The organism is Mesobacillus sp. S13, assembly GCF_020422885.1.
Taxonomy (GTDB): Bacteria; Bacillota; Bacilli; order Bacillales; family Cytobacillaceae; genus Mesobacillus; species Mesobacillus selenatarsenatis_A.
In genome coordinates this window covers 4642171-4806131 of sequence record NZ_CP084622.1, presented here as the reverse complement: position 1 = coordinate 4806131, position 163961 = coordinate 4642171, and the positions used below count along the sequence as shown (strand labels likewise).

At 43.8% G+C, this 163961-nt stretch carries 152 protein-coding genes and 3 tRNA genes (1 of these 155 running past the window's edge); 106 read left to right on the top strand and 49 right to left on the bottom strand.

What is annotated here, in order from left to right; translation table 11 throughout:
• Nucleotides 1-842: 842 nt before the first annotated feature.
• The 12 genes from rpmH (at nucleotide 843) to LGO15_RS24055 (ending at nucleotide 11866) form a co-directional block, all read left to right on the top strand.
• Nucleotides 843-977: a 50S ribosomal protein L34 gene (rpmH, locus tag LGO15_RS24110; protein WP_013059930.1), complete on the top strand. Its 135-nt coding sequence runs from the start codon at nucleotides 843-845 to the stop codon at nucleotides 975-977.
• Nucleotides 978-1161: 184 nt separating this feature from the next.
• Nucleotides 1162-1524 (top strand): ribonuclease P protein component, encoded by a 363-nt coding sequence (gene rnpA / locus LGO15_RS24105; protein ID WP_226086307.1) that lies wholly within the window; start codon nucleotides 1162-1164, stop codon nucleotides 1522-1524.
• Between the two features lie 162 nt (nucleotides 1525-1686).
• Nucleotides 1687-2460: a YidC family membrane integrase SpoIIIJ gene (gene spoIIIJ, locus LGO15_RS24100; protein ID WP_167830954.1), complete on the top strand. Its 774-nt coding sequence runs from the start codon at nucleotides 1687-1689 to the stop codon at nucleotides 2458-2460.
• Nucleotides 2457-3077, top strand: a complete 621-nt coding sequence (gene jag, locus LGO15_RS24095) for an RNA-binding cell elongation regulator Jag/EloR (protein ID WP_167830955.1) — start codon at nucleotides 2457-2459, stop codon at nucleotides 3075-3077. The genes spoIIIJ and jag overlap by 4 nt, the downstream gene beginning before the upstream one ends.
• Before the next feature lie 595 nt (nucleotides 3078-3672).
• The gene (mnmE, locus tag LGO15_RS24090) at nucleotides 3673-5058 is read left to right on the top strand and encodes a tRNA uridine-5-carboxymethylaminomethyl(34) synthesis GTPase MnmE (protein ID WP_226086306.1); all 1386 of its coding nucleotides are present in this window, start codon (nucleotides 3673-3675) and stop codon (nucleotides 5056-5058) included.
• A gap of 111 nt (nucleotides 5059-5169) precedes the next feature.
• On the top strand, nucleotides 5170-7056 hold the full coding sequence (gene mnmG, locus LGO15_RS24085; RefSeq protein ID WP_226086305.1) for a tRNA uridine-5-carboxymethylaminomethyl(34) synthesis enzyme MnmG: 1887 nt from the start codon (nucleotides 5170-5172) through the stop codon (nucleotides 7054-7056).
• A 126-nt stretch (nucleotides 7057-7182) separates the two neighbouring features.
• Nucleotides 7183-7899, top strand: coding sequence for a 16S rRNA (guanine(527)-N(7))-methyltransferase RsmG (rsmG, locus tag LGO15_RS24080; protein ID WP_226086304.1), 717 nt, complete (start codon nucleotides 7183-7185; stop codon nucleotides 7897-7899).
• Nucleotides 7900-8088: 189 nt separating this feature from the next.
• Nucleotides 8089-8982 carry a nucleoid occlusion protein gene (gene noc, locus LGO15_RS24075; protein ID WP_167830959.1) on the top strand — a complete coding sequence of 298 codons (894 nt, stop codon included), beginning with the start codon at nucleotides 8089-8091 and terminating at the stop codon, nucleotides 8980-8982.
• A 287-nt stretch (nucleotides 8983-9269) separates the two neighbouring features.
• Nucleotides 9270-10031, top strand: coding sequence for a ParA family protein (locus tag LGO15_RS24070; protein WP_102264747.1), 762 nt, complete (start codon nucleotides 9270-9272; stop codon nucleotides 10029-10031).
• Entirely contained in the window at nucleotides 10024-10872 is an 849-nt protein-coding gene (locus LGO15_RS24065; RefSeq protein ID WP_167830960.1) for a ParB/RepB/Spo0J family partition protein, read from the top strand. The genes LGO15_RS24070 and LGO15_RS24065 overlap by 8 nt, the downstream gene beginning before the upstream one ends.
• A 67-nt stretch (nucleotides 10873-10939) precedes the next feature.
• A complete protein-coding gene (locus LGO15_RS24060; RefSeq protein WP_167830961.1) occupies nucleotides 10940-11650 on the top strand; it encodes a DUF554 domain-containing protein in 711 nt (236 codons plus the stop codon).
• Between the two features lie 15 nt (nucleotides 11651-11665).
• Nucleotides 11666-11866, top strand: coding sequence for a hypothetical protein (locus tag LGO15_RS24055; protein ID WP_226086303.1), 201 nt, complete (start codon nucleotides 11666-11668; stop codon nucleotides 11864-11866).
• A 28-nt stretch (nucleotides 11867-11894) separates the two neighbouring features.
• On the opposite strand, the gene yyaC is transcribed toward LGO15_RS24055, so the two are convergent.
• Nucleotides 11895-12527 carry a spore protease YyaC gene (gene yyaC, locus LGO15_RS24050; protein ID WP_226086302.1) on the bottom strand — a complete coding sequence of 211 codons (633 nt, stop codon included), beginning with the start codon at nucleotides 12525-12527 and terminating at the stop codon, nucleotides 11895-11897.
• 363 nt (nucleotides 12528-12890) lie between these two features.
• On the opposite strand from yyaC, the gene LGO15_RS24045 reads away from it, so the two are divergent.
• From LGO15_RS24045 to rlmH, 24 genes are all read left to right on the top strand, one after another.
• The gene (locus tag LGO15_RS24045; RefSeq protein WP_413231364.1) at nucleotides 12891-13799 is read left to right on the top strand and encodes a mechanosensitive ion channel family protein; all 909 of its coding nucleotides are present in this window, start codon (nucleotides 12891-12893) and stop codon (nucleotides 13797-13799) included.
• A 17-nt stretch (nucleotides 13800-13816) separates the two neighbouring features.
• Nucleotides 13817-14011 (top strand): DUF951 domain-containing protein, encoded by a 195-nt coding sequence (locus LGO15_RS24040; RefSeq protein WP_167830963.1) that lies wholly within the window; start codon nucleotides 13817-13819, stop codon nucleotides 14009-14011.
• A gap of 87 nt (nucleotides 14012-14098) precedes the next feature.
• Nucleotides 14099-16099 (top strand): molybdopterin-dependent oxidoreductase, encoded by a 2001-nt coding sequence (locus LGO15_RS24035; protein WP_226086301.1) that lies wholly within the window; start codon nucleotides 14099-14101, stop codon nucleotides 16097-16099.
• 585 nt (nucleotides 16100-16684) lie between these two features.
• Nucleotides 16685-17785 carry a redox-regulated ATPase YchF gene (gene ychF / locus LGO15_RS24030; protein WP_167830965.1) on the top strand — a complete coding sequence of 367 codons (1101 nt, stop codon included), beginning with the start codon at nucleotides 16685-16687 and terminating at the stop codon, nucleotides 17783-17785.
• Nucleotides 17786-18037: 252 nt separating this feature from the next.
• Nucleotides 18038-18325 carry a 30S ribosomal protein S6 gene (gene rpsF, locus LGO15_RS24025; protein ID WP_167830966.1) on the top strand — a complete coding sequence of 96 codons (288 nt, stop codon included), beginning with the start codon at nucleotides 18038-18040 and terminating at the stop codon, nucleotides 18323-18325.
• Nucleotides 18326-18403: 78 nt separating this feature from the next.
• Nucleotides 18404-18889, top strand: a complete 486-nt coding sequence (ssb, locus tag LGO15_RS24020; protein ID WP_079505977.1) for a single-stranded DNA-binding protein — start codon at nucleotides 18404-18406, stop codon at nucleotides 18887-18889.
• Nucleotides 18890-18939: 50 nt separating this feature from the next.
• Nucleotides 18940-19176, top strand: coding sequence for a 30S ribosomal protein S18 (rpsR, locus tag LGO15_RS24015; protein ID WP_079507585.1), 237 nt, complete (start codon nucleotides 18940-18942; stop codon nucleotides 19174-19176).
• 189 nt (nucleotides 19177-19365) lie between these two features.
• Nucleotides 19366-20307: a YybS family protein gene (locus LGO15_RS24010; RefSeq protein WP_226086300.1), complete on the top strand. Its 942-nt coding sequence runs from the start codon at nucleotides 19366-19368 to the stop codon at nucleotides 20305-20307.
• A 30-nt stretch (nucleotides 20308-20337) separates the two neighbouring features.
• Nucleotides 20338-22311 (top strand): DHH family phosphoesterase, encoded by a 1974-nt coding sequence (locus tag LGO15_RS24005; protein ID WP_167830968.1) that lies wholly within the window; start codon nucleotides 20338-20340, stop codon nucleotides 22309-22311.
• Complete coding sequence (rplI, locus tag LGO15_RS24000) at nucleotides 22308-22757, top strand: 50S ribosomal protein L9 (RefSeq protein WP_167830969.1); 450 nt, start codon at nucleotides 22308-22310, stop codon at nucleotides 22755-22757. Before LGO15_RS24005 ends, rplI begins: the two co-directional genes overlap by 4 nt.
• Before the next feature lie 120 nt (nucleotides 22758-22877).
• On the top strand, nucleotides 22878-24242 hold the full coding sequence (gene dnaB, locus LGO15_RS23995) for a replicative DNA helicase (protein ID WP_167830970.1): 1365 nt from the start codon (nucleotides 22878-22880) through the stop codon (nucleotides 24240-24242).
• Nucleotides 24243-24492: 250 nt separating this feature from the next.
• Nucleotides 24493-25782 (top strand): adenylosuccinate synthase, encoded by a 1290-nt coding sequence (locus tag LGO15_RS23990; protein ID WP_167830971.1) that lies wholly within the window; start codon nucleotides 24493-24495, stop codon nucleotides 25780-25782.
• Between the two features lie 245 nt (nucleotides 25783-26027).
• Nucleotides 26028-26103: transfer RNA gene (locus LGO15_RS23985), tRNA-Lys, on the top strand.
• 40 nt (nucleotides 26104-26143) lie between these two features.
• Nucleotides 26144-26218, top strand: a tRNA-Glu gene (locus LGO15_RS23980).
• Between the two features lie 303 nt (nucleotides 26219-26521).
• Nucleotides 26522-26594, top strand: a tRNA-Phe gene (locus tag LGO15_RS23975).
• A 383-nt stretch (nucleotides 26595-26977) separates the two neighbouring features.
• A complete protein-coding gene (locus LGO15_RS23970; RefSeq protein WP_226086299.1) occupies nucleotides 26978-28453 on the top strand; it encodes a M23 family metallopeptidase in 1476 nt (491 codons plus the stop codon).
• A gap of 281 nt (nucleotides 28454-28734) precedes the next feature.
• Nucleotides 28735-29445, top strand: coding sequence for a response regulator YycF (gene yycF, locus LGO15_RS23965; protein WP_167830973.1), 711 nt, complete (start codon nucleotides 28735-28737; stop codon nucleotides 29443-29445).
• 8 nt (nucleotides 29446-29453) lie between these two features.
• Entirely contained in the window at nucleotides 29454-31274 is a 1821-nt protein-coding gene (walK, locus tag LGO15_RS23960) for a cell wall metabolism sensor histidine kinase WalK (RefSeq protein WP_167830974.1), read from the top strand.
• Nucleotides 31271-32584 carry a YycH family regulatory protein gene (locus LGO15_RS23955; RefSeq protein WP_226086298.1) on the top strand — a complete coding sequence of 438 codons (1314 nt, stop codon included), beginning with the start codon at nucleotides 31271-31273 and terminating at the stop codon, nucleotides 32582-32584. The genes walK and LGO15_RS23955 overlap by 4 nt, the downstream gene beginning before the upstream one ends.
• Nucleotides 32571-33365: a two-component system regulatory protein YycI gene (locus LGO15_RS23950; protein WP_226086297.1), complete on the top strand. Its 795-nt coding sequence runs from the start codon at nucleotides 32571-32573 to the stop codon at nucleotides 33363-33365. Before LGO15_RS23955 ends, LGO15_RS23950 begins: the two co-directional genes overlap by 14 nt.
• Nucleotides 33366-33371: 6 nt before the next feature.
• Entirely contained in the window at nucleotides 33372-34166 is a 795-nt protein-coding gene (locus LGO15_RS23945) for an MBL fold metallo-hydrolase (RefSeq protein WP_226086296.1), read from the top strand.
• A gap of 189 nt (nucleotides 34167-34355) precedes the next feature.
• Entirely contained in the window at nucleotides 34356-35591 is a 1236-nt protein-coding gene (locus tag LGO15_RS23940) for a S1C family serine protease (RefSeq protein ID WP_226086295.1), read from the top strand.
• Between the two features lie 286 nt (nucleotides 35592-35877).
• Nucleotides 35878-36039, top strand: coding sequence for a CxxH/CxxC protein (locus LGO15_RS23935; protein WP_167830978.1), 162 nt, complete (start codon nucleotides 35878-35880; stop codon nucleotides 36037-36039).
• Nucleotides 36040-36139: 100 nt separating this feature from the next.
• Nucleotides 36140-36619 carry a 23S rRNA (pseudouridine(1915)-N(3))-methyltransferase RlmH gene (rlmH, locus tag LGO15_RS23930; protein WP_167830979.1) on the top strand — a complete coding sequence of 160 codons (480 nt, stop codon included), beginning with the start codon at nucleotides 36140-36142 and terminating at the stop codon, nucleotides 36617-36619.
• Nucleotides 36620-36759: 140 nt separating this feature from the next.
• On the opposite strand, the gene LGO15_RS23925 is transcribed toward rlmH, so the two are convergent.
• Complete coding sequence (locus LGO15_RS23925) at nucleotides 36760-37725, bottom strand: quinone oxidoreductase family protein (protein ID WP_226086294.1); 966 nt, start codon at nucleotides 37723-37725, stop codon at nucleotides 36760-36762.
• Nucleotides 37726-38350: 625 nt separating this feature from the next.
• Here LGO15_RS23925 and LGO15_RS23920 point away from each other — a divergent pair.
• The 4 genes from LGO15_RS23920 to LGO15_RS23905 all read left to right on the top strand — a co-directional run bounded on the left by LGO15_RS23920 (nucleotide 38351) and on the right by LGO15_RS23905 (nucleotide 42638).
• The gene (locus LGO15_RS23920; protein ID WP_226086293.1) at nucleotides 38351-39214 is read left to right on the top strand and encodes a DegV family protein; all 864 of its coding nucleotides are present in this window, start codon (nucleotides 38351-38353) and stop codon (nucleotides 39212-39214) included.
• A 56-nt stretch (nucleotides 39215-39270) separates the two neighbouring features.
• A complete protein-coding gene (locus LGO15_RS23915; RefSeq protein ID WP_226086292.1) occupies nucleotides 39271-39585 on the top strand; it encodes a YciI family protein in 315 nt (104 codons plus the stop codon).
• 262 nt (nucleotides 39586-39847) lie between these two features.
• A complete protein-coding gene (locus LGO15_RS23910) occupies nucleotides 39848-40864 on the top strand; it encodes a diguanylate cyclase (RefSeq protein WP_226086291.1) in 1017 nt (338 codons plus the stop codon).
• A 196-nt stretch (nucleotides 40865-41060) separates the two neighbouring features.
• Nucleotides 41061-42638: a malate:quinone oxidoreductase gene (locus tag LGO15_RS23905; protein WP_226086290.1), complete on the top strand. Its 1578-nt coding sequence runs from the start codon at nucleotides 41061-41063 to the stop codon at nucleotides 42636-42638.
• A gap of 74 nt (nucleotides 42639-42712) precedes the next feature.
• Here LGO15_RS23905 and LGO15_RS23900 read toward each other — a convergent pair whose 3' ends face one another.
• From LGO15_RS23900 to ahpC, 3 genes are all read right to left on the bottom strand, one after another.
• Nucleotides 42713-43417 carry a DUF421 domain-containing protein gene (locus tag LGO15_RS23900; RefSeq protein ID WP_226086289.1) on the bottom strand — a complete coding sequence of 235 codons (705 nt, stop codon included), beginning with the start codon at nucleotides 43415-43417 and terminating at the stop codon, nucleotides 42713-42715.
• 194 nt (nucleotides 43418-43611) lie between these two features.
• Complete coding sequence (gene ahpF, locus LGO15_RS23895) at nucleotides 43612-45141, bottom strand: alkyl hydroperoxide reductase subunit F (RefSeq protein ID WP_226086288.1); 1530 nt, start codon at nucleotides 45139-45141, stop codon at nucleotides 43612-43614.
• Between the two features lie 13 nt (nucleotides 45142-45154).
• Nucleotides 45155-45718, bottom strand: a complete 564-nt coding sequence (ahpC, locus tag LGO15_RS23890; protein WP_167830988.1) for an alkyl hydroperoxide reductase subunit C — start codon at nucleotides 45716-45718, stop codon at nucleotides 45155-45157.
• Nucleotides 45719-46025: 307 nt separating this feature from the next.
• On the opposite strand from ahpC, the gene LGO15_RS23885 reads away from it, so the two are divergent.
• The 3 genes from LGO15_RS23885 to LGO15_RS23875 are packed head-to-tail and all read left to right on the top strand — an operon-like array spanning nucleotide 46026 to nucleotide 48409.
• Nucleotides 46026-46976 (top strand): heme-dependent oxidative N-demethylase family protein, encoded by a 951-nt coding sequence (locus LGO15_RS23885; RefSeq protein WP_226086287.1) that lies wholly within the window; start codon nucleotides 46026-46028, stop codon nucleotides 46974-46976.
• Entirely contained in the window at nucleotides 46973-47431 is a 459-nt protein-coding gene (locus LGO15_RS23880) for a dimethylamine monooxygenase subunit DmmA family protein (RefSeq protein ID WP_167830990.1), read from the top strand. The genes LGO15_RS23885 and LGO15_RS23880 overlap by 4 nt, the downstream gene beginning before the upstream one ends.
• An 18-nt stretch (nucleotides 47432-47449) precedes the next feature.
• The gene (locus LGO15_RS23875) at nucleotides 47450-48409 is read left to right on the top strand and encodes a PDR/VanB family oxidoreductase (RefSeq protein WP_226086286.1); all 960 of its coding nucleotides are present in this window, start codon (nucleotides 47450-47452) and stop codon (nucleotides 48407-48409) included.
• A gap of 117 nt (nucleotides 48410-48526) precedes the next feature.
• Here LGO15_RS23875 and LGO15_RS23870 read toward each other — a convergent pair whose 3' ends face one another.
• The 4 genes from LGO15_RS23870 to LGO15_RS23855 all read right to left on the bottom strand — a co-directional run bounded on the left by LGO15_RS23870 (nucleotide 48527) and on the right by LGO15_RS23855 (nucleotide 53246).
• Nucleotides 48527-49537 carry an NAD-dependent epimerase gene (locus LGO15_RS23870; protein ID WP_226086285.1) on the bottom strand — a complete coding sequence of 337 codons (1011 nt, stop codon included), beginning with the start codon at nucleotides 49535-49537 and terminating at the stop codon, nucleotides 48527-48529.
• Nucleotides 49534-50868: a protein kinase family protein gene (locus LGO15_RS23865; RefSeq protein ID WP_226086284.1), complete on the bottom strand. Its 1335-nt coding sequence runs from the start codon at nucleotides 50866-50868 to the stop codon at nucleotides 49534-49536. The genes LGO15_RS23870 and LGO15_RS23865 overlap by 4 nt, the downstream gene beginning before the upstream one ends.
• Nucleotides 50865-51935 carry a glycosyltransferase gene (locus LGO15_RS23860; protein WP_167830993.1) on the bottom strand — a complete coding sequence of 357 codons (1071 nt, stop codon included), beginning with the start codon at nucleotides 51933-51935 and terminating at the stop codon, nucleotides 50865-50867. The genes LGO15_RS23865 and LGO15_RS23860 overlap by 4 nt, the downstream gene beginning before the upstream one ends.
• Before the next feature lie 318 nt (nucleotides 51936-52253).
• Nucleotides 52254-53246: a DUF3231 family protein gene (locus LGO15_RS23855; protein ID WP_226086283.1), complete on the bottom strand. Its 993-nt coding sequence runs from the start codon at nucleotides 53244-53246 to the stop codon at nucleotides 52254-52256.
• 157 nt (nucleotides 53247-53403) lie between these two features.
• Here LGO15_RS23855 and LGO15_RS23850 point away from each other — a divergent pair, with 157 nt between their 5' ends.
• The 5 genes from LGO15_RS23850 (at nucleotide 53404) to LGO15_RS23830 (ending at nucleotide 59993) form a co-directional block, all read left to right on the top strand.
• The gene (locus LGO15_RS23850; protein WP_023613442.1) at nucleotides 53404-53553 is read left to right on the top strand and encodes a lipoprotein; all 150 of its coding nucleotides are present in this window, start codon (nucleotides 53404-53406) and stop codon (nucleotides 53551-53553) included.
• A 297-nt stretch (nucleotides 53554-53850) separates the two neighbouring features.
• Nucleotides 53851-56934, top strand: a complete 3084-nt coding sequence (locus LGO15_RS23845) for an efflux RND transporter permease subunit (protein WP_226086282.1) — start codon at nucleotides 53851-53853, stop codon at nucleotides 56932-56934.
• Nucleotides 56935-57144: 210 nt separating this feature from the next.
• On the top strand, nucleotides 57145-57480 hold the full coding sequence (locus LGO15_RS23840; protein WP_167830996.1) for a zinc ribbon domain-containing protein YjdM: 336 nt from the start codon (nucleotides 57145-57147) through the stop codon (nucleotides 57478-57480).
• 729 nt (nucleotides 57481-58209) lie between these two features.
• Nucleotides 58210-59385: a ParM/StbA family protein gene (locus tag LGO15_RS23835; RefSeq protein ID WP_167830997.1), complete on the top strand. Its 1176-nt coding sequence runs from the start codon at nucleotides 58210-58212 to the stop codon at nucleotides 59383-59385.
• 14 nt (nucleotides 59386-59399) lie between these two features.
• Nucleotides 59400-59993, top strand: coding sequence for a hypothetical protein (locus tag LGO15_RS23830; protein WP_226086281.1), 594 nt, complete (start codon nucleotides 59400-59402; stop codon nucleotides 59991-59993).
• A gap of 39 nt (nucleotides 59994-60032) precedes the next feature.
• On the opposite strand, the gene pepF is transcribed toward LGO15_RS23830, so the two are convergent.
• Complete coding sequence (pepF, locus tag LGO15_RS23825; protein WP_226086280.1) at nucleotides 60033-61850, bottom strand: oligoendopeptidase F; 1818 nt, start codon at nucleotides 61848-61850, stop codon at nucleotides 60033-60035.
• Nucleotides 61851-62027: 177 nt separating this feature from the next.
• Here pepF and LGO15_RS23820 point away from each other — a divergent pair, with 177 nt between their 5' ends.
• Nucleotides 62028-63653: an ATP-binding protein gene (locus LGO15_RS23820; protein WP_226086279.1), complete on the top strand. Its 1626-nt coding sequence runs from the start codon at nucleotides 62028-62030 to the stop codon at nucleotides 63651-63653.
• A 39-nt stretch (nucleotides 63654-63692) separates the two neighbouring features.
• On the opposite strand, the gene LGO15_RS23815 is transcribed toward LGO15_RS23820, so the two are convergent.
• Complete coding sequence (locus LGO15_RS23815) at nucleotides 63693-64865, bottom strand: MFS transporter (protein WP_226086278.1); 1173 nt, start codon at nucleotides 64863-64865, stop codon at nucleotides 63693-63695.
• 311 nt (nucleotides 64866-65176) lie between these two features.
• On the opposite strand from LGO15_RS23815, the gene LGO15_RS23810 reads away from it, so the two are divergent.
• The 5 genes from LGO15_RS23810 to LGO15_RS23790 all read left to right on the top strand — a co-directional run bounded on the left by LGO15_RS23810 (nucleotide 65177) and on the right by LGO15_RS23790 (nucleotide 68960).
• On the top strand, nucleotides 65177-66304 hold the full coding sequence (locus LGO15_RS23810; RefSeq protein WP_226086277.1) for an NAD(P)/FAD-dependent oxidoreductase: 1128 nt from the start codon (nucleotides 65177-65179) through the stop codon (nucleotides 66302-66304).
• Between the two features lie 287 nt (nucleotides 66305-66591).
• Nucleotides 66592-67440, top strand: coding sequence for a KPN_02809 family neutral zinc metallopeptidase (locus LGO15_RS23805; RefSeq protein ID WP_226086276.1), 849 nt, complete (start codon nucleotides 66592-66594; stop codon nucleotides 67438-67440).
• Between the two features lie 114 nt (nucleotides 67441-67554).
• Entirely contained in the window at nucleotides 67555-68052 is a 498-nt protein-coding gene (locus tag LGO15_RS23800; protein ID WP_226086275.1) for a cupin domain-containing protein, read from the top strand.
• Nucleotides 68053-68216: 164 nt separating this feature from the next.
• Nucleotides 68217-68564 carry a DsrE/DsrF/DrsH-like family protein gene (locus tag LGO15_RS23795; RefSeq protein WP_226086274.1) on the top strand — a complete coding sequence of 116 codons (348 nt, stop codon included), beginning with the start codon at nucleotides 68217-68219 and terminating at the stop codon, nucleotides 68562-68564.
• A 15-nt stretch (nucleotides 68565-68579) separates the two neighbouring features.
• Nucleotides 68580-68960 (top strand): peroxiredoxin family protein, encoded by a 381-nt coding sequence (locus LGO15_RS23790; RefSeq protein WP_167831004.1) that lies wholly within the window; start codon nucleotides 68580-68582, stop codon nucleotides 68958-68960.
• 492 nt (nucleotides 68961-69452) lie between these two features.
• On the opposite strand, the gene LGO15_RS23785 is transcribed toward LGO15_RS23790, so the two are convergent.
• Entirely contained in the window at nucleotides 69453-70709 is a 1257-nt protein-coding gene (locus tag LGO15_RS23785; RefSeq protein ID WP_226086273.1) for a GGDEF domain-containing protein, read from the bottom strand.
• Nucleotides 70710-70979: 270 nt separating this feature from the next.
• On the opposite strand from LGO15_RS23785, the gene LGO15_RS23780 reads away from it, so the two are divergent.
• Nucleotides 70980-71855, top strand: a complete 876-nt coding sequence (locus tag LGO15_RS23780; RefSeq protein WP_226086272.1) for an SGNH/GDSL hydrolase family protein — start codon at nucleotides 70980-70982, stop codon at nucleotides 71853-71855.
• 38 nt (nucleotides 71856-71893) lie between these two features.
• Here LGO15_RS23780 and LGO15_RS23775 read toward each other — a convergent pair whose 3' ends face one another.
• The 3 genes from LGO15_RS23775 to LGO15_RS23765 are packed head-to-tail and all read right to left on the bottom strand — an operon-like array spanning nucleotide 71894 to nucleotide 74200.
• A complete protein-coding gene (locus LGO15_RS23775) occupies nucleotides 71894-72271 on the bottom strand; it encodes a VOC family protein (RefSeq protein ID WP_226086271.1) in 378 nt (125 codons plus the stop codon).
• Between the two features lie 10 nt (nucleotides 72272-72281).
• Entirely contained in the window at nucleotides 72282-73154 is an 873-nt protein-coding gene (locus tag LGO15_RS23770) for an alpha/beta fold hydrolase (protein WP_226086270.1), read from the bottom strand.
• Nucleotides 73151-74200 carry an alpha/beta hydrolase gene (locus tag LGO15_RS23765; RefSeq protein WP_226086269.1) on the bottom strand — a complete coding sequence of 350 codons (1050 nt, stop codon included), beginning with the start codon at nucleotides 74198-74200 and terminating at the stop codon, nucleotides 73151-73153. Before LGO15_RS23765 ends, LGO15_RS23770 begins: the two co-directional genes overlap by 4 nt.
• A gap of 144 nt (nucleotides 74201-74344) precedes the next feature.
• On the opposite strand from LGO15_RS23765, the gene LGO15_RS23760 reads away from it, so the two are divergent.
• Nucleotides 74345-74878: a sigma-70 family RNA polymerase sigma factor gene (locus LGO15_RS23760; RefSeq protein WP_167831010.1), complete on the top strand. Its 534-nt coding sequence runs from the start codon at nucleotides 74345-74347 to the stop codon at nucleotides 74876-74878.
• On the top strand, nucleotides 74856-75836 hold the full coding sequence (locus tag LGO15_RS23755; protein WP_226086268.1) for a DUF4179 domain-containing protein: 981 nt from the start codon (nucleotides 74856-74858) through the stop codon (nucleotides 75834-75836). The genes LGO15_RS23760 and LGO15_RS23755 overlap by 23 nt, the downstream gene beginning before the upstream one ends.
• A 15-nt stretch (nucleotides 75837-75851) precedes the next feature.
• On the opposite strand, the gene LGO15_RS23750 is transcribed toward LGO15_RS23755, so the two are convergent.
• A complete protein-coding gene (locus LGO15_RS23750) occupies nucleotides 75852-76391 on the bottom strand; it encodes a dihydrofolate reductase family protein (RefSeq protein ID WP_226086267.1) in 540 nt (179 codons plus the stop codon).
• 61 nt (nucleotides 76392-76452) lie between these two features.
• On the opposite strand from LGO15_RS23750, the gene LGO15_RS23745 reads away from it, so the two are divergent.
• The 3 genes from LGO15_RS23745 to LGO15_RS23735 all read left to right on the top strand — a co-directional run bounded on the left by LGO15_RS23745 (nucleotide 76453) and on the right by LGO15_RS23735 (nucleotide 80284).
• Nucleotides 76453-76917, top strand: a complete 465-nt coding sequence (locus LGO15_RS23745) for an HAD family hydrolase (protein WP_226086266.1) — start codon at nucleotides 76453-76455, stop codon at nucleotides 76915-76917.
• 462 nt (nucleotides 76918-77379) lie between these two features.
• The gene (locus LGO15_RS23740) at nucleotides 77380-78072 is read left to right on the top strand and encodes a response regulator transcription factor (RefSeq protein WP_226086265.1); all 693 of its coding nucleotides are present in this window, start codon (nucleotides 77380-77382) and stop codon (nucleotides 78070-78072) included.
• A complete protein-coding gene (locus LGO15_RS23735; protein WP_226086264.1) occupies nucleotides 78050-80284 on the top strand; it encodes a sensor histidine kinase in 2235 nt (744 codons plus the stop codon). The genes LGO15_RS23740 and LGO15_RS23735 overlap by 23 nt, the downstream gene beginning before the upstream one ends.
• Nucleotides 80285-80316: 32 nt before the next feature.
• Here LGO15_RS23735 and LGO15_RS23730 read toward each other — a convergent pair whose 3' ends face one another.
• Nucleotides 80317-81150, bottom strand: coding sequence for a hypothetical protein (locus tag LGO15_RS23730; RefSeq protein ID WP_226086263.1), 834 nt, complete (start codon nucleotides 81148-81150; stop codon nucleotides 80317-80319).
• A 197-nt stretch (nucleotides 81151-81347) separates the two neighbouring features.
• Here LGO15_RS23730 and LGO15_RS23725 point away from each other — a divergent pair, with 197 nt between their 5' ends.
• A complete protein-coding gene (locus LGO15_RS23725; protein WP_226086262.1) occupies nucleotides 81348-82553 on the top strand; it encodes an MFS transporter in 1206 nt (401 codons plus the stop codon).
• Nucleotides 82554-82597: 44 nt separating this feature from the next.
• Here LGO15_RS23725 and LGO15_RS23720 read toward each other — a convergent pair whose 3' ends face one another.
• The gene (locus tag LGO15_RS23720; protein ID WP_226086261.1) at nucleotides 82598-82969 is read right to left on the bottom strand and encodes a heme-copper oxidase family protein; all 372 of its coding nucleotides are present in this window, start codon (nucleotides 82967-82969) and stop codon (nucleotides 82598-82600) included.
• Between the two features lie 228 nt (nucleotides 82970-83197).
• On the opposite strand from LGO15_RS23720, the gene LGO15_RS23715 reads away from it, so the two are divergent.
• Both LGO15_RS23715 and pgmB read left to right on the top strand, forming a co-directional pair.
• Complete coding sequence (locus LGO15_RS23715) at nucleotides 83198-85489, top strand: glycoside hydrolase family 65 protein (protein WP_226086260.1); 2292 nt, start codon at nucleotides 83198-83200, stop codon at nucleotides 85487-85489.
• A 343-nt stretch (nucleotides 85490-85832) separates the two neighbouring features.
• The gene (gene pgmB, locus LGO15_RS23710) at nucleotides 85833-86501 is read left to right on the top strand and encodes a beta-phosphoglucomutase (RefSeq protein WP_226086259.1); all 669 of its coding nucleotides are present in this window, start codon (nucleotides 85833-85835) and stop codon (nucleotides 86499-86501) included.
• A gap of 227 nt (nucleotides 86502-86728) precedes the next feature.
• Here pgmB and LGO15_RS23705 read toward each other — a convergent pair whose 3' ends face one another.
• Nucleotides 86729-87790 carry a hypothetical protein gene (locus LGO15_RS23705; RefSeq protein WP_226086258.1) on the bottom strand — a complete coding sequence of 354 codons (1062 nt, stop codon included), beginning with the start codon at nucleotides 87788-87790 and terminating at the stop codon, nucleotides 86729-86731.
• Between the two features lie 195 nt (nucleotides 87791-87985).
• On the opposite strand from LGO15_RS23705, the gene LGO15_RS23700 reads away from it, so the two are divergent.
• Nucleotides 87986-88882: an NAD(P)/FAD-dependent oxidoreductase gene (locus LGO15_RS23700; protein ID WP_226086257.1), complete on the top strand. Its 897-nt coding sequence runs from the start codon at nucleotides 87986-87988 to the stop codon at nucleotides 88880-88882.
• Between the two features lie 113 nt (nucleotides 88883-88995).
• Here LGO15_RS23700 and LGO15_RS23695 read toward each other — a convergent pair whose 3' ends face one another.
• Entirely contained in the window at nucleotides 88996-90531 is a 1536-nt protein-coding gene (locus LGO15_RS23695; protein WP_226086256.1) for an FAD-dependent oxidoreductase, read from the bottom strand.
• A gap of 180 nt (nucleotides 90532-90711) precedes the next feature.
• Between LGO15_RS23695 and LGO15_RS23690 the strand changes: the two genes are divergently transcribed.
• From LGO15_RS23690 to LGO15_RS23675, 4 genes are all read left to right on the top strand, one after another.
• Nucleotides 90712-92073, top strand: coding sequence for a UDP-glucose dehydrogenase family protein (locus tag LGO15_RS23690; protein ID WP_226086255.1), 1362 nt, complete (start codon nucleotides 90712-90714; stop codon nucleotides 92071-92073).
• Between the two features lie 60 nt (nucleotides 92074-92133).
• Nucleotides 92134-92610 carry a Cys-tRNA(Pro) deacylase gene (gene ybaK, locus LGO15_RS23685; protein ID WP_226086254.1) on the top strand — a complete coding sequence of 159 codons (477 nt, stop codon included), beginning with the start codon at nucleotides 92134-92136 and terminating at the stop codon, nucleotides 92608-92610.
• 215 nt (nucleotides 92611-92825) lie between these two features.
• Entirely contained in the window at nucleotides 92826-93923 is a 1098-nt protein-coding gene (locus LGO15_RS23680) for a PRK06851 family protein (protein ID WP_226086253.1), read from the top strand.
• 59 nt (nucleotides 93924-93982) lie between these two features.
• A complete protein-coding gene (locus tag LGO15_RS23675) occupies nucleotides 93983-94507 on the top strand; it encodes a hypothetical protein (protein WP_413231363.1) in 525 nt (174 codons plus the stop codon).
• 49 nt (nucleotides 94508-94556) lie between these two features.
• Here LGO15_RS23675 and LGO15_RS23670 read toward each other — a convergent pair whose 3' ends face one another.
• Entirely contained in the window at nucleotides 94557-95918 is a 1362-nt protein-coding gene (locus LGO15_RS23670) for a YjiH family protein (protein ID WP_226086252.1), read from the bottom strand.
• A gap of 238 nt (nucleotides 95919-96156) precedes the next feature.
• Here LGO15_RS23670 and LGO15_RS23665 point away from each other — a divergent pair, with 238 nt between their 5' ends.
• Nucleotides 96157-96645: a GNAT family N-acetyltransferase gene (locus LGO15_RS23665; RefSeq protein WP_226086251.1), complete on the top strand. Its 489-nt coding sequence runs from the start codon at nucleotides 96157-96159 to the stop codon at nucleotides 96643-96645.
• A 344-nt stretch (nucleotides 96646-96989) separates the two neighbouring features.
• Here LGO15_RS23665 and LGO15_RS23660 read toward each other — a convergent pair whose 3' ends face one another.
• The 5 genes from LGO15_RS23660 to LGO15_RS23640 form a co-directional block, all read right to left on the bottom strand.
• The gene (locus LGO15_RS23660; RefSeq protein ID WP_226086250.1) at nucleotides 96990-98642 is read right to left on the bottom strand and encodes a glycoside hydrolase family 13 protein; all 1653 of its coding nucleotides are present in this window, start codon (nucleotides 98640-98642) and stop codon (nucleotides 96990-96992) included.
• Nucleotides 98643-98711: 69 nt separating this feature from the next.
• On the bottom strand, nucleotides 98712-99737 hold the full coding sequence (locus LGO15_RS23655) for a LacI family DNA-binding transcriptional regulator (RefSeq protein WP_226086249.1): 1026 nt from the start codon (nucleotides 99735-99737) through the stop codon (nucleotides 98712-98714).
• 24 nt (nucleotides 99738-99761) lie between these two features.
• Nucleotides 99762-100583 carry a carbohydrate ABC transporter permease gene (locus tag LGO15_RS23650; protein ID WP_167831031.1) on the bottom strand — a complete coding sequence of 274 codons (822 nt, stop codon included), beginning with the start codon at nucleotides 100581-100583 and terminating at the stop codon, nucleotides 99762-99764.
• Nucleotides 100583-101443: a carbohydrate ABC transporter permease gene (locus tag LGO15_RS23645; protein WP_226086248.1), complete on the bottom strand. Its 861-nt coding sequence runs from the start codon at nucleotides 101441-101443 to the stop codon at nucleotides 100583-100585. Before LGO15_RS23645 ends, LGO15_RS23650 begins: the two co-directional genes overlap by 1 nt.
• Before the next feature lie 206 nt (nucleotides 101444-101649).
• Nucleotides 101650-102957, bottom strand: a complete 1308-nt coding sequence (locus LGO15_RS23640) for an ABC transporter substrate-binding protein (RefSeq protein ID WP_226086247.1) — start codon at nucleotides 102955-102957, stop codon at nucleotides 101650-101652.
• Between the two features lie 419 nt (nucleotides 102958-103376).
• Here LGO15_RS23640 and LGO15_RS23635 point away from each other — a divergent pair, with 419 nt between their 5' ends.
• Both LGO15_RS23635 and LGO15_RS23630 read left to right on the top strand, forming a co-directional pair.
• The gene (locus LGO15_RS23635; protein ID WP_226086246.1) at nucleotides 103377-104237 is read left to right on the top strand and encodes a Cof-type HAD-IIB family hydrolase; all 861 of its coding nucleotides are present in this window, start codon (nucleotides 103377-103379) and stop codon (nucleotides 104235-104237) included.
• A 76-nt stretch (nucleotides 104238-104313) separates the two neighbouring features.
• Complete coding sequence (locus LGO15_RS23630) at nucleotides 104314-105411, top strand: PQQ-dependent sugar dehydrogenase (RefSeq protein ID WP_226086245.1); 1098 nt, start codon at nucleotides 104314-104316, stop codon at nucleotides 105409-105411.
• A 268-nt stretch (nucleotides 105412-105679) separates the two neighbouring features.
• On the opposite strand, the gene LGO15_RS23625 is transcribed toward LGO15_RS23630, so the two are convergent.
• The 10 genes from LGO15_RS23625 to LGO15_RS23580 form a co-directional block, all read right to left on the bottom strand.
• On the bottom strand, nucleotides 105680-106339 hold the full coding sequence (locus LGO15_RS23625; protein WP_226086244.1) for a TetR/AcrR family transcriptional regulator: 660 nt from the start codon (nucleotides 106337-106339) through the stop codon (nucleotides 105680-105682).
• A gap of 21 nt (nucleotides 106340-106360) precedes the next feature.
• Nucleotides 106361-107386, bottom strand: coding sequence for an ABC transporter permease (locus LGO15_RS23620; RefSeq protein ID WP_226086243.1), 1026 nt, complete (start codon nucleotides 107384-107386; stop codon nucleotides 106361-106363).
• Nucleotides 107376-108098, bottom strand: coding sequence for an ABC transporter ATP-binding protein (locus LGO15_RS23615; protein ID WP_167831037.1), 723 nt, complete (start codon nucleotides 108096-108098; stop codon nucleotides 107376-107378). Before LGO15_RS23615 ends, LGO15_RS23620 begins: the two co-directional genes overlap by 11 nt.
• A 134-nt stretch (nucleotides 108099-108232) precedes the next feature.
• Nucleotides 108233-109135 carry a FixH family protein gene (locus tag LGO15_RS23610; RefSeq protein WP_226086242.1) on the bottom strand — a complete coding sequence of 301 codons (903 nt, stop codon included), beginning with the start codon at nucleotides 109133-109135 and terminating at the stop codon, nucleotides 108233-108235.
• Entirely contained in the window at nucleotides 109132-109806 is a 675-nt protein-coding gene (locus LGO15_RS23605; RefSeq protein WP_226086241.1) for an ABC transporter ATP-binding protein, read from the bottom strand. Before LGO15_RS23605 ends, LGO15_RS23610 begins: the two co-directional genes overlap by 4 nt.
• Nucleotides 109803-110600, bottom strand: coding sequence for an ABC transporter permease (locus LGO15_RS23600; protein ID WP_226086240.1), 798 nt, complete (start codon nucleotides 110598-110600; stop codon nucleotides 109803-109805). The genes LGO15_RS23605 and LGO15_RS23600 overlap by 4 nt, the downstream gene beginning before the upstream one ends.
• On the bottom strand, nucleotides 110564-111898 hold the full coding sequence (gene nosD, locus LGO15_RS23595) for a nitrous oxide reductase family maturation protein NosD (protein ID WP_226086239.1): 1335 nt from the start codon (nucleotides 111896-111898) through the stop codon (nucleotides 110564-110566). Before nosD ends, LGO15_RS23600 begins: the two co-directional genes overlap by 37 nt.
• 2 nt (nucleotides 111899-111900) lie before the next feature.
• A complete protein-coding gene (locus LGO15_RS23590; protein WP_226086238.1) occupies nucleotides 111901-112461 on the bottom strand; it encodes a hypothetical protein in 561 nt (186 codons plus the stop codon).
• 87 nt (nucleotides 112462-112548) lie between these two features.
• The gene (gene nosZ / locus LGO15_RS23585; RefSeq protein WP_226086237.1) at nucleotides 112549-114420 is read right to left on the bottom strand and encodes a Sec-dependent nitrous-oxide reductase; all 1872 of its coding nucleotides are present in this window, start codon (nucleotides 114418-114420) and stop codon (nucleotides 112549-112551) included.
• 19 nt (nucleotides 114421-114439) lie between these two features.
• A complete protein-coding gene (locus LGO15_RS23580) occupies nucleotides 114440-114895 on the bottom strand; it encodes a cytochrome C (RefSeq protein WP_226086236.1) in 456 nt (151 codons plus the stop codon).
• Nucleotides 114896-115090: 195 nt separating this feature from the next.
• On the opposite strand from LGO15_RS23580, the gene LGO15_RS23575 reads away from it, so the two are divergent.
• Nucleotides 115091-115516, top strand: a complete 426-nt coding sequence (locus LGO15_RS23575; protein ID WP_226086235.1) for a hypothetical protein — start codon at nucleotides 115091-115093, stop codon at nucleotides 115514-115516.
• 27 nt (nucleotides 115517-115543) lie between these two features.
• On the opposite strand, the gene bshB2 is transcribed toward LGO15_RS23575, so the two are convergent.
• Both bshB2 and LGO15_RS23565 read right to left on the bottom strand, forming a co-directional pair.
• Nucleotides 115544-116212 (bottom strand): bacillithiol biosynthesis deacetylase BshB2, encoded by a 669-nt coding sequence (gene bshB2 / locus LGO15_RS23570; RefSeq protein ID WP_167831045.1) that lies wholly within the window; start codon nucleotides 116210-116212, stop codon nucleotides 115544-115546.
• 39 nt (nucleotides 116213-116251) lie between these two features.
• Nucleotides 116252-116599 (bottom strand): YojF family protein, encoded by a 348-nt coding sequence (locus LGO15_RS23565; protein ID WP_167831046.1) that lies wholly within the window; start codon nucleotides 116597-116599, stop codon nucleotides 116252-116254.
• Between the two features lie 391 nt (nucleotides 116600-116990).
• Here LGO15_RS23565 and LGO15_RS23560 point away from each other — a divergent pair, with 391 nt between their 5' ends.
• Nucleotides 116991-117347 carry a DUF2512 family protein gene (locus tag LGO15_RS23560; RefSeq protein WP_167831047.1) on the top strand — a complete coding sequence of 119 codons (357 nt, stop codon included), beginning with the start codon at nucleotides 116991-116993 and terminating at the stop codon, nucleotides 117345-117347.
• A 404-nt stretch (nucleotides 117348-117751) separates the two neighbouring features.
• Here the strand turns inward: LGO15_RS23560 and pdxK are convergent, their stop codons facing one another.
• Complete coding sequence (gene pdxK / locus LGO15_RS23555; protein WP_226086234.1) at nucleotides 117752-118576, bottom strand: pyridoxine/pyridoxal/pyridoxamine kinase; 825 nt, start codon at nucleotides 118574-118576, stop codon at nucleotides 117752-117754.
• Between the two features lie 548 nt (nucleotides 118577-119124).
• On the opposite strand from pdxK, the gene fdhD reads away from it, so the two are divergent.
• From fdhD to LGO15_RS23500, 11 genes are all read left to right on the top strand, one after another.
• On the top strand, nucleotides 119125-119919 hold the full coding sequence (gene fdhD, locus LGO15_RS23550; protein ID WP_226086233.1) for a formate dehydrogenase accessory sulfurtransferase FdhD: 795 nt from the start codon (nucleotides 119125-119127) through the stop codon (nucleotides 119917-119919).
• A 64-nt stretch (nucleotides 119920-119983) separates the two neighbouring features.
• Nucleotides 119984-122959, top strand: coding sequence for a formate dehydrogenase-N subunit alpha (gene fdnG, locus LGO15_RS23545; RefSeq protein WP_264163974.1), 2976 nt, complete (start codon nucleotides 119984-119986; stop codon nucleotides 122957-122959).
• Entirely contained in the window at nucleotides 122959-123792 is an 834-nt protein-coding gene (locus LGO15_RS23540; RefSeq protein ID WP_167831050.1) for a 4Fe-4S dicluster domain-containing protein, read from the top strand. Before fdnG ends, LGO15_RS23540 begins: the two co-directional genes overlap by 1 nt.
• Nucleotides 123761-124492: a formate dehydrogenase subunit gamma gene (locus LGO15_RS23535; protein ID WP_226086232.1), complete on the top strand. Its 732-nt coding sequence runs from the start codon at nucleotides 123761-123763 to the stop codon at nucleotides 124490-124492. The genes LGO15_RS23540 and LGO15_RS23535 overlap by 32 nt, the downstream gene beginning before the upstream one ends.
• 85 nt (nucleotides 124493-124577) lie before the next feature.
• Nucleotides 124578-125387: a formate dehydrogenase accessory protein FdhE gene (locus tag LGO15_RS23530; protein ID WP_167831052.1), complete on the top strand. Its 810-nt coding sequence runs from the start codon at nucleotides 124578-124580 to the stop codon at nucleotides 125385-125387.
• 16 nt (nucleotides 125388-125403) lie between these two features.
• The gene (locus LGO15_RS23525) at nucleotides 125404-126003 is read left to right on the top strand and encodes a molybdenum cofactor guanylyltransferase (protein WP_167831053.1); all 600 of its coding nucleotides are present in this window, start codon (nucleotides 125404-125406) and stop codon (nucleotides 126001-126003) included.
• Between the two features lie 31 nt (nucleotides 126004-126034).
• Nucleotides 126035-127267, top strand: coding sequence for a molybdopterin molybdotransferase MoeA (glp, locus tag LGO15_RS23520; RefSeq protein ID WP_226086231.1), 1233 nt, complete (start codon nucleotides 126035-126037; stop codon nucleotides 127265-127267).
• 13 nt (nucleotides 127268-127280) lie between these two features.
• Complete coding sequence (locus LGO15_RS23515) at nucleotides 127281-129200, top strand: molybdopterin biosynthesis protein (RefSeq protein WP_226086230.1); 1920 nt, start codon at nucleotides 127281-127283, stop codon at nucleotides 129198-129200.
• Nucleotides 129201-129716: 516 nt separating this feature from the next.
• Nucleotides 129717-130181: a molybdenum cofactor biosynthesis protein MoaE gene (locus tag LGO15_RS23510; RefSeq protein ID WP_023613507.1), complete on the top strand. Its 465-nt coding sequence runs from the start codon at nucleotides 129717-129719 to the stop codon at nucleotides 130179-130181.
• On the top strand, nucleotides 130174-130407 hold the full coding sequence (moaD, locus tag LGO15_RS23505) for a molybdopterin converting factor subunit 1 (protein ID WP_226086229.1): 234 nt from the start codon (nucleotides 130174-130176) through the stop codon (nucleotides 130405-130407). Before LGO15_RS23510 ends, moaD begins: the two co-directional genes overlap by 8 nt.
• Before the next feature lie 363 nt (nucleotides 130408-130770).
• Nucleotides 130771-131790: a thiazole biosynthesis adenylyltransferase ThiF gene (locus LGO15_RS23500; RefSeq protein ID WP_226086228.1), complete on the top strand. Its 1020-nt coding sequence runs from the start codon at nucleotides 130771-130773 to the stop codon at nucleotides 131788-131790.
• Between the two features lie 95 nt (nucleotides 131791-131885).
• Here LGO15_RS23500 and LGO15_RS23495 read toward each other — a convergent pair whose 3' ends face one another.
• Nucleotides 131886-132212 (bottom strand): YflT domain-containing protein, encoded by a 327-nt coding sequence (locus LGO15_RS23495; RefSeq protein WP_167831276.1) that lies wholly within the window; start codon nucleotides 132210-132212, stop codon nucleotides 131886-131888.
• A gap of 174 nt (nucleotides 132213-132386) precedes the next feature.
• Between LGO15_RS23495 and LGO15_RS23490 the strand changes: the two genes are divergently transcribed.
• The 3 genes from LGO15_RS23490 (at nucleotide 132387) to LGO15_RS23480 (ending at nucleotide 134009) form a co-directional block, all read left to right on the top strand.
• The gene (locus LGO15_RS23490; RefSeq protein ID WP_167831277.1) at nucleotides 132387-133067 is read left to right on the top strand and encodes a uracil-DNA glycosylase; all 681 of its coding nucleotides are present in this window, start codon (nucleotides 132387-132389) and stop codon (nucleotides 133065-133067) included.
• A 234-nt stretch (nucleotides 133068-133301) separates the two neighbouring features.
• The gene (locus LGO15_RS23485; RefSeq protein ID WP_167831057.1) at nucleotides 133302-133619 is read left to right on the top strand and encodes a YwdI family protein; all 318 of its coding nucleotides are present in this window, start codon (nucleotides 133302-133304) and stop codon (nucleotides 133617-133619) included.
• A gap of 18 nt (nucleotides 133620-133637) precedes the next feature.
• Nucleotides 133638-134009 (top strand): DUF423 domain-containing protein, encoded by a 372-nt coding sequence (locus tag LGO15_RS23480; protein WP_167831278.1) that lies wholly within the window; start codon nucleotides 133638-133640, stop codon nucleotides 134007-134009.
• A 41-nt stretch (nucleotides 134010-134050) separates the two neighbouring features.
• Here the strand turns inward: LGO15_RS23480 and LGO15_RS23475 are convergent, their stop codons facing one another.
• The 3 genes from LGO15_RS23475 to hemQ form a co-directional block, all read right to left on the bottom strand.
• Nucleotides 134051-135568 (bottom strand): MDR family MFS transporter, encoded by a 1518-nt coding sequence (locus tag LGO15_RS23475; RefSeq protein ID WP_226086227.1) that lies wholly within the window; start codon nucleotides 135566-135568, stop codon nucleotides 134051-134053.
• Between the two features lie 135 nt (nucleotides 135569-135703).
• A complete protein-coding gene (gene gerQ / locus LGO15_RS23470; protein WP_226086226.1) occupies nucleotides 135704-136231 on the bottom strand; it encodes a spore coat protein GerQ in 528 nt (175 codons plus the stop codon).
• 246 nt (nucleotides 136232-136477) lie between these two features.
• The gene (hemQ, locus tag LGO15_RS23465; protein WP_167831059.1) at nucleotides 136478-137221 is read right to left on the bottom strand and encodes a hydrogen peroxide-dependent heme synthase; all 744 of its coding nucleotides are present in this window, start codon (nucleotides 137219-137221) and stop codon (nucleotides 136478-136480) included.
• Nucleotides 137222-137474: 253 nt separating this feature from the next.
• On the opposite strand from hemQ, the gene pta reads away from it, so the two are divergent.
• Together pta and LGO15_RS23455 are read left to right on the top strand one after the other, a co-directional pair.
• A complete protein-coding gene (gene pta / locus LGO15_RS23460; protein ID WP_192471941.1) occupies nucleotides 137475-138452 on the top strand; it encodes a phosphate acetyltransferase in 978 nt (325 codons plus the stop codon).
• Between the two features lie 119 nt (nucleotides 138453-138571).
• A complete protein-coding gene (locus tag LGO15_RS23455) occupies nucleotides 138572-139417 on the top strand; it encodes an octanoyl-[GcvH]:protein N-octanoyltransferase (protein ID WP_226086225.1) in 846 nt (281 codons plus the stop codon).
• Between the two features lie 141 nt (nucleotides 139418-139558).
• Here the strand turns inward: LGO15_RS23455 and LGO15_RS23450 are convergent, their stop codons facing one another.
• Nucleotides 139559-140425 carry an RsfA family transcriptional regulator gene (locus tag LGO15_RS23450; protein WP_226086224.1) on the bottom strand — a complete coding sequence of 289 codons (867 nt, stop codon included), beginning with the start codon at nucleotides 140423-140425 and terminating at the stop codon, nucleotides 139559-139561.
• A gap of 315 nt (nucleotides 140426-140740) precedes the next feature.
• Here LGO15_RS23450 and LGO15_RS23445 point away from each other — a divergent pair, with 315 nt between their 5' ends.
• The 4 genes from LGO15_RS23445 (at nucleotide 140741) to LGO15_RS23430 (ending at nucleotide 143352) form a co-directional block, all read left to right on the top strand.
• On the top strand, nucleotides 140741-140962 hold the full coding sequence (locus LGO15_RS23445) for a YuzB family protein (RefSeq protein ID WP_167831063.1): 222 nt from the start codon (nucleotides 140741-140743) through the stop codon (nucleotides 140960-140962).
• Nucleotides 140963-141215: 253 nt separating this feature from the next.
• Nucleotides 141216-142532, top strand: a complete 1317-nt coding sequence (locus LGO15_RS23440; protein ID WP_226086223.1) for an HD domain-containing protein — start codon at nucleotides 141216-141218, stop codon at nucleotides 142530-142532.
• Nucleotides 142533-142550: 18 nt separating this feature from the next.
• Nucleotides 142551-143066: a YwgA family protein gene (locus LGO15_RS23435; RefSeq protein ID WP_167831065.1), complete on the top strand. Its 516-nt coding sequence runs from the start codon at nucleotides 142551-142553 to the stop codon at nucleotides 143064-143066.
• Between the two features lie 121 nt (nucleotides 143067-143187).
• The gene (locus LGO15_RS23430; protein WP_167831066.1) at nucleotides 143188-143352 is read left to right on the top strand and encodes a hypothetical protein; all 165 of its coding nucleotides are present in this window, start codon (nucleotides 143188-143190) and stop codon (nucleotides 143350-143352) included.
• Between the two features lie 121 nt (nucleotides 143353-143473).
• Here LGO15_RS23430 and LGO15_RS23425 read toward each other — a convergent pair whose 3' ends face one another.
• Nucleotides 143474-143659 carry a 2-hydroxymuconate tautomerase gene (locus tag LGO15_RS23425; RefSeq protein WP_044392785.1) on the bottom strand — a complete coding sequence of 62 codons (186 nt, stop codon included), beginning with the start codon at nucleotides 143657-143659 and terminating at the stop codon, nucleotides 143474-143476.
• A gap of 204 nt (nucleotides 143660-143863) precedes the next feature.
• Between LGO15_RS23425 and LGO15_RS23420 the strand changes: the two genes are divergently transcribed.
• Nucleotides 143864-144451: a site-2 protease family protein gene (locus tag LGO15_RS23420; RefSeq protein WP_226087974.1), complete on the top strand. Its 588-nt coding sequence runs from the start codon at nucleotides 143864-143866 to the stop codon at nucleotides 144449-144451.
• 23 nt (nucleotides 144452-144474) lie between these two features.
• Nucleotides 144475-144990 (top strand): YwhD family protein, encoded by a 516-nt coding sequence (locus LGO15_RS23415; protein WP_167831067.1) that lies wholly within the window; start codon nucleotides 144475-144477, stop codon nucleotides 144988-144990.
• Nucleotides 144991-145195: 205 nt separating this feature from the next.
• Here the strand turns inward: LGO15_RS23415 and LGO15_RS23410 are convergent, their stop codons facing one another.
• Complete coding sequence (locus tag LGO15_RS23410) at nucleotides 145196-147259, bottom strand: transglycosylase domain-containing protein (RefSeq protein ID WP_226086222.1); 2064 nt, start codon at nucleotides 147257-147259, stop codon at nucleotides 145196-145198.
• Nucleotides 147260-147538: 279 nt separating this feature from the next.
• Between LGO15_RS23410 and speE the strand changes: the two genes are divergently transcribed.
• The 3 genes from speE (at nucleotide 147539) to LGO15_RS23395 (ending at nucleotide 151176) form a co-directional block, all read left to right on the top strand.
• Entirely contained in the window at nucleotides 147539-148366 is an 828-nt protein-coding gene (gene speE / locus LGO15_RS23405) for a spermidine synthase (protein ID WP_226086221.1), read from the top strand.
• Nucleotides 148367-148514: 148 nt separating this feature from the next.
• On the top strand, nucleotides 148515-149387 hold the full coding sequence (gene speB / locus LGO15_RS23400) for an agmatinase (RefSeq protein ID WP_167831070.1): 873 nt from the start codon (nucleotides 148515-148517) through the stop codon (nucleotides 149385-149387).
• A 469-nt stretch (nucleotides 149388-149856) separates the two neighbouring features.
• A complete protein-coding gene (locus LGO15_RS23395) occupies nucleotides 149857-151176 on the top strand; it encodes a short-chain fatty acid transporter (RefSeq protein ID WP_226086220.1) in 1320 nt (439 codons plus the stop codon).
• Between the two features lie 94 nt (nucleotides 151177-151270).
• Here LGO15_RS23395 and LGO15_RS23390 read toward each other — a convergent pair whose 3' ends face one another.
• Nucleotides 151271-151423 carry a DUF1540 domain-containing protein gene (locus tag LGO15_RS23390; RefSeq protein WP_167831072.1) on the bottom strand — a complete coding sequence of 51 codons (153 nt, stop codon included), beginning with the start codon at nucleotides 151421-151423 and terminating at the stop codon, nucleotides 151271-151273.
• A 235-nt stretch (nucleotides 151424-151658) separates the two neighbouring features.
• On the opposite strand from LGO15_RS23390, the gene LGO15_RS23385 reads away from it, so the two are divergent.
• Together LGO15_RS23385 and argS are read left to right on the top strand one after the other, a co-directional pair.
• Entirely contained in the window at nucleotides 151659-152102 is a 444-nt protein-coding gene (locus LGO15_RS23385; protein ID WP_167831073.1) for a YwiB family protein, read from the top strand.
• On the top strand, nucleotides 152099-153769 hold the full coding sequence (gene argS / locus LGO15_RS23380; protein ID WP_226086219.1) for an arginine--tRNA ligase: 1671 nt from the start codon (nucleotides 152099-152101) through the stop codon (nucleotides 153767-153769). The genes LGO15_RS23385 and argS overlap by 4 nt, the downstream gene beginning before the upstream one ends.
• Before the next feature lie 208 nt (nucleotides 153770-153977).
• On the opposite strand, the gene uvsE is transcribed toward argS, so the two are convergent.
• Together uvsE and cls are read right to left on the bottom strand one after the other, a co-directional pair.
• Nucleotides 153978-154937: a UV DNA damage repair endonuclease UvsE gene (gene uvsE / locus LGO15_RS23375; RefSeq protein WP_226086218.1), complete on the bottom strand. Its 960-nt coding sequence runs from the start codon at nucleotides 154935-154937 to the stop codon at nucleotides 153978-153980.
• Between the two features lie 28 nt (nucleotides 154938-154965).
• Entirely contained in the window at nucleotides 154966-156153 is a 1188-nt protein-coding gene (gene cls, locus LGO15_RS23370; RefSeq protein ID WP_226086217.1) for a cardiolipin synthase, read from the bottom strand.
• A 226-nt stretch (nucleotides 156154-156379) separates the two neighbouring features.
• On the opposite strand from cls, the gene LGO15_RS23365 reads away from it, so the two are divergent.
• The 6 genes from LGO15_RS23365 to LGO15_RS23340 all read left to right on the top strand — a co-directional run.
• Complete coding sequence (locus tag LGO15_RS23365) at nucleotides 156380-158491, top strand: (Fe-S)-binding protein (RefSeq protein ID WP_226086216.1); 2112 nt, start codon at nucleotides 156380-156382, stop codon at nucleotides 158489-158491.
• Nucleotides 158492-158785: 294 nt separating this feature from the next.
• A complete protein-coding gene (locus LGO15_RS23360) occupies nucleotides 158786-159973 on the top strand; it encodes an acetyl-CoA C-acetyltransferase (RefSeq protein ID WP_226086215.1) in 1188 nt (395 codons plus the stop codon).
• Nucleotides 159974-160036: 63 nt separating this feature from the next.
• Nucleotides 160037-160888 (top strand): 3-hydroxybutyryl-CoA dehydrogenase, encoded by an 852-nt coding sequence (locus tag LGO15_RS23355; RefSeq protein WP_226086214.1) that lies wholly within the window; start codon nucleotides 160037-160039, stop codon nucleotides 160886-160888.
• 60 nt (nucleotides 160889-160948) lie between these two features.
• Entirely contained in the window at nucleotides 160949-162079 is a 1131-nt protein-coding gene (locus LGO15_RS23350; RefSeq protein WP_226087973.1) for an acyl-CoA dehydrogenase, read from the top strand.
• A gap of 175 nt (nucleotides 162080-162254) precedes the next feature.
• Complete coding sequence (locus LGO15_RS23345; protein WP_226086213.1) at nucleotides 162255-163394, top strand: acyl-CoA dehydrogenase; 1140 nt, start codon at nucleotides 162255-162257, stop codon at nucleotides 163392-163394.
• A gap of 18 nt (nucleotides 163395-163412) precedes the next feature.
• On the top strand, nucleotides 163413-163961 hold the 5' portion of the coding sequence (locus LGO15_RS23340) for a TetR/AcrR family transcriptional regulator (RefSeq protein ID WP_167831080.1). The gene runs 105 nt beyond the window's last position; only the first 549 of its 654 coding nucleotides appear in the window; the start codon lies at nucleotides 163413-163415; its stop codon lies off the right edge, out of view.

The window sequence follows — 163961 nt, the reverse complement described above, 5'->3', positions numbered from 1 at the left end:
CGATTATCCCTCCTTCTCTAGTCATTTTTTCTATATCTAGCTGCTGCTGCATTCACAGTGTCCTATTTACTCTTATGCATCCATGCTCGAAAAGCACAAAATCAAAGGTTATACATGCTGTACAACCCCTGAATTAATAAATATACAAAACTATTAATGTGGAAAAATATATAATAAGGAAGAAATGAAGCTTTTCGACAATATCCACTTTCTGTGGACAAAGTTTTACAACAGGCCTGAACAACCTATCCACAGCTTATCCACAATTTGTGGATAATTATATTTTTGTTATCGAATTATTAAGAGTGAAAACACAAATATAATATCAGATAATCTAGCATGGCGCAACGCTTTTTAATACATTATCCACAATACACTATCACTGTGGAGAGTAATTGTCCACAGGCACTTGAATTGTGTAAAAGCTGTCAGAAAGGCTTGTGGATAATAAAAACTATGTCGATTTTTGTCCACAGGGCGCTGGAATAAGTGAAAATCACTATAGTTTTCATCTATAACATTTATTTTTGCGGCGGAAATTATTCTTGATAAATTTATGAAAGAATCAACTAAAAAAAATTTAAGACTTCTATATAGTTGTGGATCTTAATAGAACATAAAGTTCCGAAAGAATTCCGAAAGGGTTCCGAAATTTAGAAGAATGGTCTGGATTGAGGTTGGAAAAGCAATCATCTGAAGGTTGATGAAATCCCGGGGAATTTATATTTTAAATTTTGCCAGGGCCGTCGATTTCTGAATAGGCACTTGACAATATACACCGACCGTCTTTATAATGACAAAGACTGTCTGTAACAGCTATTCCTCAGGGAGGTGTAACATATATGAAACGCACTTATCAACCAAATAAACGTAAACACAGCAAAGTTCACGGATTCCGTGCCCGCATGAGCAGTGCAAATGGCCGTAAGGTTCTTGCTCGCCGTCGTCGCAAAGGAAGAAAAGTATTATCAGCTTAGGCCACTGAAATGTCAGTGGTCTTTTTTCTCTTTGGGCAATACTATTTTGGGAGCTGGAATAACTGGCGAATTGGCTTTATGGGATTTATTTTTGGCCATACTGTATAAAATGAATCCCTGAGGAGCCATTTTTAAATGATCCCGGATTAACAAACGGATCCATAGAGAATTGAAGGTGCTATAGATGAAAAAAGACTTCAGAGTGAAAAAAAATAAAGAGTTCCAAGAGGCCTTTAAAAAGGGAAGATCGGTTGCGAACCGACAATTCGTTGTCTATATCTTAAAAAAACCCGAGCAGGAGAATTTCCGCATCGGGCTGTCGGTCAGCAAAAAAATCGGCAATGCCGTCATGCGCAACCAAATCAAACGATATATCCGGCAATCCTTCCATGAACTGCAGGAAAGTGTCCATAACGGGAATGACTACATCATCATCGCCCGGAAGCCAACTGCTGAAATGGACATGCATGAAGTGAAAAAAAGCTTGGAGCATGTCTTGAAGGTAGGAAAGGTTTTGAAGAAGCCGAAAACTGGAGATAATGGATGAGGCAAAAATATTTGCCTAATTGCATTTTTTAAAAGCGCTTCCCTATAAAAGATGTTAAAATACTCTTGATTGCATTGTGCTGACAAAGCTAAATGTACATAAATTTGGGACAAACTTTTTGAAAATAAATGAACGTACCGGGAAGTTAGGAGGAAATGAAGCTTGAAAAAAAGAATATTGTTAATAATGGGCTTGCTTTTAGTGACGACCTTGCTGACGGGCTGTATGGAGTACGACCAGCCGATCACTGAGGAGAGCAAGGGTTTTTGGAATGAATACATTGTTTATCCTTTATCCTTGTTAATCATCAAGATGGCTGAATGGCTTGGTGGGAATTTCGGGTTATCAATTATTGCTGTTACTTTGATTATCCGTTTTGCAATCCTGCCGCTTATGATCAAACAGACGAAGAGCTCGAAAGCAATGCAGGCATTGCAGCCAGAAATGCAGAAGCTGAAGGAAAAATACAGCTCGAAGGACCAGAAGACTCAGCAGAAGCTGCAGCAGGAAACGATGGCGCTTTTCCAAAAGCACGGTGTCAATCCGCTTGCAGGCTGTTTCCCGCTGATCGTCCAGATGCCGATCCTGATTGGTTTCTACCACGCGATCTCAAGAACAAGGGAAATTGCGGAGCATAACTTCCTCTGGTTCGACCTTGGTTCACCGGATCCATACTATATCCTGCCATTAGTCGCAGGTGCGACAACTTTCATCCAGCAAAAAATGATGATGGCTGGCCAGGAAGCAAATCCGCAGATGGCGATGATGCTTTGGCTAATGCCAATCATGATCATCGTGTTCGCTATCAACTTCCCAGCAGCACTTTCATTGTACTGGGTAGTCGGTAACTTATTCATGATTGTTCAAACTTACTTTATTAAAGGGCCGGATCTAAAAGCTGCGGCTGCCGGCAATGCGGGAGGAGCAAAAAAGTGAAACAGGTAACTGCTACAGGACAAAATGTCGACGAAGCAGTAGAATCCGCTTTAGCTCAATTAAAAACAACCAAAGACCGCACAGAAATTGATGTAATTGATGAAGGCAAAAAGGGGATTTTCGGACTTTTCGGCACACGCCCGGCTGTCGTCAAAGTGACAGTGAAAATCGATGCTGTTGAAGAAACCGTTAATTATTTGAAGTCGGTTGGCTTGCAAATGGGAGCGCCAATTGAAGTTGATGTAAAAAAAGAAGGAAAAACAGTTCTTTTTACAATGTCGGGTGAGAAGATCGCTTTGCTAATCGGAAAAAGAGGTCAAACGCTGAATTCCCTGCAATTTTTGACTCAGCTTGTGATGAACCGTTACTCTGAACAGTATTCAACTGTTTTGCTTGATGCAGAGGATTATCGCCAGCGCAGGAATGATACCCTCGTTCAATTGGCTGAACGCCTTGCACAAAAAGCAGTCCGAACCGGACAGACTGTTGCGCTCGAACCTATGCCTTCGTATGAACGCAAAGTGATTCATACTGCATTGATGTCAAATAAAAGAATCAAAACATATTCTGATGGCACTGAACCACATAGACATATTGTGATCGCGCCTTCTAAATAAAGAAGAGGAACCCGAACCTGACGCAGGTTCGGGTTTTTTGTGCAATTTTATTGAATTGGCATCTATTTTGGAGTCGAAAGCAACTAAATTGCTTCATCAGAGATGAATACTACTAATTTCTTGTCTCCCAGTAATGAAATTTTTGTTCACTTAACATTTTATTGGCGGTTTTCACAATTTTATTGGCGAAAAAATAGCTTTATTGGCGAAAATGAGCAGTTTATTGGCGAAAATCACTCTTTATTGGCGACTTGGAAATTATCGGACGCTTTTACCAATTTTAAATACAGCAGCACAGTTAAACCAGCTCAATTTGCTTCCATGATCATAGTAGAATCACATCACAATCCTCCATATCCCAATTAAGTTTTCACATCTCAATTAAAAATCATTTATTTCCTTATTTGGTTTTATTGTTATTCACATGTGGATAAGTTAAAATTAAATAAGTTTATTTAATGAGTTGTGGATAAATTCATTATAGAAAGATTCCTTTCTTTTTTTCACTAAAGTGATGTGGTATTCTAGTAATTTGTAGAAAACAAACTTTTATTTTTTTATATAAATCATTTTTTCGGTAAAGTGGGGTGAGCAAATGGAATTTGATACGATTGCGGCGATTTCTACGCCGATGGGTGAGGGTGCAATTGCGATCGTCCGTTTGAGCGGGGATCAAGCTTTTGAAATAGCAGATCGATTGTTCAGAGGGGTTGGCAGCAAGAAGCTGAGCGAAGTGGCTTCGCATACCATTCATTACGGCCATTTGATCGATCCGAAAACTGGACAAGTCGCGGAAGAGGTTATGGTTTCTGTCATGAGGGGACCAAAAACCTTCACGAAAGAGGATGTAGTCGAAATCAACTGCCATGGGGGTCTTGTTTCTGTAAACCGTGTGCTCCAGCTTGTTCTGAATCAGGGAGCGAGACTGGCGGAGCCGGGGGAATTTACAAAACGGGCTTTTTTAAATGGACGAATCGACCTTTCCCAGGCAGAGGCAGTCATCGACTTGATCAGAGCGAAAACGGACCGGGCGATGAACCTGGCACTTGGCCAGATGGAGGGGCGCCTATCAAGGCTGATTCAGAAGCTGCGTCAGGAAATTCTCGAAATTCTTGCGCATGTCGAAGTGAATATCGACTATCCGGAATATGACGATGTTGAAGAAATGACGCATAACATGCTGTTAGAAAAGGCGAAGTATGTAAAAGGTGAGCTGGAAAAGCTCTTGCAAACCTCGCAACAGGGAAAAATTCTCCGTGAAGGATTGTCAACCGTCATTGTTGGACGTCCGAATGTAGGGAAATCATCCTTGCTTAACAGCCTTGTGCATGAAAATAAAGCAATTGTTACTGATATTCCAGGGACTACGCGCGACGTAATTGAAGAGTATGTGAATGTCCGTGGTGTTCCTTTAAGACTTCTGGATACAGCGGGAATCCGCGAAACGGAAGATATTGTAGAAAGAATTGGTGTTGAACGGTCTCGTCAGGTCCTGAAGGAAGCAGATTTGATTCTGCTCGTTCTGAATTATTCGGATGAGCTTACGGAAGAGGATCGAAATATTTTCAAAGCAGTTGAGGGAATGGATGTCATCGTTATCGTCAACAAAACGGACCTTTTGCAAAAAATTGATATGGATCAAGTGAAGGAGCTTACGAAGGATTATGCTCTCGTCACCACTTCATTGCTCGAGGACAAGGGAGTGGATGAGCTGGAAGAAGCAATTTCAAGCCTATTCTTCTCCGGAGCGATTGAAGCAGGCGACATGACGTATGTTTCGAACAGCCGCCATATTGCACTCTTGAATCAGGCTGTCCATTCAATAGAAGAAGCGGTCGCGGGTGTTGAAATGGGAACGCCAATCGATATCGTCCAAATCGATTTGACTCGTTCTTGGGAGCTGCTTGGCGAAATCATTGGAGAAAGTGTCCATGAAAGCTTGATTGACCAGTTATTCTCCCAGTTCTGTTTAGGAAAGTAATAGTAAAGAAACTATTCTCATAAAATTTTCTCCGTTGTTACTAGATTTGTTTTAAGTAGCACTTTTGAACTATGAAGTTGTTTGAATGGAGCATAAAAAGGAGGCAGCAGGATGGGTTATGAAGCCGGGAATTTTGATGTGGTTGTAGTTGGTGCCGGCCATGCGGGCGTTGAGGCGGCACTTGCGCCGGCACGTATGGGTGCGAAAACCGCGATGATTACCATCAATCTTGATATGATTGCGTTCATGCCATGCAACCCGTCAATCGGCGGACCTGCAAAGGGCATCGTTGTGCGGGAGATTGACGCACTTGGCGGAGAAATGGGCCGCAATATAGATAAAACCTATATCCAGATGAGGATGCTGAACACAGGAAAGGGCCCAGCAGTACGTGCGTTAAGGGCCCAGGCTGATAAATTCGATTATCAGAATGAAATGAAAAAGACAATGGAAAATGAAAAGAACCTTACATTGGTACAGGGGATGGTTGAGCGCCTGATTGTAGAAGATGGCGAATGTAAAGGGGTCATTACCCAAACGGGAGCCATTTATCGCGCTAAAACGGTCGTCATTACGACTGGTACGTATATGCGCGGGGAAATTATCCTTGGTGAATTGAAATATTCTAGCGGCCCGAACAACCAGCAGCCGTCAATCAAGCTGTCAGAGCATCTCGAGGAGCTTGGCTTTGACCTCGTTCGTTTTAAAACGGGAACGCCGCCACGTGTACACAGCGACAGTATTGATTATACAAAAACAGAAATACAGCCTGGTGACGATGTCCACCGTGCGTTTTCTTATGAAACGACGAAATACATCACGGACCAGCTTCCTTGCTGGCTGACGTATACGAATGAGCAAACACACCAGCTGATTGATGAAAATCTGCACCGCTCACCAATGTATTCCGGAATGATCAAGGGTACTGGTCCGCGCTACTGTCCATCCATCGAGGATAAGGTCGTCCGTTTCAATGACAAGCCGCGCCACCAGATTTTCCTCGAGCCAGAGGGCAGGAATACACAGGAAGTCTATGTGCAGGGACTGTCAACCAGTTTGCCGGAAGAGGTACAGCATAAAATCCTCCAGACTATCCCTGGCCTTGAAAAAGTCCAGATGATGCGTGCCGGTTATGCAATTGAGTATGATGCTGTCGTGCCGACTCAGCTGTGGCCAACACTGGAAACGAAACTTGTCAAAAATCTTTATACGGCAGGCCAGATCAATGGTACTTCAGGTTATGAAGAGGCTGCCGGCCAGGGAATAATGGCAGGGATCAATGCAGGCAGAAGGGCACTGGACAAAGAAGAAGTCATCCTGAGCCGCGCTGATGCCTATATTGGTGTATTGATCGATGACCTCGTGACGAAAGGAACGAATGAACCGTATCGTTTATTGACATCAAGAGCGGAATACCGCCTGCTTCTGCGTCATGATAATGCGGATCTTCGCTTGACTGAAAAAGGACATGAGATTGGCTTGATTACCGAAGAACGCTACCAGAAGTTTTTAGCGAAAAAAGAAGCTATTGAGGGTGAAAAACAACGCCTTCAATCCATCATCATCAAACCATCAGCGGAGGTACAGGAGTTGATCCGTTCGATTGGCGGAAGTGAATTGAAGGATGGCATCCGTGCTTCCGACCTTTTGAAGCGTCCAGAGGTTTCTTATGAGCACATTAAGAAACTCGTTCCTGCAGATGGCGAATTGGATTTCGAAACAGAGGAACAGACAGAAATTCAAATCAAATATGAGGGATATATTGAGAAGTCTCTTCAGCAGGTCGAAAGGCTGAAAAAGATGGAAGATAAGAAAGTTCCCGAAAATATTGATTATGATGCGATTTCCGGATTGGCAACAGAGGCCCGTCAAAAATTGAAGGAAGTTCGTCCATTAACTTTGGCTCAGGCTTCGAGAATTTCTGGAGTGAACCCTGCAGATATCTCTATACTGCTTGTCTATTTAGAACAGGGGCGTATTGCACGAATTCAATCGTAAATTTTTAATGGATAAAGTATGATTTCTCCACACACTTTAGTGTCTAGCCCCAACGCTTGTCGGGGCTGACCAAGGCGCTTGCGCTTTTCTTATGAAATCACCAGCAAGGACAGAAAGGGTTGGCTTATGAATACAGATCAATTTAAAGCTTTGCTCGCTGAAAAGGGAATACAGCTTTCTCAGAAGCAAATGGAGCAATATGAAAAGTATTACCAAATGCTCGTCGAGTGGAATGAAAAAATGAACTTAACTGCGATCACAGAAAAGCCTGATGTGTACTTGAAGCATTTTTATGATTCCATTTCTGCCGCATTTTATTTTGACTTTAACAAGCCGCTCAATTTGTGTGACGTTGGTGCCGGGGCCGGCTTTCCGAGTATCCCGATTAAAATTGCATTCCCTGAAATCAAGGTGACGATTGTCGATTCCTTGAATAAGCGAATCACGTTCCTCGAGCAGCTTTCGAAAGAATTGGGATTGGAAGGTACGACCTTCATTCACGACCGTGCCGAGACATTCGGACAGAATCCTTCCCATCGTGAGAAATATGAAGTTGTTATGGCAAGGGCTGTAGCCAGAATGTCCGTGTTAAGTGAACTTTGCCTTCCGCTAGTGAAAACTGGCGGGACATTCATCGCCATGAAGGGCAACCAGGCAGGAGAGGAACTGCAGGTTGGTGAAAAAGCAATCAATGTTCTTGGCGGAAAGCTTGAATCTGCCCATTCCTTCACCTTGCCTGTGGAAGAGAGTGAACGAAATATTTTAATCATTAACAAACTAAAAACAACACCTAAGAAGTACCCAAGAAAACCGGGAACCCCGAATAAAACGCCGATTGAATAGGTGCATACATCAGTCGCAGCACACTGGCCAAAGGCTTGAAGTGTGCGATTGATGGAGCCGCCTATGCTTGCTAATGCTTTTTGGTCTATTTGGAAAAATGAATTTAGTTTATAATAGAGTCTATAGGCAGGAACTTGTCATTTTTATAGAGAATATGTAATAGGGAGTTCATAAAGGTGGTGTAGGGTGATGAAGCCTTCTTTTTCGCGCTTTTTTGGCCTTGGGGAAAAGGAAAAAGAACGGAACCAAGTGGAAGAACCGAACCAAATGGAAGAACAGACGGTTGAGGATATTGACAACATAGAAAACGAAGAAATAAAGAAGATTCCGATTGACCATATTATTCCAAATAGATACCAGCCAAGAACTGTTTTTGATGATGAAAAAATTGAAGAATTGGCCCGTACCATTCACATACATGGAGTAATCCAGCCAATCGTCGTCCGGGAATACGATCAGGACCGATTTGAAATAATTGCAGGTGAACGCCGCTGGCGAGCAATGAAAAAGCTTGAGTGGGAAGAGGTTCCTGCAATCGTTAAAAACCTATCCGATTCCGAAACAGCATCAGTTGCTTTGATTGAGAACCTTCAGCGTGAGGAACTGTCACCAATTGAAGAAGCGATGGCTTATGGTAAATTGCTGGAAATCCATAACCTGACCCAGGAAGCACTGGCGCAAAGATTGGGAAAAGGTCAATCAACGGTTGCGAATAAGCTGCGATTGCTAAAGCTTCCACAGGAAGTACAGGATGCACTCTTGAATAAATTGATCACAGAGCGCCATGCCCGTTCGTTAATCCCGTTAAAGAACCCTGAGCTGCAGGTACAAGTGTTGGCAGAGATCATTGAGAGATCGCTTAATGTCAAACAAACGGAAGAACGTGTCGTCAAGCTTCTGAGCCAAAATGAAGAGAAACCAAAGCCAAAGCGGAAGGCATTCAGCAAGGATATGAGGATTGCCGTCAATACCATCCGTCAGTCACTGACAATGGTTTCTGACAGCGGCATCAATCTTGATTCCGAAGAAGAAGAGTTTGAAGAGTTCTATCAATTCACGATTCGCATACCAAAAAAGAAATAATAGATTGCTAGCGGGGGACAGGCTGTCTCCCGTTTTTTTGTTGCCATTTGACTCAATCAGCAGCCTGGAAACGGGGCTTTTTGTGTACTGCACTTCGCATATTACTGGATTATTTCTTTTTAATAAAAATTCTATCAACTGTCTTTTTTCATGATAAAATAGAATACGTGATTGCTTTTTTCGGTGATTTTCATCCTGAATTGCTGGGAAAAGCCTAATTTATAATGCATTTTTTTGCTTAAAGCTAAACATATACTATTTATTGGGTTTTGAAAGAAGGTGACAATGTGGGGAAAATCATTGCGATTGCGAATCAAAAAGGCGGAGTCGGCAAAACGACGACATCGGTGAATCTTGGTGCTTGCCTTGCATACATAGGAAAAAAAGTGCTCCTTGTCGATACGGATCCCCAGGGAAATGCGACGAGTGGTGTGGGGATTGAGAAAGCGGATGTTGAGCAATGCATCTATGATGTTCTTGTTGACGATGTTGAAGCCAAAAATGTAATCCATCCAACAGCAGTTGAGAATTTATATACAATTCCTGCGACCATCCAGCTTGCAGGAGCGGAGATTGAGCTCGTGCCCACGATATCTAGGGAGGTTCGCTTGAAGCGGGCTCTCGAGGAAGTGAAGGATCGTTTTGATTATATTATCATCGACTGTCCGCCGTCTCTTGGTTTATTGACTTTGAATGCTTTGACGGCTTCAGATGCAGTCATCATCCCTGTCCAGTGTGAGTATTATGCATTGGAAGGATTAAGTCAGCTCCTGAATACTGTCCGACTCGTACAGAAGCATTTGAACCAGGATTTGAAGATTGAAGGTGTCCTGCTGACGATGCTGGATGCACGTACGAATCTTGGTCTTCAAGTCATAGAGGAAGTGAAGAAGTACTTCCAGGACAAGGTATACAAGACAGTCATTCCCCGGAATGTCCGGTTGAGTGAAGCTCCAAGCCACGGAGAGCCAATCATCATTTATGATCCAAAGTCCCGCGGGGCAGAGGTTTATTTAGATCTTGCAAAGGAAGTGGTTGCAAATGGCTAAAGGCTTAGGTAAAGGATTGAATGCTTTATTTAAAGAAGAAGCCGGTAAGGACGAAAAGGTCCAGGAAATAAGCATCAAAGAAATACGGCCGAATCCTTATCAACCACGAAAAGTTTTCCAGCCGGAAGCGATAGAGGAATTGAAGCAATCGATCCAGGAACATGGAATCCTTCAGCCGATTATTGTCAGGAAGACGATAAAAGGCTATGAAATAGTCGTTGGGGAAAGGCGGTTCCGTGCCGCGAAGGAAGCAAAGCTGGAAACAGTCCCGGCAGTCGTCCGTGAACTTAATGAACAGCAGATGATGGAGCTTGCTGTGCTGGAAAACCTTCAGAGGGAAGATTTAAATCCAATCGAAGAGGGAATCGCCTATCAAACACTGATTGAAAAGCTGAAGCTCACACAAGAAGAATTAGCAAAGAGACTGGGCAAAAGCCGTCCGCATCTGGCAAACCATATCCGCTTGCTGTCGCTGCCGCCTAAGATTCAGCAACTGATTTCGGATGGCAAAATATCAATGGGCCATGGACGCGCGCTTCTAGGATTAAGGAAGAAAGACAAACTCCCGGTCCTCGTGGATAAAATCCTTAAAGATGGAATGAATGTCCGCCAGCTAGAGCAGTTGATTCAGCAGATGAACGAAGTTGTTCCACGTGAAACAAAAAAAGAAAAAACGACAAAGGATGTTTTCATCCGCGAACGGGAAACGACGCTTCGTGAGCGTTTCGGCACAACTGTTAACATCAAACAATCGAAAAACAAAGGGAAGATTGAAATAGAATTTTTCTCTAAAGATGATCTGGAACGGATTCTGGAACTACTAGATCAGCAAAACTCTTAAGCTATCAATTTGATGGCTTCTTTTTTTACATGAGTGTACATACAAAATTTAAAGATAGGTGAACGCTATGTTTTTACTTGGCACCATTGTCAATGGGCTTTTGATTATCGTCGGGACCTTGCTTGGCAGGCTTTTGACGAGAATTCCTGAAAATATGAAAACTACAGTCATGCATGGCATCGGTCTTGCGGTGATGGTATTGGGCCTGCAAATGGGGTTTAAGAGTGCTAATTTCCTGATTGTTATCTTGAGTCTTGTGATGGGGGCAGTACTTGGGGAAGCCTGGAAGCTGGAGGATAAGCTGAATTCAGTTGGAGACTGGCTCGAGAGAAAACTTGGATCAAAAGGAGAAGGAAGTATTTCACAAGGTTTCGTGACGGCCACATTGATTTTTGTCATTGGCGCGATGGCCATTATTGGTGCTCTCGATAGCGGCATCCGCGGCGACCATGACGTGCTTTATACAAAGGCAATCATTGACGGTTTCACGGCTTTAATTCTAACTACGACACTCGGTATTGGGGTTCTTTTTTCAGCGATTCCGGTAATGCTCTATCAGGGAACAATTGCATTGTTTGCGACGCAAATTGATAAATTTATTCCACAAGCCTTGATGGACAGCTTCATTCTTGAATTGACTGCAACCGGCGGGGTGATGATTTTCGCCATTGGCTTAAACCTGATCGGACTGACGAAAATCAGGGTTGCGAACCTCCTTCCCGGCATACTGGTGACTGCCGTACTTGTCACAATCTCACACTATACGGTCGGACTGTAAGAAGATGATTCTGCAATGAAAGATTTTCTATCCAGTCTATTATTTATCTCAAGTATCCTGATTTTTGCCATCACTGCTTACTTGCTTTTCTGGACGGTCATGATGCCGGGGTGGTTCATCGTACCATTTGTGATTTCATTGATCATGGGTATTGTCACCTTCTGGAGCTCCAAAAGGTTGGGCAGACCTTTAGAGAAAATACACGCCGAGAGATAGTCTCCCGGCGTGTTTAAAATTTTTATCGTTATTCGGCAACTGTAGGCTGCTCAGCCTCTAGATCCCAATTCAGTTTTGGCCAATCCTGTTTTTTCGATAGCTGCTGGCTGCTCTCGAAAATACCGTTCGCAATCGTTTTTGCCATTTTTAAGACGAGGTTCAATCTTGTGTTTTGCAAAACAAAGAATTCCATGAACCCACTGACATTTACGATGCCTGTAATGTGCATATTGCCGACTTCGGGAAGTTCCTTATTCACTCCGGCACCTGGTTTGACTGGACCATTTCCTACCTGGATGGATCCGACACTTTTTAACCTTCCCAGGCAGGCGTCTATGCCAATGATAAAAGGATTGAAGTGCTTTTCTTTGATTTCAGCCAGTTTCGCATCCATGTTTACTGCATGTATTGGATCATCAAGAGTCCCGTATACATGGTAAGGTGCAATTTCTTTTTCCTCGAGAAGTGTTCCGATTAGCGGACCCAATGAATCACCGGTAGAGCGGTCAGTTCCAATACAGACAAAAACAATTGGGCGTGTGCTGAAATTAGGCAAATGGTCCAGGATTTCAGAAGCCAGCTTTTCTGCAGCCAGATCATCTTCGTGGTTGATTTTTGCCACATTGTTTCTCCGCTCGAAAAAATGGTTTTTGAGATTCATTGGATCAACTCCTTCAAAATTCGTACTATCAGTATACGGACTTTTTTTGTAATCTATACATACCTATAAACAGAAAGATTTAAACAGGGTCTTTTGGAGCAGTGTTTATTTTGTGGAGGAGAAAGGTCATGTTTTTTAAAAAAAGATTTTAAGGGTATAGACACTGGTGAAAAACATAAGAGTTATATTAAAATAATAAAATCACCAGTTAATTTTTATAGCTGGTTAACTTTTAATTTGAGCAAACAGTCTTCTTTAACTACATTATAAAACTTGTTAAAATGATTGTGCTTGTATGAAAACTTCTACTTTGTTACATAACGTATGATATTGATAGCATGAAATTGACAGGCGGGTGAAAAAATGACCAATGCAGAAGAAAGTCTGACTAGGTCTCAGGAGTTTTTAAATAACTTAAGCAGAAAATTCATGGATGATCAGCTTTGGTTTGATATAGGGGAAGGTGTTTTAAAAATCATTGCCATCCTAATTATCACGGGTTTGTTCATCCGAATTGGAAAGATAGCGATCCGCAATTTCTTTAAGGTCAGGACGAGAGGTCCGTTGCGGATAACGGAGCGGCGAGAGGCAACATTAATGAAGCTGCTTGAGAATGTACTGACATATGTTGTCTACTTTATTGCGATCATGTCCATTCTTGCGGCAATGACGATCGATGTTAAAGCAATGCTTGCTGGTGCAGGGATTGTCGGCTTGGCCGTCGGTTTCGGGGCGCAAAGTCTCGTAAAAGACATCATCACCGGTTTCTTCATTATTTTTGAAGATCAATTCTCTGTAGGTGATTATGTAAGAATTGGACAATTTGAAGGAACGGTAGAGGAAATCGGGCTGCGGACGACGAAGATTAAAAGCTTTACAGGTGAAATCAATATCCTTCCTAATGGCAGCATCGTAGAAGTCACCAACTTCTCGGTATATAACAGCGTTTCGGTACTTGATATAGGAATAGCTTATGAAGGCGATATTGAATACGCTGAAAAAGTACTGCAGCAATATCTTGAAACAACAACTGAGAAGTATCCGGAACTGGTGAAGACGCCCGAACTATTAGGCGTACAGCAATTTGGCGCTTCAGAGGTTGTGCTGCGTATCGTTGCAGAAACAGTGCCCATGAAACATTGGTATATTGGAAGACAACTTCGCAAGGAAATCAAGCTTCTCCTGGATGAGCACGGAATTGAAATTCCGTTCCCAAGAATGGTCATGTACTCCCGTCAGGAAGGCGGAGAGCAAAAAGAATTCGGTAAATAAACAAGGAGGTTTTACAATTGGAGCATGAATTTCAACTTAATGATGTTGTTGAAATGAAAAAACCACATCCTTGCGGCACAAACAAGTGGAAGATCATCCGCCTTGGCATGGATTTCCGAATCAAGTGTGAAGGCTGCGAGCACAGTGTCTTGATCCCCAGAAAAGAGTTCACACGAAAAGTAAAGAAGGTTTTATCGAAGCAGGGTGAGTAATCCTGCTTCTTTTTTTTGCCTAATTGTATTATTCTTAAAGGTAAAATTAACGAAATATTTATAGAGAGAACGTGGGGAGATGAGGAAGTGGCGACAGTACATCATTCGGCATGTCCATTGAACTGCTGGGACAGCTGCGGTTTCCTTGTTACCGTGGATGATGGGAAGGTAACCAAAGTTGAAGGGAATCCCGAACATCCGATTACACAGGGGAAAATTTGCGGCCGCGGCAGGATGCTGGAGAACAGGGCGAATTCGGAAGACAGATTGCTTTATCCTCTGAAAAAAATCGATGGTAAATTCCAGCAGATTTCCTGGGATCAGGCGCTCGATGAGATTGCTGAAAAACTGACTTATTATAAAGAGAGTTATGGCACCACTTCCGTTTTGCACAGCCATGATTATGCTAACGGTGGTTTGCTAACTAATCTCGACAGCCGCTTTTTTAACTTATATGGCGGAGTAACTGAATTGACCGGTTCCATTTGCTGGGGAGCAGGCATTGAAGCACAGAACTGGGATTTTGGTGATGCCTATAGCCATGCACCGGAAGATTTGAAAAATAGTAAACATGTTGTGATCTGGGGCAGAAATGTTGCTCGGACGAATATGCATCTTTTTCAAAACCTCCAGGCAGCGAAGAAGAATGGCACAAAAATCTATGTAATTGACCCTATTTATAATGCAACGGCAAAGCTGGCACATGAGTACATCTCCATCAAGCCAGGTTTTGATGGCCTTTTAGCAGCGGGCATTATGAAAGAGTTGCTGAGGATGGAGTTGCAGGATAGCGAGTTCTTGTCTGACCATAGCGTAGGGTTCGAGGACTTGAAAGCTTTGCTGGATACTGTTTCATTAGACTATATCAGTGAACTGACAGAAGTTCCGGCCGACATCATTACCCATCTTGCTGAAGTTTATGCTGACAAGCCAGTATCATCCATCATGGGACTGGGTATGCAGCGGTATGAAAATGGCGGGAATACGATCAGGCTGCTGGATGCACTGGTTGCCGTCAGCGGGAATATCGGCATTCCTGGCGGTGGCGCAAACTATGCGAACAAGCAGGTGGGGCAAAGCTTTGACTACCAGAATCTGACCATGCCTGAACGGAAAAAAACCACGCGTACGTTTACGATGATGAGGCAGGCAGAAGAGATTCTCTCAGCAGTTGATCCTGTAATCAAGATGGGGATTGTCACATGCGGAAATCCACTGACTCAAGTTCCGGATACGAACAGAGTGCGAGAGGCTTTTGAATCACTTGAAACACTCGTAGTGATTGACCAGTTCATGACAGATACGGCCGAACTGGCTGATTATGTTTTGCCAGCTGCCACTGCTTTTGAAGTGGAGGATGTGTATTATTCTTCGATGTACCATCATTATGTGAACCACGGACCGAAGCTGGTCGAACCACCGGGAGAAGCTAAACCGGACGCATGGATTTGGGGAGAACTGGCGAATCGGCTAGGATTTGGTGCTGAATTTGAGTTTGCAAGAGAAGATTTCATCGGGATGGGCCTGGCATCCTTGACAGAAAAGGGCATTACCTTGGACAAAATCCGTGCTGAAAAGTTCGCGGAGCTCCCGGTGGATAAAATCCCATGGGCAGACAGGAGATTCAAAACGCCAAGCGGCAAGTATGAATTCACAGCTTCTGCAGTCGCTGACGGTCAAGTTAAATTGTCGCTGCCAACAGAGACAAAATGGTCGAATCCCGCGCTGGCGGAAAAATATCCATATACCTTGCTGACGATTCATCCGCTGCGTTCCAACCACTCACAGCATTTCCACCTTTTCCAGCCGGAGCCTTATGTGAAAGTCGAGATCGCTAGCAGCGTGGCTGTTGAAAAAGGATTGGAAGATCAGGACTCTGTCCGTGTCTGGAATGACAGAGGTGAGTTGAAAGGGACCGTTTCAATTTTAAAAATGGCCCACCCGGGAACCGTTAATATTGATGAAGGCTTAAGTGCCCGATTCGGCGGCTCCGTCAACCAGCTTACATCCAGCCGGGAGTCAGACAATGGCCTCGGCAGCACACTATATGATTGCCTCGTCAATATTGAAAAAGTAGTAAAAGAATAATCATCGTTTTGCCGCACTTTCATGGAGAGTGCGGTTTTTTATGAAATCAAAAGGGGATTGGTGCCCGTTAAAAAGTGAAATCTGGACAGGAGGATGACTTATTCATTTGAAATTTGAAATATAAGAGTACCGTTCAAGACGAAAGATGCCCTTATGCAAGGCAATCCATCTCTATAGGGGTACCGTTCAAGACGAAAGATGCCCTTATGCAAGGCAATCCCTCTCTATAAGGGTACCGTTCAAGACGAAAGATGCCCTTATACAAGGCAATCCACCTCTATAAGGGTACCGTTCAAGTCAAAAGATACCCTTATGCAAGGTAATCCCTCTCTATAAGGGTACCGTTCAAGACGAAAGATACCCTTATGCAAGGCAATCCACTTCTATAAGGGTACCGTTCATGAAGAAAGTCAAAGAATATTTTCACTGTCCGCCCTCCATCGCTTGTCGGAGCTGATCAATGCGCTTGCGCTTTTCTTACAAGCTTGTCTTTTCCTTTCGTAATCACTATAATTGTGAGAGGAAAAAATCGTTTAGGTGATTCTTGCTTGAATAGATACATTTTTAAATAGAGGAGTGACATGGATGGCCTTAACAGCAGGTATTGTTGGACTTCCTAACGTTGGGAAATCAACATTGTTTAATGCGATCACACAGGCTGGTGCTGAATCAGCCAATTACCCGTTCTGTACGATTGACCCGAATGTCGGAATCGTTGAGGTTCCTGACCATCGTTTAACTAAATTGACTGAGCTTGTACAGCCGAAAAAGACTGTACCAACTGCATTTGAATTCACTGATATCGCCGGAATCGTTAAAGGTGCGAGTAAGGGAGAAGGGCTTGGGAACAAGTTTCTTTCCCATATTCGCCAGGTAGATGCGATCTGCCAGGTTGTCCGCTGCTTTGCAGATGACAATATCACGCACGTTGCCGGTAAAGTTGATCCTATTTCTGATATTGAGGTTATTAACCTCGAATTGATCCTTGCTGACCTCGAGTCTGTTGAAAAAAGAATCAGCCGCGTCGAGAAGTTGGCAAAGCAAAAAGATAAGGAAGCTTCGATTGAGTTTCCAATTCTGGCTCGCCTCCGTGATGCGTTTGAAGCAGAGCAACCAGCACGTGCGGTTGAATTCACTGATGAAGAAATGAAAATCGTTAAACACCTTCATTTGCTTACAATCAAGCCTATGCTTTATGTTGCGAATGTAGGTGAAGAAGATGTTGCAGATCCAAGTGGCAATGAATATGTCCAGAAAGTCCGAGAATTTGCACAAAAAGATAATGCGGAAGTCATCGTCATCAGCGCTAAGATCGAAGAAGAAATCGCTGAACTTGAAGGTGAAGAAAAGCAAATGTTCCTAGAAGAGCTAGGCATTGAAGAATCAGGTTTGGACCAGTTGATCCGTGCAGCTTACAGCCTGCTAGGTCTGGCAACCTACTTCACAGCTGGCGTCCAGGAAGTCCGAGCATGGACATTCCGCCACGGAATGAAGGCACCTCAGTGTGCTGGAGTCATCCACTCTGATTTCGAGCGTGGATTCATCCGTGCAGAAACAGTCCACTACGATGATCTTCTTGCAGCAGGCTCCATGGCAGCAGCCAAGGAAGCAGGAAAAGTCCGCCTTGAAGGAAAAGAATACGAAGTAAAAGATGGAGACATCATCCACTTCCGTTTCAATGTATAATTCATCAATGCCCTGCCATATAGCAGGGCATTATTTTTTTTATCCTCCAATATTTAAGCATGGACAAAAATACGAACATATGTTAGTGTTTTCTTATAGAAATCTATCACACAAAAAAAGAGGGTAATTAGATTCTCTATACATATCATTGCCTTTGGATATGTTCTGTGATATAATTTCATCTTGTGAGTAATTAAACAATTACTCCTTGCCCTGTAATGGGGCCGTTTAGACCAAAAGGAGGTGACAGTGATGAGAAAGTACGAAGTTATGTACATCATCCGCCCAAACATTGAAGAGGAAGCTAAAAAGGCTCTTACTGAGCGTTTCAGCTCAATCCTTACAGAAAACGGTGCGGAAGTTTCAGAAGCTAAGGAATGGGGCAAACGCCGCCTTGCTTATGAAATCAATGATTTCCGTGATGGCTACTACCAGATTGTTAAGGTAAACGCTACTCCGGAAGCAGTTGAGGAATTCTCTCGTCTTGCTAAGATCAACGAAGATATCCTTCGCCACATCGTAATTAAAGAAGAAGAATAATTAATGATATAAATATATACTTTCAGCGGTTGATGTTTCATATGGAACATTCATGCTGAGGGGAAGGAGTTGATTCTGATGATGAATCGTGTCATTCTTGTTGGCCGTTTGACCAAGGATCCTGAATTACGTTTCACACCGAATGGAGTTGCGGTGGCTACTTTCACACTTGCGGTAAATCGTTCATTTACCAACCAGCAGGGGGAAAGAGAAGCTGACTTCATCAACTGTGTGGTATGGCGCCGTCCAGCCGAAAACGTTGCTAACTTCTTGAAGAAGGGAAGCCTTGCAGGTGTTGATGGACGCGTTCAAACTCGCAGCTATGAAGGACAAGATGGTAAGCGTGTTTACGTTACAGAAGTTCTTGCTGAGAGTGTTCAGTTCCTTGAGCCAAAAGGACAGTCTTCAGACAGAGGGGATAGCGGTTATTCCCGTCAAAATGATCAAGGATCCCCATTCGGGAATCAGAATCAACGACAAAACCAAGGTTATACAAAAGTAGATGAGGATCCATTTGCAGGTGGCGGCCAGATCGACATTTCAGATGATGATCTTCCATTCTAATATAACTAGGACTTGAAATAGAATACACAAGGAGGGAAATGACCATGGCAATGGGTGGACGCAGAGGCGGACGTGCAAAACGCCGTAAGGTTTGCTACTTCACAGCAAACGGAATCACTAAGATCGATTATAAAGATGTTGATCTTCTAAAAAAATTCATCTCTGAGCGCGGTAAAATTTTACCACGTCGTGTAACTGGAACTAGCGCTAAATATCAGCGTAAATTGACAGTTGCGATTAAACGTTCTCGTCAAATGGCATTACTGCCATACGTTTCAGGCGAATAATGATCGGATTTTAAAAGGCAGCGGGGCATTCCCGCTGCCTTTTATATTAGCCAAATATCACTTCGTTTGCTTGTCATACGTTTAGAAGCTAAAATAGTTCTTATCGGTTATTTTAAAAATGGCTGCTCCATGGTTCAGGAAACTGTTATAGATCTAGCTTGAACCTTATAGTGACCAAGGCGGTGGATTATGAAGAATACATACAAGCTGACGGAAGGTGCCATCCTGTTAGCGATTTTTGCGGTTTTATTATTGATCACTTTTTATATACCTGGCCTGGGGTTAATTATTAACCTGTTCCTTTCTTTGCCGTTCTTATTTTTCGGGGCTAAGTATGATGGAAAAAGCACGGCTGTTTTTACACTGGCAGCTGTCTTATTATCCATGATTCTAGGTTCGCTCCTGGCAATCCCGCTTGCATTGACATATGGGACAACGGGGGCTGTGATGGGGTACATGGTCAGGGAAGGGAAAAGTAAATTTGCAGCATACATAGCTGGTGCCCTCGTTTTCCTTTTGAATTTGGTGGTACAATATGCGTTGTCGGTCATCTTGTTCAAAATAAATATTATCGATGAATTGATGGATGCATTTCGTGCCTCTACTGACCAGGCGATTAAATTGCTGGAACAAATGGGACAGGCACCCGATGAGGTGCTTATCAAACAATTTGAAACCATGATTGATATGATGGAAGTTCTCATGCCGAGCATGTTCGTCATGGCGTCATTCCTGATTGTGTTCCTGCTTCAGCTTGTCTCGTTCCCATTCTTGAAGCGGTTCGGGATCAAGGTGCCAACCTGGCCTCCGTTCAGGGAATTGAATCTGCCGAAGAGCATTCTTTGGTACTATCTTATTACGATGATTGCAGCATTGATCATACAGCCAGAAAAGGGAACATACTTGTTCTGGGTAATTTCTAATCTAACATTCATCCTGCAAATGCTGATGGTCCTTCAGGGGCTCTCGTTCGTGTTTTATGTAACACATATTAAAAACTATCCTAAAGCTGTCCCAATCATCGTCCTTGTCCTGACTTTCCTCCTGCCATTTGTTCTTTATATTGTGAGGATATTAGGTATAATTGATTTAGGGTTTGACTTAAGAAAACGTCTTGGGGAGAAGAAGTAATCAGAAACTAACGCTTTAGGAGCTGAGCACATGCCTTCTTATTTAGAGAGGCGGCAAATACGCTATCCATTGTATGGATTGATGGCCGTAACACTAGTGCTGATTGGATTTCTAGCTTACTATAACTGGATTATAGGAGCAGCAGGGTTCATTCTCACTGGCCTGTTGATATATATGATTTTTCAAGTTAATCATAAAATAAGGCAAGAGACGGAAGAGTATATTTCCACGCTGTCTTATCGGGTGAAAAAAGTCGGCGAAGAAGCTTTGATGGAAATGCCAATTGGGATTATGCTGGTTAATGATGACTATTATATTGAGTGGACGAATCCTTTCATTGCTGCATGTTTCAATGAAGATTCGCTGGTAGGCAAATCACTGTATGATGTGGCCGATGCCGTCATTCCACTGATTAAGCAAGAAGTGGAAACAGAAATCATCACTCTTCATGCCCGTAAATTCAGGGTCATCCATAAGCCTGAAGAGCGGCTGCTTTACTTTTTCGACGTGACCGAACAGGCAGAAATTGAAAAAATGTATCATGATGAGCGCACTGTTATTTCAATCATTTACCTTGATAACTATGAAGAACTCACTCAGGGAATGGATGATCAGACAAAAAGCAGCTTAAATAGTCTTGTGACGTCCATCTTAAATAAGTGGGCAACCAATAACGGGGTATTCCTCAAAAGAGTTTCATCTGAGCGGTTCATCGCTGTTTTTAGTGAACATATTCTCCAGCTGCTGGAAAAAGGGAAATTCTCGATTCTTGATGAAGTAAGGGAAACGACATCGAAGCAAAATGTACCATTAACTTTGAGTATTGGGGTTGGTACGGGATATTCATCGCTTCCTGAACTTGGTTCACAGGCGCAATCCAGCCTGGATCTGGCTTTGGGACGGGGTGGTGACCAGGTCGCAATCAAACAGCCTAATGGCAAAGTTAAGTTTTATGGCGGCAAGACCAATCCTGTAGAAAAGCGAACAAGGGTAAGGGCGCGAGTCATTTCCCATGCCTTGAAGGAATTGGTGGTCGAGAGTGACAAGGTCTTAATCATGGGACACAAGAACCCAGATATGGACGCCATCGGCTCGGCGATCGGGATTCTTAAAGTAGCACAGATGAATAAGCGTGAAGGATTTATCGTTTATAATAAAAATGAAATCGATACAGGTGTACAGCGCCTGATGGATGAGATTAAGGAAAATGATTCCCTCTACTCTAGGTTCATAACACCGGAACAGGCATATGAAATCGCATCAGATGATACATTGCTTGTCGTTGTCGATACGCATAAGCCATCGCTGGTCATTGATGAGCGATTATTGAATCGGATTGAGAACGTCATCGTGATCGATCATCACCGCCGGGGAGAGGAATTTATCAAAAATCCATTGCTCGTCTATATGGAGCCTTATGCTTCATCGACAGCTGAGCTTGTGACAGAGTTGCTGGAATATCAGCCGAAACACGGTAAAATCCAGATGCTCGAGGCTACGGCTTTATTGGCGGGAATCATCGTCGATACGAAGAGCTTCACCTTAAGGACCGGAGCGCGGACTTTCGATGCTGCTTCATACCTTCGCAGCCATGGTGCGGATACCATTTTGGTCCAGAAGTTTTTAAAAGAGGATATTAATACGTATATCAGAAGAGCTAAAATTATTGAGAATGTTTATTTTTATCGAGATGGGATTGTCATTTCAAAAGGGGCAGACGATGTTTACTGTGACCATGTGCTGATTGCACAGGCTGCAGACACTCTGTTAACGATGGATGGAGTCTCAGCATCCTTTGTCATCGCAAAACGATCCGAAGATACAGTTGGCATAAGTGCAAGGTCACTTGGCGACATCAATGTCCAGGTGATCATGGAAAATCTCGAAGGTGGAGGGCATTTAACGAATGCCGCGACACAGATGTATGATATATCTACCGATGAGGCAGAAACACTTTTACAAAATGCTATAGATGATTATTTAGAAGGGGGACAAAAAGAATGAAAGTAATCTTTTTGAAGGACGTTAAAGGAAAAGGAAAAAAAGGCGAAATCAAAAATGTGGCAGATGGCTACGCACACAATTTCCTGATCAAACAGGGTCTTGCGGTTGAAGCAAACCAGGCCGCAATGAGTTCCCTGAGTGCACAACAAAAGAAGGAAGAGAAAATGGCTCAGCAGGAGCTTGAAGATGCGAAAGCATTAAAGGAAAAACTGGAAAAGGTTACTGTTGAACTATCTGCGAAATCTGGTGAGGATGGACGTCTATTCGGCTCAATCACTAGCAAGCAGATTGCTGATGAACTACAAAAAGCCAACGGCATCAAGCTTGATAAGCGTAAAATTGAGCTTTCGGATGCCATTCGCACACTTGGATACACAAAGGTTCCAGTCAAGCTTCATAAAGATGTACAGGCAACTTTGAATGTTCATGTAAAAGAAGGTAAATAATTTACAGTTCCATATAGCTGTAAACATGATAAAATAATATAGTTACAGAAATAGGTGATCGGTTCTGCTGATCACTTTTTTCAATTAAAAGAGAGAATCAATTTGTAAGGGGGCAGGCAGATGAGTGAATTATTCGCGGATCGACTTCCGCCGCAAAACATGGAAGCGGAACAAGCCGTACTTGGCGCAATATTTTTAGAGCCATCAGCTTTAACTCTTGCTTCAGAAATATTATTACCCGACGACTTTTATCGTGTTGCGCACCAGAAAATCTTTAACGTCATGCTGGATTTAAATGATAAAGGCAAAGCCATTGACCTGGTGACAGTCACTGAGGAATTGGCATCATCCAAGCTGATTGAAGATGTTGGAGGCGTCAGTTATTTAAGTGAATTGGCTGCATCCGTGCCGACGGCTGCTAATATAGAGTATTATGCTAGAATCGTAGAAGAAAAATCATTGCTAAGAAGGCTGATCCGAACAGCATCAGGCATCGCTGAAGATGGCTATTTGCGTGAGGATGAAGTCGAGGCATTACTTGCCGAAGCAGAAAAGAACATAATGGAGGTTGCCCAGCGTAAAGGCGGAGGAGCCTTCCATAATATCAAAGATGTCCTTGTCAGGACCTATGATAATATCGAGGAAATGCATAACCGCAAAGGGGATATCACCGGTCTTGAGACAGGCTTTACCGAGCTTGATCGAATGACAGCAGGCTTTCAACGAAATGATTTGATCATAGTAGGTGCCCGTCCTTCGGTTGGTAAAACAGCATTCGCCTTGAATATCGCCCAGAATGTTGCGAAAAAAACAGGAGAGAATGTTGCGATCTTCAGTTTGGAGATGGGAGCAGAGCAGCTGGTCATGCGTGTTCTTTGTGCTGAAGGAAATATCGATGCACAGAGGCTTCGTACAGGTTCCCTGAATGATGAGGACTGGGGCAAACTGACGATGGCAATGGGAAGCTTGTCTAACGCAGGAATCTTCATAGATGATACCCCGGGTGTTAAAATTACCGATATCCGGTCAAAGTGCCGACGCTTAAAGCAGGAGCAGGGACTTGGCATGATCATGATCGATTACTTGCAGCTGATCCTTGGAAGCGGCCGTGCCGGCGAAAACCGTCAGCAGGAAGTATCCGAGATATCCCGTTCCCTCAAGCAATTGGCGCGTGAATTGCAGGTCCCTGTTATCGCACTGTCCCAGCTTTCCCGTGGAGTGGAACAGCGACAGGACAAGCGTCCGATGATGTCTGATATCCGTGAATCCGGTTCAATTGAGCAGGATGCCGATATTGTAGCCTTCCTTTATCGTGATGACTATTATGACAAAGAATCCGAAGACAAGAACATCATCGAAATCATTATTGCCAAGCAGCGTAACGGCCCGGTAGGCACCGTCAAGCTGGCCTTTGTAAAAGAATACAATAAATTCGTTAATATCGAAAATAGATATGACGAATCGTACGCTCCACCGGGGGCATAATGAGAATTGACCGTATAGGTTGATTCTCTTTTTTTTAGGCTCTTTTCGTAAACTATGTTGCTTTTATAACCTTAGGAAAAACCGGCTTACATACAATAAAACTCTTAACTCTATTGATTTTTTACGAACGAATTAAATGTAATATAAAATTAATGTTCGTGTTTTGTTGACTTTAAGCTATTAATGCTGGTAAACTTTATATGTTTGAAACGGAAAAAAATAACCGTATACCTTTGGAGGTGCTTTTTATATGTCATCCGTAGTAGTAGTAGGGACACAATGGGGAGACGAAGGAAAAGGGAAGATTACAGACTTCCTATCAGAAAATGCCGAAGTGATTGCCCGTTACCAAGGAGGTAACAACGCCGGACATACAATTAAGTTCAATGGTGAAACATATAAATTGCATTTAATTCCATCAGGAATTTTCTATAATGATAAAATCAGCGTCATCGGCAACGGAATGGTTGTGGATCCAAAAGCGTTAGTGAAGGAACTTGCTTATCTTCACGACAAAGATGTTAAGACAGATAATCTGCGCATCAGCAACCGCGCGCATGTCATCCTTCCTTATCACTTAAAGCTTGATGAGGTGGAAGAAGCGAGCAAAGGTGCCAATAAAATCGGAACGACCAAGAAGGGAATCGGTCCTGCCTACATGGATAAAGCTGCACGTACCGGAATTCGGATTGCCGACCTGTTGGATCGTGAAGTATTTGAAGAAAAGCTTTCTCGCAACCTGGAAGAAAAGAATCGCCTGCTTGAACGAATCTACGAAACAGAAGGATTCAAGCTTGAGGACATTCTGGATGAGTATTATGAGTATGGTCAGCAAATCAAGGATTATGTGGTCGACACATCTGTTGTGCTTAACGATGCATTGGATGATGGCCGCCGTGTATTATTTGAAGGTGCACAGGGCGTCATGCTCGACATCGACCAGGGAACATATCCTTTCGTCACATCATCCAATCCAGTAGCAGGTGGTGTCACGATTGGTTCAGGAGTTGGACCCACCAAAATCACTCATATTGTTGGAGTTTCAAAAGCTTATACCACTCGTGTGGGTGATGGACCATTCCCTACAGAGCTAGATAACGAAATCGGCCACCAAATCCGTGAAGTAGGCCGTGAGTATGGTACGACAACTGGACGCCCTCGCCGCGTAGGCTGGTTCGACAGTGTCGTCGTCCGACATGCCCGCCGTGTCAGCGGAATCACGGACCTATCTTTAAACTCAATCGATGTATTGACTGGAATCGAAACACTTAAAATTTGTGTCGCCTATCGCTACAAAGGCGAGTTGATTGAAGAATTCCCAGCAAGTCTCAAGACACTTGCTGAATGTGAGCCAGTTTACGAGGAGCTGCCAGGATGGACAGAAGACATCACAGGGGTAAAATCACTCGATGAACTGCCTGAGAACGCAAGACACTATCTCGAGCGTATCTCACAGCTGACAGGCATCCCATTGTCAATCTTCTCAGTCGGCCCGGACCGCACCCAAACAAACGTAGTCCGCAGCCCTTGGAGATCATAATTAATCTCGACTTTGCCCTTGATCTATTTGGATCAGGGGCTTATTTTGTTATGGTAGGTTACTGATGCTTTACAGTTGGCAAAATGCCAATTTAATTCGTGGAAATAGCCTGTATTTCAATAGTGAATTTAAAAGAGAAAAGAAAAATGAAAAAAGTTTTAAAAAAATATATACAAATGACAAAATGCTATGGTAATATAAACAACGTTGTCACTAATTCGACAAAAAACGATAAGCTTTGATACGAGCCATTAGCTCAGTCGGTAGAGCATCTGACTTTTAATCAGAGGGTCGAAGGTTCGAGTCCTTCATGGCTCACCAAGTTTTTTTCCGCGATAGCGAAAAGGTTTAAATTTAATACGGCCCCTTGGTCAAGCGGTTAAGACACCGCCCTTTCACGGCGGTAACACGGGTTCGAATCCCGTAGGGGTCACCATTATACATATTTTATTGATTAGTAGTACCATGGCTTAGTAGCTCAGTTGGTAGAGCAGGTTGCTCACATCATCGACTTTGCTTCAGCGGCAACCTGCGAGAAAGACCGAAAGGTCATTCGAGCAAAGGACTTAAACCAAATAATGATTAGGGTACAATTTTTATCTTGGCTCAGTAGCTCAGTCGGTAGAGCAGGTTGCTCACATCATCGACTTTGCTTCAGCGGCAACCTGCGAGAAAGACCGAAAGGTTATTCGAGCAAAGGACTTAAACCAAATAATGATTAGGGTACAATTTTTATCTTGGCTCAGTAGCTCAGTCGGTAGAGCAAAGGACTGAAAATCCTTGTGTCGGCGGTTCGATTCCGTCCTGAGCCATTAAAAAAGGGAGCGTGTCATATGACATGCTCCTTTTTTTTGTAACATTTATGTAATATAACGATAAAATTCCTATTATTAACATGTTTGTGTTGCTATTAACAACAATGTTCAAAAATAACCCTGCAAAAGTAGGAGAATGCTCTGTTATTACTAGGTTTTTGGCTCATTTTTAATATGAAGAATAGGTAAATATTCCGATAACAAATTCCATTTAACTTACAAAAAACGTAATTAAATGTCAGCTATTATACAATTTTGTTACATAATGAAGACTAGTCTTCCCATTGATACATTATATGGTAAAGTATAAAGGTACAATTATCAGATAATAGTTATTTAGAACTAGACTAATAGTGTTTGACCGTTGTAGGAGGATCAGGATGAATAATTTAAAACATAGGCTGTCCAATCTTGCCGGCAAAACATCTAGAGAGATGAAGCCAGCAATAAAAAAGTCAATCATGGCTGCAGTGACTGTAGCTGCGTTGTCTTTTGGTGCAGGAAGTGCTGCACTAGCGGCGGATTCTGAATTAACAACTTTGTATCATGTATATGTAAATGATAAATTTATTGGAACTGTAGCAGATAAATCACAAGTAGAACAGCTGGTAGAAGATAAGTTGACATCCGTGAAGAAGGAATACGCGGATCTTGATGTCGATCTTGGATTGGACGTATCTTATATTCCTGAGCAAGTGTTCAGCTCAGCTGCAATTGCAAATACAAGTGAAGTAATAGAAGTGCTTAAAGACGAGATGATCGTCCAGGCTGAAGCGACAGCTCTTGTAATGGGTGATCAGCCAATAGCATATGTAAAAGATGCGGAAGCCGCAAAAGAAGTACTTAGGACATTAATGCTCGAACACGTTACAGAAGAAGAATTAGCTGAAGTGGAGAGTAGAAAAGAATCTCCTAATCTACCAGTACCCGAAGTGAAAGAAAATGAAACTCGTATATTAGACGTTTATTTAACTAACGAAGTTTCACATTCTGAAGAAAAAGTTGATCCCGAAAAGGTGCTTACTGTAGCAGAAGCGGTTCAATTCCTTAAAAAAGGTACTTTAGAAGAACAGAAGTACCAGGTTAAAGAAGGGGATGTATTGGGGAGCATTGCAAATGATCACGATTTGACGCTTGCTCAACTGCTTTCTTTAAATGCAGGATTTGATGAGAATACAGTCTTGAAGCCAGGCCTAGAGCTGAATGTGACTGTCTTGAAGCCATTCGTTGAAGTTGTGGTCAATCGCCAGGTTTACGAACAAAAAGAAGTGCCTTTCGAAAGAGAAGTTAAGGAAGATTCTTCCATGTTCAAGGGAGATACGAAGACGCAGCAAGAAGGCAAAGTTGGCATGAATGGGATCACCTATTCTGTTTCAGAACAAAATGGCAGGGTAACCAAGAAGGAAGTCATTAATGAAACAGTTCTTGAAGAGCCAGTGAAGGAAATCATCGTTAAAGGTACTAAGGTTGTTCCTTCGCGCGGTGACGGAACATTCGTATGGCCTACAAATGGCGGATATGTTTCCAGCCGCCAGGGCTATCGCTGGAGCAGGATGCATAAAGGGATCGATATCGCTAGACCAAGCAACTATACAATCAAGGCTGCTGATAATGGAAAAGTCGTATATGCTGGCAACAAGGGCGATGGATATGGAAATAAAATCATCATCGATCATCAAAACGGCTACCGTACAATGTATGCGCACCTTGCATCCATCTCAGTAAGTGTAGGCCAATCCGTTTCTAGTGGTTCTAAAATTGGTGTCATGGGAAGGACAGGTAACTCTACAGGTATCCACCTTCATTTTGAGGTTTATCTGAATGGAAGAATTCAGGATCCAATGTCTCTATTCTAAGTTGTTTAACTAAGTTCATTACAATGAAAGTCTCTAGCCAAACTAGAGACTTTTTTTATTAGAGCTTGCCTTGTTCCTTTGCGATGGTCCAACATCATAATAATCCTGACAGTTTATTGTTATGGGCAGGATTGGTACAATTGGGAAGAGAAGAATAGAAGTTATATAACAGAAAAATTCAGTTTTTCTCTGATTTACAGTAAAATAGATAAGATAGCATTTTTACAAAGATAAGAATTATTCATATACGATTGATAATTTGGCTTAAAAGGAGAATTGGTATGGAAAAGAAAATACTCGTAGTAGACGATGAAAAACCAATTGCAGATATTTTACAGTTTAATCTAAAAAAAGAGGGCTATGATGTTTACTGTGCATATGATGGGAATCAGGCAGTTGAGATGGTGGAGGAAGTCCAGCCAGATTTGATCCTGCTGGATATCATGCTGCCGATGCGTGATGGCATGGAAGTATGCCGTGAGGTCCGTAAAAAATATGAGATGCCGATTATCATGCTGACTGCTAAAGACTCTGAAATTGATAAGGTTCTCGGACTTGAACTTGGAGCGGATGATTATGTCACCAAGCCCTTCAGCACAAGGGAATTGATTGCCAGGGTAAAAGCAAACCTGCGTCGCCATCAGCAGAATGCCATCAAAGAAGATGAACAGGAAGAATCCAATGAAATTTCGGTTGGTTCCTTGACGATCCACCCGGATGCTTATGTTGTTTCTAAAAGAGGAGAAACGATTGAATTGACGCATCGTGAATTCGAGCTTCTCCATTATCTTGCCAAGCATATTGGACAAGTCATGACAAGGGAGCACTTGCTGCAAACGGTATGGGGTTATGACTACTATGGAGATGTCCGAACAGTAGACGTAACGGTGAGACGTCTTCGCGAAAAAATCGAAGATAATCCAAGCCACCCGACATGGATCGTGACAAGACGAGGAGTAGGATACTATTTGAGAAACTCTGAGCAGGAGTAAGGACAGGGATGAAAAAGGTAGGTTTCTTTCGCTCCATTCATCTTAAATTTGTGATTATTTATGTCCTGCTTATTCTGGTTGCCATGCAAATCATCGGAGTTTACTTTGTCCGCAAACTTGAGACGACCCTGATGACGAATTACCAGGATTCTATAAAATCCCGTGTGGACCTGCTGGTTTATGATATACAGGAAGAGCTAGTCAAGGAGCGCGGAAAGGAAGATCCGACGAAAGAGGAAGCGATCAGGGAGATTTTAAGAGATTATAAAGCCAATGATATTTCTGAAATCCGGGTAATTGACGGAAGCAGCTTTAAAGTACTAGGTACATCAAGTTCCACTAATCAGGGAATGGTGGGGCAAAGGACACCTGATGTCAAAATCAAGCGTTCGATCATCTTTGAAGAAGATGAAGACGGAATCCAGTTGAAAGGCAATGATAGGGTTTGGGTACTGTCCACACCTATCATGCATAACAGTGAAGCAATAGGCGCTGTCTATCTTGTAGCCCAGATTGATGATATCTTTGAGCAGATGAATGATATCAATAAAATCCTGGCTACCGGAACAGCCATTGCCCTGATTTTTACAGCCATTTTGGGCATCTTGCTGGCACAGACGATCACGAGGCCGATATCTGATATGCGTAAACAAGCCCTGGCCATGACGCGCGGCAATTTTTCCAGGAAGGTAAAAGTGTATGGCTACGATGAAATTGGCCAACTTGCGATCACTTTCAACAATCTGACGAAGAAGCTGCAGGAAGCCCAGGCAACAACTGAAGGGGAGAAAAGGAAGCTGTCCTCTGTCATTTCCTATATGACCGACGGAGTCATTTCGACTGACCGGAAGGGACGCATCATCCTGATCAATGACCCTGCGACACAGATGCTTGGTGTTCCACGTGAAACAGTGCTGTCACAACCCTTGGTTTCCGTGCTTGGACTGGATGAAAACTATACGTTTGAAGATTTACTGCAGGAGAAAGATTCAATCGTCCTGGATTACAGTACGAAAAGCAAGCCATTTATCCTTCGGGCAAACTTTTCTGTGATTCAGAAGGAAAGTGGCTTTGTGAATGGATTGATTGCTGTTCTGTACGATATCACGGAACAAGAGAAAATTGATATGGAGAGACGCGAATTTGTTGCGAATGTTTCCCATGAACTGCGTACTCCACTGACAACGATGCGCAGCTATCTCGAAGCGTTAGCGGAAGGAGCTTGGAGGGATGAGGAAATCGCTCCAAACTTCCTAGAGACGACCAGAGGTGAAACAGAGCGGATGATCCGGCTTGTTAACGATTTGCTCCAGCTTTCAAAACTGGATAGCGTCGATTATCGCCTTTCAAAAGAATGGGTCAACTTTCCGATCTTTTTTAACAGGATCATTGACCGATTTGAAATGACGAAGGAACAAAATGTTTCCTTCAAAAGGGAAATCACAGAGGATGCGATTTTCGTAGAAATAGATGAAGATAAAATTACGCAAGTACTTGATAATATCATTTCTAATGCTATGAAGTATTCACCTGAAGGCGGAAAAATTACGTTCGAAGTGAAAGAGCTGGATGACCAGATTGTCGCTAGCATCTCTGACGAAGGGGTCGGCATCCCGAAAGATAATCTTGATAAAATTTTCGACCGCTTTTACCGTGTCGATAAAGCCAGGACAAGGAAACTTGGCGGTACAGGACTTGGGCTGGCCATCGCCAAGGAAATGGTCAATGCCCATGGCGGCAGAATATGGGCAGAAAGTGTGGAGGGAAAGGGAACTACTGTTCAATTTACGCTTCCATATGACCGAAGTGCAGAGGATGATTGGTCATGACATATGAAAATATAAAATCTGTTATTTTAACATTTCTCGTCGCGCTGAGTGGTTTTTTAACCTGGAATATTTGGACATACCAGCCGGAATATGAGTTGGTCAACAATCAAAGAACAGTTGAAGAAATCAACATTGCCACACAGAAGGAACTTAAGAAAATCGTTAAGCCACACCAGATTATTTATCATGTAGGCGGGAAACAGTTTGGCTCTGTAGACAATGGCCATATTGATGATCTTATTGGAGTCATTTCGAAATGGAAATACTTTGATGTGGAACAATATCCCGGACGAATCAGTGATTTTAATGAAAGAATAGTCCAGGGTGAAAATACCGAAATCATTTTTCCGGATGAAATACCGATCGAACTCTATAAAAGAGTATTGAATATTGACGAGAAGAATATCCCGAAGTTTGATTTTGACAGGATTATCATCAATTCAGAAACCCAGCAAAAGCAAGAAGGAATAGTCTATTTTTACTCGCAAAAAAACCAGGAAGTCTATGTAAGCAATGTCAGTCCTTCCTATATAAATAGTTTTACAAAAAAATACTATGATACTTCAAAAAGGCTGACGCCATATTTCCTATATACCGTTTCAGACATTAGGAAGATCTATCTGCCAACCGAAGAAGTGAATATGGTGATGCATACCTATTATCAAAATCCATTGGATTCAGAACAGTTCAAGGATGCGCTATTTGCGGATCCGAGCTTTGTTCAGCGCAGTGTGGTGGAGGGTGTTGAAGAATACACAGATGATGCCAGCAAAATGATCGTGGATACGCAAACCAATATGATTAACTATGTGAATCCAGTTCGGACTGGTGATTCGGTTATCGGCACGAACAATGTTCTACAGAAAAGCATCGAGTTTGTGAATAGCCATGGCGGCTGGACAGAAACGTACCGATATGTGTATAAGGATGATTTTAACCAGAATGTCCTTTTCCGACTGTACAGCAAGGAAGGGTACCCTGTGTTTAACCAAATAGGGATGTCAGAGATCTATCAGCAGTGGAGACAATCGGAAATCAGCAGATATGTGCGCCCAGGATTCCACCTGGAACTGCCTTTGAATCCGGATGTCGTCACAAAGACATTGCCGTCCGGATATGAAGCGCTGGAGTACCTGCAAAGCAAGAAGGATTTCAAGCTGGAGCTGCTTCAAAACCTTATGCCTGGCTATTACATGACTCAGGGACCAGAAAATTCATTGATTCTGCTGGAGCCGGGCTGGTTCTATTTATATGATCAGCAGTGGAGGCAGCTGATATGGGAGGAGGAATTGAATAATGGATTGGAGTAGGATCAAGACAATCTTTATTCTTACGTTCCTCGTCCTCGATGTCTATCTTGTCTATCAGTTCAATAATACGAGGGATGCTGCCCAGTATGAAATCCCAAAGGAAGCGACCTTGGAGGAAAAGCTGAAGAATGATGATATCACCTATGTTGAACTCCCTGATATCAAAAAGAAAGAGCAGTATCTAAGTGTGCGGACGAAAGTCTTCACGACCGAGGAGATGGCAAAGACCAAAGGGCAGACAGTCAGTCTGGGGGATGGGACTTCTATTGAAGCTAAGCTGGACAAGCCGTTTAAATTAACGAGCAAGTTCCAGCCGGCCGAGCTGTCTGATTTTATAAAAGCGAACATTTTTGCTGGTGAAGAGTATAAGTTCTGGAGTAAAAATGATGAAGGTAAAACGATTACGTATTACCAGGAACACGACAATAAGACATTTTACTATAACAGCAATGCGAAATTGACGTTTTATTTCAATGAAAATAATGAAGTGACTTCGTATAAGCAAACATATGTGGAGATCATCGATGAGCTCTCGGAAGCAGAAGAATTACTGCCGCCATTAAGGGCGGTGGAAACTCTATATAAAAAAGGTTTGATCAAGCCGAAGAGTAAAATTACCGATTTTAAATTAGGTTATTCCACTCTTGTTTCCCTGACTGCCTCACATGTTGTGACACCGACATGGAGGATTGAAGTCAATGGCAAGGAGAACCTTTTTGTACATGCATTCGAGGGTAGGGTCATCCCGTTGTCAGACGGAGAAATTAAAGTGACGGAGTGAATAGATATGAGTTTGCATTTTAGTGTTCTCGCCAGCGGGAGTACGGGAAATGCGATCTATGTGGAGACGGAGGGCCAATCCTTTTTGGTGGATGCTGGATTGAGCGGCAAACAGATGGAGGCATTATTCAAGCAAATCGGCCGCAATATGAAAGACCTCTCTGGTATATTAGTGACGCATGAACATAGCGATCATATAAAAGGCATAGGAATCGTTGCCCGTAAGTATAAGCTGCCAATCTATGCGAATGAAAAGACTTGGAAAGCGATGGACGGCTTGATTGGGGAAGTCCCGCTAGAGCAGAAATTCTCTTTTGACATGGAAACCGTGAAAGCCTTTGGCGGTCTGGATATTGAATCCTTCGGTGTCTCGCATGACGCGGCAGAGCCGATGTTCTACGTATTCCATAAAGACGGCAAAAAGTTGGTGCTCATCACGGACACTGGCTATGTCAGCGACCGGATGAAGGGGATCATCTCCAATGCTGATGCCTATGTGTTCGAAAGCAACCATGATGTCCAGATGCTGAGGATGGGGAGATATCCATGGAGCGTCAAGCGACGGATCCTGAGTGATTATGGTCATGTCTCGAATGAGGATGCAGCTGTCGCGATGAGCGAGGTCGCAGGGGATAAGACAAAACGGATTTATCTGGCTCATTTAAGCACGGATAACAACATGAAGGACCTTGCCAGGATGTCAGTCACCCAAACCCTGGAAGGCAAAGGCATCTTAGTTGGAGAGCAGTTCGATTTGCTAGATACAGATCCGAAGACTCCAACTCCTTTGACAACAATTTAGTTTGTTTATGGCAATGAATGAATAAGTAAAGGAGTAAAGGCACAGTTCATAAGGATGCTTTTGCTCCTTTTTATTTTCCAGGTTATAGAGAGGCTTATGATTTAGAAATTACCTTCACTGGTAGTATAATAATCTATATAAAAATAACTAACGTATCTATTGGTCGATGAAAGAAAGGATTGGTGGACATTGGGTTATTATGATCAGGATTATCAAAGTCGGTATAAACCGCAAAATAGCAGGAAAGGCGGCTTTTTCTGGGCCAGCCTGGCAGGTGCAGTCATTGGTGCATTATTGGTGATCTTCTCGATTCCTCTATTAGCTAACTTGGATGTGTTGCCATACAAAATAGAACCTCATAACCAAACAGCTGTAACTGATGAAAAGCCTGCGGAAGAAAGTGAAGATGGCAATACTTCTAAAAAAAATGTATCCATTGATGTCTACTCGCAGATCACTGAAGCCGTCGACAAGGCGGGAGATGCTGTAGTGGGCATTACGAATATCCAGGAGAGCACGAGCTTCTGGGGGCAATCCCAGGAATCGGGCGGAACGGGATCTGGCGTAATTTATAAGAAAGAGGGCGGCAAAGCCTATATCGTCACAAACCATCATGTTGTGGCTGAAGCCTCTGCACTAGAGGTAAGTTTGAGCGACGGAACGAAAATACCTGCCAAGCTCTTAGGAAGCGATATCTGGACTGACCTGGCTGTATTGGAAGTCTCAGCCGATCAGATTGAGGTTGTTGCTGAATTCGGAAACTCAGACAACTTGAAACCAGGTGAACCGGTCATAGCAATTGGTAACCCACTCGGACTAACTTTTTCAGGATCTGTTACACAGGGAATCATCTCTGGTTTAGAACGGGCGATTCCAGTCGATATCAACCAGGACGGAACCCCCGATTGGCAAGCAGAAGTTTTACAGACTGATGCAGCAATTAACCCTGGCAACAGTGGAGGGGCTTTGATTAATATCGATGGCCAGGTGGTGGGCATTAACTCGATGAAAATTGCCCAAAGTGCTGTAGAAGGAATCGGTTTATCGATCCCAATCAATTACGCGGCTCCAATCATCGAGGATTTGGAGAAAACAGGGGAAGTACAGCGGCCATTCATGGGCGTTGAATTGGCCTCAGTCAATGAAATTTCATCTTACCACCAGCAGAATACTCTGAAGCTTCCTAAGGAAGTGAACTACGGTGTGGCAATCAGAGGTGTACAGCCAAATTCACCGGCTGCCCAGGCAGGATTGAAGGAGTATGATGTCATTATTGAAATGGATGGTGCGGAAATTCGTGACGTCGTTGACCTCCGCAAGCATCTTTACAATAAAAAGAAGGTTGGCGACGATATGCAGGTCAAGTACTATCGAAATGGCCAGCTGGAAGAAACAACAATGAAGTTGGGTGGAGAAACATTATAGGAGTTGTGGATAAGGACAGGAGGCGTAATGCTTCCTGTTTTTTTCTAATAAGAAGTATGAATTATGTAATAAGAATAGTGTCTAGCTACAGCGCCTAGCCCCTCGAGACGCTTCGGTCCTGCCAATGAAGTCAAAGAACGACTTCACGGTCAGGCCCTCCAGCGCTTGTCGGGGCTGACCAAGGCGCTTCCGCTTTTCGTATGTTAGAATGGTCATTGTGGATAAATTTTAAAGGGAAAATAAGCAAATAATAATCATATAAAAGGAAGCTGAAAGGATGAGTGTTATGAAGTATTGTTGCGGTGAACATGTAGAATTGGCGCTGGATGAAGCGGTTGATGAGTTTGAAACAGCACCTCAATTAACGAAATTAGAGTCTGTTGATAAGTCGGAGTTTATCTGTGGATACTGTGGACAACCTGCTATATATATTGTGGCGAACGAATGATCGCCTACTAAATGTGGATATCGATGTGAATATGTGGATAACTCCTGTTGATAAGTTGTTTGTAAACTGTTTGTAATCTGTTTGTAAAGTGGGGATGACTGTGAATATCTCAATCGTGACGGTTGGCAAATTAAAAGAAAAATACCTCAAGCAAGGGATTGAGGAGTACTTAAAACGTCTGGGAAGCTATGCAAAAGTGGAAGTGATCGAGGTGCCTGACGAAAAAGCGCCCGAGGAATTGAGTGAAACCGAAATGGTCCAGGTCAAGCAAAAAGAAGGCGAACGGATCCTCGCAAAAATTGGCCCTGATGCCTATGTGATCGCCCTCGCCATTAACGGAAAGCTCAAGTCATCAGAAGAACTTGCCGACACACTCGATAAACTAGCCACATACGGAAAAAGCAAAATCGCTTTCGTTATCGGCGGATCCCTAGGGCTGAGCGATGAAGTACTGAAAAGAGCCGATGAACAACTATCCTTCTCTAAAATGACATTCCCTCACCAACTAATGCGATTGATCCTCGTTGAGCAAATTTATCGGGCTTACAGGATAAATCGCGGTGAACCGTACCATAAATAGTGGTAAAGCAAAGAGTTGAAGTTTCACTTTATCATCAGTAGGTTAGTAAATTATCATAAGAAATTAAGTTTTGCATGTTTGTGAGATGAAAATTTCAATACTAAAAAAGGAGAACTAATTACAGTTCTCCTTTCTTCGTTCTATGGTAGTAATAAAATTTTGCCTGTGCTCCTGCGACTTTCAAGTAATTGATGAGCCTCCTGCCCGTCCTTTAATTTGAATGTGATAGGGGACTGTATGAGTAATTCTCCATTCTCTATCCACTTGAACAACTGCAGTGCGCGGTTTATTCTTTCTGTTCTTGAAATAAGGACATTCCAGAGGTCGCCGCCTGTTAGGGTCTTCGAAGTATCCATTAACATTCTTGGATCCACGGGTTGAGGGTCACCGCCGGCCATACCAAAGAATACCACCGTACCGCCTACTTTAGTTGCAGAAAAACTTTCTGATAATGTAGAACCGACTGATTCGAAAACTACATCTGCTCCATTCCCATTCGTTACTTGCATGATTTTGTCTGCCCAATTTTCATGGTAGAGGAATACTTCCTCTGCTCCCGCTTTTAGGGCCATTTCTGCTTTATTTTTAGAAGAGGTAAGTCCTATTGTTTTTCCGCCAAGTAGATGAACCATTTGAATTAATAATTGTCCAACTCCACCTGCTGCTGCATGTATGACTGCAATATCTCCGGATTTAATAGCATAGCTGTCATGTACGAGGTAATGAGCAGTTAAGCCCTGAAGCAGAATAGATGCTGCAGTCTCGAAAGAAATACTTTCTGGAAGCGGGATGGCTTTTTCTATAGGTACCGCCACAAGTTCTGCGTTGGCAAAAGGAACATCAGCAAATCCAATTCGATCCCCAATCTTAACAGAAGATACTCCACTGCCAACTTCCTCAACAATTCCAGCACCTTCATAACCCAGGATGTATGGAGGCTGTCCTGTTAAATGATAGTTACCTTTCCTTCGATAAATATCTGCAAAGTTTAATCCGATTGCTTTTGTTCTGACAAGGACTTCGTCTGACCCGATAATTGGATCACTTATATCTTTGTATGCTAAAACTTCTGGACCGCCAAAGTGTTCGAATACTAAAGCTTTCATTTGTAGACCTCTTTTCATGCTTATTATTTAAGCATCGATAATAGCTGAATTATAGTTCTTGTATCACATGTTTTATCAGGAAATTCTTCATCTTATTTAATCCGTCTAAAATTCCACATAACTCTTCCTGTACTCAATCTATAGATTATATAGCTCCAATGTCATTTTCAGGATTTTATCTGCTTATTTTATCAGGCTGCGCCTCAGTTAATATTTCATTTGCTTTGGTTAGACTTTTTGCTTCAACTGTTGTTTGGAACGCTTCTAGCCATACTTCGCATTTTAAATCACTCATAAAACTTGATTATCTCCCGCAAACAGGCTGCAACTATCGTGTTTTCTACACAGATGATAACCTATAGTCGTACCGAAAACAAATTCATCTGCTTAGCAGAAAGGGTATGGTTTAGAAATATCCTGAAAACCCCGAAGAGCTATACGATAAATATTTTACGATTCCATATTTACCAGAGACAGAGAGGATTATCCGTCTTGACAATCAGTAAAATTTCATCAATTTCTTAGATTCTAAAAATGGTATATTTTCTTATAAACTTATTTGACTCTGTAAGGTTACAATAGAAGAAATAGGTAAGGTGATAAAATGCCGTCTTGGAGGATATAAATGATAAAAATTATGGCTGATTCCACATGTGATTTATCTGATGAAGTACTAAAAATGTACGATATCAGCTTGGCACCCCTGACGATAAACATTGAGGGGAAAGTCTATAAAGACAGGGTCGATATCCATCCGGATGAATTTTATGGGATGATGGAAGCATTACCGGAGTTTCCAACGACAGGCATGCCTAGTCCAGCGGAGTACCAGAAAATAATGAATGAGGCTATTGAAGATGGCCATAAAGAAATAATTTGTATCTGCATGTCCAGCGGAACGAGCGGTGCATATCAATCAGCTGTTCTAGCCAGAGATTATTTTTTCGAGGAGTATCCAAATTCGAATGTCAAAGTACATATAGTAGATTCAAAAAGCATGAGCCATGGAAGCGGGTGGCTGATTTTGAAAAGTGCGTTGATGAGGGAGCGAGGAGCTTCGTTTGAAGAAATCGTTGCTTTTAACGAAAAGTATAAGACGAAGGTCAAACATTTTCTATCTGTTGATGATTTAGATCATTTATTAAAGAGCGGCAGACTCACCAATGCAAGTGCCATAATAGGCAAAATTTTAATGCTAAAGCCCATCATGTCGATGAAGGATGGAAAAGGGGCGATAGTGGGAAAAGAAAGAGGTTTAAAAAGAGTACTCCAGCATTACACGCAGGAATTTATAAAAAGAAATGACCCGAAAATGACGGAATTTATTATCCTTGGTTATACATCAGATCATAAAGTTGCAGAAAATCTTAAAGCTAAAATTCAACTTGATACAGATTTCAAAGGTGACATTCACATTATGCAAATGGGGGTATCAGTTGGAACCCATGTTGGTTTAGGGGCTATTTCTATGTTCTTTATGGAAAAGTAAACAAATAAAAAGAAATATTTTGGTACTTAGGAATGAATGGGAAAGTGGGGAGTTGAATGGAGCCTCAACAGTTTATTTACGTTCTTCGGCTTATGCCAGAGTACCTGGTGGAAAGCAACTGGACGAATGAAACGAACGAAATCGTCGGAAGGCATTTTGAGAGTTTAAAACGTCTATTAGCAAAAGGGACGGTCATAATGGCAGGAAGAACAACGACGATGGATGAGACTGCCTTTGGCATCGTGGTGTTTACAGCGGAATCCCAGGGAGAGGCTGAGAGGATAATGCTGAGCGATCCGGCTGTTGTGGAGGGAGTCATGACGGCAGAGCTTCACCCTTTCCGTATCGCCTTAGCGAGTATGCAAGTATAATAGATTTAGATAACAAAGGCTTCAGGTACAAATACCTGAAGCCTTTGTTGTTACAAATTTTATATGGCACTAGCATAAAATTTTTTTGAAATTATGGAAAATCATATATGCAATCATACAAAGATTGGAAGAAAATAATCGGTATTGATATACTAAAGGGACTAAAGTACTAGGAGTGTATTGCTTGCTCATCGATCATTTATTAGTTAATTTATGTATCTTGATTGCTCTGCTCTTTGTTTATGTCCAATTAAGGTGGAAATTGAAAGTAGAAAAAAAGAAATGGTATATTGCGGATTTATTTGATGGAGTTGCAGGTGGTTCATTAGGAATGATCCTTATGTATTATTCCATTCAGGTAACAAGTGAGACAATTGTAGACTTAAGGTTTATTCCAGTCATGCTGCTCACTTTGTTTATTGGGATTCGGCCGGCTTTGCTTTGTGGGGTGATCATCATTGTTGGCAGATTTCTATATGGTGTTACTCTATCTGCATATGGTGCAATGGTTTTAATGATTTTGATCATGCTGTTTTATTTTATCATTAGCCGATTATTGAACAAGAATGTGAACCTGAATAAGAAAAGTTCATTAATGATTCTTGCCACCAATCTCGTTTTTACAGTGATTATAACTATTCTAGTCAGAGATTTTGGTGTATTGAAGATTTTGGTGCCATCTTATTGGGGAATCGCATATCTTGGTGGATTCGTAAGTGTTTTTTTTGTTAATTTCCAAAGAAAGTCTCATTTTTTATTAGAAAGATACAAGGAAGAAGCATCAATCGATTACTTAACGGGATTAAACAATGTACGTCAATTTGATTATATCTTTAACATGTTTGTGAAAAATGCGAAGGAAAAAGGAGAAAAGCTCTCACTCCTTACATTGGATATTGATTATTTTAAAAAAGTGAATGATACATACGGCCATCCGGCTGGAGATAAAATACTGATCGAACTAGGCCAGGTCCTAAAAAATAACACCAGGTCTTTTGATATTGTTTCAAGAAATGGAGGAGAAGAATTCTCTGTAATCTTACCTGACTGTCCGAATCATCAAGCCATGGAGATTGCCGAGAGGATTCGAGAATCTGTGTCCCAACATTCTTTTCCTATTGATGAAAAACAACAAATTAACATTACAGTTTCAATCGGGGTGGCTACTTATCCAGAAACGGTCCATGATCCTGAAGAAATTGTTAAAAAGGCAGATAAGTGTCTTTATGTGGCAAAGCAATCGGGCAGGAATAGGGTAAGCAGCATTTGTCATCATTAGTTGTTTATTTAAAAAGATAAAATCAGAGATCTGTTAGGCCAATGTCTTAATCTTATTTTTTTATGGATTAAGGCATTATTTTTGGATTTTCAGAATGATGGAAGGGCTTCTCTCTTTTTTACAGTGGTAAAATAGTTTATAATTATCAGTAAATAGTAGGATTTTTAATCCGTAAATCATTATAATAGATTATGTTATGGTTTTAACAAAGGTAGGCTCGAAAGCAAAAATTGTCGTGACTACTCAAATATATGGGACAAGGAAGGATATAATGAGCAACGTACAGAAAGCAACAGACGTTATCTTAATTGGTGCCGGAGTCATGAGTGCGACGTTGGGATCCTTACTGAAAGAGTTAGCACCAGAGTGGGAAATCAAAGTGTTCGAAAAACTCGCTTCAGCAGGCGAGGAAAGCTCTAACGAGTGGAATAACGCAGGTACCGGCCATGCCGCATTGTGTGAACTTAACTACACACCTGAAAAACCTGACGGATCAATAGATATTAGCAAAGCTATTAACGTAAATGAACAGTTTCAAATTTCAAGACAGTTTTGGGCACATCTTGTAAAAAGCAACTTGATTCGCAATCCCGAAGATTTTATCAGGCCGCTGCCTCATATGAGTCTAGTGGAAGGGGAAAAGAATGTAGAGTTTTTGAAAAATCGTTTTAAAGCGCTTTCAAGTATTCCTATGTTTCAAGGGATGGAGTATTCGGAAGATCCAGCAAAGCTGAAGGAGTGGATTCCTTTAGTCATGGAGGGACGTACTTCAACTGAGCCGATTGCTGCAACCAAAATAGATTCAGGCACGGATGTTAACTTTGGAGCTTTAACAAGGATGCTATTTGAACATCTGGAGAGTAAAAACGTCCAGATTAACTATAGACATAGTGTGAAAGATATCAAACGTGCTAGCGATGGCACATGGGAAGTCAAGGTAAAAAATCTTGATAGCGGCAGGACAGAGTCCCATTTCGCGAAATTCATTTTTATTGGCGGTGGGGGCGGCAGTCTGCCATTGCTGCAAAAAACAGGGATTCCCGAATCAAAACAAATTGGCGGATTCCCAGTAAGCGGACTATTCATGGTATGCAACAATCCGGAAGTGGTAGAGCAGCACCATGCGAAAGTTTACGGTAAAGCCAAGGTAGGGGCTCCTCCAATGTCTGTTCCGCACCTGGATACACGATTCATTGATAATAAAAAGTCCTTGCTGTTTGGACCGTTTGCGGGCTTCACACCGAAGTTCCTGAAAACAGGCTCGAATTTAGATTTAATTGGTTCAGTAAAGCCGAATAACGTCATTACGATGTTAGCGGCAGGAATGAAGGAAATGGCCCTGACTAAATACCTGATCGAGCAGGTTATGCTATCGCATGAAAAGCGGATGGAAGAACTGCGTGAGTTTATCCCTAATGCGAAAAGCGAGGATTGGAGTATGGTAGTCGCAGGGCAGCGTGTCCAGGTCATCAAAGACACGGAATCCGGCAAAGGGACACTACAGTTTGGTACAGAGGTTGTAAGCTCCTCTGATGGCTCAGTGGCCGCATTGCTAGGGGCATCTCCAGGAGCATCTACTGCGGTAAACGTCATGCTGGAAGTACTGGAAAAGTGCTTCCCAGAGAGAATGTTCGAATGGAAGGATAAAATTAAAGAAATGGTACCTTCGTATGGAGTGTCTTTAGTCGACAATCCGGATTTGTTCCATGAAATCCACGATTCAACAGCTAAAATGCTGGGTTTAAATGAAAAAGTAAAGGTCCTCAGCAGATAGAGCTACAACCTTCAATCCCCTGGATTGAAGGTTGTTTTTTACTCTATACTTCGCTGTTGGGTGGGAATAGTTGATTATTTATATAAAAATACTTTAAGGATGTCTTTATTATCAAGGGTAGCAAGCAGAACATCTTTAATCTCTGTCTGATAAATATTTTCTAAATTTGAAACAATCCAACCTTCGTCCTTGTGAACTTGTTTTAATACTTCGTAATTTATTTTCCCTTCTTTAATGATCGTCCTTGGAAAATTGAATGGTTCTGCAGCCATTTGAATTGAGGAGGGAGTCAGTGGTTCATATTTTGGATCTAAAAAGACGGATAATTTCCCGTCAGCCTCCCAAATCGCCAGGGCTACTTTTTTCACATCTTCTATTTTTCTTTCTCGCAGCTCTTCCAATAATACATCAATGGAGATCCTTGCTTTTTTTAATCCTTTGTTAAGTATTTCTCCATTTTCAACAATGGTGATTGGTGCATGGTTGAGTATCCTTCTAAACCAGGGGAATTTGAGTATCATATAGATTCCGCCAAGATATAAAGCCAATAAGACAGTAGTTGTGATAATAGAGCCTTTCAACCCTAGATGCTCGTCTGATAGGGGATGGGCAATAATGTTCCCGATTACTAGAGCAATGGCAAAATCCAGGGGTCTTAATTGGGAGATGGCACGTTGTCCAAGAGCTCTGGTTACAATTAATAAAAAGAAAAACCCAATAATAGCCCGCAGCACCCACTGAATAGCAGTAAGCGAATCCTGGCTTTGGAAAAATTCCATTAAAGTCACATCCTTTAACCAAATAGCTACCCTTAGTTTTTCTCCCAGATCCTTCTATTAATCCACTTATTAAATATATGTAATTCTGTAGAACGCAGCTTCAATAATTCCCAAGGTATAAGTATATAAAAAATAAAAAGCTGACTCAAAAGGCGTCATTCAACGACCTTTTAAGTCAGCTTCTTTTGCATAAATTAATTTCGAATCATGTAATCAAATGCACCTAATGCTGCGGTTGCACCTGATCCCATTGAAATGATGATTTGTTTGTATGCACTGTCTGTGCAGTCGCCTGCAGCGAAGACGCCAGGAAGGTCAGTGGCACCGTGCTTGTTTACGACAATCTCACCGAAGCGAGTGCGTTCAAGCGTGTCTCCGAGCCATTCTGTGTTCGGTACAAGGCCGATCTGGACGAATACACCTTGTAACTCTACATGATGTTCTTCTCCAGTTGTGCGGTCAACATAGGAAATACCGTTCACTTTATCTGTTCCGGTAATCTCAGTTGTTTGAGCGTTCGACACGACTGTAACATTTGGAAGGCTGTTCAAGCGTTCTTGTAAAACAGCATCAGCTTTAAGCTCTGGGTTGAACTCGATGACTGTTACGTGCTTTACAATACCCGCAAGGTCGATTGCTGCTTCAACACCGGAGTTTCCTCCGCCGATTACCGCAACATCTTTACCTTCGAACAATGGTCCATCACAGTGAGGGCAGTAGGCAACCCCTTTGTTCTTGAACTCAGCTTCTCCTGGTACGTTGACATTACGCCAGCGGGCACCAGTTGAAATGATGACAGTTTTACTCTTAAGGACTGCACCATTTTCAAGTTCAACTTCAACGAGGTCTTTCTTAGACAGGCGTTTAGCACGCTGCAAGTTCATGATATCAACACCGTACTCTTTAACATGCTCCTCAAGACTTGCAACAAGCTTTGGACCTTCAGTATGCTTCACGCTGATGAAGTTCTCAATGCCTAAAGTATCCATAACCTGTCCGCCGAAGCGTTCTGCAACAATCCCTGTACGGATTCCTTTACGTGCTGCATAGATGGCCGCACTGGAACCAGCTGGTCCGCCGCCGACAACAAGGACATCATAAGGCTCTTTATCGTTCAATTCAGTTGCATCAGGGCCTGAACCCATTTTTGCAAGGATTTCTTCAAGGGACATACGTCCGCTTCCGAATGTTTCACCATTCAAGAATACCGTAGGCACGGCCATGACCTGCTTGCTTTCAACTTCTTCCTTGAAAGCTGCGCCATCGATCATGACATGGGAAATGCCAGGGTTTAAAATGCTCATCAGGTTCAAGGCCTGCACCACATCAGGGCAGTTATGGCAGCTCAGGCTGACATAAGTTTCAAAACGATATTCGTCTTTGATCGCTTTTACCTGATCGATGACTTTCTGGTCTACCTTAGGAGCTCTTCCGCTAACCTGTAATAGAGCCAGTACTAATGAAGTGAATTCATGTCCTAAAGGAATGCCGGCGAAAGTCACGCCAGTGTCTTCGCCAGGGCGGTTGACACTGAAGCTAGGTGTTCTTTCGAGTTCTGCATGCTCCACTTTGATGTGGGATGACATTGTTGCCAATTCATCGACTAAAGCCAGCATGTCTCGTGATACATCATCCGATCCTGCGCTAACTTTAAGCAGCACATCGCCCTCCATCATTTGAAGATATTGGGCTAATTGTGCTTTAATTTCTGCATCTAATAACATGGGAGTGTACCCCTTAAATCTTTCCTACAAGATCAAGGCTTGGCTTAAGAGTTTCGCCGCCTTCTTTCCATTTAGCAGGGCAAACTTCGCCTGGGTTGTTGCGTACATATTGTGCAGCTTTTAGCTTGCTTACTACCTGGCTAGCGTCACGGCCGATTCCGCCTGCGTTGATTTCAACAGTTTGGATAACGCCGTCTGGATCGATGATGAAAGTTCCGCGCTCTGCAAGACCATCTTCTTCGTTCAATACATCAAAGTTACGAGAGATCTTCTGTGAAGGGTCGCCGATCATGATGTACTCGATTTTGCCGATAGCTTCTGAGTGATCATGCCATGCTTTGTGAGTGAAGTGAGTATCAGTTGATACAGAGTATACTTCAGCTCCCATTTCTTTTAATGTAGCATATTCGTTTTGCATGTCTTCAAGTTCAGTTGGGCATACGAATGTGAAGTCAGCTGGGTAGAATACAACTACGCTCCATTTGCCTTTTAGGTTTTCTTCAGAAACAGTGATGAATTCTCCGTTGTGGAATGCGTTTGCTGTGAATGGTAGAACTTGAGTGCCGATTAATGCCATGATTAATTTCCTCCTTGAATGGTTGAATTATTTTTTGAAATAGTTTCACTGATAAGTTCAGTTAACTATTCGGTAAACTAGAATAATTCTAATACAGTAACGATTATTATATAAAACCAATTAAGTGTCAAGTGATAAAACTCCGGCTTTGCATACTTCATCATTATTTCAGGAAAAAGACACAATTATACCGACGTTTCCTACTTGCCCTATATAAGCTTGTCCAACTTTCCCGCTAGTAATGAATTCCTCAGCAAACTTCTGTATAGTATTAAGTAGATGAAAAATTCAGAAAAGGAGGGGTTGGATGGTCTCCGCTGAGGATATCCGTTCATTTCCTTATCCGTTTGGTGAACATGATGTATATAGATATTCTAACAATGCCATTCCATTAAATCCACCAATTGCCATCGAAGTGACGGAAACTTATATAGAGGAAATGAATCTGAAAAGAAAGCTGCTGAATAAGCACCCAGAAAGATGTTATCATTCAGAGCCTCATACCATGAAAGCCCAGTGGGAAGCATTGGATTTGATCTTGCACGATTTGGCCGAGTATGATCCCGGAAAATTCAAGCTTGTTACCAACGATGATAAGTGGATCTTCACTAACCTTCATACCGATGAGAAATACTCCTTCACATTTGGGGATTCGACGACACTGGAAGAGGAGCCTCTTGATTTTGTAGGAAGGCATGTCCAGGAAGACTTGATCCTGATGATGCAGCGGGACGGGGATTTATTCCTGGATGCGGGCCAGCTCTGCTTTCCAGCCAATTGGTCCTTGTATTTTGATGCTGGTATGTCATTCAAAGAAATTCATACACCCATTCCCCGTTTCAAGTCCGAATCTCTTGATGAACGCATCCTCCAGTTTTTAATGAGAATCGAGGCAGGAAGTCCCTGGTGGAGGAAAAACTGGTCATTGATGGCAGGAAACACCTTGGATACATCGCTCGAAACCTTTGCAGATTGGGGACAGAGCCGAAAAAAGGTGACCAAAGAAAATGCTGGCGAGATGGTTCATTTCCGAGTAGAAGTTCAAAAATTATTCCGTCTTCCAAAAAGCAATGGAATTTTATTTACGATCCATACCCATTTGCTTCCGCTTGAAGAGTTCGTTCAGCATACGCCATGGCTGGAGCAGTTTTCGGCAATCCTAAAAGAACTTCCGGAATTCATCGCTGACTATAAGGGGATCTCTCTTTATCGTGATGTTGTCCTGGAATATCTGGAGGGGGAATTAAAAAAGAGATGAATCAGGATTATTTAACATTGATGGAAGGCAAGAGAAAGTTTCTGTTTTGCGCAGATTCAAAAGGTGCCAGGTCTTTATATATTCTCGTTACCCAGGCCATAGATGAGAATGTGCCGTTTGATTTTCATATTTTTCAAGATGTGAGTGAAGAAAGCTTTGTGGATGAATGGCTCAGTCAGCAGAAAATGGGGGTATATCTGTACATTTCGGGTGCAGCGGATTTTTTAAAAAGGATACAAAATAAAGCATTGAAGATAGGCTTTTCCGAACATGACTTGCATTCGCTCCCTACTGGGACAGCTAAGAAAAAACTGGTCTGTTGTACTTGTCACGGTGAAAGTGAAGTAGATGTTCAATCATATATCACGTGTGCACACTGCGGACTGGAGCTTGAAGTGTCAGATCATTATTCACGCCGTTTGGATGCCTATTTGGGGTATGTCACAATCCAATAGAATAGGAGGAGCCATCGATTGCATCGTAAATCTACCTTGGACGTACGGATAAAATCAATTAAACAAGAAACAGCGACAATTAAAAGATTCACTCTGCAGGAACTGAATGGATCAAAGCTGCCGCCATTCAGCGGGGGATCTCATATTACCACTTATTTGCCGAAGGAAGCAGGAGCATTGGAAAGGTCGTATTCAGTTTTTAACCTGTCAGAACCCGGCTTGATCGAAATTGCAATACGGCTGGCAAAACCTTCAACTGGCGGCTCCGATTACTGGCATCATCGAGTTACCGAAGGAGATGTGTTAAAAATCAGCTACCCGAAAAATCATTTTGCTTTGAGTTTCCAGGCTAAGCATCATGTTTTTTATGCAGCTGGTATTGGAATTACGCCCTTTTTATCGATGATGGCGGATCTTGCTGAAAAAGATCAATCCTTTGAACTGCATTACGCGGCAAAATCAAAGGAGCAGTGCGCCTTTTATGATTACTTGAACGAGAACTATCCTGAACATTGCCATTTTTATTTTTCAGAAGGAGAGAATCCTAAACGGTTAACAATCAACCTTCTTAAAAATCACCGAATCGGTACACATGTCTATTTTTGCGGGCCTGAAAAAATGATACAGGAATTCACGAATGCAGCCAAAAGCTTTGGCTATCCTGCGTTCAATGTTCATTATGAACGATTCGCACCACCCGTGAAGAAGGATTCAGTCCCGTTTGGAATTACCTTGAAGAAGAGTGGCAAGCACCTCATAGTGCCCACAGAGCAATCACTGCTGGATGTCCTTCACCAAAATGGCATTGATGTCCCGTATTCCTGTAGAGTAGGAGGCTGCGGTACATGTGAAGTGAAGGTAGCTGAAGGGGAGATTGATCACTACGATTCATTCCTGACAGAAGACCAGCAGCGTTCAAATCGGGCAATCCTAATCTGCGTTTCGCGGGGGAAGGGGGACCTGGTATTGGATATATAGCATGACAAAAACCGCATCCACTGAATGCGGTTTTTGTTGTATTTTATTCGGCCATTTCAGTTTTCTTCTAAAATTGGTCCATAGCCTATAGCTAGGTGCTGTTTATGCCATTAACAATCATTCTTTTAGATGATACTCTTTATACCAATCAACAAAGGATTCTAGCCCTTTATCTAGCGCTGTAGAAGGAGAGAAGCCTGCATCCCTTTGAAGGTCAGTTATATCCGCATAAGTGACTTTCACATCACCTGGCTGCATTGGTAAAAATACCTTCTTTGCTTTTTTGCCGATTTTTTCTTCTAGAGTTTGAATGAAATCCAGGAGTTTTACGGGGTTATTGTTACCGATATTATAGAGTTTGTAAGGCGCATAGCTGGAATTTGGCTCTGGCTTCTTGCGATTCCATTCATCCTGGCGCTTAGGCGGACGATGGAGCAGTTTGACGATTCCGTCAACGATATCGTCAATAAAAGTAAAGTCCCTGCTCATGTCACCATGATTGAATACGTTTATTGGGTTGCCTTGAATGATATCTCTAGTAAATGAATAATAGGCCATGTCAGGTCTCCCCCATGGGCCGTATACTGTAAAGAACCTCAATCCTGTGGTGGGAATATCGTATAGATGGCTATACGTATGCGCCATTAATTCATTTGCCTTTTTAGAGGCAGCATACAAGCTTACCGGGTGGTCGACTGGATCTTTCTCAGAGAAGGGGGTTTTGGTATTTGCCCCATATACAGAGCTGGAAGAGGCGTAAATCAAGTGCTCTACCGGAAATTGCCTGCACCCCTCTAAAATATTCAAAAATCCCAGCAGGTTCGAATGAACATATGAGTGTGGGTGGGTTAGACTATATCGTACTCCTGCTTGAGCAGCTAAATGGATCACGATATTGATTGAATGCTTTTTGAAGAGGGAATGTACTTCTTCTTGATTTGCCAAATCCATTTTGTGAAAAGTAAAATTAGCGTTTGTTTCTAACAGTTTTAACCTATCCTTTTTCAGAGCGGCATCATAATATTCATTCAGATTATCAATACCAATCACGTGATACCCCAGTGCTAATAGTTGTTTTGACAGATGAAACCCTATAAATCCAGCTGCACCTGTAACGATAATACTCATCTTTTTCTATCCTTTAACGGATTGCGATATTGTTCTCTAAACCAGCTCTTTTTGCTCTTTCCTGCAGGATGCTTCGCTTTTTTCATTGACCGTTCTTTTTCTGTAGTATGCGCTTTTTTCTTTGGCTGTGCCTCTTTTGATGCAACCTCTTCAACAATTTCCTGATTATTCTCAGAGAGCGGGATAGGCTCGCTCGTCCATTTTGCATGAGTTTTAGGGTCCAATGCTTTTACCTGTTCAAGGAATGCCTCCAGGTAACCTCTTTCATGAAGGTTTTGGAACAATTCGAGAGGACGGTCTTGTACCCGCGTATATGAGTAAACATGATCGACAAATTTGAACCCTTGATTGGTCAGGAAAATATGCCTTAACGGTGCATCGATTTGTTTGAATCCAGAATTTTTCATCGCAGTTAAAATGTCTAATAGTCGCTTTGTTATTTCTTCTGAAAGACTATCTTGCTTCTTTAGGTACTGGTTTAGATTAGCACCTCTTAAATATTCCATGACAATATAATTCTGACCTGTTTCATAGACCTTTGGAATAAAGGGTAAATCCTGGTTGGATAATAAAACCTCTTTTTCTTGTTTACAGTGATCTGGTTTGCCATAAATCTTTACACACTTGTCTTCACTTATGCGATAAACCGCACCTTGATGGCCCTTGCCGATTAGTGGCTGCGATACAGCACTGTCTACCTTGACACCTTTTCCGGAACCGCCTGATGTGACAGGAATATTCCTGTAATCAAGACTGTTATTATCGAAATACTCTTCCCATGTTTTTAAGGAATCGGGCTCCATTTTTTGGACTCGGGATAAAAAAGAATCTTTTAATAGAATAATATTTAAATCTCTTAATAGTTTAAGTGGAACTGGGTGTTGCCGTTTAAAGGCGTTGACGTGATCGACTACTTTTAATTCTTCATTTTCCAGGACAAAAATATGCCGCAGTGGTGCATCGACCATCGTAAAATTTGCTTTTTTCATTGCATTTAGCATAGAAAGAAGTTTTTTTGTAATCGATTCAGGGATATAGGTGCAGTTTCGCAGATATTCCTTCAATGTAGGTGCGTTAAAGTATTCCATTACCACAAAATTAGTCCCTGTTTCATATAGTCTTGGGAAAAAGGTTAAATGTTGGCCAGCTTTCAGTGCCTCTGCCTCCATCTTCGCCTGCATCTCGTCAGTATAGATTTTTACGCATTTTTCTTCAGATAACTTAAATACAGCTCCTTGAGAGCCCATTCCAATCATTGGATAGTTAGTTGGGTTATCAATTATTAAGGTTTTTATGCCTTTGGTAACTTTAATTGATTTAAATTCCTTCATTTGCTTTTCCCTCCCAACAAATCATCGTAATATTTTGCCTGTAAAAGAAGTTGTTTCTCAGCATCAAAGTATTGTTCAACTTTTTGCCGTGCGGCGCTAGTATAAGATGTCCAATGCCCCCTGTTGTTCAGCATATATTCAAGTGCAGCTGCAAGTTCATCGACATTGTTTTCCTGTACGAGAACCCCTTCTTTATTATGGGTAATCAATTCAGGGATGCCCGCATGATAGGTAGAGACTACCGGCACCCCTAACGCCATAGCCTCTTTCAAGGTATTTGGTATTCCTTCGACGTCTCCATTGGCGGCCTCAAGGCTTGCAGCACAGAACAAATCGGCATTCATCATATACTGCTGTACTTGCTCTTTTGGGAGATGATTTAATAGGCGGAATGAGTCACCTAGATTTAGTTGATTGGCTAAAGAGAGAAGTTCCTCCTCGAGTTCTCCTCTTCCAATGATGGTCAACGTGGAATCAGGGAAGCGATCTTTAATTTTTTGGAAGGCTTGCATCAAGACATGATGGCCCTTTTTTTCTACCAATCTGCCTACGGAAAGAATATTCTGTCCTGATCCAAGTACATTCGGAGCTCTGTAATGGTATTTTGTTAAATCAACTCCTCCGTAAAGGACTTTGATTTTTTCTGGAGGACAGCCCCAGGATTTAATCCGTTCAGCTAAATAATGACAAACAGGATAGAATTGGTCTCCTTTCTCAAAGAGCATTTTCATATGTTCCAAATAAGCCACGGGCTGATCAGCGAGGGTTGCATCACGGCCTCTAATACTCGTTACCAGCGGAAGTTTTGTCTTTTCCTTGAAAGGGAGCAGCAATATGCCCAACTGGCCATGGTGGGCATGTAAAAGAGAAACATTGTTTTTCTTAATGAACTTCTTTGGGGAATAAATTTCACTGAGATAGTGAACCTTTTCATTTAACAGAGATAGGTCAGTCATGTACTTTGGCTGACGCACCATATGAATATAATCGTAACCAGGGACTTCTCGTATCTGAGGGATATACTGGGTGGGATCAACCCTCAAGTTTAAGTGAATAACAGTTTGCAATTATACCTTCTCCTTTCGATTAACGTAGCTGTTCGTAGATAGTTTATGAAGGAAGGGAAAAAGGACTTGGACATATAGGAAAAGAATTAAGGGGAAACCGCGGATTTTTATTTCTCAGGAATGTTTTAAGGGGATAGAAGTTCTATAGAATCTGCGGCCAATGATGAGGACATATACTTTTATAATCATGAAAAGATACCAAAAATGATTAAACGACCTTAACCCTTTGGAATACAGGGGCTAAAGCCGCTTAGATTGTATTTATTATTTCCACTGCCTACTTGATGGGGAGCAGTTCAAATTGAACCTGCTTATTTTCTATATTTTTCGGTCCAACACTTGAGGAGGCTGTTCAAGCCATTTTTCAGTGATGGTCAGGAGCAGGCCTTTTCCGTAAAACATCTTCATTTGGTTGGAGATAATCGTGAATTTGGTGACGATATCCGTCCTCAAACTGGAGGTCAGTGCCTGGTTGATCATGACGAAGCAGAACATTCCGAGGCATGTGTTCACGAAAAATAGCATCAGTTTATCGGAAAAAGGTGAATTTCTAACTTCAAAAATATTATAATCCCCGGAAGCTGAATAGGGGATGTTTTCTTTTTCCAAGACATCGCCAAGTGTCTCCAGGACTTTTTCGAGAGCATCTCTTCCTTTGCTGAAATGCTTCTTCACATCTTGATGAGTAGCTAGTTTACTGAAAGTGACAAGGATCATTTTTGAAAAGCGTGCACGGTGGATGACCCTTGAAATGTTAGCAATTTCCGCTGCATTAACCGGTCTTGAGCCGCCGAATAGGCCATTAAGATACTTCATTTCATCAACCAGATCAACGGTATGATCAAACGCTACCTGAGGGGATTTCAGAAAGATTCCCTGGGATAGCATTAGATCTGTGATTTCATTTTGCATTTGTACCGTGAATTCTATCGCCTTCTGAAAAAGGTTTCTAACATCCTTCCTGGTGCAGTCGGGAAATGCGCTTGGGTATGTACTTAATGACAGCATCGTTATATCATGGCAAATATATAGGATGAAGGTGTCTGAAAATACCTTATCTGCATCCAGTCTGACATCCTTTTCAGTAAATCCCAATGGGATTGTCAGGTTCTCTTTTATAAAAATAGCCTTTAGATCTTCAAGGCTTTGTTCAGAAAAATCCACCAATTTTTCTACTATAGTTTTAACCTCTGGATCCTCAACAGTTGCCTGGAAATATTGAAAGAATCGCAACTCCATGCTGCTTTTCAAGTAGGAAGACCATATATTCGATATTTCCGTTGAGGTGAGATCTACGTTTGTTCCACTCATTCGGCGAGTCACTCCTTTGTTTTTATTGTTCGTTTTATGTTGAAATTTATTACAAATAAAAGAACTTAATTTGTAAGCTGAGTTTTTTTCAGAGAGGCATCAAGATTACATAGAAATTTAAAACCTTGGAAAAACTTTTTTCAAAGGAGGAATGAAAATGAAAAAGCTTTTATTCATGTTTTTATTGGCGATTTCCATGTTCACTGTAACAGGCTGCGGCAATGACGCACCGCCTGAAGAAGGAGAACAGTTGGAAGATGTCGAGGAAGAGGATGAGATCGGTGATGGCGAAATAGATGATGAATAAGAAATGCGTAAGCGCCCTGCTCAGCCCCGACAAGCGCTGGAGGGCCGACCAGTGAAGTCGATTTTTGACTTTATTGGGCGGACTGAAGCGACTCGAGGGGCTAGGCGCTGGAGCTAGACACTAAACTTAGTGTGAAAGTCTATACTCTATCTTATAAATTTTTGAAAATCCGCTTCTTGATGAGGCGGATTTTTTTATGCTCTTTATAGTAACTTCTGAACATCTACAATTGACAAATGACCGGTCAGTCAGTAACATTATTATCGTCAATAAAGTTAATTTGAGGTAGGTGCAGCAGTGAAAAATTTAGTCAATTTTGTGCTTGGAAATAAACTGGCCGTATGGCTGCTTACGATTATCATCACGGTATCTGGAATCTATTCTGGTACGCGGATGAACATGGAGACCATTCCTAATATATCCATTCCTTACTTGATGGTTATGGATGTTTATCCTGGTGCGACTCCTGAAAAAGTAATGGAGGATGTGTCGATCCCGATTGAAAAAGCAGTGGAGGGGCTGGAAGACGTTAAATATGTCTATTCGAATTCCTACTCCAATATGTCGAGTATCCAGGTCGAGTATGAGTATGGTATCGATATGGATGAAGCCAAACGGGCCTTACAAACGGCATTGGATATGGTGACGCTGCCTGAAGGGGCTCAGGAGCCGACAATCACGGCAATCAGTATGAACATGATGCCAGTGGCTGCATTGAGTGTCAGCAGCACTACAGAGGATATTGTCGAGCTGACATCAACTGTTGAGGAAATTATCCTTCCAAAAATCGATAAAATCGATGGTGTTGCTTCTGTGACAATGACAGGACAGCATATCGAAGAAGTTAATCTTACGTATGACGAGGCGAAACTGGCTCAGTTTGGCTTAACAGAAGCCAAAGTGAAGGAAATGATCCAGACCAGCAACCTTGGCGTTTCATTAGGCCTTTTTGAGTTTAAAGAAGGGGAACAGGCCGTTGCTGTCGATGGCAAGTTCACGACTACAGATGAATTGAAAAACATGCTGATTCCGGTCACTCCTTCTGCAGCCAATCCATCACCTTTTGTAAAACTAAGCGAAGTGGCTGAGGTTGAGCTGGTTGGTAAAGTTCAATCCATTTCCCGCACGAATGGTGAAGATGCGATTGCCCTGCAGATTGTCAAGGAACAGCAAGCGAATACTGTTGATGTAGTGAATGCAGTGAAAGATTTAATCAAGGAAGAGAAGTCCAAAATAGATGGTTTAGTCATTGATGTGTCACTTGACCAGGGAGAGCCAATTGAAGAATCTGTCTTTACGATGATTGAAAAAGCTTTATTTGGCGGATTGATTGCGATCCTTGTCATCCTTCTTTTCCTGCGTGACTTCAAATCTACGATTATATCAATTATCTCGATTCCAGTTTCGATATTTATGGCGTTGCTGCTATTGAACTGGATGGATATCACACTCAATATCATGACGCTGGGCGCAATTACTGTAGCGATTGGCCGTGTAATCGATGACTCGATCGTCGTCGTGGAAAATATATATCGACGCCTGCATTTAAAAGAAGAGAGATTAACAGGCCGGGCACTTGTGCGTGAAGCAACGATTGAAATGTTCAAGCCAATCCTATCTTCGACGCTTGTGACAGTTGCGGTATTCGCACCATTGATTTTCGTAGGAGGCATGGTAGGGGAATTATTCGCGCCATTTGCCTTGACGATGACCTTTGCACTGGGCGCTTCACTGATTGTAGCGATTACCATTGTACCAGCGTTATCCCACTTTTTATTCAGGAAGAAGTTATATGGGGAGAAGACGGAAAGCAGCCATAAGGAAGTTGGAAAAATGGCGCATTGGTATAAAGGCGTATTAAATAAGTCACTTAACCATAAGATTATCACATCGCTCATTGCTATTGTTCTTCTTGCTGGAAGCCTTGCCCTGACACCAATCATCGGTTTCAGCTTCATGGGCAGTGAAGAAGATAAAGTAATGTATCTGACTTACACACCTAAAGCAGGTGAGCTTAAGGATGAAACAATTGAAAATGTTGCAGAAGTAGAAGAAGAAATGCTGAAGCGCGATGACATCGATATCGTACAGGTATCGATCAACGAAGAGGCAGATCAGATGACGGCCATGATGGGCGGAGGAGCAGGCGGAGCATTAATGTACCTGATCTTTGACCCAGATATGGAGAACTTCTCAGAAGTAAGGGATGAACTAGAGGAATATGTCTTCAATATTGGCCACAGCGGTGAATGGAAGAGCCAGAATTTCGGCGGAATGTCGATGCCTGAGAATGAAATCAGCTATACCTTGTACAGTGAAGATTTAGGTAAGTTAAACAAGACTGTCAAGATGGTAGAAGAGGAAATGCAGACTGTTAATGGCTTGAAAGACGTAACTTCCAGTGCAGAAGATGCCTATGTAGAATATACCTTCAAGGTTGAGCAGGATGAATTGCTGCAATATGGTCTGACAGCAGGACAGATTGTCATGATGCTCAATCCGAACAAATCGAAAGAAATCTTGACGACTGTTGAAAAAGATGGAGAATCACTGGATGTCATTGTCCAGCAGGAGCAAGCTGAACAGCCAGAATCAATCGTTGACATCCTTGCCACAGAAGTACCAACAGCGCTTGGAACGACCTTGCCGCTGTCAGAATTGGTAACAGTTGAAGAAGGTACTACGTTGAATACATTGGCCCGCAGCAAAGGCCAGTACTATGCTTCAGTATCAGGAACGGTCGTAAGCAAGGATATTTCAAAGGCTGCTGCTGATGCTGAAAAAGCAATTGATGAACTAGATTTGCCTAAAGGTGTGGAAGTTGGCGTGGCAGGTGTCCAGGCAGATATGACCGAAACATTCACCCAGCTTGGAGCTGCAATGCTTGCTGCGATTGCGATCGTCTACTTTATCCTGGTCGTTACCTTCCGTGAAGGTGTGGCACCATTTGCGATCCTATTCTCGCTTCCATTCGCAGTCATTGGTTCATTTGTTGGATTGCTGATCGCAGGTGAAACGATTTCTGTCTCAGTCATGATGGGTCTGTTGATGCTGATTGGTATCGTCGTAACGAACGCCATTGTGCTTGTAGACCGAATCATTCATATGGAAAGAGATGGGCTGACAATGCGTGAAGCGGTCCTTGAGGCAGGAGCTACACGTTTACGTCCAATCCTTATGACCGCTATTGCTACGGTTGGTGCCTTGATTCCATTAGCAATCGGCTCAGGAGGAGGCGGACTGATCTCCAAAGGCCTTGCGATCACGGTAATTGGTGGCTTGATTAGCTCCACATTATTAACTCTGATTATCGTACCGATTGTATATGAAGTTCTATCAAGAATATTCAAGAAAAATCGTAAGGACATTGTAGAAAACTAATGAAAAGCCCTGATGGATGATTGATCGTCCTATCGGGGCTTTTTGGTATTCAGTAGTCTTCTAATCTATGTGGTACTCAGTAAAGACATATTCTATATGATTTTACAGACTTTTTGATGACTAACAGTCGTATTTTGCTAATACGATAGGAATGTGGCTGTAACTTGGCTATAATAAAGCTTATTAACAAGGAATGCGGAGGCTTAAACGATGTCTAATTTGCCAAATTGTCCAAAATGCAGTTCAGAATATACATATGAGGATGGACCGCTGCTCATTTGCCCAGAATGCGCCCATGAGTGGGATCCCGCGGCTGAGAGTGTAGATGATAGGAAGGTAATTAAAGATTCGAACGGAAATATTCTGAGCGATGGTGATACCGTTTCTGTCATCAAAGACCTTAAAGTGAAAGGTACTTCATCTGTAATTAAAATTGGCACTAAGGCTAAAAATATCCGTTTAATTGATGGTGACCATGATATTGAGTGTAAACTAGAAGGATTTGGAGCGATGAAGCTTAAATCTGAATTTGTTAAAAAAATCTAGCTTCCTTAAGCCAGGCATTGACCTGGCTTTTCTTTTTTATCTGCAATCTTCTTCCTCTGTCGTCATCCTTCGACGGTATCCTACTTTGATTTTCCTGCCTATTACCGAGAGGGGAGGGGGGGTGCCAGTTCTTATACATCACTGACCTGAGTTCTACTAGATCCTTTAATCTGCTTCTGAGATACTTATTCTTTTTTTATCCTAGTCTTGCACTGCAACCGCAAATTTCAGAATCGTTTTATAATCTGTTTGATAGGAACATGGATTTTACACAGAAACCTCAGTTGAATTTTTATCTATTGCCTCTTCACCTTTTTATGGGCACCGATTTTCCCTTTCTGTATTTGCATAAAATCTACCAATAAAAAGAGAGGGTAGGGAGTTGGAGAATAAATTATGGAAATTAATAGAAAAATTCGCCCATTAAGCGGTTGTATACAGAAAAGTAAACATGTATACAGAATGTAAACATCGTGTGTACAAATGTGTTTACAAGTATACGAATACGTATACATGCTGTTAAATCAATATGTATACAAGTTTGTATTCATTGTGTACAATTATGTATACAATGACCTTCTGTTTACATCGCGTTTACATGTTTACATTTATATTTCTTTTTGTCCGTACTGCTTGCAGTATCTATTATTTACCTTTACCTTTAAAATAGTAAGTGAGTATACATAATTACTTAGATTTACATCAGATTATTGAAAAGGAATGATGAAAATGACGAAATCTAGAATTGCAGCTGTTGATGTTGGTAACGATTCTATTAAAGCGATTTTTGGAGAGTTCGATAATGAGCTCAATATCCCTAACATCGTAGCAAGGGATACAGAAGACCGTCCTGTCATCGGTATTGAGGAGCTTGATACGAAGGATCCTCTTGATGGAATTCATATCCGTGTCCACTCCCCTGCCCTTAAGGATAATAATGCTATTTATCGTGTCGGCAATCTGGCGACTAAAAGCGATAATGCGACAGAATTAGATCCTGGAAGCAGCAAATCAGAGGAAGATCAGACATTGATCATGCTTTTCGCGACTCTTGCTTTGGATGCTGTGAAAGAAGAGAATGCAAAGCTTTTCCCAAAAAGCAAGAATGTCATCGATGCGAACTACACACTCGGAACTGGACTTCCGCTTCGTGAAGTGAAGGAAGGAAAAGACGCAGGCTATCGTTCAAAACTGGTTGGATCCGTTCACCAGGTAGAATTCCTTGTTACTCCGAAGTATCAGGGCCTGAAAGTTAATATCAAATTTGATGAAGTGAAGGTATATCCAGAAGGCTTCGCTGCTTATATCAATCTAGTAATGGATAACAGCCTTAAAATCATCAATAAGGATTTAATTGATAGAAGAATCCTGATCCAGGATATCGGCGGTTTATCTACTGATATTGCTGTCATTAAAAACCGCAATGTCGATGATGACAAGGCACAGGGCTTCAACCTTGGAGTTTCTGAGGCGCTTGAACAAATCAGAGAAGAAATCCGCAGCAAGCATGGCGTTGAACTGGACAGCCGCACAGATGTTGTAGAAATCATCACACGCAAGAATGATCGCAACCACATCATGGTTAAGGGCAGCCGTACAAGCGTCCATGATATCACGGACCGTATCCTTCTAGAACTGGCTAAGAAGCAATACCGTTTGCTCCGAAATGTTTGGGCCAAGAACTCACAAACGGAAATCTGCTACTTTGTCGGCGGCGGTGCGACAGTCCTGAAAGAGTATATTAAGACATTGAACAATAATCTTGATGGCTATAACATCGAATTTTTCGAGGATGAAAAAGAAAGCATCTGGATGATGGCCAATGCTTACTATAAGCTCATCATGGATTATGTGAAGAAATCTGAGAAGAGCAGCAAAGCCGCTTCTGAACCTGTTAAAAGCTAAAGTAAGGTGATCCCATGAAAAAAGCCAACCCAAATGAGATAAAAAGAGGACAAGCACTTTCGTTCCGTATCCCGTCTGATACACCAGACCATATCTTAAGGCAGCTCCAAAAATTAAAAGAAACTGAGAGAAGAAACTTCTCTAGCAAGATTGCAGATTATGTCTTGCAGGGTGTGGGGAATTCATATTCCAGGGAACGAGAAAGTATCACTATCCCTCTTCCGCGCAATCTCAGCAAATCGCAACGGGATTGGATCAAGCATGAGCATTCAGAGGCTTTGCTGGGCAATATCGTGTATCATCTGCTGACAGACCCAATACGGGCCACCGCACTGCTTGCATCATTGAACAGCAAGTCAACTGAAATAGACGAGGCCTTATACCTTCAGGAAGAAGAGATGGATCTTCCGTCAGCAACTGTAACAGAGGACTCACCGGTAATAGAAGAAACAGCTTCAACAGCTGAGAACGACCCAATGGATGATGACCTTGATTCATTTGTGTGGGAATCGATTAAGCAAACGGAAACATCGGAAGAGGAAAGTGAAGAGAAGGAAGAGGAATTAGACGACCTTCTTGGGGACTTCCTTGCTAAAATGAATAAATAAGAAGAACCCATGGGCGCTTACCCATGGGTTCTTCTGCTTTTATTGATAGGATTTCTCCAGTTCGTCAATCAATGAACCAACATAAGCAACAGCTTTTCGGACAGGTTCCGGTGTCGACATATCCAATCCCGCATGTTTCAGCAATTCCAGCGGCTTCATAGTGCCGCCCGCACGGAGCACCTCAAGCCAGCGGTCCACGGCAGGCTGGCCTTCTTCCTTGATCAGCTGTGATACGGCAGTCGATGCGGTCAAGCCTGCAGAGTAGGTGTATGGATATAAGCCCATGTAATAATGAGGCTGGCGCATCCAGGTCAAGCCGGCTCCTTCATCGATTTCTACTGTACCGCCCCAGAAGCCTTCAAGGACATCCGTTTTGATTTCTGTAAGGGTCTTTGCAGTCAGGGCTTTGCCGGCTTCAGCATGGTCGTATACGCGGCGCTGATACTCTGCTTCAAGCAGGTGTGTGACAAAGTTATGATAATACGTTCCCAGAAGCTGCAGAATGACCCAGCGGCTCATCTGGGCATCGTCTTTGTTTTTATCAAGAAGATGCTGTGCAAGAAGCATTTCATTCATGGTCGATGGGGCTTCAATGAAATACATGGACGGACGGACGTTCATGATGCGCTGGTTTTGATTCGCCAGGTAAAAATGTCCCGCATGACCGAACTCATGGGCAAGCGTAAAGCAGCCGCGCATATTGTCTGCCCATGTGATCAGGATATATGGATGTGAACCATAAGGGCTTGAACAGAATGCACCTGTTGATTTTCCAACATTATCAGCAAGGTCTACCCATCTTTCATCAAAGCCTTTTTCAATCATAGCCGTATAGTCAGGACCCATGACCTGCAAGGACTCTGTGATTAGGTCGCGTGCTTCTTCGTAGGTGATGGCTGGATCGAAATCGGGATCAAAAGGAGCCTTCAAGTCACAGAACTTCATCTTATCAAGACCCAGAACCTTCTTCTTTAACTGGGCGAAGCGGCGCATATGTGGTGCCAGTTCCTTGTAAATGATATCGATCTGATTATTGTACATTTCCTTTGTTACCTGCTGCGGTTCCAATAGCATATCGGTAACAGACTCATAGTTCCTCAGTTTGGCGAGGGTTACCTGTTTTTTCACTTCAGTTGCATAGGCAGCAGCGATTGTATTTTTATATTGTTGAAGTGTAGAGACAAAGGAATCATACGCTTTCCTGCGGACATATGTGTCTGGTGAAAATTCATAACGGCTCTCAAACAGTGCAAAAGAAACAGGCAGCTCATTTTCTTCTTCATCCTGAATGGATGTGAACTGCATGTCGGCAAGTTTAGCCATACCGTAGATGTTATAAGGAGCTGCATGGACCTCTCCAAGCGCAGCGAGTACCTCTTCTGTTTCGGGCGATAGCTTGTGCTTCTTCATTTCTAATAGCTCAACTAAGTTCTTTCTGAATGGTTCCAGACCCGAATCTTCCTGTAGGAACTCTTCTACTTTCCCATCTTCAAACTCCAGTATTTCAGATGAGATAAAAGATAGAGCAGACAATGCCTGTGTGCCGATAGCTGCAACCTTTGCGGAGTTTGCCTGATTCACAGGATCTGTGCCATCCGCGGATTGCTTCAAGCTAGCATATGTGCGGACTTTAACCAGTTTCTTCGTCAATTCTTCTTGAGCAGTAAGACATTCAAGCAGTGATTTTGCACTAGTATGTAAGTTTCCTTTAAAGCCCGCAAACTCTTTGACGTCAGCTTCAATTTCTTCAAGTGCAGCCTCCCAGTCCGAATCCGACAGGAATAGGTCATCCAAGTTCCAAGTCAAATCCTCAGGGACCTCAAAGCGGACAGGTCGCTTTTCAATTGTTTTAGTCAAATGAATCTCCCCCTTTATTCTCTATATTACTACGATAATCGAAATACTTTAAGAAAAATTTTAATTATTGAAAAAGTTTTAAAAATAATCATGGTTGATAGTAAAAAAATCTATAGAAAAGGTACGTCCTCTGGTTTATGATAATTATTAAATTCAGTATATATAGGTGGGAGCCAATTGATCTTACTAGATTACTTAATTAACCTCTCAATGTTTTCATTAATGGTCAGTACTCCTTTAATCATTCGCTCTTATCTTAATCTAAAACCACTTAAGCATTTGTGGATCTGGACGGGTCTGTATGCAGGCGGTGTTTCTTCTGTACTTGTCAGCTTATCGTTTCAGGATCAAGGTTACACATATGATATCCGGTATGCGGTAATCATTTTAGTCTTCGCGTATCTGGGACCAGGTGCAGGCATGATTACCGGCAGCATCGCATTGCTATCAAGATTAATGGTATCTGATAACTGGTTTCCAGCCATAATTGGCTGGTTAGTAGTCATGACCGTATTGGTCGTTATACAAAAATTCACTGTGCATTTTCAGCCAGTCAAGAGGTATTTGATCTTGCTGGGTTCCTACGTAGTTACATATATTATTACTGTACCGATCGTTTTAAACGTGATTAGAGATAATCCAGTTTTTCACCTTCAATACTTATTGTTTATTTCAATCGGTGTGTTCCTGGGTGGAATCATGATCGAGTCATATGAAAAGTTATACAGAATTATTAAAGAACGTAAGAGGATGGAGCAGACCCTGGACGAAAGCGAATCTAAATATCGTCTCATAGCTGAGAATACATCTGACCTCATCATGGTAATGGATAAAGAACATGCCGTAAGTTATCTTTCTCCCTCACATGAAGTGGTGTTAGGATATAGTGTTCTGGAGCTAGAGAAAATAGATTTATGTAAGTTAATTCATCCTGATGACGTCGTCTATTTTAGGGAAACAATTTCCGAAATCGCCAAAAGTAAAGAATCAAAACCAGTTGAGTTTCGTTTTCAGCATCTAACTGGAAAATGGATAGAATTTGAGTCCCGCTGCATGCCGGTATTAAGTGATGATCAATTGATTGAACATATTGTGATCATAAGCAGGGATATTTCTGAGCGAAAAAAAGCGGAAGAGATTCTTTTGCAATCGGAAAAGCTATCGATTGTAGGGGAACTGGCAGCAGGGGTAGCCCATGAAATACGGAATCCGCTCACTACAATAAAGGGGTTTGTACAGCTCTATGGAAAAGAAAATGAATCAAATGAAATACATGAGTTGCTACTAAGCGAACTAGAAAGGATCGAAACAATAACAAGTGAAATGCTTTCTTTAGGGAAACCTCAGGCTATTCAGCTTAACAGGGCTAACTTATGTGATTTGATGGATCATACGGTCGAATTCTTATCCCCGCAAGCCAATATGAAAAATATCCAATTCAGCCGAAGTTATCTGGGTACAGATTTCTTCATAGTATGTGAGAAAAACCAGATCAAGCAGTTGTTCCTGAATGTTTTTAAAAATGCCATGGAGGCCATGCCTAAGGGTGGAAATATCGATATAAAACTGAAAAAAGGGATAGATGGTGAATGTATCATTTCTATTCAAGATGAAGGGTGCGGAATTCCAGAAGAATTACTTCCTCGCCTAGGAGAGCCATTTTACACATTGAAGGAGAAAGGAACGGGTCTCGGCTTAATGATTTGCCATAAAATCATTAAACAGCACAATGGGACGATTTCCTATCATAGTAAGTTAAACAATGGGACCTTAGTTGAAATAAAACTCCCATTAGCGAATTAAGAAGGAGGATGGCGAAATAAGCCATCCTCCTTCTTGTTTTTATTGGTCCAATGAATGAGAAGTTTTTGATCGTGCCTGATAGAATTGGTATAAAACCAAGGCAATAATTGATAACACGATCCCGGAAATATAAGGCATTCCAATGGCAATCGAGAACAGCCATCCGCCTAATGGCGGTCCGATAATTCTGCCAAGGGAATCAAAGGATGAAAGCAATCCAGTCGTGCCGCCATGCCCAGTCGTCGATTTTTTTGTCAGTAATGAAGAGACACTTGGCCGTATCAGCCCATTTCCAATTCCAAAGATCGTCAGGAACAATGCGGCGGTCCCAAACCCTTCAGTCAGGAGGATCAATCCAAAGCCTGCTGCTGAAATGACAATACCCAGCTGGATGACTGTACCCTCGCCAAGCGTCTTTGTCAGCCTGCCGACTAGTCCTCCCTGTACGATGGCTCCTGCCAATCCCATGATCATGAAAATGTATCCTAATTCGACGGAGCCGAGCCCTGCTTTTTCAGCAGCAAAATAAGCAAAGGTTGCCTCTAGTCCTGCAAGAGAAAGTGAGACGAACAACTGAAGGAGGAATAGCATGGAAAGCGGTCCATTCAGAGCCTTCAATAAAGACGTTCTTTCCTTTTCCTGATTGTTGCGCTGTTCAGGTGAAAGCGACTCTTTCAATACAAAAGTAACGAATAGGAAGGTAATCAGTGATGTCGCTCCTGCAAGGAAAAAAGGTGTGCTCAGGCTGGATTGTGAAAAGACGCCGCCAATCGCAGGACCGAAAATAAACCCAAGTCCGACTGCCGCACCAATAATCCCCATACCTTTACCACGATCTTCCTCAGATGTGATATCCGCGACATAGGCCATGACGGTCGGCATATTAGCTGAGGACAAAAATCCGCCAATGATCCTTGCTGCAAACAGCATCCAAAGCTCAGTGGAAAGGGCCATGAGGAAAAAGGAAAGGGACAGCCCGAGAATACCGATCATAATGACAGGCTTTCTGCCAATCCTGTCGGAAATTCGGCCCCACATTGGTGCGAAAAGGAACTGCATCAAGGAATAGACCGCCATCAACAGGCCTAGTTGAGTTGGCGTTGCCCCGATTTCTTCTGCATAAAAAGGAATGACTGGAATGATAATTCCAAAGCCGACCATCACGAGAAACATGACTAAAAATAAAATAGGCAAAGCCTTTTTGGTGTTCATCTTTATATTCACTCCATTACATCAACGGTTTCATTGCTAGTAAGTACACAATAATAAAAATTATATCAGAAACCCCAAAGGTATAGCGAAAATTACTTTTCGATAGTGGAAACAAATTTTAAAAGCGATCGTGCCCTCTCTAGAAGATTAGCATTTGGTATTTTAGGATTTATCATTCAAAACTTTGATATAGACCGTAATGAGTTAAAGAATAAATCTAGAATCGGACCTTACAATTAAAGTAGTTTTGTGTCTATCGCTGGATTTCTGTAGAATGATATCAAGAATCTTTTACGGAAAAGGTGTAGGGAATGAAAAAATATATTGTCATTGGGGCTGGAATATTAGGGGCATCCACTGCCTATCATTTAGCGAAGGAAGGCAGGAGTGTAACGATCATTGACCGTGAGGAACCAGGACAAGCAACGGATGCAGCAGCTGGAATCATTTGTCCCTGGTTGACCCAGCGAAGGAATAAGCCCTGGTATTTCCTCGCAAAGAATGGTGCCTCCTTTTACCCGGCACTGATTAAACAGCTTGAAGAGGATGGCGAGAAGGAAACAGGCTATCAGCGTGTTGGCGCAATCAGCCTTCATTATGATCAGGGAAAACTTGTGAAAATGGAAGAAAGAGCGACTGTAAGGCGAGAAGATGCACCAGAAATCGGAGAGATCAGGCAGCTGGATCAGCAAGAAACGAATGAGCTTTTTCCGCCACTGTCAAAAGAGTATGCTTCTGTGTATGTAACCGGAGGAGCACGCGTAAACGGCCGATTGTTGCGAGATGCTCTCCTGAATGCTGCCCAAAAACATGGAGCGTCCATCGTAAAAGGAGATGCCCAATTAGAATCCTCTGGAGAAGAAGTGACGGGTGTTAAAGTCGGAGACAAAAGATATGAAGGTGACAGCATCATCCTGACTGCAGGAGCATGGGCACCTGAGCTGCTGATACCTCTTGGTATAAAGCTAAGCATCTCTCCTCAAAAAGCTCAAATCATTCATCTTATGCTGGAGGATACAGAAACCGGAAGCTGGCCTGTAGTCATGCCTCCAAATAACCAGTACATTCTTGCGTTCGATGGAGGCAGGGTGGTAATTGGTGCAACACATGAAGACGAGCAGGGGTTTGACCTTCGCCCGACTCTTGGCGGCATGAATGAAATCATTGATAAAGGATTGAAGGTCGCACCAGGACTGGCAGATGCAACTTATCTCGAAACAAAAGTGGGTTTCCGTCCAGTCGCGCCGAATTTCCTTCCGATCATTGGGGCTGTCCCTGGCTATGAAAATCTATTCCTGGCAAATGGATTGGGAGCATCAGGCCTGACGGTCGGACCCTATCTGGGTGCCCAGCTAGCGAAACTGGCAGCAGGCGAAGACCTCGAAATAGACATTGAACAGTACGATGTCTCAGGAGCCATCAGCGATAATATTTCCTAGGGAATGAAAAACGTAAGCACCGGAGTAGGATTAAGAAAGCCAATCTAGCTGTCCATATCACTTCCTTTGAAAAATAACAAAGCAAGCAGGATAACCACTGGATGGAGGTAGCCTGCTTGCTTTTTGTGTATTGGTTGGCTAATAAGATTGTTACGAGTTCATAGTGAGTTGCCAAAAAAATATTCATAGAAAGGCAAATAAATCGCTTCATAGCGGGTATAACACTAAGGACATCCAGTATTGATTGTTTATCAGTGTTTAGTATATAGCAGGGAGGAGCCAACATAATGCAATGGAAAGGCAGAAGAGGGAGCAGCAATGTAGAGGATAGAAGGGGGATGGGCGGCGGAGGCATGCTCATGGGCGGTGGCCTTGGAGGGATCATCCTATTAGTGGTTATGACATTCCTTGGCGGTGGCGATATGGGGGATGTCGTCGATAATATGACAAACGGCGGAAACCAGTCTCCTGCACCTTATGAGCAATCAGCCGAGGAAGAGGAGCTTGCCCAATTCGTCTCAGTGGTCCTTGCCGATACAGAGGAAGTATGGTCAAAGGTGTTTGCAGAAGAAGGTATGGAATACCAAGAACCTACCCTCGTTTTATACTCAGGAAGTGTCCAGTCTGCATGTGGAATGGCTGGGTCGCAGGTAGGGCCGTTTTATTGTCCGGGTGACCAGAAACTCTATATTGACCTTAGTTTTTATAATGAACTACAAACAAAATTCCAGGCGCCTGGTGATTTTGCGATGGCTTATGTTGTCGCACATGAAGTAGGACACCATGTGCAGACACTACTGGGAACTACTGATAAGCTGAATTCACTGCGCGGTCGTTTGGACCAGACAGAATTCAATAAATATCAAGTCCGCTTTGAACTTCAAGCTGATTATTTAGCAGGCGTTTGGGCTCACCATGCACAGGGAATGGGTGTAGTTGAAGAAGGTGACCTCGAGGAAGCTTTGAATGCAGCCAGTGCGGTTGGAGATGACACGATCCAGAAGCGGTCCCAGGGCTATGTCGTGCCTGAAAGTTTTACGCACGGAACGTCAGAGCAAAGGAAAAGCTGGTTCAAGAAAGGCTACAAAGCTGGCAATCTTGAACAAGGCGATACGTTTAACACAAGAGAATTTTAGGTAGAGATAAGCATAGGCCATTTTGGCTGATGCCATCATAAGGAGTATTGTGGTGGACACTTCACTTTTAAAAGTATACCTCAACTACGATAAAAGAAAGGAGCAGATTCCACAATGGGAACACAAGTACAATCATTTTTTGCACAGGACACAGGTGATATCCCGTACAATCCGACATTGCCAGTCATTGTCTATCAGGGTGTTTTTGATGATAACTTAAGCATGGAGGAACAATTCGAGCAGCATAATTGGACAGGCACCTGGACGGGTGATATATACGATTACCATCACTATCATACGAATACCCATGAGGTGCTCGGTGTGAAGTCAGGCAGCGCGACCGTGCAGATTGGCGGTGACAGCGGAGAACGTCTCGAGCTCAAAGCGGGAGATGTCATCGTTCTTCCGGCAGGTACCGGCCACAAGAAAATCGACAGCAGCCAGGACTTTGCCGTCGTAGGCGCTTATCCAAACGGCCGGAATCCTGATTTGAAAAAAGAAGACCCAGGGACGAGGGCACAGGCACTCTCCCAAATCAAAAACGTACCAGTACCAGAGACAGATCCGGTATATGGCGAAACAGGACCCCTGCTTCATAAATGGGTGAAATAATAGATAAAGAGACAGGCAGCAGCTTGGTTTTAAGAACCAGGAAGCTGCCTGTGTTTTTGTTTTGTTATATACCTAATAGGGTATATAATGGTAGTAAGGTTTATCAATCATTTGGAAAAGATAATTAGTTGTAGAAATAAACGACGTGAAGGAAGGGAAGCCACATGGCGAATAAGAAATTTGTATACTTTGTTTCATTGAGTTCCAATGTCCCTTATGTTCTGAAAAAAGCGCTCAAAAACGCTGAGGAGGAAAACGAAGTATCAATTTTCTTTGATTTAGATGGAGCCCGAGTCCTGGATAAACGATATATGAAAATCATGGAGAGAACACACAATATGGATTTGCAACAACTAATGCAGCAGGCAATGGATAAGGGAATTAAATTTTTCGGCTGCCAGATGAATGTACTGATTGCCGATGGACTTGAGCTAGTTGACGGTGCGCAACTATCAGGGGTCGCAACTTTCCTGGAGACAGCCTACCAGGCAGATGCAGTGCTAAGTTACTAATGGGGGGAAGAGCTGATGGAAAAGAAAAAAGTAGTGGTGATGGCTTTGCATGATGAATTGGAGTCCGCGTACCCACCCTTGAATGTGGCCGTAGGTGCTGCCTCATCCGGTGCAGATGTCATCCTGGCATTTTCCCGCAGGGGAGTCAACATTCTTGATAAACGGTATGTACCCGTTCCGTCTGAGGACCTTGAATACTTATCAAATGCATTGAATGACTTCGGAGTATCTTCTGTTCATGACCTGCTTGGGATCGCCGTCGAAATGGGAGCCCAACTATATGTGGTGGATATGGATATGAACGACCACTTTGAATTTATCCATCCCGCAGAGCAGGTACCAATCAAATGGCTGCTGAACGAAGCAGCATCCGCTGACCTATTTATGCATTTTTAAGCGTGGCTAATAGGTGAGGATTTGGATTCAGACAGGTTCGGTGCCAAAAGGGGAAAAGCTGTCAAAAGAAGAGGGAACTTAAGACAGGTTCGATGTCAAAAGGCGGAAAGCTGTCACAAGATGAGCAAACTTAAGTCAGGTTCGGTGCCAAAAGGTGAAAAGCTGTCAAAAGAAGAGGGAACTTAAGACAGGTTCGGTGCCAAAAGGCGAAAAGCTGTCAACAGAAGAGGGAACTTAAGACAGGTTCGATGTCAAAAGGGGAAAAACTGTCACAAGATGAGCAAATTTAAGACAGGTTCGGTGCCAAAAGGCGGAAAGCTGTCACAAGATGAGCAGACTTAAGACAGGTTCGGTGTCAAAAGGGGAAAAGCTGTCACAAGATGAGCAAACTTAAGACAGGTTCGAAGCGCAAATCAGTAAAGCTGTCATAATCGCATTCCTTCTCACTTTTAGCAAACAGAAAAAAGACAGAGATACATTCTCTCTGTCTTTTTACATGGCATTTACCGGCGTTTGCTGGTTTAGTTCATCCTTGAAGGTGACTTTGTTTTTGCCGAGCTCTTTTGATTGGAGCAGTAGCTGGTCGGCGTAGATATAGCCTTTCTCCATGGAGGTATATTGGTTCACTTGGAAATAATAAAGTCCAAAGGAAGAGGTGATGGTGACATCATGTCTGCTTGATTGATATTCGACTTCGACTGAGCTTGTCTCAACTCCGTGACGGATTCTTTCCACGAGATCGATTGTTTGGCTGAGGGACCTGTTCCTTAGAATCAAGGTGAATTCTTCCCCGCCGCTGCGGAAGACGTAATCGTTCTCGGATAAGTAGTTTTTAAGAGTGCTGGCAAAATGCTGGATGACCCGGTCTCCAACCGCATGGTTATAGGAGTCATTGATCAGCTTGAATTTATCGATGTCCGCGACAACGATCCCGACTTTTTCACCTGTCTGGTTTAACTCGGACATTTTTTTATCCATAAAAGCACGGTTCGGAATTCCTGTGAGGAAGTCTGTATAGGCCATTTGCTCGAACTTGTCACGCTCAATTTTGTTCTTGATGCTTTGTGATTTTGACTGGAAGGAACGGCTGACGAGATAATTCAGGATGAATAATCCTACGACCATTTCCCAACGCTGCTCCTCAAGCAATAGCAGTAGCAAGCCATTCGTGAATGCTGTCTTCCCAAGGTCCAGCCAGTTATTGCTATCTTTGTAAAACTTGATTGCTTGCTGCAAGCTTTTGATTTCTCCCAAAATATAAAAAGCTGTTGAAAGAAATGTATAGGAGATCAACGCCGTCGTCACAGCAAGGATGCACATCAAAATCCAGAATCCAAAGGGAATTCCCTCAAATAATGGGTATGCCAAATGAAACAGGTAATAGCCGATGGAGTAAATTAACACATGGGCGCCTATATTGTAGAATGTATCGGAAAGCTCACTGTCATCAGCAGTTTTCGAGCTTATTCTTGAAAAATAGACTGTGAAACGATAGATTGCTTCAAAAATGAAAAGACCGAGCGGACCCGCAAAAATCCCAAAAGACAGACTATAGCTGATTCCGTAGTCAAATTTCATCGCTCCGCTTTGCGCACGAATTCGTAAATGGTTATAAAGGGTTGAAAATAACCAGTAAATTAATAACGCGGTTAAAAAAATGTTCTTGTCTATAGTGAACGCACCTAGTCCAAAAGCCACGGAAACAGCAATAAAGAACAACGTAAAATCATATAACCTAGCTTTTAGCATAGGCAAATATTCTCCTTTCCCAAACTCTACCATTAATTTTATCCTATATATAAATCTAGTTGCAAAGTAATTTTTTGATTTGTGTAAATTTTTGTACCATTTAATTTGTCTGCAGCATAACATAAAAGGCTATAATGGAAATATCGGCAAGAAAAGATTTTTGTTCATCGAAATATTCCTGTTACAGGGATTTTCAACTGGTTTGTCGAATAATCTTACTATATAAATTCAGAATTTTTAATTAATAATTTTATAAGAGAGGGGTTATATATGGAACTGATCTATGGTGCGTTATTCATCCTATTATTGATTGCTGCTGTAACTATGACACTGTATTATCAGCGGAAAGGCCGGATTAACCAGCTGCCACCTAACAATCCGCGCGCTTTTCTGGAAAAAGGACTTCGTCAGGAAGGGAAAATGCTTGTCACCGTCATTGGTGGGGACGCGGTGCATGGAAACATCAGCTATAATTTTGTCGATGACGCAGCCAGGAGGCGCAGCTGTAAGGATTATCAGTTCATCAATGCGGGTGTCAACGGAAGTACAGCTTATGATGTCCTGCAGCGTTTGGACGATGTGATTGCCTGCCAGCCAGAATTCATCGTCATTCTCGTCGGATTGAATGATGCTGCAGCAAAAATAGCCCCCGATCTTGCAAAGAGGAACGTGAAGCTGGCTGAGCAAATGGAAAAACCGTCATTATTGGTGTATGAAAAGAATTTAGCAATGATTATCTCAAGGCTGAAAGCAGAAACATCCGCAAAAATCGGTCTGCTATCGCTCCCGGTTGTCGGCGAAAACCTTTTCTCAAAAGCGAATAAGGAAATTGACCAGTACAATGAGGTCATCAAGAAGACTGCAGAAATGACTAATGTTTCTTACCTTCCTTTTAATGAAAAATTGAAGGCTTATCTAAAGGGAAAAGGGCATACGAGAGGTCGGTCGCTGAGGAACGGGACAAAGCTTTATGAAAAAGCGATCATCGATCATTTTGTATACGGATACAGTCTTGACCGCATATCTGCCAGGAATGGATACTTGCTGCTGACGGATGGGGTGCACTTGAACAGTACAGCAGGGATGATGGCGGCACATCAAATCGAATTATTCCTGAAAAAGAATGAATTGAAAGCCATTCAATGAAAAGGATACTGCATCGACAGCAGTATCCTTTTCTCTTTTTATACAGAAACCTCGCTCATGAATGCATGAGTGTTCTCCTCTGAATCCTTGAAGAATACCATCCATGTTTCCGTATCGCCGACTTTGGCGACAACATGAGGCTGCCCAATGAATTGAACCCCGTTTGAAAGCAGTTCTTCATATTTCTCCTTTATATCTGCTACCTGAAAATAGATGACGGAACTAGGATGGGCAAATTGCTCGTTTTCCGGAAGGGTTAATAGGAGACGGACACCTTCACAATCGAAAAAAGCCATAGTATCTGTATTGAACAATAACGGCAATCCTAATTCTTCCTGATAAAAGGCAGTCGCTCTTTCAATGTTTTTGACGGGTATTCCAATTTGCCCGACTTTTTGGATTGGATTTGAGTGCATGATTTGCCTCCTAGTAATGTTTTTGCAAAAATGTCTTGATATTTTGTTCGATTTTTTCAAGATGGGCAGCAGATGGAAAATGTCCCATCTGGTACTCTATCAATTCCAGTCGGTCACCTAAAAGTCCTTCCGCTTTTTGGGAAATTTTGTTTCCTGGGAAAAATACATCCTCGGTTCCCGTTATAACAAGAGTTGGGGCACGATAGCCTCTTAATTCTTCAATAGTCGTCAGCTTTGGCATGTCTTGTTCGAGGGTTGTGTGTTTAAAAATATTGCCGATGACGCTTTCATCCAGCTGCTTCATGCTTTTGGAGGACATCACATTGGCAATTTGACGCAGACTTCTGGCAGAGCCGTTTATTTTATAAGAAATCATCGGAACAAGGATTTCCTTGATCATTTTCATCTTTGAGCCAAGGCTGATACCAGCAGGATTGATAAGGATCGCGCACTGAACCCTTTCTGGCATAAAAGCTGCAAGCCTGAGGATGATGCCGCCACCGTATGAAGGACCAATGAATGCACATTTTTCAACTTTATAATAATCCATCAAGTCGGCTGTCCATTGAGCAAAGCTTTTGTCTGAGGCGGAAATTCTCGTTTCATCACTGTACCCAGGGTGTCCAATGGTGTCAGGTGCATAGATTTTATACTCTTCCAGCAGGCCCTTGAACCAGCTTAGGGTGACAGGATTAATGCAGTTGCCACCCTGAAAAATAAACAGAGGCTTCCCATCTTCCTTCCCCATTACGAGGACATGTGTGCGGCCGAATCTTGTTTGGACATAATCCCTTGAGATCAGTGAATTGAACTGCGTAAGATACTCTTCATACTGGTTAAGAATCTGCTCTTTTCCGTCCAGGGTTTTATAGATAGTTTTCATAGATTGATAACCTCTGCTTTAATATGACTTAATTCATTGATCAGATGCTGTTCGATTAATGCCGTATCATCCGGGTGAAAAAGATGTGCTGATTTCTCCATCCAAATGAAATTTTTTTCATGAGGCGTTCTCAAATTGTTGAGATAATCCTCTGCAAAATGAGCATGGACATGGATATCCTTCCTGCCATGAATGAAGGTGACAGGTACATTGACGGATGGCATGTCTCTTTGAACATCGATGTTAGGTATATTCCGGATGAATTCGTCAGAATAGATAAGCTTGAAGCCACTGTAAAAAGAATGGAAAACATCCGCTATTCCATATGTACTTGAATTGAGCATTCCTAAAGATACCTTCATTAAGCCGGGATGCTTGATTTGGTCGTCGTTATAAACCATCGTGCTGTACTTCATCTGCCATTTTCGCAAAATCCCCCATTGTTTATATCCTTCGATAAACGGCGGTTCACCAACGGCCTCCAGTTCATTCAACGCTTTATAATCGCCGCGCCTCTTCGCTTCTTCTTTAACCCAGGAGAGAGCTGCCCGGTCATTTTCAGTCCAGCTGATGATTTGTGAAAGGCCGACATAGGAATGAAATTTTTCAGAGTGCTTTTTCAGAAGGTACATGCCAATCAAGGTACCGAATGAGTGAGCAGCCAGAAAGATCTTATCCTGATTGAACGTTTCTCTTAAAAAGTCCGTCAGCTCAGCTGCATCGGATACAAGCTGTTCAAAGGTCATGGTTGTATGTGGAATATCTTTGTGGTAGGACTTGCCTGTGCCGCGCTGATCCCAAAACACAACGGTAAAGTGCTTGACCAGTTCTTTTGTGTTGGTGGCGACAGTGTAGTTTTTCCCTCTAGAAGAGACACCAGGCAGGGGCATGGATGGACCGCCATGCAAAAACAGCAGCACTGGGTTCCTTGTAGAGTAGGTCTGGATGAGGATTGTCTGTTGGATTCCGCCGATTGTGATTGTTTCAACCCGATCAATTCCGCATGCAGGAATTTGAAAATCAGGCTTACGAGAGAAAAAGCCCAAATCATCACCTCGTTCGATATACTATGTTTATACATAGATAAATTCCATTTATTACTATATTACTTTAGTACTAGAAAAATATCTCGGAAAAGTTGAAACTTTTTTTGCCTGCATGTGCTCTAAAGAGTGAAAGGAGGTCAGGAAATGAAAGAAGCAAAGCTTGTGAAAAAGGCAGTGAAGGGGAATGGAAAAGCATTTGAAGAGCTGCTGATTATACATAGTGAACGATTATATCGGACCGCTTTTTTATATACCGGAAACAGGGAGGACGCGCTTGATATTGTCCAGGAAACATCATGCAAAGCATTTCTGGCGATCGGGCAGCTGAAAAATGAACAATACTTTTTAACCTGGCTGACAAGGATTCTGATCCATTGTGCATACGATGTCTTGAAAAAAAGGAAAAAAGAAACACCAGTTGAGAAACTGCTCGACTTGCCTTCAAGCAGTGAACATAATGTGGCAGAGAACCTTGATTTAATGGAGGCGGTCACTCAATTAAAAGATCAGCACCGGACGGCGATTATCCTATTTTACTATCATGACCTGGCAATAGGTGAGATTGCCAGAATGATGGACAAACCTGAAAATACCGTAAAAACCTATCTGCAACGAGCGCGGAAGGAATTGAAGGCTAGATTGGGAGGCGAGCAGGATGGAAAAGAAAATGTTTCATGAATGTGTAGATCGAATTGATGTACCCGAAGATGATGTAGTAAAAGCAATCCAGGCTGGTGTAAGGAAAGGGAGCAGGATGAAGCCTAAACGAAGACCACTTTTTAAAACTGCGGCAGTTTCAGCAGCAGCTGCAGCCCTGTTCATATCATCAGGATTCATGTTCCCATCCATGGCCAGTGTGATGGCGGAAATTCCAATTCTGGCGAAACTCTATGAAAATGACAAAGTAGCCGAAAACCTGTCCTCACAGCAGCTCATCACAGAGTTGAACGAAAAGGCAGCATTTGCTGGAATTGATGTGACAGTTACAGAAGCTTATTATGACGGAGCAATTATAGGTGTCACATTTGATGTAAAAGGTGAAGTGAAGGGCAACGAGGACGAGATTTATGCATTCTATGAAATTTTCGACCGAGATCATAATATCGAAGAAACGATGGAATTGGTGAAATTGGTGCCGGATGGAGATGGCTACAAAGGGCATATCCAGTTAAGCTCTCCGAGAGCGGAATTACCGGCGGAAACCACTTTGCCATTCAACATTATTGGTATCGGAGAAATCAGTGACAACTGGAAGGACGAACAGGGTAAATGGAATTTTGACGTGCCGATCAGCCAGCTGCCATTTGAAACAATTGCGCTTGATCAGGCAACTGAACTTGGTCAGCATAAAATCGCATTCGAAAAGCTGATTAAAGGGACATCATCGATGGCGATCGAATATACATTAAGCTACCCGGAAGGCAGCCAAAAAGTGAGGTTTGATCTTTCTGATGGAAATGGAAAACAACTAATCGGTGGAACCTCGGATGCAAAGCTGGAAAAGAAAATCGAAAATGGGACAGTGACGGAGAAAAGGCGAATCACCATTCCGTTTGTGCCGAGTTCTGATTTTATAGAAGTACGATTGGAATTGGAGTCGGGGGAGGAACTGGAACCTGTTAGAATTGGCCTATAATAGTGGCGCTGGTGATCAGCCAGCGCCATTTGTTTTGATTTTGTATGTCAGGGATGCAATCTGCCCATAGCGTCCGGTACTTGTTAATTCGAAATCTGCTGGCGGTGTGCCATCCGGGAACAGCGGGATTCCTTCACCAATCAATTTCGGAATGATATAAAGTTGGATTTCGTCAATTAGCTGTTTTTCAAGGAACTGCTTCACGAGCTGACCGCCGCCAACAAGCCACACATAGCCTTCGGATTCCTTCTTCAAACGAGAAACAAGGGATTCCAGGTCCTCCTCTGTAAACGTGACATGGGGGCTGCTTTCCTTAGTCTGGCGCGATAAAACATAACAGTTTTTTCCGGCATAAGGGAATTCATCCGTCAGTCGTAAAACCTCTTCATATGTTTTACGGCCCATTATGACGGTCCCAACCTGGCTGTAGAATTCACCGTATCCATTATCTCCTTCGCCTTCCACGTCATCCAGCCAATCTACGGCACCATCCGGCCTCGCGATATAGCCGTCGAGACTCATCGCAATATACAGGACCACATTGTTCTTTTTCATTTTACATCCTCCAAGCAGGTGTATAATAACGTTATTCTATCAAAAATAAGGGGGCGTATTCATGTTATCTTTGAACATCCCTGGAAGAGGTCCATTTACTATTCACCATCTTGTTCTGGATTTTAACGGGACGATTGCTTTTAACGGTGAGTTGATTCCTGGTGTCGCTGAAAGAATCATGCTGTTAAGCAAGGAAATGGAGATTCATGTCATTACTGCGGATACAAATGGCACCGTAGCCAGACAGTGCACTGGACTGCCAGTATCGGTGCAGATTCTTCATTCAGATAATCATACCGGGGAAAAGGGTGAATTTGTCCATGGCCTGGATGGAGTAATCTGTATGGGCAACGGGGCTAATGATGAAGCTATGTTCGAAGAAGCAGATCTAGCCATTGCTGTTGCCGGAAGAGAAGGATGCGCACCGGCAACATTGTTGAAAAGTGATGTGATAATCAAAGATATCAATGACGGATTGGATTTGCTGTTGAATCCTAAAAGGATGATTGCCACACTGCGGAAGTAGCCGGCAAATACTCATCGAAGGAACCGGTCCTTAACTGGAAAAAAACGCACGGAATTTCCAGTTCGCCAATAAAATCTGATTTTCGCCAATAAGCAGGGTGAAATCGCCAATAAATCATTTTTTTCGCCAATAAAATTAGAAAATCGCCAATAAAAAATGTTCACCATATGAGTAGGGCTTGAAACTTATTGTCTTCGCTATGAAAATGGGTTTCTTTTCTATAATCGGTTCAATCTTTCAGGAGATTGAGCCTGTTTCAGTGCAGCGAATCTCCAATTTTTAAAATAATCATCCCCAAATTACCTTCCCCTTCAACCTTCATAAAAATATATAATAGATTCACACACCACTCTTTACCAATATTAAGAAAATCTTAAGATTTATGCTCAGTGAATATTAAGGTTCACTGTCTAGAATAATCAATATCAAAGCTTGCCTGTATGGGAAGGGGGTCTTAAAAGCGTGGAACAATACAATGTGCTAGTCGTTGATGACGAGAAAGAGATACGTGATGCGATTGAAATTTATTTGAAGAATGAAGGAATCAAGGTGATTAAGGCAGCGGACGGGATCGAGGCAATCGAGAAATTGAATGAGCAGCCTGTTCATTTAATTTTGCTCGATGTGATGATGCCGCGCCAGGACGGTATTACGACGACCTTCCGGATTCGAGAGGATAAAAACATTCCAATCATCATTTTAAGTGCAAAAGCAGAGGATACGGATAAAATTCTCGGGCTCCAGGTTGGCGCCGATGATTATGTGACGAAGCCGTTCAATCCGCTCGAATTGATCGCAAGGGTAAAATCCCAGCTGAGACGATATGTCACGCTCGGTACATATGAAGGAAAAGCGAAAGCGATCGACCTGAACGGACTGACTTTGGACCAGTCTTCTAAGGAGGTCACAGCCCATGGCGATCCGGTGAAACTGACGCCAATCGAGTACAAGATTATCGAGCTGCTTATGACGAACGCTGGCAGAGTATTCTCCATCAATGATATATATGAGCGGGTATGGAAGGAGCCAAGCTACAACGCAGAAAATACGGTAGCAGTCCACATCCGGAAAATCCGTGAAAAAATAGAGATCGATCCAAAGAATCCAAGATTTTTGAAGGTGGTGTGGGGGATTGGATACAAAATCGAAAAGTAAGTATTTATTTGTCGTATGGGTGCTATTGATTGCCTTCGGGCTTAGCGGGGTGTTTTCGATCCTGACGAATGGCAGCCGGTATATGCATGGTGACTATTTTGAATCAGATGAATACAACTCGCAAATGGATCAGTTTATACAAATGCTGAATGTGTATGAACTGTATGATATGCCTAAGGAAGAAATGAAAAAGCAGATCACCGTTTCAGATGAGGAAATTGAAGAGCATCGTACACGATACGGCAATCTAGGTGATCAGATATCCAATATTGGAATGCAATATAATGATCAAATACAGGCGGCAATCGATTCAGGAAACAAGGCGGCTGAAGACGTTCTGACGAAGGAAAGGGACGAAAAGATTGCGGACATCACCGAAAACTTCAATAGTGATGAATATGTAGGAGCTAAAATTGTAAAAGAGAAAGAGCAGAAGATTGATGAATTTTATCGGGACCTAGAAGCATACCGCCATGAATTCAATAATCTTGAGCAAGCATATAAATATTACCTGAAGGACAATTCAACAGGTGAAGTCTATACAAACCTTAACCTATCAAAGGGTGAAAAAGCTTCTGACTACCTGAATAAAAAAGACATGTATTATGTAATGGAATTCGCAGACTTGCAAAAAAATTATGCATTCACTGGTTTTAATGAGAATTTCCTGCCTTATAATGAAGGCGCAGAACCCGTCCTGGAAAAACAAAAAGACCTGAATCTGACCGGTCAAATCGGTTTATCCAAGAGTGCATCAGAAAGAAATATTGCCATCATGAATTATAAAGACTACCAGAAAGGGCAAAAGCTCTTTTTCGGTTATCTTTTGACAAGCTTTGCCGCACTAATCGCGAGCTACTTCCTGGCAAAACGAAAACCGGCAACCGTGTTCGGTTCGTTTGACCATCTGAAGCCATTCTATGGAAGGATCCCGCTGGATGTAAGGGCGGTCCTGCTGTTATTAACAGTATTTTTCCTATTGCTGTCCATGACACTGATCAGTGAACAGTTTGTTTATTATCATTCAAATCTCTTCGCGACCCTTACCGAGCTGATCATCAGCCTGGTTGCTGCAGCTTCATTGCTTGCTTTCGGCTGGGTCCAGCTGAGATTCCTTTCAGAGTACCGCAAGGATTGGCCAATGCTAAAGGAAGACTTGATTGACAGCCTCATAGTTAAAAGCTACTACACCATTCTTGATGCATTTATCGTCAAAAGCATCGGGTTCCAGCTTCTCGTCATCCTCGGCATTGCATTTGCAATGGGCATGCTGTTTGTTGGCGTCCTTGCAGCTGGTGGAGGAGATATTATTGTTATTGCCTTCGCAATTGGGGTCATAAGTCTCCCGATTTTCCTCATAATCATGAGAAAAGCAGGCTACTTGAATAAAGTATTGAAGCATACAGAAGAACTTACTGCAGGCAATTTAGGTGCCGACATACCGGTGAAAGGGAAATCCGCAATCGCGAAACATGCAGCAAATATCAATGACTTGAGGAATACGGTGAATGTTTCCCATAAGGAACAAGCAAAAAGCGAGCGCCTGAAGACGGAATTGATCACGAATGTAAGCCATGACCTCAGAACGCCGCTGACATCAATCATTACGTACACAGAGCTTTTGAAAACACCTGATCTAGCTCCCGAGGACCGAGACTCCTACCTTGAAATTCTTGATCGGAAATCCAAGCGGCTAAAGGTATTGATTGATGATCTGTTCGAGGCGACGAAAATGGCGAGCGGCAATATCGAACTTCACAAGGAGAAGGTTGATCTCAACCAGCTGCTGCAACAGGCTTTGGCTGAGCATAATGAGGCACTGAGCCAGTCGACGCTTCAGCTGCGGATCTCGCAGCCCGAGCATCCGGTTTATGCCTTTGTAGACGGACAAAAGCTCTGGAGAGTGTTCGATAATTTGATCGGTAATATCCTGAAGTATGCCTTGGAGAATACAAGGGTATATGTTTCGGTAAAAGAAGAGCAGGACAGGGTTGTGCTAACTTTTAAAAACATCACGAAATACGAATTGGGTGAAGACCTGAACGAACTATTTGAGCGCTTCAAACGCGGTGACCAGTCACGTCATACAGAAGGATCTGGGCTGGGCCTCGCGATTGCCAAATCGATCGTCGATCTGCATGAAGGATCGCTTGACATCGAAGTCGACGGAGACCTGTTTAAGGTGACAGTGGTCCTCGAAAAACTTAATTAACCAAACCCCCCTTAGCATTGCAGAGGGGGTTTCTACTTTTTTAGGCGTATTTTTAAATACAGAAACCTTGAAATAATGATCATGACGGCATGGAAAGCAATACTCCAGACCTTATTCAACCGAAACTTCACCAGGCCGATCCGTTCAAGCAGCATATCAGTGAAAAACGAACCAAGGAACATGGTGAATCTTGGCATCAGACCAGGTCTTGAAGAACTTTTTACCAGGAAAATGGACCGGATCATGCTATAGAGCGGTGCAATGATGAAATGCTCGCGCCAGGAGTGGTGGATTCCACGTCCGAACCGGACTTTCCTGTTGACCGCAGATATAAAAAGCAAGGTAACCCCGATCACTTCAGTAGCCAGGTATTGGGCAATGACAAGAGCCCATTCTTTTTTTGCGTTCAGTTCTTTGTAAAACCAGTCGCTGATGTAAAAATAAATATTCATGAAAAATAAAGTGTAACTAGGCTTCCACCAGTATGCTTTATAAATTTTCAAATGAATGAATAAGTGTTCAATTCCGTAATAGATCAGCGTGGTGCCCAGCTTCCAATACCGATTCTTTCTATACACAGATAAGAGAGTAGCGGTTATGGGGACATATAGTGCCTGGGAAAAAATTGCCCCAAGAATTTGGTCATGAATCCGTTTTTTGAGGATTAATGGTTTATACGTATACCCTTTGAACAAATTAAGGACAGGATACTCGAATAAATAAGCCATCCCTATATTAGAAAGCAAGAGGATCCATATATTTTTCTGGCGGCTTCGTTTAGCGAAAATGATAAAAAGCAAAACATGAGCGACTGCCAGCAGCAGGAAGGGAATGGAGTTCTTTTTAATAGGTTTGTTTTTCCTCATGGCACACCCCACCTTTCAAGGTTTAGTTATAATGTTCACTTATTCCTTGAAATTATTTATTGTGGTGGATTGTGTAAACTTTTAATATGACTAGTGTAAAGACAAGTGGTAATATAGAAACGCACGTAATAAATGATGTTAAAACTAACAATTTTAGGGAAACTATTTGTATCGCTTTTATGGTGTAGGAGGGCTTTATGAAAAAAACGGAGGAAATCTCAGAAAAGAAGCTGCTCGGGATTGCAGGTCTGGGTTGGATGTTCGATGCGATGGACGTGGGGATCCTGTCCTTTATCATCGCTGCATTGCAGGTAGACTGGAATTTGACGGGCAAGGAAATGGGCTGGATTGGCAGCGTGAATTCAATTGGAATGGCTGTCGGAGCCTTTGTTTTTGGTTTGCTGGCTGACCGGATTGGCCGAAAAAACGTTTTTATTATTACATTATTGCTGTTCTCTGTCGGTAGCGGGATTTCCGCGATGGCAACGACTTTGTCCTTCTTTTTATTGCTAAGATTTTTTATAGGCATGGGGCTTGGCGGAGAGCTGCCAGTCGCATCTACACTTGTTTCGGAGAGTGTGCCTGCTGAAAAACGGGGGCGTGTCGTTGTCCTGCTCGAAAGCTTTTGGGCTGCAGGCTGGCTAGTTGCTGCATTGATCTCCTATTTCGTCATTCCGAAATTCGGCTGGCAAATGGCCCTGATCCTAAGTGCGCTGCCAGCACTGTATGCCCTGTACCTTCGTATCAATCTTCCTGACTCACCAAGGTACCTGGCAGTCGCCAAAAAGGATAGGCTGACGATGAAAGAGAGCATCGCGGAGGTCTGGTCAAGAGAACACTTCAAGAGAACGGCTATGCTATGGATCTTATGGTTCAGTGTGGTTTTCTCTTATTATGGAATGTTCCTCTGGCTGCCGAGCGTGATGGTCATGAAGGGCTTCACATTGATCAAAAGCTTCCAGTATGTATTGATCATGACCCTTGCCCAACTACCGGGATATTTTACAGCCGCGTGGTTGATAGAAAGAGCCGGCAGGAAATTCGTGCTGGTTGTCTATTTGATCGGAACAGCATTAAGTGCCTTTTTCTTCGGCACGGCAGACACGCTTGCACTGCTGATTACGGCAGGAATCCTGCTGTCATTCTTCAACCTGGGTGCATGGGGCGCGCTGTATGCTTATACACCAGAACAATATCCAACAACGATCCGTGGCTCAGGAGCGGGGATGGCTGCATCCTTTGGCCGTATCGGTGGGATCATCGGACCGCTGATGGTTCCATATCTAGCAGCACAGAATCTATCCATCACGACGATATTCACGATTTTCTGCATCGCCATTTTGGTTGGTGCAGCGGCTGTATTCTTCTGGGGCACGGAAACGAAGCAGAAGGAGCTTGCGTAATGAAAAAAGTTCGCCTCTCAAAGGGCGAACTTTTTTTGTCTTCATTATGATGCTGTTACATTTTTGAATACATTCAAAAGAAAGAGAATGCCTCCAAAAACGATGACCAGTGATCCAATGATGGCAAAGACGGTGAAAATGACACCCCCAACCAGCATGGATAAAGTGATCCCGCCCTGCATGACAGGGACCCCGATGTTATGCAGCCAGAAATGAGTGCTGGCAAGCTTGCTGTTCCCGGCTTTCGGAAAAAGATAATAAATCGTCCCGAACAGGGCCATTGATACCCAGCCAAGCAGGTTCAAGTGTGCGTGGACCGACGTCAAAGTGAAATCATGCACGATACCCATAATAATTCCCAAAATAATAGCAATGACAAAATAGACTGCAGCCACTTTGAAAAATCGTATGCTCATATCTTTCCTCCTCTCTTGATTAGTTCTTTTAGATTATATTAGTTTTCTGAAAATTTATAACATATGTACCAACAAAATAGGTGAAAAAATAAATGACCGAAATATAATAGTAAAATAATAATAAGTTCAGCATGACACAAAAATATCACCATTGCTTTTGTCATTTTTGCGGAAATTCATGATATAATAGTGCAAACGTTTGTACAACCTTTAAAGGAGCTAAAAGCTATGAAAAGATTATTTGGAATTGATAGCTGGAAGATCGTTGAAACGGACTTGCATAAAGAAGATTTCCGGCTTGCGGAAAGCATCATGAGCCTGGGAAATGGCCATATGGGCATGCGCGGGAACTTTGAAGAAACATATACGGGAGACTTTCATCGTGGTTCATATATTGCAGGCGTCTGGTTTCCGGACAAAACGCGTGTAGGCTGGTGGAAAAATGGCTATCCACACTATTTTGGCAAGGTCATTAACTCAACAAATTTTATCGGCATTAAGGTAATTGTTGATGGAGTGGAACTGGATCTTCACAGCGCAGAAGTAAGCGATTACTACCGTGAGCTTGATATGCAGCACGGTGTCTTGACACGCCGTTTTACAGTCGTTCAGAACGGCAAGGAAACAGAAGTGGAAGCTGTAAGATTCCTTTCTGTTGCTGACAAAGAACTGGCTGCGATCAAGTATTCAGTGACTGCCAAGAATTATAATGGAAAACTTACCTTTGTTCCTTATCTAGACGGAGATGTGCGTAACGAAGACTCTAACTATGACGAGGACTTCTGGTATGAAGTGAGCAGAGATGCTTCAGAATACAATGGCAATCTTGTCATGAAGACGAAGGACAATCCATTCGGGACCCCGACTTTCCAGGTGGCGACAACTATGCAAAGTGTTGTCAAAGGCAGTGTCGCTAAAGTCGAAGTCAATGAAAAAGAAGAATATGTGGAAAATGTCATTGAAGTGAAGGCTGAGCAGGGACAAACTGTCACTCTTTACAAGTTTGTTGCTGTGACAACAGATCGTGACTATGAAGCCGACGAACTGGTTTCTAAAGGACGCGAAGTGCTGGCACGTTCCGTTGAAAAAGGCTTTGAACAATTATTGGAAGAGCATAGAAATGGCTGGTTGAGCCGCTGGGAAATCGCTGATGTCGAGATTGCCGGCGATGATGAAGCACAGCAGGGCATCCGTTTCAATCTGTTCCAGCTTTTCTCCACCTATTATGGTGAAGACTCACGCTTGAACATCGGACCTAAAGGTTTTACAGGTGAAAAGTACGGCGGTGCAACATATTGGGATACAGAAGCTTATGCAATCCCGCTATATCTTTCTACTGCAGAATCCGAGGTTGCCCGCAACCTGCTGATCTATCGCCATAACCAGCTGGATGGCGCCTACCATAACGCAAAGCAGCAAGGACTAAAGGGTGCGCTTTACCCAATGGTTACTTTTACAGGCGTCGAGTGCCACAATGAATGGGAAATCACGTTTGAGGAAATCCACCGAAATGGTGCGATTGCCTACGCAATCTATAACTATGTTAATTATACTGGAGATAAAGATTACCTCCATGAATATGGAATCGATGTGCTCGCAGGCATCTCCCGTTTCTGGGCAGATCGCGTACACTACAACAAGTCCAAGAACGTTTACATGATGCATGGGGTAACAGGACCGAATGAATACGAAAACAATGTCAACAACAACTGGTACACAAACCGTATCGCTGTCTGGACATTGCGCTACACGCTTGAAGTCATCGAGTTCCTTAAGCAGAATGGCCATGAGAACCGTCTTTCTGGACTGGAGTTCTCTGATGCCGAGCTTTCAAAATGGCAGGATATCATCGAGAAAATGTACTTCCCGTATGATGAAGAAAAAGGTGTCTTCGTCCAGCATGATACATTCCTTGATAAAGACTTGATGACGGTGGATGAGCTTTCAGCTGAAGACCGCCCGATCAACCAGAAATGGTCATGGGATAAAATCCTGCGCAGCTGCTTCATCAAGCAGGCAGATGTTCTTCAGGGTCTATACTTCTTCAACCATGAGTTCACAGAGGAAGAGAAGCGCCGCAACTTTGAATTCTATGAGCCAATGACCGTCCATGAGTCATCATTGTCTCCAAGTATCCACGCAGTTCTTGCTGCAGAGCTTGGCATGGAGGAGAAGGCATATGAAATGTACAACCGCACGGCGCGCCTTGACCTTGATAATTACAACAACGATACAGAAGACGGCCTGCACATCACAAGCATGACAGGTGCATGGCTGGGGATCGTACAAGGCTTCGCGGGCATGCGCACAGCCGAAGGCACATTGTCATTTGCGCCATTCATCCCGAAAGCATGGAACCAGTACAGCTTCAACATCATCTACCGCGACCACTATATCAAAGTAGAAGTGAACCAGGAAAACGTCGTCCTCACGCAGCAAGGACCAGAACTTGCTATGAAGCTTTATGGCGAAGACGTAACGATCCCTGCTGAAAGCGAGCTTTCTGTAAAATTGAAATAACGTATGAAGGAGACCTTTGGGGAAGCCTGAAGGTCTCTCTCTCTTATGCAAATTGATGCCACAACGCTTGGTTATTTGAAAGACTAAGTGTTAATGGACATTTTGGGTAGTACCCGTGACTGAAATGTCTAAGAACCAGGTTTTAATGGACATTTTGAGGAGAGCCCGTGACTGAAATGTCTAAGAAACAGGTGTTAATGGACATTTTGAGGAGTACCTGTGATTGAAATGTTTAAGAAACAGATTATCATAGACATTTTGCAGGGTACATGGTTCTCAAATGTCTTATTAAAATTAAATAGAACTGAGAGTTGAATGACTGATTCATGAAAGGAGTTTGATCATGACTAGACCACTTAAAGCATTTATTTTCGACCTTGATGGGGTCATTACAGATACGGCGGAATATCACTTTCTTGCATGGAAGGCGCTGGCTGAGGATTTGGGCATTACATTTACTCGCGAAGATAACGAGGAACTGAAGGGCGTTTCCCGGATGGATTCCCTCGAGAAAATCCTTGAGCTTGGCGGCCGTACCGGTGATTTTACAGCTGAAGAAAAAGAAGCATTGGCGGAGAAGAAAAATGAGCACTACCTGACATTGATTCAGGATATCACTCCTGCTGACTTGCTGCCGGCCATCAAGGAATTGATTGCTGATATTAAGGCGAAAGGTCTTAAACTTGGCCTTGCGTCCGCGAGCAAGAACGCGTTCACGGTGATGGAGTCGCTTGGAATGAAATCCGAGTTCGATATCATCGTTGACGCAAAAACAGTCGAGAACGGCAAGCCGCATCCGGAAGTATTCCTGCGCGCCGCGGAAATGCTTGGTGTTGAGCCAGAAGCATGCATCGGAGTCGAGGATGCAGCGGCAGGCGTCCAGGCAATCAATTCAGCGGGAATGTTCGCTGTTGCGGTTGGTCCAAAGGAAAGCTTCGAGAATGCTGATCTCGTCTATGGCAGCACGGCTGAGCTTTCGTTTGAGAAAATTGTAGAAGTATATAATCGCTAAGAAATATGGAACCCAGTCGCTTTTGTGCGGCTGGGTTTTACTTTTTTTGGATAAATGAGAGAATATTTCACTTGAATGAGAGATTACGGGTTTACAGTGGGAGAATAACATGTTTCATCGAGAGAATATTGATTTTAACCGAGAGAATATTGTCCTTTATTGAGAGATTATCGCATTCCTCCGCAAATTATTAGTATTGATTGGGAAATGCAGCTATAAAAAAGCGATCACTCATGGAGTGACCGCTGCAATTCATGGTAAAAAACATCGGAATCATCGACATTCAGGACAACCCGATTTACTTTTCGCTTTAAACCGTAGAGGAGGTGCACATCTTGCGGCTCATGAAGTACGATTTCAAACATTGGCTTCTCCTGGATCAAATCAGGTACCCTGGCATCAAAAACCTCAGCTTGTTCTTTGCTGCTGAATTTTTCCGGTCCATTATAATGTCTGATTTCTTTGATGTTGCTTAATGGGAGATACATTGATTTTGAAAACCCTGTCTGCAGTAACAAATGCTCTTCAGTCAGCAGGAATGGGGTTAGGCGTGTGGCCTGAAGCTCAGCCAGCATGAACAGAATGCCGTATATATTCAAAAATAGCAGGATGTAGGAAACGATCGGATTCCAGCTGTGCAGGAAGTAGTGCAGCCCAACAGATTCGATTGCGATGGCATGGATGATCATGATGTAGACAGCATTCACGCTAGTTTTTTTATGATAGGTAAAAGCCATGCCGTATTCGATTTCAGGCTTCTTTTTCCATGAAAAGAGTGCATAGTGGAACAACGAGAATTCAGTAAGAAAAATTTTGATTGCATTATTGTTCGGAAGGTTCGCTTCGACAGCTCTTCGAATGTTGAAAAGAAAGAATGAATTCTGCCTCGCTAGCTTTTTGTATTCCTTCAGCAGTTTTGGAAGCCGTGTGATGACGGTGTAGGCAATATAAAGTTCAAACAATAGGAATGCGCCTTCTGAAACCATTAAAAGATAAGGAAGGAAAGGGTAATCGGAAAGGTGCTGCTGCGGTACGATAAAGTAGGCGGCAGCAAAGCCAGCCAGGATGACGACGCCCATATATTTAAGTGAATACCGTTTGCGAATGACCATGAAGTAGGTTAAGAGAGGCAAAATGATCAACAGGTCCAGCAGTGAACCGATGACAGCGCCCTCTGGAACTGGGCCGAACATCGTCGTACGGTAAAGAATGAAATTGGTTGCTAGAATCAAAGAGGCTAAAACTGCATAAAGAAGTAATCTTGGTTTTCTTGTGACAGTATTTGTCATTATTATCCACCTCAGTTTTATTATAACTGATATCATAGTGCTTAAGTAGTAATTTAATGGTGTTCGACAAAACTAGTGTTTATAGAAATATTGAAAAAATTTATGGTAATTTCTAAGCGGTACAAACTGGATTACACCACCTTTAAAAAGGGAAACATGCTAGTATGACAATTTTAAAAAGGCGGTGGAATCGGTATGTACGATTGCCTAATAGTTGGAGGCGGAATTGCCGGGCTGCAGGCGGCAATTCAACTTGGGCGCTACGATCACGATGTGATGGTACTTGATGCGGGTGATGGACGGTCAGCGATTTGTCAGAGCTATCATAACATCCTCGGCTATCCAGATGGGGTAAGCGGACCTTACTTAAGAGAAATCGGCCGGAAGCAGGCTGCACAATATGGTGTTGAGTTCGTGATTGGAAAGGCTGAGAGTGCCCAAAAGAATGAGGATGGCTTCGAAGTAAAGGCAGAGAGCGGTGACTCATATAAGGCGAAGACTTTGCTGCTGGCTACAGGGGTCATGGATCGGATTCCCCCATTTCCAGAGCTGATGCCAACGCTTGGAATCAGTGTGTATATTTGTCCGGATTGCGATGGCCATGAAGTGAAAGACAAGTCCACAATCGTGATGGGTTCGGGTAATCCTGGTGCGAACATGGCACTGACCTTGAGTTATTTTACAGATAAACTCACATATGTGAATCATGAGAATAAAGAAGTTGATAAGGAAATACGGGACAAATTGAAGGAAAAAGGCATTAAGTATGTTGAAGGGCCGATTGAAAAAGTGCTGGCAGATGGGCCAGATTTCAGGGGAGTTACGCTCGAGAACGGTGAGGAATTGACTTCAGAAAGAGGCTTCATGGCTTTCGGCGGAAATGAAGTGAAATCGCAGCTCGCACAGCAGCTGGGCGTTGATCTTCATAAAAACAAACATGTACTGGTCGATCCGCGGACAAAAATGACAAATGTCGAGAATGTCTGGGCTGCAGGAGATTTAGTCGCTCATTCAGAACAGACAACAATCGCAATGGGAGATGGAATGCAGGCCAGCATATGGATTCATAAGACGCTATTAGCTGATAAATGAGGATAACAGTAAGGTCTTTCCTAATTCAATAATGTATTTGCGAAAAAGCACTACAATCTATCCCCTTTAGACATATTGAAAGCCGCCACTCAGACATGAATGGCGGCTTTGCTTTACTCAAGATCAACTTTTTTCAATGGCAATTCAGCAGGACCTTCAAGGACATCACCTTTGTAGGAGAAACGGGATCCGTGACATGGGCAGTCCCATGTGCGTTCGCCGTTGTTCCACTCGAGCTCGCATCCCATATGGGTACAGGTTGTATCGACCACGTGCAACTGACCGTTTTCATCGCGGTACGCGCCAGCGCGTTTGCCATTGATAGTCACTGCTGCGCCCTCATCGGTATCAAGTGATGTCGCTCGGGTAGATGGGTGTTCCAGCTTTCCTTTAACCAGAGTTTTAGCAATGTGCGTACTCGTTGATATGATCTTACGCAGTTCAGGATCCGCTTTGAATCTCTGGGGATCAAATACTTCTTTATAAGGATTATCCTTCTTCAAGATCTGGTCGCTCAACATGATGGCGGCATTGATTCCGTTTGACATTCCCCATTTTCTATATCCAGTCGCGACATAAATATTGTCTGTAGCCGTTGAGTATTGGCCGACAAATGGAATTTTATCAAAAGGAACAGGATCCTGGGCAGACCATCTAAACGGGATTTCCTTTACACCGAATGTCTGGTGGGCAAATGCCTCGAGAGCTTCATAGTATTGATGCGTATTCGTTTTATGCCCAACTTTATGGCTGTCACCGCCAAATAGGACGATTTTTTCACCATTCCAGTCAGCATAACGAAGCGAGCGGGTTGGCTGCTCAGCATTGATGAACATTCCGCCAGGGAATTCCTTCTCGGTTTTTACCGCAAGCACATACGATCTCTCCGGAGTCATTCTTGAAAAATAGAACCCTTTTAAATCATAAAAAGGATAATGCGTGCTGACAATCATTTGATTGCAGTGCACCTTGTGACCATCGCGGGTTGTAACGACAGGCTCGGATCCTTCCTCCATATCCACTGCAGTCGTATTTTCGAAAATTTGGCCACCCATTTCTGTAAAACGTTCAACAAGATGCTTTAAAAATTTCAGCGGGTGGAACTGTGCCTGGTTACGCATCACAATTCCCGCTTTTGCTTCCACAGGCAGGGGAATCTCGGAAACATACTCGCTGCCATTCACACCAAGTTTTTCATAAGCCTTGAATTCCTTCAGAAGCTTTTCCATCTCTTTTTCGGAATTCGTATAAATATAAGCATCCTCTTCCGATAAATCACAGTCGATCTGCTCTTCTTTTACGAGGTTTTTGACAAATTGCATTGCGTCATAATTGGCCTGATAGTAAAGGCGTGCCTTTTCCTCACTATGATGGTTAATCAGCTCATCATAAATGACGCCATGTTGAGCGGTCACTTTTGCGGTTGTATGCCCGGTTGTACCATTCAAAATGCTGCCGGCTTCGATTACCGCTACTTTCGCACCAGCCTTGGCCAGCAAATAGGCAGAGGTCAATCCAGTAATCCCGCCGCCAATCACAGCGACATCGACCTTCAAATCCTCCTGCAGCTTATTGAATGTCGGCAGTTCCGCGGTTTTTCGCCAGTATGGCTCTGGAAAGCGTGGCAGCTTTGAAGTATAATCGTTCATCAACAATCCTCCTTAAAAATCTTCATAATAACTAATTTTTCCTAGTTGAGTGGAAATCATGCTATTTTTCCTTTTACCCACTAATAATCTGGATAGACAAGTTTTTGCCAAATAGAGCGAATGGAAGAAGGAAGCAGTCACAACATGATAAAATAAGAGCATCAGAAATGGAGGGCCAATATGGAAATCACAGTTGTCGGAACAGGCTATGTTGGCCTCGTCACCGGTGTTTGTTTTGCTGAAGTAGGCTATAATGTCACGTGTTTTGATATAGATGAACGTAAGATCACTGCCCTTTCGCAGGGGAGATGCCCAATTTATGAACCAGGTCTTGAGAATATGCTTCAAAGGAATCTAGAGGAGGGTCGGCTTCATTTTACATACGATTCAAAATCGGCCTGTAAGAATGCGGATTTTATCTTTATCGCAGTCGGCACGCCTGAAAATGAGGATGGGTCGGCGAACTTGGAGTATCTAGAGGGTGCCGTTGAGCAGATTGGCATGAACCTGGTTAGAGATGCAGTCATTATCATTAAAAGCACTGTGCCAGTAGGGACAAATCAGAGGATGTATCAGAAGCTGCGGGGAATACTTCCTGACGATATCCAGGTGAAGGTCGTTTCGAATCCTGAGTTTCTGCGCGAGGGTTCGGGAATTCTTGATACCTTCCATGCGGACCGGATCATTGTCGGCTCAGATGATCATAGGGTGGGCCGTGCGGTGGCTGATTTATATAAACCATTTGGACGGCCGATCCTTCAGACAGATATCCGCAGCGCGGAGCTCATCAAGTATGCGTCAAATGCCTTCCTGGCGACGAAAATCAGCTTCATCAATGAGGTGGCCAATTTGTGTGAGCACACAGATGCCAACATTGAAGATGTCGCAAAGGGAATGGGCATGGACGCCCGAATCGGAGGCCAGTTTTTAAAAGCGGGAATTGGCTATGGCGGCTCCTGCTTTCCAAAGGATACGAAGGCACTGGAAAAACTGACGGAAGAATATGATTATGACTTTAAGATCCTGCGCTCCGTCATCGAGGTGAACAGCAGACAGAAGCATCAGTTGTTTGAGAAAGCCTGTAAGATGTTCGGGAATCTTCAGGGGAAAAGGGTGGCTGTGCTGGGGCTGGCGTTCAAGCCGCATACGGATGACATCCGCGAGGCGCCGGCCATTGAGTTGATTTCCAGGCTGCTTGAAGAACGGGCAGACATTTCCGTCTATGATCCGGCTGCTACCCGCAATACCGGCAATCTTTTTGGAAGCCGGCTCTACTACGCTGAAAACATCGATACTGCCATCAAAGGAGCAGACATCGTCTTCATCATGACGGAGTGGCCTCAAATTACCCAATATGATTTAGAGCGTTTTCCGCTGCTCATGCGTGATCCGGTTATTTTTGACGGAAGGAATTGCTATGACTTGTCTGAAGCAGAGTCAGCAGGTTTAACTTATATTTCAATTGGCAGGAAGGCTGTTAATGTGAGTCGGAATCTGGAGAACTCGAAATTTCAGGGCTTAGCCTGCAGAGAACGTAATTGAATCGACCACCTTCCCTAAGGTAAAATTATCCTAAATACCTTCAACTAAGGAGGAACCAGGATGGCTAAGGTTAAAACAAATGCAATGCGGATTCTCGACACGCAGAAGGTGCCGTATGAAATCCTTACTTATGCCTCAAAGGATGGCAAGATTGATGGCGTTGCCGTTGCAGGGAAAATTGGCCGGGATGCTTCACAGGTCTACAAGACACTGGTGGCAGTAGGGGCAAGCAAGAATTTATATGTCTTTGTGATTCCGGTCGAAGCCGAGCTCGATCTGAAAAAGGCAGCGAAGGAAGCAGGCGAAAAGAAAGTGGAAATGCTTCCGGTCAAGGATATCCAGAAATTCACCGGGTATATCCGCGGCGGCTGTTCACCTATCGGCATGAAAAAGAACTATCCGACTTTTTTGGATGAGAGCGCCCAGGTGCTCGATACCATCATCGTCAGTGCAGGGAAGATCGGCTTCCAAGTAGAATTGACACCGGACCAGCTTTTAAATACTTCAACAGGGAAATATGGTCAGTTGACGAAATAGCCAAACCACAGCTTTTAGTGCTGTGGTTTTTTCTATTTAAAAAATCCCGTAATGAAAGATTTTAGTTCAAAATATTACTTGCCCGGGAAATAGACCCCAAAAAAGACGGTTTGAAACCCTCTTATAGGCAATCACCCAGAACAAATTGCCTGCATATAGTAAGGAGGAAGCGAAAACTTTCCGTTTATACGAACGGATGGAGGGAGTGCGAATCTATGTCAGGAAAAATCCTGAACTTCTTTGCAGGCGGCAACACAGCCCGAGGCTTTTACAGTTTATATGAGTCCAGTTTGCAGGGCTTATCCCGGTTATTCATATTGAAGGGCGGACCAGGAACAGGGAAATCATCGCTCATGAAAAAGATCGGCAATGAATGGCGTGAAAAAGGCTATGATGTACAATTCCTGCATTGTTCATCAGATAATAAATCAATTGATGGTGTGCTGATTCCTGAATTGAATGCCGGGATCGTTGACGGAACGGCACCTCATGTCATCGAACCGAAAGCACCTGGAGCGGTAGAAGAGTACGTCAATCTGGGCGAAGCTTGGAATTCAGGCAAGCTTCAGGAGCATAAGGAAACCATCCTGCAGCTTAGTGAAAAAATCAGTGAGGCATTTAATTCTGCTTACAGTCTTTTTGCTGAAGCGTTGAGAATTCATGATGAGTGGGAAAAAATCTACATTGAGAATATGGACTTCAATAAGGCGAACGAGCTGACAAACAGATTAATACAGCAGTTCTTTGGAGACACATCTTCTTCAGAAGGAAGCGGACGGGTGTATGACCGATTCCTTGGTGCCGCCACACCGGTTGGCGCAGTCGATTTCGTTCCCAATCTGACTGAAACAGTCGGCAAGAGGTACTTCATCAAAGGCCGGCCAGGTTCTGGAAAGTCGACCATGCTGAAAAAATTGGCAGCTGAAGCAAAGTCGCGCGGCTATGACGTTGAAGTCTATCATTGCGGTTTTGACCCGCACAGCCTGGACATGGTCATCGTCCGCGAGCTCGACTTCGCGATTTTCGACAGCACCGCGCCACATGAATATTTTCCAGAGAGAGAGACGGATGAAATCATTGATATGTATACAGAGTTGATCACTCCTGGTACGGATGAAAAATACGAAGCAGAGATCAAGGATGTTGGCGGAAGGTATAAGGCGAAGATGAACGAAGCAATTGCTTCACTTGCACATGCAAAAGAACTGCGAGACCAATTGGAGGCTATCTACATCGAAGCCATGGATTTTGCGAAGGTAGACGAAATAACGAGCCAGCTTCAAAAAGAAATCGGAAGTCTAAGTGCCAACTAGCACCGAATTGGGCGTTTTGCATACATTACAGGGAAAACATCTAGAGAGGGGATATGAGTTTGTACTTTAATAACTTCAACCCATATGCACAAAATCAGCAATTTGATGATGATCATGGCTTTTATGAAAATGACTTTTACCAGCAGGAAGATTTGAGGACGTTTGGAGGCTTCCCTGGGGGACCAGGGGGATTTCCTGGCCAGGGTGGTGGCATTCCAGGCGGTGGATTCCCAGGAGGACCGGGTGGATTCCCAGGAGGACCGGGTGGATTCCCAGGAGGACCGGGTGGATTCCCAGGAAGTCCCGGAGGTGCACCAGGAGGAGGCCAAGCTGGAGGACCGCCAACATCGCCTCCTCCTGCCTTTGTGCCACAAGAACAAGCAACAGCGTTTGCAGTCGACCCAGGCGGAATCAGGAGATGTATGTTCCGATTTACGTATATCTGGCTGATCGATGGCAGAAGCTTCTGGTTCTATCCAGTCTTCCTTGGCAGAAATTCCGTTGCCGGCTGGAGATGGAGCCGCCGCCGCGGATGGGTGTACTACGGCATGGACCTGAGACAGATCCGTTCATTCCAATGTTAGACAAAACAAATGGAGCCCCTTACGACAGGGGCTCCATTTTACGATTATCTTAAAAAAGAATATGTGCAACCAATACGATGATTGGCAATGTAACTAGCGTACGCTGAAGGAAAATGATGAATAATTCCCCGAAGCTGACAGGAATCTTGGATCCTAGCAGCAGTCCGCCAACCTCAGACATATAGATCAGCTGTGTCACGGATACAGACGCAACGATGAACCTTGTCATCGGGCTTGCGATGTCTGCACCAATAACAGAAGGAAGGAACATATCCGCAAAGCCGACAATCAGTGTTTCAGATGCCGCCTTCGCCTCAGGTACCTGCATCAGCTCGAGCAGTGGAATGAACGGCATACCAAGCCATTGGAATACGGGTGTGTATTCTGCGATAATCAGCGCCAGTGTACCAAGCGCCATGACGATTGGTGCAACACCCATCCACATATCAAGGATATTGCGGATTCCGGCAAGGAAGAAGTCTTTGAAGCTCTTATTGCTGCTTGCTTTTTCGACAGCCTGTGCCATGCCCCAGGAGAAAGGAGTATAGCCATCTGGTATATTTTCCTCATCATAGTCGTTGTTCTGCTCCACATAGTACGTATCCTGCTTCCTGGAAAGAGGCGGGATTCGCGGAAGGATGACGGCTGCAACCACACCAGCCAGTGTCACAGTCAGATAGTAAGGAACGAACATGTGAGCCAGGTCAACCTGGGAAATGACGACAAGGCTGAAAGTGATGGAGACAACAGAGAATGTCGTCCCGATAACAGCCGCTTCTCTTTTCGTGTAATAACCTTCTTCATATTGCTTGCTTGTCAGTAGAACTCCAATTGTGCCATCGCCGAGCCATGATGTGAGAGTATCGATGGAAGAACGGCCAGGCAATGTGAAAATAGGGCGCATGATCTTGGCCATCAAGGTTCCGAATAATTCAAGCAGGCCGAAGTTCAGCAATAATGGCAGGAATAATCCCGCAAACAGAAAAACAGAGAATAGGATTGGCAAAAGGTCATTGAGCAGCAGTCCGCCTGTATTAGCTGACCAGATTGCTTCTGGTCCTAATTGAAATAAGGTCATAACTGCAAAAAGAGCTCCTAAAATCCTGGCAATAAGCCAGATTGTCGGTACATCAAACAATGATTTCAAGAAATGATTGCGATTCAGGATTTCAGGTCTGACCGTTTTTATCAATAAGGTCCCGATTAAAGTCAAAACGATGATCACCGTCATTATTGCAGGAAGCGTGCCGCCAAGCAAGTCCTGCAGCCATCCGGAAAGGACAGCGATTGGTATCGTGATTTCTCCATTGTAGGAGATTGGTAACATAAAGAAAAATATTCCTATTAACGAGGGAATGATGAATGCTAAAAAGTCCCCGGTAGATCGTGTTTTACGCAATGGTTTTTCCAAAATGATTTCACCCTTAGAATACATATTTATAAGCCAAAAATTATTTTAATGCATAACCCCTGTTTTGCCAACCCTTTTCTCGGTCCAATTCCTTCCTGAATTATATTATCCTAAAGCAAGCAAGCTAAACTCCCATCCGCCCCCTTTATGTAAAATTCAATTTTTTCTGGCAGGATTCCTCCTATTTTGCTTGAATTCATAATAGGACTATTACCTCATTTAATCAGGGAGAATCAGTATGAAAGTAATTTTGGAAAAAATCAATCTAGATAAAAAGGAAGTGCTGCGTAACTTATATTCACTTTACCTGCATGATCTATCCGCTTATACAGATGGATTGCAGATTAGTGAGTCTGGCAGTTTTGAATTTGATTCATTTTCGTTAATAGGGGAAAAAGAAGGGGTCACTCCTTACTTTATTATTGCTGATGAAAAGCTGGCAGGCTTTGTCTTGATCCTCGAAGCACCTTTTACGACAAAAGTAGATGTAGTCATCAATGATTTCTTCATCCTCAATCCATATCGAGGAAAAGGAGTCGGCAAAGCTGCTGTATCCGAAATTTTTACTCATAATAAGGGAAGCTATTACGTATCCCAGTTAGGAAAAAACCAGAAAGCCGTACATTTTTGGAAAAAAGTCTACCAACAAGAGAGAACTGACTTTGTAGAACAGACGGAAATCCAGGATGGGGAAGAGGTTGTTTACCAAACCTTTGTTATCAACTAGGCTTCCATTATGCTGATCTTGTTGATGGCTGACAAAGGAAGTTGTTTTTCCATAATTAGGGTGAAAGTGCAATTATGGTAGGTCACCGTGCAATTAAGCGGAGTAAGCGTGCAATTAAGGGCAAGGACCGTGCAATTAAGCGGAGTAAGCGTGCAATTAAGGGCGAGGACCGTGCAATTAAGCGGAGTAAGCGTGCAGTTAAGGAGAAAAACCGTGCAATTAATCAGAATGACAGTGCAATTAGTCTAAAGGCTAATTTATCCCCGTGAAAAGTATCACGGGCTTTGTGATATTGCATATGCGATAGAAAAAGGGAGTGCCATCACCAGGCACTCCCTTAACATTTACTTCGTATATACTCTCGTTTCAAATGGTTTCAGTGTGAATGGCGCTGCCTGATCTTCCACCTTATAGTTGTTCAGCAACAATTGGCTTGATTCGAGCGAGAATCCGTTGAATTCAAATGCTGCCGGCTCGCTCGTAAGGTTAGAGATGACCAGTGCTTGCTTATCGCCCATTGTTCTTGTGTAAGCATAAATTTGTGAATGATCTTCAAGAACCAGATCATATGTGCCATAAGTGAAAATTTCATTGGCCTTTTTCATCTCGATCATCTTTTTGTAAAAGTGAAGGATGGAGCCAGGGTCTTGAAGCTGATCTTCAACATTGACCTCTTTGTAGTTTGGGTTTGTTCCAATCCAAGGCTTGCCTGTTGAGAAACCGGCGTTGTCAGCAGCTGACCATTGCATCGGCGTACGGGAATTATCACGGCTTGTCGCCCAGATGAAATCCATGATCTCTTCATGTGGCACACCATTTTCACGGCGGATTTTATATAGGTTCTTAATGGCAACATCATCGTAATCCTCGATCGAAGGGAACTGGACATTGGTCATCCCGATTTCCTGTCCCTGATAGATGAAGGGAGTACCCTGCATAAGGAAGTACATGGATGCGAGAGCGGTTGCACTTTCGCGCCAGTATTCCTTGTCATCACCCCATGTCGAAACGATACGGGCTTTATCATGGTTTTCAATGAATAAAGCATTCCAGCCGTGTCCTTCAAGTCCTTTTTGCCAGCGGGTAAAAGTGTTCTTCAGTTTTGCCAGGTCGAGTGCTTTCTTTTCAGAGTCCCAAAGGTCAAGGTGCTCAAATTGGAAAACCATGTTGAACTTGCCTTGTTCCTCGCCAACCCAAAGGTCAGCTTCCTCGATGCTGACGCCATTGGCCTCACCGACAGTCATGATATCATATTTGGAGAATGTCTCGTTCTTTAATTCCTCGAGGAATGTCTGGATCCCATCGACATTCATATGCTTATCAAAAGAAGAAACATACTGCACACCTTCAGGGTTAGGCATATCTTTTAAGCCCTCTTCTTTTTTAATGTGGCTGATCGCGTCGACGCGGAAACCATCAATTCCCTTATCAAGCCACCAGTTGATCATATCGTATAAAGCAGTACGGACGTCTTTGTTTTCCCAGTTCAAGTCCGGCTGTTTACGGGAGAAAATATGCAGGAAGTACTGATCCGTCTTTTCATCATACTCCCAGGCAGAACCTCCGAAAATACTCTCCCAGTTGTTCGGCTCAGCGCCGTCCTTGCCGTCGCGCCAGATATACCAGTCGCGTTTCGGGCTATCCTTGGATTCACGGGATTCGATGAACCATTGGTGCTCATCACTCGTATGGTTGATAACAAGGTCGATGATCAGCTTCATGCCGCGTTTATGCGTTTCAGCAAGCAACTGGTCAAAATCTGCCATCGTCCCAAATTCATCCATGATATCCTGGTAATCACTGATATCATAGCCATTATCGTCATTAGGGGATTTGTACATCGGGCAAATCCAGATCACATCGATCCCTAAATCCTTTAAGTAATCTAGTTTTGAAATCATTCCTTGTAAATCGCCGATGCCATCGCCATTGGAATCCATGAAGCTTCTTGGATATACCTGATAGGCAACAGCCTCTTTCCACCATTTGTGTTTCATATGAACCCTCATTTCTTTGTATGATCCTGATGTATTTCGTTATCTTATTTTAGACATTTTGCGCAGCACTTACTTATGAATGGGACTGCATGATTTCCGTTCAATCATCCTCGCCGGGATGGTGACCCTTTTTGGCAAGGCGTCCGGATTTTTGATGATTTCTATTAAACAGTTAGCTGCTTCAAAACCTAACTGGAAGATGTCGATGTTAACAGAAGTCAGCTGCGGCTTCATATGTTCCGTAAGTGGTACATCATTGAAGCTGACAATCGAGATTTCTTCTGGCACCTTGATATTCAATTCCTCCGAATAACTCATCAGCTCAATGGCGGTAAAATCATCTGCCACTACGAGCGCAGTAGGAGGCTCATGAGAGGATAGGAACTTCAGGATACCTTGTTTTCCTCCAGATTTTAAGCACTGCTCATGGATTACATACTTTTCGTCATATTGGATGTTCGCTTCATGGAGGGCTTGTTTATACCCCTCTAGGCGGTCAATTGTAAAAACGTGCTCGAGGTTTACACCGATAAAAGCTATTCTTTGATGACCGAGCTTGATCAGATAATCAGTTACCTGTTTGGTGATATAAATATTGTCATTATCGACAAAGGTAATCCGCTCAGCATTCTTACTTGGGCGGCCTATCACGGTAAACGGAAACTTACGCTCCAGCAAGTAGTTCATGATTTTGTCATCTGTTTTCGAATACAGGAGGATGATTCCATCAACCCTGCCACCCTGTACCATTGAAACGACCTGCTGGAAGATTTCCTCGTCGGTAATGCCTGTTGTTAAATAAACTCCGAATTGATGTTCATGGGCTTTCATGCTGATTCCCCTGATGACTTCGGGAAAAAACGGGTTCTGCAGCGCCTGGGTAGCCGAATTCGGCATAACGATACCGATTGTCTCCGTACTCCTTACAACCAGGCTTCGTGCCTGGAAGTTCGGGTGATAGCCCAGTTTCTCCATCACCTTCCGGACACGCTTCTTAGTTACTTCATTGATATGAGGGTGATCGGCAATCACCCTGGAAACGGTAGATGGTGACACACCGGCTGCCTTCGCTACATCTTTGATTGTGACTGCCATTGGTCGTCTCTCCTATAGTATCGATTATTTTACCGAGCCTTCTGAAACTCCCTTGATAATTTGCTTTTGAAGGAAGAAGTAAATTATGATGACTGGAATGATTGCGATCGTCAGTCCTGCCAATGCGAGATGCCATTGTTTAGTATATTCCCCAAAGAAGAAGAACATCTTAAGCGGAATTGTTTCCATTCCCGGCTTATTGATGACAAGGGAAGGAAGCAAGTAATCGTTCCAGATCCAGATGATGTTCAGGATGGCCACTGTAACAGAAACCGGTTTTAGCATTGGGAAGATAATATGCCAGAAAATCTGGAACCGGTTTGCGCCATCGATTGTTGCCGCTTCATCAAGCGACTTTGGAATACCGCTCAATGTTCCGTGGTAAAGGAAAATCGACAAGCTTGCTCCAAAACCAAGGTACATGAAAATCAGTCCGCCCCGGTTAAGCATTTCAAGTTTACCAAAAATGGACACAAGTGGAATCATAACAGACTGGAAAGGAATGAGCATTGCCGCTACAAACAGCATAAAAATGATCCCGCTTATTTTGCCTCCGCGTCTGGAAAGGGCATATGCAGCCATTGATGAAAAAATGATGATGACGGCCACAGCCAGCACCGTGATCAATACAGAGTTGAAAAAGGTTTTAATAAAATCTAAACGCTCAAAAGCTACCGTGTAATTCTCAAATGAAAAAACATCCGGGAGTTTTAATGTATCCTCAAACATTTCACGTTTCGTCTTGAACGAGTTGACGATCATCAAGTAAAACGGGGAAAGCCAGATCAGGGCAAGGATGATGCCGAGAATCTCAAGAATGATTCTGCTCTGCTTCTTCTTTTTCATTACATCTCGACCTCCCGTTTTTTATTGATATAAACCTGTGTTAGAGAAATAGCCGCTACAATCAAGAAGAAAATGACCGCTTTAGCCTGTGCGAATGCCATCGCATTTTCCACAAATGCTGTTTTGAATATTTCCATTGCAACCATCTGTGTGGAATTGTATGGTCCGCCGCCGGTTAAGCTCAGGTTCTGGTCATAAAGCTTGAATGAGTTGGATAGGGTCAGGAACAAGCTGACTGTGAACGCAGGCATGACCAGCGGGAAGGTGACGTGATAAAATCGCTGGAAGCTGTTCGCTCCGTCAATTTCGGCTGCTTCAAGCAATTCCTGCGGCACACCTTCAAGGAATGAAATATAGATGACCATGATGTAACCAGCCATCTGCCAACTCATCAAGATCGCCATCGCCCAGAAGCCTGTCGTCTCAGTGGACAGCCATCCCTCTAAAGCTTCAACGCCAATCAGTTCACCGACGCTCGCGAATACCTTCGTGAAAATGAACTGCCAGATGAAGCCTAAAATCAAGCCGCCAATCAGGTTTGGCATAAAGAAAATCGTTCTTAGGATATTATTCGTCTTGAATTTTTGCGTGACAAGCAATGCAAGCGAAAGGCCAAAGAAATTGATCAGGAACACAGAAACAACAGTGAACTTCGTTGTGAACCATAATGCATCTCTGAATTCTTTCTCAGCAAAAAGCGCTTTATAATGTTCAAGGCCTACAAATGAAGGTGTCCTGATCCCGTTCCAGTCAGTAAATGAGTAGTACACGCCAAATGCCAGTGGCAAAATGACCACGAGAGCAAGTGCAAGTAGAGCTGGAGCCAGGAAAAGCCAGTACCAGAGATTTCGGTTGCGCATCTGTAAATCCTCCTATTTTAATGAGTCAGAAATTCTAGTGTTAAAGGAGCCTTTATACATGCCCCTCAGTCGCTGCAGAAGAATTATGAAAAAACCGCCAGCAGGGCTTTTTCATAATTCCACATAAAGCAGCGGTTGTTTCACAGAAAAAAGATAGGAAACAAAACAGCCGCAGCCGTTCTGTTTCCTTCTCTAGTCAAAGCTTATTACTTACGAGCTTCTGCCCATGCTTTGGAAGACTCTTCTACTAATTCGTCCCAAGTCATTTCGCCGCTCACATATTTCTGGATGTTGATGCCAAGCTTTTCTTGTCCCCAACCAGTTGGGTAACCCATGAAAGTCCAAGCCAAAGTTTTGCCAGCTGAAGAGTATTCATAGATTTCTTTTGCAAGTGGATCAGAGATTTTGCCAGCGTCATATCCTTCATAAGCAGGGATGAATTTGAAGTCTTCGATTACTGCTGTTTTACCTTCTTCAGAAGTGTATAGCCAGTCTAAGAATTCCTTTGCTGCTGCTACTTCTTTTTCGTCCTTGTTGCTGTTTACAGCCCAGTACATAGGCACGCCAACCGGGATTGAATCTTCTTTGTAGCCTTCAACCGGAATTGGAAGAATTCCTACGCCGTTGTTAGCAAGCTCTTCGTCGATACCAGCGATTGAACCTGATACCCAGTTACCTTGCTGGATGATTGCCGCTTTGCCAGTAGAGAACAACTCTTCAACCTGCTTAGCATAGTCAAGGCTTACAGTAGGCTGATCAGAGTATTTGTTTTGCAGGTCAAGAATCTTCTTGAATGCATCACCGTGTTCAAAAGTAACTTCCTTTGATTCGAATGCGTTGATTACGTTCTGGTCAAATTCAGGTGCAAGGAACACGTTTGAAAGGTGAAGTCCTGTTACCCAAGTTTCTTTTGCAGGAAGAGCAAATACAGAAGTCAGGCCAAGATCTTTCTTCTTGCTGTCAAGAGTCTTAACCGCTTCTTCTAATGCGCTGTAGCTAGTGATGCTCTTTGGATCAATACCCGCTTTTTCAAAAATGTCCTTGTTATAAATGAAGCCATATCCTTCCTGGTTGTAAGGAAGTCCAAGTACTTTGTCATCTTTTGTTACGCCTTCAAGAGTTCCGCTAAGGGCCGCTTTTGCAGCAGCTGTATCAGAAAGGTCTGCTAGTTTATCTTCCCAGTCTGCAACGTCCTGCGGTCCGCCTACATTGTAGATGGTAGGTTCATTGCCTGAAGCGAACTTGGATTTAAGTGCAGCACCGTAATCTTCGCCGCCGCCTACAGTTGTGATGTTGATATCCACATCTTTATTAGCTTCTTCATAAGCTTTTGCGATGTCTTCGAATTGATCTTTGAACTCAACCTTGAATTGGAAAATGTCGACGGTTACTTTGTCTCCATCTTTTCCACCTTCGCCAGATGTCTTGTCATCGCCTGATGAACATCCTGCAAGACCTCCGCCAATCAGAAGTCCAAGAGAAAGAACGGCTGGAAATAGCTTTTTTGCTTTCATTGTTGAGATACCCCCAAATAGTTATATTTTTTTGCATGCAACCTCATGCGTTCAGAAAGCGTTTGCATATTTTTGCATTAAACTCTAGCTGGGATTGCCTTTATACAACACCTTTAAAACGCTTACATATAGGAGGTGGAAATGTATAAAACCTTGATATAAATGGGTTCTGTTCATTTCTGAATTACATGCACCTTTATATGCAAACGATTGCAGCTCCGGATTCATAATAGCATATGAGTTTTGCAATGACAATATGAAAGTTTTTAAGATATTTAAATTTATAGATTATTAGTATCTAGAAGAAACTGGAAGGTGAATGAGGAGGAAATTAGTATATACACGTATTAGTTGCTGTCGAGAGTTTGAAGGTCTATCATGATTGTTAATACTGAAAAATAATGACTGAAGGTGAAGATGTGATTAAGTGCATAGCGACAGATATGGATGGGACATTATTGACTGCTACCCAGCAGATTACTGCCGAGAACCGCGAAGCGATTTTAAAAGCGAAGGAAAAAGGAGTCGAAGTCGTGGTTGCCACAGGGCGGTCTTTCCAGGAAGCGAGATTCGTTCTGGAGGAATCCGGCCTTAAGCTGCCGATGATTTGTGTAAATGGAGCCGAGGTTCGTTCCGGGGACGGGGAAATCGTTGCCTCGAATCCATTGGACAAGGCATTAGCCCGGCAGGCAGCACTAAGGCTTGTAGAGAGCGGCGTTTATTTCGAGGTTTACACAAACAAAGGAACTTTTACCGAGGATGAGGATAAGGCGATCTCCATCATCGTTGATATTTTTTCAACCGCAAATCCTGAAGTGCCGATAGAAAAAATCGCAGAAGCTGCGGAAGAGAGGCTGCATAAAGGACTGATCACGAAGATTGAACAGTATGATCAGTTATTTAAGGACGACCAATATGAAATATACAAGCTACTCGCTTTTTCGTTGGATGATGACAAACTAGGTGTTGCCAGGAATGGCCTGAAGGAAATCACCGGGCTTGCGATCAGTTCATCTGGCAGTGAGAATATCGAGATTACCAGCCTTGACGCTCAAAAAGGGATTGCCCTGGAAAAATTCGTATCATCAAAAGGAATTACAATGGAAGAAACGATGGCGCTTGGAGATAACTTCAATGATGTGTCGATGCTTGAAAGAGTTGGCAGACCGGTCGCGATGGGCAATGCAGCACCCGAAATCATAGCTCTATGCGGTGAAGTGACAGTGACAAATGAAGAAAGTGGCGTAGGAAAGGCAATCATGAAGGCGTTGGAAGACTGAGTGAAAGAAAGCAGCGTAGGTGGAAGACTGACTGAAAAAGCGTCCTGAAATTGAATTGAAAGAAAGGACTGGTGTCATGAAAAGCTTCTTGTATGTGTTGCTGGCAATGTTGATGGTAATCACGGGCTGTTCAGGCGGCGGCAGTGAAACGAAGCCTGCAGGTGATGCTGATCAGAAACCGGAAGGAAAAGAAGCGGTTGCCCAGGCAGACCAGCTTGAGGTTATCGCTAAAAATTTGGAAGTCCCATGGTCCATCAATAAAATTGGTGAGACGTTTTACTTGAGCGAACGCCCAGGGTCGATTGTAAAAGTGGAAGGCGGCAGCACAGAGCGACAGAAGGTTTCTTTTAAAAAGGAATTGTCCCAGGCAGCCGAAGCTGGATTTCTTGGCTTTGTGCTCGCTCCTGACTTCGAGCGGTCTAACAAGGCATTTGCCTATTACACATATGAGAATGGCACCGGTCAGTTCAATCGGATCGTCGAACTGACATTGAAAAATGATAAGTGGGTAGAAGGCAAGCTGCTCCTCGATAACATCCCGAGCGGACGCTTCCATCACGGCGGCAGGCTGAAAATTGGTCCCGATGGAATGCTTTACGCTACAGCAGGCGATGCGGCGACCACACCTGAAATCGCTCAGGATTTAGGTTCGCTAGGTGGAAAGATCCTCCGGCTGAATCTGGATGGATCGGTTCCAGATGATAACCCATTTGAAGGTTCCTACGTATACAGCTATGGACACCGCAATCCTCAGGGACTGGCCTGGTCGCAGGATGGCACATTCTACGCCAGTGAACATGGTCCATCCGCACATGATGAAATCAATCTGATTGAGGCAGGAAACAACTATGGCTGGCCAGAGATCACAGGTGATGAAAAGAAGCAGGGAATGGAGACGCCGATTTTCCACTCCGGAACCGATACATGGGCACCATCAGGGATGGCAGCACATCGCGGAAAGTTGTATGTCGCTACATTGAGAGGCAACGCGCTCCGAGAGTTTGATCCTGCGGCAAAAACGACAAGAGAAGTAGTCACAGGAGTAGGCCGCATCCGCGAGGTCATCGTTGAAGGTGACGATTTGTATTTTATCAGCAACAACACCGACGGACGCGGCACCCCGGCTGAAGGTGATGACAAGCTTTATCGGGTAAAACTAGAAAATTTACAATAAAGATCGAGAAGGAGTACCTGAAATGATGCTCCTTTTCTCGTACAATATAACGTTATTGGCGAAAATCCGATTTTATTGGCGAAGTTCACCAATTTATTGGCGGAAATTTGATTTTATTGGCGATTTTCACAGGTTTATTGGCGAAAATTTGATTTTATTGGCGATTTTCACAGGTTTATTGGCGAAAATCCAAATATATTGGCGAACTGGAAATTCTTCATGATTTTTTCCAATTCCCAAAACAAAAACCGAGCACCCATCGCTCGGTTTAATTTTTACTGCTGTTTGGGCCCGCCAATCCATGCATGATGAATTGTATGGTCCGCTCTGTTTCTGCTTCGTCATCCCACTCGGCTTCTGGCAGGATCATATACCTCGCAATTAAATAGCCAAAGATGGAGGAGAAAGCCAGCCTGAATACACTGTACGCTGGAATCTCTATGATCTGTCCTTTTGCCTGATAGTGTTCCACCAGCTTTTCAAACTGGGCATATACTTTTAGGGCGATATGCTCCTTGAATAATTCCTTTAATTCGGGGTGGAATGGGATTTCCTGCAGCAGGATTTTAACGGTAGCAAGGTTTTTAATAAGAAAATCCCGGCGATTTAAAAGCATCGCCCTCAGGAAATCTTCAACATGTTCATACTCTTGATCCAGTACTTTCTGTAAATCTTTTATGAAAAAAGGTGCCACAAACTTTGCCATCACAGGGGCGACAATTGCCAGCAGCAAATCCTTTTTTGTTTTATAGTGTCTGAAGATCGTACCTTCTGCGACGCCGGCTTTTTTGGCGATTTCGCTGGTTGAAGTGGCGGAAAACCCTTTGTCGGCAAAGGATTCAATCGCAGATATGATAATCTTCCTTTGCTTCTCGGTCAGGTCTTCTCCGTCGATCAGTTCATCAATTTTCAAGTCATGGTCACTCATGTGCTGCTCCTTTCGCCGCGGTTAAACTGCGCGGTGTTTCCGCAATGCCAGGATATTAAGGAAGATGAACAGCGCTGAAAATCCGGCAAGCATCAACATATTCCCGTAGATGGCATCCCATCCGTATCCTCTTACCATAATATCACGCAATGCCTCGGCAGCATAATAGAGCGGTGTAATCGGACCAAGCCAGCTCAGCCAATCGGAAATCGTATCAAGATTGATCAGTCCGGAAAAGAAGAACTGAGGTACGATGATGATCGGAATGAACTGGATCATCTGGAATTCGTTATTCGCAAACGCGGACAGCAGTGTACCAAGCGTCAGCGCCGTCATTGACAGCATTAAAGTGATCATTAACACATAGATAAAGGATCCTTCCATCAGCATTCCGAGAACATAGATGGCATACCAGGCAATCAGCGTTGCCTGCAGCATCGTGAAAAGCCCGAATCCGAGTACATAGCCAACGACGATTTCCCATTTCCTTAACGGGCTTGAAAGTAATTTTTCGAGGGTACCGCTAGTTCTTTCCCGTAAAAAAGAGATTCCGGATATAATGAAGACAAAGAAGAATGCGAAGAAACCTAATAGGACCGGTCCGAAATAATCAAACTGTCCCATATCTTCTGAGCCGTGGAGATATTCGACAGCCAGATCTCCCTGTGATGGCGTCAATGGCTTCGTTGCCTGCTGGAACCACTTCATAACCGCACCATTAACTGATGGGTCGCTTCCTTCTAGAACGATTTTATCGATCATAGGACCATTAAAGGTGATATACCCATCGATTTCTCTGACCAAAGCATCCTCTTTTGCCATTTTTGCAGAGTCATATTCTTTAACTGTGGCATCCTCTAGATCGAGCTTCTCCATAACAACAGCAGGAGCATCCACAAAACCGACCTTGGGACTATAGTTTTCTCCGTTAAAAACAAGATGGAGCATCGTCAGGATCAGGAGTGGGGCGACAAGCATCATTGCAAGGGTTCTTCTATCTCTCAGGAATTGTCTGATGATCCTGATCACTAAAGCTCTAGTTCTCATGCTGGACACCTCCGTATGCTAAAAATGCTTCCTCGACGCTGGCAGAACCAGTCTGTTCCTTCAATTGGGCAGGAGTGCCGACAGCGATCAAACGCCCATCTCGTATCAATCCCAATCTGTCGCATTTTTCCGCTTCGTCCATGACATGCGTCGTGACGATCAGCGTCTTTCCCTCTGCCTTCAAATCATAGAAGCCTGACCAAATACTCTGGCGAAGTACAGGGTCGATACCCACAGTCGGTTCATCAAGAATCAATAGCTCTGGTTCATGCAGCAATGCGGATGCGAGCGATAAACGACGTTTCATGCCGCCAGAATAATTGGTTACCAGTTTGTTCAAATGATCAGATAAGTCGACAAGCTGTAACACTTCTAAAATGCGTTTTTTCCGGTGCGCGCCCTTCAGGCCGAACAAAGAAGCAAAGAATTCAAGGTTTTCTTTCGCGGATAATTCCGTATAAAGCGCATCCGACTGAGCCATGTAGCCAATTCTTTCAATCAATTTCAGTGAAGGCATTTTTTCGCCGAAAAGAAAATTCTCTCCTTCACTTGGCGTTTCCAGGCCGACGAGCTGGCGGACCAGCGTTGTTTTTCCCGCGCCGGAAGGGCCAAGCAGTCCAAAAATTTCGCCGCGCTCAATCTCTAGATTGATATTTTCTAAAACCGTATGCTTGCCATAGCGTTTATTGACATTTTTGATTGATACAATCATTTGCTTTTCACCATCCTTTTTAAAAGTGAGTAATCACTCACTAAAATCATAACAGCAATATCTTGTTTTGTATAGTGAGTAATCACTCACAAAATTTAACGAATAACGACAAAAAAGCCCTCGAATTTGAGGGCTTACAAAATCTCGATCTTTAAGGAGTTCACCTGGCTGACCAATAGCTCTTCATATTCCTTTTCAGCTGTGAAAAGGATTTCTTGTTCTCCTGCTTTAGGATTTTCCTTTTTTACTTTTTCGATTAAGTCGTTCTGAACCTTTTGTGTCAGGACAATCCGCGCATATTGCTGCTGCTGGATGCTCCAAAACTTTTCTTCGCCAAACTGTGTAATCAGTGTCTTTGCAGCATCTGAGCTGCTGTATTGAGCACGGACTTTTTCAATGGCGCTGTTTACTTCCTCATCTGTTGCCTCATGTCCTTTTTCCAGGCCAAGCATCGCCATCGCCCTCAGCCTGATGATTTGCGTCAATAGCTGATTTTTATCCTGGTTCAGCTTCTCCTGATTATCCCAATAAGCCAATGCTTCATCCAGTTTTTCTCCGGTATATTTTTCCCGGTCAGTTTCGCGATTGATTTCAATATGAAGTTTATTGATGAACTGGTAAAATTCCAGGTCTTCATCTGTTATCCATTCACCATTGAGGGAAGCGACACCCTCCGCCTTTTTCACATTCATATTAACGACTTCTTCTTGCTTGGCTCCGTCCTTTTCAAGCGTGAAGGCTGCTTCCCATTCTCCTTTCATTGAAAATTCGGCATTACCTGAATAGACACCATCAGAAAGTTCTTCCAGTTCAACATCAATCGTTCCATGATCCATGCTGCCCATCGCCAACTCAGCGACAATATGAAGACCTTTTGCAGCTGTTCCGTCTTCCGTTACCTTGATTTCAAAGTTTGACTCTTTCCCGTTTGCAAAAACTGGTTCTTTCGTGATTTCCAGCTTCCAATCCGGCTCCTGGCTGCACCCTGCTATAAAGGTCACCAATATTAAGAACAAAGATACAAATAGCTTTTTCATTTTTCCATGCCTCCTAATTCCTGAATTCTTAAAAAATCATCGACTGTATATTTCGTCATTTCTCCTTTATCTAAAAAAGCTACATGTGTGCAGATTTGTTTGATTTCCTCTAAATGATGGGAAGAGAGCAGGATGGTTTTCCTAGACAAAGAGTTGAGTACCTTTAAAATTTCCTTTCGTCCCATTGGGTCGATTCCGCTTGTAGGTTCATCAAGAATCAAAATGTCGGAATCCTGATAAAGAGTGATGGCGAGTCCAAGTCTCTGGAGCATGCCTTTAGAATAGCCCTTAATGGGTCTGTCGCGATCTTCCCAAAGACCCACAGACAACAAGATTTGCTCTATTTTTTTTGAATCCGCTTTTCCTTTTCCAGCCTGGGCAAAGAAAACGATATTTTCATAACCTGTCAAAGAGGGGTATAACATGAATTTTTCCGGCAAGTAGGCGATCTCATTTTTCCAGCGTTTATTTCTTTTACGAGGCTTGCCATTTACCAGTATTTCGCCTTTCCTGATGGGAATCAGGCCAAGTAAACTATTGATAAATGTAGATTTGCCAGCTCCGTTTCTGCCAACGAGGGCACATACTTCATTTTCCTCGATAGAAAGGCTGATATTGTTCAAGATTTGGTTATTGCCGTACGATTGTGTCAAACCAGAAACGCTGATCATTCAAAACCCTCCTTACGATGCAATAGAACGGAACTGATAAATGTGGTTGCCATCCAGAATATAAGGCTGGCTCCAAGGAATGCACCCGGCTGCAGCCACATGAAGGACTTCAAGAGACGCGACATGTGACCGAATGAGTAAATCCCTACACCTGTTTCAAGATACATCCTTACTGCCTGTATAGGATTCAAAAAGTAGGCAATCGAGAATAGCTTTACATTCTCATGGGTCACACCCTGGATGATGGATAACAGGGCAAAGTCATGTAAGAAAAAGAAATAGAACCAAATGATGACGGCAATACCGGCAATCTGCATTCTTGACCTGCTGATACTCCCTATCAGGGCACCGATTTGCGTGAAAATCAGCATGAGGACAGTGATAGAAAGAACAAAGACAAGATAGGTTCCGATATCAGCTATAAAGAAAATTTTTAAAGGAATAAGGAATAAGAAAAACCAGATGATTACTGGTGTAAGGAATACTAAGTGCATCCCAATACTCTTTTTGGCAAGAAATGTCCAATAGCTCTCCTGTTTGGTCAAAAGCATGACAAGTGTTTTTTGCTCTTTTTCCTGGAAGATAGAGAAAGCGCCCATGAATAAGTACAGGATCGGGATAAAATAGATCAGAGTATCAAATAGGTTGATAAGCAAGATATACAAACCCTGATCATAGGAAAGAGAAGTTGATCTTACAAGCAGTAAAACAGAGACTAGTATGATTGTACCGATTGCTAGCCATAGCCCTTTGCCTCTTATATTTTCCTTCCATTCTTTCCAAATGAAATGCATAGCCGTTTTCTCCTTTTTGCGCAGATGGCCGTTACGATGACGGCAAATACGATAATGACAGGCAGATATGGTATTGGTTTTTGCCCGTTAACCAGGGGATACTGGTCCTCAAACATCGTTTTATCATGATCCAGCAGCCGGTTCAGTTTTTCGTAGACTTTAATGGCCGGGCTTTTTAGGAAAAGATAGACTAGTTCTTGATCCTCAATCAGTTCATAAAGTGAGGATTTGTAAACTGCCGGACTGTCACCCAGGCCATCCTGGTCGAGATCAAGCAAAGGGAAGGACCTGCCCCAATCATTGCCGGTTCCTTCAAAGCTCCATTCATTCCTTCCAGTTCCGCCCAAAGTGATAGCTGGTATGGTGTTTTCTTCAATCGTATTTTCAGTGAAGACCTGTTCGTTTGAACTGGCCCATAGCTCGATCCCAATTTGGTTTTGTGAGAGATGGTTCGACCGAATCAGATTATCGGTAGATTGATCTATATATAACCCTCTTTGATTCATGTAGAAAGTGTTGTTCTCAATGTTATTTTCGTTCGCTGCTAATACGAGCAGTCCGAAAGAGCGATGTCCGTAGTTAAAAATGAACTGGTTATTTTCCAGCTTGAGCTGGTTGGAGTGCATGATGGCTGCCCCTCCTGTATTAAAGGTGAATATGTTGTTTTGAAATTCGTTGCGGTCTGAGTACATATAATGCAGACCGTAACGTGTTTTCGTAATTTTATTGTTTAGGGCTTTATTGTCATTTGCATAATCGAAAAACATTCCATCTCTTGTGCCTTCGATGTGATTGTTTTTTAATAGATTTCCATTGGAATAATAAACATGCAGGCCATTGCCCTGGGCCGCTATTTCTCCTTTGCCAAGGCCGGTTACACTGACATTTTCAATGGTATTTTCATGTGCTTTGCTTAAATAAACTCCGTGGAAGGATTGTTCAATCCTGATATTCCGGATGAGGTTCCCATCTGTATAAACTTTGATCGCTGCGTATTCTTCTGAGCTGTTCCGGTCCATTCCGCTTTTTATGACTTTTAGATCTGATATAGTGACACCAGGAACACGAACAGAAATGACATTTCCATTGCCTTCTCCTTCAATGACAGTCCCGTTCTTTCCAATAAGTGAGAGTGGCTTATCAATCACAATATTTCCATTGTAAGTAGTGCTTTCAAGCTGAATGATTGCTCCGTCTTTGGCTGAATCAATGACGGCCTGCAAGTTTTCTGCTGCCGCCCCCTTATCCGGAAAGGAAATGGCGGAAAGGAGCAAGAGCAGCCAAAGGAATTTATTCATGGTCAACGATCCTTCCAAAGGGGAATGAGAATCAGGATGAATGCTGCTAATACTAAAAAGGAACCAGTGCCAAGGTAGCTGTTTGTAATGAAATTCGCGAGCGTATTCTCACCAATGATCGGTGGAACAAATGGGTCTACTTTTATCGGAGCGGTTGGGCTTAAATCTGTTCCAAAATCATGAAGCCAGCGGCGCAAATCCCAAATACCTAATAAACCTCCAATTGAAAATAGTCCGATCAGGAAATAAAGAACTGTTTTCCTTCTGAGAATAGCTGTGATCATAGTTAGTAAGGCTAATCCGCCAATCAAGTATTTAAGATAGGTAAACTCTGGAAAGTTTTCTTCGCTGAATCCTTTCATGCCAATGTAGTGGTTGAGCCCATTGACGATATCAATTTCTCCTTCCAGTTTGTCTGGATAGACAATGATATTCAAACCTTCTGGATATTGCGGAGCAAAGAATTCCATGCCCCACCAGGGAAAAAATAAGGAAGCGGCAATCAATGCAGCAGCGGCTGCGATCAAACCGGAAGAAAGAATCGAGAGTTTTTTTCCAGCCAAGAGTATCACGCCTTTCTGTTAAAAAATGAAAAGGTGTGAGGGTATCAACTTTAGAGGCTGATACCCTTCACCAGTTTTGCAATGAAATTAAGGTTTTACCAGGAAGTATCCGGTCATTTCCTGGTGCAGCGCGGAGCAGAAGTTCGTACAGTAAATCGGGAATGTCCCTGCTTTATCTGCCGTGAATTCCACTGTATTTGTCTGTCCAGGCTGAACTTCAATATTCAAATCGTATCCATTGATGGCGAAGCCGTGGGTAATGTCTTGGTCAAAGTCGATATTTGTCAGGTGGATAAAGACTTTATCTCCTTTTTTGACTTCGATTTGGTCTGGTCGTTCCGCTTTTGCGTCAAAAATGAATTTCGAGCGCATCGCAATTCCGTAGACATGGACTTCATTGCCTTTCCGTTCGATGCGGGTTTCTTCCTGGCTGTAAACAGCATCAGGGTCCTTTTCATCCTTTGGATAAACGGTAATCGTTTTGATTTTATCTGCCTTGATCATCTGTGCATAGTGCGGTTCAGGGTTGACCGGTGCAGACTGGATGACTTCCATTTTGTCGCCGCGCAGGTCGATCAGCTGCATGGATTCAGGGTGGGAAGGACCCACGGATAGATAGCTGTCTTTCGCAATTTTGTTCAATGCAATGAGGTATTTTCCATCTGGTGCAACTGTATCCCCCTCAGCTGCGACAGAATGTCCAGGAGAGTACTGTACAGGCACGCGATCCAATGTTTCACCAGTCTTCGGATCCCATTTTACGATTTCAGATGAGATGAACATCGTTGTGTAAGCCATGCCTTGATCATCAAATTGAGTATGAAGCGGTCCGAGCGCGTTTTCTGGGTTCACTTCTTTTTCCATGACAGACTCGTATTTGATGATTGGAATCCCATTCCGTTCCCCGGCGAATTCCTTGTTTTCTATTGCCTTGAATGCTTTTTCAAAAGAGAATACAGTCATGGCCGGAGCCAGCTTACCAGAGGCAATAAAGTGCTTGCCGTCAGGAGTTACATCTACACCATGCGGCGATTTTGCGACTGGAACAAGGTACATGCCGCCTTTATGTTTTTCTGGGAATATCATTTTCTGGCCGGTCACTTCATCATATTGTCCGTCCTTTACCATTTGCTCAAGCTCTTTCCAGTTGAAAAGGACGATAAAGTCCCGGTCTGCCTGTGAAGCATTGATTTCCAGGTTGGTAGTGGCTTCTTCGGTGTTATAAGTGGTCATGACTGCCCAATCCTTGGATACCTTTTTCCCTGCATCTGAGAGGTCATAGGACCAAGGCGGAAGGGCGACCTGGTAGGCAATGTTCAATTTCTCGTTTTTCTCATCGAAAGTGACAGCTGACATGACTCCGCGGTACTTTTCGCTATAGTCGTCAAGCGGTGCATACTCTCTTCCGATTGGCACTGCGAAACGGGTTGGCAGGAACATATATTCAGTGTTTTCAGTAACAAACGCTGCACAGTGAGGGCCGCTTGTATTCGGTACATCAATGATGTCCTTGACAGTGAATGTTTCAAGGTTCATGACGGCTGCGCGGCTGTTGCCGACATCGGTCGCAAACATGTATTTGCCGTCATAATCACCATCTGTTTCTGAAAAAGCCGGGTGGTGAAGATCTCCCCAGGTAAAACCGCCCATCATTTCTTTGGAGTGTTTATCAAAGCCATATCCTGTTGCCGAATCCGGGCTGAATACCGGCACTGTCCTGATATGCCTCATGGATGGCACGCCATAAATAAACATCTGTCCTGAGTGTCCGCCTGATGCAAATAAGTAGTATTCATCCTTTTCACCGAACGGCACGTATACCTTTTCAGCATTCGTCTTGTTTTTGCTGTTGTCCGCGACCGCCTGGCCTGGATTCCCAGGAGAAAAATCAGCGAAGAAAACTGTTGCCGCCAGGAGCCCGGTTGCAAGTCCCGAGGCAATTGGTAACCATTTTTTCATCAACCTTGCACCACCTTAATTATTTTTTAGAAGCTTCTTCTAAAAGTTTGACTACTTCAGAAATCTCTTGTTCTGTTAGTGGATTTCCACCAATAACTCCTGACATGACCGCTGATGTAGGCTCTTTTAAGAACTGATCAATCGGTTTGCCATGCTTTCCTTCAACATTTTCAAATGCCTTTGATAAGTCAGGTCCAGTCGCTCCGCCTGTCAAATTCAAAGAAGATACGGAGTGGCAGCCTAGGCAGCCTTTGGATTGTAAAATGTTTTCGTCTGCAGAAACTGTTTCAGCAGACGACTGATCATCCTTCTTCTCTTCTTTGATGTCATCCGCAGGCTTTGATTCCTCCGGCTTCTTGGAAGCGGTTTCATTAGTGGCTGTTTCATTACTGCCACCAACAACAGCGAATGCAACGTAACCGAGTCCGAGGCCAATCAGGGCACTTATGATAAAACTGATTAAAGCTTTTTGCATGGACTTCATTACCCCCTTATTGAATGATTTCATTAACATCGTACATGGGGATGAGGGGTGAAAAGTGTGATGCAGTTCACATTACAAGAGGGGAATTGTGAAAGGTATTTGAACAGGATGTGTCTAAATTTTGAAGAGCTCAATATTCATGATCAGAAGAAGGGAGCATAAGAAACAAAGAGACGGGTATAGAAAATGGAACGTAAAAAAGGTTTTTATGGGGTATTAGTTGAATTTGTCTATGAATATCTATTTAAAAAACAGTGTGATGCAGGAAGTGATTGTTTGTTTAAACTGAAGAAAAGATTTTTCTTGATTCTGGCTCCATTGCTATTGGTCAGTATCCTTTTCATTTATGATGCAAATTTAGATGTGTATACGACTAAAGAAGGTGGCACCCTGGTTTATAACAATAAAGAATTCCAAACTGGGTATGAGACTCATAATCAGTTTTATTTAAATGGAGAAAGAAATTTTGAGATTGATAAATTGATTGGCAAAACAGATAAAAGCAGGTTTTTTGGATTTAAAGAATCTGTTTGGAGTATTAAGGGTGAATCTGCAAATGAAGTGGTGTTCGTAAAAGGCTTGATGATTGAGGGAGTCTACAAGCGCAAATAAAAAACCACCTTTAAAAGGTGGAGTACATCATGAAAACTTATAGGTCCAGAAGCGTTCATTATTGAGCCATGCAATTGTTTGTGGATCCTTTTCCTTCAGTTTGTCAGCCATTTCCTCGAGCATCAGTTCAGTTTGGGAGCGGTGTGCACGGATCGCATCAAGTTTGATGTCGGCGACAGCGCTGATATTATGCACGATATCTGGTTCCCCGAGCTCTTCTACACAATTGCGCGAGAATGCAACGCAATGAAGTTTCGGCCTGTCTGCTTCAGGAATTTTTTCCACAGCACGCACGACGGCTGCACCTGTCGCCTCGTGGTCCGGGTGGACGGAGTAGCCAGGGTAGAAGGTGATGACGAGTGAAGGATTCAACTCTGTGATCAATGAAGACATGAGGTTGATCAGCTTGTTCTCATCTTCGAACTCAACTGTTTTGTCACGGAATCCAAGCATGCGCAGGTCAGTGATCCCCATCGCGCGAGCAGCGTCCTTCAATTCTTTTTTACGTATTGCCGGGAGGGTTTCCCGGTTAGCGAATGGAGGATTCCCCATATTCCGTCCCATCTGGCCAAGTGTTAAACAGGCATAAGTGACAGGCGTTCCCATGTTGATATGGGATGCGATTGTGCCGGAAACACCGAATGCCTCATCATCGGGATGAGGGAAGATAACAAGTACTTGCCTCTCTTTTTCCATTGTAAAATCTCTCCTTCCAGTGAGGCCTTTCAAAGCCTCTTATTCAAACGGCGTTTCGCTTATCTCAAGGGCGACAGCCAGCTTACCGTTAAAATCATGGCCGGCAAGCAGCAGCCTTCCTTTATCATCAATTTCGAAGTGGGTGATTCCTTCCGCATAAACCCAGCCAAAAGGGATCTTCAATCCTGTACGGAAAGGACCATCCCCAGTAATCTTTGCGCGTTCATAGATTAGCTTCGCATTGCGGATGTACGCGCCAGAGGAGAAGAATGATTCATTATTATGGGATGCGTACGCACCATTTGTCGTTTCTAGATGTATATAGACTTCCTTGTCTTTAAAACGGTCCAGGGCTTCCTGGACTTCTGGTAAAATCACCGGATCCATCTTTGTTCCTCCTTCCAGGGCTTTGAAGTTTTTCAGTTTATATTAGCCGAATGAATGGCCTTCTATGAAAAATGTCCAGTTTCAGCGCCTTATCCCACGAGTCGCTTGTCTAGCTAAGGCTCCTGACTCCCTCGAGACGCTTCAGTCCAATCAATGAAGTCAATGAATGTCTTCACTGTCAGGCCCTCCAGCGCATGTTGGGGTTGACTAGGGCGCTTACACTTATCTTATAAAAATCAATAATATCTATATTACTAAAAAATCCTTCTAAAAGCGAAATGTACGCTCGAAACTTACCTTTGATTTTCGATAATTATCATCAACACTGATTTTACAGGAAGTGTTTAATCAGGAAAGTAAATGGAAATAGTGAGAAAAAAGGAGGGAGCCTATGAATCACGCAAAGGCACTTTTGATAAAAGGCATCATGACATTTGCTGTTCTTCTTCTATTATTGGGGAGTTTTGCCGGGATAGGGGATATCCTCGTCATCACTCTCGTACTTGGGGCGATTTCATATCTCGCCGGTGACTTGTTCATTCTCCCGAAAACAAGCAACCTTACCGCATCTCTATCCGATTTGGCGCTTTCGTTTCTCGTGATTTGGGGACTTGGATTGATGTTGTTCGAACAAACCGATGGCATTGTGTTCGCAGCTCTTTTTGCATCAGTATTAATCGCCTCAGGGGAATGGTTCTTCCATAGTTATATGGCTGATCGCGTTCTTCGTATTAATCGGAAGATATAATAGTTAACGGACATATTTCATAAGGAATTTCTAGAGAAGTGTCCGTTAGAAGAGCTCTATCGGACAGAAACACGGAGAATATCCAGAAAAGTGTCCGTTAGAAGAGCTCTATCGGACAAAACCGTGGAGAATATCCAGAAAAGTGTCCGTTAGAAGTGCTCTATCGGCCAGAAACACGGAGAATATCCGGAAAAGTGTCCGTTAGAAGAGCTCTATCGGACAGAAACACGGAGAATATCCGGAAAAGTGTCCGTTAGAAGAGCTCTATCGGACAAAACCGCGGAGAATCTCTGGAAAAGTGTCCGTTAGAAGGTTCTAGCAGACAAATCATTCATTAACAGTAAAAGAGGCTGTCGGAAGCTCAAAATGATGAGCTTCGAAGACAGCCTCTTTTTGTTTTGCTTTTATTCCCCGCGGTTGCCGCCTGCGTACTTGTTGTAAGCGAGGTGTGCGGTTGGTCCTACGTATTCATTCAATCTGAAGCCGTGCTTGATTGCTTCAGTGATGAATCCTTTCGCGACTTCCAATGCTTCAGGTACTGTTTTGCCTTTTGCCAGCTGTGCAGTGATGGCAGAGGCGAATGTGCAGCCTGCGCCATGTGTGAAGCTTGTTTCAACTTTTTCAGATTCAAACAGGGTGAAGTCTTTTCCATCGTAAAGCAGGTCTACAGCTTTTTCATGGTTCAGCTTGTTTCCGCCTTTGATCATAACGTTCTTCGCGCCTAGATCATGGATCTTCACTGCAGCTTCCTTCATGTCATCGATTGTACGGATTGGCCCAGTTTGTGCCAGCTGCCATGCTTCGAATAGGTTCGGAGTGACAACTGTTGCTCTTGGAAGCAGCAATTCTCTCATGGCATCTGTGTTTTCAGGCATGAGCACTTCGTCTTCTCCTTTACATACCATAACAGGATCGATAACCACCCTGTCCAACTTATGTTCATCGATTTTGCGTGCAGCCAGCTCAATGATTTCAACCGTTCCGAGCATCCCTGTCTTCATTGCATCTATTCCAACGGAAAGGATCGTTTCAAGCTGCTTTTCTACAAGCTCAACTGGCTGTGGGAAAACTTCATGATGCCAGTGATTTTTAGGGTCCATAGTCACAACCGTTGTAAGAGCAGTCATTCCATAAACGCCCAGTTCCTGAAAGGTCTTAAGGTCAGCCTGGATGCCAGCGCCGCCGCTTGTATCGGAACCTGCGATTGTTAACACCTTTTTCAAACTCATCAAAACTACCTCCATTTTAAGAATGGCGAATGCCTTGTCAGGACAAGCCTTCACCTTCATCACTTTCTTATGATTATACCAATTCTGTAGATTTAGACAAAGAATTGATTTTGAAAGCTGATTATATGGTTAAAATTAACTTTTGACGATTTTGTGGCATTAGGGCTTTGACGTGATGAAAGTTACTGAGGGAAAAAATAAATTGATTTACAGTTGACTGTGTGAAAATTGACCCACTAAACATTTTTCGTAAATAAAAAATCTCAAATTAAGAGTTTGTTTAAAAAATAGACAATTTTCATCTATATTTTTGTAACAATTGAAACGGTTACAACCAGCAGATTTCCAGTACATTAAAGGCATAGGGGTATTATTACTTTTTGCATAGTGGAATGTTTTTTATATAAGGTTCTTAGTTTCACAAGAGAGCCGAATAGCAGTTTGCAAGATTCATAACAGTCTTTCATTCCATCGCACAAATGGTGGGGGAAGAAGTCGTTAATCGCAGTGGAGCCCGCAGATGAAGTACCAGATAAGGGGTGAAGAACATGATCAAGAAAGGCTGTCCTGAAGAATATCCGATCAGCCTGAAGCTGAATGGATATGAAATTGCCGTATTCCAGCTGACAAATCAGGATTTGGAAGACTGGGTATATGGCTACCTTTTTTCAGAAGGTTTGATTGATGGGCCAGAGGATGTTGTCAGCGTCCAATTCAATGAAAAGACCGGCACATTGGATGTAGCATTATGCAATTCTTTTGATCCTGAGCAGATGTTTTCGAAAAAGAAGCATTATACTGCAGGCTGCGGCCGGGGAGTGACCTTCTTTTCGATGACGGATGTCAAGAAGTTCAATAAAGTGAATTCCGATGAAACTTATTCGCTGACATATTTGTTGAAAAAGCGCGCGGAATTCGCGCAAAATTCGCCGCTGTACCTGGAAACAGGCGGCATGCACGGTGCCTGTATCATCCTTGAGGATGGAAGCATCGAGGTCAGGGAGGATATCGGCAGGCATAATGCCGTCGATAAGATTATTGGCCACGCAATTCGAAAGCGTTTGCAGCCTGACCGGCTCGTCCTTTTGACGACCGGAAGGGTTTCATATGAGATGCTCTCAAAAGCTGCAAAATTTGGTTTTGCCGTCATTGGCTCACGCACTGCGGCCACAAAGCAGGCCATCCAGCTGGCCCGCTTCCTCAATATTGAAGTCGTGGGCTACTTGCGGGGGAAAATGGCGACTGTCTATACAACTGCCAAGAGGATCAATGATGACCTGAACCCTCCGGCTGCCTCTGAGGATTTACTTGAAAGGGGGGAAGCCCAGCAAGTACTGAATTGACAACACCTGTGGGATTAGGGATGTTCTAAGCAACTTTTGGGAAGGAGAGAGAGAAATGGTTGAAATCAACCTGAATCGCCGGCAGTTCTTGAAGCTGTCAGGAGCCACTGCGGCTACCCTGGCGGTTGTCGAGTTGGGCTTTAACGAAAAAGAGGTCCACGCTAAAACAAAAGAATTCAAGATTGCCAAAGCTACTGTAACACCAACCATTTGTGCATTCTGCGGTGTAGGATGCGGCATCTTGGTACACACAAAGGACAATACTGTGGTTTATACGGAAGGGGATCCGGATAGCCCAGTGAACGAAGGTACACTTTGCAGTAAAGGTACGACGATCAGACAAGTCTACACATCTGAAAAACGATTGACAAAACCACTATACCGTGCTCCTGGCAGCAACAAATGGGAAGAAAAAAGCTGGGACTGGATGTATGACACAATTGCGAAACGCACAAAGGAAACACGCGACAAAACATTCATTGAAAAAGAAAAAGGCATGTTTGTCAATAAAACCGAAGCCATTGCGAGCTTAGGCGGAGCAGCTCTTGATAATGAAGAGACCTATCTGCTTGCGAAAATGATGAGAGGGCTTGGCGTCGTTTATCTCGAACACCAGGCACGAATATGACACAGTTCTACGGTTGCCGGTCTGGCACCTACAGTAGGGCGTGGAGCAATGACAAACCATTGGAGCGATCTGCAAAATACCGATTGTGCATTGATCATGGGCGGAAATCCTGCCGAGAATCATCCAATTTCTTTTAGATGGTTGACAAAAGCGAAAGAAAAAGGCGGCAAAATCATCTCTGTTGACCCTCGTTTCACGAGGACATCATCAAAGGCTGACGTTTATGCTACGCTTCGTTCAGGAACGGATATTGCTTTCATGGGCGGAATGATCAACTATGCGATTGAGAACAATTTATTCCACAAGGAGTATGTTGCAGAATATACAAATGCTTCCTATATCGTGAAGGAAGATTTCGATTTTAATGATGGCCTATTCAGTGGATATGATGAAGCCACACGCAAATATGATAAGACAAAATGGGCATTCGAAACGGATGAGGAAGGAAATCCACTCAAGGATAAAAGTCTTCAGCACCCTCGTTCAGTATTCCAGTTATTGAAAAAACATTACTCTCGCTATGATGTAGACACTGTCATTTCAGTAACAGGAACACCTAAAGATGATTATCTGATGGTATGCAAAGAGTTCTGTTCAACAGGAAAGCCTGGCAAATCTGGAACCATCATGTACGCGATGGGAACAACGCAGCATACAGTTGGAACACAAAACGTCCGTGCATTCGGTATCATCCAGCTTTTATTAGGAAATATTGGCCTTCCAGGCGGCGGGATCAATGCGATGCGCGGCGAATCCAATGTACAGGGGTCAACGGATTTTGCGCTATTGTACCACCTGCTTCCGGGATATATCGGTTCTCCGACAGCAATTCCAGAGCATGCAACTCTTGAAGGATACAACAAAAAAGAAACACCGTCTGGCGGCTATTGGAGCAATAAGCCGAAATTTCTTACAAGCTTGCTAAAGGCATGGTACGGTCCGAACGCGACGAAGGAAAATGAATTCTGCTATCAGTACCTGCCAAAAGGAAATAAGAATTACTCGCATATCAATCTTTTCAACGCCATGTACAAAGGTGAACTTGAGGGAGCATTCCTATTCGGTACCAACCCTGTGGTAGGCGGGCCGAACGCAGGCAAGGAACAGGAAGCTCTTGCAAACTTAAAATGGATGGTTGCAGTCGATTTATGGGAAACAGAAACATCCGCATTCTGGCAAAAAGAAGCGGGCAGTGACCCATCGAAGATCAATACTGAGGTATTCCTGCTTCCAGCAGCTGGATCATACGAAAAAGAAGGAAGTGTGTCCAACTCATCACGCTGGATGCAGTACCGCTGGAAAGCGATCGATCCAAAAGGCGAGTCAGTGGCAGACCTTGAAATCATCCACGTGCTCATGCAGAAAATAAAAGGCATGTATAGGAATGAAAGTTCACCAGCTGCGAAAACAATCAATGCCATTGACTGGAACTATGGTGACGGTCACCACCCGGATATCGACTTAGTGTGCAAAGAAATCAACGGATACGATCTTAAAACTGGTCAGCTGTTGAAGACATTCGGTGACCTGAAAGATGACGGCACGACAAGCAGCGGAAACTGGATTTATTCAGGTTTCTACCCGGAAGAAGGAAAGAATCGTGCCAAGAACCGTGACAATAAGGACACTGGCGGCGGCAATTACCTGAACTGGGCATTCGCATGGCCTGCGAACCGCCGTATCCTGTATAACCGTGCTTCTGCTGACCCAAGCGGAAAGCCATGGAGCAAGGATAAAGCGGTGATCTGGTGGGATGCAGTCCAGAAAAAATGGGTCGGCCATGACGTTCCTGACTTTAAGCCGGTATTGTCACCATCCGAACCAGGCGGAACCAGTCCGTTCATCATGATCAATGGCGGTGCAGGAGGAGTGTTTGCGCCAACATTGAATGACGGTCCATTCCCAGAGCACTATGAACCATTTGAAAGCCCAGTCAAGAATGCTTTTTCAAGCCGTGAAATCAACCCGGCTATCGCGATTTTCGATGGCGAATTCAATCTTAAAGGCAAGAATGACAAGTATCCAATTGTCGGTACAACATACAGGGTGACTGAACACTGGCAATCTGGTTCGATGACTCGGAACCAGGAATGGCTGTCAGAGCTGGTTGCTCACATGTTTGTTGAAATGAGTGAAGAACTTGCAAAGGAAAAAGGCATCAAAAACAAGGATAAGATCATTGTTTCATCCGCTCGTGGTGAAATTGAGGCATATGCAATGGTGACGAAGCGCTTCAAGCCTCATATGATGGACGGCAAGAAAGTACACCAGGTCGGCATGCCTTGGCACTTTGGCTACAAAGGATACGCAACAGGGGGAACAGCAAACCGCTTGACACCTCATATCGGGGATGCGAATACGACGATTCCTGAATATAAGGCATTCCTCTGTGATATAAGGAGGGCTGACTAATGGCGAAGGCGGAATATGTGAAATTTGTTGATGTGACCAAATGTGATGGCTGCCGTGCCTGTATGGTAGCGTGCAAAAACTGGAATGACCTCCCGGCAGAGCCACAGGACTTCCTGGGCAGTATGCAGTCCCACGCAAATGTCACTGCGAATACATGGAATGTGCTGTCCTTCATCGAGCATGAGGATTCTAAAGGGAACCTGGACTATCTTTTCCGCCATTCTTCATGTTTCCACTGCTCAGAAGCAGCTTGCGTAAAGGTTTGCCCGGAAGATGCCATGCATTACACAGATTTCGGAACAGTGGATGTCAACACGGATAAATGTGTCGGCTGCGGCTACTGCGTGCAGAACTGCCCATTCGATGTTGTCCAGCTGGCGACTTACAAAGACAAGAACGGTAAGGAATACAAGAAGGCACAGAAATGCACAATGTGCGTCGATCGACTTGAAGAAGGCATGCAGCCAGCTTGTGTCACTACCTGCCATACAGACGCAATGGAATTCGGTACAAGAGAAGAAATGCTCAAGAAGGCTGAAAAGCGTCTGAGTGAAATCAAGGATAAGTATCCGAATGCGATGATTTACAATCCAGAAGGAGTCGGCGGTACGCATACCGTTTATGTACTGGCTGAAAAACCTTCTGTCTATGGACTGCCTGAAAAGCCAAAGGTTCCAACTTCAGCTGTTGTCTGGAAGGACTATGCACAGCCAATCGGCAAGATGATGCTTGGAGCGACAAGCATGGCGCTTGTAGGTGCGTTCGTGTCCAACAAGTTATTCAATAAAGAAGGAAAAGGCCATGAAGAAGATGGAGGTGGCAGCCATGAGTAATACGCAGTATTCAGGTGTTAAGGTAAAGCGGTTTTCGAAAGGCTTTGTAATCGCACATGCTGTGAATGCACTTTCATTCTTTGCCCTCTATATCACGGCCCTGCCAATGTATACAGAGTGGTTTGACTGGCTTTATCCAGTACTTGGCGGACCAGAAGGAGCGCGCCTGCTTCACAGGATTTTCGCGATCGCGTTCATCACGCCTACTTTCATCTGGCTGATTATGGATCCTAAGGGATTCCTTCGCTGGGGAAAAGAGCTCATAACATGGAAAAAGAGAGATTTGCAGTTTTTCACTGAGTTCGTCAAAGAGCTATTTGGCTTTAAGTTCAAGCATGTGAAACAAACATTCTTTAACGCTGGTGAAAAAATCAATTCAATCATCCAGATCCTGACAGCGATCCTGATCATCGGTTCAGGCTTCCCAATGTGGTTCCCAGATCTTTTCCCGAAAGCAGTCGTCCAATGGGCGTATGTAGGTCATAACGTCGGTTTCGGTCTGGCAATCGCCGTAGTAGTCGGCCATATCTATCTGAGTGTCATCCACAAAAACTCAAGACCAGGATACACTGGCGTCATTACAGGTGAGGTACCTGCTGAGTGGGCGAAGGACCACTATACAGAATGGTATGAAGAAGAAGTCAAGAAGGGGAATTTCCCTGATCTTGATAAAAACAAGAACAAGAAAAAAGGCGCGTAAAACATTAATAGAGGGAATGGCTGTCCTGAAAGGGGCCCATTCCCTTCAAAATTTAGAATAATAGAGTGAAAGAGGGGCTGCAGCAATGAAAAAGTCCGTTGTCTCAAAAGAGTACCAGAAATTGCAGAAGGATATCATTCAATTGCAGGAGCAATGGAAGACTTCCCTGGATCCTGACTGTGTCCGGCCAAACCTTGATAAAGCAGCAATGGAGGCAGGAGTGCCTGTCACTGCATTAGCGGCTATTGATTTTGATATTTCCCTATTCTTACAGTGGATAGAGGATATAGGAGTACTTTTATCGAAGTATCAACCAGAGATAGAAACTTCGATGCAATCTATAAAAAGCCTATTGGATGAAGAGACAGCTAAAAGATGGATCGATGAAGCATTTGCTTTTAACTATATTTACTTTGCTAGTTTTGCTGAAGAAAACAATTTGGATGGCTGGATTCCACAATTTGTGGCAGAAACTGTGCTTCGTCCGTATCTACAGCTGACTGCGGCTAAGGTCCAGGATGAAATCCAACACGGTGTGCACGGTGCCGGTTGCCCTGTGTGCGGTGAGCCCGTCCGCCTCGCACAGCTTGAAGGCGAAGGAAAGAAGGTCCTGCATTGCCCGCGTTGTTCGGCTCACTGGAATGACCGCCGCGTAGCTTGTTCACATTGCGGGAATAACGATCATGAAACAGTGAAAATCCTGACAATCGAAGGTGAATCAGCCGCACAGATCCAGATTTGTGAAGAATGCAAAGGATATACTAAAGTAATCGACACAAGACAATATATTGTAAAGCCAACACCAGCAATGCTCGACTTGAACACCATCCATCTGGACTTTGTAGCCCAGGAGCATGGGTACAAATCTGCTGGCGAAACAAAACAGACAAACTAAAAGAAGGTGCTGTGGGATGAAAGCCGGAGCGATTATTTTATCAGGCGGCAAATCTAGCAGGATGGGAAGTAACAAAGCTCTCCTGAAATTTCGGGAAAAAACGAATATTGAAAGAATTAAGGATGAGTTACAGCACGTATTTGATGATATAATTCTAGTAACGAATGATCCTGAAACCTATCAGTTTCTAAATATTAAAACAGTTACAGACCAATATCCGGGTTCCGGGCCGCTTGCGGGAATCCATGCAGGACTTGAGGCATCAGATTATGAGGAAAATTTCGTTGTAGCCTGCGATATGCCATTTGTATCGGCTGAGCTTGCCTCAAGCCTGGTAAAAGCGCTTAAACACCATGATGCGGTCGTGCCGGTAAGCGAGGGCAGACAGCATCCGCTTTTTGCAGCCTATCAAAAACGGGTCGCACGAGAAGCACAGACTTGCATTGAAGACGGGAATCTGAGAATCAGGCATATGCTTGAAAATCTCAATGTCCGCTTTCTTGATGAAGCAGATCTCCAGCTTTATTTCGAGGGCAGCCTTGATCGTGTCTTTTTCAATATGAATCATCCAGAAGAGTATGAAAGTGCAAGGAAATGGGCGGAGTCCGGAGAATAGTTTTCAGGTGCTAGAAAGGGAGTAAGTCATCATGCAATTTTTCAAAGTGAAAAGTGTTGAGGAGACCTTTGCGTTAATTGAGGAGAAGATCGGCAAGATCACGGAAACCGAAACCCGTCCGCTTGATGAGGCGCTTCATTACATCCTGGCAGAGGATGTCACTGCGGAAGAGAATGTACCTGGTTTTGACCGCTCGACCGTCGATGGCTATGCCGTCATCGCCCGTGACACATATGGTTCATCCGAATCGATGCCAGGCTTCTTGAATGTAGCCGGCGAAGTCCATATGGGCGAGGAAGCGGTAAAGCCGGTAGGCAGGGGAGAGGCAATCTACGTACCGACAGGCGGAATGCTTCCGCCAGGCAGTGACAGCGTACTGATGATCGAGCACTGCGAGGAAATCGGCGGACTGTTGAATACGTATAAGCAAATCGCACCGGGAGAGAATGTCATCAGGCAGGGCGAGGACATCAGGGCAGGCGAAGTCCTCTTATCTGAAGGGACAAGATTGCGGCCGCAGGAGCTTGGAGCCCTGGCGGCACTTGGTATTTCAGAGGTGAAAGTCTACCGAAAGCTGAAGGCTGCGTACCTTTCTTCAGGGGACGAAATCGTTCCTTTTGAAACAAAAACACTTGAAACAGGACAGATCCGCGATATCAATTACCTGACCGTTAAGGGTCTGGTCAATGAGTGGGATATCGATCTCATATATGGCGGAATTACACGCGATGACTATCATGAATTCGCCCAGAAAGCCCGCGAATTGTATGAACAGGCTGATTGCCTGATTTTATCCGGAGGAAGCTCTGTTGGAACAAAGGATTATACAACTGAGGTCATCCAGTCCCTTGGAGATCCGGGCGTCTTTGTCCATGGAATTTCCATCAAGCCCGGGAAACCGACAATTCTTGCTGTCGCTGACGGAAAGCCGGTCATCGGACTGCCGGGCCATCCAGCATCCGCGATGATCATTTTTAAGCTTTTTGGCGAAAGGGTTTTCAGAAGGCTGAAGGGTGAAAAAGTCGAGCATAAGCCTGAACGGATTTTTGCACGGATTGTGAAAAATATTGCCTCTTCACCAGGAAGATCTGATTACATCAGGGTAAGACTCGAGGAGAAGGATGGCGAATGGTGGGCCGAGCCGATCATCGGCAAGTCGGGCCTGATTACGACATTGGTAAAAAGCGATGGAATCGTCGAGATTGTTTCCGGGAAAGAAGGAATTTCTCAAGGCGAATACGTTCCAGTTATTTTGACGAGATAGGGGGAGCCGCATCATGGATAAAATACGCTATAACCGAAAAATTTATCTTGAAGACAAGCCGCGCGCACAAGCGAGGAATGAAGTGCTAGACGCGTTCGACCTGCCTCAAGAAAAAGAATGGATCCCGGCTTCCGCTGCACTTGGACGAATTACTGCAGACCCTGTATTCGCCAATGTCTCGATGCCTTTTTACCATGCATCCGCGATGGACGGCATTGCCGTGAATGCTGAAGATACGTACGAAGCCCATGAACAGCGTCCGCTTCATTTGAAAAAGGATGAGCAGTTCGTTTACGTTGATACTGGGAACGCGATTCCGCCTCAATATAATGCCGTGATCATGGTGGAGAACATCCAGGTCATTGATGATGAGACGATCGAAATCATCGAGCCTGCCACACCATGGCAGCATATCCGCCCGATTGGCGAGGATATCGTCCAGGAGGAAATGCTGTTCACCCAGGGACATCGACTGCGTCCTGCTGACCTCGGGGCACTTCTTGCAGCACAGGTTACCGAGGTACCCGTCGTCAAGAAGCCGCTGGTAACCATCATTCCGACCGGAAATGAGCTTGTCAGCGCAGACGCATCTCTGTCATCAGGCCGGATCATTGAGTTCAATGGCACGGTTTTCAGCAATTATGTAGAAGATTGGGGAGGCAATCCCTACCTTCATCCAATCGTGAAGGATGAGCCGGAAAAAATCAGGGAAGCGCTCCTGAATGCAGTGGAGACGTCGGATATCGTCGTTATCAATGCTGGTTCATCCGCTGGCTCAAAGGATTATACAGTCCATATACTCGAGGAACTTGGCACTGTTTTTACCCATGGTGTCGCAACACGGCCGGGTAAGCCAGTAATCCTTGGGAAAATTAAAGATAAGGTAGTCGTTGGTGTACCAGGATATCCAGTATCTGCCTACATGGCGCTTGAGTGGTTTGTAAGGCCTCTCGTATGCAAATATTTAGGGATATCAGAACCAGAAAGGCCAAAGCTACAGGTAAAGCTTGGCCGCAGGATCGTCTCCACAATGGGGGCGGAGGACTTTGTCCGAATGAATATCGGCTATGTGGATGGACAATTTGTCGCCAATCCGCTGACACGCGCAGCGGGCGTCACGATGTCGCTAGTACGTGCGGACGGCTTGCTCGTCGTGCCGCCTGAGGAGCTAGGATACGAACAAGGAGACATTGTCGAGGTCGAGTTATACAGATCTGTTGAAGAGATCAAGAACGCGATCGTCTTCAGCGGCAGTCATGACCTGACGATTGACCTGCTGTCCTCCCAGCTCAAAAAGCAGCGTACCGACATGAAAATTGTTTCTTCCCATGTTGGCAGCATGGCCGGTTTGATGGCAATCAGAAAAGGGGAAGCCCATGTAGCGGGCATTCATTTGCTAGACCCGGAAACAAAGGAATATAATGTTACCTACGTAAGGAAATTCCTTGCCGGGCAAGACGCAGTCCTTTATCCATTTTTAAAAAGAACCCAGGGCTGGCTGCTTCCAAAAGGCAATCCGCTGGGTATCGAGAACGTCAGTGACATTGCCGGAAAGGGCATAGATTATGCCAACAGGCAAAAGGGCGCAGGCACTCGGATATTATTTGATTTATTGTTAAAAGAAGCAGGCTTGTCAGCAGACGAAGTGAACGGTTATGACCGCGAGATGTTCTCGCACCTGAGTGTCGCCGCTGAAGTGAAAGGAAATGACAACGCAGCAGGCCTCGGCATCTTCCCGGCATCGCGCGCTATGGGTCTCGACTTCATCCCGGTCGCAGACGAAAGCTACGATTTGCTGATGACAAAAGCATTCTTCGAAAGCGAAAAGGGTATCTGGTTAAGGTCGGTGATCCAATCTGAAGCCTTCAAAGCCGAAGTCGCAAAGATTGGCGGCTACGCAGTCGTCGAGAATCCAGAGCCAGTTTATTTTTAAATATTTGTGCTCTAAGGGATAAATCGGTTGAGGAAACCGAGAAAAGTGTCCGATAGAAGGGCTCTAATGGACAAACAGGAGTCAGAAACCGGAGAAAGTGTCCGATAGAAGGACTCTAATGGACAAAACCGAGTCAGAAACCGATGAAAGTGTCCGATAGAAGGGCTCTAACGGACAAAACAGACGCAGAAATCGGAGAAAGTGTCCGATAGAAGGGCTCTAATGGACAAACAGGAGTCAGAAACCGGTGAAAGTGTCCGATAGAAGGACTCTAATGGACAAACAGGAGTCAGAAACCGGAGAAAGTGTCCGATAGAAGGGCTCTAATGGACAAACAGGAGTCAGAAACCGGTGAAAGTGTCCGATAGAGGGGCTCTAATGGACAAACAGGAGTCAGAAACCGGAGAAAGTGTCCGATAGAAGGGCTCTAATGGACAAAACGGCGGCAGAACCCGAGGAAAGTGTCTGTATACAAATTAAAATCCTGACCCGGATCAGTTTATTGAGGTGATTTTGATGAATTATGAAATAGCGAAAGATCCAATCAACGTTCAATCTGTCATTGATAAAGTGGTCCAGCGTGAAGCGGGGGCCATCACTACTTTCATTGGCACTGTCCGTGAATTGACAAAGGGCAAAAAAACCCTTTACCTTATATATGAAGCGTACGAGCCGATGGCAGTGAAGAAGCTGGAGCAAATCGGCACGGAAATCCAGGAGCGCTGGAACGGTGCCGAGGTGGCGATTACGCACCGCGTCGGAAAACTAGACATTACGGATATCGCTGTGGTGATCGCCGTATCAACGCCACACCGAAACGATGCCTATGAAGCGAATCGGTATGCCATCGAGCGTATCAAGGAGATCGTCCCAATCTGGAAAAAAGAGCATTGGGAAGACGGGGAAGAGTGGATTGGCAATCAACTAGAAACTGTCCCATATCCGACAGGGAAACCGGAGGAGAAGGATCTCAATGAATAAAATATTATTCTTTGCCCATTTACGAGACGAAGCAGGCCATGAATCAGTTGAACTAGAAGCAGCCGGCAAGACAGTTGCTGAGCTGAAAGAATTGGTAGCTGAAAAGTACGGCATCCAAAAGCTTGATACTTCAATGACAGCCATCAATGAAGAATTTTCATCAAACGATGAAGTCATTAAAGAAGGAGATACAATCGCCTTCATTCCGCCTGTATCTGGCGGCTGATCAATCAAAGCATATTACAGCGCCCCGTTCCGTTGACTTATTGGCCAACGGAATCAGGGCGTTTGCATATTTTATAAGTGAAGTTATAAACTCTGATTAGTGTCTAGCTCCAGCGCCTAGCCCCTCGAGACGCTTGTCTAGCTGCGGCTCCTAACTCCTCGAGACGCTTCGGTCCTGCCAATGAAGTCAAAGAACGACTTCACTGCCAGGCCCTCCAGCGCTTGTCGGAGTTGGGCAGTCGCCTCCGCTTTTCAAGTTCGGTCCTGTCAATGAAGTCAAAGAACGACTTCACTGCCAGGCCCTCCAGCGCTTGTCGGGTCTAACCAAGGCGCTTGCACTTTTCTTACAAGGAGGGTTACATCTATGTCAGAAAGATATTCACGCCAGACTTTGTTTCCTCCAATTGGCAAGGCCGGGCAGGAGAAAATCCGCAGCAAGCATGTTCTGATGATAGGTGCCGGAGCGCTTGGATCAGGCAATGCTGAGCTTTTGGTCAGGGCAGGTGTCGGCAGACTGACGATTGTGGACCGTGATTATGTAGAAGCAAGCAATCTGCAGCGGCAGCAGTTATATACAGAAGAAGATGTTGCCGAGAAGCTTCCGAAAGCTGCGGCGGCGGAAAAAAGGCTGAGAGCCATCAACTCTGACGTCGAAATCAATGCATATATCGCCGATGCCACTCCTGAAAAATTGGCCGAGCTTGTCGATGGAGTCAATCTGATTATCGATGCCACCGATAACTTTGAAACAAGAATGGCGATTAATGATATCTCGCAAAAATACCAGATTCCATGGATTTATGGTGCCTGCGTTGGCAGCTTTGGCATGAGCTTTTCCATTATTCCAGGTAAAACGCCATGTCTGAACTGTCTGCTGAAAACCGTTCCGCTTCAAGGGATGACTTGTGATACAGGAGGCATTATCGGGCCGGCTGTCCAGATGGTCATTGCCCACCAGGGAGCGGAAGCGCTGAAAATCCTCGTTGAAGACTGGGATGCAGTGCGAACGTCATTTGTTAGCTTTGATTTATGGCGGAACCAGTACACCAGCATGAAAATGTCCAAGGCGAAGGACCCTGGATGCCTGAGCTGTGGCGAACAACCTGAATATCCTTATTTGAACGTCGAGAATATGACAAAGACGACGGTCCTGTGCGGACGGGATACGGTTCAAATCAGGCCTCCGAAACAGCAGGAACTGAATCTGCAGGAAACAGCTGAAAAAATGAGGGATTTAGGCTATCAGGTCAAAGGGAATCCATATTTAGTCTCCGTCGACATGGTTGACAACAGAATGGTTATTTTCCAGGACGGCCGTGCCCTTATACATGGAACAAAGGATTTAGCCCAGGCAAGAAGCCTCTATCAAAGGTTTTTCGGGTGATTCTTTATACATGCGCAAACCCCCTGCCAAATCAGCAGGGGGTTTCTATATAAACGATCACTATGGATCGGTTATGATATTGCGTTCAAGGTTGCTTATTTTTCATCAGAAGCAACTAGCACGAGTCGGCCTTTATCCAGTTCCATTTCATACTGCTCAGCCTCTTGTTTTGAAAGGCCAAGAGATTCGAACTTATTGCGAAGCTCGTCGCCGCGGGACTTGAACATATTTCCGATAGAATCAAAGAAACCTTGCTCCTTGAATCCCATGCCGCCCGTTTCAGTAGCGTCAGTCAAGTGCTCGCTGCGGTCTTCATCGTGCGCAAATATATAAATGTTTTCTTTGCCGAAGCCGGCAGCTTCAAGAGAGTTGATTTTTTCTGTGGCTTGTACTCCGTTTTCTACTACTTCTACTTTCATCATCATATCTTCCTCCTTAAAATTTTTTTACCTATACTAGTTTTGGGAAGCTTTTTTAGCTTTCCACGTCTACACTATATATATAACCGCTGTAGGATTTACTAAACCTACTGGGAATAGTTCACATAATCATTTCGAAAACGGGTAGTTTGATAGAAATGAAAGGAGCTGGTTACAATCGTACTTTTGAATAAAAGCTGGGAGCCGCTGTTGGCGGAAGAATTCGAAAAGGCCTATTATCTAGATTTAAGAGAATTTTTACTAGAAGAATATCAAACAAGGACAGTCTATCCGGAAAAAGAGGATATCTTTAATGCCTTGAGGTTCACCGATTATGATGATGTAAAAGTCGTGATTCTCGGGCAGGATCCATACCATGGACAAGGCCAGGCACATGGCCTGAGCTTTTCGGTAAAACCAGGTGTTAAAATCCCGCCTTCGCTTCGAAATATTTTTAAAGAACTGAATGCCGACCTTGGCTGTGAGGTTCCAGACCATGGTTATTTGAAAAAATGGGCAGACCAGGGTGTCCTTCTATTAAATACAGTCCTTACAGTAAGAGAAGGGGACGCGAATTCACATAGGGGAAAAGGCTGGGAACATTTTACCGATCAAGTAATCACTCTGTTGAACGAGCGCGAGAAGCCAGTAATTTTCATCCTCTGGGGCAAACCAGCTCAAAGTAAATTAAAATTAATTGACGATGAAAAACATAAAATCATCATGTCCGTCCATCCCAGCCCGCTGTCAGCAAGGAGAGGCTTCTTCGGCAGCAAACCCTTTTCCAAAGTGAACGAACTGCTGAGAGAGCAGGGTGAACAAGAGATTGACTGGCAGATTGAAAAACTGGAAGGTTGAGAACTCTGGGAAACCGGAGTTCTTTGTTTTGTTGCTAACGCTTTTCCCGTATATCGACATGTTCCACGTGGAACTTACATGTTTCTACTCGAAAGTAAAAGTCAAAGCAACAAAGTTTGCAATCAACTACTTTCCTAAAGTCGAAAAAACAGGTGATTTGTTGTAGAATGGAACGGTACAAACATTGAATAAGGCAAAGGATATACATATATAACGCCCTATGGAGGTGAGTCGATGAACATTACAATGCAAAAATTACTATTGAAAATGGAAGAAGAATTAAGAAGGGCAAAAGCTGCGGAATCCGAGGCAATGCAGAGGGAAAGGATCCATTCGATCAAAACGCTTTGCGAGCTGGTCCTTGATGAGCCGCCGGAGAATAGCAGAGGTGTTGCGGCACCTGCGAAACAGGCAGCGCAGCAATATGTACCACCACAGCCAATCATTCCTCAGCAGCAGATCCCGGTCAATCAGCAATCATCCATGATTCCGCAGCCAAAGAAGCTGGAAATGGAAGATAACGCAAACGGAGACTCGCTCTTCGATTTCTAATTTTAAGAGGTGGATATGATGAAATTATTTATATTGATTGGAGCCATCAACGCCTTCCTGGCAGTCGGACTTGGAGCATTTGGAGCACATGGGCTAGAAGGCAAGGTCGAGCCAAAATATTTAGAAACATGGAAAACAGGTGTAACCTATCAGATGTTCCATGCAACTGGGTTATTGATCATTGGAGTTCTTTTAGGCAAGCTTCCGGCTAGCGCACTTCTATCCTGGTCCGGCTGGCTGATGCTGATTGGAATAGTGTTATTCTCAGGCAGCCTGTACGTTTTGAGCGTTACGAAAATCAGCATCCTAGGAGCCATCACTCCGCTTGGAGGAGTATCCTTCCTAGCAGCATGGGTATTATTAATGATTGCGGCTGTGAAATATTTATAAAAATAAGAGCATGCTGCTGGCATGCTCTTTAAATATGTTTATTATGATTCTTTGACAATCGTTTTATTGATTTCCACTCGTTCTTTTCCCATCAGGAAGACTGCAACTGCCGAAATGGCAATCGGTATCAATGCTAGTGCAAAAATATGGGTGATGGAAGCAGACATGGCCGCGACAATTTTATCAAGAACGAATTCTGGAATTTGGGAACGCTGTCCAGACTGAAACAATTGCTGCGGATCTGCTGGCAGTTGATTACCTTGACCGCCACCCATTCCCTTGAAAGCGTTTTGGAGCTTATCCATGAAAGCATTATTTTGAATGGTGCCAAATATGGTTATGCCTAGCGTCATTCCAAGCGAGCGCAGGAATGAGTTAGTTGAATTTGCTGATCCTCGGTGTCGCGGGTCAAGATTGTGTATGGAAGCGGTAGGGAGGAGCGAGAAAGAAAATCCCATTCCAAATCCCACTAATATCATGAAAAATGTCAGAATGAATCTCGATGTTTCAGGAGAGATCATGCTCAGCAGAAGCATTCCTGTAAAGTAGGCGATAACAGACAGGAACATAAGATTGCGATAGCTGGTTTTTGTCTGAAAAACCCCACCAATAGCGCTTCCTACAACAGACCCAAGCATCATAGGCGTCAAGACCAACCCGGCAGACTTCGCTGAACCCCCATAAACGGCCTGGACAAATATAGGGATATAGACTGCGAGAATGATAAACGTAGCTCCGTAAAGGAATGCAAGAACTTGCGATGTAGCAAATAGCCGGCGTTTGAACATCCAAAAAGAAATGATTGGTTCTTCTGCTTTTCTTTCAGCAAAAATAAAGATCAGGAAGAATAGAGCAAAGCTAACAAACAAGCCTATAATTTGAAAAGAACCCCAGTCGAATTCTTTTCCTCCAAGTTCAAGAGCAAACATTAAACTGACAACCGCTACAACCAGTGTAAAGGCACCTGCCCAGTCAATCTTTTGCTTAGAATGCTGAGTGGACTCATGATAATACTTCACAATAAAGAATAGAGATACTATGCCAATGGGGACATTGATATAAAATACCCAATGCCAGCTGAACCAGTCAGTAATGTAGGCACCAAGCAAAGGTCCAAGGACACTTGATGTTCCGAAAACAGCACCAAGCAGGCCGGTCATTTTCCCGCGTTTCTCAGGCGGGAAAATATCAAAGACAATCGTGAAGGCAATCGGCATCAACGCTCCGCCGCCAATACCCTGAATGGCCCGGTAGATGCTGAGCTGCACCATCGTTTCAGCGATGCCGCAAAGTGCTGAGCCAATTAAAAATACAAGCAATCCAAATATGTAAAATCGTTTCCTTCCATACATATCTGACAGTTTCCCGAAGATCGGCATTCCAGCCATCACTGTAACCATATAAGCTGAGGTGACCCACACAAACTTATCGAAGTCACCAAGATCTGAAACAATGGTCCCCATTGCAGTCGCAACGATCGTATTGTCCATCGCGGCCATCAGGATACCAAGAAGCAAGCCCGCTACTACCAGTTTAATATTGCTGTCATTTGAAACCATACTATCCCCCCCAGATTCATAATTAGAAAAATTAGGTATATAAAGTTTATTTTTCAAGTGTAATGTTGTCAAGATACTGAGGGCTTAGAAAAATAAAAAACGGCCGAAGCCGTTTAAGAAAAAATGGGTATTAAATTAACGTGGTGGATAAGCAGTCAAACCTGCTCCGCCGCCAAATGGATAATCATATTCAATTTCTTCATCAAACGTGACGTAATCAAGGTAAATCATCGGCAGCAAAACTCGTTTTCCTGTTTGAGGGTCACTGAGAATCAGATGATCCCTTCCCGCAGCTTCAATGATACCCTGGAAAATTTTTGCGTTCCATTCAGTGTTGTTTTCAAATGTCGCATAGACAGTAGCGAGTTTGCCTTTATTCAGGCGAAGGATGTTTTCAATATAGGATGCTTCAATTGGCAGCATTCCCGGTACTTGAGCACCTGCTACTGCTCCTGGCACAGCGCCCGGCATACCTGGCATGGCTCCGCCGGACTGGGCAGGGAAGGTAGTTGCTTGTGGAAATCCTGCTTGACCCATTTGTCCCATCTGAGCCATCTGTCCCATCTGGCCTTGAGTGGTTTGTTTCTCATCAGTGCCGCTATACGGCTGGTACATTTGCGGGTAGGTTCTGTAGTTATAATATGGATTATTGTATTGAGTCATTGTGTAGCCTCCTTAAAGGTATTTTTTCCTTTCCTTCAAATTCACCTCTATCTATGTAAGTGGTGAAGTTGAGCTTTTCAGGATGAAGTACAAGTAAAATGAATCCTCACTATTCAATACATATGAAGGAAGCTTGATTTTATGACTCGAACATTTTCGAACGAACATAGTTTCAGGGCCGATAAGAGACTCCAAAACATAAAAAAAATCCCCAGGCCGTTGCCTGGGGATTGGGTTTATCTTCTGTTATACATGCAAGAATGTGGCTACTTTGTCTTCTTCAAGCAGGTTTCCTACGAAGAAAGAACCGAATTCGCCGTAGCGTGCACTCACTTCGTCAAAACGCATTTCGTATACAAGCTTCTTGAATTGAAGGACATCGTCCGCGAACAATGTTACGCCCCATTCATAATCATCGAAGCCTACGGAACCAGTGATGATCTGCTTAACTTTGCCAGCATACTGGCGGCCGATCATGCCGTGGCTGCGCATCATATTGCGGCGGTCTTCCATGGGAAGCATGTACCAGTTGTCTTCGCCCTGGCGGCGCTTGTCCATTGGATAGAAGCAAACATACTTCGCCTTTGGCAGCTCAGGATAAAGGCGTGCAAGGACTTGCGGGTTCTGGTATGGATCTTCGCCTGCTGGCAGATAGTTGCTCAGCTCGACAACGGATACATAGGAATGAGCAGGAATCGTGTATTCAGCAAGTCTGGACTTGTTGAATTCTGTTTCGATCTCATTCAATTCTTCCATAGTAGGGCGCAGAATCATCATCATGAAATCTGCTTTTTGCCCAACGATTGTATAAAGGGCATGGCTTCCCTGTTTTTCTGCCTGTGTTTTATTCCATTTTTCGACTAGTCCAAGGAATTCCTGGATAATCTCCTGGCGCTCTTCTGCCGGAAGCATCTTCCATGTTGTCCAATCGACGGTACGGAAGTCATGAAGGGAATACCAGCCATCCAAAGTCTGTGCTGCTTCAGTCATTTTATATCACTCCTAAAAATCATCAATATACCAATATCATATCATAGTTTCTCCATTCGTCATGTTTATAAAACCCGTTTGTTTATACTGAGCGGAAAAAGGATATTTTGTTAAAGATTGCAAATAGTAAAAGGGGCAGGAATACATGCTTGAAAATTTTCAATAAAAAGACTTCGTGGGTGTAAACGGTAACATTCTTGAATTTTAATGCTGGTAAAGTATGCTAGAGGTATAGATTAAAGGAGGAGTCAGCATGAGTGATTTATTTGAAGGCTTAAAAGCCAAATTAAGCGGACAAAATTTACGGATCGTGTTTCCGGAAGGCCTCGACGAACGGATTCTGGCAGCAGCGGGAAGACTGGCTGCAGACGGAGTACTAACACCAATTTTAGTAGGGAATATTGAACAGATCCAAGCGAAGGCAGCTGACATGGATGTATCGCTGGAGGCAGCAGAAATATATGACCCTGCCAACTTCGCGATGATGGATGAGCTTGTTGCTGCATTTGTGGAAAGACGTAAAGGAAAAGCAACCGAAGAGCAAGCACGCAAAATTCTGCTGGATGAAAACTACTTCGGCACGATGCTTGTGTATTCGAACAAAGCAGACGGTCTTGTAAGCGGCGCAGCACATTCCACTGCGGACACTGTAAGGCCTGCATTGCAGATCATCAAGACGAAGGAAGGCGTGCGCAAGACTTCTGGTGTCTTCATCATGGTACGTGAAGATGAGAAGTATGTATTCGCTGACTGTGCGATCAATATCGCGCCTGACAGCCAGGACCTGGCTGAAATCGCGGTTGAAAGTGCGAAGACAGCAAGAATGTTCGACGTCGAGCCGCGCGTGGCTATGCTAAGCTTTTCTACAAAAGGCTCAGCTGTGTCTCCTGAGACGGAAAGAGTATCAAAAGCAGTTGAAGAAGCCAAGCTTCGTGACCCCTTGTTGATCGTTGATGGCGAGTTCCAGTTCGACGCGGCATTCGTTCCATCCGTTGCTGAAAAGAAAGCTCCGGATTCAGTCATCATGGGCAATGCGAATGTTTTCGTATTTCCAAGCCTTGAAGCAGGCAATATCGGCTATAAAATCGCTCAGCGCCTAGGCGGATTCGAAGCAGTAGGGCCGATTCTCCAGGGCTTGAACCGTCCGGTAAACGACCTGTCCCGCGGCTGCAGCGAAGAAGACGTGTACAAGCTGGCATTGATCACAGCAGCACAGGCACTCAGCAAGTAAAATACATCATTCAAGCCGGTCGAAATTTTTCGATCGGCTTTTTTTGCAGTGTTAGCTGATTCACCTCTATATGCTATAATATCAACGACTAAGCTACAGAAAGAAAAGAGGAAATCACGATGGATGAGGCGCTTAATTTATTGCGTCAGGATAAGTGGAGATTGATCGACCAGTCCGTGCTGGGTGCACACTTTCATGCTCTTCAGTCGTTCGGGACTGATGATACATTGTGTGAATCGGTTGGCACAGGCCTGTCCTCGGCTACGGCAAGAGCATGGGTGCACCACGACACAGTCGTCCTCGGAATCCAGGATACACGTCTCCCACACCTTCAGGAAGGACTGGATTATCTTAAAGAGCAGGGCTACCAATATATTGTTCGCAACTCTGGGGGACTTGCCGTTGTGCTCGATGAAGGGGTCCTGAATCTATCACTGATCTTGCCTGAGAAGGAAAAAGGAATCGATATCAACCGCGGCTATGATGCTATGTGGTTATTGATCAAGGAATTGTTTGCTGATTTTAATAAAGAAATAGAAGCAAGGGAAATTTCCGCTTCCTATTGTCCGGGAAGCTATGATTTAAGCATTGATGGAAAAAAATTTGCCGGAATCTCGCAGCGCCGCCTGAAAAAAGGGGTCGCCGTCCAGATCTATCTTTGCGTGACGGGGAGCGGAAGCCAGAGGGCTCAACTGATCCGTGAATTTTATAATATCTCTAAAAAAGGGGAACAGACCAAATTCATCTATCCGAATGTCCAGCCGGAAGTCATGGCGTCGCTATCCGAATTATTCGGAGTTCATATGACGATCCAGGATGTAATGATGCGGTTTTTGAAATTTCTTAACGCAAACAGCAATGAACTGGTATCAGGCTATCTGGACAGCCATGAGATTGAGCTATTTGACCACTATTACAATCGGGTAATCGAGCGGAATGAGAAGTTTCTTGAGCCACGGGAATAGGCAGATGAATCTATAAAAAGCACAAAAGCCGGAAACCAATGTTTTCCGGCTTTTTTAGGCTCCTTTTATAAGGAGTATAAGAGGGGGCTGTTACCAACTTTCCTTCTCCATCTACCATCTATCTATTTAGTAACTAGAATTCTATTCAGCGACTTTTTCGAGATTGCCATTGCGGTCCATCTTGAACTTCGTTGCCGGACGCTCTTCTTCTTCAAACAGAGCCAGCTTCCGAGCGCGGTTCATGATTTTCATCAGAGTTTCGTAATCTTCTTGCATCGTGTTCGTATTTTCTTCCAGCCTGTTTATTTTCTGCTGAAGTTCTTCATTATGCTTTCTTAAACTATTGATTTCACGCTTCAATCTTTCATTCTCGCTCTTATAAATATCTACCTGAAGCGATGAACCACTCAGGCTCTGCAGATAGGCGATGACATGTCCCATTGTCAGGCCAGTTGGCGGTACAGTATGCCGTGCAGGCGCTGTATACACCGTCTGGCTAACTCTTTGCTGTGGCTCCTGGACAGGCACTTCGGCCATTTCCGCTGCCGCTTCAGTAGAATAATCCTTTTGTTCCTGATTCTTATTCACTAAATCTTGCATTTCAGCCATGAGTGCGGCGTCAATTTGCTTGTCATCCTGCTCGAGCATGGACAGGTCGAAGGTTGGCTGAGCTTCTGGCTGTTCTGTTTCTTGGATAGAGCCTGTCAAACTTTCATCAAGCGTAGGTACCGGAGGATTATATAGCAGTTTCTTTTTGCCGCCCTGATCTTTTCCTAGGATTCTCTGTCTCTGTTTTCGCTGCTTTTTTGCAAGCTGCAATGCTTTTTCATAGTTATGCCTCACGACTGCGTTCCAGCGGAATCCACAAGCGGCTGATGTACGATCAAGCTTGTCGCCCACCTCTTCAAATGCGTTCAATTGTGTGCTGCCTTCTCTCACATGTCTCAGTACGGTTTCAGCTAGCAATAAATCATTCTCTTCCGTCCAGGCATCCTGGCGTGTCTTCATTTTCTTCAACTCCCTTTTACTTTGGTCAACTATTGAAACTTATATTTCAATCTTGTCCTGAAATTTGAAAGCTTATACATCGTAAAATGGAAGGATAGTAGATTTTTCGCGTAAAATACGTGTTTTTCAATTAAATAGATAAGCAAATGGACCTGTTCAACAGCTTGCATTCATTTTAAATAAGAGGTAAAATACCCTTTAGTCTAAAACGAAAAGCAGAGGCGCCATTTTCAGAGACAGGATTTCCTGATTTTGCAGAGGATTTTAAAGACTGGCGCTAGAGCTGGACAGTATTTATAGAAAGGGTTGTCCTATATGGCAAACGAATTCCGTGTTTGCGACGATTGTCAGGCCGTAAACCTTAAAACATTGATTCCGAAGCTGAAACAACTGGATTCTGAAGCGACTGTCGACATCGGCTGCCAGTCATATTGCGGACCAGGCAGGAAAAAAACATTCGCATTCGTGAACAACCGGCCAGTTGCAGCACTAACTGAAGAAGAGCTCATGGAAAAAGTCCAAAAGAAACTTAAGTAGTTTTTTATATCTTTTATATAATGGCTTCCGGCAAAGCCTAAATACATCACCTTTAAACACATGTTTAGAGGTGATTTTTTTTCCTAAGGAAACTGGCAAACTACAACCTTGTTTATAAATCCATGAATGTTGGAATTAAAGGTAGTAGGATAGCTGGATATGCAATTTTTGTAAAAATTTGCAGAAAATCGAGATGAATTGACGAACGAAACAAGCTATAATAAAAACAAGCTAATCAGGAAGAAGGGGAACGATGGGATATTCGGAAGAAAAATTACTTGAAGAAAAAGTATTCAAAGATCCAGTACACCGCTATGTCCATGTCCGTGACCGGGTGATCTGGGATCTAATCGGGACGAAGGAGTTCCAGCGATTGAGAAGGATCAAGCAGCTCGGCACCACATACCTGACCTTCCACGGAGCTGAACATAGCCGTTTCAACCATTCATTGGGCGTCTATGAAATCACGCGACGGATCGTGGACAATGCATTTGCATCCCGTCCTGAATGGAATGAAGGAGAAAGACTGCTTTCCCTATGTGCAGCTTTGCTCCATGACCTTGGACATGGGCCGTTCTCGCATTCATTCGAGAAGGTATTCGACCTTGACCATGAAGATTTTACAAGGGAAATCATCCTTGGCGATACCGAAGTGAATCAGGTGCTGACACGAGTCGCGCTGGACTTTCCAAAAAAGGTTGCTGAGGTTATTGAAAAAACGTATGAAAATAAGCTTGTCATCAGCCTGATTTCGAGCCAGATTGACGCTGACCGGATGGATTACCTGCAGAGAGATGCCTATTTTACCGGAGTCAGTTACGGACATTTTGATATGGAACGGATTTTGCGAGTCATGCGCCCGCGAGAGGACCAGGTTGTCATCAAGCAGAGCGGGATGCATGCTGTCGAGGACTACATAATGAGCCGCTACCAGATGTATTGGCAGGTTTATTTCCATCCAGTGACAAGAAGTGCTGAGGTCATCCTGACGAAAATCCTGCACCGTGCCAAACACCTTCATGAGCAAAACTACACTTTTAAACATAAACCGCACCATTTTTACTCGATATTTGAAGATCGTATGACACTGCAAGACTACTTAAAATTAGATGAAGCTGTCTTCCTCTACTATTTTCAGATATGGGAAGAAGAAGATGACCAGATCCTGAGCGATTTGTGCCGCCGCTTCAATAACCGCAATCTCTTTAAATATGTCGAGTTCGACCCTGCCAAAGAATACAAGAAACTGGCGAAGCTTTCGGTGTTATTCGAGCAGGCGGGTCTTGATCCTGAATATTACCTGGTTGTGGATTCATCATCTGACCTGCCATACGATTTTTACCGACCGGGTGAAGAGGAAGAACGCCTTCCCATTCATCTGCTGAAGAAAAACGGGGAAATCCGCGAGCTATCGCGCGAGTCAGAGATTGTCGACGCCATTTCCGGTAAAAGGCGGACAGACCATAAACTATATTATCCTTCCGATTTCCTGGAGAAGGAAAAAACACGCCCTGAGATTGAACAGATTGCACAGATTCTTGAGTTGAACTTAGACAATGGGACCATTTGATACAGGAGTTGACGCGTTTTGTTAAAAGACCACGCTAAAATCATACATGCCATTTCAGTTTCCGGAGAGGTCATCGGCAGGAAAAAGCTGCAGAAAATGATCTATATCGCCAAAAAGATGGAATTCCCTTTCCAGGAACGATTCCAGTTCCATTTTTACGGACCATATTCAGAAGAGCTGACCCTTCGAGTGGAAGAGCTTTGCAATATGGGGTTCCTGGATGAAGTGAAGGAAAAGAAGGGCGGTTACTACCAATACCGCTATACCCTGACAGAAGCAGGACAGGAATTCCTGGGTGCAAACAGTGTCGAGATGCCATGCCTGGGTGACTGCCTGACCGACATCAACGACCAGAATGCAAGATTCCTTGAACTCGTTTCAACTGTTTTGTATTTTGATAACTTGCCAGAAGACGAGGTCCGGGAAAAAATCCAGACCGTGAAAAAGAGCCAGAAATACACAGATGAAGAAATCGATGAAGCATACGCCTATATCGCCAGTTTGAAAACTAAATCAAGGCAATTATTAGCATAAGAATTATGAATCGAGTATGGGACCCTTTATTGGGTTTTGTACTCGATTTTTTGTTAGAAAGGGAAATATGTGCCCGTGAAAAGAGGAAAACGAGAATCACGGTCACAAGAAGGGGAAACATGTGTCCGTGAAAGAGGAAATTGAGGGAGTACGGTCACAAGAAATGGAAACATGTGCCCATGAAAAGAGGAAAACGAGAATCACGGTCACAAGAAGGGGAAACAGTGCCCGTGAAAAGAGGAAAACGAGAATCACGGTCACAAGAAGGGGAAACATGTGCCCGTGAAAAGGAAAATCGAGAGTCATGGGCACAATAAGAGGAAAAATGAGCCTGGAACAGGTAAGTATCAAGTAAACTGGTAACAAAAAAGAAAAAAGCCCAGATTCCTCTGAGCTTTAAGTACACTCTATTCGTCACTCAATCGCTTACCTGCTACAGCATAGTGGTTCTTTGACATTTCCTCGATGAACACGACGACTTTTTCTTTTGGTGCGCCAGTTGTTTCGCTGACAGCGTCGGTAACTTTTTCAACTAGTGCTTTCTTTTGGTCTTCTGTGCGGCCTTCAATCATTTTAACTGTTACGTATGGCATGTGCATTGCCTCCTTGAAATGGTTGATAAAACAATCTAAATTGAGTTTTCCATAATTCGCGGAATTTCGCAAGTCCGGTGGGAGATTGTCTTTTTCACATTCACATAAATATGAGTTATACTTTAAGGAAAAGACAAAAAAGGGGAATGGAATGTGAGCTTACCCTATTCGTTAGAGGAAATTCCGTATGTGGCTGCCGCGTTGATGATCGCTTTCGCGGTCCATGAATTCGCGCATGCCTGGGTGGCGTATAAGTTTGGCGACCCGACTGCCCAGAGACAGGGACGGTTGACTCTGAATCCGGTCAAACATTTGGATCCGCTGGGGACCATTTTGATTTTCATCGCTGGGTTCGGCTGGGCAAGGCCGGTACCAGTCAATCGATTCATGTTTAAAAATCCAAGGCTGGCCGGAGTGCTCGTATCGGTTGCCGGGCCAGTAAGCAATCTAATTCTCGTCTTCCTGGCATTTGCGATTTGGTACATATTTGTCATGCTTGGATTGGCACCTGGGGTTCCGGAGTTTTTTCTGGACTTCCTCAATATCTTTATCGGGCTGAATGCGATGCTGTTCGTCTTCAATTTATTGCCGTTCCCGCCGCTTGATGGCTACCGGATCATCGAGGATCTGGCACCAGCAGATATCAGGGCGAAAATGACCCAATACGAGGCGTATGGATCGATCATCTTCCTGATTCTAGTCATCACGCCCCTTGACCGATATACAATCCAGCCGCTGTTCCAATACTTGATTCCGGCTGTGACGGATGGAATATACAATCTATTTTTCTGATTTATTTTAAGGAGGTTTCCAACATGGAAGAAAACAAGGGCAAGAAGAATATAGGATTCAATATTATCAAAAATGACCCGATGGACGGCCATAAGGGTTTCGGAAAAGGTGTTCTCACACTTGATAATGTTTCTCCGGTCATCGTGGACGTCGACGCAGGCGAGGCTTCTGTTGAGGTAGGCGCAATGCACGCGCGCAGTGCTGTCGAGAAAGGAATCAAATTCCTGCCAGACCGTAATGAGGTACCGGACGCTAAGCTTTACTGGGTCGTCTGGGTGACCATTGACAGGAAGGAAGAGGGACCTTATTACGCTGGTGTCACAGCCTGCGAAATGACCGTCAATCGCGAAATCCGCCGAGGCTACAAATCGCTGCCAGAGCATGTGAACAGACTCGATAAATCGATCAAGCGTCATATTATCGTCGACCATATGGATGAAAAATCAAAACACATCCTTTCTGATTTCCTGAAAAAACATGATTCCGGAATGTGGGAACGGTCTGAAGAGAAGCTGAAATCAGACTTACTGGCCAATTAATATATTTGGATAATTCTCCTAATAATTTGTCTAAATTGTGACATTTAACAGTAGATGACAATATCTGGCTTGCTCAAATGGAATAAAAAAAGTAAACTGATAACAGCGTAAAACACATTTTATGCTAGGACGAGAAAAACCCCGGAGGCTTGCTTCCGGGGTTTTTCTTTTTTCTTCTTATTATATTGAGATAATTATTGTTGCTCTATAATCCAAAAATCCGCTTGTACCAAGGTTTCTTTTCCTTATCCTTCTTAGGCTTCTCTTCTTTCTGTTTTTCATGGTCCAAATGGTCTGTACAGTATTCAGTAGGCTCTGTTCCTGCAGCGAACAAAGTCTGCCTTTTCACAGGACAACCTTCCGAAGCGAGCTTGCCATTGGCAGGGTCAACATAGACGGCAACAGTCCCCTTTGCAGCCTTGAATTTTTTAACAGGCTCATCATCAAGGGCTTTTTCCATAAAATCGAGCCAAATGTTTTTTGCGTACGATTTTTCGACAGTCAATTCAATAGGCTTTCCTTTATCATAACCTGTCCATACTGCGGAAACGAGCTGTGGGGAATAGCCAATCATCCAGCTGTCTGTTTCGGTCGTCCCTGACTTCGCCGCATAGGGCCTGGTCATTTTTTTAATCAGCGTGCTTCCTGTGACAGAAGAATATCCATTGAGCTTTTTATCAAAAATCCCTGTCAGCATATGTGTCATCACAGAGGCAAGTTCCGGCTTCAAAACCTCAGCTTTTTCAGCCTTATATTCGTATATCACTTCACCCTTATGATTTTCGACCTTTTTAATGAGTACTGGTTCTACTTTTTTGCCGCCATTCGCCAGAATACTATAAGCATTGGCCATATCTATCACCCTGACACCTGAGGTTCCGAGCGCAAGTGAGGGAACCTTGTCCATCTCCGATTTGATTCCGAAGCGTTTCGCCGTTTCAACCAGCGTTTCCTCACCCAGGAACAGATGGGTTTTTACGGCATAAACATTATCCGACAACGCCAAGGCCTGTGCCATCGTAATATCGTCTTCCGCGTATTTGTTGTTAAAATTGTGCGGCGTATATTCTGAACGCCCATCATCGAACATGAACGTCGTCAGCTGGCTTTTCATGGTGGAAGATGGAGTGAATCCATTTTCAAGTGCTGCGTAATACAGGATCGGTTTCATCGTCGATCCTGGCTGCCTGACAGCCTGTACCGCACGGTTGAACGGGCTCTCCTCATAATTCCTGCCGCCCACAAGTGCCATTACATGTCCATTCTTCGGGTTCATCGCCACAAAGCCAGTCTGGATTTCAGAATCGGAAGCAATCATTTTATCAATCGACTTTTCCGCGATTTCCTGTTGATCCAGATTTAGTGTCGTATACACTCTCAACCCGCCGAGTGAAATGGTCCGGTCATCAAAATTCAATGCATTTCTAAGCGCATTTTGTACAGCGTCCTGGAAGTAAGGAGCCGTACCAATCCGGGAATGCTGATGCTCTCCAATAAGCTTCAATTTTTCAATGCTCGCTTTTTGTGAAGCAAGTTCGGTGATATATCCATTTGTCTCCATCGTATTTAAAATCGTCCGCTGACGCTGCTTTGCTTTTTCCATGGAAGCAAAAGGGGAATAAATGCTTGGGCCTTTCGGGATTCCTGCCAGCATGGAAGCTTCAGCCAGGGATAAATCCTTCGCGTCTTTGCCAAAATAATAACGGCTTGCGGCCTGGACACCGTATGCACCATTGCCATAATAAATCGTATTCAGATACCCTTCGAGAATTTCATCCTTGGAATAGTTCATCTCAAGACGCAATGTATAAAGTGCTTCAGTCGCCTTTCGTTTCCATGTCTTGTCATGTTCGAGGTAAAGATTCCTTGCGTACTGCTGAGTGATCGTGCTCGCACCCTGAACCTTGGCCATCGCCTTCAAGTCAGCAAGCGCAGCGCCGGCAATCCGCTTATAATCAAACCCATTATGGGTAAAAAAGGTTCTGTCCTCTATTGAAATCGTGGCATTGATCAAATGAGGGGAGATATCCTTGAGTGCCACCCAATAGCGCTTCTGGCCGGAGTGACTCTCACCGATCACCGTTCCATCATCTGAAAAAAACAAGGTTGATTGCGGCACAGCCAGAGGAGGCGGTCCCTGCAGTTTCGCATAGCCAATCAGGGAAAAATAGAGTATTGTCGCCAGCGCAACCCCTGCAAGCCCGAAAAAGATCAAAGCACGCAAATATTTGATTGTTTTGCGAAACCGCTGGTCAGTCATCAGTTCCATACTGCTTTCCCCCTCAAAAAGATAGATAGTATCAGTATGAAAAAAAACAGCAGCTTTTAAACATAGAATGAAAGATAATTAAATTTTTGCTTGCATTTTTGCTAGATTCAACTATACTTTTTCTGATGTTTGTATTCGTGATGTTGGGGAAACATAAGAAATAAATGTAAGCGCAATGCTTGGTTCATATAAAAGTTTGGACAGCCAGTAGAGCTGCTCGCCATGAAAATTCGCCGCAACATGACGGAAAATTTTTTTGCCGAAAGGAAGGAAGAAAAAATGGGTCTTTGGTTTACAGAAAAGCAGACAGAAAACTTTGGTATCACAATGAAAGTGAACAAGACGCTACATACAGAACAGACAGAATTCCAGAAGCTTGATATGGTGGAAACAGAAGAGTGGGGCAATATGCTTCTTCTTGACGACATGGTCATGACTTCTGTTAAAGATGAGTTCGTTTACCACGAGATGGTTGCACATATTCCATTATTCACGCACCCAAACCCTGAGCATGTATTGGTTGTAGGTGGCGGAGACGGAGGCGTAATCCGTGAAGTCCTTAAGCACCCTAGCGTGAAAAAGGCGACTCTTGTTGATATCGATGGAAAGGTAATTGAGTACTCTAAGAAGTACCTGCCTGAAATCGCAGGCAAGCTTGAAGATCCACGCGTGGATGTCCAGGTTGGCGACGGCTTCATGCATATCGCAGAAAGCGACAACCAGTACGATGTCATCATGGTTGACTCCACTGAGCCAGTCGGCCCGGCAGTAAACCTATTCACAAAAGGTTTTTACGCTGGAATTTCCAAAGCATTGAAGGAAGACGGAATATTTGTTGCCCAGTCTGACAACCCATGGTTCAAGGCTGACCTCATCCGCAATGTCCAGAAGGATGTGAAGGAAATCTTCCCGATCACACGCCTTTACATCGCGAACATCCCAACATACCCAAGCGGAATGTGGGCATTTACACTTGGTTCTAAGAAGCATGACCCGCTAGAAGTGAGCGAAGACCGCTTCCACGACATCGAAACAAAGTACTACACGAAAGAACTTCACAAAGCCGCTTTCGTATTGCCTAAATTCGTTGGCGACCTTGTAAAATAATCTGGATTCAGCACAATGTCTATTCGGCTTCCCGGTAATTCCGGGGGCCATTTTAATGTGAAAAGCGTTGGAGCTAGACATTTCCCGAAGTGATATATTATATCGCTTTTAAAATTCATAAAAAAACAACTTGAAAGAGGTGCTTGATATGCGTTTTGATGAAGCTTATTCTGGCAATGTTTTTATCGGAAGCCATTCCAATTATAACGAAAGCAAGGCGGTCCTTTACGGTATGCCTATGGACTGGACCGTCAGCTACCGTCCTGGTTCACGCTTCGGCCCGACCCGCATCCGTGAGGTATCGATCGGTCTTGAAGAGTACAGCCCTTACCTTGACCGCGAGATGGCTGATCTGAACTATTTCGATGCTGGAGACATCCCGCTGCCATTCGGCAATGCCCAGAAAAGCCTTGATTTGATTGAGGAATATGTTGACAAGCTTTTGGCGGAAGAGAAATTCCCGCTTGGCATGGGCGGAGAGCATCTGGTGTCTTGGCCAGTCATGAAGGCTTTTGCGAAAAAATACGAAGACCTTGCCATCATCCACTTTGATGCGCATACAGATCTGCGTGAAAACTATGAAGGCGAACCGCTGTCGCATTCAACGCCAATCCGCAAGATTGCTGAACACATTGGACCGAAAAATGTTTACTCTTTTGGAATCCGTTCTGGCATGAAGGAAGAATTTGAGTGGGCAAAGGAAGTGGGCATGCATATTTCCAAGTTCGAAGTCCTTGAACCTTTAAAGGAAGTATTGCCGACGCTTGCTGGCCGTCCGGTTTATGTCACGATCGACATTGACGTTCTTGATCCTGCACATGCACCTGGAACAGGAACAGTCGACGCTGGCGGAATCACTTCCAAGGAACTTCTTGCGTCAATTCATGCCATCGCTAACTCGGGTGTGAACGTAGTCGGAGCAGACCTTGTCGAGGTCGCACCAATCTATGATACATCCGAAATGACTGCAAACACAGCTAGTAAAATCATCCGTGAAATGCTGCTCGGGTTTGTAAAATAAACTTGGTCCCATTTTAATACACACGAAAAAAGACGTATGAATTGGCATACGTCTTTTTCGTGTTGGTTTTACTGATCCAGTCCGGTTGGGTCCCAGGTTAAGAAACCTGAACTGATAGACGGAAAAATTCCGCTTAATCTTAAATTTTTATAAAAAAAGGACTAAATAGCCGGAGAGATTCCGTCTATGTACTCTTAAAAAACAATATTAGAAGGTTTTTCTTAAATTAATCGGAAAATCTCCCCTTATTTACCTCCGAAACGAGCCCCTGCATGCAAATAAACGGAAAATCTCCGCTTATAGACATCTCTTAAAGGAATCTAAGGTCTTTAAGTATTGGTATTTTAGGTCATATTCTGAATAAAACTACGACCTGTTCCTAATAGTTACTTTCATAGGAAGGAATATTCCGAATAATATAGAAAATATAATGATTATGTAAGTAATCACTAAAAGGGAGGTAAAAAGGATGAAAACATTAGTTTCTTTTTTCAACCGCATTATGCAACGGTATCTGCCTGATCCATTCATTTTTGTCATCATCTTAACTTTTGTTGTATTTGGATTAGGCCTTATTTTTACCGATAGCGGTCCGTATCAGATGGCCCAGCATTGGGGTGGCGGTTTCTGGAGCTTGCTGACATTCTCGATGCAGATGGTGCTTGTGCTCGTAACAGGTCATGTCCTAGCGAGCAGCAATGTATTTAAAAGGGGCCTGGGGTCACTTGCTTCAATTGCAAAATCTCCTGGCCAGGCCATCATCATTGTCACAGTCGTATCGATGATTGCCAGTTTGATTAACTGGGGCTTTGGCTTGGTCATTGGCGCATTGTTTGCGAAAGAGCTGGCGAAAAAGGTTCAAAATGTGGACTACAGGCTGTTAATTGCAAGCGCTTACGGAGGATTTATCGTCTGGCACGGCGGAATCTCGGGTTCGATTCCGCTGACGATTGCGACGGAAGGACATTTTTCTCAGGACCTGATTGGGATCATCTCGACGGATCAGACGATTTTTGCAGGGTTCAACCTGCTGATTATCTTAATCATGCTTCTCGTATTGCCACTGGTTAACCGCTTGATGATGCCGTCAAAGGATCAAACGGTGGCTGTAGACCCTGCATTGCTTGAAGCGGATGTTCAGGCAGCCGCACTCGAGCAGGGAGCGATGACACCTGCAGAAAAACTGGAAAACAGCAAAATCATTTCTTTGTTGATTGGTATTCTTGGCCTTGTATTTTTATTTTACTATTTTGCTACAAACGGATTTAAGCTGAATCTGGATATTGTCAACTTCCTGTTCTTGTTCCTCGGAATCCTGTTCCATGGCACGCCGAAGCGTTTCCTTGAGGCTGTCGTGAATGCGGTAAAAGGAGCGAGCGGAATCATCATCCAGTTCCCTTTTTACGCGGGAATCATGGGAATGATGACAGCATCCGGCCTGGCAGCGGTCATGTCGGAGGGCTTCGTATCGATTTCCAATGAATTCACGTTCCCATTCTTCACATTCCTGAGCGCTGGTCTTGTCAACTTCTTTGTACCGTCTGGCGGGGGACAGTGGGCGGTCCAGGCGCCAGTCATGCTGGACGCAGCACAAACACTCGGAGTATCCATCCCAAAAACAGCGATGGCCGTTGCCTGGGGCGATGCATGGACCAACCTGATCCAGCCATTCTGGGCATTGCCAGCACTCGCGATTGCCGGACTCAAGGCAAAAGACATCATGGGATATTGTGTCCTGATGCTAATAGTTTCAGGGGTTATCATCTCGGTTGGAATGCTCTTTTTCTAGATTTTTCACAGAACTTTGTAAGGACTCGAGGAATTAATTAGATCATGTAAAAACCGGCTGGCACATTGTGAAGTGTCCAGCCGGTTTTTAGGTTTTACATCTTTTCAAACGTATCACAAATGGTTTCTTTTTCATTTACTGCCTGATTTCCTCTATTGGCTACGACCATGATAGAGTCAGCCACACATTGATCGCCTTCTGCCCAGTATTTACAGTTTTCTACTTCGCATTTTACTTCGATTCTCATGTGGTGCACCTCCTTTAATAGGTCTTGGTTATCAATACCCGATATGGAGAGGGACAAAACCCTTTACATGTCCCCTTGAATTTCCCTCAGATTCATATGGCATTTCCCCTGCGAACCTTGCACTTTCAAAGGAGAATATTTATACTTATAAAGTTATAATGAAGATAGAAAAGCTTAGCGACTTGGTCAGAACAGCTAAAGCGCTGAAGCTGGATAAGAAAAGGGCGTGTTAACGGTGTCTAGTAAACCCGCTGATCAGATTCCTGTCAAGGTGACGGTTAAAACGGCGATTTACAGTGGCAAAGAGAAGGAAACTTTTGAATTGACCACTTTTGGCCGATACTATAAAAAGGCAAACAGCTCGTACCTCCAATATGATGAAGTGATGGAGGAAGGAGATGTCCATACAACAGTAAAAATATCAGGGGACGAAGTGCTGATCATGCGCAGCGGCGCGATCAAGATGAGGCTTCATTTTCTGCTGAATAAAAAAACTCCGGGTAACTATAAAACTCAATATGGTCTGCTCGAAACCTCGGCGCTCACGAAGCGGCTCGACACGGATTTTAACGAGACAAAGCAGGAGGGCCATGTGGACTTGCTGTATGATATGGCTATACAGGGCGCGAATGCAGGTACATACCATTTAACGATCAAATATAAGGAGGAAGGCAAATGAATATAGTTGAACAGGTTCAATTGAAGCTGAAGGAAGAAATCAAGCAGGCGATCATCAAAGCGGGCCTTGCTGAGGAAGCCCAAATTCCGGCTGTTATTTTAGAGACGCCAAAGGAAAAAGCACATGGGGATTACTCTACGAATATGGCGATGCAGCTTGCGCGCATGGCGAAAAAGGCCCCTCGCCAGATTGCAGAGCAGTTGATCGAAAACTTCGATAACAGCAAGGCATCCATTGAGAAGATCGAAATCGCAGGACCAGGGTTCATCAACTTTTATATGGATAACAGCTATTTGACGGACTTGATTCCGGCAATCCTTGAAGCAGGCGACAAATATGGTGAATCAAATGTAGGAAATGGCGAGAAGATCCAGGTCGAGTTCGTTTCTGCCAACCCGACCGGTGACCTTCACCTGGGACATGCTCGTGGCGCGGCTGTCGGCGATTCATTGTGCAATGTTCTTGCCAAGGCTGGATATGATGTGTCCCGTGAATACTATATCAATGACGCTGGTAACCAGATCAATAATCTAGCGCTTTCTGTTGAGGCACGTTACTTCCAGGCGCTTGGCATGGACAAGCCGATGCCTGAGGACGGTTACCATGGTGCTGATATTATTGGAATCGGGCACAAGCTTGCTGAAGAATTCGGCGATAAGTACGTGAATGTTCCGGACCAGGAGCGCTTCGATGCTTTCCGTGAGTACGGCTTGAAATATGAAATGGAAAAGCTGAAGCAGGATCTTGAGAACTTCCGTGTCAGGTTCGATGTTTGGTATTCAGAAACTTCTCTATACCAAAATGGAAAAATCGATGTGGCTCTTGATGCATTGCGTTCAAATGGCCATATCTTTGAAGAGGATGGCGCAACATGGTTCCGTTCATCAGAGCTTGGTGATGACAAGGACCGCGTGCTGATCAAGCAGGATGGATCATACACTTACCTGCTGCCAGATATTGCTTACCATAAGGACAAGCTTGAGCGCGGTTTTGAGAAGCTGATCAACATCTGGGGAGCGGACCATCATGGTTATATCCCGCGTATGAAGGCAGCAATCGAGGCGTTAGGCTATGGCCGGGATGCGCTTGAAGTTGAAATCATCCAGCTCGTCCATTTATACAAGAATGGCGAGAAGATGAAGATGAGCAAGCGTACAGGCAAGGCTGTCACAATGCGTGACCTGATTGATGAAGTAGGTTTGGATGCAGTTCGTTACTTCTTCGCGATGAGAAGCGCGGACACTCATATGGACTTCGATCTTGATTTGGCTGTTTCCCAGTCCAATGAAAACCCAGTGTTCTACGCACAGTATGCACATGCCCGCATCAACAGCATCCTGCGTTCTGCAGCTGAGCAAGGCTTGATTTTTGACATTGAGGCAGACTTCAAGCACATCCAGTCCGAGAAGGAAATCGACCTGCTGAAAAAGCTTGGCGAATTCCCGCTGGCCGTTGCTGAAGCAGCCCAGAAGCGCATGCCGCACCGAATCTCAAACTACATTTTCGAGCTGGCATCCGTATTCCACAGCTTCTACAATGCTGAAAAAGTACTTGATCTGGAGAATAAAGAAAGAACAATAGCACGTCTTTCATTGATCAAGACAGCGCAAATCACATTGAAGAATGCACTTGAGTTGATTGGAGTATCTGCACCGGAGAAGATGTAATTTCTAATATGAAGAGACCCAGCCGAAGATGGCTGGGTCTCTTTTTCAATTGGAAAAAATACAGCAGATTTTCCAGTTCGCTATATAAAATGGATTCTCGCTATATAAACGATCATTTCGCTATATAAATGAAAAACTCGTTATAAAAAACAAAATCTCGCTATAAAAATAAAATTTGCGCTATAAAACCTGATTAATGGAAGGGGAATTAAGTTTTCCACTCCAAAGCAGCCCCGCCAATCCGCTTCACTCCGCGGATTTTAGCCAAATCCTCGACGAGCTTTAAAGCTGCTTTGTCCTTTTCCTTCGCTTCAATCATGAAATCGACGTCCTGGCCGATACCCTTCAGTATTTCGATCAATGGCAGGATGAAATCTGGATCAACATAATCGGCGTGTGAACGATACGCTTTTTCGGATTTTGGGGAGGAGATATGGATCTTAGGCTTCAGCCCGGTCCGTTCCCAGGTTGCGAAGCCGGCAGGAAGCAGGTTCTCCAGTGATTCTTCACAGAGATTCGCCATATGGTGGTGATAATCGAACATAAAGGCTACATCCTCTTTTATACAGGCACCCAGTGTTTCCGACGTATTATAGGTTTTATCATCGTTTTCAAGCGTGGTGATTTTTTTGATATGGGCAGGCAGCTTTGCGAAGTTTTCATGAAAACGCAAAATCGTCTCTTCCTTGTTGCCGTAAGCCCCGCCAATATGAATATTGATCAGCGCGTCATTCTCCAGTCCCATCGCTTTGAGCATTCCGTAATGATATTCCATATCGATGATGGCATTGGCCGTCACTTCCTCTCTCGGTGAAGTGAACAGCGTGTATTGGTTTGGATGGAAACTTGTTCGCAGCCCATGTTTTTTTACCAATGCGCCGATTTCCAGCCATTTTTCACGGAACGGGGTCACATAATCCCACTTGACCTCCGGGTGGGTCGCAAGCGGCGCGATCGAACTTGAGAATCGATACAATGGGATATCATGGGCGATATTGTAATGAATCATTCTTTCCGTGTTCACAAGGTTTTGATAGGTTACCGACAGCAGCTTTTCATGCCGTTCTTCCTTTGGCAGCTGTCCGTAACGAGCGAATGTAAGTGCCTTGGAGGGAGATGCATCCCACAGGCTGATGGCGGTGGATACATAGCCCAACCGAATAATCATAGCGACACTCCTTTGTTGCCTGGCTCTTTTATAAAAAGTAGGAAATCGTACTCGCGGCTTTTTCCTTTAGCAACGCATGTTTGAAGTCATCTAAGGCAGCCTTCCTGGAGTTCAGGATGTCTTCTGTCAGGATCCTTTTAACTTTTTTAATAAAGTCACCATTATAAATAAGGCAATTCAATTCATAATTCAAGAACATGCTTCTTTTATCAAAGTTGGCCGTGCCAATGTCACAAATCTCATCATCCACAAGCAGGATTTTTGCATGGTAAAAGCCATTCAAAAACTGGTAGACTTCGGCACCATCCTTAATCAGTGTCCTTAGATATGGATAGGAAGCTTCTTTAACAAGGATATGGTCGGAAACGAGCGGAACAAGGATCGTTACGGAAACCCCTCTTGAAATCGCCTCTCTCAATAAACCAAAAATCCTTTTGCTCGGAATGAAGTAAGGTGTCCCGATGAAAATGGATGTCTTTGACTTGCTGATCAGGTCTGATATCAATTCCTCAAGCAAAATGCCTTCAGTTGGAACAAGTTGCTGTTTGACCATCCCTTTTTCGAGAGAAGGGAAATAGGCTTTATTTTGCAGCAAGTTGACTTTCGCAGCCGCATGCCAATCCTCAAGGAATTCTGTTTGCAGGTCGACCACGCCTTCACCGGTCATTTTCAGATGGTAATCACGCCAAGGTGAGAGCTTCGGCTCCTGATTATTATATTCTTTTCCGATATTGAAGCCGCCGAGATAGGCAGTAGAACCATCGATCACAGTAATCTTCCGGTGGTTCCGCACCTGCGAGGTATAAAACAAGAAAGGCAATTTGGGCATTTGTGAAAAGGCGAGTTCAACACCAGCAGCTTTCAGAGAGCTGATCGTTTTACGCTTCAATCCACTGCCAACCCAGTCAACCAAAAGCCTGACCTCAACTCCAGCCTTGGCTCGTTCTTTTAGAATCGATATGAATTCCTGGCTGATTTTATCATCCTTGACGATATAAAACAAAATGTGAATGTGCTGTTTTGCGTTTTTTAACTCGGAAAAAAGGTTCTCGAACAATTTAGGACCTTCGGTAAAAATCTCAAGGTCACTTTCCCGTATTGGCAGTGTATTTGTCTTCGCGCTTTCCAGATGCTTTTTTCTGCCAAGCAGGAAATCCATATAGATCCATAGGGCAAGCCCAGCTATTATCGCAAGCAAAATCCATCCAAAATCCATAGCAATTCGGCTCCCTTAAAAAAGTATTTTCTTTATTTTTGCCGAAATTGCTTCATATATGTTAAGTTTCCTTTAAAAGCAGAAGTATAAACAATTTTCAGAAATGAAAGGAAATGAGTTGACTGAATGCTCATTCATTATATAATGTAGTTAAAGGTATATTCAGAAAATTTATTTGGTTAGAAATTTTCATCCAAAAATAGCATCGAAAGGGGTAAATGATTTTATGAACGGTTTGCTATGGATTAATCTTATTGCGTTCTTACTTGTAACCGCTTACGCCATCAGCTTGTTTGTTTATGTCGTGAAGACGAGAATCGAGTACATCAAGCTCGGCAAGAAATCTGAGTTTGATGATGATATCAAGGATCGCTGGAGGAGAATTCTTGTCCATGTTTTTGGCCAGAAAAGGCTTTTGAAGGACAAGAAAAGCGGTGCGATCCACGTTATGTTTTTTTATGGCTTCCTTCTTGTCCAATTTGGGGCAATAGACTTTATCTGGAAGGGGATAAAGCCTGGTTCGCATTTGCCGCTAGGTCCGCTTTATCCAGGATTCACATTTTTCCAGGAACTCGTTACGCTAACAATTCTTGTAGCAGTAGTTTGGGCTTTTTACCGTCGTTATGTAGAAAAGCTAGTCCGTTTGAAGCGCGGCTTTAAAAATGGGCTTGTCCTTCTGTTCATTGGCGGATTAATGCTTTCCGTATTGCTTGGAAATGGTATGAGCATGATCTGGCACGGCCATGAAGGAACATGGACTGAACCAGTCGCATCTCTCATTGCGGCAGCTTTCAGCGGAATTCCTGAGGCAGCGGCCATCACGATTTTCTATATCGCATGGTGGATTCACTTGCTGTTCCTGCTTGCGTTCCTTGTGTACGTACCGCAATCCAAGCATGCTCACTTGATTGCCGGACCAGCCAATGTTTATTTGACAAGGGTTGATTCGCCAGGAAAAATTACGAAGATTGACTTTGAAGATGAAACGCAGGAAACATTCGGTGCTGGTAAAATCACTGATTTCAATTATGAACAAATGATCGACTTTTATGCTTGCGTGGAATGTGGACGCTGTACAAATATGTGTCCGGCAACAGGCACTGGAAAAATGCTGTCGCCAATGGACCTGATCGTCAAGCTGCGTGACCATTTGACACTTACAGGTGCGGCTGTCACATCAAAACAGCCTTGGGTGCCTACTTTCGCTTTTTCAAATACAAAAGGCAACCAACTTGCATTATCAGCTGCTGGACAGGGTGCTAATGAAGCTGCAGCAGGGCTCGCATACAGCCCGAGCATGATCGGCGATGTCATCACAGAGGAAGAAATCTGGGCTTGTACAACTTGCCGTAACTGTGAAGACCAGTGTCCGGTCATGAACGAACACGTGGACAAAATCATCGACCTCCGTCGTTACCTTGTTTTAACTGAAGGTAAGATGGATGCTGATGCACAGCGCGCGATGACCAATATCGAGCGACAGGGCAACCCATGGGGCTTGAACCGCAAGGAAAAGGAAAACTGGCGTGAGCTTCGCGACGATGTTGTCATTCCTACGGTAAAAGAAATGAAAAAGGCAGACGAAGAATTCGAATATTTATTCTGGGTTGGTGCGATGGGTTCATTCGATAACCGCAGCCAAAAGATCGCTCTTTCATTCGCTAAGCTATTGAATGAAGCAGGCGTCAAGTTCGCCATCCTTGGAAACAAGGAGAAGAACTCCGGAGATACACCGCGCCGCCTTGGAAACGAGTTCTTATTCCAGGAGCTTGCGACAAAGAATATTGAAGAGTTCGAAAAAAATGAAGTGAAGAAGATCGTGACGATCGACCCTCACGCATACAATATCTTTAAGAACGAGTATCCTGATTTCGGCTTTGAAGGTGAGGTTTATCACCATACCGAGCTTCTTGCACAACTTGTGAAAGAAGGAAGGCTGACTCCAAAGCATGCAGTGAACGAAACGATCACTTTCCACGATTCCTGCTATCTTGGACGCTACAACGAGGTTTATGACGCACCGCGTGACATCCTCAAGGCGATTCCAGGTGTGGACCTGAAGGAAATGGAACGTAACCGCGATACAGCAATGTGCTGTGGTGCTGGCGGCGGCTTGATGTGGATGGAAGAAGAAACAGGACACAGAATCAATGTATCACGTACAGAACAAGCACTTGCAGTAAACCCATCCGTCATCAGTTCCGGATGCCCATACTGCCTGACCATGCTGTCCGACGGAACGAAAGCAAAGGAAGTAGAAGAAAACGTCGATACTTTAGACGTAGCCGAACTTCTTGAAAAATCCGTTTTCGGTGAAATCAAACCGCTTGTTTCTTAATAAAAATTAATACTCAAAACATGAATAGTAGAAGTTGACTCACAGTTAAAATTCGACATAAGACAGAATTTTTAGCAAAGTGTTTCAATTTCTACTATTTTTAAAGTAAAATGAATAATATGATAAAGCGCTTACATTACCCTTCGGCAATAAATCACCTTAGAACCTCACATAAACAAGCATACACAAATTTTTTTTGGACCAGTTTCGAGCGAGCGTTCAGTCACTCAATGAAAGCTGGATTGAGATTTTTTTCATTATCAAAAATTAATAGATTGAAAGGGAGAGATGGCAATGGGAAGAACAGTCATTTTAGCAGGGGCAAGAACACCAATCGGCAAGATGGGAGGAGCGCTCAGCAGCTTTACAGCAAGCCAGCTTGGCGGCATCGCCATTAAAGAAGCATTATCCCGTGCGGAAGTAAAACCTGAGGAAGTCGGAGAAGTCATTCTTGGAACCGTCCTTCAGGGAGGACAGGGACAGCTTCCTTCACGCCAGGCAGCAAGGGCAGCAGGGATTCCATGGGAAGTGAAGACAGAAACCATCAACAAAGTGTGTGCATCCGGTATGCGCAGCTTGACACTTGGTGACCTGATGATCCGTGCAGGAGAAGAAGAAGTCATCGTAGCTGGCGGAATGGAGTCCATGAGCAACGCACCTTATATTTTGCCAAAAGCACGCTGGGGATTGAGGATGGGCGATGGACAGGTGAAGGATTTGATGGTCCATGATGGACTCACTTGCAGTTTTAAAGGCGTACACATGGGCACATATGGAAATGAAGTAGCGAAAGAATATGAAATCAGCCGCGAAGAACAAGATGAGTGGTCTTACCGCAGCCACCAGCGAGCAATCGAAGCGATCGAATCCGGAAAGCTTGCTGAAGAGATCGTTCCGGTTGAAGTCCCGCAGCGAAAGGGAGACCCAATCCTTGTTCAGCATGATGAAGCACCAAGAAAGGATACTTCTCTAGAAAAGCTGGCAAAGCTCGGTCCTGTATTCAATTCCGAAGGCACGATCACGGCAGGAAATGCACCAGGTGTCAATGACGGTGCAGCTGCCCTTGTATTGATGAGCGAAGAGCGTGCAGAACGTGAAGGCAGGAAGCCGCAGGGCGTCATCCTTGCACACGCGGCCATCGCTACAGAAGCAAAGGACTTTCCGAAAACACCAGGAATTGTCATTAACGAATTGCTGAAGAAAACAGGGAAGTCCCTAGAGGAAATCGACCTTTTCGAAATCAACGAAGCATTTGCAGCAGTCGCATTGACAAGCGGCCGTATCGCAAACCTCGATCCAGAAAAAATTAATGTGAACGGCGGTGCGGTCGCACTTGGACACCCAATCGGAGCGAGTGGGGCACGCATCATCCTTACTTTGATGCATGAACTGAAGCGCCGCGGCGGCGGGGTCGGCATTGCGGCCATCTGCTCAGGCGGAGGCCAGGGTGACGCAGTGATGATCGAGGTTCCGAAGCAATAAGAATTTTGACAATAGACGGGAGGGCAGTTAATTTGCCCTCCATTGATTAGAGGAGGAGAAAGAATGAGTGTAAAAACGATTATGGTAATCGGCGCGGGACAAATGGGTTCAGGTATTGCACAAGTATGCGCGCAGGCAGGATACGATGTATTTTTGAATGACCTTAAGCCCGAATTTGTTGAACGAGGACTGGCTGGCATCAAGAAAAACCTGACCCGTCAGGTAGACAAAGGCAGGGTGACAGCTGAACAGCTGGACGAGATTGTCGGTAGAATTACCTCTTCAAGTGACCTGCAGGATGCTGCAAAGGTTGACCTCGTCATCGAGGCAGCAGTTGAAAACATGGACATCAAGGCAAAGATCTTTGCCCAGCTTGATGAAATTGCACCCGAACACGCAATCCTTGCTTCCAATACATCATCATTGCCAATCACCGAAATTGCGGCAGCGACAAAGCGTCCGGAAAAAGTAATCGGCATGCATTTCATGAATCCTGTGCCTGTTATGAAGCTCGTCGAAATCATCCGCGGATTGGCGACGGCAGATGAAGTCTATCAAACAATCGAAGACATCACCAAAACATTGGAAAAAGTCCCTGTTGAAGTGAATGACTTCCCAGGCTTCGTTTCAAACCGAATTCTGATGCCGATGATCAACGAAGCAATTTACACCTTGTATGAGGGTGTCGCGACGAAGGAAGCAATCGATGAAGTCATGAAGCTTGGCATGAACCACCCAATGGGACCGCTGACCCTTGCTGATTTCATCGGTCTTGATACTTGCCTTTATATCATGGAAACACTCCACGAAGGCTTTGGCGATGACAAGTACCGCCCTTGCCCGCTGTTAAGGAAATATGTAAAAGCAGGCTGGTTAGGTAAAAAATCAGGCCGCGGTTTCTATACTTACGAGTAATTATTTTTTCGTGAATCCGTCCATACATGATTGATTGTCTGGACGTGGGGAGGGTTAATGATGAATCTAAGATTTACAGAAGAACAGGAAATGATGCGCAAAATGGTGCGGGACTTCGCGCAAACCGAAATCGCTCCATTTGTTGAAAAAATGGAAGAGGGCGATTTTCCGAGGGAGATTTTAAGGAAGATGGGCGAGCTGGGCCTGATGGGAATCCCTGTTCCTGAAGAATATGGCGGCTCGGAGATGGATTTCATCTCCTACATCATTGCAATCCACGAGATCTCCAAGGTCAGCGCCACGGTGGGTGTCATCTTATCCGTTCATACTTCCGTCGGAACAAATCCGATTTTGTATTTTGGTACCGAAGAACAAAAGAAGAAATTTGTGCCTAAGCTTGCTGCAGGCGAATATCTTGGGGCATTCTGTCTGACGGAGCCAAGTGCAGGTTCGGATGCGGCCAGCCTGAAAACGCGGGCGGTCAAAAAGGATGGACACTATGTGTTGAACGGATCAAAGGTGTTCATCACAAACGGCGGAGAAGCTGATGTGTATATTGTGTTTGCTTCGACTAATCCAGAAGCTGGCCCTAAAGGTGTTTCCACTTTTATCGTTGAAAAAGATACCCCGGGCTTCATCGTCGGTAAAGATGAGCACAAGATGGGCCTTTATGGGTCTCGTACAGTTCAGCTGACATTTGAAGATATGAAGGTGCCGGCAGAAAACCTGCTTGGCCAGGAAGGCGAAGGGTTCAAGATCGCGATGAGCAACCTTGACTCCGGACGAATCGGTATTGCCGCACAAGCTCTCGGTATTGCAGAAGCTGCATTGGAAGCTGCGACTGCCTATGCAAAAGAAAGAGTCCAGTTCGGCAAACCAATCGCTGCCCAGCAAGGCGTCGGATTCAAGCTTGCGGACATGGCAACTTCAGTTGAAGCAGCAAAACTATTAATCTATCGCGCTGCCCAATTACGTTCAGAAGGACAAAAATGTGGTTTGGAAGCATCCATGGCAAAGCTGTTCACATCACGTACAGCAGTAGAAGTCACAACAGAAGCCATCCAGGTCTTCGGCGGCTACGGTTACACAAAAGACTACCCAGTCGAACGCTACTTCCGCGACGCCAAAGTCACAGAGATCTATGAAGGTACTAGTGAGATACAGAAAATTGTTATTAGTAAGCAATTGTAAATTCGGTGTGATGACAGGTTTGGGTGTGAAAGCAGCAAAGCTGTCAAGAAAAGCTCGGAATCATGACAGGTTTGGCAGTAGAAGAAGCAAAGTTGTCAAGAAAAACGTGTAATCAGCGAGTTAAGTGTAACAGCTACCTATAGAAACTAATCCAACAGTAACGGAGGAAACTATAATGAATTTTCGATTATCTGAAGAACATGAAATGATCCGAAAAATGGTCCGTGATTTTGCGAGGAATGAAGTGGCTCCTACAGCTGCAGAGCGTGATGAAGAGGAACGCTTTGACCGCGAGATTTTTGACAAGATGGCGGAGCTTGGCCTGACTGGTATTCCGTGGCCTGAAGAGTATGGCGGCATCGGCTCTGACTATCTTGCATACTGCATCGCAGTTGAGGAATTATCCCGTGTTTGTGCGTCCACAGGGGTTATGCTGTCAGCACATACATCACTTGCTGGCTGGCCAATCTTCAAGTTCGGAAACGAAGAGCAGAAGCAAAAGTACTTGCGCCCGATGGCTGAAGGAAAGAGCATCGGCGCATACGGCCTGACTGAGCCAGGCAGCGGTTCGGATGCAGGTGCGATGAGAACGACGGCAAAAGAAGACGGCGACCATTATGTGCTTAACGGATCAAAGATTTTCATCACAAACGGCGGTGTAGCGGATATTTATGTTGTCTTCGCTTTGACTGATCCGTCCAGCAAGCATAAGGGAACAACTGCCTTCATCGTGGAAAGCAACTTCCCTGGATTCTCTGTCGGCAAGAAGGAGAAAAAGCTCGGCATCCGTTCATCTCCTACAACTGAAATCATCTTTGAAGACTGCCGCGTTCCAAAGGAAAACATCCTTGGCGAAGTTGGCGAAGGCTTCAAAATAGCGATGATGACGCTTGATGGCGGACGTAACGGTATTGCTGCACAGGCGGTTGGTATCGCTCAGGGCGCACTTGATGCTGCTGTTGATTATGCAAAGGAACGCCAGCAGTTCGGTAAGCCAATCGCAGCGAACCAGGGAATCGGCTTCAAGCTAGCTGATATGGCTACTTCCGTTGAAGCTTCAAGACTATTAACCTACCAGGCTGCATGGCTAGAGTCTGAAGGTCTTCCATACGGCAAGGAATCTGCGATGTCCAAATTGTTTGCCGGTGACACAGCGATGAAAGTAACAACTGAAGCTGTCCAGGTATTCGGCGGCTACGGCTACACGAAGGATTACCCAGTCGAACGCTTCATGCGTGACGCGAAAATCACACAGATTTATGAAGGAACACAGGAAATCCAGCGCCTCGTAATCTCCAGGATGCTGACGAAATAATAAGGCGGGTAGATGTTGATGAAAAAGCGAGAAGTGCAGGCGTCGGTAAAAGATGAGCGACTTGTGAAAAAAAGGCGCGACCAGATGATAAAAGGGGCCGTTACCCTTTTCAAGCAGAAGGGCTTCCACCGCACGACTACCAGAGAAATTGCCCGGGCTTCAGGCTTTAGCATCGGCACCCTTTATGAATATATCCGCACGAAGGAAGATGTGCTCTATCTTGTCTGTGACAGCATCTATGACGAGGTCCGCGACCGCCTTCAGGAAAATCTCGACACGAACCAGGGGACGCTCGAGAGCCTGAAGGTCGGAATCGCCAATTACTTCAAAGTCATGGACGATCTGCAGGATGAAGTACTCGTCATGTACCAGGAGGTAAAGTCGCTGACAAAGGATGCTCTTCCATACGTGCTGAAAAAAGAAATCGAGATGGTGGGGATGTTCGAGGATGTGATCCAGCGCTGCGTCGAAAATGGCGAGCTTGACCTGGATGATAAACATGTCAAAATCATCGCCCATGATATTTTTGTGCAGGGCCAGATGTGGGGATTCCGCCGCTGGGCACTG

Coding starts and splice junctions, on each gene's coding strand:
- rpmH (WP_013059930.1), top strand. CDS start 843: ATGAAACGCACTTATCAACCAAATAAACGTAAACACAGCAAAGTTCAC.
- rnpA (WP_226086307.1), top strand. CDS start 1,162: ATGAAAAAAGACTTCAGAGTGAAAAAAAATAAAGAGTTCCAAGAGGCC.
- mnmE (WP_226086306.1), top strand. CDS start 3,673: ATGGAATTTGATACGATTGCGGCGATTTCTACGCCGATGGGTGAGGGT.
- mnmG (WP_226086305.1), top strand. CDS start 5,170: ATGGGTTATGAAGCCGGGAATTTTGATGTGGTTGTAGTTGGTGCCGGC.
- rsmG (WP_226086304.1), top strand. CDS start 7,183: ATGAATACAGATCAATTTAAAGCTTTGCTCGCTGAAAAGGGAATACAG.
- noc (WP_167830959.1), top strand. CDS start 8,089: ATGAAGCCTTCTTTTTCGCGCTTTTTTGGCCTTGGGGAAAAGGAAAAA.
- LGO15_RS24065 (WP_167830960.1), top strand. CDS start 10,024: ATGGCTAAAGGCTTAGGTAAAGGATTGAATGCTTTATTTAAAGAAGAA.
- LGO15_RS24060 (WP_167830961.1), top strand. CDS start 10,940: ATGTTTTTACTTGGCACCATTGTCAATGGGCTTTTGATTATCGTCGGG.
- LGO15_RS24055 (WP_226086303.1), top strand. CDS start 11,666: ATGAAAGATTTTCTATCCAGTCTATTATTTATCTCAAGTATCCTGATT.
- yyaC (WP_226086302.1), bottom strand. CDS start 12,527: ATGAATCTCAAAAACCATTTTTTCGAGCGGAGAAACAATGTGGCAAAA.
- LGO15_RS24045 (WP_413231364.1), top strand. CDS start 12,891: ATGACCAATGCAGAAGAAAGTCTGACTAGGTCTCAGGAGTTTTTAAAT.
- ychF (WP_167830965.1), top strand. CDS start 16,685: ATGGCCTTAACAGCAGGTATTGTTGGACTTCCTAACGTTGGGAAATCA.
- rpsF (WP_167830966.1), top strand. CDS start 18,038: ATGAGAAAGTACGAAGTTATGTACATCATCCGCCCAAACATTGAAGAG.
- ssb (WP_079505977.1), top strand. CDS start 18,404: ATGATGAATCGTGTCATTCTTGTTGGCCGTTTGACCAAGGATCCTGAA.
- rpsR (WP_079507585.1), top strand. CDS start 18,940: ATGGGTGGACGCAGAGGCGGACGTGCAAAACGCCGTAAGGTTTGCTAC.
- LGO15_RS24010 (WP_226086300.1), top strand. CDS start 19,366: ATGAAGAATACATACAAGCTGACGGAAGGTGCCATCCTGTTAGCGATT.
- LGO15_RS24005 (WP_167830968.1), top strand. CDS start 20,338: ATGCCTTCTTATTTAGAGAGGCGGCAAATACGCTATCCATTGTATGGA.
- rplI (WP_167830969.1), top strand. CDS start 22,308: ATGAAAGTAATCTTTTTGAAGGACGTTAAAGGAAAAGGAAAAAAAGGC.
- dnaB (WP_167830970.1), top strand. CDS start 22,878: ATGAGTGAATTATTCGCGGATCGACTTCCGCCGCAAAACATGGAAGCG.
- LGO15_RS23990 (WP_167830971.1), top strand. CDS start 24,493: ATGTCATCCGTAGTAGTAGTAGGGACACAATGGGGAGACGAAGGAAAA.
- LGO15_RS23970 (WP_226086299.1), top strand. CDS start 26,978: ATGAATAATTTAAAACATAGGCTGTCCAATCTTGCCGGCAAAACATCT.
- yycF (WP_167830973.1), top strand. CDS start 28,735: ATGGAAAAGAAAATACTCGTAGTAGACGATGAAAAACCAATTGCAGAT.
- walK (WP_167830974.1), top strand. CDS start 29,454: ATGAAAAAGGTAGGTTTCTTTCGCTCCATTCATCTTAAATTTGTGATT.
- LGO15_RS23955 (WP_226086298.1), top strand. CDS start 31,271: ATGACATATGAAAATATAAAATCTGTTATTTTAACATTTCTCGTCGCG.
- LGO15_RS23950 (WP_226086297.1), top strand. CDS start 32,571: ATGGATTGGAGTAGGATCAAGACAATCTTTATTCTTACGTTCCTCGTC.
- LGO15_RS23945 (WP_226086296.1), top strand. CDS start 33,372: ATGAGTTTGCATTTTAGTGTTCTCGCCAGCGGGAGTACGGGAAATGCG.
- LGO15_RS23935 (WP_167830978.1), top strand. CDS start 35,878: ATGAAGTATTGTTGCGGTGAACATGTAGAATTGGCGCTGGATGAAGCG.
- LGO15_RS23925 (WP_226086294.1), bottom strand. CDS start 37,725: ATGAAAGCTTTAGTATTCGAACACTTTGGCGGTCCAGAAGTTTTAGCA.
- LGO15_RS23920 (WP_226086293.1), top strand. CDS start 38,351: ATGATAAAAATTATGGCTGATTCCACATGTGATTTATCTGATGAAGTA.
- LGO15_RS23915 (WP_226086292.1), top strand. CDS start 39,271: ATGGAGCCTCAACAGTTTATTTACGTTCTTCGGCTTATGCCAGAGTAC.
- LGO15_RS23905 (WP_226086290.1), top strand. CDS start 41,061: ATGGTTTTAACAAAGGTAGGCTCGAAAGCAAAAATTGTCGTGACTACT.
- LGO15_RS23900 (WP_226086289.1), bottom strand. CDS start 43,417: ATGGAATTTTTCCAAAGCCAGGATTCGCTTACTGCTATTCAGTGGGTG.
- ahpF (WP_226086288.1), bottom strand. CDS start 45,141: ATGTTATTAGATGCAGAAATTAAAGCACAATTAGCCCAATATCTTCAA.
- ahpC (WP_167830988.1), bottom strand. CDS start 45,718: ATGGCATTAATCGGCACTCAAGTTCTACCATTCACAGCAAACGCATTC.
- LGO15_RS23885 (WP_226086287.1), top strand. CDS start 46,026: ATGGTCTCCGCTGAGGATATCCGTTCATTTCCTTATCCGTTTGGTGAA.
- LGO15_RS23880 (WP_167830990.1), top strand. CDS start 46,973: ATGAATCAGGATTATTTAACATTGATGGAAGGCAAGAGAAAGTTTCTG.
- LGO15_RS23870 (WP_226086285.1), bottom strand. CDS start 49,537: ATGAGTATTATCGTTACAGGTGCAGCTGGATTTATAGGGTTTCATCTG.
- LGO15_RS23865 (WP_226086284.1), bottom strand. CDS start 50,868: ATGAAGGAATTTAAATCAATTAAAGTTACCAAAGGCATAAAAACCTTA.
- LGO15_RS23855 (WP_226086283.1), bottom strand. CDS start 53,246: ATGAGTGGAACAAACGTAGATCTCACCTCAACGGAAATATCGAATATA.
- LGO15_RS23850 (WP_023613442.1), top strand. CDS start 53,404: ATGAAAAAGCTTTTATTCATGTTTTTATTGGCGATTTCCATGTTCACT.
- LGO15_RS23840 (WP_167830996.1), top strand. CDS start 57,145: ATGTCTAATTTGCCAAATTGTCCAAAATGCAGTTCAGAATATACATAT.
- LGO15_RS23835 (WP_167830997.1), top strand. CDS start 58,210: ATGACGAAATCTAGAATTGCAGCTGTTGATGTTGGTAACGATTCTATT.
- LGO15_RS23830 (WP_226086281.1), top strand. CDS start 59,400: ATGAAAAAAGCCAACCCAAATGAGATAAAAAGAGGACAAGCACTTTCG.
- LGO15_RS23815 (WP_226086278.1), bottom strand. CDS start 64,865: ATGAACACCAAAAAGGCTTTGCCTATTTTATTTTTAGTCATGTTTCTC.
- LGO15_RS23810 (WP_226086277.1), top strand. CDS start 65,177: ATGAAAAAATATATTGTCATTGGGGCTGGAATATTAGGGGCATCCACT.
- LGO15_RS23805 (WP_226086276.1), top strand. CDS start 66,592: ATGCAATGGAAAGGCAGAAGAGGGAGCAGCAATGTAGAGGATAGAAGG.
- LGO15_RS23800 (WP_226086275.1), top strand. CDS start 67,555: ATGGGAACACAAGTACAATCATTTTTTGCACAGGACACAGGTGATATC.
- LGO15_RS23795 (WP_226086274.1), top strand. CDS start 68,217: ATGGCGAATAAGAAATTTGTATACTTTGTTTCATTGAGTTCCAATGTC.
- LGO15_RS23790 (WP_167831004.1), top strand. CDS start 68,580: ATGGAAAAGAAAAAAGTAGTGGTGATGGCTTTGCATGATGAATTGGAG.
- LGO15_RS23785 (WP_226086273.1), bottom strand. CDS start 70,709: ATGCTAAAAGCTAGGTTATATGATTTTACGTTGTTCTTTATTGCTGTT.
- LGO15_RS23780 (WP_226086272.1), top strand. CDS start 70,980: ATGGAACTGATCTATGGTGCGTTATTCATCCTATTATTGATTGCTGCT.
- LGO15_RS23775 (WP_226086271.1), bottom strand. CDS start 72,271: ATGCACTCAAATCCAATCCAAAAAGTCGGGCAAATTGGAATACCCGTC.
- LGO15_RS23770 (WP_226086270.1), bottom strand. CDS start 73,154: ATGAAAACTATCTATAAAACCCTGGACGGAAAAGAGCAGATTCTTAAC.
- LGO15_RS23760 (WP_167831010.1), top strand. CDS start 74,345: ATGAAAGAAGCAAAGCTTGTGAAAAAGGCAGTGAAGGGGAATGGAAAA.
- LGO15_RS23755 (WP_226086268.1), top strand. CDS start 74,856: ATGGAAAAGAAAATGTTTCATGAATGTGTAGATCGAATTGATGTACCC.
- LGO15_RS23750 (WP_226086267.1), bottom strand. CDS start 76,391: ATGAAAAAGAACAATGTGGTCCTGTATATTGCGATGAGTCTCGACGGC.
- LGO15_RS23745 (WP_226086266.1), top strand. CDS start 76,453: ATGTTATCTTTGAACATCCCTGGAAGAGGTCCATTTACTATTCACCAT.
- LGO15_RS23730 (WP_226086263.1), bottom strand. CDS start 81,150: ATGAGGAAAAACAAACCTATTAAAAAGAACTCCATTCCCTTCCTGCTG.
- LGO15_RS23725 (WP_226086262.1), top strand. CDS start 81,348: ATGAAAAAAACGGAGGAAATCTCAGAAAAGAAGCTGCTCGGGATTGCA.
- LGO15_RS23720 (WP_226086261.1), bottom strand. CDS start 82,969: ATGAGCATACGATTTTTCAAAGTGGCTGCAGTCTATTTTGTCATTGCT.
- LGO15_RS23715 (WP_226086260.1), top strand. CDS start 83,198: ATGAAAAGATTATTTGGAATTGATAGCTGGAAGATCGTTGAAACGGAC.
- pgmB (WP_226086259.1), top strand. CDS start 85,833: ATGACTAGACCACTTAAAGCATTTATTTTCGACCTTGATGGGGTCATT.
- LGO15_RS23705 (WP_226086258.1), bottom strand. CDS start 87,790: ATGACAAATACTGTCACAAGAAAACCAAGATTACTTCTTTATGCAGTT.
- LGO15_RS23700 (WP_226086257.1), top strand. CDS start 87,986: ATGTACGATTGCCTAATAGTTGGAGGCGGAATTGCCGGGCTGCAGGCG.
- LGO15_RS23695 (WP_226086256.1), bottom strand. CDS start 90,531: ATGAACGATTATACTTCAAAGCTGCCACGCTTTCCAGAGCCATACTGG.
- LGO15_RS23690 (WP_226086255.1), top strand. CDS start 90,712: ATGGAAATCACAGTTGTCGGAACAGGCTATGTTGGCCTCGTCACCGGT.
- ybaK (WP_226086254.1), top strand. CDS start 92,134: ATGGCTAAGGTTAAAACAAATGCAATGCGGATTCTCGACACGCAGAAG.
- LGO15_RS23680 (WP_226086253.1), top strand. CDS start 92,826: ATGTCAGGAAAAATCCTGAACTTCTTTGCAGGCGGCAACACAGCCCGA.
- LGO15_RS23665 (WP_226086251.1), top strand. CDS start 96,157: ATGAAAGTAATTTTGGAAAAAATCAATCTAGATAAAAAGGAAGTGCTG.
- LGO15_RS23660 (WP_226086250.1), bottom strand. CDS start 98,642: ATGAAACACAAATGGTGGAAAGAGGCTGTTGCCTATCAGGTATATCCA.
- LGO15_RS23655 (WP_226086249.1), bottom strand. CDS start 99,737: ATGGCAGTCACAATCAAAGATGTAGCGAAGGCAGCCGGTGTGTCACCA.
- LGO15_RS23650 (WP_167831031.1), bottom strand. CDS start 100,583: ATGAAAAAGAAGAAGCAGAGCAGAATCATTCTTGAGATTCTCGGCATC.
- LGO15_RS23645 (WP_226086248.1), bottom strand. CDS start 101,443: ATGCGCAACCGAAATCTCTGGTACTGGCTTTTCCTGGCTCCAGCTCTA.
- LGO15_RS23640 (WP_226086247.1), bottom strand. CDS start 102,957: ATGAAAGCAAAAAAGCTATTTCCAGCCGTTCTTTCTCTTGGACTTCTG.
- LGO15_RS23630 (WP_226086245.1), top strand. CDS start 104,314: ATGAAAAGCTTCTTGTATGTGTTGCTGGCAATGTTGATGGTAATCACG.
- LGO15_RS23625 (WP_226086244.1), bottom strand. CDS start 106,339: ATGAGTGACCATGACTTGAAAATTGATGAACTGATCGACGGAGAAGAC.
- LGO15_RS23620 (WP_226086243.1), bottom strand. CDS start 107,386: ATGAGAACTAGAGCTTTAGTGATCAGGATCATCAGACAATTCCTGAGA.
- LGO15_RS23615 (WP_167831037.1), bottom strand. CDS start 108,098: ATGATTGTATCAATCAAAAATGTCAATAAACGCTATGGCAAGCATACG.
- LGO15_RS23610 (WP_226086242.1), bottom strand. CDS start 109,135: ATGAAAAAGCTATTTGTATCTTTGTTCTTAATATTGGTGACCTTTATA.
- LGO15_RS23605 (WP_226086241.1), bottom strand. CDS start 109,806: ATGATCAGCGTTTCTGGTTTGACACAATCGTACGGCAATAACCAAATC.
- LGO15_RS23600 (WP_226086240.1), bottom strand. CDS start 110,600: ATGCATTTCATTTGGAAAGAATGGAAGGAAAATATAAGAGGCAAAGGG.
- nosD (WP_226086239.1), bottom strand. CDS start 111,898: ATGAATAAATTCCTTTGGCTGCTCTTGCTCCTTTCCGCCATTTCCTTT.
- nosZ (WP_226086237.1), bottom strand. CDS start 114,420: ATGAAAAAATGGTTACCAATTGCCTCGGGACTTGCAACCGGGCTCCTG.
- LGO15_RS23580 (WP_226086236.1), bottom strand. CDS start 114,895: ATGCAAAAAGCTTTAATCAGTTTTATCATAAGTGCCCTGATTGGCCTC.
- LGO15_RS23575 (WP_226086235.1), top strand. CDS start 115,091: ATGGAACGTAAAAAAGGTTTTTATGGGGTATTAGTTGAATTTGTCTAT.
- bshB2 (WP_167831045.1), bottom strand. CDS start 116,212: ATGGAAAAAGAGAGGCAAGTACTTGTTATCTTCCCTCATCCCGATGAT.
- LGO15_RS23565 (WP_167831046.1), bottom strand. CDS start 116,599: ATGGATCCGGTGATTTTACCAGAAGTCCAGGAAGCCCTGGACCGTTTT.
- LGO15_RS23560 (WP_167831047.1), top strand. CDS start 116,991: ATGAATCACGCAAAGGCACTTTTGATAAAAGGCATCATGACATTTGCT.
- pdxK (WP_226086234.1), bottom strand. CDS start 118,576: ATGAGTTTGAAAAAGGTGTTAACAATCGCAGGTTCCGATACAAGCGGC.
- fdhD (WP_226086233.1), top strand. CDS start 119,125: ATGATCAAGAAAGGCTGTCCTGAAGAATATCCGATCAGCCTGAAGCTG.
- LGO15_RS23540 (WP_167831050.1), top strand. CDS start 122,959: ATGGCGAAGGCGGAATATGTGAAATTTGTTGATGTGACCAAATGTGAT.
- LGO15_RS23535 (WP_226086232.1), top strand. CDS start 123,761: ATGAAGAAGATGGAGGTGGCAGCCATGAGTAATACGCAGTATTCAGGT.
- LGO15_RS23530 (WP_167831052.1), top strand. CDS start 124,578: ATGAAAAAGTCCGTTGTCTCAAAAGAGTACCAGAAATTGCAGAAGGAT.
- LGO15_RS23525 (WP_167831053.1), top strand. CDS start 125,404: ATGAAAGCCGGAGCGATTATTTTATCAGGCGGCAAATCTAGCAGGATG.
- glp (WP_226086231.1), top strand. CDS start 126,035: ATGCAATTTTTCAAAGTGAAAAGTGTTGAGGAGACCTTTGCGTTAATT.
- LGO15_RS23515 (WP_226086230.1), top strand. CDS start 127,281: ATGGATAAAATACGCTATAACCGAAAAATTTATCTTGAAGACAAGCCG.
- LGO15_RS23510 (WP_023613507.1), top strand. CDS start 129,717: ATGAATTATGAAATAGCGAAAGATCCAATCAACGTTCAATCTGTCATT.
- moaD (WP_226086229.1), top strand. CDS start 130,174: ATGAATAAAATATTATTCTTTGCCCATTTACGAGACGAAGCAGGCCAT.
- LGO15_RS23500 (WP_226086228.1), top strand. CDS start 130,771: ATGTCAGAAAGATATTCACGCCAGACTTTGTTTCCTCCAATTGGCAAG.
- LGO15_RS23495 (WP_167831276.1), bottom strand. CDS start 132,212: ATGATGAAAGTAGAAGTAGTAGAAAACGGAGTACAAGCCACAGAAAAA.
- LGO15_RS23485 (WP_167831057.1), top strand. CDS start 133,302: ATGAACATTACAATGCAAAAATTACTATTGAAAATGGAAGAAGAATTA.
- LGO15_RS23480 (WP_167831278.1), top strand. CDS start 133,638: ATGAAATTATTTATATTGATTGGAGCCATCAACGCCTTCCTGGCAGTC.
- LGO15_RS23475 (WP_226086227.1), bottom strand. CDS start 135,568: ATGGTTTCAAATGACAGCAATATTAAACTGGTAGTAGCGGGCTTGCTT.
- gerQ (WP_226086226.1), bottom strand. CDS start 136,231: ATGACTCAATACAATAATCCATATTATAACTACAGAACCTACCCGCAA.
- hemQ (WP_167831059.1), bottom strand. CDS start 137,221: ATGACTGAAGCAGCACAGACTTTGGATGGCTGGTATTCCCTTCATGAC.
- pta (WP_192471941.1), top strand. CDS start 137,475: ATGAGTGATTTATTTGAAGGCTTAAAAGCCAAATTAAGCGGACAAAAT.
- LGO15_RS23455 (WP_226086225.1), top strand. CDS start 138,572: ATGGATGAGGCGCTTAATTTATTGCGTCAGGATAAGTGGAGATTGATC.
- LGO15_RS23450 (WP_226086224.1), bottom strand. CDS start 140,425: ATGAAGACACGCCAGGATGCCTGGACGGAAGAGAATGATTTATTGCTA.
- LGO15_RS23445 (WP_167831063.1), top strand. CDS start 140,741: ATGGCAAACGAATTCCGTGTTTGCGACGATTGTCAGGCCGTAAACCTT.
- LGO15_RS23440 (WP_226086223.1), top strand. CDS start 141,216: ATGGGATATTCGGAAGAAAAATTACTTGAAGAAAAAGTATTCAAAGAT.
- LGO15_RS23425 (WP_044392785.1), bottom strand. CDS start 143,659: ATGCCATACGTAACAGTTAAAATGATTGAAGGCCGCACAGAAGACCAA.
- LGO15_RS23420 (WP_226087974.1), top strand. CDS start 143,864: ATGATCGCTTTCGCGGTCCATGAATTCGCGCATGCCTGGGTGGCGTAT.
- LGO15_RS23415 (WP_167831067.1), top strand. CDS start 144,475: ATGGAAGAAAACAAGGGCAAGAAGAATATAGGATTCAATATTATCAAA.
- LGO15_RS23410 (WP_226086222.1), bottom strand. CDS start 147,259: ATGGAACTGATGACTGACCAGCGGTTTCGCAAAACAATCAAATATTTG.
- speE (WP_226086221.1), top strand. CDS start 147,539: ATGGGTCTTTGGTTTACAGAAAAGCAGACAGAAAACTTTGGTATCACA.
- speB (WP_167831070.1), top strand. CDS start 148,515: ATGCGTTTTGATGAAGCTTATTCTGGCAATGTTTTTATCGGAAGCCAT.
- LGO15_RS23395 (WP_226086220.1), top strand. CDS start 149,857: ATGAAAACATTAGTTTCTTTTTTCAACCGCATTATGCAACGGTATCTG.
- LGO15_RS23390 (WP_167831072.1), bottom strand. CDS start 151,423: ATGAGAATCGAAGTAAAATGCGAAGTAGAAAACTGTAAATACTGGGCA.
- argS (WP_226086219.1), top strand. CDS start 152,099: ATGAATATAGTTGAACAGGTTCAATTGAAGCTGAAGGAAGAAATCAAG.
- uvsE (WP_226086218.1), bottom strand. CDS start 154,937: ATGATTATTCGGTTGGGCTATGTATCCACCGCCATCAGCCTGTGGGAT.
- cls (WP_226086217.1), bottom strand. CDS start 156,153: ATGGATTTTGGATGGATTTTGCTTGCGATAATAGCTGGGCTTGCCCTA.
- LGO15_RS23365 (WP_226086216.1), top strand. CDS start 156,380: ATGAACGGTTTGCTATGGATTAATCTTATTGCGTTCTTACTTGTAACC.
- LGO15_RS23360 (WP_226086215.1), top strand. CDS start 158,786: ATGGGAAGAACAGTCATTTTAGCAGGGGCAAGAACACCAATCGGCAAG.
- LGO15_RS23355 (WP_226086214.1), top strand. CDS start 160,037: ATGAGTGTAAAAACGATTATGGTAATCGGCGCGGGACAAATGGGTTCA.
- LGO15_RS23350 (WP_226087973.1), top strand. CDS start 160,949: ATGAATCTAAGATTTACAGAAGAACAGGAAATGATGCGCAAAATGGTG.
- LGO15_RS23345 (WP_226086213.1), top strand. CDS start 162,255: ATGAATTTTCGATTATCTGAAGAACATGAAATGATCCGAAAAATGGTC.